General features: G+C 54.7%; 177 protein-coding genes, 2 tRNA genes and 1 pseudogene (1 of these 180 running past the window's edge). 67 read left to right on the forward strand and 113 right to left on the reverse strand.

What is annotated here, in order from left to right; genetic code table 11:
- The 8 genes from K239x_RS02285 to K239x_RS02320 all read left to right on the forward strand — a co-directional run.
- Positions 1–218, forward strand: partial view of an ATPase gene (locus tag K239x_RS02285; RefSeq protein ID WP_145416065.1) — the 3' portion only. The gene continues 205 nt to the left of window position 1, outside the view; 218 of the gene's 423 nt are visible here — the last part of the coding sequence; its start codon lies off the left edge, out of view; it ends in the stop codon at positions 216–218.
- Between the two features lie 49 nt (positions 219–267).
- Complete coding sequence (locus tag K239x_RS02290; RefSeq protein WP_145416066.1) at positions 268–1,905, forward strand: hypothetical protein; 1,638 nt, start codon at positions 268–270, stop codon at positions 1,903–1,905.
- 99 nt (positions 1,906–2,004) lie between these two features.
- Positions 2,005–3,342, forward strand: coding sequence for a FliG C-terminal domain-containing protein (locus K239x_RS02295; RefSeq protein WP_145416067.1), 1,338 nt, complete (start codon positions 2,005–2,007; stop codon positions 3,340–3,342).
- A 9-nt stretch (positions 3,343–3,351) separates the two neighbouring features.
- Entirely contained in the window at positions 3,352–4,047 is a 696-nt protein-coding gene (locus tag K239x_RS02300) for a FliH/SctL family protein (RefSeq protein ID WP_145416068.1), read from the forward strand.
- Between the two features lie 72 nt (positions 4,048–4,119).
- Positions 4,120–5,448, forward strand: a complete 1,329-nt coding sequence (locus K239x_RS02305; protein ID WP_145416069.1) for a FliI/YscN family ATPase — start codon at positions 4,120–4,122, stop codon at positions 5,446–5,448.
- A 10-nt stretch (positions 5,449–5,458) separates the two neighbouring features.
- The gene (locus K239x_RS02310; protein WP_145416070.1) at positions 5,459–5,902 is read left to right on the forward strand and encodes a hypothetical protein; all 444 of its coding nucleotides are present in this window, start codon (positions 5,459–5,461) and stop codon (positions 5,900–5,902) included.
- Positions 5,903–5,993: 91 nt separating this feature from the next.
- On the forward strand, positions 5,994–7,508 hold the full coding sequence (proS, locus tag K239x_RS02315) for a proline--tRNA ligase (RefSeq protein ID WP_145416071.1): 1,515 nt from the start codon (positions 5,994–5,996) through the stop codon (positions 7,506–7,508).
- Positions 7,509–8,027: 519 nt separating this feature from the next.
- Positions 8,028–8,978, forward strand: a complete 951-nt coding sequence (locus tag K239x_RS02320) for a sulfite exporter TauE/SafE family protein (RefSeq protein WP_145416072.1) — start codon at positions 8,028–8,030, stop codon at positions 8,976–8,978.
- Positions 8,979–9,307: 329 nt separating this feature from the next.
- On the opposite strand, the gene K239x_RS02325 is transcribed toward K239x_RS02320, so the two are convergent.
- The 13 genes from K239x_RS02325 to K239x_RS02385 form a co-directional block, all read right to left on the reverse strand.
- On the reverse strand, positions 9,308–11,011 hold the full coding sequence (locus K239x_RS02325; RefSeq protein ID WP_145416073.1) for a vWA domain-containing protein: 1,704 nt from the start codon (positions 11,009–11,011) through the stop codon (positions 9,308–9,310).
- 32 nt (positions 11,012–11,043) lie between these two features.
- A complete protein-coding gene (locus K239x_RS02330) occupies positions 11,044–12,468 on the reverse strand; it encodes a magnesium chelatase ATPase subunit I (RefSeq protein WP_145416074.1) in 1,425 nt (474 codons plus the stop codon).
- 132 nt (positions 12,469–12,600) lie between these two features.
- Positions 12,601–15,204, reverse strand: coding sequence for a hypothetical protein (locus K239x_RS02335; RefSeq protein ID WP_145416075.1), 2,604 nt, complete (start codon positions 15,202–15,204; stop codon positions 12,601–12,603).
- A gap of 300 nt (positions 15,205–15,504) precedes the next feature.
- On the reverse strand, positions 15,505–16,416 hold the full coding sequence (locus K239x_RS02340; RefSeq protein WP_419189580.1) for a TIM barrel protein: 912 nt from the start codon (positions 16,414–16,416) through the stop codon (positions 15,505–15,507).
- Between the two features lie 72 nt (positions 16,417–16,488).
- Complete coding sequence (locus K239x_RS02345) at positions 16,489–18,921, reverse strand: carboxylesterase family protein (protein ID WP_145416076.1); 2,433 nt, start codon at positions 18,919–18,921, stop codon at positions 16,489–16,491.
- Positions 18,918–19,529: an anti-sigma factor family protein gene (locus tag K239x_RS02350; protein ID WP_145416077.1), complete on the reverse strand. Its 612-nt coding sequence runs from the start codon at positions 19,527–19,529 to the stop codon at positions 18,918–18,920. Before K239x_RS02350 ends, K239x_RS02345 begins: the two co-directional genes overlap by 4 nt.
- Complete coding sequence (locus K239x_RS02355; RefSeq protein WP_145416078.1) at positions 19,526–20,158, reverse strand: RNA polymerase sigma factor; 633 nt, start codon at positions 20,156–20,158, stop codon at positions 19,526–19,528. The genes K239x_RS02350 and K239x_RS02355 overlap by 4 nt, the downstream gene beginning before the upstream one ends.
- 57 nt (positions 20,159–20,215) lie before the next feature.
- Complete coding sequence (locus tag K239x_RS02360; RefSeq protein WP_145416079.1) at positions 20,216–20,914, reverse strand: FHA domain-containing protein; 699 nt, start codon at positions 20,912–20,914, stop codon at positions 20,216–20,218.
- 400 nt (positions 20,915–21,314) lie between these two features.
- Complete coding sequence (locus K239x_RS02365; RefSeq protein ID WP_145416080.1) at positions 21,315–22,127, reverse strand: lipoate--protein ligase family protein; 813 nt, start codon at positions 22,125–22,127, stop codon at positions 21,315–21,317.
- Between the two features lie 85 nt (positions 22,128–22,212).
- A complete protein-coding gene (gene gcvH / locus K239x_RS02370) occupies positions 22,213–22,614 on the reverse strand; it encodes a glycine cleavage system protein GcvH (RefSeq protein WP_145416081.1) in 402 nt (133 codons plus the stop codon).
- Positions 22,615–22,647: 33 nt separating this feature from the next.
- Positions 22,648–23,766 (reverse strand): glycine cleavage system aminomethyltransferase GcvT, encoded by a 1,119-nt coding sequence (gcvT, locus tag K239x_RS02375; protein WP_145416082.1) that lies wholly within the window; start codon positions 23,764–23,766, stop codon positions 22,648–22,650.
- Positions 23,767–24,010: 244 nt separating this feature from the next.
- Positions 24,011–25,093 carry an NHL repeat-containing protein gene (locus tag K239x_RS02380; protein WP_145416083.1) on the reverse strand — a complete coding sequence of 361 codons (1,083 nt, stop codon included), beginning with the start codon at positions 25,091–25,093 and terminating at the stop codon, positions 24,011–24,013.
- Between the two features lie 54 nt (positions 25,094–25,147).
- Complete coding sequence (locus K239x_RS02385; protein ID WP_145416084.1) at positions 25,148–27,436, reverse strand: ribonuclease R family protein; 2,289 nt, start codon at positions 27,434–27,436, stop codon at positions 25,148–25,150.
- 340 nt (positions 27,437–27,776) lie between these two features.
- Between K239x_RS02385 and K239x_RS02390 the strand changes: the two genes are divergently transcribed.
- Positions 27,777–27,852 (forward strand) — tRNA-Arg (locus K239x_RS02390).
- 447 nt (positions 27,853–28,299) lie between these two features.
- Entirely contained in the window at positions 28,300–29,403 is a 1,104-nt protein-coding gene (locus tag K239x_RS02395; protein ID WP_145416085.1) for a slipin family protein, read from the forward strand.
- A 67-nt stretch (positions 29,404–29,470) separates the two neighbouring features.
- Here the strand turns inward: K239x_RS02395 and K239x_RS02400 are convergent, their stop codons facing one another.
- The 3 genes from K239x_RS02400 to K239x_RS02410 all read right to left on the reverse strand — a co-directional run bounded on the left by K239x_RS02400 (position 29,471) and on the right by K239x_RS02410 (position 33,784).
- Complete coding sequence (locus K239x_RS02400) at positions 29,471–30,379, reverse strand: hypothetical protein (RefSeq protein ID WP_145416086.1); 909 nt, start codon at positions 30,377–30,379, stop codon at positions 29,471–29,473.
- 58 nt (positions 30,380–30,437) lie between these two features.
- Positions 30,438–31,055, reverse strand: coding sequence for a hypothetical protein (locus K239x_RS02405; protein WP_145416087.1), 618 nt, complete (start codon positions 31,053–31,055; stop codon positions 30,438–30,440).
- A 101-nt stretch (positions 31,056–31,156) separates the two neighbouring features.
- Complete coding sequence (locus K239x_RS02410) at positions 31,157–33,784, reverse strand: S9 family peptidase (protein ID WP_419189581.1); 2,628 nt, start codon at positions 33,782–33,784, stop codon at positions 31,157–31,159.
- 748 nt (positions 33,785–34,532) lie between these two features.
- On the opposite strand from K239x_RS02410, the gene K239x_RS02415 reads away from it, so the two are divergent.
- Complete coding sequence (locus K239x_RS02415) at positions 34,533–35,261, forward strand: phytanoyl-CoA dioxygenase family protein (protein ID WP_145416089.1); 729 nt, start codon at positions 34,533–34,535, stop codon at positions 35,259–35,261.
- Positions 35,262–35,328: 67 nt separating this feature from the next.
- Positions 35,329–35,973 carry an orotate phosphoribosyltransferase gene (gene pyrE / locus K239x_RS02420; RefSeq protein ID WP_145416090.1) on the forward strand — a complete coding sequence of 215 codons (645 nt, stop codon included), beginning with the start codon at positions 35,329–35,331 and terminating at the stop codon, positions 35,971–35,973.
- A 274-nt stretch (positions 35,974–36,247) separates the two neighbouring features.
- Here the strand turns inward: pyrE and K239x_RS28205 are convergent, their stop codons facing one another.
- Together K239x_RS28205 and metH are read right to left on the reverse strand one after the other, a co-directional pair.
- Positions 36,248–36,406 carry a hypothetical protein gene (locus K239x_RS28205; protein WP_419189582.1) on the reverse strand — a complete coding sequence of 53 codons (159 nt, stop codon included), beginning with the start codon at positions 36,404–36,406 and terminating at the stop codon, positions 36,248–36,250.
- 46 nt (positions 36,407–36,452) lie between these two features.
- Positions 36,453–40,154 carry a methionine synthase gene (metH, locus tag K239x_RS02425; RefSeq protein WP_145416091.1) on the reverse strand — a complete coding sequence of 1,234 codons (3,702 nt, stop codon included), beginning with the start codon at positions 40,152–40,154 and terminating at the stop codon, positions 36,453–36,455.
- A gap of 276 nt (positions 40,155–40,430) precedes the next feature.
- Between metH and K239x_RS02430 the strand changes: the two genes are divergently transcribed.
- Both K239x_RS02430 and K239x_RS02435 read left to right on the forward strand, forming a co-directional pair.
- On the forward strand, positions 40,431–41,753 hold the full coding sequence (locus K239x_RS02430; protein WP_145416092.1) for a hypothetical protein: 1,323 nt from the start codon (positions 40,431–40,433) through the stop codon (positions 41,751–41,753).
- 62 nt (positions 41,754–41,815) lie between these two features.
- Entirely contained in the window at positions 41,816–43,309 is a 1,494-nt protein-coding gene (locus tag K239x_RS02435; RefSeq protein ID WP_145416093.1) for a division plane positioning ATPase MipZ, read from the forward strand.
- Between the two features lie 38 nt (positions 43,310–43,347).
- Here the strand turns inward: K239x_RS02435 and K239x_RS02440 are convergent, their stop codons facing one another.
- Together K239x_RS02440 and arsS are read right to left on the reverse strand one after the other, a co-directional pair.
- Positions 43,348–44,514, reverse strand: a complete 1,167-nt coding sequence (locus K239x_RS02440) for a methyltransferase domain-containing protein (RefSeq protein WP_145416094.1) — start codon at positions 44,512–44,514, stop codon at positions 43,348–43,350.
- 33 nt (positions 44,515–44,547) lie between these two features.
- On the reverse strand, positions 44,548–45,573 hold the full coding sequence (gene arsS / locus K239x_RS02445) for an arsenosugar biosynthesis radical SAM (seleno)protein ArsS (protein WP_145416095.1): 1,026 nt from the start codon (positions 45,571–45,573) through the stop codon (positions 44,548–44,550).
- 151 nt (positions 45,574–45,724) lie between these two features.
- Here arsS and K239x_RS02450 point away from each other — a divergent pair, with 151 nt between their 5' ends.
- The 3 genes from K239x_RS02450 to K239x_RS02460 are packed head-to-tail and all read left to right on the forward strand — an operon-like array spanning position 45,725 to position 49,114.
- On the forward strand, positions 45,725–47,158 hold the full coding sequence (locus K239x_RS02450) for an ArnT family glycosyltransferase (RefSeq protein WP_145416096.1): 1,434 nt from the start codon (positions 45,725–45,727) through the stop codon (positions 47,156–47,158).
- On the forward strand, positions 47,155–48,348 hold the full coding sequence (locus K239x_RS02455) for a glycosyltransferase family 2 protein (RefSeq protein ID WP_145416097.1): 1,194 nt from the start codon (positions 47,155–47,157) through the stop codon (positions 48,346–48,348). The genes K239x_RS02450 and K239x_RS02455 overlap by 4 nt, the downstream gene beginning before the upstream one ends.
- 16 nt (positions 48,349–48,364) lie before the next feature.
- A complete protein-coding gene (locus K239x_RS02460) occupies positions 48,365–49,114 on the forward strand; it encodes a class I SAM-dependent methyltransferase (protein WP_419189583.1) in 750 nt (249 codons plus the stop codon).
- A gap of 120 nt (positions 49,115–49,234) precedes the next feature.
- On the opposite strand, the gene K239x_RS02465 is transcribed toward K239x_RS02460, so the two are convergent.
- On the reverse strand, positions 49,235–51,421 hold the full coding sequence (locus tag K239x_RS02465) for a hypothetical protein (protein WP_145416099.1): 2,187 nt from the start codon (positions 51,419–51,421) through the stop codon (positions 49,235–49,237).
- 51 nt (positions 51,422–51,472) lie between these two features.
- Between K239x_RS02465 and K239x_RS02470 the strand changes: the two genes are divergently transcribed.
- From K239x_RS02470 to asnB, 3 genes are read left to right on the forward strand one after another with little or no spacing between them, the layout of a single operon-like run.
- The gene (locus tag K239x_RS02470) at positions 51,473–52,507 is read left to right on the forward strand and encodes a glycosyltransferase family 2 protein (RefSeq protein WP_145416100.1); all 1,035 of its coding nucleotides are present in this window, start codon (positions 51,473–51,475) and stop codon (positions 52,505–52,507) included.
- Positions 52,500–53,234: a class I SAM-dependent methyltransferase gene (locus K239x_RS02475; protein ID WP_419189584.1), complete on the forward strand. Its 735-nt coding sequence runs from the start codon at positions 52,500–52,502 to the stop codon at positions 53,232–53,234. The genes K239x_RS02470 and K239x_RS02475 overlap by 8 nt, the downstream gene beginning before the upstream one ends.
- 35 nt (positions 53,235–53,269) lie before the next feature.
- On the forward strand, positions 53,270–55,228 hold the full coding sequence (asnB, locus tag K239x_RS02480; protein WP_145416102.1) for an asparagine synthase (glutamine-hydrolyzing): 1,959 nt from the start codon (positions 53,270–53,272) through the stop codon (positions 55,226–55,228).
- 145 nt (positions 55,229–55,373) lie between these two features.
- Here asnB and K239x_RS02485 read toward each other — a convergent pair whose 3' ends face one another.
- The 9 genes from K239x_RS02485 to K239x_RS02525 all read right to left on the reverse strand — a co-directional run bounded on the left by K239x_RS02485 (position 55,374) and on the right by K239x_RS02525 (position 66,069).
- Positions 55,374–56,081: a response regulator gene (locus tag K239x_RS02485; protein WP_145416103.1), complete on the reverse strand. Its 708-nt coding sequence runs from the start codon at positions 56,079–56,081 to the stop codon at positions 55,374–55,376.
- Positions 56,082–56,127: 46 nt separating this feature from the next.
- Positions 56,128–56,814 carry a phosphate signaling complex protein PhoU gene (gene phoU, locus K239x_RS02490; RefSeq protein WP_145416104.1) on the reverse strand — a complete coding sequence of 229 codons (687 nt, stop codon included), beginning with the start codon at positions 56,812–56,814 and terminating at the stop codon, positions 56,128–56,130.
- Positions 56,815–56,819: 5 nt separating this feature from the next.
- On the reverse strand, positions 56,820–57,677 hold the full coding sequence (gene pstB, locus K239x_RS02495) for a phosphate ABC transporter ATP-binding protein PstB (RefSeq protein WP_145422052.1): 858 nt from the start codon (positions 57,675–57,677) through the stop codon (positions 56,820–56,822).
- Between the two features lie 74 nt (positions 57,678–57,751).
- The gene (locus K239x_RS02500) at positions 57,752–58,993 is read right to left on the reverse strand and encodes a PstA family ABC transporter permease (protein ID WP_145416105.1); all 1,242 of its coding nucleotides are present in this window, start codon (positions 58,991–58,993) and stop codon (positions 57,752–57,754) included.
- A complete protein-coding gene (pstC, locus tag K239x_RS02505) occupies positions 58,990–59,955 on the reverse strand; it encodes a phosphate ABC transporter permease subunit PstC (protein WP_145416106.1) in 966 nt (321 codons plus the stop codon). Before pstC ends, K239x_RS02500 begins: the two co-directional genes overlap by 4 nt.
- Before the next feature lie 3 nt (positions 59,956–59,958).
- Positions 59,959–60,990 carry a PstS family phosphate ABC transporter substrate-binding protein gene (locus K239x_RS02510; protein ID WP_419189585.1) on the reverse strand — a complete coding sequence of 344 codons (1,032 nt, stop codon included), beginning with the start codon at positions 60,988–60,990 and terminating at the stop codon, positions 59,959–59,961.
- 220 nt (positions 60,991–61,210) lie between these two features.
- Positions 61,211–63,082 (reverse strand): sensor histidine kinase, encoded by a 1,872-nt coding sequence (locus K239x_RS02515; protein WP_145416108.1) that lies wholly within the window; start codon positions 63,080–63,082, stop codon positions 61,211–61,213.
- A gap of 97 nt (positions 63,083–63,179) precedes the next feature.
- Positions 63,180–64,391: a 1-acyl-sn-glycerol-3-phosphate acyltransferase gene (locus tag K239x_RS02520; protein ID WP_145416109.1), complete on the reverse strand. Its 1,212-nt coding sequence runs from the start codon at positions 64,389–64,391 to the stop codon at positions 63,180–63,182.
- A 61-nt stretch (positions 64,392–64,452) separates the two neighbouring features.
- Entirely contained in the window at positions 64,453–66,069 is a 1,617-nt protein-coding gene (locus tag K239x_RS02525) for a serine/threonine protein kinase (RefSeq protein ID WP_145416110.1), read from the reverse strand.
- Between the two features lie 291 nt (positions 66,070–66,360).
- Between K239x_RS02525 and K239x_RS02530 the strand changes: the two genes are divergently transcribed.
- Genes K239x_RS02530 through K239x_RS02540 form a run of 3 tightly spaced genes read left to right on the forward strand, consistent with a single transcriptional unit; the run spans position 66,361 to position 69,063 of the window.
- The gene (locus tag K239x_RS02530; protein WP_145416111.1) at positions 66,361–67,164 is read left to right on the forward strand and encodes a TIGR04282 family arsenosugar biosynthesis glycosyltransferase; all 804 of its coding nucleotides are present in this window, start codon (positions 66,361–66,363) and stop codon (positions 67,162–67,164) included.
- Positions 67,161–68,327 carry an NAD(P)/FAD-dependent oxidoreductase gene (locus tag K239x_RS02535; RefSeq protein ID WP_145416112.1) on the forward strand — a complete coding sequence of 389 codons (1,167 nt, stop codon included), beginning with the start codon at positions 67,161–67,163 and terminating at the stop codon, positions 68,325–68,327. The genes K239x_RS02530 and K239x_RS02535 overlap by 4 nt, the downstream gene beginning before the upstream one ends.
- A gap of 16 nt (positions 68,328–68,343) precedes the next feature.
- Entirely contained in the window at positions 68,344–69,063 is a 720-nt protein-coding gene (locus K239x_RS02540) for an NAD(P)/FAD-dependent oxidoreductase (RefSeq protein ID WP_145416113.1), read from the forward strand.
- A 21-nt stretch (positions 69,064–69,084) separates the two neighbouring features.
- Here K239x_RS02540 and K239x_RS02545 read toward each other — a convergent pair whose 3' ends face one another.
- Positions 69,085–69,552 carry a response regulator gene (locus K239x_RS02545; protein WP_419189586.1) on the reverse strand — a complete coding sequence of 156 codons (468 nt, stop codon included), beginning with the start codon at positions 69,550–69,552 and terminating at the stop codon, positions 69,085–69,087.
- Positions 69,553–69,789: 237 nt separating this feature from the next.
- On the reverse strand, positions 69,790–71,013 hold the full coding sequence (trpB, locus tag K239x_RS02550) for a tryptophan synthase subunit beta (protein ID WP_145416114.1): 1,224 nt from the start codon (positions 71,011–71,013) through the stop codon (positions 69,790–69,792).
- A 270-nt stretch (positions 71,014–71,283) separates the two neighbouring features.
- On the opposite strand from trpB, the gene K239x_RS02555 reads away from it, so the two are divergent.
- The 3 genes from K239x_RS02555 (at position 71,284) to K239x_RS02565 (ending at position 74,087) form a co-directional block, all read left to right on the forward strand.
- The gene (locus tag K239x_RS02555; RefSeq protein WP_419189587.1) at positions 71,284–71,979 is read left to right on the forward strand and encodes a pentapeptide repeat-containing protein; all 696 of its coding nucleotides are present in this window, start codon (positions 71,284–71,286) and stop codon (positions 71,977–71,979) included.
- A gap of 21 nt (positions 71,980–72,000) precedes the next feature.
- Entirely contained in the window at positions 72,001–72,864 is an 864-nt protein-coding gene (mutM, locus tag K239x_RS02560; RefSeq protein ID WP_145416116.1) for a bifunctional DNA-formamidopyrimidine glycosylase/DNA-(apurinic or apyrimidinic site) lyase, read from the forward strand.
- Positions 72,865–73,046: 182 nt separating this feature from the next.
- Positions 73,047–74,087 (forward strand): prenyltransferase/squalene oxidase repeat-containing protein, encoded by a 1,041-nt coding sequence (locus tag K239x_RS02565; protein ID WP_145416117.1) that lies wholly within the window; start codon positions 73,047–73,049, stop codon positions 74,085–74,087.
- A 17-nt stretch (positions 74,088–74,104) separates the two neighbouring features.
- Here K239x_RS02565 and K239x_RS02570 read toward each other — a convergent pair whose 3' ends face one another.
- Both K239x_RS02570 and K239x_RS02575 read right to left on the reverse strand, forming a co-directional pair.
- The gene (locus tag K239x_RS02570; RefSeq protein WP_419189588.1) at positions 74,105–75,391 is read right to left on the reverse strand and encodes a PQQ-binding-like beta-propeller repeat protein; all 1,287 of its coding nucleotides are present in this window, start codon (positions 75,389–75,391) and stop codon (positions 74,105–74,107) included.
- 110 nt (positions 75,392–75,501) lie between these two features.
- Positions 75,502–77,433, reverse strand: coding sequence for an ABC transporter ATP-binding protein (locus K239x_RS02575; protein WP_145416119.1), 1,932 nt, complete (start codon positions 77,431–77,433; stop codon positions 75,502–75,504).
- Positions 77,434–77,573: 140 nt separating this feature from the next.
- Here K239x_RS02575 and K239x_RS02580 point away from each other — a divergent pair, with 140 nt between their 5' ends.
- Positions 77,574–78,527, forward strand: coding sequence for an SGNH/GDSL hydrolase family protein (locus K239x_RS02580; protein ID WP_145416120.1), 954 nt, complete (start codon positions 77,574–77,576; stop codon positions 78,525–78,527).
- 15 nt (positions 78,528–78,542) lie between these two features.
- Here the strand turns inward: K239x_RS02580 and K239x_RS02585 are convergent, their stop codons facing one another.
- Positions 78,543–79,658: a Gfo/Idh/MocA family protein gene (locus tag K239x_RS02585; RefSeq protein WP_145416121.1), complete on the reverse strand. Its 1,116-nt coding sequence runs from the start codon at positions 79,656–79,658 to the stop codon at positions 78,543–78,545.
- Positions 79,659–80,000: 342 nt separating this feature from the next.
- Here K239x_RS02585 and K239x_RS02590 point away from each other — a divergent pair, with 342 nt between their 5' ends.
- Positions 80,001–81,398 (forward strand): sulfatase family protein, encoded by a 1,398-nt coding sequence (locus K239x_RS02590; protein WP_145416122.1) that lies wholly within the window; start codon positions 80,001–80,003, stop codon positions 81,396–81,398.
- 22 nt (positions 81,399–81,420) lie between these two features.
- On the opposite strand, the gene K239x_RS02595 is transcribed toward K239x_RS02590, so the two are convergent.
- The 6 genes from K239x_RS02595 to murQ form a co-directional block, all read right to left on the reverse strand.
- Positions 81,421–83,406, reverse strand: a complete 1,986-nt coding sequence (locus K239x_RS02595; RefSeq protein ID WP_145422056.1) for an arylsulfatase — start codon at positions 83,404–83,406, stop codon at positions 81,421–81,423.
- Between the two features lie 163 nt (positions 83,407–83,569).
- Positions 83,570–85,180 (reverse strand): cation:proton antiporter domain-containing protein, encoded by a 1,611-nt coding sequence (locus K239x_RS02600; RefSeq protein ID WP_145416123.1) that lies wholly within the window; start codon positions 85,178–85,180, stop codon positions 83,570–83,572.
- Positions 85,181–85,376: 196 nt separating this feature from the next.
- Complete coding sequence (locus tag K239x_RS02605) at positions 85,377–87,683, reverse strand: glycoside hydrolase family 2 protein (RefSeq protein WP_419189589.1); 2,307 nt, start codon at positions 87,681–87,683, stop codon at positions 85,377–85,379.
- Between the two features lie 151 nt (positions 87,684–87,834).
- Positions 87,835–89,112 (reverse strand): NAD(P)/FAD-dependent oxidoreductase, encoded by a 1,278-nt coding sequence (locus tag K239x_RS02610; protein ID WP_145416124.1) that lies wholly within the window; start codon positions 89,110–89,112, stop codon positions 87,835–87,837.
- Between the two features lie 83 nt (positions 89,113–89,195).
- On the reverse strand, positions 89,196–90,158 hold the full coding sequence (locus K239x_RS02615) for an N-acetylglucosamine kinase (RefSeq protein ID WP_145416125.1): 963 nt from the start codon (positions 90,156–90,158) through the stop codon (positions 89,196–89,198).
- Positions 90,155–91,084, reverse strand: coding sequence for an N-acetylmuramic acid 6-phosphate etherase (gene murQ / locus K239x_RS02620; RefSeq protein WP_145416126.1), 930 nt, complete (start codon positions 91,082–91,084; stop codon positions 90,155–90,157). Before murQ ends, K239x_RS02615 begins: the two co-directional genes overlap by 4 nt.
- A 143-nt stretch (positions 91,085–91,227) precedes the next feature.
- Between murQ and K239x_RS02625 the strand changes: the two genes are divergently transcribed.
- From K239x_RS02625 to K239x_RS02635, 3 genes are read left to right on the forward strand one after another with little or no spacing between them, the layout of a single operon-like run.
- Positions 91,228–92,667, forward strand: coding sequence for a sodium:solute symporter (locus K239x_RS02625; protein WP_145422060.1), 1,440 nt, complete (start codon positions 91,228–91,230; stop codon positions 92,665–92,667).
- Positions 92,664–93,905 carry an exo-beta-N-acetylmuramidase NamZ family protein gene (locus K239x_RS02630; RefSeq protein WP_145416127.1) on the forward strand — a complete coding sequence of 414 codons (1,242 nt, stop codon included), beginning with the start codon at positions 92,664–92,666 and terminating at the stop codon, positions 93,903–93,905. Before K239x_RS02625 ends, K239x_RS02630 begins: the two co-directional genes overlap by 4 nt.
- On the forward strand, positions 93,902–95,068 hold the full coding sequence (locus tag K239x_RS02635; protein WP_145416128.1) for an exo-beta-N-acetylmuramidase NamZ family protein: 1,167 nt from the start codon (positions 93,902–93,904) through the stop codon (positions 95,066–95,068). Before K239x_RS02630 ends, K239x_RS02635 begins: the two co-directional genes overlap by 4 nt.
- A 15-nt stretch (positions 95,069–95,083) precedes the next feature.
- On the opposite strand, the gene K239x_RS02640 is transcribed toward K239x_RS02635, so the two are convergent.
- From K239x_RS02640 to K239x_RS02665, 7 genes and pseudogenes are all read right to left on the reverse strand, one after another.
- Positions 95,084–95,974, reverse strand: a complete 891-nt coding sequence (locus tag K239x_RS02640) for a tetratricopeptide repeat protein (protein ID WP_145416129.1) — start codon at positions 95,972–95,974, stop codon at positions 95,084–95,086.
- 2 nt (positions 95,975–95,976) lie between these two features.
- A complete protein-coding gene (locus K239x_RS02645; RefSeq protein ID WP_145416130.1) occupies positions 95,977–97,308 on the reverse strand; it encodes a serine/threonine-protein kinase in 1,332 nt (443 codons plus the stop codon).
- A gap of 70 nt (positions 97,309–97,378) precedes the next feature.
- Positions 97,379–97,582 carry an RNA polymerase sigma factor gene (locus K239x_RS28210; protein WP_419190133.1) on the reverse strand — a complete coding sequence of 68 codons (204 nt, stop codon included), beginning with the start codon at positions 97,580–97,582 and terminating at the stop codon, positions 97,379–97,381.
- Between the two features lie 166 nt (positions 97,583–97,748).
- Positions 97,749–97,868: pseudogene (locus K239x_RS28215) on the reverse strand (RNA polymerase sigma factor); the annotation flags it as partial.
- A gap of 197 nt (positions 97,869–98,065) precedes the next feature.
- Positions 98,066–98,668, reverse strand: coding sequence for a hypothetical protein (locus tag K239x_RS02655; protein WP_145416132.1), 603 nt, complete (start codon positions 98,666–98,668; stop codon positions 98,066–98,068).
- A gap of 188 nt (positions 98,669–98,856) precedes the next feature.
- Positions 98,857–99,732, reverse strand: a complete 876-nt coding sequence (locus K239x_RS02660; RefSeq protein WP_145416133.1) for an ABC transporter permease — start codon at positions 99,730–99,732, stop codon at positions 98,857–98,859.
- Between the two features lie 6 nt (positions 99,733–99,738).
- The gene (locus tag K239x_RS02665; protein ID WP_145416134.1) at positions 99,739–100,608 is read right to left on the reverse strand and encodes an ABC transporter permease; all 870 of its coding nucleotides are present in this window, start codon (positions 100,606–100,608) and stop codon (positions 99,739–99,741) included.
- A gap of 197 nt (positions 100,609–100,805) precedes the next feature.
- On the opposite strand from K239x_RS02665, the gene K239x_RS02670 reads away from it, so the two are divergent.
- Entirely contained in the window at positions 100,806–101,711 is a 906-nt protein-coding gene (locus K239x_RS02670) for an alpha/beta hydrolase (protein WP_145416135.1), read from the forward strand.
- A 4-nt stretch (positions 101,712–101,715) separates the two neighbouring features.
- Here the strand turns inward: K239x_RS02670 and K239x_RS02675 are convergent, their stop codons facing one another.
- The 3 genes from K239x_RS02675 to fliN form a co-directional block, all read right to left on the reverse strand.
- Positions 101,716–103,152, reverse strand: coding sequence for a sodium/glutamate symporter (locus tag K239x_RS02675; RefSeq protein ID WP_145416136.1), 1,437 nt, complete (start codon positions 103,150–103,152; stop codon positions 101,716–101,718).
- A gap of 248 nt (positions 103,153–103,400) precedes the next feature.
- A complete protein-coding gene (locus tag K239x_RS02680) occupies positions 103,401–104,078 on the reverse strand; it encodes a FliO/MopB family protein (RefSeq protein WP_145416137.1) in 678 nt (225 codons plus the stop codon).
- Positions 104,078–104,494 carry a flagellar motor switch protein FliN gene (fliN, locus tag K239x_RS02685; RefSeq protein WP_419189590.1) on the reverse strand — a complete coding sequence of 139 codons (417 nt, stop codon included), beginning with the start codon at positions 104,492–104,494 and terminating at the stop codon, positions 104,078–104,080. The genes K239x_RS02680 and fliN overlap by 1 nt, the downstream gene beginning before the upstream one ends.
- 293 nt (positions 104,495–104,787) lie before the next feature.
- Here fliN and K239x_RS02690 point away from each other — a divergent pair, with 293 nt between their 5' ends.
- Entirely contained in the window at positions 104,788–105,474 is a 687-nt protein-coding gene (locus K239x_RS02690; RefSeq protein ID WP_419189591.1) for a metal-dependent hydrolase, read from the forward strand.
- An 86-nt stretch (positions 105,475–105,560) separates the two neighbouring features.
- Here K239x_RS02690 and nirD read toward each other — a convergent pair whose 3' ends face one another.
- A complete protein-coding gene (gene nirD / locus K239x_RS02695) occupies positions 105,561–105,899 on the reverse strand; it encodes a nitrite reductase small subunit NirD (protein ID WP_145416139.1) in 339 nt (112 codons plus the stop codon).
- Positions 105,900–106,048: 149 nt separating this feature from the next.
- On the opposite strand from nirD, the gene K239x_RS02700 reads away from it, so the two are divergent.
- Positions 106,049–107,884: a TIGR03960 family B12-binding radical SAM protein gene (locus K239x_RS02700; RefSeq protein ID WP_145416140.1), complete on the forward strand. Its 1,836-nt coding sequence runs from the start codon at positions 106,049–106,051 to the stop codon at positions 107,882–107,884.
- Positions 107,885–108,836: 952 nt separating this feature from the next.
- Here the strand turns inward: K239x_RS02700 and purD are convergent.
- A complete protein-coding gene (gene purD / locus K239x_RS02710) occupies positions 108,837–110,138 on the reverse strand; it encodes a phosphoribosylamine--glycine ligase (protein ID WP_145422064.1) in 1,302 nt (433 codons plus the stop codon).
- A 396-nt stretch (positions 110,139–110,534) separates the two neighbouring features.
- Here purD and K239x_RS02715 point away from each other — a divergent pair, with 396 nt between their 5' ends.
- Both K239x_RS02715 and K239x_RS02720 read left to right on the forward strand, forming a co-directional pair.
- A complete protein-coding gene (locus tag K239x_RS02715) occupies positions 110,535–111,314 on the forward strand; it encodes a methylamine utilization protein (protein ID WP_419189592.1) in 780 nt (259 codons plus the stop codon).
- A 247-nt stretch (positions 111,315–111,561) separates the two neighbouring features.
- Positions 111,562–112,326: a cupredoxin domain-containing protein gene (locus K239x_RS02720; RefSeq protein WP_145416141.1), complete on the forward strand. Its 765-nt coding sequence runs from the start codon at positions 111,562–111,564 to the stop codon at positions 112,324–112,326.
- Between the two features lie 26 nt (positions 112,327–112,352).
- Here K239x_RS02720 and mobA read toward each other — a convergent pair whose 3' ends face one another.
- From mobA to cobA, 3 genes are all read right to left on the reverse strand, one after another.
- Entirely contained in the window at positions 112,353–112,928 is a 576-nt protein-coding gene (gene mobA, locus K239x_RS02725; protein WP_145416142.1) for a molybdenum cofactor guanylyltransferase, read from the reverse strand.
- Positions 112,925–113,239, reverse strand: a complete 315-nt coding sequence (locus tag K239x_RS02730; protein WP_419189593.1) for a carboxymuconolactone decarboxylase family protein — start codon at positions 113,237–113,239, stop codon at positions 112,925–112,927. Before K239x_RS02730 ends, mobA begins: the two co-directional genes overlap by 4 nt.
- A 68-nt stretch (positions 113,240–113,307) precedes the next feature.
- Positions 113,308–114,822, reverse strand: a complete 1,515-nt coding sequence (gene cobA / locus K239x_RS02735; RefSeq protein ID WP_145416143.1) for a uroporphyrinogen-III C-methyltransferase — start codon at positions 114,820–114,822, stop codon at positions 113,308–113,310.
- 243 nt (positions 114,823–115,065) lie between these two features.
- Here cobA and rpsT point away from each other — a divergent pair, with 243 nt between their 5' ends.
- Positions 115,066–115,338, forward strand: coding sequence for a 30S ribosomal protein S20 (gene rpsT, locus K239x_RS02740; protein WP_145416144.1), 273 nt, complete (start codon positions 115,066–115,068; stop codon positions 115,336–115,338).
- A gap of 165 nt (positions 115,339–115,503) precedes the next feature.
- Here the strand turns inward: rpsT and K239x_RS02745 are convergent, their stop codons facing one another.
- The 3 genes from K239x_RS02745 to K239x_RS02755 form a co-directional block, all read right to left on the reverse strand.
- Positions 115,504–116,769, reverse strand: coding sequence for an LL-diaminopimelate aminotransferase (locus K239x_RS02745; protein ID WP_145416145.1), 1,266 nt, complete (start codon positions 116,767–116,769; stop codon positions 115,504–115,506).
- An 88-nt stretch (positions 116,770–116,857) separates the two neighbouring features.
- The gene (locus tag K239x_RS02750) at positions 116,858–117,445 is read right to left on the reverse strand and encodes a hypothetical protein (protein WP_145416146.1); all 588 of its coding nucleotides are present in this window, start codon (positions 117,443–117,445) and stop codon (positions 116,858–116,860) included.
- Positions 117,445–118,065, reverse strand: coding sequence for a hypothetical protein (locus K239x_RS02755; RefSeq protein ID WP_145416147.1), 621 nt, complete (start codon positions 118,063–118,065; stop codon positions 117,445–117,447). The genes K239x_RS02750 and K239x_RS02755 overlap by 1 nt, the downstream gene beginning before the upstream one ends.
- Positions 118,066–118,336: 271 nt before the next feature.
- Here K239x_RS02755 and K239x_RS02760 point away from each other — a divergent pair, with 271 nt between their 5' ends.
- The gene (locus K239x_RS02760) at positions 118,337–119,062 is read left to right on the forward strand and encodes a two-component system sensor histidine kinase NtrB (RefSeq protein WP_145416148.1); all 726 of its coding nucleotides are present in this window, start codon (positions 118,337–118,339) and stop codon (positions 119,060–119,062) included.
- Positions 119,063–119,205: 143 nt separating this feature from the next.
- Here K239x_RS02760 and K239x_RS02765 read toward each other — a convergent pair whose 3' ends face one another.
- From K239x_RS02765 to glgA, 3 genes are all read right to left on the reverse strand, one after another.
- Entirely contained in the window at positions 119,206–121,371 is a 2,166-nt protein-coding gene (locus K239x_RS02765) for an alpha-amylase/4-alpha-glucanotransferase domain-containing protein (RefSeq protein WP_145416149.1), read from the reverse strand.
- 499 nt (positions 121,372–121,870) lie between these two features.
- The gene (locus K239x_RS02770) at positions 121,871–123,121 is read right to left on the reverse strand and encodes a galactose-1-phosphate uridylyltransferase (protein WP_145416150.1); all 1,251 of its coding nucleotides are present in this window, start codon (positions 123,119–123,121) and stop codon (positions 121,871–121,873) included.
- A 285-nt stretch (positions 123,122–123,406) separates the two neighbouring features.
- Positions 123,407–124,903: a glycogen synthase GlgA gene (gene glgA, locus K239x_RS02775; protein WP_145416151.1), complete on the reverse strand. Its 1,497-nt coding sequence runs from the start codon at positions 124,901–124,903 to the stop codon at positions 123,407–123,409.
- 390 nt (positions 124,904–125,293) lie between these two features.
- Here glgA and K239x_RS02780 point away from each other — a divergent pair, with 390 nt between their 5' ends.
- Both K239x_RS02780 and K239x_RS02785 read left to right on the forward strand, forming a co-directional pair.
- Entirely contained in the window at positions 125,294–128,749 is a 3,456-nt protein-coding gene (locus K239x_RS02780; protein ID WP_145416152.1) for a protein kinase domain-containing protein, read from the forward strand.
- Positions 128,750–129,003: 254 nt separating this feature from the next.
- A complete protein-coding gene (locus K239x_RS02785; protein ID WP_145416153.1) occupies positions 129,004–130,062 on the forward strand; it encodes an NAD-dependent epimerase/dehydratase family protein in 1,059 nt (352 codons plus the stop codon).
- Positions 130,063–130,073: 11 nt separating this feature from the next.
- Here the strand turns inward: K239x_RS02785 and K239x_RS02790 are convergent, their stop codons facing one another.
- Together K239x_RS02790 and hemB are read right to left on the reverse strand one after the other, a co-directional pair.
- Positions 130,074–130,760, reverse strand: coding sequence for a class I SAM-dependent methyltransferase (locus K239x_RS02790; RefSeq protein ID WP_145416154.1), 687 nt, complete (start codon positions 130,758–130,760; stop codon positions 130,074–130,076).
- A 145-nt stretch (positions 130,761–130,905) separates the two neighbouring features.
- Positions 130,906–131,913, reverse strand: a complete 1,008-nt coding sequence (hemB, locus tag K239x_RS02795) for a porphobilinogen synthase (protein ID WP_419189594.1) — start codon at positions 131,911–131,913, stop codon at positions 130,906–130,908.
- Positions 131,914–132,570: 657 nt separating this feature from the next.
- Between hemB and K239x_RS02800 the strand changes: the two genes are divergently transcribed.
- Both K239x_RS02800 and K239x_RS02805 read left to right on the forward strand, forming a co-directional pair.
- Positions 132,571–134,325 (forward strand): tetratricopeptide repeat protein, encoded by a 1,755-nt coding sequence (locus K239x_RS02800; protein ID WP_145416155.1) that lies wholly within the window; start codon positions 132,571–132,573, stop codon positions 134,323–134,325.
- 139 nt (positions 134,326–134,464) lie between these two features.
- Positions 134,465–135,967, forward strand: coding sequence for a polysaccharide biosynthesis/export family protein (locus tag K239x_RS02805; RefSeq protein WP_419189595.1), 1,503 nt, complete (start codon positions 134,465–134,467; stop codon positions 135,965–135,967).
- A gap of 179 nt (positions 135,968–136,146) precedes the next feature.
- On the opposite strand, the gene K239x_RS02810 is transcribed toward K239x_RS02805, so the two are convergent.
- From K239x_RS02810 to K239x_RS02820, 3 genes are all read right to left on the reverse strand, one after another.
- Positions 136,147–137,283 carry an EF-hand domain-containing protein gene (locus K239x_RS02810; protein WP_145416157.1) on the reverse strand — a complete coding sequence of 379 codons (1,137 nt, stop codon included), beginning with the start codon at positions 137,281–137,283 and terminating at the stop codon, positions 136,147–136,149.
- Positions 137,284–137,346: 63 nt separating this feature from the next.
- A complete protein-coding gene (locus K239x_RS02815; RefSeq protein ID WP_145416158.1) occupies positions 137,347–138,591 on the reverse strand; it encodes an NAD(P)/FAD-dependent oxidoreductase in 1,245 nt (414 codons plus the stop codon).
- 180 nt (positions 138,592–138,771) lie between these two features.
- Positions 138,772–140,106: an MBL fold metallo-hydrolase RNA specificity domain-containing protein gene (locus K239x_RS02820; RefSeq protein ID WP_145416159.1), complete on the reverse strand. Its 1,335-nt coding sequence runs from the start codon at positions 140,104–140,106 to the stop codon at positions 138,772–138,774.
- Between the two features lie 181 nt (positions 140,107–140,287).
- Between K239x_RS02820 and K239x_RS02825 the strand changes: the two genes are divergently transcribed.
- Positions 140,288–140,611, forward strand: a complete 324-nt coding sequence (locus tag K239x_RS02825) for a hypothetical protein (RefSeq protein WP_145416160.1) — start codon at positions 140,288–140,290, stop codon at positions 140,609–140,611.
- A gap of 18 nt (positions 140,612–140,629) precedes the next feature.
- Here K239x_RS02825 and K239x_RS02830 read toward each other — a convergent pair whose 3' ends face one another.
- From K239x_RS02830 to K239x_RS28225, 13 genes are all read right to left on the reverse strand, one after another.
- A complete protein-coding gene (locus K239x_RS02830; protein ID WP_145416161.1) occupies positions 140,630–141,034 on the reverse strand; it encodes a hypothetical protein in 405 nt (134 codons plus the stop codon).
- A 63-nt stretch (positions 141,035–141,097) separates the two neighbouring features.
- A complete protein-coding gene (locus K239x_RS02835; protein ID WP_145422073.1) occupies positions 141,098–142,387 on the reverse strand; it encodes a beta-ketoacyl-[acyl-carrier-protein] synthase family protein in 1,290 nt (429 codons plus the stop codon).
- A 23-nt stretch (positions 142,388–142,410) separates the two neighbouring features.
- Positions 142,411–142,917: a 3-hydroxyacyl-ACP dehydratase FabZ family protein gene (locus tag K239x_RS02840; RefSeq protein WP_145416162.1), complete on the reverse strand. Its 507-nt coding sequence runs from the start codon at positions 142,915–142,917 to the stop codon at positions 142,411–142,413.
- Between the two features lie 220 nt (positions 142,918–143,137).
- A complete protein-coding gene (locus tag K239x_RS02845) occupies positions 143,138–143,527 on the reverse strand; it encodes an acyl carrier protein (RefSeq protein ID WP_145416163.1) in 390 nt (129 codons plus the stop codon).
- A gap of 77 nt (positions 143,528–143,604) precedes the next feature.
- Complete coding sequence (locus K239x_RS02850; RefSeq protein WP_145416164.1) at positions 143,605–144,117, reverse strand: 3-hydroxyacyl-ACP dehydratase FabZ family protein; 513 nt, start codon at positions 144,115–144,117, stop codon at positions 143,605–143,607.
- Positions 144,118–144,323: 206 nt separating this feature from the next.
- Positions 144,324–144,854 carry a DMT family transporter gene (locus K239x_RS02855; RefSeq protein ID WP_419189596.1) on the reverse strand — a complete coding sequence of 177 codons (531 nt, stop codon included), beginning with the start codon at positions 144,852–144,854 and terminating at the stop codon, positions 144,324–144,326.
- Between the two features lie 4 nt (positions 144,855–144,858).
- The gene (panD, locus tag K239x_RS02860) at positions 144,859–145,302 is read right to left on the reverse strand and encodes an aspartate 1-decarboxylase (protein WP_145416165.1); all 444 of its coding nucleotides are present in this window, start codon (positions 145,300–145,302) and stop codon (positions 144,859–144,861) included.
- A 147-nt stretch (positions 145,303–145,449) separates the two neighbouring features.
- The gene (locus K239x_RS02865; RefSeq protein WP_145416166.1) at positions 145,450–145,851 is read right to left on the reverse strand and encodes a response regulator; all 402 of its coding nucleotides are present in this window, start codon (positions 145,849–145,851) and stop codon (positions 145,450–145,452) included.
- Between the two features lie 211 nt (positions 145,852–146,062).
- Positions 146,063–148,312 carry an outer membrane protein assembly factor BamB family protein gene (locus K239x_RS02870; RefSeq protein ID WP_419189597.1) on the reverse strand — a complete coding sequence of 750 codons (2,250 nt, stop codon included), beginning with the start codon at positions 148,310–148,312 and terminating at the stop codon, positions 146,063–146,065.
- Positions 148,313–148,477: 165 nt separating this feature from the next.
- Positions 148,478–150,772, reverse strand: a complete 2,295-nt coding sequence (locus K239x_RS02875; protein ID WP_419189598.1) for an outer membrane protein assembly factor BamB family protein — start codon at positions 150,770–150,772, stop codon at positions 148,478–148,480.
- Between the two features lie 204 nt (positions 150,773–150,976).
- On the reverse strand, positions 150,977–151,414 hold the full coding sequence (locus K239x_RS02880; RefSeq protein WP_419189599.1) for a cupin domain-containing protein: 438 nt from the start codon (positions 151,412–151,414) through the stop codon (positions 150,977–150,979).
- A 753-nt stretch (positions 151,415–152,167) separates the two neighbouring features.
- Complete coding sequence (locus K239x_RS28220; protein WP_419189600.1) at positions 152,168–153,022, reverse strand: hypothetical protein; 855 nt, start codon at positions 153,020–153,022, stop codon at positions 152,168–152,170.
- 68 nt (positions 153,023–153,090) lie between these two features.
- Positions 153,091–153,213, reverse strand: coding sequence for a hypothetical protein (locus K239x_RS28225; RefSeq protein ID WP_419189601.1), 123 nt, complete (start codon positions 153,211–153,213; stop codon positions 153,091–153,093).
- Positions 153,214–153,515: 302 nt separating this feature from the next.
- Between K239x_RS28225 and lpxB the strand changes: the two genes are divergently transcribed.
- Together lpxB and K239x_RS02895 are read left to right on the forward strand one after the other, a co-directional pair.
- Positions 153,516–154,718, forward strand: a complete 1,203-nt coding sequence (gene lpxB, locus K239x_RS02890; protein WP_145416168.1) for a lipid-A-disaccharide synthase — start codon at positions 153,516–153,518, stop codon at positions 154,716–154,718.
- 181 nt (positions 154,719–154,899) lie between these two features.
- Positions 154,900–155,646, forward strand: a complete 747-nt coding sequence (locus tag K239x_RS02895; protein WP_145416169.1) for a hypothetical protein — start codon at positions 154,900–154,902, stop codon at positions 155,644–155,646.
- Positions 155,647–155,649: 3 nt separating this feature from the next.
- On the opposite strand, the gene K239x_RS02900 is transcribed toward K239x_RS02895, so the two are convergent.
- The 6 genes from K239x_RS02900 to K239x_RS02925 all read right to left on the reverse strand — a co-directional run bounded on the left by K239x_RS02900 (position 155,650) and on the right by K239x_RS02925 (position 167,173).
- A complete protein-coding gene (locus tag K239x_RS02900; RefSeq protein WP_145416170.1) occupies positions 155,650–158,757 on the reverse strand; it encodes an error-prone DNA polymerase in 3,108 nt (1,035 codons plus the stop codon).
- Between the two features lie 114 nt (positions 158,758–158,871).
- Positions 158,872–159,828: a hypothetical protein gene (locus tag K239x_RS02905; protein ID WP_145416171.1), complete on the reverse strand. Its 957-nt coding sequence runs from the start codon at positions 159,826–159,828 to the stop codon at positions 158,872–158,874.
- A 32-nt stretch (positions 159,829–159,860) separates the two neighbouring features.
- Positions 159,861–161,441 carry an NfeD family protein gene (locus K239x_RS02910; RefSeq protein ID WP_145416172.1) on the reverse strand — a complete coding sequence of 527 codons (1,581 nt, stop codon included), beginning with the start codon at positions 161,439–161,441 and terminating at the stop codon, positions 159,861–159,863.
- A gap of 302 nt (positions 161,442–161,743) precedes the next feature.
- The gene (locus K239x_RS02915) at positions 161,744–162,619 is read right to left on the reverse strand and encodes a hypothetical protein (protein WP_145416173.1); all 876 of its coding nucleotides are present in this window, start codon (positions 162,617–162,619) and stop codon (positions 161,744–161,746) included.
- A gap of 159 nt (positions 162,620–162,778) precedes the next feature.
- Positions 162,779–164,128 (reverse strand): DUF1501 domain-containing protein, encoded by a 1,350-nt coding sequence (locus K239x_RS02920; RefSeq protein WP_419189602.1) that lies wholly within the window; start codon positions 164,126–164,128, stop codon positions 162,779–162,781.
- Positions 164,129–164,131: 3 nt separating this feature from the next.
- Positions 164,132–167,173, reverse strand: coding sequence for a DUF1553 domain-containing protein (locus tag K239x_RS02925; RefSeq protein WP_419189603.1), 3,042 nt, complete (start codon positions 167,171–167,173; stop codon positions 164,132–164,134).
- Between the two features lie 425 nt (positions 167,174–167,598).
- Between K239x_RS02925 and K239x_RS02930 the strand changes: the two genes are divergently transcribed.
- Positions 167,599–168,465 carry an alpha/beta hydrolase gene (locus tag K239x_RS02930; RefSeq protein WP_145416175.1) on the forward strand — a complete coding sequence of 289 codons (867 nt, stop codon included), beginning with the start codon at positions 167,599–167,601 and terminating at the stop codon, positions 168,463–168,465.
- 314 nt (positions 168,466–168,779) lie between these two features.
- Here the strand turns inward: K239x_RS02930 and K239x_RS02935 are convergent, their stop codons facing one another.
- Positions 168,780–169,250, reverse strand: a complete 471-nt coding sequence (locus tag K239x_RS02935; protein ID WP_145416176.1) for a hypothetical protein — start codon at positions 169,248–169,250, stop codon at positions 168,780–168,782.
- Between the two features lie 262 nt (positions 169,251–169,512).
- A complete protein-coding gene (locus tag K239x_RS02940; protein WP_145416177.1) occupies positions 169,513–170,505 on the reverse strand; it encodes a hypothetical protein in 993 nt (330 codons plus the stop codon).
- A 200-nt stretch (positions 170,506–170,705) separates the two neighbouring features.
- Between K239x_RS02940 and K239x_RS02945 the strand changes: the two genes are divergently transcribed.
- On the forward strand, positions 170,706–171,659 hold the full coding sequence (locus tag K239x_RS02945; protein ID WP_145416178.1) for a fibronectin type III domain-containing protein: 954 nt from the start codon (positions 170,706–170,708) through the stop codon (positions 171,657–171,659).
- Here the strand turns inward: K239x_RS02945 and K239x_RS02950 are convergent.
- Together K239x_RS02950 and K239x_RS02955 are read right to left on the reverse strand one after the other, a co-directional pair.
- Positions 171,656–172,447, reverse strand: a complete 792-nt coding sequence (locus K239x_RS02950) for a hypothetical protein (RefSeq protein WP_145416179.1) — start codon at positions 172,445–172,447, stop codon at positions 171,656–171,658. The genes K239x_RS02945 and K239x_RS02950 overlap by 4 nt on opposite strands.
- Before the next feature lie 115 nt (positions 172,448–172,562).
- A complete protein-coding gene (locus K239x_RS02955; protein ID WP_145416180.1) occupies positions 172,563–174,125 on the reverse strand; it encodes a TrkH family potassium uptake protein in 1,563 nt (520 codons plus the stop codon).
- 656 nt (positions 174,126–174,781) lie between these two features.
- On the opposite strand from K239x_RS02955, the gene K239x_RS02960 reads away from it, so the two are divergent.
- Positions 174,782–175,456, forward strand: a complete 675-nt coding sequence (locus tag K239x_RS02960; protein WP_145416181.1) for an SOS response-associated peptidase — start codon at positions 174,782–174,784, stop codon at positions 175,454–175,456.
- Between the two features lie 57 nt (positions 175,457–175,513).
- The gene (locus tag K239x_RS02965) at positions 175,514–176,614 is read left to right on the forward strand and encodes an NHL repeat-containing protein (protein WP_145416182.1); all 1,101 of its coding nucleotides are present in this window, start codon (positions 175,514–175,516) and stop codon (positions 176,612–176,614) included.
- Between the two features lie 153 nt (positions 176,615–176,767).
- On the opposite strand, the gene K239x_RS02970 is transcribed toward K239x_RS02965, so the two are convergent.
- The 4 genes from K239x_RS02970 to K239x_RS02985 are packed head-to-tail and all read right to left on the reverse strand — an operon-like array spanning position 176,768 to position 180,569.
- Positions 176,768–177,532 carry a hypothetical protein gene (locus tag K239x_RS02970; RefSeq protein WP_145416183.1) on the reverse strand — a complete coding sequence of 255 codons (765 nt, stop codon included), beginning with the start codon at positions 177,530–177,532 and terminating at the stop codon, positions 176,768–176,770.
- A complete protein-coding gene (locus K239x_RS02975) occupies positions 177,532–178,491 on the reverse strand; it encodes an ABC transporter ATP-binding protein (RefSeq protein ID WP_419189604.1) in 960 nt (319 codons plus the stop codon). Before K239x_RS02975 ends, K239x_RS02970 begins: the two co-directional genes overlap by 1 nt.
- The gene (locus tag K239x_RS02980) at positions 178,491–179,549 is read right to left on the reverse strand and encodes an ABC transporter permease subunit (protein ID WP_145416184.1); all 1,059 of its coding nucleotides are present in this window, start codon (positions 179,547–179,549) and stop codon (positions 178,491–178,493) included. Before K239x_RS02980 ends, K239x_RS02975 begins: the two co-directional genes overlap by 1 nt.
- Positions 179,550–179,555: 6 nt before the next feature.
- Positions 179,556–180,569, reverse strand: coding sequence for an ABC transporter ATP-binding protein (locus K239x_RS02985; RefSeq protein WP_419189605.1), 1,014 nt, complete (start codon positions 180,567–180,569; stop codon positions 179,556–179,558).
- A gap of 584 nt (positions 180,570–181,153) precedes the next feature.
- Here K239x_RS02985 and K239x_RS02990 point away from each other — a divergent pair.
- Positions 181,154–181,489 carry a hypothetical protein gene (locus K239x_RS02990; RefSeq protein ID WP_145416186.1) on the forward strand — a complete coding sequence of 112 codons (336 nt, stop codon included), beginning with the start codon at positions 181,154–181,156 and terminating at the stop codon, positions 181,487–181,489.
- 184 nt (positions 181,490–181,673) lie between these two features.
- On the opposite strand, the gene alaS is transcribed toward K239x_RS02990, so the two are convergent.
- Positions 181,674–184,505, reverse strand: a complete 2,832-nt coding sequence (gene alaS / locus K239x_RS02995; RefSeq protein ID WP_145416187.1) for an alanine--tRNA ligase — start codon at positions 184,503–184,505, stop codon at positions 181,674–181,676.
- Between the two features lie 104 nt (positions 184,506–184,609).
- On the opposite strand from alaS, the gene K239x_RS28230 reads away from it, so the two are divergent.
- The 3 genes from K239x_RS28230 to K239x_RS03005 all read left to right on the forward strand — a co-directional run bounded on the left by K239x_RS28230 (position 184,610) and on the right by K239x_RS03005 (position 186,818).
- Positions 184,610–184,744: a hypothetical protein gene (locus K239x_RS28230; protein WP_419189606.1), complete on the forward strand. Its 135-nt coding sequence runs from the start codon at positions 184,610–184,612 to the stop codon at positions 184,742–184,744.
- A gap of 40 nt (positions 184,745–184,784) precedes the next feature.
- Positions 184,785–185,267, forward strand: coding sequence for a hypothetical protein (locus K239x_RS03000; RefSeq protein WP_145416188.1), 483 nt, complete (start codon positions 184,785–184,787; stop codon positions 185,265–185,267).
- Positions 185,268–185,507: 240 nt separating this feature from the next.
- The gene (locus K239x_RS03005; protein WP_419189607.1) at positions 185,508–186,818 is read left to right on the forward strand and encodes a PLP-dependent aminotransferase family protein; all 1,311 of its coding nucleotides are present in this window, start codon (positions 185,508–185,510) and stop codon (positions 186,816–186,818) included.
- 5 nt (positions 186,819–186,823) lie between these two features.
- Here K239x_RS03005 and K239x_RS03010 read toward each other — a convergent pair whose 3' ends face one another.
- Positions 186,824–189,670 (reverse strand): protein kinase domain-containing protein, encoded by a 2,847-nt coding sequence (locus K239x_RS03010; protein ID WP_145416190.1) that lies wholly within the window; start codon positions 189,668–189,670, stop codon positions 186,824–186,826.
- 268 nt (positions 189,671–189,938) lie between these two features.
- Here K239x_RS03010 and hemC point away from each other — a divergent pair, with 268 nt between their 5' ends.
- The 3 genes from hemC (at position 189,939) to K239x_RS03025 (ending at position 193,493) form a co-directional block, all read left to right on the forward strand.
- On the forward strand, positions 189,939–190,955 hold the full coding sequence (gene hemC / locus K239x_RS03015; protein WP_419189608.1) for a hydroxymethylbilane synthase: 1,017 nt from the start codon (positions 189,939–189,941) through the stop codon (positions 190,953–190,955).
- Positions 190,956–191,144: 189 nt separating this feature from the next.
- Positions 191,145–191,218: transfer RNA gene (locus K239x_RS03020), tRNA-Met, on the forward strand.
- Positions 191,219–191,966: 748 nt separating this feature from the next.
- On the forward strand, positions 191,967–193,493 hold the full coding sequence (locus tag K239x_RS03025; protein WP_419189609.1) for a TolC family protein: 1,527 nt from the start codon (positions 191,967–191,969) through the stop codon (positions 193,491–193,493).
- Between the two features lie 18 nt (positions 193,494–193,511).
- On the opposite strand, the gene K239x_RS03030 is transcribed toward K239x_RS03025, so the two are convergent.
- The 8 genes from K239x_RS03030 to K239x_RS03065 all read right to left on the reverse strand — a co-directional run bounded on the left by K239x_RS03030 (position 193,512) and on the right by K239x_RS03065 (position 202,372).
- Entirely contained in the window at positions 193,512–193,643 is a 132-nt protein-coding gene (locus K239x_RS03030; RefSeq protein ID WP_473163564.1) for a hypothetical protein, read from the reverse strand.
- A 134-nt stretch (positions 193,644–193,777) separates the two neighbouring features.
- Positions 193,778–196,864 (reverse strand): efflux RND transporter permease subunit, encoded by a 3,087-nt coding sequence (locus K239x_RS03035; RefSeq protein ID WP_145416192.1) that lies wholly within the window; start codon positions 196,862–196,864, stop codon positions 193,778–193,780.
- Positions 196,865–196,867: 3 nt separating this feature from the next.
- Positions 196,868–198,328, reverse strand: coding sequence for an efflux RND transporter periplasmic adaptor subunit (locus tag K239x_RS03040; protein ID WP_145416193.1), 1,461 nt, complete (start codon positions 198,326–198,328; stop codon positions 196,868–196,870).
- Positions 198,329–198,431: 103 nt separating this feature from the next.
- Positions 198,432–198,917, reverse strand: coding sequence for a hypothetical protein (locus K239x_RS03045; RefSeq protein WP_145416194.1), 486 nt, complete (start codon positions 198,915–198,917; stop codon positions 198,432–198,434).
- A 136-nt stretch (positions 198,918–199,053) separates the two neighbouring features.
- Complete coding sequence (locus K239x_RS03050) at positions 199,054–199,533, reverse strand: GtrA family protein (protein WP_419189610.1); 480 nt, start codon at positions 199,531–199,533, stop codon at positions 199,054–199,056.
- A 14-nt stretch (positions 199,534–199,547) separates the two neighbouring features.
- Positions 199,548–199,859: a hypothetical protein gene (locus K239x_RS03055; protein ID WP_145416196.1), complete on the reverse strand. Its 312-nt coding sequence runs from the start codon at positions 199,857–199,859 to the stop codon at positions 199,548–199,550.
- A 281-nt stretch (positions 199,860–200,140) separates the two neighbouring features.
- Entirely contained in the window at positions 200,141–201,277 is a 1,137-nt protein-coding gene (locus K239x_RS03060; protein ID WP_145416197.1) for a DMT family transporter, read from the reverse strand.
- A 114-nt stretch (positions 201,278–201,391) separates the two neighbouring features.
- Positions 201,392–202,372: a PP2C family protein-serine/threonine phosphatase gene (locus tag K239x_RS03065; protein ID WP_419189611.1), complete on the reverse strand. Its 981-nt coding sequence runs from the start codon at positions 202,370–202,372 to the stop codon at positions 201,392–201,394.
- 181 nt (positions 202,373–202,553) lie between these two features.
- Between K239x_RS03065 and K239x_RS03070 the strand changes: the two genes are divergently transcribed.
- From K239x_RS03070 to K239x_RS03095, 6 genes are all read left to right on the forward strand, one after another.
- Positions 202,554–204,107, forward strand: coding sequence for a YifB family Mg chelatase-like AAA ATPase (locus K239x_RS03070; RefSeq protein WP_145416198.1), 1,554 nt, complete (start codon positions 202,554–202,556; stop codon positions 204,105–204,107).
- Positions 204,108–205,130: 1,023 nt separating this feature from the next.
- Positions 205,131–206,138: a hypothetical protein gene (locus tag K239x_RS03075; protein ID WP_145416199.1), complete on the forward strand. Its 1,008-nt coding sequence runs from the start codon at positions 205,131–205,133 to the stop codon at positions 206,136–206,138.
- Positions 206,139–206,421: 283 nt separating this feature from the next.
- Entirely contained in the window at positions 206,422–206,823 is a 402-nt protein-coding gene (locus K239x_RS03080) for an ATP-binding protein (RefSeq protein WP_473163565.1), read from the forward strand.
- A 99-nt stretch (positions 206,824–206,922) separates the two neighbouring features.
- Positions 206,923–210,264 carry a DUF1583 domain-containing protein gene (locus K239x_RS03085; protein WP_145416200.1) on the forward strand — a complete coding sequence of 1,114 codons (3,342 nt, stop codon included), beginning with the start codon at positions 206,923–206,925 and terminating at the stop codon, positions 210,262–210,264.
- Positions 210,265–210,303: 39 nt separating this feature from the next.
- Positions 210,304–210,972 carry a tRNA (adenine(22)-N(1))-methyltransferase gene (locus K239x_RS03090; RefSeq protein ID WP_145416201.1) on the forward strand — a complete coding sequence of 223 codons (669 nt, stop codon included), beginning with the start codon at positions 210,304–210,306 and terminating at the stop codon, positions 210,970–210,972.
- 235 nt (positions 210,973–211,207) lie between these two features.
- Positions 211,208–212,560, forward strand: a complete 1,353-nt coding sequence (locus K239x_RS03095) for a lactonase family protein (RefSeq protein ID WP_419189612.1) — start codon at positions 211,208–211,210, stop codon at positions 212,558–212,560.
- 7 nt (positions 212,561–212,567) lie between these two features.
- Here the strand turns inward: K239x_RS03095 and K239x_RS03100 are convergent, their stop codons facing one another.
- A complete protein-coding gene (locus K239x_RS03100; RefSeq protein ID WP_145416203.1) occupies positions 212,568–213,548 on the reverse strand; it encodes a PepSY-associated TM helix domain-containing protein in 981 nt (326 codons plus the stop codon).
- Positions 213,549–214,155: 607 nt separating this feature from the next.
- Here K239x_RS03100 and K239x_RS03105 point away from each other — a divergent pair.
- Positions 214,156–215,385, forward strand: a complete 1,230-nt coding sequence (locus K239x_RS03105) for a pyrophosphate--fructose-6-phosphate 1-phosphotransferase (protein WP_145416204.1) — start codon at positions 214,156–214,158, stop codon at positions 215,383–215,385.
- Between the two features lie 158 nt (positions 215,386–215,543).
- Here the strand turns inward: K239x_RS03105 and K239x_RS03110 are convergent, their stop codons facing one another.
- The 4 genes from K239x_RS03110 to K239x_RS03125 all read right to left on the reverse strand — a co-directional run bounded on the left by K239x_RS03110 (position 215,544) and on the right by K239x_RS03125 (position 220,513).
- Positions 215,544–216,005, reverse strand: coding sequence for a hypothetical protein (locus K239x_RS03110; RefSeq protein ID WP_145416205.1), 462 nt, complete (start codon positions 216,003–216,005; stop codon positions 215,544–215,546).
- A gap of 148 nt (positions 216,006–216,153) precedes the next feature.
- Complete coding sequence (locus K239x_RS03115; RefSeq protein ID WP_419189613.1) at positions 216,154–217,434, reverse strand: SGNH/GDSL hydrolase family protein; 1,281 nt, start codon at positions 217,432–217,434, stop codon at positions 216,154–216,156.
- Positions 217,435–217,625: 191 nt separating this feature from the next.
- Positions 217,626–218,981 carry a hypothetical protein gene (locus K239x_RS03120; RefSeq protein WP_145416207.1) on the reverse strand — a complete coding sequence of 452 codons (1,356 nt, stop codon included), beginning with the start codon at positions 218,979–218,981 and terminating at the stop codon, positions 217,626–217,628.
- A 119-nt stretch (positions 218,982–219,100) separates the two neighbouring features.
- On the reverse strand, positions 219,101–220,513 hold the full coding sequence (locus K239x_RS03125; RefSeq protein ID WP_419189614.1) for a C39 family peptidase: 1,413 nt from the start codon (positions 220,511–220,513) through the stop codon (positions 219,101–219,103).
- A gap of 220 nt (positions 220,514–220,733) precedes the next feature.
- Here K239x_RS03125 and K239x_RS03130 point away from each other — a divergent pair, with 220 nt between their 5' ends.
- Positions 220,734–221,606, forward strand: a complete 873-nt coding sequence (locus K239x_RS03130) for a class I SAM-dependent methyltransferase (RefSeq protein ID WP_145416209.1) — start codon at positions 220,734–220,736, stop codon at positions 221,604–221,606.
- On the opposite strand, the gene K239x_RS03135 is transcribed toward K239x_RS03130, so the two are convergent.
- Together K239x_RS03135 and K239x_RS03140 are read right to left on the reverse strand one after the other, a co-directional pair.
- Positions 221,603–222,055: a PH domain-containing protein gene (locus K239x_RS03135; protein ID WP_419189615.1), complete on the reverse strand. Its 453-nt coding sequence runs from the start codon at positions 222,053–222,055 to the stop codon at positions 221,603–221,605. The two genes, K239x_RS03130 and K239x_RS03135, sit on opposite strands and share 4 nt — an antisense overlap.
- 56 nt (positions 222,056–222,111) lie before the next feature.
- Positions 222,112–222,876 (reverse strand): TVP38/TMEM64 family protein, encoded by a 765-nt coding sequence (locus K239x_RS03140; RefSeq protein ID WP_145416210.1) that lies wholly within the window; start codon positions 222,874–222,876, stop codon positions 222,112–222,114.
- Positions 222,877–222,971: 95 nt separating this feature from the next.
- On the opposite strand from K239x_RS03140, the gene K239x_RS03145 reads away from it, so the two are divergent.
- The 3 genes from K239x_RS03145 (at position 222,972) to K239x_RS03155 (ending at position 225,989) form a co-directional block, all read left to right on the forward strand.
- Positions 222,972–223,646: a hypothetical protein gene (locus K239x_RS03145; RefSeq protein WP_145416211.1), complete on the forward strand. Its 675-nt coding sequence runs from the start codon at positions 222,972–222,974 to the stop codon at positions 223,644–223,646.
- On the forward strand, positions 223,621–225,054 hold the full coding sequence (locus K239x_RS03150; protein ID WP_145416212.1) for a sporulation protein: 1,434 nt from the start codon (positions 223,621–223,623) through the stop codon (positions 225,052–225,054). Before K239x_RS03145 ends, K239x_RS03150 begins: the two co-directional genes overlap by 26 nt.
- A 134-nt stretch (positions 225,055–225,188) precedes the next feature.
- The gene (locus K239x_RS03155; RefSeq protein ID WP_145416213.1) at positions 225,189–225,989 is read left to right on the forward strand and encodes a phosphoribosylformylglycinamidine synthase subunit PurQ; all 801 of its coding nucleotides are present in this window, start codon (positions 225,189–225,191) and stop codon (positions 225,987–225,989) included.
- 81 nt (positions 225,990–226,070) lie between these two features.
- Here the strand turns inward: K239x_RS03155 and K239x_RS03160 are convergent, their stop codons facing one another.
- Both K239x_RS03160 and K239x_RS03165 read right to left on the reverse strand, forming a co-directional pair.
- Positions 226,071–229,079, reverse strand: a complete 3,009-nt coding sequence (locus tag K239x_RS03160; RefSeq protein ID WP_145422093.1) for a DUF7133 domain-containing protein — start codon at positions 229,077–229,079, stop codon at positions 226,071–226,073.
- A gap of 217 nt (positions 229,080–229,296) precedes the next feature.
- The gene (locus K239x_RS03165) at positions 229,297–230,577 is read right to left on the reverse strand and encodes an alkaline phosphatase family protein (protein WP_145416214.1); all 1,281 of its coding nucleotides are present in this window, start codon (positions 230,575–230,577) and stop codon (positions 229,297–229,299) included.
- Positions 230,578–230,686 lie beyond the last annotated feature (109 nt).

A 230,686-nucleotide genomic window follows, 5' to 3' on the forward strand; every position in this document is an offset into this window, starting at 1 on the left:
ATGGCGGCGACCTGATGATTTTGGCGTGCGAGACGGCGACGGGAATCGAAATGGAGTTGGCGGATAGTGGGTCGGATGTCGACGATCGACCTTGTTCATTGCCGATGTCGGCAGCTGCGATCGGCGCGGAACTGCGTTGGCAAAATGTGCCACAAGGTGGTGCGGCGGTAACCATTTTCTTTGGACGTCACGGCCAGTCCGGTCGAATCGCTGCTTAGCGTCGAAGTTATCCCGGTTCCTCCCTCCCCAACGATTGTTTCGCGCTGAATGAGTGTCGTTCGCCAGTTTTCTGATCAGTTTCAAAGCACGTTTTCGGCGATGCCGATGTCGTCGCGCATTACGACAGGGCTGCTGGCGATTTTGGTGCTGGTGGGATTTGGGTTCATGGTACGCAGTGACCATCGCAGCGATTCGGAGATGCTATTTGGCGGTCGTTCACTCAGCGAACAAGAACTTGATAGTGTCGAGATGTCGTTTAGCCATGCAGGGCTGAATGCTTGGAAGCGTGAAGGCAGGCGCATCAGCATCCCGATCGAATCACGCAGCGAGTATCTGGCCGCGCTGTCAAATGCTGCTTCGCTGCCGGTGTCCATTCGCAGCAGTGTGCAAGACGCGATCGAAAAAACAACCATCTTTGAATCCAGTAGCCAGCGTCTTGCTCGCGAAATGCACGCGAAGGAACAAGACCTTGGCAACAAGTTAACCGCCTTTCCAGAGATTCGTTGGGCCAGTGTCGATTATGACATCGGCGAGCGCGAAGGACTGGGGCGTGATCGGCAGCAGACCGCCAGTGTGATGGTGCTTCCCGAAGCCGGACGTCCGCTCACCGCTCAGCGAATTGTCGACATCAAAAAGTTTATTGGTAGTTCCTACGCCGGGATGAACGAAGATGATGTGGTCGTAATTGACACTCACGCCAGTAGCTTTGATGAAGCCGCGCCATCATCTTCTCCTCAGCCGGTCGTCGCGAAGACTCCGGCTGAGCAGCATCGATTGGACCAGCAGTCGCAGATCGAAAAACAGGTTCGCGAATTACTAGGCGACTACGGGCCAATTCGAGTCAGCGCCTATGTGGAAATGTCCAGCCATCACGCGGATCAACAGCAGATGCCGCCGCCCGAAATCAATGCGTCACCAAGTCATTCGGACGTGGATCGCCGAGAAAGATTGAACGCCATCACTCGGGTTCGCAGTAATCGCGCGACCAGTCTCCGCCAAAACGTCACGCCAGGGAGTCAGGCAGGACCTCCCGCCCAGAGACAAGATACAATTGAAAATTCAGTTTTGACGACGGAGTCTTTGCTGGCTCGCGTCAATGTTTCGATTGGTCTCCCGCAAAGCTATTACTCGCGACTCTGGGATCAACTTTACGGGAGCCAAGTTGCCCAACGAAGCGAAGTGGTCACGCCGCCAGCGACTGCGGCGCAATTGGAGCAGCTTCGTCATCAAACGCAGGCCAATATCCGAGCCGCGATTGCTCCGTGGCTTGTCTCGATGGTGCCGCAGCAGCCACGCGATTCGATGGTCGATGTCTATGACTTTCCCGATTTACTGAATCCAACTGACAAGACAGATGACCTGGTGGCGACCGCAACGTCTTGGTTGTCTGGCCACTGGCAACAGGTCGCATTGCTGTTATTGGGATTCGCGGGATTAATGATCGCACTAAAAGCGTTGGGAAATGCCCCAGCGATTGAATCCGTCAATCGACCCTTGTCCGGTCAAGTAAATCCGGGTTCTTCCGCCACCGGAGATGGTCCTTATCCGACTTTGGTACCGCAAACCCCGATCAATTCGCCTGTCAAACCCATGGGCACATCCGACCGCGAATTGCTGGCGCTGATCGAGCAAGACCCTGATGCTGCAGTCGACGTGATTCGAGATTGGATTGGCGAAGCGGCGTGATTCGTCTTCCGGCTTTCGCACTGATTCTTCTATAAGCAAGTCACGGATCGATGGTTCTTCGTTCGATCGTTCAGACTGCAAGAAAAGAGACACAGGCGAATGGTCGAAACGCTGCCGACGAAAGATCGAATCTCCCCACCGCAGCCCACTTTGGCCGAGCGTGAAGAATCGCTGCGCCGGGTTGCGATTTTGCTTAGCAGTTTGCCAGCACCGACAGCGTCCCTGTTGCTCGGCAAAGTCGACGGCTATTCGCAGCATGTCGTCCAGCAAGCCATCGAGACTTTGCATACCGTTGCCCCTGACGAGCAACGCGAAATCCTGCAAGCGTTCAAGTCGGGAATGACGACTATTCAGCCAGGATTGAAAGCCACCGTCGAGTTTGATTCACAAGCGGCGGTTGGGGTTCAAGATGAGATCGTGTTGGGACAGTCAGATCCCACAGAAGTCTATTCAACGCCTCGATCGGACCGCTTTGGCGAACAAGTGGCGGCGTTTTTACCCCGCGACGAATCGGGCACGAAATCGCAGCGATCGCACTTCAAATTTCTAGAGAGCGTCTCCATCGACGCTATGGTCACGCTGCTTTCGGGCGAACATCCGCAGACGATCGCGTTGGTGCTGTCGTCGATCTCGCCCAAGACGGCCGCCGATATTCTGCCTCAGCTAGAAGGATCGCTGCAGCAGCAAACGCTCAGCCGCATTGGCCGCTTGAACGATGTCCCCGACAGCACGGCTTGCGAAGTCGCCCAGCATCTGCAAAGTCGCTTTCAAGAAACGATTGGGCAGCAACACGACACCAGTGGCAAACTGGCACTCAAGGCCATCATGGAGCAGATGCCTGTCGCGAAGTCAGCGTCAATCGAATCACCCCAGCATGTAACCCAGCAGGCAACACAGCCATCAAGTAATCCATTGGGGCCAGCGCAGCCAATCAATACGCAGCTGGATGATTCACATCCTGTGATGTCGACGCAACACGACGATACGTTTCGCGCAGAACCGGTCGCAATGAAAATTGCGCACGGCACGCATTCCGTCGGCGACTTTGACGAGTCGCATTCGCTAAGCACCGAACCAGTTGAACCGCTATCGGAGCAAATCACTGACAGCGAGGCCGGCCCCACTCTGGTCGATGCGGCGCATCAGCATTTGATTGGATTGCCATCGCAGGAACTGGTCAATGCACTTGGGCGAGTATCGACTCGCGACGCCTTGTTGACGCTTTGCGGTTTGCCAAACCAAACGGCCGAATCCGCGATCACGCTTTTGTCACGGTCCAAAGCCCGTAATGTCCGGCGTGGCATCGAATCGCTCGGGCCGCTTCAGCTACGCGAGATCGATGCAGCGAAACAGGCAGTGGCGATGGTTTCGATCGGCGCCTATTCGCAGGATGCTGGTGACTACCCCGCTTTTTCCGCTTCTTACCGCGCAGCGTAACGACACGAAATGGCAAGCGTCTTCAAAACCGATTCAGCGTGCAGCGAATCCTTGGTAGCCAAAGCTGCAAAGAGTATTTCGGGACTGGCGGGTTTCAATCTCAGCGATTTGGCTGACGAAGGCCGCCGCCAGCTCGATCACTCACAGCAGGAATCCGATCAGATTTTGGCGTCCGCCAGAGCAGAGGCGATTTTGATCCGCAAAGACGCTCAGCAGCAGGGATACAAAGACGGATTAGCCCAGGCCGCCGTGGACGCAGAATCCCGCCTACAGGCCGCGGCCATTGATCGCGCGCAGTCGGGTTTGGATTTGGTGCAGAGCGCGCTGGATCAGATTCAATCGATCCACCAAAGCTGGATGGACCAATACGCTGAATCGCTGACCGCAACGGTCTTGGCAGCCACTCGGCGAATCCTTTCACGTGAACTAGCTTACGATCCGCAGCTCATCGTCGCTTGGGCAAAACAGGCCGTTCAAAGCACGCGTTCTGCCAGCCATTTGACCGTCGCCGTCCATCCCGAAACATTGGCTCTGATTGGCCAATCGCTCGACGACATGCTTTCGTCGCCCGATCTGCCGGAACAGACGTTTGTCGAACCTGACGAAAGCGTCGGTCTGACGGAAATTGTTGTGCGGCAAAGTGGCGGTGAAATTCATGCGGGTCTCCAAGCCCAACTGCAACGGCTCGAAGAGTTGTTGGCTTAACGGGCGGTTGGGCTCTCGCGGATCCAGCCAAGCCGATTGTCTCTCACTCACAAATTCACCACCAAACAAACTATGCCAGATTTTCTCCAGCCTCCACGACTAGATCCCTCTGTGGCTGCTGAGCGAATCAACCAAGCGTCATTGCTTCAGGTCTACGGCCAAGTCGCGGCGCTGGTTGGCGACTGTGTTGAAGTACAGGGCATGTCCGCGCCGGTCGGCAGTGTTTGCGAGATCACATCAGCTGACCAAAACTCATTGGCGCGGGTCATCGGATTCAATCGGGATCGGATCGTGCTTTCGCCGCTTCAGCATCTTGGTTCGGTATCGGCCGGTCAGACCGTGCGATTGGTCGATTCGTCGTGCAAAATTCGCGTGGGGCCGGAGCTGTGCGGACGTGTCTTAGATGCGTTTGGCAACCCGCTTGACGGACGACCGCTCCCGCAGGGATTAAGATCGGTTGATACCCATCAAACGCCCCCTCATTCGCTCGCGCGTCCGCCAATCGATTCGGCGATTCAAACGGGGGTTCGCACGATCGATGCATTCTTGACGTGTGGACGCGGACAACGGCTGGGAATCTTTGCCGGATCGGGAGTTGGAAAAAGCACCCTGTTGGGCATGTTGGCGCGCGGGACAAAGGCCGACCGCATTGTGATCGGTTTGGTTGGCGAACGAGGCCGCGAAGTCCAAGAGTTTCTGGAACGGAGCTTGGGCGCCGAAGGCCGAGAGCGAAGTGTGGTCGTCGTTGCCACCAGCGACGCTCCGGCAGCACAGCGTGTCACGGCCGCATCGACCGCGACCGCGATTGCTGAATCGTTTCGCGATCAAGGGGAAGACGTCTTGCTGTTAATCGACTCGGTGACGCGATTAGCAACCGCGCAGCGCGAATTGGGTTTGGCAGCTGGTGAGCCTCCCACGACGCGCGGATATCCACCAAGTGTGTTCAACCAGTTGCCCCGATTGGTCGAACGCGCCGGCCGCACAAAATCAGGCTCCATCACTGCGTTCTACACCGTGTTGGTCGAAGGCGATGACCCCAACGAACCCGTCGCCGATGCGCTACGCGGTTTGCTGGACGGACACATTATGTTGGATCGATCGTTGGCCGCGCAATCGCATTGGCCACCCATCAATGTGCTCGATAGCATCAGCCGATTGCAGCCCCATCTGGTGACCAAAGAGAATCTCGCATCGGCGGCTCGCAGTCGAGAATTCTTGAGTGACTACCAGCAGCACCGCGATCTGATTTCGATTGGCGCCTATCGCTCAGGAACAGACGCTCGCGTGGATCGTGCAATCGAAAAACAGGAATCGTTGCGATCCTTCATGCAGCAAGACACCGATGAGATTGCTGCGATGGACCAGACTTTCTGCGACTTAGCTCAGCTCGCCAATTCGTAGGAGATCACCTGTGTCATCATCACTTCGCTTTGCATCGCTGCTGCAGTGGCACACACAGCAACGAGACAATGCTCAGTCCGAGATCGCGGCCTTGCATCTGCAGCGCCAGTCGATCGATGAGCAATTCGCTGCCATCAAAAAGCAACGCATCGCCCTGCACGATCAGGCCAGCGTCAGCGCCGCGGGGCACCTTGCCGTGGAAAAACTACAGCGGATCGATCGCCAAGATTCGCTGTTGGATTCTCAGCATGAAATCCTGGGCGACCACCAGAAAGCACTGAACCAACAGCTTGAACTGCGATGTTCCGAACTGTTGAAAATCCAACAAGACGTCCGTCGCATGGAAAAACTTCAGGCCGCTGAACTGGCCAAGCAACGGTGTCAGCGGGACCGAGCTCTGCAACGAGAATACGACGAGCAGGCTTCTGTGGCGTTTCAGCGTCGCCGGGCCTAGCCACCCACGGGTTGCCTGGGCTAGGCATCTGGCCGCCTGAGAACCAAAATCTGCATCTGCAAATTAGACCAAACCTATCGAGAACGCCTCCATGGCCAAAGCACCCAAAAACGCTATCCAACCCACCCGCGCCGAAGATTATCCGGAGTGGTACCAGCAAGTGATTCGTGCTGCCGATTTGGCTGAATCATCGCCCGTCCGCGGTTGCATGGTGATCAAGCCTTGGGGCTACCGGCTTTGGGAGAACATGCAGCGCGCGTTGGACGACATGTTCAAAGCGACGGGCCATCAAAACGCGTACTTTCCTTTGTTCATTCCGATGAGCTTTTTGGAAAAAGAGGCAGAGCATGTCGAAGGATTTGCCAAAGAATGCGCTGTCGTCACTCACCACCGTCTGGAACCAGATCCCAAGGGCGGGCTTCGTCCTGCGGGCAAGCTGGACGAACCCTTGATCGTTCGTCCCACCAGCGAGACGATCATCGGAGCGACGTACGCCAAATGGGTGCAAAGCTACCGTGACTTACCGATTCTGATTAACCAATGGGCCAACGTAGTGCGCTGGGAAATGCGCACGCGAATGTTTTTGCGCACCGCTGAATTTCTTTGGCAAGAAGGCCACACCGTGCATGCGACCAGCGAAGAAGCCGTCGAAGAAACCGAGCGGATGATCGATGTGTATGCGGACTTTGCCGAAAACTGGATGGCAATGCCGGTTACGATCGGGTCGAAAACGCCTGCGGAACGATTTCCCGGCGCGGTCGAAACACTTTCGATCGAAGCGATGATGCAAGATCGCAAAGCGCTTCAAGCCGGCACCAGTCACTTCTTGGGTCAGAATTTTTCCAAAGCTCAGGAGATCATGTTCCAAAGCGAAGCTGGCGAACGCGAATTTGCGTGGACGACCAGCTGGGGCGTTTCTACTCGATTGGTCGGTGCGCTGATCATGACGCATAGCGATGACGATGGGTTTGTGCTGCCGCCGAAACTTGCACCGGCACAGATCGTCATTTTGCCGATCTACAAAAACGACGAACAACGTGGTCCTGTATTGGAGTACGTCGAATCGCTTCGCAAAGAGTTGGCCGATCAGAAATACAACGATGTTCCCGTTCGCGTCGAAATCGATGATCGAGACATTCGAGGTGGCGAAAAGAAATGGCATCATGTCAAACGTGGCGTTCCGATTCGTTTGGAAGTCGGGCCCAAGGACATGGAAAAGAACTCCGTTTTTGTAGGTCGTCGTGATCAACCGAAAAGCAACGGGATGACGCGAGACGAATTCGTCGCTGGAGTCGCCACCGTGTTGGGCGATATTCAGCAAGGATTGTTCGATCGAGCGGCAAAGTTGCGGAGCGACAATACCGTGTCCATCACCAACGAAGCTGATTTCCGCGCGTTCTTCACACCCAAGAACGCAGACAACCCTGAGATTCATGGTGGGTTTGCTTACTGCCACTTCGCCGACGAAGACTCGATCGAGGACTTGTTGAAAGAGCTGAAGGTCACCATCCGTTGTGTTCCTCGCGACGACAACGATAAGTCCGGGACCTGTTTCTTCACGGGAAAACCCGCTGCCAAGAAAGCGATCTTCGCCAAGGCGTATTGATGCTGCCGTTGAAGTGTCGATCGAGCAATCGATACAGAAACGGAGCTTCATCTGCTCCAGCACGGAGGTCTTTGCCAGCAACGCTTTGGCGAATGTTTGCCTGAAACGCTGGAGCGCCGGGGGTGCCTTCCAGCGTCCCGTCAATCCATTGCACGATTACCTTGCACGTTCACTCTGAACGTTCAAAGATCCGTCTTGGGTGCATCCCAATTCTCTTCCCTGGAATTAGCTCTGCTTACTTCACGGTGCCCGATAAAGGCACGTGATTAGCGCCCCCATAATGGTTAAAACCGCTTCAAACGCCGTTTTTTGCCGATTTCCTTGGGATGGATGGCGACGCTGAACGCACAGGCAATGAACGAGCGATTTCAATTAAAGGACGGCTTTTGAGCCATCTTTGACAATCCTCGCTCCATCACTTCATTGCACGACCTCTTGGAAGAACCTTCCATCACGACTGCTGGTTCCTCGGCCTCGAAAACATCAAGGCATGCGTCGCGGATCTATTTCGCCGCGGTCATGCTGATTGTGTTTCTCTGGGGTGGCTACCTGACGTACAGCGACTCGTGGGGGTTGTTCGCCGAATACTGGCCTATGTCAGTGACGATGTTGTTTGGGTCGTTCATTGCAGGGGCGACACCCCAAGGAGGAGCTGCGGTCGCATTCCCGGTCTTCACCAAAGTGTTCCACATGCCGGCAACCGATGCGCGGACGGTTGGGCTGATGTTGCAGTCGGTTGGAATGACCATGGCTGCCCTCACGATTTGGCTGCGAGGCATCAAGATTCTGCCACGAGTCCTAGCGTACTCTTGCGTCGGCGGTGTGCTGGGAATGACGCTGGGGACGTTCGTATTTGTCGCGCCCAATCCCTATCCCAAAGTGCTGTTCACTTTGATGCTGGCGGTGTTCGGCGTCGCCATGGTGATTTCGCGTTGGGGCGTGCACTGGAAACCGATCGACCAGATCAGTATTTGGAACACTCGCAGGCGATTGCTCTTGTTGTCAGTCGGCGTGGTTGGTGGATTCTTTACGGCGTACACCGGTGCCGGTGCTGATGCGATCACGTTCATCGTATTGACGCTCTACTTTGGGTTGGACGAAAAGACCTCCACGCCCACCACCATTCTGATCATGGCCTTCAACTCGTTGGTCGGCTTTTTCTTTCACGGCGTTATCCTGCAAGACATCGGCGTCGCGAAGGATTATTGGATCGTTTGCATTCCCATCATCATCTTCGGCGCACCTTTGGGCGCATGGGTGCTTTTCCAAATCAATCGCGACACGCTGATCATCGCCGTTCTTTGCCTGATCATTGCTGAAGTCACATCGACGCTAATTTTGGTTCCCTTCACCAGCCAAATGGTCACAGTCATGGTCGCCGCGATCGTCGTGACGACCTTGTGCTTCTGGGCCATGCTCCATTGCCGACAATCAAGACTCGATGAAAACCGGTCGCCAATTGGGCGCTGAAAACGCCGTCGACTTCGTTTGTAGAGGTACTTTGATTCGCCAGAGTTGTCTCTTGTTAAACCATTGAGCGGCTGGACTTCACGGTAGAACCACAGAGGATTCTGCAACCCTGCAGATGTTTTGTCGAAACCGTCTTTGCGTGGATGTGTCCGGATTTGCCCGTTGGTTTGCACAAGAATCGGGCGACATGGCGACTGCGTGTGTGGAAGCCGCTTCGTTGTTCGATGCACATTTTGCAAATCAATGACAGGCAAACTTTTCACGCCGGTGTGCGGTGGTTTAAATTCCGCTTGGTCGTTTCACCCATGCGAAAACAGGAACCGGCTGCGCTAGGCAATGATGTCGCGACGGTTCTGCACGTAGTCCCATAAAACGAAGCGATCCAGATCTTTTCCAGCGGTAAAGAACACGCGTCCTTTGGTCATCTGAGCCATCCGGTGTGCGAATCGAACATCCTCTTCACTTTGGGACCAGCTAGGGATCAAGAAGATGTTGATCGTGATGCCCTCACGCTCGCAAAGGGCCGCCTCGCGCATCGTGGCTTCCTCCGTTTGTGAATCCGGTGGATACAGCATGTACAGCCATTGGTCCTCGAAATGCGCCGTGGGTAATCCGTCCGTGATGAGCACAATCTGACGATTCGGCGTGTCTGAGTTGACTAAGTTTTGACGAGCCAGTTGCAGGGAATGTTGGATGTTGGTGAAGTGCGGGTGGATCTGTTGTTCGCTAATCTCAGCATCGCTCATGTCAGCCTTCAGGCGAACCCACGGATCGTGAATTGTTACCGGCTTGGGCATCAGATTGATGATTTCGCCTGGCGGACACAGTTTGGCGAACGTGTACATCTCAATGAAACGGAGGAAGTCGCCTGGGTATTCGGTTTGAATCAATCCCTGCAACGCCAGCGCCATGCGTTTAACATTGACATACTGTCCGTCGTAACGCATCGAACCGCTCATATCCATAATCACGCAAGTCGCGCACTTGGGATGATTGCGAGTCTTGTGCACAACGATGTCATCACCACGCAGTCGGATCGGCCGTTCGTCACCTTGCCGGAGCAGTGCGTTGACGACGGTTTGTGGCAAATCAATATTGGCGACGCTATCGCCGAATTCGTAAGGCTTGGTCTGTTGAAGTTCGACAGCGCCTTCGCCGACAACGTCGCCCGTGTGACGGCCTGTTCGCGACGGAGCCAATTCGCTGAAAATTCGCTCCAACAGTCGTCCTTGAAAGATTTTGTAAGCCTGGGGTGTCAGGCGAAAACCGCCATCGGCGTTGCGTTCCAGCCCCTGGCGTTCGGCCTGTTCGCGAACCAAGTTTTCGACTTGGCGACGCATCTCTTCCAGCTGTTCCATGTCGCCCGGTTGAGCAAACTCGCCGAGCGCTTCCATGTCGATGATGCCGATTTGAGCATTCTTGGCGGCTTCTTCGAGCTGTTTCAGTAGTTCGTCAATCTTCTCCAGCTCAATCTTGACATCCAACGCCTTGGACACGGTCATCGATTCGTTGCCAGTGAAATCGTACTTGCTCAACAGCTCTTGGATGTTGTGCTTGTCTTCCATCCGCTGGGTGACTTGCAGGATCCCTCGCGCCAGTTGACCGTTGTCGTCGTCGGCCTGGTACCACAGTGCCTCCATCAAATAGGGCTGCTCTTGATTGACGGCTCGACGGAAAGTCTTCTCCAGTTTCTTGGGGACCTGAAGGTTCTTGGTTGAATTGTGGAATGCCTTGCGTGCTTTCTTCTGAACACTATCGCACTCGTATGTTTCCAAGATCTTGCGTTTCCGCTCTTCCAACATCGCGCGCAGCATATCCAAGTTGGGGCCGAGTCCTGCTATTTGGCTCGGGTCGATCTTGACCGCATTGGCCAATTCTTCTTCGGTCAGCTCGCGATAGTTCCCATACATCAATGCCTGTTCAAACGCCGGCGATACCAGGTCCGGTGGCGGTTGATTAGGAGGCGGAAACTGAGTGGGATCGTATTTCTGATACGAATGGATCACACCGCCGGGGCGATAGGGAGTCGACATAGTTCGTGCTCGTGAGTGAATCGTCCAGGATCTTAAAATTCGTATTCAATCTTGCCATGCCGATTGGCCCGGCTGATTTTGTCCATGCTGTAAAGACCCGCCAATACAAATTCGACACAACTGGCGCGCACCGCTTCGTTATCGCTGGCATTGACCTCGAACGCTGTGTCCCAGGCCGGCGGCACGACTTTCAAACGTTCGGCATACTCGCTGCTGGGCAGCATGTCGCCGACTTCGACCCGGACACCGCCGCGGAAGATTTCTGCGATCTCGCCTAAACCATGCTCTTCGACATATTCGCGGAATACGACTTCGATCGCTTGCGCCATGACGGCATCCATGACTTGCTTTTCGCTCATCTGGTGCGTTCCCATCAGGTCCAATTCCAATTTGCCAAGTGAACTGGAATAGATGTGACCCAGGTCACTGATTCGAGGGACGGCGGGGCGCTCTTGATGAATGACTCCCCGTTGCCGAGCCGACGCGACGATGGTGCGGAAATTGGCGAGTGAAAATCGTGCGGAAACACCCGAGGCTTGATCGATGTACTTGCTGCGTCGCGCTTGGTTGGTGATCTCTTCGACAATTTGGAACATAAAGTACGGCACTTGAACGGGATACTCACCGCCTAAGTCTTCGCCGACTTCCTGCTGCAAAATTTCGATCCCCTGATCGCGCTCGCTTGGATAGTGCGTCTGCACGATGGTGCCAATACGATCTTTCAATTGCGGAATGACTTTTCCGCTGCGGTTGTACGTCGATGGGTTTGCAGAGAAAAGAATGTACAAGTCCAGTTCAAACTGGATCGGGTAACCGCGGATCTGAACGTCGCGTTCTTCCAAAATGTTGAACAAGCCGACTTGGACCAAGTCGTCGAGTTCGGGCAATTCGTTCATCGCAAAAATCCCGCGGTGCATTCGCGGAATAAGACCAAACGATAAAGCCTCCTCGGCGCTCATGCTGACGCCACCGGTCAGCTTGGCTGGGTCGATCTCGCCGATGATGTCTGCGAACTTGGTTCCCGGGCTAAGCCGTTCGGCATAGCGATCTTTGCGATGCCACCACGCGATCTTGATGTCTTCGGGGTCGTGTTCAGCAATCAAGCGACGTCCCAGCGAAGAAATCGGTTTAGTTGGGTCTTCGTGGACGGGCAGTTCTGGATGATCAATGTAAGGGATCCATTCATCCAAAAAGCGAACCAGCATGCGCATGATTCGGCTTTTCGCTTGCCCCTTTTCACCCAAAAATAGGACGTCGTGCCCCGACAGGAGCGCCAGATTGATTTCAGGAATCACGGTGTCGTCGTAGCCGACAATTCCCGGAAAGAGCTCTTCGCCAGCGGCTAAGATCCGAATGAAATTGTCACGGAGTTCTTGTTTAACCGTTTTTGATTCCCACCCGCTGCTAAGAAGATCTTTGAGCGTGGTGGCCTGGGGGGCAGCCATGATGGCGTTCATGCGTGTTCAAATCCGTAGCGAGAAATAATTCAGTGCTCGGATTATAGCGCGATGGGTAGCGAAGGCATGCCCGAAGACGTCAAAACGTACAGAAGAAGCCTAATTCGCCAGTGCCGACTCGATCGACAGTTCCTAGAACGCGAAGCGCGAACGCGGCGGAACTTTGCCTAGCATTGCTGGGCGATACGGCTCTCGGCGATCGATCGGTGATTCAATCTCAACGGCATGGCGTCGGCTGTACCGCGACTGGCTGATTCGACGACGGGCATCAAAATCAGCGGCATCAAAATTGTCTTCCAGATTGGGAAGAACAGAATCGGAGGGAGCCACCGGTGATTCGTCATTGGACTTTGCAGGGCTCTCTTCGACTTTGTCAGTCGTTTCGTCTGCGCGATCGACGGCACCCTCAGTCGGTTGTGTGGTTCGCGTATCGACTGGATTCTCGTTCGGCAAATCGAGGTCCGTCGGCCATTCGTCGTCACTGGGTGGCGACGTTTTGATTGGTTGTTGGTCGTCAAATGCGACGGGACGCGTCAGGTACCCGGGCAAGGATTGCTCGATTTCTGACACGATGCTGTCCAGTTCGATTTGCTGGACTTCGTTGGCAGATGCTTTCGCAGACTGAAAGAGACTCAGCGAATGAGCGAGCATCGAATCGGCACCTCGTCCGGAGCGGCTGCGAGATGCAGTAAGCCAACGACGAGCAACGGAGATCCGCTCTTTGGCTGTCGAATCGCTGTTGAGCAGTTGTTCCTGTTTTGCCAAGGTCGACAGACGAGCATCGCTGCCAGCTGCCACCCATGCCAAGCCTTTGCTCCATCGCCGTTGCATTAGGCAAAGGTAATTTCCGGCAACACTTGCTTGGCTTGGCGTGATGGTGTCTTGATTGGCGAGCGCTGCCAGTTCGTTACCATGGGGAAGATCGATCATCGCAGTCGCATTGGATTTCATTCGTTGCATCTGCTCGGACGCACGACGAAAGTCTCGCAACTCTTGTCGATAAAAATCTTCGTCAAGAAAGTCGACCGATCGAGCCAATTCGGATTGCACGCTGCCAGCTAAGTCAAACGCTTCGCCGACGAGTAGGAAATCGTAGAGTCGGATGCCTTCATCAAATCGATGAAGCTGAGCGTCACTCATTTCGCTCAAGTAAACCGATTGAACGAACGAATCCGTCAGCAGTTTTTCCATGGATATGTCAAACACTTCGCACAAAGGCGCCAACGTTTTTTGGACGTCTTCAACACTGCCCGACAGCCATTGGATTTTGGCAGCGACCGTTCGCGCCGTCCAATTTTCTGGGGAAGTCGTCTGTGTTGCAGCGGCGTAGTCATTCAACGACACCAGAACGTCCGTCGCGCGCTCTCGTGTCAGAGCTTGATCTAGCTCAGGAATCAGCTGCTTTAGATTTGCGAAAACATCGCTGATGTCCGCCGGGGCAGGTATCGCTTGAAGCGTGATCGGTGCTGCTTGCGGAATCGTCGTCGCCGAATCAGCCATTTCAGCAAACGGCTCCGGTGAAAACACAGAGTCATCGATCATCGCGGGATCCAGCGTAGACGCTGAGCGACTTTCCTCGGGTGTTTTCGCAATGGCGTCCGAAGGACCGGTCGAAGGGGCCGTCGACTGAGCTGGCATCGAAGCCGCCAGCAGCGGTGCGACGGGTTCGGTGGGCACAGATGCTTCCGTGACCATCTCTTTCGATCCAGGCAACTCGGTGGCCGATTCATTTTGCACAACAGTATCGGTGCTGTCGGTAGGAATCGTGGCCGAAGCTGGCAAAGCGGCATCAGCCGAATCCGCAGTGGGAGTTTGCGAAGCGGAGCCGTCACTGTTGGAGACGATTGAATTGGAAATGGAAGGGGCTGCGGCTTCCTGCTGCGTTGCGTCCGGCCGTAGCGGGTCCAGCTGCAACGGGATGCTTTGGGCAGCGATCGCATCGGGTGCGACGAGATCATTTCGATCGTTGTTGAAGCGAAAGACTCCTGTGGTGATCAACAGCAACGTTGCCACAGTCGCGAAAGACAAAACCGTGCGGCGTTTCAAAGAACGAATTCGACGAACACTGCGATGAAAGATGCCAGGGCTGAGCAAGTCATCGGAGCTCAGTGCGCTGGCAATGCCATTGTCCAACTCCAACCCATGCGCCAACGAAATTTGGCTGACATCCGATGCGTCATAAAAGAACTCTCCGGTTTCCTCCGTCAAGTCGATCGGTAATTCGTCGAGATGCTCCGTGGGACTCAACGGCGGCGATTGTAAGGCATCCTCCATCACTGGCGGTGGACTGAAAATCCCAGCCGAAAATTGCGTGCGTCCGGCGCTCAGCAAAGCGTTGGGCAAGATCCGACCGACGAAGGCGCGTTGATGATGATCCGTCCGTTTCCGCGGATCCATCAGGCGATAGGTCGAAATAGCGACGCGGTAGAGCTGCAGGTTTGTTCTTGATGACGGCGATTTCAGTTGCTTTGCAGCAAGCGTTCGGCAATTGCGAGATGCCGCGCGGCGAATGATTGACAGCCGGCATTCATTGGGGCGCAGGCCGAGCGCGTGAAAATCAACCGAAGAAATTAAGTTCGACGGCAACGCTTCTTTCTTTGGTGGCTTCGCGGCCTTGCGGCGTGACGTAGTTCTCCCCAGCCGGTTGGCACGTTGACGCGCGACAGGCTTTCGATTTTCGTCCAGATCACCGCTAGGCGGACGATTTCCGTTCGGTCCGTTAGGTTGGCTTTTCATAGGAAGGTGCACAAACCAGCATGCAATTGATCAGATGACGCGACCTCTCTGGCCCAACGGGCAAGGCGGTCCCAGTGTCTGATCAAATCATGGTTGTGTCCTTACAGGCAATGAGGTGGAGGGTGTTTGCAGGGTGTGAAACGGCGTTGGCTATTGGACACATGACGGGACAACTGGTTCCCGCTGCGATCCATTCGGACCGCAAATGCCGCTGAGCGTTTTTGCGAAGTCCTGTTCCCTCAGTCCCCGACTGCCACAACACACGTCCTGTTAGACGTTTCCACTTGCCTTCACGCCCGTCTACACGTTGCAGACGTCAAAAGCTTGCTTTAGTGATGCTACTGGGTCGGGGCCCGATGGGATGAATTCCTGAGCGATATAGCCTTGGTATCCAGTCTCCATTATCGCACGTATCACAGGTGGATAGTTAATTTCTTGCAGATCATCCAATTCTCTGCGACCTGGATTGCCTGCGGTGTGATAGTGACCCACTAGATCGTGATAGCGGCCGATATTTCGAATCAAATCGCCGTTCATAATTTGGACGTGGTAGATATCAAATAATAATTTGAAACTGTCCGATCCAACCTCATTGACTAGCTCCGCGCAAAGGTGCAAATCGTCCCCCCAATACCCGGGGTGTCCTTTCATCGGGTGAACGTTGCCGTTTTCGTCGTAGTGTTTTTCGCTGTTGAGGTGTTCCAGAACCAGGCCGATTTTCTTCTCCTCGGCGTAGGGGACAACGCGTTTCCAGCAGTCCAAACAATTTTTGCGTGCAGCTGCGTCACTGACGCCTTCCTTACGCATGCCTGTAAAGGTGATCACGTTTGACACGTTGTATTTGACGGCCAGGTCGATCCCATCACGCAGCTTTTTTTCGACCTCGGCGTGGTTCTCAGGGTCGAGTGGTCCCTTGGCAAATCCGTGGCTACCGACGAGCGATATTTTTAAGCCAAGTTTGGTGACGGCGTCATAGTCGGTGGCGGAAATTCCCTCGATCGCTTCGATACCGATTTGCTTGCAGTGTTTTGCCAGCGTCACCGCGTCCATTGGCTTGAAACACCAACCCATGACGCTCTGTCGGACCTTGCCGCTGGAAGTCTTCGTAGCAGCTGACTTGGTTGGCTGGCTTTGCTCCTGCGCGCCAACTTGCGCTATCGTTGCTGCGCCTGCGATGGCAGCTTGAGCTGCTAAGAATTCACGTCGTTTCACGAGAGTTGCCTTGCTGAGATTGGTTGAACAAAGAACCAATATTCTACCTCGCTTTGGCACCGGTGGGACAATCTAAGGCACGACCTTCTTGGTCCAGAAAGGACGTTTTCGATCTGCACGTTGGCGGACATCTTCGAGCATCGTTTCCAAGTTTCGATCGTAATCGTGGTCGGTGCGTCGTGATCCATAGCGAATCGTTACACGTTGATTTAGGTCAATTCCCATATCCGGCCGCATCCAAACAATGAAACGTTCGGAGGGACCCTGCGAAATTCGGATTTGATTGTCTGCTCCGATGGTGGCTTCAACTTTCTTTCCGCGAATGCGTTTGGCTTGGTTCCAAAGAATGGGATCAACTGCCGTCCCATCCTTCAGGCCATCCAGTTCCAACCACCAGAAGAATTCATCGCCATGTCGCATCGTGACATGATCAATCTTTTGTGGGATATCTTTACGTCGGTGCGAAGCGGCGTTCATCCAGTCGAAAAGGTGGTGGATCTCGTCAAAGAAAAAAGCGAAGCCCCATCCCCGGTACATGACGACCATCGCGTCGGCTCGCACATTTAAGTAGTCTTCCAAAATGCCGCTGAACGCGTGATTGTTCTTGCTGCGGATGCGATCCAAAAAACCTTGGACGATGTAGATTGGAACCTGCTGGGCGTTGGGATAGTAGTGCGTAATTGTTTTGCCCGGATCACTGCTGATTGCGATCAGGCCAGCCCACAAATCAGGGTGCGAAACCGCGATGTCCCAAGCGGCGGTCGCACCATCGCCGTGACCGACGATAAAAATGCGGTCGGCATTGATCGATGTTCTTCGCATCGCATCACGCAGTGCAACGAGTACCCGTTGGTGCTCGCGAGGGGTGTAGTTGTAAACACCTTGCCCGGGCTCAGTCCAAGCCGGCGCGACGACAATGTAGCCGTGCCGAGTCGCGTGGCCGCCGCGGAAATTCAGTTGCTGATTCCACGGACCTGCCCACCAGTCAAGCTGCTGTTCCGGTGTCCCTTGGGGCGGATGCAGCGCGACAATGCAGGGGTATTCGCGCAGCGGGTCGTAGTCGGGCGGCAGCTGGACGATATACCGTGGCGAGACATCCACAGTAGCCGATGGCAAATCGCGTCCGACTGTGAACATGCCTTTGATCGTCTCGTGTTCTGCCTCATTGGGGAGCTTGCGCGAAGGGACAAGCAGCGGCAACATTCGAGCCACGTAGTCCGGTTCAGCTCCTTCCAAATTGGCCAGCTCCGACAAGATTGCTTTGCGTCGTCCCGGATCATCGCTAGCTAAGTACTCAGCCACTAGATTTCGCACGGTGATCATCGAAATGGCAACGCTCAGATTTTGCACTCCCTGTCCCGATCCCAGCAGCCAGCCGCTAATGCCCATGGCAACATGGTTGTCGACAGGTAGGCCCGTTTTGTCAGCTAGCAGGAATGCACTCAATCGCGGCAAAGTAAACGCAGAGAGTCCCGTCTGCATTTCATCCAGCAAGGGATTGATCGCAGCGATCTGCTTGGCGTTGAGCTGTTTTGATTTGTCACGCAATTTTGCCATCACATCGTCGATCGATGCTTGGGTCTTATCGAGTTTTGCGATCGCGTCTTGGACTTCTAAACGGGTGATCCGTCCGACGTTGTCTGGTCGGAAACCCGAGTAGATCTTTCTGGCGAATGATTCTTGTCCGACTTCGGCACGTTGTTGAGCTTCGCGAATGATCTCGGACGCCTCGGCTTCCGTGACAGCGATCAGTCGTTTTTCGATATCAGGTTCGTTAGGGAAATCCTTCTGGACCTGCTGCAAAACTTTGCGAGCGTCATTGAAGCGTTTTGCTTCGCCGAAAAAACGCGCGTGTTCATAGTGCAGGTCGATTTGGTCACCCGAATCCAGATTGGGCAGTCGTAGGCGTCTCGCGAAAATCGCCTGCAACGTATCTGAGTCGATCGAACTGGTGGCAACACGTTGATCCCAGATATACGAAGGCCGATCCTTGAGAGCTTCGACCTTGGCATAACGCGTGTTCAGCTCCGTGATCCCTTGCAAGATCGAAAGTGTCTCTCCTTTAAGACCGCGGATCTTGACTACTCGGCGAGCAAATTCGTTGAATGGAGAAACGCCCAGCAGCGAATCTAAGACGCTGATCGGCTTGCCATTAAGCGGTGCATCGAAATCAAACTCGATCGTTTCCTCGATCCCGCGAATTTGCTGCGGTTCACCGAGCACCATTCCACGGCGATACAAGTAGACGCGACGTAGCCCGTCGTCGACCATCACAATTGGCTGAGATTTGATGCCTCCGCCAGCGGCCGCGAATCCTTCCTTCATGCTCGGCAACTCAAAAACATTGCCCTGAATCATCAGCCCGTTTTTTAGCCGAAGGCTTTCTTCGGCAACTCCTGTGACAGTGACGAACAGGCCGATGATTCCGATCGCCAGCAGAAATTTGGCAATCCTGGTGGCAGACCGATCAGTTGTGTTGGTCGGCGGGGTTTGTTTGTTAATCACGAAGCTTGGTCTCCACCCATTCGTGTCAGTAAAGCCACTGCTTGGGCAAATGAACGCCCCAGTGGTGCCACTCCGTCACGCATTGAATTCACAGTTGGCATGACGTTTGGCATCGTGCTGTCAATCCAATCGCGTTCATTGACGCGTACCCACCACGATCCGGGATCGATCGTGACCACGGAATCCGGCGTGACCACGGAATAAGGCGCGGCGGGCTGGTCATCGGTTGCGAAGGCTGATTCGGTCAGCGATGCCGGTGGCTGCACCGACGGCCGGGCGATGTTTGGCGAGGCATGTTCGGCCAGTGCGACCGGGGTGCCCGGTTGGGTTGTCCATGAGACGCCAAAGAAAATGCCGATGACACTAGCAGAGCAGGCCAGCACGATCATTGCCGCGGCTGAAACGTTTTTTCGTGGTGCGGGAACGATGCTGACAGCGTCGTGCAAACGATTGGTCGGCAGGACAGAAGAAATCTGTTGCCAGGCCTCCAGCTGACCACGGCATGCCGCGCAGTGTTTAGTGTGATCGCGAATCTGTGTCGATTCGATCGGTTCGCAGTGTTGGTCCAGACGCGTGTGGAGCCACTCGTTGAAATCGTCGCAATTCATTGATCGGCCCCCACGGAATCAGTGCGTGGCTTTGGTTGGTCAGTTTGGCTCGTCATGGGAGCCTGGACGACGTTTCGATCACACAGTTTTTGCATCATGGATTCACGAGCACGATGAACCCAGGTTTTAGCCGTTCCTATCGGGCAGCCCAGTCGGAGCGAAATCTGCTGATAGTCACATCCTTGTTCGTGGAACAGTTTGAACGCTCGACGATGGTTTTCAGGCAGGCTTGCCATCGCGAGTTCTACTTCTTCGGTCAGCGACTCGGCATCGCGTTGCTGTTGTTCACGCCGGATCGCGATCTGAGAAGTCGCTTGAGAATCGGCGGACGCATCGTTTGTATCCGACAGCGAAACAAGCGGTTGTCGCCGCGAGAGTTGAGTCCGACAGCGATTGGCCGCAATCGTGATCAACCAAGGTTCCAGCGGCCGCCGGGTGTCCCAACGGTGGATGTACCGCACCGCTCGCGAGAAAGTCTCTTGGGTGGCGTCTTCGGCGTCTTGGCGATGTCCAAGAAGACGTAAGCAGCGATTGAAAACAGCGGTGTAGTGTTTGCCAAAGAGCTGGGCAAACGCCACGGGATCATTCTGCTGGACTTGTCGCACCAAGGCTGCGCAGGAATCGTCCATTGGAACGCGATCTCCCAAAGTCCATTGACCAAGTTCTGGCACATCACCAGAACCACGCTATCGTCCGCTAAAGAATCGCTTCAACGCATCGTCCGCCGCATCGCGAGAGGAGTCCTTCATCGACTTTTTCAAGCCTTCAGGAAGCTTCTGCGGTGGCTGTTTTTTCTTCGGGGGACGTTTCTTTTCGAGATTGGCAGTCGATTCGTCGACCGACAAATCAGTGCTGTCGTCTTCGGAGTCGCTTTTGCTTGAATCGGCAGCCTGCTTGGCGTCTTCCAGCTTGAATTGACGCGTCTCGGGGTCCGAGAGTTTGCGGACGCGATCGATTTGATCGGCTTCGTCCAACCACGAACTGACATCAACCGCTTCGAATCGGCTCTCATTGGCGTTTTCGACCGTTCTGGCGGCAGCGTCCTGAACGTCGGCGACTTCGGGTTTCTTGGCAGCCTGCAAACCGTGTTCGATCAAGACTTCGAATTTTAGTTTGCCGATACGAAGTTCATCACCGGGCTTCAGCACTTTTGCTTTGTCCGATGGCAGACGCTTGTCGTTTACGTAAGTGCCATTGCGGCTCTTAAGGTCTTGAATCAGCAAGCGGTTGTCGCGCAGAACCAGGATGCAGTGTTTTCGTGAAACGGATTCACTCTTCGGGCGTAGCTGGCAGGACTCGCTTCGTCCTACAAGGAACTTCTCGCTACCAATGGAAATCTCTTTCCCATCGTGGCTTCCACCCAAGACTTTCAGTTTCACTTTCATAGATCACCTGGTCTCTATCGCTGCTGAGTTGATTTTTGCATCACAGACGTGTTGCAAAGGGTGCGGAGCACCGCCTCAGAGCTTTTTCTCTGTAAGCATGTGTTCAATGTGCCTCTTCAGTACAGCCACTGCCCCGTCACTCAAGCGGTCAAAGACACGCCAATCGGCATCACCAAACTAAAAGAGAAGTCCCTGCAGGGTTAAATAGGCCAACCATCCTACACCTTGAAGTTGACTATTTCCCCGCAATCACATTCTAGGCAATTTCCAGAGTGCGAAAACGCCTTTATGGAAAGAATCGACGGATTACCCGCTACGAATTGCTGTTTTCACAAAATAATGAAGCAGCGAGACAAACTTTTTGAAATGAAACCCCCCAGCAGGGTATCTGTTTGTCGCTTTATCGGCGTTTTAACCAACTGGTCGAATTGAACCGGGTCGCTGCGATTTCGCGTGCTCGAGTTGTTTCGTCGACGGATACTTTGCTGGCTTGAAAGTCGATTTGCCATCTTTGAGAAAACGATGTTGAGATCGCCTGGGCTAGCTCTTTTTCACAAAGGGGGCGGGATCCCAGATTCAAGACGCCTGGAAGTTCAGGCGCAAACGGGCTGGCCTGGAGCAACAGGCTTCCATGCTGCAGGACAGCGTTCTTGGCTCGTCGCTGAGCGCTGCCGAGTATTTTGTAGCCGCTTACGATCAGGTCTTCGTCGGTGCGCCGCTGAAAACACAGCAGGGCTTCGTCGCTGATGCCACCGGCCGTTGTCGACGATTGCGGACCGGGAGGTGGCTGGTCCGATGTCACCCCGTTCGTTTTCGCAAGAGTCGTTGCCGCTGGCGGCGTGGTAAGTGGGGTAGGGCGGCAGTCGATCGTTCGATGGTTGATGTCGCGGTGGGGGACGGCCTTGATCGACCAATCCGATAGGGCGTCGCTGATAATCGCGTGCATTCCCTGATACAGATCCAGTCTTGCCCCGGAGTGGGACGACGTCACCGGTATGGCGATGCTGTAGGTCAGTTCGTGGTGATGCAGGATCGATCCGCCGCCGGTCGACCGCCGAACACAATTCGCGTCGCTACTGGCGACATGCTGGTTGCGGTCAGCCAGTTTTTGGAAGTAGCCCAGCGAAAGCGTTGGCTCTGTCCATTGATAAAATCTCAGCATCGGAATCTGTGACTGATTCACTGATTCCAGCAAAGCCTGGTCCAGTGACATGTTCCAGGCACCGGAGTCCGAGGCCAGCGCGATCAGTCGGCCCGGTTGGGATGAAGTCGAATTTGAAATGTCAGATCTCGATCTCTTAACCAGCTTCGGCGCACTGCTTTTCGTACACGGCGTGGTCCATCAAACGGTCAAGCGATTCGCCGTCGTTCAATTTGACTTTCATGATCCAGCCAAAGTCATACGGGTCGGCGTTGATCTTTTCCAAGTCGTCGGGCAGTTCGCTGTGAACTTCGACGACTTCGCCACTGACAGGACTGTAGAGAGGACTGACGGCTTTGACGGATTCGACTTCGCCAAACTCGTCGCCGACGGCTAGCTCTTTGCCAATTTCTGGCAGGTCCATGTAAACCAGGTCGTTGAGCTGTTCGATCGCAAATGCTGAAATACCGATGGTGGCGATCTTGTCGCCACCTTCTTCGGCAACGTCGACCCACTCGTGAGTCTCGGCGTAGAGCAGTTTGGTTTGATCACGCGACATCGTTGGGTTCCTCTTCGCGACTACGCAGGGGGGTCAAGTTTGGGGACGTTTGTAGAAGGGCAGTTTAACTTGCTTGGCCGAAGCCGTCTTGCCGCGGATGTCGATTTGAAACGACTGATCCGCAGCATGCTGAGCGTCAACATAAGCCATCGCAATGGGATGCCCAAGCGTAGGCGAAGGGCCGCCGCTTGTGATCACGCCGATTTTCACTCCATCGGAAGACAGAACCTCGCAGCCTTCGCGGGCCGGGCGTTTGCCATCGGGAACAAGCCCGATGCGAATTCGTTTGGGACCCGTTGCGACGATTTGGCGAAGGGCTTCGTCACCGATAAAAGATCGGTCTTTGAAGTTGCACGCGAATTTTAGTCCCGCAGAAATCGGATCGGATTGTTCGTCCAGTTCGTGTCCATAGAGCGGCATCGCTGCTTCCATTCGCAGAGTGTCGCGAGCGCCCAACCCGACGGCTTTGAATCCTACGTCGCGTCCGGCCATCATGATGTTTTCCCACACGCGGTTGGCCTCTTCGGCGCGGACAATCAACTCAAATCCGTCTTCGCCGGTGTAGCCCGTTCGGCTGACGATGACGGGTTTTCCCATCTGCTCCGTGACTCGAGCGGTGTAGTACTTCAGTTTGCTGATGTCGACGTTGAATAGACGATTGCAGATTTCGATCGCCTTGGGACCCTGGACCGCGATCATCGCCGTAACGTCCGTCCGATCGGTCATCGTCACGGTTGGGAAATCCGCTAGGTGCGGTTCGATCCACTTGTAGATTTTTTCGCGGTTGGATGCGTTGACGACCATCAGATGGTAGTAACGCTCCGACGGTGTTTTCAAATGCGACACCAATACATCGTCCAGCACGCCGCCGTCGGCATTGCAGATCAATCCGTAGCGAACTTTGCCTACGCCTAGATCACTGATGCGGCGGGTAAGGAGATGATCTAGCAGGTGTTCCGAACCATCGCCATCGAATCGCAGTCGGCCCATGTGCGACACGTCGAACAATCCCGCGGACGTCCGGCAAGCGTTGTGTTCATCGACGATGGACGAGTATTGAATCGGCATTTCATAGCCGGCGAACGGAACCATCTTCGCGCCGGCTTGGCGATGCCAGGCATCCAGCGGTGTCTTTGCAAGTGATGTAGTCATGAGAGTGAGTTTAGCCGCGGAAAATTGGCAGAGAACCCCCGAAGTTAAACCCCGAAGCCAAACCCGGAAGACAGATCCCCAGCGGCAATCACTAGCCGCGAACACTCGCGGCGATCACTACCCACGATCACTAGCGATGGGCGAGCCGAGGTTTCAGTGCAGTTGCCCGGATCAAGTGAACGACTGTGGCACTGAATTATGGTTACTGGAATTTGATCACGGGAAATCGGTCACTGGAATTTGGTCACTGGGATACCGAGTCGGGAGTGATTTCTAGAATTCGATTGTTCCCCGTATCGACCACGTACAGCGACTTGTTTTCCCAAGTCACTCCGTGTGGATGACTCAACTGGATCTTGGCATCGCCGTGCCCGTTTCCCAGGACCGTGCTAACCGTTTTGTTTTTTGGGTCGTATCTTCGAATTGCTCGATTCTGGTCATCGGCCACATAGACGTTGTCTTGATCATCGATGCAAATGTGTTTGGGAGAACCAAAAGTTGCATCCATCGCATCGCCATCCTTGTACCCCCGCTTTCCGGTTCCAGCGACGGTGTAGATCGAACCATCCGCATGAACGACTCGCAAAGCTTGCCCGTTCCGCTCCAGCACGTAAATCCGACCTTTCGAATCGGCGGCGACGGCTCGAGGATCAACAAGCGGGCTTGTTGTCGCATCGTGTCCGTCGGTGGGAATGCCTTTGTCGCCGTTGCCAGCGACCGTGATGATCTTGTTCGTCTGCAAGTCGATTTCTCGAATGCGTCGGTTTTTCAAGTCAGCGACGTGCAATTTGGTTGCGTCGTGATTCAGCGTGATGCACATGATGAAGTCAAAAGTCGCTTGCCGGGCTGGCCCTCCGTCACCCGAAAAACCTGCTTCTCCTGTGCCCGCAAACGTCGTAATGGTTCTCGAGTGATGCTCCACTCTGCGAATGCAGTGGTTCCAGCTGTCGGCGATGTACAGATCACCGTTGGGGGCAACAGCGCAGTTGTGCATGCCGTTAAATGTCGCTTGCAGCAACGGGCCTCCATCGCCGCGGTAGCTCTTGCTGCCATCACCACCGAGCAGCGACAAGAAACCGTCGGTTGATCGCTTGTGCACACGTCCGCCGCCAAGTTCGACGACGAACAGGTTGCCCCGACTGTCAAAGTCGATTCCAAACGGGGAGTCCAGCGGACTCTCAGCAGGCTCCCACTGGCCACCTTCGGGGGCACGGTATCCACCGACAATAAATTCGACGCTTGGGTCGATGGCGATCGAATCGTTTGCCATCGGCAGCGAGACGACGAAAACGAAAAACAAAAGCAGCTGTGTGCGAACCAGTTTCATCGAGACTAACCTGACCAAATTCGATGCGAGAGAATTGCCAATCTTACACTCCGCTCAAGTTCCCTTTCGCTTGTTGCGTTTCTTTTTCTCTCGACGTTCCTTTTGGCGTTTGTCCGAATACTTGCCGGTCGCCTTGGGTTTCTTGGACGTCTGGGGAAGGCCTTTATGTGCCGAGTGGTTTTTTTCGACCGTGAGGTAAAGCTGCCGTTCCTGCAAATCCACTTTCGCGATGACCACGCTTAGTTGGTCGCCCAAGCGAAAGCGATTTCCATCCTTGAACCCAATCAGCATCTGTCCGCTACGTTCGTAGCGGTACTTGTCTTTAGGCAAAGTGGTGACCGGGACAAAGCCATCGACTGGCAATCCGACGCATCGAGCGTGCAGACCATCGGGATAGACGCGGCTGACAATCGCTTCCATCGGTTTGCCAACGCGGCGTTTCAAGAAATGCAACAGTTTCAGTTCGATCAGCTCGCGTTCGGCTTGTGCCGCGTTGCGTTCCATGTCGCTGCAGTGATGACCAAGCGTCATGAGGACAGGGAATGGATCGTCGGGCGTCTTTTTGCCTTCCAATAATTTCTGAACCAACCGGTGAACCGTCAGGTCAGGGTAGCGACGGATCGGACTGGTGAAGTGGCAGTAGTGCTCCATGTCCAACGCGTAGTGGCCATCTTTTTGCGGCGCGTAGACCGCTTTGTTCATGCTTTTCAAGACGCTGAAGTTCACGGCGTTTTCGAGCGGCGTGCCAGCGACTTTGTCCAAGACAGCTTGGATCTCGAAGCGACTTTCGATTTTGCCGACATCGATCCCAAGGTCTTTGACGAACTGGCTCAACTGGCGAAGCTTGCGTCGTTCGGGCGACGGGTGCAGACGCGAAAGAAAGTTTAGTCCCAGGTCATCCAGCCAAGTCGCGACTGCCTGGTTGCCGGCCAACATAAACTCTTCGATTAGTTGATGGCTCTCGGTATGCTCCACTTCGCGAGCACCTTTGACTTTGCCAGATTTGTCCAGTTCCAATTTGATGTCCGGCATGTCCATCGAAAGCGCGCCGCCTTTGAAGCGGGCCTTTCGCATTTTCATCGCCAACGTGTGCATGTTGGTCAGCAAGTCGCAAACGGCGTCGCCCCAATCCTGACGGTATTTGTCGGGATCCGCCAAATACTGATCGACTTGTTGGTAGTTAAGTCGCTTGTCGCTGTGGATCGCGGCGTTGTGGACTTCGGTGTGCGAGATCGTCAGGTCAGCCTGCATTTCGATCTCGACCGTTTTGACCAGACGCATTTTATCGGGCTGCAAACTGGCCAAGTGATTGCTGATGATCTCGGGGATCATCGGGACCACACGGTCGGGCAAGTAAATACTGGTCGCACGATTACGAGCCTCTTCATCGATCGCGCCGCCCAGCGGTACAAACGTACTGACGTCGGCGATGTGAACCCACAATCGCCAGCGACCGCCTTCTTCAAGTTGCAGTGAAATCGCGTCGTCAAAATCTCTCGCATCGAACGGGTCGATCGTGATCGTCAACATGTCCGTCAAATCTTTGCGATCCGCCGGCACTTCGTCATCGTTGAACGCGTCGGCTTGTTCGCGAGCGGCGTCGAGTACCTTTTCGGGAAACTCTTCGGGCAACGCGTACTGTCGCATGATCAACATCGTGTCGATCGCGGGATTGCTGTTGCTGCCCAATCGTTCCAGGATGACGGCTTCGCCACCATTGCCGTCGTCGTCGGGGTAGTCGACCATTTCGACAAAGACTTTGTCTTCTTTATCCAGTGGCAATCCGCGAACGTCGCCGACTTGCACCGGTTTGTCGTAGGGGGTGCCATCTAAAAAGACGACGGGTTTTCCATCGAGCAATTGAAACGTGCCGGTAAATTGCCGGCGCGCCCGTTGCAAAATATCGACGACCGCTGCTTCGCTGCCGCCTTTGTGACTGGGGCGCACGGTGACTTCGACTAAGTCGCCATCCAACGCGCCGGCCGTTCGGCCTGGCGGCACAAAGAGATCTTCTTGAGCTTCGCTGTCATCGCCGTCGCCATTGTTCGGACGGACAAAGCCGAAGCCGCCGCCGGCGGAAAATCCGCTTCCACGAGCGCGGCGAAACGTGCCGCGGAGTCTGTCTGTCGGTCCACCGACCGAGCCTGTACTTAACACTAAATGATTTGATCCATAGACCAATCTACCTTCGAGCACCAATTGCTTGATCACCCGGCGAAGCTCTCGGTACCCTTCCAGGTCGAGCTTCAGCTGCGTGGCGATTTGCTTGGGTTTGCTGGGCCGGTAGTCGGCCGAGACGACCAATCGCATCAAGCGATCGGCCAGTTGAGTTGAAATATCCATTACAAAAACATAACGCATCGCCGCAAAATACGGACCATGGCAGACAGATCCGCCAGCTAGAAAGGTGCGTTATGCCTACAGAGTCACCAACGGAGAGGGAAAGGTTCGCGCGAAATCTAGTTGCTCATCGACGGCGATCGCCTGTGGTTTGGTCCCCCGCGGGGGCTGCACGCCGGCTGGATCGATCCAACGCGAACCTTCTCAAGCGGTTTGGCTCTTCTTTCTCGTTCGCTGGATGGGTGTCCGGAGGCGTTATTGGCTTGGCGAGTTCTTCCATCGAACTTGTCCATCAGTGCAATGCGTTCCTGACCGGCATGTAAAGCCTCTCCTGTCGATCAACCATTTGGTAGCTCATCGGGTAGAGCAACAGAATTCGGTTCTGTCGGTAGTGGGTTCGATTCCCATCCAAATGTCCAAACCCTTGGACAGCGCGTTGCAAAACGCTCCACCGGTGTGTCGAACTTTTCGATGCAGGGGCCATGCGCACGTGAACGATTGAGACGCTGATGGTTAGGTGACTAAAACCCTGATGGCTCGCTCTGTCTGGCCCGATGCAACGCATCGAGCGAAAGGCGAACGAGTTGGCGGGAGATTCGATTCTCCTAAGCATGGCAATTGGTCGATCACGAGGCACCAAACGATCAGAGCTTTGCGGACTGTCGATGTCTTTTTAGCCAACCAATTCTTCTTCGAGCGGAAGGAGAATTGGCGCCACGAAGATGGGTGCAAATCCCCGCTGTTGATCCTTCGGCAATGGCCCGCTGTTTTTGCGAAGTTCGGCCACCATTTTTTACGCATTTCTACCGTAGGATCGCGAGAGACGTCGCGGGACTACAACCAAGTAACAAGTCAAAGATCATCCCATGTTCGGTATTCAAAACCTTCTCGTTCGCGATTTCGAAACGGCAATCGTTCTGCGCCGTGGTGTGCAAACGAAGCGTCTGGACGCAGGTCGTCGTGTCGTTCTGGGCCGCGCCGAAGTGATCGTATTCGATCGTCGCGAAGTGTCCCTGTTGGATGCTCGTCTGTCTGAAATCGTCCGCAGTGGTTTGATCGACGCTCAAGCGACCGTTGTCGACTTGAGCGACAATCAGCGTGCACTGGTTTGGATCGACAACCGATTCTTCATGGCGTTGTCGCCTGGTCTGTTTGCGTTCTGGAACGACCCGCATGCTGTGCGCATCGAAATCGTCGAAATTGACGACGAAGGTCTGCAGTTGCAACACCCTCAGTTGCCAGCGATCGTCGAAAACTCGGTCGCCGCGCGATTGCTGGACGTTTGCCGTGTCGGTGCCGGGCGTGTGGGCGTGAAGCTAGTTGATGGACGATTCATCGAAACCGTTGGCCCAGGTCTGTACGCTTTTTGGCGATCAGGGCGAAAGGCTCAGGTCATTGAACTCGATACGCGTGAAACGCAGTTGGACATCGGTGGCCAGGAATTGATGACGGCGGATCGCGTGACGCTTCGCTTGAACGTCAACGTTGTCTACCGTGTGGTCGATCCAGCGCGAACGGTCGAAGCAACTTCGGATGTGCAGCAAGCTTTGTACCGCGAAGTGCAGTTGGCGCTGCGTACGGCGGTGGGGCAGCGAGACCTGGACGCTTTGCTGAACGATCGTGATTCGCTGTCGGTCGAACTGGCCAAGTCGGTCGAAGAAGCGGCGGTGCGAATCGGAGTCGAACTGGTCAGCGTCGGTGTGCGGGACATCATCCTTCCTGGAGACATGAAGGAATTGATGAATCAAGTGGTTCAGGCCCGCAAGGCTGCGGAGGCAAACTTGATCACTCGGCGCGAGGAAACGGCCGCGATTCGTAGCCAAGCCAACACGGCAAAGCTGCTAGCGGACAACCCGGCGTTGATGCGTTTGCGCGAACTGGAAACGCTCGAACGAGTTGCTCAAAGCGGAACGCTGAAAGTGAATGTCGGTGACGGTCGTTTGACCGATAAGCTGACCAACCTGATTTGATCGGCCCTGATGGAAATGAAGCCGCCCGACTTTCGATTGATGCGTCAGTCGGGCGGCAAGTTTCCGGCTAGGACTTTCGAGGTGAAAGGCCCTTTTTGGCGATGTAGTACGTCAAAATCGCATCGAGGACATGAGCCAGCACAACGAATGCGCCCAGTACGACCGCTCCGCCAATTGCCTCGGGATCGTTGATCGCAGCGACGATCGCAGCGGCAAAAATGAACCAGGAGAGCAAGTAACCGGCCAATTCGATCAGTGCCAATAACGTGTGCCCCATGCTGAAATCTCCCCAGGATGGGAAGATCAATGATCGCAAGGCAAGCTCCGTCGGTTTGTAAAACGTTTGGCCGCAATTGCCACACTGGTACGTTTCTTTTGGAACGACTTCGACGCACTGGCAGCACAGTGTTTCGCGTGACTGAGTTGACTGTGGTGTAAATCCTAGAGTCGCGTATTCTTGTCGAGCGTGTTCGACGACTTTGGGAATCGCTTTCTTGTCGTGACCTTTGAAACCGCTGTAGCTGAATTTGGATCCGTCCAACAGTTTTAGCTGCGATCCGCCCATGAATCCGCCTTTGAACTTGGCGATCTCGTTGTAGTAGATCGACCAAAACTGGTGCTTCGGCACACCCTTGGTGTTGGAGTTCAGAAGGATGACTCGAAGATTTGTAAACACAAACACGGTCTGGTTAATGAACTGAGCCCAGATACCCATGAAATACTGCTCGACGAATTTCTGCTGAACACCTTTGCCGATGTACAGAACTTCCTCACCTTCCTTCAACGTTTTTTGAAGTTGATCTTGGCAAGCATGAAGCAGTTTGATGCGTTTCTTGACATCGCCTTTCCAGCCCATGCCGCCAAGTTTGGGAAAGCACTTCGATTCGTCGACGGGAAATGGCAGCGTTGTGACATCGATGTTGATCGAGCGGAGTTTTTCGGTCACTTCTCCGTCGGTCAATTCGGTTGCAGCCATTAATTAATCGTTTTCGTGAAGGGCAGGTGGGGAATGTCGATGGCTTCTCTGTCGGCCGTTACTTGACCGCCGAAAGATGAAACTTGTTCAATTCCAGACTGCCGAAGGAGAATCCGAGTTTGGCGATCTTTTTGGGCTGGTCAATCATCTCGTGTTGAACGTTGATCGTCGAATCGCCCAGCTGAACGGTGGCTTTATCGCCGACGACTTTCACTTTCAGTGTTTCCCATTTTTCCTCGGTAAGTGTCGGCAGAGTTTTGTTTAAAAAGACTGGCGTCGCTTTGTTTGCACCAGGCTCTTTAATGTAAGTCAGCACGCTGCCGGGGCTTTTGGGCGACAGCTTGATGCGAAAAGCATGACCGCCGTTTGTGGCATCCATCGTGAAAACGACAGCTTTACAGCCGGTTGACTTGAACACGACTTCGGCCGAAGCATCGTCATGGGGAACTTCGTAGACCATGATCGGTCCGTGGTTCTTGTGTTTTTTGTAGAGTTCGTCGTCTTGCGTGACAGCGGCAATGCCGTTTTCGATTTTCCAGTCTCCGCGTAACGGCTTGCGGATTTTGTAAGAGTCGATTGTGTAGTGGTCGTCTACCAAAGTGTCAGTATTGATTTGAGCCGTTGAAACAGATGACGTGGCGATCAACAGAAGTGCCGCAGTAAGGAAATGTCGCATCAGAATGCCTTTGAGGGATGAAGGGAAAACGCGGGCGAGTGTCCGTCGCACACAGTAGACCTGTATGCCAGTCGAGTCGATTCAAGACCGAGGGGCGATGGCTACTCTATTTCGTCGATGTACAAGCGTAGTGATTCTTTCAAGCTGCTGAAGTGATCGCCGGCGACCCTTTTTATTTGGAGCTGGGTGTCACGCGTGTCAATGTCGGCAATCGTGGCGAGCGGATCAGACTTTCCCAGGTAGGCAAAGTGCGGGCGCTGCATGTGTTCAACGTTGCCGATTAGCAAACGTGCTTTTCGTTCGGCCGGCGTGTCGTCAAAGGGAGTGATGTCAGTCCACTCGTCAAAAATTTCGTCGGGGTAAAGTCCGCCACAGCTACCTGAATGGACAATGGGAACGGAATCACGGAGTGACAACAGTGCCGACACACCACCTCCCAAGCTATGGCCAAACACGTAGATTCGTTTTGGATCCACGAAAGGCTGGGTCGCCAGCCATCGGATTGCGCCGCGGGCATCGTCGACTTCGCCGCACATCATCTCGAACGTGCCATCGTTGCCATTTTCGCCACGAAACGCTGGTGTCATCACCACGAATCGTTCGCCAGTCACTTCTAGAACGCTGGTCATGTCTTCGGCCCCCAATTTGTAGCCACCATGAAGGTAGATGAGTGCCGGTAGTTGCCTTGCGGCGGATTTTGGCTTGTGCAGGAGGGCTTTCATTCGCCGACCAGCCGAACGGTACAAGACGCGTTCGGATCCACTTAGTCGAGGGACGACGAACGTCCGCGTCATCGTTGATTCGATGCCGATGATCCGTGTTTGAAATCGTTCTCGCCATTGCGAATAGCTTTGGCCATCGGGAACAATTTTCCCAGGTTGCACGTGCATGAACTCTTGGTTGCCCAGCCTGGTCCAAGTCTGTTGTCTTGCTCGCTGTCCTTCGGTCGGTTCATACAAATGAACCGCCGATGTTCCATCAAGTACTGCGATGCACCCCTGTCGATCGACTGACAACGATTTGACTGGATGATCGATCGCAAACAAAACGCTTGACTGTTTGGTGCTGACGTCGGTTACCGTCACTTCCCCCATTTTGTTGCCGTGCAAGATCTTGCCGTCGGCACGATCAAAAAAGATGGCTGCCGTGGAGTTTTCGATTTTTTGAATGGCTCGCCCGGTTGAAACGTCATAGACCACCGTCTCGCCATCGACTAGACAGGCAATCTGTGAACCGTCAGCAGAAAAATCAAGAGAAGTGCTTTTTTTCAAGCTACTGCGAATCCGGATGCCCTGGATGTTTTCGCCGGTTGCAACACGCCGGATATAGATTCGCCCCCGCGATGCTCCCGCCATCAATGCTCCATCCCCGCTGATCGCAACTGCCTGGAAGGTTTGCGTACTAGAAAGGGAGCTCATGGCGTTCCACGTCACATTCGCGAACGTTGTCATTTGGCCAAGAGCATTCAGTTTTGCATGCCGCAGGTAAGGACCACTGCGCACGGCGATGACTTGACCATCTCGGCTAACTTGCAATTCAGAGCAGGTATTTGCTACTCCACGTCCAAGGAATCTGCTGGCCTGAAATCTCTCAGGTAGGCGAGGCAATTTGGCTGGTGGAAGCGAAACACTGCCAGTCGATCCGATCTGTTGAAGGTCCAGCTTGGTTAGCGACCCCGATTTGCTGGCGACCAGCAATTGGGAAGGCTTCGTGGTGAATGCGATTCCGGTTGGATCCGTCACGGACTGTTCCCAAACGCCTTCACCTGTCGCTGCATTCCAAATCTTGACGCTGCCCGCGTCACTGCCTGCAATTTCGATCGTCGCCAGGAAGCGTCCATCAGGGGAGATGGCTAACTGTTCCGCCTGCGGTGGCTTCGCCGCGGCGACTTCTTTCATCGTTTCTGAGGTCTCGGCATACAAAGGCGTGTTGTCTTTCGTTTTCCAGCCTTTGATTCGACCGTCACGCGCTGAAGAAAAAATCTGCATCTCGTCCAGGGAAAAAATGATCGTTAGACCTTCGCCGCCGTGCAATCCAATGTCTTGTTTATGCTTTGCATCAACATCCCAGAGCGAGACTAGTCCTGATTTGTCAATCGCAGCCAAGTGTTTTCCGTCTTTGGTGAAAGCGATCGATCGAGGCGCTGCGCCTTGGGCGGCTAGTTCACAATGACTGTCCAAGTGGGCGCCTTTCCAGATGTTGATGCTGCCGTTTTTTCCGTTCACGGTGGCCACTAGCGGTGCCTCTGCCGCAACGGCAAATACCTCTGCGTCGAGATCGGGGAGCGATCGTTGTCGGGTGCACTCGCCCGTTGCCGCATTGATGCAAAACAAAAATGATCCATCGCGTTCTTGCTGTTGGTTGACCGCGACCACGTACTTGGCTTTGATAAAGAACCTCGCATTTTTGACGGTCGCTGATGGCGAAATGGCAAACGGAAGCGGGGTATCGATTCGTTTGGCTGTGGTCGGCTTCTTTGACGGCGTTGGAAAAAAGGGCAGTAGGTTTACCGCACCTGTTGCCAGATCACACAAGACGATCCGGCGTGTCTCCCACCCGCGTTGGTGTCGCTTGTCGTCCAAGTAGAGGAAAGTTTTGGAGTCAGACGATAGGTCCTGTGGAATCCCGGTTGGAATGATCCCTTGATCTTTCGCGGACTGTGTGTCGATGCTTATCGGTGTGACATTCCGAGACTGAACGTCCAGGATGACGGGGGGATTTTCGGACATCGCCCCGACGACTCGCTGTGCATCAGACGAAGCTACCAGTCGTCGAATGTAGGTTGTGGGCCTTGTCCGGGGTGGCCGATCCCGTCGCACTGTTTCTAGCCTGTCGAGGTCGATCCAGGCAAATGCATCCGTGTCTGCAGAAATCAACAGGTTTGGCGCGACCATCGCCAATGAACTATGAAGTCGGTCGTGCTTCATATCGAAAAGCTGGGTGGATTTGCCAGGCGATGGCTGAACAAACCTCGCGACGTATCTAGATTCGGTTTGATCGCCCGACAAATCAACTTTGACGTTTGCATTCACGTCGGACGTAGCTAGCACGAATCGGTACGCGGGGCGTGATAGCTTTGTTTTCGAATGCTTCCGCGTATTCGGTGTTGATGCGTTAGATCGTTGGGCATTCCGATTCGATGGTTGATCCATCCAAGTGATCAAGCTGACGGTGGTGCCGGCAATGAAGAGGCATGCGATCAAGATGGCTGTCGGACGAGTCTTGGATGCTTGCTTGTCGCTAGGTTTCGGCTCGTTCAACATTCTTCTCCGCTTAGCTCTGAATCGCCACGCTTCTATCCGGCCGCTTTTTTCGATGAGGGTGAGGGGATCCTCCGCAGGCTGTCGATGGTCGTTTATGATCGTTGACCGATGATCGCTGCCAGCAAAAGGATACACGCAAAGCGCGGTTGACGCTGATAGGCTGAGTGCTGTGGTCTGGTGCTGATCGGCGCAGATTTTTTTGGGAGCATGGAACTTGGCGAATAGAGCTGATTGCAGTGTTTTGGAGCGTGATGGTTACATCACGTTGAAGCGTGTGGTTTCAGCGGTCGATTGCTTGCGACTGATTCGTGAAATTGACGAAGCGGCGCGGCAGGCAGAACGTGACTTCATTTCATCGTCGCGTCGCAAAATTGTCGGCGGACGAAACTTGCTGAGCCAATGGCACGGTTGGCGATCCTTGTTGCAAGAAACCATTCTCGCAGATCTCGTGCTGCAGACCCTGGGCGAACAGGCAGGCGTAGTGCGAGCCCTGTTCTTTGACAAGCCGCCCGGCGAAGGATGGTCGCTGGCGTTGCACAAGGATCGAACGATTGCGGTCAAGGAGCACTGCCAGGTGTGTGCGCCGTTTGCCAAGCCGACTCGCAAAGCAGGTGTTCCGCACGTGGAGGCGACCGAGGATCTGCTTCACCGCATGCTAACGCTGCGTTTTCATCTTGACGCGATGCATGATGACAATGGGCCGCTCATCGTGGTGCCAGGATCGCACGATGATTCCCAAACGGAGTCGGAAATAAGAACGATTCACTGTGACGCGGGCGACGTTTTTGTGATGCGCCCGCTGTTGTCGCATGGCAGCCGGGCGGCGAATCCGACGACGACGGATCATCGGCGCGTTTTGCATTTGGAACTGGCGGCCAGTGAAGAGCTCCCGGGGGAATGGCAGTGGCATCAGTTCGAGAAGATTGGACGCGTGTTCGATTGACGGATGATCCGGTAAGATTCGCCAGTGAGGACGAGTCATTTCCACTTACGCAGCGACGGATGAATTGATGGAAGCTTACAAACGCGAATTTATCGATTTCATGATGGAAGTCGGTGTGCTGACTTTTGGTGATTTTACGACCAAGAGCGGGCGAAAGACTCCGTATTTCGTCAACACAGGCCTGTACCGCAGCGGCAGTCAGTTGGAACGCTTGGGCGAGTTTTACGCCAATGCCATCCAGGCCAGCGTGGGGACCGATTTTGATGTGCTTTTTGGACCTGCGTACAAGGGCATTCCGCTGGTGGTGACAACGGCGATGGCACTCAGTCGTCGCGGGCACGACGCAGCGTTTTGTTTTAACCGCAAGGAAGCCAAGGATCACGGAGAAGGCGGCGTGCTGGTGGGCCACAAACTGTCCGCAGGTGAGCGGGTGTTGATTATCGAAGACGTGACAACCGCAGGGACATCGATTCGCGAAACCGTGCCGGTGTTGAAGGCCGCAGCCGAGATTCAGCTAGCAGGACTAGTCGTTTCGGTTGATCGTGGGGAGAAAGGCACGGGAACCAAGTCGGCTCTGGCAGAAGTCGGCGACGAGTTTGCGATGCCGACTTTTTCGATCGTCAATGTTCACGAGATTCGCGAGCATGTGGATTTAGGAGCCGACGATGACGCGAGAATGCAGGCGTATTTGGATCAGTATGGTGCCGAATAGAATTTGAGATTTCAATCCTTGCGTTCTTGGACTTTTCTTTTCAGCCTCTCCTCTAATTCTCGTTTGTATTCAGCCTGCTGTTTGTTGAACTCCTCGCGTCGGTTCATGCGTTCGTAGCGGTCTCTGGAATCGTCGCTTAAGTGCCGCTGGCTTTGGATCTCAGAGTTTTGCAAACTGTTTGCCCAGCCGCGTATTTGGCGTGAGCTATTTTCAGCGGTTGATCTGTGTTCTTGGATTTCGACGGATACTTCGTCGAACACTTCCATTCGCTGCATCACGCATAGCATGGAACGGACTTTGCCCGCTGGAGCTGATTGGCTAGGTCGCCTTTGCCACGAAATACGGGGAAAATCGTCCACGGGAACATCGCCGCAGCGAGATCCGCAGCGGCTTGCCAGACGGGAAGATTCTCGAATCGCTTGTACGTTGCCATCGTATGAAGCGGGATTTGAGATCTTTAAATTTCAAATCCGCTCATTCTACGCGGGATCGTAGGCCAAATTTGGCCCTAGCCAACGTTCGATTTCTCGGAGCGGTTGACCTTTGCGCTGGGCGTAGTCTTTGACTTGATCCTTGGTCATCCGATCGACGGTGAAGTACCTGGAATCGGGATGGCCAAAATACAGTCCGCTGACTGCCGCACCGGGTGTCATGGCGTAGCTGCTGGTCAGTTCCACGCCGGTGTTGTTGGTTGCGTCCAACAAGTCGAACAGGGTTCGCTTTTCGGTGTGGTCCGGACAAGCCGGGTAGCCAGCTGCCGGACGGATGCCACGGTATTTTTCGGCGATCATTTCTTCTTTGCTGAGCGATTCGTCGGTTCCGAATCCCCAGTCCTGTCGCGCTCGCTCGTGTAAGAGTTCCGCAAAGGCTTCGGCCAGTCGGTCGGCAACCGCTTGCACCATGATCGCTTTGTAATCGTCCATGTCAGCTTTGTACTCGTTTGCCAATTTTTCGGCACCCAGTCCCGTCGTGACGACGAAAGCGCCGATGTAGTCTTCGCGGCCGCTATCGTGCGGTGCGATGTAATCAGCCAGCGAACGGTAATCTTTTTGACCCTTGCGTTCCCACTGCTGCCGAAGGAAGTGGAACCTGGAAAGTTCTTTGGACCTGGATTCATCGGTGTACAAAATGACGTCGTCGTTGTCGCTGGCGGCGGGCCAGAAAGCATAGGCGGCGTTCGCTTTGAGCGATCCGTCGGCGATGACTTGATCTAGCAAAGCGTTGGCGTCGTCATACAATTCCTTGGCTTGGGCACCAACAACTTTGTCATTGAAGATCTTCGGGTGCTTGCCTTTCAATTCCCAGGTCATGAAGAACGGTGACCAATCGATGTACGATCGGATTTCTTCCAGCGGAAAGTCTTCTAAGACTTTCACTCCGGTAAATGATGGTTTGTCGATGCGGACATTGTCCCAGTCGGTCTGGAAACGATTCTCCAAAGCCGTCGCATACGGGACCAGTTTTTGTTGCCGATCCTTGTAGCTGGCGACCAGCTGGCTTTGCAGTTCCACGTTTTCTTTGACAAAGTCAGCACGCATGTCGTCGCTGATTAGTTTTTCCACCACACCAACACTTCGGCTCGCGTCCAACACGTGGATGACGGGATGTTCGTAAGCGGGTGCAATTCGCACGGCTGTATGTTTGGCGCTGGTGGTTGCACCGCCGACCAGTAGTGGCAGCTTCATCTCGCGACGTTTCATCTCTCGCGCCACCGTGACCATTTCGTCCAGGCTTGGTGTGATCAAACCGCTCAAACCGATCATGTCGGCTTTGTGCTTGATCGCTTCATCAAGAATCGTGTCGCTTGAGACCATCACGCCCAAGTCGATGACTTTGTAGTTATTGCACTGGAGTACGACGCCGACGATGTTTTTGCCGATGTCGTGAACGTCGCCTTTGACAGTCGCGATCACGAAAGTACCGCGTTCGGAAAACGCTTCGCCGCCCGCCGCCTTTTTCTCTTCTTCCATGAAAGGCTCCAAATACGCAACGGCCTTCTTCATGACACGCGCGGATTTGACGACTTGGGGCAAGAACATTTTTCCGGCGCCAAATAGGTCACCGACGACGGACATGCCGTCCATCAGCGGGCCTTCGATCACTTGCAAGCAGCGATCAAAACCTTGGCGGGCTTCTTCGGCGTCTTCGACGATGAATTTGTCGATGCCTTTGATCAGAGCGTGTTTCATCCGCTCGGCAACAGGAGCTTCCCGCCAAGCCAGGTCTTCGCCCGACTTTTTCATCCCACCGCCTTTAAAGCGTTCGGACAATTCCAGCATGCGGTCGGTCGCGTCGTCGCGCCGGTTTAGCAGCACATCCTCGACGTGCTCCAACAGATCCTTGGGGATCTCCTCGTAGACTTCCAGTTGACCGGCGTTGACGATGCCCATGTCCAAGCCTACTTTGACGGCGTGGTACAAGAACGCACTGTGCATGGCTTCGCGAACACGATCGTTGCCGCGGAAACTGAAACTGATATTGCTGACGCCGCCGCTGGTTTTTGCGCCCGGACATTCTTCTTTGATGCGGCGGACTGCGTTGATAAAATCGACAGCGTAGTTGTTGTGTTCTTCGATTCCCGTTCCGACCGTCAAAATGTTGGGGTCAAAAATAATGTCTTCGGGTGGGAAACCCGCTTGGTTGATCAAAATGTCGTAAGCGCGTTTGCAAATCCGGACCTTGCTGTCTTCGTCGGCGGCTTGTCCCTTTTCGTCAAACGCCATCACCACGGCGGCAGCTCCGTACTGGCGAACCAACTTGGCCCGCTTGATGAAGGTTTCTTCGCCGTCCTTGAGCGAGATTGAATTGACAATGGCTTTGCCTTGCACGTTCCGCAGGCCCGCTTCGATCACTTCCCATTTACTACTGTCGATCATCACCGGCACACTGGCAGCAACTTCGTCGCCAGCGATCAACCGCAGAAAACGCTGCATGGCTTCGATTCCGTCCAGCAACGCGTCATCGAAGTTGACGTCGATGATGGAGGCACCATTGGTGACTTGCTCGCGAGCGACTTCGACGGCTTCTTCGTACTTCTCTTCTGCGATCAGTCGTTTGAATTTTCGGCTGCCAGTCACGTTGGTTCGTTCACCGACCATCGTGAATGGGATCTCAGGACGCATGACCATCGGCAGTGTGCCCGACAGTCGGGTATAGACTGGGCCGGCGGTTTCTTGTTTGGGTTTGCAGTTCTTGACTCGCTCGGCGATCGCACGAATGTGATCCGGCGAAGTACCGCAGCAACCACCGACGATATTGACCCATCCGTTGTCCGCGTATTGCCCGACGGTTTCCGCCATTGGTTTGGGCAGCAAATCGTACTCGCCCATCGTGTTGGGTTCGCCGGCGTTGGGATGACAGCTGATCGGTAGATTCGTCGATCGACTCATCTCTTCGATGTGCGACCGCATAACGTCCGGGCCAAGGGCGCAGTTCATTCCGATCGTAAACGCAGGAAAGTGCGACAGCGAAGTAACGAACGCTTCGACGCTTTGGCCGCTGACGAATGTGCCGCCGCCTTTGCCAAACGTGCCGCTGACCATGACGGGGACGCGTCGGCCTCCTTCGTCAAAGAATTTTTGAATGGCAAACAGGCACGACTTTAGGTTCAGCGTGTCGATCGCGGTTTCGGGCAGCAGAATATCGACGCCTGCTTCGACCAGTGACTTGACCTGGGCGTAATAACTGTCCGCCATCGCGTCGAACGTAGTCGCGCGGAATGCTGCATCATCGACTTTGGTGCTGATCGCCAATTGCATGGTGGTCGGACCGATGGATCCCGCAACGAATCGCGGTTTGTCCGGCGTCTTTTCCGTCCATTCATCGGCGGCTTTTCGAGCACAGGCAACTGCTGCTTGATTGATCTCGTCCACCAATTCCAGTGGCAAATCGAATTCGACCATCCCCACGGGTGACGCGCCGAACGAGTTGGTTTCGACGATATCGCTCCCGGCTTCGTAGTAAGCCCGGTGGATGTCGGTGATTTTCTCAGGATGCGTCAGGCACAGAATATCCGAAAAATTCTTCAAATCTTTGTGGTGATCGGCGAATCGGTCGCCCCGGACGCCTGCTTCATCCAGCTTCAATCGTTGGATCATGGTGCCCATGGCACCGTCCAATATCAGGATACGTTCGCGAATCAGTTCGGACAGGATCGAGTCGGCAGAGTCAGCTTGAAGCATTTTTTTCGTGTTTCACGCAGAGAGTCAGAAAACATCTAGAGGCCTATCTTCATAGCCAAAGCCATATTTCACAATACGGACCCTGTAAATTCAGCCATTCAACCTTGCCTGATCGCGTCAGTTTGGCTATTCCGCAAATACCTCAAGATCCCGGCAACTTCTCACCGATAAAGACGGTGAGATGCGCCGGAGGTTCGACGAGGCCTTGGCTAATCACAACCGCAGCAGGATGCAGCGGATAATGCTCTTCGTTACGAAATTCAGGGAAGAACTCGTATGACCGTCGCGCCCCAACGGCCCCAAGACGGCAATCGCCGGCCAAAAATCCGCAATTCCAGTGCGCAGCAGCAAAACGCAGCGCCGCAGGGGGGGGATGCGCCGCAGGGAATCGCCGCGAATGCAGTTGGAGAGCTGCCGCCCGTACTTTTCCAACTGCCGAACCTCAATCCGGCTCCGACAGCTCCCGTTTCGGCGACTTGCGAAGAACCGGTTTGCGAAATCAATCCAAGCGTCGTTGAGTCGCTTGGAGCCAGCACGACCGCAGTTGACGCCATGATGGCCGTCCCAGCGGCTGGCGGCCCAGCGAGCGGCGGCAGCGAAGCCATCACCGGCAGCGGAGCAATCAGCCCCGAAATAACCTTGGCCGACAATGAACCCGAAATGGCCGATCGCTCCATTGCTGCTCGTTTGTTCTCGCATGCCATGATTCTTGGCATCGTCGGATTGGGAGCGACGTGGATTTATGTGGTCGCAAAAAACGTCCGCACGTCTAGCGGAACACAGACCGCCGAAGTCGTCGACGAGGACGCCGCATCGCCAGTCGATGAAACGGCGTTGGCAAAGTCGACCGTTTCATTGGAAGACACGGTCGCAAACGCTGAACGATTGTCGCTGGGTTCCGGTCACAGTCTTTCGGCGGTGGCCAAGCCATCGACTGCGAAAATTTCTAAGGACCTATCCACGAATCTGCCTGTGGATCTGATCGCACAGGCCGATGCCGCGGCCAAGGAAGCGCAAGCGACGTTGGAACGAGAGTCAGCCGGAACGCCAAGTCCCAAGGCTCAAGCGATTGACGCTGCGAAAGCAAGCCAAAAGCTTGACACTCAATTGGCGACCGATTCATCGGTGAATCGCACGACGACTCCCGCGAAAGCAAAATTGGATTCGTTGGCAAACACGAACGTCGCGACAACCAGTGATTCGTTTGCAGTAACGATGCCAAACGCTGTGATGACCAAGCAAACTTCCGCAAAACCAGTGTCGGACCGCAAGAAGTCCGATTCAGGGGCAGCTCAGGTTGCCTTGACTTCGCCGCAACAAAACGCGGCGACCGGCAGGTTGTCGGCTGCGGACGCCTCGGTTCCAGCAACGCCGAAACTTCCTGTTGCCAGTGATAAATCGAGCGAGCCGGTTGCTAGCCGAACGCCCAATGGCCTAACACCACCACTGCCGCAAACTGCAATGACGGCCCCGCCGTCGACGAAGACAGGCAGCGGCACCGATACAAGCAAGAAAAATCAAGACGCCCGACGCTATTCAAAAACTCCATCAGCGGTCGGCGACTGGCTGAAGTACTTGCCGCCCGCGCCTCAGAAGTAGTTTTTGCGGCCAAGCTGCGGTTTAGACACCATTTTTAACAACGATTAATTGACTGCGATTCCATGAGCACGATCGACCAAGCATTCGTTCAAGCGTTTGCACGACGAAATCGACGAGTCACGACGGCTACCAAAACACGACGCGCGTCACCGTCCGATGCCAGACGCAGTAGTCAATTGGAGGCTACCCCGCCGGCGAATGCGACCGCGAATACGTCAGCTCAAAACACTACTTCGGGTGAAGCAACGCAAGGGCATTCCGAATCGTCGGTGTCAAACCACGAGACACCCAACGCAATCCACTGGATCGATCCGGCCAAAGATAATCTGCTACGGATGGAGGCTGCGGAGAACCAGAATGTGCCGCATTCGCATCTCCCCGTTGCCGAAGAGCCCAGGGCATCGTTTTCTCCAGAAACGACGTACGCCGGTCAGGTACTTCCCGAGCAAGCATCGAGCCGATTTGTCAATGAAGACGCGTTCTTGGCCAATGCAATGGGCACCGATGTGTCGCCGTCGCCGTCGAGTCCCGCGAGCGTATCAGATGCTGACCAGCCTTACATTTCCACCGTCAATTCGATCGCTTCGGCCGCGAGTGCAACAGCTGCTGCAGCCGGACACTCTGCAACAGGGCGCGTAGATACTCTGCCTGATTCATCAAGGATCGAAACAACGCGAGCGAATCTCGCAGCAGCTGAATTTGCGAAGCCATCGTTGGAGCAACCCACCGCGATTGACCCGGAGCTAGCTAACGGCAGCGACGCTCCCTCGCTTGCTAACAGTGCAGTTTCTAATGATTTTGCAAAAGACGGCAGCGACCAGCTCGACAGCGACGCAGCTACGGTGCATCGACTGGACCGAGCGCAGCAGAGTATCAATCCACCGCATCTGCAGTCCGCTTCAGAATTTGCTCCGGTCGCCATTCAGGCGGCATGGGAGGTCGACGTCTTTGACATTCCTGCTAGCGTGACGCACCTGTTTTTTAAAGAAGAACTGTTCCAGACTGTCGCCGAAAAATTGCACGATGCGGTGAGCGATGGTTTGTCCAGCATGATGGTGACCAGCGTCAAATCAGGCGAAGGCCGTTCGACGGTTGCAATTGGAATGGCAGTGGCCGCCGCTGCGACTGGGATTCGAGTCGCACTGGTCGATGGCGATTTGGCCCAGCCAACGCTTGTCGACGATTTGCGTCTGGATGTCGATCACGGTTGGTTAGACGCAATGCGTGGTGCGATCCCACTGAGCCAAGTTGCCGTGTACTCGATCGAAGACAATTTGACTTTGATTCCTTTGATGAACGCAAGCTCCGATTCGGCCCAGGCAAATCGGCAGGACGTCGCAAAATTGATCGAATCGCTTCGCGAGCAATTCGATCTCGTCGTCATCGATACTTCCAGTGGCGATGCCGACACCGTTGAGCTTTATGCCGCATTGGTTGATTCGGCCGTCATCGCTCGGGACGCTTCACGAACCGATGTCCAAACGGTCAACGCATTCTCGGCACGACTTCGCTCACAAGGCCTGCAAGGCATCGGTATCGTCGAGAACTTTGCTTAGCAGAAATCAGGCGTCAAACGTCGCTGGTTTGCAAATCGCTAGCAGCACTCGCCTGTGTCGCAGCAGTCATCGGCAACCGGAAGGATGCTGGCTTTGTAGCCTGGGCCCTTAGTAACCTTGGGGGCTCTTCGTTCTTGCCCGCCAGAACAGTCGAATGTTTTCGCGTCGGCGGCACTGATTTCGTTCATCGGCGGAACCGCTACAAAATGTTCCACGTACGGCTGTTTGGTTAGTAATTCAAACGTTTTGCCGCACACCGCGATTCGTTCACCTCGATCATACGAATGACCGAGATCATCCGTGACGCGGGCAAATGGTCCTCGGTAGATCACTGCTTCGTTGTGCTCCAAGCAAGGGCCTTCTTTGCCTTTGTAGGCGATCACGGTTGCCGAGCGAAACTCGATGCCTTGCACGGTCTGCCAAGGTTCTTTTTGCAACACTGGCATTTCGATCCCGTAGAAACCGGCTCGTTCAAACGCGGCTAAGAAACCTGCTTCTTGGAACGCTCCGGAAATGCAGCCGCTCCAAAGTTCCGCATCGTCCTGCATCGCCTGCGGTACAAATTCGTCGCTGACGATGTCGCTGATGACTGCGCGGCCTCCGCGTTTGAGCACGCGAAAGATCTCGGCGAACAGTTTTTCTTTCTCACTTGCGTCGACCAAATTCAAGACACAGTTGCTGACGACAACATCCACTGAGTTGTCGGGAATCATGGGCGATTCGCGACGCAGTTGCGAAACCATCGACTCGTATTTTTGCAAACTGGATTCGTCGGAGATCGGGTTGGTTTTCAAGTACTGATCGACCGCGTCCCGATCAATGGCCATGTCTTGAATACGGCCTTTGTAAAAATGAACGTTGTCGTAGCCGATTTTTTTGGCGACGACCTTTTGGCTGGACCTGGCCAGTTTCAGCATCGTGTCGTTCATGTCGACGCCGATCACTTTGCCGCTGGGGCCGACCACTTGCGACGCGATGAAACAGATCTTTCCGCCGCCGCTGCCAAGGTCCAATACGGTTTCACCTTGGCGAACGTACTTTGATGGATCGCCGCAACCGTAGTCTCGTTGGATCACTTCCTCGGGAATGACTTCCAAGTATTGACGGTCGTAGTCAACCGGGCAGCACAGTTGTGGTTCGCACTCTTGTGCGGCCGCGGCATAGCGTTCGCGTACGGCTGTTTCGGTATCGAGCGAATTTGACATTGGTTTTGCGTTTGCGTTGAAAAGAAAAAAGACTCATTCAGCGACGACCGCACCACTGCAACTGCTGCCAGCACCTGCCGTGCAGCCATAGCAGTGGTCCGCAATCGAAATGGGGCGATCGACAAATTCTTGCAGTGAATCAATCGACCAAACCGTTTGTGTTTCGCCGCCGATCGGCATGTCGATCATTTGGTTGAAATCGCAGTCGTAGATTTCGCCGTCCCAACCGATCGACACCAGTGATTTGCACATCACCTGTTCCGCTGCTGCGGAGTTGTAGTTGTCAGCCAGCAGAGTCATGTACGAAGCCAGTTTGCCACGTTTGTGCAAGAACGTGGCGTAACGACGAATCGGAATGTTTGTGATCGCCAGCAATCGATTGAACTCGATTCCGTAGCGAGATTTGAGTTCGCGTTTGTAGTCGGCTTCCAAAGTCGTTTGGTTCGGTGGCAGCGACGGCCCGGTGGGATTGAACACGAGGTCCAGTTGAAGCGACGACCCCTGCTGGCCAAAACCAAGCGAATTTAATTTCAGAAGTCCGTCGATGCTACGACCGAAAACGCCGCGACCTCGTTGGCCATCCACGTTGTCTTCCAAGTAACATGGCAGCGATGCGACCACTTCGACTTGTTGGTTTGCCAGAAAATCCGCAACCCACTCGAATCCCGTTTCGCTTAGAATGGTCAAGTTGCAGCGATCAATGACTCGCAATCCACGGCTCCGAAAAGATTCGACCATGCGACGGAAATTGGCATTCATTTCAGGAGCGCCGCCGGTCAAATCCACCGTCGTGATCGATTCACAAGTCTGGCTCAGTTCGATGATGCGGTCCGCCGTTTTGGCGTCCATGTTTTCGCGTTTCTTTGTTGGCCCCGCGTCGACATGGCAGTGAGTGCAGGTTTGGTTGCACAGTTTGCCCAAATTGATTTGCAATTCAGTCAGCGTATGGCGGACTAGCGAAGTTCCTGTACGCGAAAGCCGTTGCCCGAATGGTTCTACAACACCTGTCGGCAAACCCGCATCGATGACAGGTAACAACGAAGAGGGATTCGACGGCATAAAGCGGCGGGGTTTCCAAGGATTGGCGAAAAGGGCACGGTTGCAACGAACGCTATTATCAGCAATTCGTATCCTATCGGTAGATGGCCACTTTGCGTGATAATCCGCCATCGAAACCGCGACTTCTTGAACTAGTAGGACCCCCATCGCCTTGCGACAGCCGTATTTTCTCGCCGTCTTGCTGCTGATCTTGGTGAAGGTTGCGATCGTAGTCAGTCTGGGGCCTGCGGCGATCATCGGCGATGCCAGAGGCTATTGGGATCTCAGTTCCAGCGTGATCGACGGCGATGTGTTGTTGCTGGGCGAGTTGATCGCCTTTCGGACACCTGTCTATCCTTGGTTTTTGGCATTCAGCAGATGGGTCACTCCGGCGGGCCTGTCACCGTTGCTGCTGATCGTATCGATCCAAGCGATGTTATACGTAGGGACCGTCTATCTAGCCGGAGTTTTTGCGCAGCAAGTATCAAGGCGACCTTCCGCGCGGGTGTTTACAACGTTGGCATTGCTGCCAGCGTTGTCGGCGGTGACGTACGTTGGTTTCTTAGTCACCGAGACCCTGTTTACTTTTCTATTGATGTTGAATCTCGTGTGCATGGCTGCGTACGCGAATGACAGCGGTCCCAAGCAAGCGGTTTGGGTTGGACTGACGTTTGGCCTGACGCTGTTGACGCGTCCAATCATCGTCCTGCTGTGGGTTCCTCACGCTTGCTACATCTTGCTAAATCATTTTTCGCGAAGTTCGCCAACGCATGGTTCAATCGGCGCAAGCGTGTCGCTACGACGTCGTGGGTTGCATGCGTTGTTAGCGGCAGCGATCGTCGTTTCTCTTTGTATGCCATGGTTGGCGAGAAATCATCGCCTGTTCGGCGAGTACTTTTTGACAGAATTCCTAGGTCGCAATATTTGGATTGTGACCTTTCAGGATGGTTCGGGTGCCGGGCTGCCAATGCCAACGACACCATCGGCGGTCGAGATTTGCAACCGGGTTTCGTCCGTCACCGCGCGCGATTGGCGAGAAGCGAATTGGCAACACACTTGGACCGTTTCGAAGTGCCTGACCGATTCAGGGCTCAGCGACCCGGAAGCAGATCGGTTGATGAAAGCGGTCGCGATCGATGCGATGAAAGGCGATCTGAGCGTGGTGGCTTTCAAAACGGTTCGGCGCTGTATCAATTTTTGGCGTTGTCCATCAACCAATTTGCCGTTGCCTGCTCCCGGTCGCAATGATTTTGCTTCCTACCCACGAACTTGGGCGAATCAGAATGCCATCGTGAACGAACTGGCGGGATTGGGCTTTCGTTTTCGCGTCAGTCAATCAGTGGCCGTCAACACAATTGTGATGCTATTCCTGTGCGGTGCGTCCGTGGTGCTGATTTGGCATCGCCCCACACGCAATGCTGGCCTGTGGATCGTGAGCATGCTGGCGTATTTCAGTTTGATCACGGGCATCGTTGAAATTCCTGATTATCGATACCGAATGGTCTTGGAACCATTGTCGGCGGTGGTCATCGGAAGTGCGCTTTCCATTTGTTGGGCAAAATACCAGACGCCCGATACAAACCTTCACCCGGAGCTTTCGACATGAGTGATGAACCGATCGCAGCGACGCAGCCGATCGAATTGTCTGTCGTCATGCCTTGTTTGAACGAAGCTGACACGGTGGGCGTCTGTGTCAAAAAAGCCGTGCTGGCGATGCGCGAAGCTGGTATCTGCGGTGAAGTTGTGCTGGCCGACAACGGCAGCACCGATGGTTCCAAAAAGATCGCTGTCGAAAACGGCGCCCGCACCGTCGATGTTCCTCAGCGCGGTTATGGCGCCGCCTTGATGCACGGCATCGAAGCGAGCTACGGAAAATATGTCTTGATGGGCGACGCGGACGATAGCTACGATTTTTTGGAAATCCCCGCCTTCATCGACGAATTACGAAAAGACTACGACCTGGTTCAAGGCTGTCGTTTGCCACGGGGAGGTGGCACTGTGTTGCCAGGGGCCATGCCATTTTTGCACCGCTGGTTTGGCAACCCAGTGCTGTCATGGCTAGTGCGGCTGATGTTCAAAATCCCCATCAATGATGTGTATTGCGGGATGCGTGGCTTCAAACGCACGCTCTACGATCGATTGGATTTGCGATCACCTGGAATGGAGTTCGCCACAGAGATGATTATCAAAAGCGGACTTCACGGCGCGACGATGAGCCAAGTTCCGATCACGTTGCACCCCGATGGACGGCAAGAACATGGGCCACACTTGCGGACGTTTCGCGATGGCTGGCGGACACTGCGGCTCTTCCTGGTGTTCAGCCCGAAGTGGACATTTTTTCTCCCAGGGCTGGCGCTGATCTTGCTGGCGTGCGTCGGCTATGCGTTGGCAATTCCGCAGGTCCGAGTGTTTGGTGCAGCGTTGGATGTCCATACGCTTTTGATCGCCAGTTTGGCGGGACTGTTGGGTTGGCAGTGCGTGTTGTTGGCGACCTTGTCAAGGATTTTTGCCGGTCGTGAAGGCATGATGCCCAAACAAGAAAAACTGGAGACCTTGACGGTCGAAAAGGGCATCGTGTTTGGAATTGTCGCTGCCACGGTAGGCGTGGTGATGATCGGCACGATTGTCTTTCGCTGGTGGCAGAGTGACTTTGGCGAATTGAAGTATCCCGTCACCATGCGTTTCGTCGTGCCCGGTGTCACGCTAGTTGCGATCGGTTTTCAAACCGCGATGGCCAGTTTGATGGCCGGCGTCCTGAAAATGCAACGTTCTCGTGATACTGATGTTCCCCAATAGAGTTCTGGTAGTGCCAATGTCGTCATCTGATCACTCCGCGAAAATTGTTCATCACGTTCCGACGGGGCAAATGTGTTGCGACCCGGAGTGGGAAGCTGCGTACAAGCGGTTCGAAACGCCGGAAGAAGAAATCACCAAGTTTACTCGCCGACTAAAGCGATTCGGTTTTGATTCGTTGCCGAAAGATGCGCTCGTTAACGAGATTTTTTGCGGTCGCGGTGGAGGCTTGGTGGCTTTGGAGCGAATGGGATTTACCAATCTCCAAGGGACAGATCTTTCGGATACGTTGCTGGAGGAATACCAAGGAGACGCGACGTTGCATCTTGCCGATTGCTTGAGCATGCCGTTCGATTCAAATAGTTTTGACATCGTGATTGTTCAGGGCGGGTTGCATCATCTGCCCCGAATTCCTGAAGATCTGGACACGTGCATTTCAGAAGTCAAACGCATCTTGAAGCCGACCGGAGCGTTCTATGTTGTCGAACCATGGCGAACACCTTTTTTGACTTTCGCACATGCGGTCACTGACCAGCCACTGGTCCGGAAACTGTACGCCAAGGGCGATGCGTTGGCGATCATGACGGCGCGTGAAAGAGTGACCTACGAACAATGGCTCAACCATCCGAAAGAGGTCTTGGCAGTGTTCGACAAGCACTTCGTGGCCAAGCAATCGCAAGCTTCTTGGGGCAAGCTCGCTTATGTTGGAACACCTTTGTTGGATGCATCGGCCGACGTTGTTTCGTCAGCGCGAGTTGGGTCGATGTAGCAGATTGACAGTGTGTTTTCTGGAGCCTGCGTAATTCACCCTCGCCATCGATTGCGACGCCGTGCTCAAAAACGAAAATCGCGGCACGCCGGTTCGGTTCAGATCATGAACCGGCTGCAATCAGTTTTCGATTCGCCATGAATCTTCGGCGATTGGAATCGCTTTACGCCCGAGGCGTTTGGCAAACGATTGCACATAGTTTTCTGCTCCGGCGCGGGAATCGACGATGACAGTAACTTTGTTATAGGTGATCCATCGGTCGACATTGGGGTTCGCAAGCCAGTCAACGGCGTCGTAGTAGGCCTGCCAATTATCTAAGAATTGGTCGCCGAAAACCGCTAACGCGTTGGCTTCGCCGTAGAGTTCCGGCCACCACACAGCTTGACGTAATTCCCAGTAGGGAGTGCGATGCTGTGAGGCGAGGATCAGAACACGATCGTTGCCGCGCAAGTAACTGGGCCTTGCCGTTAAAGGGCCATCCTTGATGTCGAACCTTGCTAGTTCCGCGTTGCACGTAGCCAGTTGGTGCTGCGCATAGAAGTCGAAAACGCTGTGAAGCATCGGGACGCGGCTTAGCAAGGTGGGCTGAGCGCGGCCGATGTGCCACGCTTGATCGCAAAAATGCGCGATCAAACAGGCAAGTGCGATTCTTTGAACCGTTTTTGCGGCAACATGTTTTTGGATCAGATGGCAGGCCGCACGAATGCAGCAAGCAACTGCGACAATGGCTGGCAAAAATGCAAACCAGTGCAAACGCTCAACGCCGCGATAGAGATGGGGGCGAGCGGTGAGTGCGATGCCGGACAAAGCGAATAACGCCAACAGGATGACCAGCGTTGTGATCGAAGCAGCGAGAACTCGCCACCGCGCACGCTGCAAAGAATCGAATAGGAAGATACCGCACGTTAAGGCTGTGGCTAGGAAGAGAGAGGCAAGTGCACTTCCGGTCCAGAGTAATTTTGGCTTCAGGCGAAACGTCCCATTGCTCCAGTCTGTCGTGTCGAGTTCAGCCCCGGCGCTTTCGACAGCCGCGTAGTGTCCGATCCAGTGATGCACGGATTGTCCGGAAGTGGAGATCGTGGCGACGTCGTGCGAAATAATCGATTCGATCTCTTGGTGAAAAGCTTGTGCTCCCCCGGAAGTGAACACGTACAAGAACATCAGAAATGCTAAGCCGGCTCCGCAAACGCTACGAATGAAACTTTGACGACTGAAGGAACTGGCCGCTGCAACGACGAAGGGGGTGAGTAAGCACAGATAGACCGGCGTCATCGGATGAATCGCGATGCACAGAGGAGCTAGCAGCACCAGCATGATCCAGGAGCTGCGCTCGTTTGCTTGCAACGCACGGTGAAGAAACCATAGCCACGCAGGAATCAACCAGAACATGGCAAAATCTTTGTCCAGACAAAAATTGTTAGTGACCCGCATTCCGTAGACATACGCGTTGTAGGAGCGAAACCAAAGCGTGGCTGGCCCGACGATGGCTAGCACGACAATCCAGTCGGGTGTTCGTTTGCCGACAAACCGTTTGACAAATAGGCAAAGCATCAGCAACGAGACGACTGCCATCGGAACTGTTGCCCAGCGTTTCACGAGACCTTCGACGGGCAGACGGGTCACGTCCGCCAACAAGCTGAACCACACGTGATAAGCGTTTGTGTCCCAACGTGGCATCGGAGCATCGATGTCAAAGGCCGTCATACCAATCGGGCTAGGCGAAAAGTTGCGAGCGGCTGTCATATCAATTTGCTGCATCAAGAACTGCGCAATGTCGTTCGAATGGGGCACTCGATACGCCGCGCAAATGAAGAACAACATCGCAGCATTCAAAGCGAGTTGGGAACGGCTGATTCGGTAGCGGGGCAGGCCGATTTTCCGAACTTGTCGAGTTCGATCAAACGCTGCGCAAAGACCAATCAATGCAAAGGTGGCGTAGTACGCATCAAATGACAAGCCAATTCGGCTTGATGGCCACGCGATCCAAACATGGATCACGAACGACACGATCGCGGCGACTGCGTATCGCGTATCAACACCGCTTCCGGCTGGACAAAAGCGTAGTGCGAGCCACCAGCCGGGCGCTAGAAAGACCGTGAAAGCAACGGCAACTCGAAGATCACCGTTGTCAAAAGGTGCGAACACACTCATTGCTGATGCCAACGCCAGCATGGCGACAATGGCAACGTGGATGCCGATTAGCCAGGAGAGGTCGCGACACAGAAGACCGAGTGCAGAAGACGTCTGGTCCGCTGTGCTGCGATTGCTCGTTTGATTGACGGTGGAGAGTGATTCGTTGCCTTTCATGGTTGGGATCGTAGCGGTGTGCGGAAGTGATCGCAATTTGGCTATCCCACGGTGGACGCACAAACGCTACAACTATGGCTTCCTTCGCCATTCGTTTTCCCGTTCTCCAGTCGGTATCAGATGCCTTCGGTCACCGTCGTCATACCGGCTTACAACGAGGGACGCGCCATTCGCGGCGTCTTGGAGAAAGCTCGCAGTGTTCTAAACGATGCGGGAATCGATGCCGAATTAATGGTCGTGGTCGATGGTGCATCCGACAACACGGCTTCCGAAGCAACTGCCGTTGCAGATACGGTCTTAGAACACCCTCAGAACATGGGTTATGGTCGGACGCTGAAGACTGGGATCACGGCGGCGAAGCATGATTTGATTGCGATCGCGGATGCGGATGGAACGTATCCGGTTGAGCGTCTACCGGAAATGATTCAGTTGGCGGAGCGTTTTCATATGGTCGTTGGAGCACGCACCGGTGCGTTCTACCAAGGTGGCTGGGTGAAACGCGTCGGGCGGTTTGTCTTTCGGCACTTGAGTGAATTTGCTGCGGGGCAACGCATTCCCGATATCAATTCTGGTTTGCGAGTGTTTCGGCGCGGCGAAATCATGCCTTTCTTTTCCGTCATTAGCGCGGGGTTTTCGTTCACGACCACCAGCACGTTGGTGTATCTGCTGAATGACATGTTCGTGCACTACATCCCGATCGAGTATCGCGAACGAGAAGGAAATTCAAAGGTTCGGCATGTTCGCGACTCGTTGCGAGCGTTGCAGATCATTGTCGAAGCAATTTTGCGTTGCAATCCAATCAAGATTTTCTTGTTGCTTGCCTTCCCGTTTTTTGCCGGCGCCGCCCTTTCGATTTTCATTGCTTTATTCGCACAGCATGTTTTTTGGTTGCTCTGCGGAATGATGTTTTTGTGTACGGGAAGCATTGTTTTGTCGATGGGCTGCTTGGCGGTTTCCACGATGACGCGCAGGCGAATGAGTGAAGATGTCCATCGCGAGGCACGTCCCACGCTCGAACGTGCAGCGATTACGCCACTGCCAAATGAACCCGCGGATCTTGCAACCCGTTTCAACGACGATGGCTGAACCTTCCCTGCCGACCGGTATGCAGACGATGAGTCCTGCGATGGCAGAGATGCGTGCGTACCCGCGCTACTTGTACGACCAAGTGGCCGGATGTTTCGGCGATCGAGTTTGGGAGATTGGGGTCGGCTATGGGACCTACACCACTTGGCTTCGTGAAGCGAACAAGTCTGTATTGGCGACGGATATCGATGCAGAATGTTTAAATGCGGTTGCAAAGCGATTCGCCGGCGATGACCAAGTGACGACAGCGATCGTCGACCTGACCGACGAGTCGACGGTGAAGGTCCAACGAAAATATTTAGCGGATTCGATTCTTTGCCTGAACGTTTTAGAGCATATTCAGGACGATGTGCAGGCTTTGATGTGGATCCGCGAGAATGTAGCCGCCAACGCTGTGATGGGTTTGATCGTACCGGCGCATCAGGCTTTGTTTGGGCGAATGGATGCCGAGGCGGGCCACTTTCGTCGCTACACACGTAAGTCGTTGACCAGCGTGTTTCAACAAGCTGGTTGGCAAGTCGATCAGACACGCTACCTGAATTTGCTAGGCGCAGCGGGTTGGTGGTATCACAATCGACTTCGGAAAGACGCTGGGCTGAACGACAGAAGTGTCAATCATCAAATGCGAGGTGCTGATCGCTGGCTACCACGCATCGCCAGCGTGACTGACCCACTGACGGGTTGGTTGGCCGGTTTATCGGTATTGGCTATTGCCCGCGTGAAGTGATGCCGCGTTTTTTGCAAAGGATCGGCTAAAGAACCATGTGCGGTATCGCAGGCATTTTTCGATATGACGATTCGTCTCCAGTCGGCTTCGATGCCGGCTTGGGATTGGCGATGACGGACGCTTTGGTCCATCGCGGTCCCGATGATGGCGGATTGCTGATCGGTGATGGTGTGATGCTTGGACACCGGCGACTGAGCGTGATCGACCTGTCCAGTGAAGGTCATCAGCCAATGAGTGACGACGATCAGCAAGTCTGGATCACCTACAACGGCGAAGTCTACAACTTCCAAACGCTGCGACACGAATTAGAGGCCGCCGGGCATCGTTTTCGATCTGACAGCGATACGGAAGTCATTTTGCGGGGCTATTTGCAATGGGGACATGACGTTGCAAAACGAATCAACGGCATGTTTGCTTTCGCGATTTGGGATCGTCGCGACAATTCGTTGTGGCTGGTACGCGATGGAATCGGCATCAAGCCGCTTTACTACAAAGACGATGGACAGCATTTGCGATTTGGATCGGAAATCAAAGCGATCTTGGCAGACCCTCTCGTCGGGCGTGCTCCGAATTGGGAAGCGATCGATTCGTTTTTGACCTTCGGATACACGCCAGCACCGCAGACCGCTTTTCAAGGTATCCATCAGCTTTTGCCTGGTGAATCTCTGTTGGCGCGGGGTGGGGCGGTGCATCGAACGGTTTGGAAAACACTGCCCTATCCTGATCGACCAGAAAATTGGTCGGCCAATGAATGTGCGGATCGCTTGGGGGCAGCGATCGATTCGGCCGTTAAGCGACAGATGGTCAGCGACGTACCTGTTGGCGCGATGCTGAGTGGTGGACTTGATTCTTCTGCCGTCGTACGAAGCATGCAAAAAGAAGAGACAAACGTGATCGATACCTTCACGATTGGTTTTGCCGAAGGCAGTTTCGATGAGTCACCGTACGCATCCCAAGTTGCGGAGATTTATGGGACGAACCATCGTCGTGATCAAGTCGATGTGGATGTCATCTGCCTATTAGGAAAGCTGATTTCGCATGCCGACGATCCGTTCGCCGACAATTCGATGATTCCATTTTATTTACTCAGCGAACAGGTTCGTCGACATGTGACAGTAGCACTTTCGGGGGACGGTGCGGATGAGTTGCTGGCTGGTTACGACACGTATCGTGCCAGTCAGTTTGCGCCGTACTATCGATTGATTCCGAAGCCACTGCGCCGTGCAGTGATTACGCCGCTGGTAAATCGATTGCCTGCGTCGACGGCCAAGTATGGATTGCCGAATGTATTGCGACGTTTCGTTGCCGCTGCTGGAGAACCGGCGCCACGCGACCATTGCAACTGGCGGAGATATGTGTCGAGCGATCTGAGAACGCGGCTATTTCAAACTCGTCATTTGGAGAATCTCGATTGCGATGCCGTTGGTGCCTACGTGGGGGCACTCGACGATGCGCCCGATTGGTTGTCGCCACTCGGGCAGCAGCTGCACATGGATCTACGCTTTCATCTGCCGAATGACATGCTAGTCAAAGTGGATCGGATGAGCATGGCGCATGCACTGGAAGTACGGGTTCCTTTGCTGGACGATGAAGTGGTTGAAACTTGTTTGGCCATGCCAGCGTCGCAAAAACGCCGGGGAAAATCTGGCAAGCTTCCGCTGCGACGATTACTTGCCGATGATCTCCCACCAAAGCTGATCGATCGCAAGAAAGCAGGCTTTCTGTCACCGATTGAATCTTGGCTACAAGGTCCATGGCAACCGATGCTGAAGGAGTTGTTGAGCGAAGAGTTTGTCGACGAGACAAGCGTTTTTCGCCATGCGACCATCACGGATATCATCAACCAGCAAGCAGCGCGTCGCGGCGACTACGCGTATCCACTTTTTGCGTTGCTTGTCTTGGCGATCTGGTGGCGAATTTGGATCACCCAAGAATGGCCCACTGAGACAAGCGAATTGCAAGCTGCTCCCACGCGAATTCAGCGGCTCGCGTGATTGGAATCCGCATCGAAGCAGCGCCCGCCAGTTGCAGTTCGTGTTTCAGGCACAGACCATTGGCGACCGTTGCGATCCGTCGACTCTCGACGGATGAACGATGCAACTAGTCTGCGACACCGGCACCAACTTGCAACGCTGACAATCAGCCTTCGACAGTGGGCTGATCGCTTGGGTCACGAAATCGGTAGCCCACACCGCGAACGGTTTCGATCAATTCAGATCCGTCGCCAAGCTTTTTTCGTAGCGATCGGATGTGAACGTCGATCGTGCGTTCCAGAACAAGCGTGTCTTCGCCCAGCGCCGCGTCGATCAATTCGGCGCGGCTGAAAACGCGGCCCGGTTGGCGAGCGAGTGACTGTAGCAATTGAAATTCGCTGCGGGTCAAGGTGACCGGTTGATTGTCCATCGTTACTCGATGTCGTACCGGATCGATCGTGATGCCTTGCGTTTCGACCAGCTGTGATTCCGAACTGCTGACATTGCGACGACAGAGCGCCTTGATCCTTTCAAGCAGGACTTTGACGCTAAAGGGTTTGGTGACGTAATCGTCTGCACCGACAGAGAATCCTACCAGTTCGTCGGATTCTTCGGCCTTGGCTGTCAGCATGATGATTTTGACGTTGTGTGTGGCCGAATTGGCACGCAAACGACGACAGACTTCAAGTCCATCTAGGATCGGCAGCATTAAGTCCAGCACGATCACGTCGGGCAATTTCAATTGCGCTTGGGTAAGCCCATCTTCGCCGTCGTGCGCCAGGAATACTTGATAGCCTTCGCGCTGCAGGTTGTAGTTGATGACTTCGGTCAGGGATCGGTCGTCCTCAATTACAAGGACGGAGTTTTTAGCCATGCCAGTATTTCAATTCAAACAATCAAGGTGTTGCGATTAGGGGATGTCACCTGAAAACGCCTTCGGGAGGATCAGGCGTAATGCCACCGTGTCGAACAATCTCGCCGTCGACCAAGTAGATTGCGTCCTCGGCGATATTGGTCGCTAAGTCGGCAATGCGTTCTAGGTGTCGGATGGCTGAAAAACAGTGAAGCGCTGGTGTCACTAGGTCGCTGCGATGCTGCATCGTGTAACGCAGTTTGGCGATCAGCTGAGCGTTCAGTTCATCCACATCGTCGTCCATCGCGATCACTTCCAACGCCGCCGTCGTATCCAGGTGAACGTACGAATCCAGTGCGTTGCGAATCATATGGATGACCAACTGGGCCATCGGTTCGACGCCTTCTGGAATCTTGAACTCCGCGAACTCGCGAACTCCCACAGCTCGTTCGGTGATGTTGACTGCCAAGTCGGCAATGCGTTCCAGGTCATTGTTGACTTTGACCGTCGTTGCGATTCGGCGAAGGTCCACGGCAACGGGGTGGTGCAGGGCGAGCATCTTTAGACACTCGTCTTCGATGCGAACTTCCTGTTCGTTGACGTAGCGATCACTTTGGGCGACTTCTTCGGCCAGATCGACACGTCCTTCGCAGAACAAAAGTACCGCTTTATCAATCATTTCTTCGACCATGGTGCACAACGAGAGAATGTCTCGGTGCAGTCGATCCATGTCGCGATCTAAGTGTTTCGTCATTCCGTTTACCCAAACTTTCCGGTCACGTAGTCTTCGGTCCGCTTTTCTTGAGGACGCGTGAAGATGTCTTCTGTCGGACCGTACTCTACCACGTTGCCTTGATAGAAGAACGCCGTCATGTCCGAAACACGTGAGGCTTGTTGCATGTTGTGGGTGACAATCACGATGGTGTATTGCTCTCGCAATTCATAAATCAAATCTTCGATGCCACCGGTCGAAATGGGGTCCAGTGCTGAGCAAGGTTCGTCCATCAGCAGAATTTCAGGTCCCGTTGCAATTGTTCTCGCAATGCAAACGCGTTGTTGTTGGCCACCGCTTAAACCCAAGGCAGGCTTCTTCAGTCGATCTTTGACTTCGTCCCAAACCGCAGCTTTACGCAGCGACCATTCGACCAATTCATCCATCTCGCTGCGAGAGAGTTTCAGGTGCAAACGTGGCCCGTAGGCAACGTTGTCATAAATGGATTTTGGAAACGGGTTGGGTTTCTGAAAGACGATTCCAACTTGGCGACGCAAATCCACTACGTCGGTGCCTTTGGCCAAAACGTCCAAGTCATGAATCTGCAATTTGCCTTCGGCTCGCGCGGTCGGCACGATATCGTTCATGCGGTTGATCCATCGCAGCAACGTCGTTTTTCCACAACCACTAGGACCGATAAAGCCAGTGACTTGCTTGTCGGGAATCTTTAGGGTGATGCCATGCAGTGCTTGGAAATCACCATAGAACGCGTTGAATTTGTCCAATTCGATTGCGGTTTTTGTATCTGGTACTTGATGAGTGGTCGTCGATGAGGACGGTCGGGACTTTTCGTCGGTGACTTGCGACGGCGTGATCGCAGTCGTCAGTGGTAGTTGATCAGTCATCATCTTTGTCTTTTCGGATGTGGTTGGCATCTTATTCTTCGGCAGCGTGTTTGACATGTTGACCAACCAATAGGTTACGAGAGCGAGTTTTGAGTTTTGTTTCGGATCAGCACAGCGACGGTGTTGAATGAAAGCAGCAGCGCGAGAAGGACCAGGATGCCTTTGGCAGCAACCGTTTGGAACTCATGTTGCGGTCGGGCTGTCCAGTTAAATATCTGCAGTGGCATGACCGAAAAATCATCCATCAGGTGCGTTGGCCCAGACGAGATGTAAACAATGCCGCAAATGATGAGCACCGGAGCGGCTTCTCCGATCGCACGACTCATCGCCAGAATCGAACCCGTCATGATTCCCGGAATCGAAGCCGGCAGAGTTACGTTTTGAACGGTTTGCCAGGTGGTCGAACCCATTCCCAAAGAGCCTTCGCGGAGTGAATCGGGGACCGCCCGAAGAGCTTCCTGGGATGCAATGATGACAATCGGCAAAATGACCAGCATCAGGGTGAGACCGCCGGCCAAGACGCCGCGTCCCATCGGCAGACGAAAAAAATACCAGGCTTTGTTGTTGATGCGACCCGCTTCGGCATCGGACCGGAGTGTGAGTCGGCGAACGGCTTTGTCTTTGGGCAGTGAATCCCTGGGGCCGATCACATTGACTTTGACTTGTTGTCCTGAACTGTCGAGCGCCATCATACCAGCGGTCGCAACCGCATCATCTGCGGTAGGCCCATCAACAGGCACCAGCAGGATCCGGTCACCTTCGCTAACGAACTGGTCAAAGTAGGTTGCTCCGACTTCGACTGCTGGGTCGTTTGCGGTGCCAAAAATGCCAAACATGCCCGCAAAAGCTGTCAGGCCAATGATCCCGTAAACCACCGAAGGAACGCCAGCCAAGTTGCTGATGTTCAACTGCACGAATCCGTGAAAGTACTGAGCGATCTTGTTGTGAGGTTTGAACTCTTCCAAGAAAATTGCGGTGGCAACGCCGATTGGCAGTGCGAACAAACCGCATACACCGCAAAGCCAAATTGATCCTAGCAAGGCCGGACGGATGCCAGCTTCATTGGGGTCGGACGAACCGCTTCCGGTTACAAAGTCCCAGTCCATGGCCGGCAAGCCATTGATCAGGACGGAAGAAAGCAGCACGGTCAAAATTACCACTGACAGCATGGCGACCAGCTGGCAGAACCGTACGAACCAACGATCGATCCGGTGGCGCGTTGCCAAGGAGCGGCCTTCAGATGCCCCCGTTAAGGGTTGGCTGGTGGGGGAACTTTCGGGGCTTGGAGTTTCGCTGTCGACTGAGTTGTTGGTCATTGGTATTCCTCGCGAAATCGTTTACGAACGATGTTGCCAAACACGGTCAGCGAGAAAGTAATGACGAAGAGAACGGCTGCGACCGCATACATCGAAAAGTACTCTACGCTTTCGTGACTGGCGTCACCGAGCGCCATCTGAACCATCCAGCCGGTCATGGTCTGTGCTTCTTGGCGGGGATCGATCGCCATTCTTGCAGTCGCACCGCAGGCCAAGGCAACAATCATGGTCTCGCCTATTGCACGAGCAATCGCGAGGAGAAACGCTGATACAATCCCCGATAATGCTGCAGGAACGACCACTTTGGTCGATACATCGAATCGAGTGCCACCCAGGCCATAGGACGCATCGCGTAGGCTCCGCGGGACGGCTCGCAGGGCGTCTTCGGTCAACGAACACACCGTCGGCAAACAAAGGATGCCGACCGCTAAGCCCGCGCTAAAGGCATTGTAGATGTTGAAACCTTCGTGGAAAAATTTCAGCCCCGGCGTAATCACTGTCAAAGCAAAGTAGCCATAAACGACGGTTGGGATGCCCGCCAAAATTTCCAGCGTTGGTTTCAGGATGGATCGGATTCGTGCTGGGGCATACTCGCTCAGGTAGATCGCGGTGATCAATCCCAGCGGAAGTGCCACGGCCATCGCGACAACGGTCACCAAGAGGGTTCCCGACACGAGCGGCCAGATGCCGATGTCACCGGTGAACAGTGGCGACCATTTTGTCGAGCCAAAGAAGCCGCCAAGTGTGACGCCTTGCATCTGAAAAAACCGGGCTGATTCGCGAAACAGGACAGCGATGATCGTAAAAGTGATCAACACCGACATGGCGGCACAGCAAAACAGCAATGACCTAACCAGACGGTCTCGCAGCACGGCTGCGGTGCGAGAGCGTCGTCGGGAGGGATGGTGAACAATCCGCGTGATGTCACGCGGTTGATCACTTGATAGCGAGGCAGTTGCCATTTCTTACTCGATATCAACCAAGTTGTCGGCAGTGTAGATCTCTTTGAGAGGACCGATCTGTTTTTCCATGTTCGGAGTCAAATAGTGAGTTCCGGTCATGCGATCATCAAAGTGGTTCTGAACAGTTTCGTAGATGTCGGCGGGGAGCGGCACGTAATCGACCGCCTTGGCCAGCGACGCAGCATTTTCTAGATAGAACTTAACGAACTGTTTCATTTCCGCACGTTTCATCGAATCAGCCTTGATGTAGATGAAAAGTGGCCGACTAAACGGGGCGTAGGCTCCGCTTTCAATCGTTTCGGCAGTTGGCGAAACGGCTTCGCTGTTCAGCGGATTTACGATGGGAACTGCTTTGATTTTGTCTTTGTTGGCAAAGTAGTACGAGGCACCAAAGAACCCGATGGCCCCTTTTTCGCCAGCGACACCGGTGACCAAAGTGTTGTCGTCTTCGCTGACTGACATGTCATCACGAGGATGTTCGTTCTCTTCGTCTTTGGCGACGACATCGCCAAAAAAGTAGTCAAACGTGCCGGAGTCAGTGCCAGGTGCGTAGATCTTGATCGTCGTGTCCGGCCATGATGCGTCCACGTCTTTCCACGTTTTGGCGCCGCCTTCGGTGAGGAAGATCTTTTTAAGTTGTTCGATTGTCAGTTTGTCGACGAAGTCGTTGTCTTTGTTGATAACGATCGATAGACCGTCGTACGCGATGGGAAGTTCGACAAATGAAACGCCGTTTTCCTTGCACGCTTTGAATTCGGAATCTTTGATAGGACGCGATGCATCGGAGATGTCGGTCTCGCCTCGTGTGAATCGTTTGAATCCACCACCGGTACCCGATGTCGCAACCGTGACTTTGACGTTGCCAAATTTCTTCTCGAACTGTTCTGCTGCAGCTTCACTGATGGGGGCGACGGTACTGGAACCGTCAATCGCAACTTCGCCCTGGATCTGAGTCAGTTCGCTGGCAGAGTCGTCCTGTGCATCCGTTGTTGAGTCAGCTGTTTGGGTGCTGTCGCATCCGGTGGTAGCAGTCAAAAGAGCGGCGGCTAGGAGAAAGGTTCGAAAACCCGGCGTCGTGTTCGGCATGGCCCGCAACATTGTCATTCCAAGGTGGCAGAGGTTGGCGACGAGGATCAAAAGAGAGGGCTGATCGTCGCACTCTAGCCGCCTCTGACTTGGCGGATACTAGGCCCGGGAAATGAAGAACAGGTTAAGAAAATGTGAATCCGACATGACTGTTCGATCGGTTCGCGTTTTACTGCTGTTTCGCCGGCAAGTTGACGCGGAAGGTGCTTCCTCCCCCCCGAGTGTTTGTGAGGTCGACTGAGCCTCCGAACGCTTGGCATAGGTGTTTGACGATGGACAACCCCAGGCCGGTGCCCCCCAGTTCTCGCGACCTGGCTTTGTCGACTCGGTAGAAACGTTCAAAAACGCGTGTCCAGTGATCTTCGGGGATTCCGATCCCGGTGTCTTGTACCTCCAAGCTGGCTGTGGAACCTTGCTGCCGCCACTGAACGGTAACTGTCCCACGTTCGGGCGTGTACTTGATGGCGTTGCCGACCAGGTTGTCCAAGATTGTTCGCAGACCGTCTTCTTCGGCTTGGACAATGGTCTCGCCGTCCTCGGCGGGTTTGACGACTAAGTCAATGTTCTTCCTGCTGGCTGCTCGTTGGAATTCATGGACGCAAGCATCGACCACTTTGGCAATCGAAACTGAAGTGATCTCAAACGCTTTTTCGCCTGATTCGACGCGAGCGATCTGGAGCATGTCCAGGATTAGTTGATTCAAGCGTTCGGCTTGGTCTTCGATGCGAAGTACAAACCGTTCGTTGTTTTCCGGGTCATGGATCGCGCCCAGCCGAAGTGTTTCGGCATAGGCTTTGATCGAAGCGAGCGGCGTCTTTAACTCGTGAGAGACGTTGGCGACGAATTCTTGACGCAGGTTTTCCCAACGCCGCAGCTCGGTCACGTCGTGCAGTACCAGCACGACGCCGGGGACAGGATCGCCCGGCAGCTGAGTTGCCGTGATCGCCAAGTCGCGTCTCATTTCGCCGACTGACTGCAATTCCGTCTGCACGGTTTCGGATTTTTGCATGCACTGTTGGATGACGTCGCGAAGTCGCCGGCTGCGAACCGCTTCCAGCAGTGGTCGGCCTACTTCATCGTCTGTCGTGAAAGACAACAGTCGCTTGCTGGCGTCATTTGCCAAGACAATGTTCTCATTGGCGTCGACCGCGATGATCCCTTCTTGGACACTGCCTAGTACTGTCGACATTCGTTCGTTGTTTTCGCGAAGTTGGCCGAAACGCTTGGCTAATTCCGACTGCATTTGATCGAGGGAAGCAGAGAGCGAACTGACTTCGCCGGACGCCATGATCCCAGCGGTGTCTTGATCGACTCCCATCGCCAGGCTCTGCGCACGCTGGGTCAACTGCGTCAAAGGATTGATGACGCGACCGACCATTGCGTAGGCCAGAAGCGTAGCGATCGATCCAAACACCAAAGCCAGCAGCCACAAAAATCGACGCATAGCGGTCACCCGTTGATCGATCAGGTCAAGCCGCATGGCAACTCGAATGTAAGCCTGCCGAGATGGTGGACTGAGTTGGCTCTCGCCCGTCTTCTTGATGGCTAGGGCGAGGTAGAACATGTCGATGCCCAGCGTCGGGCTCTTTCGCACTGCGGTTCCACGCCCGGCTTTTTGGGCTTCGATCAACTCCGGCCGATTGGAGTGATCGAGCATGCGGGCCGGATTTCTTTCGGATTCAGCCAGCACAATGCCGTTGTCGTCGATGACGGTTGTTCGCAGTTTCGTTTCTTTGGAGAGTTGGCCGATCAGGCGCTGTAGTTCCTGTTGTTTTTCGCTGATGATCTCAGCCGTCTCGGAACTGACGTCGCCATCAGGATTCTCGGCTGCATAGACATCTTTGTCGGCGAGGGTTTGCTCCACCAATTCACCGACATGGCTGCGCAATACAATCGCGGTATCGAGCAGTCGTTGCTCCACTTGACGATTGATCTCGCCCCGCTGAAACGATGTTGCCGCAAACAAAAACGCGATCGCTAACGTCAGATTTAATCCGACGTAGATGAAGAAGAGCTTCCAAAAAAGTGATGATGACCACACTGTTTATTGCTTCCCGCTTTTTACTTTGCGTGACTATCTTGGTGCGACGTTCGATGAATCGCGTCGGCCTGCCATTTCGCTGCAAAGATAGACGCCGTCAGCTTAGCCGACGACCGGGGTGGCGATGAATCATTTGGCGAAGCTCGTCGGCAAGTGTGACTAGGATCGGATCACTCTCCCCTTTGGGAGCTTTTTCCGCGGGAACGTGAATGGCTTCACCGCACCGGATAATCGCTTTTAGCGGGAGCTTGCGGTTGATCTTTCCCATCAAGCTTTCTTGGATGCGTTGAATGGTTTCCACGAGTCGTTCTTCCGTCGTAACCGTCGATTCCAAGTAAGTGTGGTCGTCGTAAGCGTCTAATTCGTGAGCCACGTCGCAGCCAAAGTCGAGGTCTCTTAGCAGCGCCTGACGATCGGCATCCATTGGTTCCGAAAAGTAAACGCTTGCGATGCTGCTGCGAATGGTTCGATTGCGTGAACCGATGTCGTCTGGATCGACCACTTGTACGCCCAATTCACTTTCGGCTTGGCTGAGCAAATGTTCGCAAAGCTCTCGCCGGCGCGTGACAATGTCGCCTTTTTGAGCGGATCCCAGGAAGGTGATTTCGCGAAGTGCCAGCTGCGCATCCGACAGTCGTAGCACTCGCAGGACGAGATCGGGTTTTCGCTGTCGTCGCCAACCCAAATGCGATTCCATTTGTTCCAGTTGTGCATTGGACCAGTCATTGACGCTGGTCGTTGCCAGGTACTTGATCGCAATGGGGTGAATGACAACCTGTCCATCATCTTGTTTTGCGCGTCGCCGAGCAGCGGTCCTGGCAATGAATCCGACGCCGTCAAGCGGCTCGCGAACCAGATCGTTGGTGCGAAACGTTTGTCCTTCGGGAAAGATGATCAGCGGACGTTCGGCGTTGGTTAAGATCTCGATGGCTGTTTCGAGCGATTTTCTGTCCGTGCCTTCACGATGCAAACTAAACGCACCGCATTTACGCATGCCGAACGAATCAAACCAGCTTTTGTTGAAGAGGTGCCACGAAGCGACGGCATAGAAATACAGTCTTGCTTTTCGCGAAGGCCACGCCATCGCTAACGGATCGGCGTAGCGGCAGTGGTTGGGAGCGACGACGATTCCGTGTCCCTGGTCGACCGACGCTCGGAGCCGATCAAAGTCCAGGATTTCGCGATCAACGATTCCTTCCTTTTTTTTCAGGTAGTGATCAACCAATCGCAGTCGCTGAATCATCCAGGGCCAAAGTATGGATCGATCCCGCGGCACAAATTCGTAGGGACGATCAAAAACGACTGACATAAACCTGAGGTCGCGTGTTGGAAACGCTGAATTCTACGATGCCGGTTCTGCGATTCGATTGCTAGGACGCGGTGATTCGAGCGACATAAAAACCGATCGCTGAGGCGACCAGTACCAGAGCAAAAATCAAGGCACCTAACAACATGGGATCAATCGACTTTCGCTCCTGCAAAGACGAACCGCTACGTGATTTCGATCCCTGGTAGACATCGGATTCATCCCCAACCCGAACACTAGATCGACCGGTCGACGAACGATGTGCTTCGACAGCGGGAGCGTCAATGTCCGAATGATTGGGCGACGTGGGGCGCAGAATTCGGCTCTTTGAGCCAGATGAATTGGATTTGGCGCGGTAGCCTGAATCGGTTTGCAGGTCGATTTGGCTTTCACCTCCCATGTCAAATTCGATGGGACGACGAACCACGTCAACGAGTCGGCCACTGTCGCTTGCGCTGATGCCTTTGCCGCGAATGACCTTGGAGCGACTGCTCGCCAACGTGTCGTCGGTTTTGTTGGAGATCGTATCGCCTTGGATGGTCGACGATTTGCCCGACCCGTCGAGCGAGATCGAGGACGAAATCTCTCCGATGCCTGGCCCGTCACCCATTCCCGCGGTGACCCTCTGGCCTTTGGGGACCTTGGCAGCGAATTTTTCTAAAACCAAGGCAACGTCCGTCGCGGTCTGGTAGCGGTAGGAGGGATCTTTCTGAATCATTTTGACGCAGATGCCTTCCATTTCGCCCGGGACATCGGGCCGCAGTTGCCGAATCGACGTTGGCATTTCTGTTTGGTGTTTTGCGATCCGCTGCGCAAGGGTCCCGTCGCTAAAGGGAGGTTTGCCGGTTAGCAAAAAGTACAGTGTGCATCCGAGGCCGTAGATGTCCGCGCGGTGATCCACCGTGTGGCTATTGAGTGCTTGCTCGGGAGCCAGATAGTCGGCCGTTCCCAAGACGTTTTCGTTGTTGGCAACCGTCAAGGATTCTTCGTCATCGGCCGACACCAAAGCCAGCCCCATGTCCAGCAGGCGAACGACGCCGTTTTGATCAATCAACAAGTTCGCTGGTTTTACATCGCGATGAATCACGCCGCGTTCGTGTGCGTGCGCCAGACCGCGTGCGCCTTGCGCGATCAGATCCGCTGCGGTTGATGGATCGATTGCACCATCACGTTTGACCAATTGTTGCAGGTCCAACCCGTCGACATACTCCATGACGATGTAGTGAACATCGCCGTCATTGTCGATGTCGTAGGCAAGCACAATGTTGGGGTGATTCAGCGAAGCAATCGCTTTGGCTTCTAGCTGGAACCGCGCCAGATACGAAGCATCTTTGACGCGTGCTTTTGGCAGCACCTTGATTGCACGTCGGTCTTGCAGACGCACGTGTTCGGCCAAGTAGACGCTACTCATTCCTCCGGTGCCGATATGGCCGAGCAATTTGTACTTGCCGAGAAAGAAGCCTTTGTACTTTCCGTTGAGAAGTTTTTCGTTGTGCCAGGCCGTCAGCAGGCCTTGCTTCTCGAAGTACCGCGCCACACGTTTGGGGTCTTCGGGCAGCTCTCCACCGTGTTTCTCGCGAATTTTTGCGACCAGCTTATCAGCCTTTGATTGATCGACCAGCTTGCTCTTAGCGATCAAGCGAATCAGTCGTTCGGACGTGAGCTGTGGCTGTTGCGACATGGACTGCCGACCATGGCCTCAAAATGAAGGATGGAAACTGGTGGAAGAATAGCAGGTATGAGACGGTTGGATAAGTAAGCGGGGCGTTCAGAAATCATCGTCTCTCGTGATGATCGCTAGCGAACTTGTCCGCAAATTGCTCCCTCTGGGGCGTTTTTCCCGCGGAGTCTATGGTAACAGGAATGTTCGCTTTCGCTAACAATGATTGGCCGTGGAGCACGCAATTGAGCTTCTACGCCAACGAGCGAAACGATTATTCCAATTTCGTCTTTGTCCTCTAAATGCCATTACGTGAGCACACCTCCTGAATCCACTTCCGAATCGGCACGTCTTTCCACTGTGCCGGACGATCAAACCCCTCGCACGGTAATTTTGGGGCTGATGGCCAAATTCTGGACTGCTGGTTCCGTAAAAACACGGTTGGGGCAGCGTATCGGCATGCATCAGTCGGCACGCTTGCACAAGCTTTTCGTCCAAGTTTTGACGCAGGCGCTGGCAAAAGCCGGTGATCATCGAGTCGCTGTGGTGACGCCCACTGCGAAAGCAAAGCGGTTCGGAAGCCAGATTTCGACCGCTTGGACAGTGGATCACCAAAGTGAAGGGGATCTGGGGCAGCGAATGATGGCGTGGTTCATCCATTCTCTTCAGCGAAATCAATCTGCGATCCTGATCGGTGGCGATTGTCCGTTGATCGACGTGGCCACGATTCAAAATGCCAGTGATCAGTTGGCCCGTCATGACATCGTGCTGGGGCCCGCCATTGACGGCGGCTACTACCTGATCGGATTGCGAGGCCCATGGGACAAGCGATTTGAGCGACTTTTCGTCGACATGCCGTGGAGCAGCGATCAAGTATTGAGTATCACGCAGCAGCGTTCAGCCGACGCAGGGCTTCGGATAGCAACGATCAATCCGCGCGAAGACATTGACACCGTCGAAGCGCTCGATCGACTCCGTGCGTGGTTGCGTGAAAGCAACGCGACCAGTGAGTCGCACCGTTTTTTGCACGAACAGATTCAAGCGATTTTAGATGATCCGTGGGAAGATGATTCGTCGGGGGACGTTCTCACCGATTCGAAAGGTCGCGTCGAATGAACCAGCAAATCATCATTGTTGGCGGCGGTGCTATTGGTCTTAGCTTGGCATGGGAATTGTCAAAGCGTGATCGGGCTGTGACGTTGCTGGATCAGCAAGAAGTAGGACGCGCCACGTCGTGGGCAGCGGTAGGGATTCTGCCGCCCGCAAATTTGGCGACGGCGATTGATTCGATCGACCGGCTTCGTGGACTCAGTCACGAACTGTATCCCCATTGGTCGAATCAGCTTCAGCAGATCACGTCCATCGATCCTGGCTATCGCGTCTGTGGAGGCTGGTATCTTGCCGATCGTCCTGGCGAACGAGCATCCATGGTCGGGTTGACTGAGTACTGGAACGAGATGGCGATCGCTTGTACGCGAGTCGATTTGCCGACTCTGGCTCAGCGCGAACCCGCGATGAAAGATTGGACACTCCGGTCACCTAAAGCTTCCGCTTGGTGGACACCTGAAGAATGCCAAATCCGAAGCCCAGATTTTTTGAAGGCGCTTAAAGCAGCTTGTCTTGGATCAGGAGTCCAGATCGTCGAGCATTTCGATGTGTCCGATGTGGTCGAAAGCAAAAGCGGCGTCGAGGTCATCGGTCGGCACAGCCAATTGAATTCCACCGGAACTTTTAAAGCCGATGCCGCGGTCGTGTCTGCCGGGCCATGGACGGGACAGATTGCCAGCTCACTACGACTGGATCAAAGTATCGTGCCCATTCGTGGGCAAGTGATTTTGTTCAAAACGGATCAGCCGTTGTTTCGCGCGGTCGTCAATGTTGGCAATCGCTATCTAGTATCGCGTGACGATGGCTGCACTTTGGTCGGCTCGTGTGAAGAAGAGGTCGGTTGGCAGCCGGGGACCACTGATCCCATGCTCGACTCTCTTCGTGAATTCGCGTTCGACGTTTGTCCCGCATTGAGGCAGGCTCCCGAAGTCCGTTCGTGGTCAGGGCTCAGGCCGATGACGTTTGACGGTTTTCCGATGATTGGTCGGGTGCCCGATTCAGATCGTTTGTACGTCGCATCGGGGCATTATCGAAGCGGTCTGCATCTGGCTCCGGCTACTGCCGTGGTGCTTTCGGATTTTATCACCGACGTTTCACCTGCCATCCAATTAGAAAATTTTAGTGTCGGCAAGCAACAAACAAAAACGCTTGGCGACGGTGCCCCCATTTAAAGAAATGAGTTAACCCATGTCCGATTCAGAAGAACAAATACTTGAGCCACCTGGCACCATTACGATCGTGGGTGGCGGCCCCTTGGGGCTCGAAGCCGCTTTGTACGGACGCTTTCTGGGATACGACGTGACTCTTATGGAGGCGAACACAATCGGTGCGTCGATGCTCGCGCAGGCAGATCAGCCACTTTCGATGCTGCCCGATCGATGCCTTTCTCCGCTGGCGCTTTCGGCTCTCAATGCCCAAAATCACGAATCGCCGCCGCTGATACTTCCCACCACGGTTGGTCAGCGCGTTGAAAAAGTGTTGGTGGCATTGACCGAAACCGACTTGCTACGTGGCAGGGTGCGTTGTGACGCCAAAGTGGTACGTATCGAGCATTCGGCAATTCAATCGAATGAAGAAGACGTAAGCGGTGGCAATGCAAATGACGGCGATCAAAGTGATGGCGACCTGCCTCCCGATTTTCGACTTACGGTCGAGAGTGGCGACGCGGTGGAATCAGAAGCCGTCATCCTTGCTATCGGGGACGCACCCGATCTGGATACTTCGTTCGACTTGCCGTGTCCTTACCTCTACCGCATCGGCCAGGAAAAAACCGATGACGCGGAACACGATTTTATCATGGGCTTGAAGCAGATTGTCGAGCTCTATGCGAAGCTTGCCGACCGTGAGTCGCTGGATCTGTATCGCCCGATTCGCGGGACTCAGCCATCAAATGAGTCAACGGGCTAAACGACGGGCCTGTCGATCAAGCTAGTCGACTGGCAATTCAATCATTCGCCAGAACGTTTTCAATGCGTCGAACAGTTCGACGCACGCAGTGCCCAGATTTTCTTTCAGAATGTAGCCAGCGATCAGATCCTTGTGCTCGCTGACGATGTCGGAGTCATGTTCGCTGCCAGTCAGGACGAATATGACGCTGGCATTTAAGTCCTTGTCGGCACCAATGTTTTCCAGGAACTCGATGCCGCTCATCACTGGCATGTTGATGTCTAACAGGATGATGCAGGGCGTGTCGATTTTTGTTTGGCCATTCTCGCCACGGAGCATGTCCAATGCGATGCGACCATTGCTGGCTGTCACCAAGGGATTCAGCACTCGGTGCTTTTTCATACCCCGTTCCATCGCCATGACGTCTAGCGGATCGTCTTCCACTAGCAGCAAGGTTACCGGTTTGGTCATCATCTTCGCCCCCTCGGGATTAGCCCGGATCTGTTGCATTGACTGCTTCGGCCTGCGAAGTTGAAAAACCTATTTCGCCGCTTTGCCGGTTCCTGTCAAAACCTGAATTCGGAAGGTGCATTGTTTCTATCGAAGTCTCTATCATAGGTCCAGTGTCAAGTCGTTCGCTAGGGAAGCGGGCAATGTTGCCTCCATCATCGCGCCCGTGATGTCTGGGCATCGATTAATTTCGCCATTGGCATACCAGCAGCGTCTGCTCCGGGGCGTGCTAGCGAATCACCAAGTTTCGCCGCGAAGGCGAGCGATTTCCATGGCGTCTTTGTCACCACGACCAGACAGGCAAACGACGACGTGTTGATCCGACGGCATGTCCGCAGCGATGGTCATGGCTTTGGCAATCGCGTGGCTGGATTCCAGTGCTGCGATGATGCCTTCGGTGCGTGCTAATTGGTCAAACGCCTGCAGCGCGGCGTCATCACCGCACTCGATGTAATTTACGCGGCCGGTGTCTTTCCAATAACTGTGTTCGGGGCCGACACCTGGGTAGTCCAGTCCAGCACTCATCGAATGCACGTCACAGGTCTGTCCATCGTCGTCTTGCATCACGTAGCTGTAACTGCCGTGCAACACCCCAGGGCTTCCAAAGGATAAAGGCGAAGCGTGATCGCCCGGATCAGTTCCACGTCCACCGGCTTCGACGCCAACCAGACGCACGCCATCGTCTTCGACAAACGGATAAAACATTCCGGCCGCGTTGCTGCCGCCGCCGACGCAAGCCACGACGCAGTCGGGCAAACGATCGAGCGTGTCACGGCATTGCTCGCGAGTTTCCTGGCCGATGATGGCCTGGAAATCACGGACCATCATGGGGAAAGGATGCGGGCCGATCACACTGCCGATGATGTAATGGGTGTTTTCTACCGATGACATCCAGTCTCGCATGGCTTCGTTAACCGCATCGCGCAACGTCTTGGAGCCGCTTTCGACGGGGCAGATATCGGCGCCCATCAATTTCATGCTGAACACGTTCGGTTTTTGCCGTCGGATATCCTCGCTACCCATGTACACGGTGCAGGGGAGTCCGAAATGCGCGCAAGCTGTCGCGGATGCGACGCCGTGTTGTCCTGCGCCGGTTTCTGCGATGACTCGCGTTTTGCCCATCCGCAGCGTCAGCAAAGCTTGGCCCAGCGTGTTGTTGATCTTGTGAGCACCGGTGTGGTTTAAGTCTTCGCGTTTGAGCCAGATTTGGGCTCCCCCGACCGCATCGGTCAGGCGTTTTGCCAAGTACAAGGGGCTGGGGCGACCGACGAACGTTTTCAGTAGCCCTCGCAGTTCTGTCTGAAAAGCTTTGTCTTTCTTGGCAAGTTCATATTCTTCAGCCAATTGATCGAGCGCACGCGTCAACGTTTCGGGAACAAACCGTCCGCCGAAATCGCCGAAACGACCTCGTTCATCAGGAACGGCTGCGGAAGCGTTGGATTCGAGGGGAGCTGAACTCATGATTTGCTACGGGGTGGCTCAGGCGAGATTTTCATGAAATGGGAGACGCTATGATTTTTGCTGCCGGACTTCGATCGGTCAACGTGACAGATTTGACTTCCCTGGGGTGTAGAACCGTATGGCATCGCTTTGCTGTCACACAAGTTTTAGGAATTATCCGCATTGAGTTTACGCACACGTCTCACTGAAACGTCCCCAGCAACTGGCTGCACGCCGAATTCTCTGCCAGCGGGAAGGCGCCGAGAGCGAAAATTCACCATCCGGCGGCTCATGCTGCTCACGATGTTTTTGGCAATCGGTTTGGGGTGGTTTCGCGCGGTCGCCGACCGCAATCGAGCCAGAAAAGACGCCTGGGAGGCAAAGAGCCAGCTTCGAATGCTGGATCAGTACATCAAGCCGTTGCTGGAGAGCCCCAAGCAACGCGAGCAAAACCGAGGTCGCGGGTTTCTCTCGGGCATGAATTTGGATGGATGTGATCTGCGCGGGATCAGCTTGACCACCGGGGCGGGGGCCTTTCAGTCTGTGTCGCTTCAAGGTGCGAAGTTGCAAAACGCGACGATCAGTTGTGGTGTCAGTTCTTTCCAACAAGTCAGTTTCGATCGCGCTGATTTGACCAATGCAAAACTGACGGCGACCGGTTCAAGTTTTCAGCTCGCCACATTTGTCGGAGCCAAGCTGGTTGGGACGCAACTGATTGGCGGTAATGGCGCCGTCTTTCAAGCGAATTCGTTTCGTGGGGCAGATCTGACCAATGCGTCCTTTGTATGCAGCGGAAGCAGTGCTTTTCAAATCGCCGATATCGATTCAGCCGTTTTGGTAGGTACTGATCTGAGTTCGATTGATCCGGAGAATCTTCGGAAAGCGTATTTTGTAGATCCGCCGACCTACAGCTTGCAGACTCAGTTTCCTGCCGGTTTCGATCCCCAGTTTGCGGGCTGGATTTTGCAGGAGTTGCCTGCCGATTGACTTGGTCCCTATCATTGCGGCATGCCAGAACTGCCCGAAGTCGAAACGATGCGCCGCGGCGTTGCACCTGTCATTGGGAGCCAGATCGAGAAAGCAGAACGGCCGCCATGTAAATGCCGGCCCATTTTGATGCAGCCGCGAATCGATGCCTTTGATCGTCGCGTGCAAGGCAAAACGATCGCGGAAATTGGACGGCGCGGAAAACGGGTCATGATCACACTGGATGACGCACAAGTCATCGTGATCGAACCACGCATGACCGGTTTGGTGCTTTTGGCGGATCCACCGGGAGAACAGCACCTGCGTTTGCGTCTGCATCTGTCGGGCGGGCCCAGCGAGCAGCTTTTGTTTTGGGATCGACGTGGATTGGGCACTGTCCGGTTGTTGCGGCCATCAGAGATCAAGACGGTAGTTGACGACAAGCTGGGGATCGACGCGTTGCAAATCAGCGTGCAGCAATTGCGAGACGCGCTGGGACAGAGTCGTCGCGAGATCAAAGTTGCCTTGTTAGACCAATCAGCCGTGGCAGGAATTGGCAATCTGTACGCCGCCGAGATTTTGTTTGTCGCAGGCGTCGATCCACGAGCTCGCTGTGACAAACTTACGGGGCCGCAATGGATTCGCATTCAATCCGCCATCGGGATTGTTCTGCACGACGCTATCAAACACGAAGGCAGCACGCTGAGCGACGGGACTTACCGAAACGCCCTGAACAAATCTGGCGGCTATCAGAATTACCACCGTGTCTACGATCGAGCACAAACGATGTGCCGGCGGTGCCGCGAAGGCGAAATCCAACGCATTGTGCAGGCCCAACGCTGTACGTTTTTTTGTCCCAAGTGCCAGCGAAAATCGGGTCTTCACGAGTCGGTGGACTTGTTGTAGTTCTCACCCAAGTACTCTCTTGCAAGCTCAAGCCTGTTTTGTGAGCAAGCAAAGAACGGCAAACGGGCAGTATTCTTTGGCCGATTCGCTCCGGGGGCGGTGGGAATTGAAGTGTACGAGTTCTTTTCGATGACGCTACAATGCAACCGTAGACGCATCTGACTTTCAAGTATCGGGAAACCATGCCTAACAACCGTCGCGACTGGCTTCGCCAAGCCACCCTGCTTTCCGCCGCTGGGTTTGTTGGGTTGCAATCGCGTCCAGCCAGCGCCGCACGTGACCCTCGCTGGGACGAAGCGACGACCAAGGGCCTGAAGTGGCTTAGCAGGACGCAGTCGTCGCGTGGACAGTGGAATACCCAGGTGTACCCCACTGCGATGGCCGCGCTCGCGGGCACGGCTTTGATCGGTAGTGGTAGCACGACGACTCAAGGTCCGTATGCCAAAGAGATCGCCCGCGCGGCGGATTTTCTGATTAGCAAAAGTCGTGACAACGGTCTGATTGGCGACCCGCAGACGGATTCTCGTTACACCTACGGGCACGGGTTTGCGATGTTGTTTTTGTCGCAAGTCCTCGGTGAAGAAGGCTTGCTCGATCGGCGCCAAGAAATTGTTGACGTGCTAACCAAAGCCGTCGTCTTTAGCGGAAACGCACAAACTGCCGCAGGTGGTTGGGGGTACGTTTCAGCAAAAGACGGCAGCGATTTTGACGAAGGTTCGACCACCATCACACAAGTCCAAGGACTACGCGGCTGTCGAAACGCTGGCATCCCTGTCACCGCCAAGATCATCGATCGAGCCAAAGAGTACATCTACGGCTGCAAAAATCCCGATGGCGGTATCAGCTATAGCAGTCGCCAGAAAGGCACCAGTCGGCCCGCGATTACGGCCGCCGCGCTGGCTGCGCTGTACAACGCAGGTGACTACGATGGGGAGCATGTTCCTGAGATGTTGGACTACAGCAAGCAAACGCTGCACGATATCAGCGATGGGGCCCGATCGTTTGGGCACTGGAACTACACCTACCTGTACTACAGCCAAGTTGTCTACCGACAAGGTGACGAACTTTGGGCGCCGTTTCGCGATCGCCTCTACGCTCGCATTATCAGTCAGCAGCGTCCGGATGGTTACTGGGACGGGCAAATTCACCCGGTCTACGTCACTGCATGCAACCTGATCATGATGCAGTTGGACCGAAGCTATTTGCCGATTTATCAACGCTAAATGGCCCCTCGCGTTTTCTATTTGCGTTTGATATCGAACGCGTAAATCAGATCTTGATCGCGAATAAAAAGTGTTTGATCGGCGACCACCGGGTGCGCCCAGATGGCGCCTTTGTTTCGCGGGATGTCGGTCTGCTTGGGAAGAGTCAAGCTTCCGTTCGATTTCCAGCCCGATTTGTCCGGGGTGACTAGGTGTACTGAGCCGTCTTTGTCGTTGTAACAGTACAGTCGTCCATCGGCGTAGCAAAGCGATCCACTGCGGTTTTCGCCTAGCCGTTCTTCCCACATTTTTTCGCCGCTTTCCAGATTCTGAGCCAGCCACATTCCTCGGTTGGCCTTCGTGAATCCGTAGATGATGCCGTCGACCAAGACCGTTCCGCCATGGTGGTTCTCCATGGTTTTTCCCTGCAATGCGTACACGCTTTCGACCTGAATCTTTTCGCCGTCGTCGACTAGTTTTAGGAGTGTATTTCCGGCTCCGTAAGCGCTGGTGTGATAGATCTGGTCGCCAGCTAAAACGGGAGTTGGAATCACGGCGACCTTGTTGCCGGTCGCAGAGTCCTGAAACAGTATTTCGCCCGATTCAACGTCGAATCCCATCAAGCCTTCCTTGCTGGCGGTGACATAGAAATGTTTGTCGCCCACGTTGCCACGCATGATTGAGACATACTGCGCCTCAGCATCGAAGCCCTTGCTGGTCCAAAGTTTGTCGCCAGTTTTGCGATCCAAGCCGATCATGAAGTTGCTTTTGCCCGGAGTCACCATCACTCGGTCACCGTCGACCAAGGGGGATTCGCTGTAGCCCCAATATGGGATTTTTCCACCGTGATCTTGAGCAAAGTCAGTCGTCCATTGCACAGCGCCATTGTCTTTGGCCAAAGCGGCCAGCACTCCCACGTCGCTCAGTACGAAAACCTGATCATCAACGACCGTCGGTGTGCCACGCGGTCCACCACCCCAGTCGCGGTTGTAGTCGTCGTTGACCGAAAGTCGAGCAAACTTGCTCTTCCAAATCTGCTTGCCCGTTGCAGCATCCAAACAGAAGGCATAGCAGCCGTCGTCGAGAGCGCCCATCGTGTAAAGGCGCCCTTGGGACACTGCGACGGCAGAGTACCCGCTGCCTGCTTCGGCAAATTGCCACTTCACCTGAGGGCCGCCCTCTGGCCACTCTTGCAGCAATTTCTGCGCAGCGGCATGAGCGTCGCGTTGAGGGCCGCGCCACTGAGGCCAGTCAGCATGCTGGGCGATCGCAAAATCGACAGTCAGCAAGAGTGCAAGAAACGCGAAAGCGGTTGGCTTTTTCATGAATACCATGAGGTAGTGATAGGTCCGATGCGATGCCCCACCAAAATTATATCACTTTGCATTCGCAGTTACATTGCCAATCTGCGAACTCAGCAACAGTCGCCAAGGAACTACTGCGGAACAGTTTCGTGCATTTGTAGATGAACCATGTCGCGGTAGCGTCCTCCGCTGTCAAGAAGTTCCTGGTGGGTGCCCGATTCGACAATGCGACCTTCTTCCATGACAACGATTTTGTCAGCACCGGTAATCGTGCTGAGCCGGTGAGCGATTACGAAAGCGGTTCGATTCTGCAGTAGCTTTGACAAGCTCATCTGAATCAAACGTTCGCTTTCGCTGTCCAGATTACTGGTCGCTTCATCCAAAATCAAAATCCGTGGATCCGCCAAAATGGCGCGAGCGATGGCTAGCCGCTGTCGCTGGCCACCCGAGAGCCGCACACCTCGTTCGCCGATGATCGAATCATATTGGTCAGGCAGATTGCAGATGAATTCATCCGCTGCGGCCGCTTCTGCTGCCCGCACAACGTCCTCCTCGCTGGCGCTGCGCCGCGCATAAGCAATGTTTTGACGGATGGTTCCATCGAACATGAACACATCTTGTTCGACGATCCCCAGCAGTTTGCGGTAGCTTCCCAGTTCGATGTCACGCAAATCGCGACCGTCCAGCGAAATGCTTCCTGAAGCTGGATCGTAGAACCGGGCAATCAGATTGGTAAGCGTTGTTTTTCCAGCTCCACTTCGTCCCACTAGTGCGACGGTTTGACCGGCTTGGATTTCCAGGTCGATGTCCTTCAGTACCAACGTTTCGGTGTCAGGATACGCAAACGAAAGATCGCGAATCGAAATGGCTCCTTCGGTGTTGCCGGCCTGAATATGTACCGAGTCGTTGCGGCTTGGCAGCTCTTCTTTGATCTCTAGCACATCGAGTACTCGGTCCAATCCTGCCAAATTGTTTTGGAAGCCCACCGCGCTGCCGGCCAAAGTTGCCAGCGGTCCCAATAGCATGGACAAGTAAATCAGAAACATCATCAAGTCACCCAGCGTCAGTTCTTGATGGATAATTTGGTAGCCGCCGTAAAGCAGCAGTCCAGTCGATGCCAAAGGAATTAGCACTTCCCAGATCACTTCGATGATTCGAGTCCACCACCAAGTAAACAGTTGCTGTCGAACCAGGAAGCCGCCTTCGCGTACGTAGCGTGACGACTCATTACGGCTTCGCGAAAACGTTCGGACGACTCGGATTCCACCAAATGTCTCGGTGGCGCCAGCGTCAATTTTCTGACGTTGTTTGCGAATGTCCCGGTAGAGTGGTCGGATTCGATTGATCCAAGTTCGGTGCGTCACCCAAACGACTGGCAATAGCAGCAGTCCCCCGACCATCAGTTTCCAGTCGACAAACATCAAGATGACCAGCGAACCGATGAACTGCACAATCGCTCGCCAAGGGTTGTAGAGCATGCTGAAGATCAGATCGGCGACGCCGCCCGCGTCTTCGCGAATCAAGCTTGCCACGCCACCACTTTTCATATCGTAGACCCGATTAAGCGGCAATCGAATCGCGTGCTCAAATACTTCGCGCCGAATCGCGATCTGCGATTGGTTGACCGCTTTGGTCGCCAGCCAACGACTGCAAAGGTGCACGATCGTCGCGACCAATGTAATGACTGCCACGATGACCGCGATCGCAATTAGCCGCTGCATCGGGTCAGTCGGAAAGGGAAGGGTGTCCAGCCAGTCAGGAACCGTTTTGGGTGGCGTCGTCAGTGCCGTATCGATCGCCAGCTTGGTTCCTACCGGGGGTAGCAATTTTAGGACGATGCCCAATGTAAGCAGTGCCATCGATGCGATCACGCGGCGGCGATGCCCCGAGATCAGACGCCAAAACTCCGACAGCAATTCGAGAAATCCGCGATCGCGATCACCGATTTTGGTGGGGTGATGCTCGCTGCGGCCATGCGGTTTGGGCCTTTCTTTCCGAGCATTTCGCTCGCGAATGGTATCTCGATATTCATTGAAACGACGACGACTTGCATTGCTAGACATGTTTTATTGGTAGTCGTGCCGTCAAGGTTTGGCAACCGACCCGCCTACAGATGGATAGACTGATGGATCGAAAAACCGGTCCGATCAGACGTTCGGATCAAGTACGAAGCCGGTCCACGCCTTAGCCCCAAGAATTTCTCGTGTCATTTCCTAAGTGTCTCTGTGTTGTTTTTGTCCTCTTTGCGTCCAGCTATTCCGCAGCGGAACAGTCGTCCGCGATCAAGGACGCGAAACGAATCGTATTTTTGGGCGACTCCAACACCTTTGCCGGGCACTTTGTCGTTGTAGTCGAAGCTCATTTGCGGATGCAGTTGGGCAAAGACACACCCGAAATCATCAATCTCGGTTTGGGCAGTGAGACCTGCAATGGAATGTCCGAACCTATTCATCCGTTTCCGCGGCCGAACGTCCATGAACGAATTGATCGGGCGCTAAGCAAAATAAAGCCCGACGTCGTTGTCGCCTGTTACGGTATGAATGATGGGATCTATCACCCACCGTCCGACAAAGTCTTCGCTGCCTATCGCGAAGGCATCGACAAAATAATCTCGAAAGTGAATGCCAGTGGTGCGAAGTTGGTTTTGATGACGCCGCCAGCATTCGATGCTCTGCCGCTTCAGAAGAAAGGCAAGCTGCGACCACTGGGGGCGAAAGAGTATTCCTGGAAAACGATCTACGAAAACTACGACGAGGTGATCAAGCAGTTTGCCGACTACGTCAACGATCAATCCGACCGAGTTGAGCTAGTCGTCGATCTGCACGGCCCGATCAGTGACTACGTCGCTGACAAACGCGAGACAGATCCTGGTTTCACGCTGTCTGGTGATGGAGTTCACGTCAACAATCAGGGGCACCGCGTTCTGGCTCACGCGATTCTGAAGACGTGGGGTTTCGATTTTTCTCAGCAGCCTGATGCCGAGCTCGTCAATTTGATCAAGTCGCGTCAGACCTTGATGCGAGACGCGTGGCTCAGCGAAGTTGGTCATCTCAGGCCAGGCATCAAAGCAGGGCTGCCGATCAAAGAAGCCGAGCAGCGGGCCACAGAAATCGATCGCAAAATTTCGGAACAACGGCAGCAGACTGTCGCCAACTGACAGGTCATGTAGCGGCTAGGCAAATTCGGGAAGACGTACCAATTCGCCGCCTTTTAATGCGGATTCGTGGGCGCAGATTCCAGTGCAGGTCCAGTTGGCCGATGTGGGTGCGTTGGGCCATGGATCGCGGTCTTCTTTCACTGCCGAAACGAATTCGTGAACCATGTGCGGATGCGATCCGCCATGTCCGCCGCCTTGGACAAACGACAAATGTTCTGCGTCATGAATCTCCGCAGGCATCGTGAACCGCTGGATCGGTTCGGGCAATAAGTGAGCGAAGTCCGGGATCTCAATCTTCTCGGGAATTTCGTGCTCCGGTTTTTTTGCCGTATGAATTACATGCGGTTCGTTTTCGACGAGCGTCCATTCGAAACTCTTCTTCGTTCCGTATACATCGAAACTCTCGCGGTACTGTCGCGCGACGTCGTACAGGAACCGCCAGATGTGCGCGGTGATGTCGCTGTCTTTTAATTTGATGTGACAGCTTTCAACGGCAAAGGGGCTGCCTGATCTCTTTGCAATGTCTTCGCGGACGGTTCCCGATCCGAAGCAGCTGACTGATTCTGCCAGCGCGTCGGTCAGACCCAGGCAGGGGCTGACTACGTGAGTGGCATAGTGCATGGGAATCATCGATTCCCAGTAGCTGGGCCAACCGTCCATGTCTTGGGGATGCGATGCAGCGAGGTGTTGGATTTTTCCTAACTCGCCACTTTCGTACAAGTCTTTGATAAACAGAAATTCGCGGCTGTACACCACCGTTTCCGCCATCATGTACTTCAGTCCGCTCGCTTTGACCTTGTCACAGATCTGCTGGCACTCTTGAATCGTCGTTGCCATTGGCACGGTACACATGACGTGTTTGCCGGCGTCGAGTGCCTTGAGCGACATCCATGCGTGATCCGCAATCGGGCTGTTGATGTGTACACAGTCGACGTCGGGGTCGGACAGCACCGAATCGAAGTCCGTGTAGCGTTTGTCGATGCCGAACTGATCGCCGGTTTTATTGAGTTCGTCTTCGTTGCGACGGCAAATCGCAACCACTTCCGCATCCGGGTGTGCTTGATAGATCGCGATAAACTCGCTGCCAAATCCCAGACCTACCATTGCCATCCGTACTTTCGTATTACTCATTAGAATCTCTTTGGTAGTGGTAACGGACGAAGGCAACGACTTCGTCTCCCGTCAACTTTCAGACGCAAAGTATTACGGACTTCGCAACCGCCGGCCATATGGAACGCCCGCAGCTTCCATTGTTGTTTCAGACTCGGTCCATTGGCGTTTCGAATTCGGCGGCGAAAACGGTCCTTCGTCAAACAGCAGGATCCACTTCAGTAAGGTGGGGGCTCGTTTGCAGCTCGATCAATCAAGACCAGTAGTCTTTTCGCTTGTTCGCTGACTGTCCATCCGGTTTGAATTGTTACTAGACTAGAATTGCCGCGTCTTTTTGTTTCGTCCATTACCCATCGCTCAGCCATGAAACACTTCCTGATCGCACTCCAGTTCTCGTGTCTTGCCCTTTTTACTTCGCTGGATTCCAAAGCGGCGGAGTCTGACCCACCCAACATCGTTTTCATTTTTGCCGATGACTGGGGGTGGGGTGATCTAAGTTGCCATGGGCATCCCTATGTGAACACGCCCAATATCGATCGATTGGCGAAAGAGGGGACAGACTTTCTTCGTTTTTCCGTCGCCAGCGGAGTCTGTTCGCCGAGCCGAACGGCCGTGATGACTGGTCATTTTCCCGCTCGATACAACATCGACGGCCACTTTGCTTGGGTGCCCAGCAATGCTCGGCGAAACATGCCCGACTGGTTAGATCCGAACGCTGTGACGTTGCCGCGATTGTTGCAAGGTGGTGGCTATGCGACCGCGCACTTTGGCAAGTGGCATTTGTCCAACAATATGATTCCTGATTCTCCGCTGCCCAGCGCGTACGGCTATGACGCTTACGGTGCATTCAACTGTGCAGGAGAACAGATGCCCGTCCATGAAGACGCTGATCACGCGATCGAATTCATGCAGCAGAGTCATCAAGCGGGAAAACCATTCTTTGTCAATCTCTGGCTGCACGAACCCCACACGCCTTTTCATACTGTACCGAAATATCGTTGGCGCTTTCGCGATTTGGACGAAGTCGACAACATTTACGCGTCGGTGCTTTCACATGCGGATGATCGCATCGGTGAAGTGCTTGATGCGATCGATCGCTTAAAACTGAGGGACAATACTTTGGTGGTCTTCAGTAGCGACAACGGGCCTGCGCGGGCAAAGAAAGCCAGTGAATTGGCACTGATGCACGATACCGCGACGGGCGCTGGGTACAACATCGCGGCATCCAAAGGAATCACTGGTGGTCGCAAGGGATACAAGGCGGCGCTGTTTGAAGGCGGTATCGGAGTCCCGTTCATTGCTCGCTGGCCGGGCAAGATTGCGGCAGACAAAGTCGATGCTTCGTCGCTGATCTCAGCCGTCGATCTATTGCCGACGTTTTGCGAAATCGCTGAAGTCAGCTTGCCGGAGGACTACGCCCCTGATGGTGTTAGCCAAGTATCGACTTTGATGGGACACCAAAAGCAGCAACGCCAAAAACCGTTGTTTTGGAAGATGAACGCGGGCCGAAGTAAGCCTGGTGACAACTCGTTTCACTGGGTGTCGTATGCTGTCGTCCACGAACAGTGGAAGCTTCTTTCCAGCTCTGACGCTAGTCATGTTGAGTTATACGATCTCGATTCTGACCCGCTGGAATCGGTCGATCTGAAAAACGAGCAGAAGACCGTTGTCGCCAGCTTGTTGAGCAAAATCGAAAGTTGGAAAGAGACCCTGCCTGCGAGTCCCGACCCATCGTTGTTCTCTGCCGAACGAAAAAAGTAAGGAGTCGGCCGAGTTCTTTCGGCTACTTGCGAGGCCATTTGATGAGCACGTTGCCAGAGGCATCGATTAAACGAAGGCCGCGCAGTTGAGCAGTGCCTGCGTTGTCGCTGACGTCCAATCTTAGTTTGCATATTTGTTTGGATGTTGTGATGTTCAGCTTGTGCGAATGCCAGTTCCCGTCGGTGACGACGTTAAACGTCAGGTGCTGGCCGTTGGGCAACGATGTCTTGTCGTCGGTCGTGTAGTACGCTTCCCCATTGCCAGTTGCGTCGCTTTTCAGCTCAAACGCCAACGCGTAGGGGCCGACAGGAAGGTCGCTTGGCAAACTTTCAAACGCAAGTCCTGGATCATCGCCCGAGAACGTCAGGTGAATGGTGTCTGCTTTGACTTCCATGGTCGTGTTCTTGCGAGCTCGGATTTTCTGCTTTGCTTTGCGACGTTTCTTCGGTGAAGCAGCGTTTCTGTCGACGTTGCCTCTAACGCCGGCGGTGGGGTCGCTGGCGAAATTGGTCCACTCGGGGTGCGTATGTTCGGTGGATTTTTGGCTCACTGCCGCCGTGTTTCGTCCGTTCGCATGCAGCACGTCGCGTGCCATGGTTTGCCAGGTCGTGACCATGCTTTTCAGTCGCTCAGGTTCGCGATCGGCCAAGTTGTTTTGTTCCGTTCGATCGTTTCGAACATTGTAGATTTCCCACGGTCCACTGCGAAAACTAACGATTTTCCAATCGCCATCGCGCAGGCCACGGTCGGCGGCAAACAGAAAGTGAAGCGGTTGCTTGCGTCCGACGACGCCGCCCTCAAGCAGCGGGCGAAGCGACTGGCCCGACACTGGTCGCAGTTCGCGGTCGTTCATTGCGGTTGGCACGTTGGATTGAGTTAAATCTGCCAGCGTCGGCATGATGTCGATCAGATGAGCAGGTTGCCGGTCGATGCTGCCGGCAGGCGTCTTCAAACCTGCGGGCCAATGCACGATGGCAGGCGAAGCGATGCCGCCTTCGAATTGGTTTTGTTTGTAATACCGAAAGGGGCTGTTGCGTGCCCAAGCCCAACCAGTCGAATCGCTCCACATGACGGAACCGTCTGTTGGCTTCGCTTCGATTTGGTTGCTCGTGCGATCATAGGGGCAGGCACCGTTGTCGCTGACGAACCAGATCAGCGTGTTGTCCAGCTGATCGGTGTGTTGAAGGTGGTCAACCAAGCGGCCAATTTCTTGATCAACGCGATCGATCATGGCTGCTAGCGTGGTCATTCGCTTGTTCTCAAAACGCTTGCGCGCGTCCGACAGCGAATCCCAGGCAGGAATGTGTGCGGGGCGATCGCTTGGCGTCACGCCTTCGGGAAGCAGCCCAAGTTCACCTTGTTTAGCCAAGCGTTTTTCACGGACCGTGTCCCAGCCCGCATCGTAGCGACCTTCGTACTTTGCATAGTCTTCAGGCAAAGCTTGCAGTGGTGCGTGAGGTGCGTTGAATGCGACGTACAGGTACCACGGCTTATCGTTTTTTTCAGCATCGGCAAGAAATTTTAGGCCGTAGTCGACGTTGGCAACCGTTGTGTAGAAATTTTCGGCGGGGACTTTCCAAGGCTGACGGCCGAGACGAAAGGTATTGTCTCCTTTGAAGTAGTTGCATGCACCACTGAGGTGGCCCCAGTAGCGGTCGAACCCAAAGTCCGTTGGTTCCTGTTTTAAATGCCATTTGCCAACCATGGACGTGTCGTAGCCGTTGCCGCCAAGGACTTCGGCACTGGTCACACCATGCGAAAGCGACGTATCGCCAGCAGCGATGCAGTATTGTCCAGTGAGCAGCGAGACTCGGGAGGAGTGGCACTTTGCCGTATTGTAGAACTGCGAAAAACGGAGTCCGCCAGCTGCGAGTGCATCCAAGTGCGGTGTTTCGATTTCGCTGCCGTAGCATCCGATGTCAGAAAACCCCAGGTCGTCAACCATAATGACAATGACATTGGGGCGATCATCCGCCGTCACTGTCGACGCGATTGGCGTTGCCACCATGGCAACGAAGCACGTGCAGAAGTAACGCAGGGATCGAAAGGTTTTTGGGCGGATCGATTCAAACACAGCGGGGTTGCCTAGCGAGGAAAAACTTCTAGTCAATTAGCGATTTCAATCGCGCTAGCCGGCAAACATTTTGGCAAATGATTACAGCAGACTAAGTTTAGTTGATCAGCGACCGGATGAGTGCCAACGACGCTTCGGTTTCTTCCGTGACAATGTTGTCAGCACCTGCGCGATTGAGACGATCGATATTGGCCTGGTAGCGACATCGCACCGTAATTCGCGTGGCCGGATTGATCCGCCGAACACATTTGACAATTTGAATCGCCACTTCATCGCTGGGCACGCAAACGATGATGGCCGTCGCCACATCGGCTTCAGAAAGACGCAGGATTTGTTCATCACTGGCGTTCCCAGCGACTGTTCGGAAACCTTCTTGAGCAAACGGATGCAGGTTGATGGGACTCAGGTCGACGACGCATGTGTCTTTGCCCTGTGATTCCAGGTGCGAAGCCACTCGTCGTCCAATGGGGCCTGCACCGATCACCACGGCTTTGACGAATTGCGGATCCGTCTGCAGCATTCCGCCTGATTCTTCACTTAGAGGGACTTCGTCATCGTGGACCAGACGCAGGCCTGCTTTCAAGAGCGGCGGTGTGAGCACCAGTGATCCAACTGCGATGGCGACGACACGCTGATAGTCGTGTTCACTCAGTACGCCGGACTCCACTCCTAACAACACCAACACAAACGCAAACTCACCGATGTGGGCTAAACCGATGCCCATTCCTAATGCACGCTGTGTCGGCATTCCTGTTAGCTTCAATGCAATGGCCGCGGCGGCGCCTTTCAGAGCGATGACACCGATCAACGCCGCACCCATCTCGAGTGGTTCATTCCAGATCAGACGTGGATCGAAGATTAGTCCCAGGCCGACAAAAAAGATAGCCGCAAAGGTTTCGCGAAAGGGCAGAACCAATGCGTCGATCTGTTTGGTCCAGCGGTTGCCGTTGAATATCAGGCCCGCAGCAAAAGCACCGACCGCTGGCGGTAACCCGACTGAGTAGGCTGCCAATGTCACCCCGCCGAGCGAAACGATCGTGAACAAAATGACCAACTCAGGGCTGCGGTAACGGGCGAACATGGGAATCAACCAACGCGACAGCAGATAGCGAATTGCGATCACGCTGATCACAAATGCGACCGATATAAACGCGAGCCAAAAATATTGCGCAATGCCCGGCGTCTGATCACCTCCCGTCAACAGCGGTACTAGCAACAGCAGTGGAACCAGCGCCGCGTCTTGAAAAAGCAGAATACCGATGGCGCGTCGGCCGTGTGTTTTTTGGGACTGTCCCCATTCGGACAACGCTTTGAACACAAGGACTGTCGAACTGAACGCAACCGCTGCCGCAATTAGCGCAGCGGATTGCCATTTCATTTCCAGCCACATCAACATCAACGCAACGGGCACCGCTACCAATATCATCTGCGTAGCGCCGCCGATGACCAGATTGCGACCGAGTCGTTGCAGGTCATCGATCGAAAACTCGAGCCCGATTGAAAAGAGCAGTAGGAACACGCCCGCTTCGGCAAAGTGTTCTAGTTCATGGTGTTCGTCCAGTACCCAGCCCAAGACGCCCTGACCCAGAATCGCTCCAGCGACAAGGTAGCCGATCAAAACGGATGCGTGCAATCGACGGCACACGAGTGCAGCGACCAGGCCAGCGGCCAGAATCAGAAGCAGGTTATGAATAAGCGTTTCGGTCATGGGCGATTCCGTTCTTGGCAACTGCGTTTTGCCGCTTTGGCCTTTTGATCTTCGGTTCCGTCGGACAAGAGATCGGACGGGAGTCGGTGAAGTCCGCTCCGGAATTTTTTATCCGAACACATGGTGGATTGGTAGAACCCGTGCGCTACGACGAAGCCGTGCAATGGTATCGCTCGTCACGCGTTTTGTCGTCGGCTTAACGTTTCGGTTTGGACTGAAAGAGAACCTTGTGCTGGGCCGCCAACTCGTCTGCGGGGATCTTGATGACTTTGCGATCGTACGTCATCAGGCCATTGATCTCGCCTTCCACGTCGGTCGTCTGTGTGTAAACGCCCGCCGCGATGCCTTGGCTGCGAAGTTGGTTTAGCATCTCGAGTGAAGTGACGTAGCGTTCTTTGTACTCCGCCAAATTCTGGGGCAAACCACCGTAGCCCCAATTTCGACGGTTGACGTCCCAGAGGTGTCCTTTGACCGGATAGCCGTGGCCACCAAACTCGCCGACGACCTTGATGAATTTGTCGAAGCGTCCGCCTTGTCCCAAGTCGAATGGGAAACCTGGGTGAGGATACTGATGATGGTCGACGATGTCGCCCGCTGGCCAGAAATTTCCGCCGCTGGCGACATTGACCAAACGGGAAGGGTCGCGTTGGACGGTCCACTTGCCGGTCGCCATCGTGCGATGTTGGCCCCAGGCTTCATTGAAAGGAACCCACGCGACGATTGACGGATGATTCTCCAGTGTGTCGATCATTCGTTCGAGTTCGACCATGAACTGATCATGTTCTTTGTTGGGCCACTTTGCGTCTTCCGGATTCGGTTTCAGACGCGTCCACTTGGGGTTATGGCCCGCGCTGACATGATCCTGCCAAACCATCATGCCCAGTCGATCACAGTGATAGTAATAGCGGCGTGGTTCCACTTTGATGTGCTTGCGGATCATGTTGAAGCCGGCCTTTTTGAGCCACTCGATGTCAAACAACATCGCTTCATCCGATGGCGGCGTCAGCAATCCATCAGGCCACCAGCCTTGATCCAGCGGTCCCCAATGAAAAATAGGCTCGCCGTTGAGTGTAAAACGCCAGTGGCCATCAGCATCTTTCATCTTGCCGACGGTACGAATCCCGGCATACGTTTGGACCTTGTCGATCATCGTTCCAGAACGATCTGCGACCGACAATTCGATGTCGTAAAGATGCGGTGAATCAGGCGACCAGAGTTTCGGATCGGGGATTTGCAGCGGGCAAGTCAAGACGCCTGGAGCACCACTGACGTCACCTTGGGCGACGATCCTGTCGCCGTCTTTGACGATGACTTTCATATCCGCGCGTGAATCATTGCCAATGACGTCCGCCGAAATCGTGATCGCGCCTTTCGATGCATCGGTCTTGATCTTGATGTTTTGGATGTGAACTTTTGGCACTTGTTCCAGCCAGACCGTTTGCCAGATGCCGGAGACTTGGGTGTACCAGATACCACGAGCGTTCAAGGTTTGTTTGCCACGCAGTTGGTATTTTTCGGTTTCGTCTTCGACGCGGACGATCAGTTCGTTGTCGCCGTCTTTCAACGCATCCGTCACATCCATCGAAAACGGAGTGTGACCGCCAACGTGCTTGCCCACCGATTGACCATTGAGAAAGACTTCGCAGCGGTAGTCGACCGCCTCGAAATTGAGAAGCTGTTTTTGTTGGCCGTGCTTTTGAAATGAAAACGAGCGGTGATACCAAAGAGCTTCACTCGGGGCCAGCAACCGACCGACGCCGCCCAGTTTCGATTCCAGACTGAACGGTACAAGTATTTTGCCGTTCCACTGTTTGGGCGTTTCGGTTTGTTCGTTGGGAGTGACTGCGTAGTCCCAGTTCCCATTCAGATTGGTCCAGTCTTGGCGTTTGAGCGCGGGGCGGGGGTATTGCGTCCAAGCACTTGCGGCTGTCAGTTCTTCGCCCCACTGTGTGATTAGTTCGGACTGAAACGGTTTGGTGTTGCGTTTGGCTGCGGGTAAGTCGGGGCTCTTGTCACCGTCCACCAAGTGCACATCAATGAATTGGCCGCCGGTCGTCTGTTTGCAGTGAACGGCCAGCAGGTTGCGACCTTTGGCAATCGCTGCTCGTTTCTCCCGATTGATTGGGAAAGCGTTGTACTGAGTAGTGAATCCTTTAACGGCGGAAATCAGTTTGCCGTTGAGATAGATCTCGGCGTCTTCGTCGTGGTGCATCCAGAGGACGGGATTCGCCGGAACCGAATCCAGCGAAAATGATTTTCGCAACCAGATATGATTCGTTGCCCAGATCGTACCGACACGAGCATTCGGGGTTTCGCGGGTGCCGAAACCTCCGTTTCCGTCTTGCCAATCCGCATCATCGAACTGGGGTTTTCGCCAATCATCAGCCGGTTTGCGAAGTGTATAACGCCATTGGTCGACGGTCTCTTGCGCGGATGAATGGGAGCCGAGCAAAGCGATTGCCAGAGTAAAAAGGATGGCGGGTTTCGCAGAAAGGACGGACACGAGGGAGACTCTTTTTGTTGGGTACGGAGCGGAAGGCAGAGCATCCGCGACAGTGCCCAATTCTACGCAATCCTGCCATCAAAACCATGAGAACACTGATTTTGGGTTTGAGACTGGTTGCCAGTTCGGGCCCAGACCAACCGATGGAAACCTACGAAGACTTGGGATCTGAATAGGATCGCCAATTTTTACTCACGATCAGTCTTGCGCCGCGTCGGAACGTGAAGAATGACCATGCCCAGCTAAGCACGACAAAGAGTCGGTTTCGAAAACCGGTCAAGAAATAGATGTGAACGACCAACCAAACCAGCCAAGCAAACAGCCCCGTCAAACGAAACTTGCCGACCTCCGTGATAGCGCGACTGCGACCGATGGTTGCCATTTGTCCTTTGTCGCGATAGCGAAATTCGCCGCGCGGTTGCTGTTGCCGGTCAGCCACGATTGCGGCAGCGATGAACCGTCCCTGTTGAGTCGCGACCGGTGCTATTCCTGGTAGTTGTCGTTCCGTCTCTGGATCGACAAACGCACATTGGTCGCCTGCGACAAAAACATTGCTGTGCAGCGGGACCGATAGATCGCTGCCAACATGAATGCGTCCGGCTCGATCGCAGTCAAAGCCCGAATCGGTGCCCAATGCAGACGCTTTCACTCCCGCCGCCCAAAGGACCGTCGCGGATCGAATCGTTTCTCCCGAAACATCGACGCCATCGGCGTTGATTTCTGTGACACTGCTATCGGTCCAGACCTGAACGCCAAGCGATTCCAAATCACGTGTCGCTCGGGCCGACAATTTTTGCGCAAACATTGGCAGGATTCTGGGACCGGCTTCGATCAGAATGATTCGCGCCAACTTGGCGTCAATGTTGCGGAAATCGCGTGCCAACGTGAACCGACTCATTTCGCCAATCGCGCCAGCAAGTTCGACGCCGGTCGGTCCACCTCCCACGACGACAAAGGTCAGCAATCGGCGACGATCATCGGCATCATGCGTGACTTCGGCGCGTTCAAACGCCGAAAGAACACGTCTGCGAATCTCGGTTGCCTGTTCGATCGACTTCAGGCCGGGGGCGTGCTCTTCCCATTCGTCGTGGCCAAAATAACTGTGCATCGCACCACAAGCGAGCAGCAGATAGTCGTAGTCAATATCTTCGTCAGTCGTCTGCAATTGGTTGTTTTCGGCATCGACCCGAGTAACTTCGCTGTTGATCACGCGAACGTTTTCATGCCGCGACAAAATCGAACGAATGGGGGCCGCAATATCAGCGGGACTGAGACCAGCCATCGCGACTTGGTAGAGCAGAGGCTGAAACAGATGATGGTTTCGTCTGTCAATCAACGTGACTGTCAGGCCACGACGATCTGCCAGTTGCTTAGCCGCATTTAGGCCAGCAAAACCACCACCAACGATCACGACGTGCTTGTCATCCATGCAAAAAGTATCGCAGCAAACACCGGCGTGCCCAACCGGACTAGCGCGTCTTGTTGACGCAATGGATACTTCAGTGAACAGCTCTACGACTGGAGAGCGCTGATCGCCATCTGCACGGCTCCGGCGACTGGGAATTTCTCCAGGGAAGTCTTGGCAAACACCACCGATCGATCTCGTAGATGTGCGACGATTTGTTCAACAAACGCGGGTTGATTAAGTGCAACGCCACCGGTGATCGCAAGAACAGATGCCTGTGTGTCCAGGCCCAATTGGTCGGTAGCCGCGTGAGCCATTAAGGCCAGTTCCAACGCAGCCTGATGAATGATGTTAGCAGCAACTTGGTCGTCAGCCGCATCAAAAACAATTGAAGCCAGCGATGCGATTTTGGATCGATCGTAGGTGTCGGAGTAGATTGCCGAGATAATCTGCGATGGATCGTTGACTTCCAAGGCTTGGCAAAATCGTGGTAGCAGTTCGGTTTTCTCGCCCCGCCCATCGGCCGCTTTGGCAGCGGCGCGGAGAGCACCCAGAGCGATCGCGTATCCGCTGCCTTCGTCACCGATGAGTGGTCCCCAACCGCCAGCTCTGGCTGTGTTGCCATCGTCCCGAGCAATGTTGCCACCAGCGATTCGGCCAAGGGCCAATGAACCTGTTCCTGCGATTAACGCGATACCTTGGCCTTTCGGGTTGGCGGCAAAGATCACGGGCACAGCATCGTTTGTGACGACTAGTTTTTCGGATGCCAGCTGATGGGATTCCGCCCAAGATCGCCACTGCTTACGTTCGGCTTGACGATCGCTTCCCGCCATTGCCAAGCACAGCGATTGGACTTGGCACTGCTGCATGCCGGCTGACTGAAACGCCTGCTGGATAGCTTGGTCGACATTCCTTGATGCGACGTCAAAACCTGCGACGCGAAGATTCGATGGACCGGATTGACCGTGGCCAAACACTTCAAAACCGTCGCGTCCTTCGCGCGACGCCAGCCACGCGATCGTGGTTGTTCCGCCGCCGTCCACCCCCAGCACATGGTCGGCAACACTCATGAGTCTGATTGTGCCTGGGATCCCAGTGCACGACGAAGGTGACCGTCGAACTGGGCAAGTAAACGCAGCGCTTCGTTAGCCGGTAGTTTGCACCGTTCCATCACGATCGCGGTTTTTAAATCACCATCGGCAGCATCTAACAAATTTTGCGCGTCATTGGTGTCCAGGCCTGTGAAATGCTTGACCAATCGGCGTGAACGAATCTTTAGCTTTGTGTTGGTTGCCCGCAAATCGACCATCAAGTTTCCGTATGTTTTTCCCAGCCGAATCATGGTCCCCGTGGTCAACATGTTGAGCACCATTTTTGTGGCGGTGCCGGCCTTCATTCGCGTTGAACCCGTGACGACTTCGGGGCCGACGACGGGAGTAATCATCACGTCACAGTGCTCCGTGAATTCGCAGACTCGGTTGCAGCTAAACCCGATCGTGTTGGCACGGATTGACCGCGCATACTGTAGTCCTCCGATGACGTAGGGCGTTCGCCCGCTGGTTGCGATCCCGACCAAGGTGTCGTTTTCCGTCAAGCCGATCTCGCGAAGGTCTTGTTCACCCAATTCCGGATGATCCTCGGCGCCTTCGATGGCGTTGGTCAAAGCCGTTACGCCGCCCGCGATCAGACCGATCACGTACTCCGGCGGCGTGTTAAAGGTTGGCGGACATTCGCTGGCGTCCAAGACACCCAGCCGCCCAGACGTGCCTGCGCCCATGTAAATAAGTCGTCCGCCGCTCTGGATCGACTTTGTAATCAAGTCAATGCTCTGTGCGATGGGTTCACGTTGTTGGGCGACGGCATCGGCTACGCTTGCATCTTGGCCGTTGATGATATCGACGATTTCGATGCTGCTGAGCTCGTCAATATTGGCTGAAGCAGGATTCTGGCCCTCGGTGGTCAATTCATCCAGGCTGTTTGGTTGTTGCGAGCTCATGCATCCACCACAATCACGGGCACGGTAGTCTGTCGGGCGCAAAGAAAGCGTCTCATCTGTGTAGCGAAACTCTTGAAAGGGAGGGGTTTAATTTGGCGATCCACTTGGTCGATGCCATCATTGTTGTCGCGTACGTTGCAGCGATGGTTGCGTTTGGCGTTTGGCTTGGCCGCGGGCAAAAGAGCCTGACGGGTTACTTGCTGGGTGGTCGTGACCTGCCATGGTGGGCCATCCTGGGATCCATTGTCGCTACCGAAACGAGTACCGCAACTTTTCTGAGTGTACCTGGGATCGCCTTTGCAAAAGATGGCGACATGAGGTTTCTGCAGCTTGCAATCGGGTTTCTGCTGGGACGCATGCTGGTTTCGGCGATCTTTTTGCCAAGGTATTTCGACGGAAAACTGTTTACCGCCTACGAAGTTCTGCATCAACGTTTTGGCGGAATCACCAAACAAACCGCGTCGCTGTTGTTTTTGGTTACGCGAAATCTTGGCGACGGGCTACGTCTTTTCTTAGCCGGCATCGCACTGGAGAAAGTACTCGGAATCGATTTAGCACTATGCATCATCGCAATCGGAATCGCGACCATCGTCTACACGTTTGTGGGCGGGATGAAGGCTGTCATCTGGAGCGACTGCATCCAGTTTGTTGTCTACATGGTTGGCGGATCGCTAGCGTTTGCAATTTTGATCAACTCGTTTGATGGCGGTTGGGCGGAATACCTGGAATTTGGCACTGAAACAGGGCGATTTCAAATTTTCGATTTCCGCTGGCGGACCACCGAGTCATTCTTTCTGCTCAACGAGCCCTATACGATTTGGGCCGGCCTGATCGGAGGCGTCGTTCTGACGCTGGGCACGCACGGCACCGATCAGATGATGGTGCAACGTTACCTATGCGCTCGAAATCAGCGTGATGCTTCCCGCGCTCTGATTGTCAGCGGATTCGTCGTTCTGTTGCAGTTCGCGATGTTCTTGGCGCTGGGCGTCGCGCTGGCGCTCTTTTACACGCAGGTCGAACCACGAACCTTTGAACGCGGGGACGAAGTGTTCGCTGCGTTCATTGTTGATCAACTACCGATCGGACTCGTCGGGCTGACGCTGGCCGCAGTTTTTTCGGCCGCGATGTCGACGCTGTCCAGTTCGCTCAATTCATCCGCAGCAGCGGCCGTCAATGACTTTTACGTTCCCTGGAAACAACGCTCTCAGCAGGGTCAGGCCGAACCCCAAGGTCTACTGGGAGTCAGTCGCAAGTTAACAATCTTGTTCGGTGTTTTACAAATCGCCATCGGTATCGGCGCAAGCTATGTATCGACCAGCGTCGTGGGGGATGCCCTGGCGATCGCAGGATTCACGGCGGGCATTTTGTTGGGCATTTTTGCTTTAGGTATTTTTACCGTTCACGCCAATCAGCGCGGTGCACTGACAGGAATTTTGGCAGGTGTCACCGTCTTAACCGCGATCAAATTTGGTACCTCTGTGGCTTGGCCGTGGTATGCCGTTGCCGGCTCGATTACGACATTTACCATTGGCTATCTAGCAAGCTTTTTGTTCGCGCAACCATCTTCGAAAGATCCATCATGAATCGCTTTTTTTTGATTGCCGTCCTGCTGTTGCCAGTTTCAGATTATGGAAACGTCGCGAAAGGGCAGGGCAGGGCGGACATTCCATCGCAGGTTGTGTTGGCAGGTATCGATGTGCTCCGGCGCGACAATTTCAGCGTGCTGGCTGACCAAAAGGTCGCGTTGATCACAAATCAAACGGGAGTGACTGGCAAAGGAGAGTCCACGGTCGAATTGCTTTTCAAAGCTGACACGGTCGACTTGGTTGCTTTGTTTAGTCCCGAGCATGGTTTTGCTGGGACACTGGACCAGTCGCATATTGGCGATGCTCGTGACGATACGACCGGATTAACGGTTCGCAGTCTGTACGGAAAAACGCGGGTCCCAACCCCCGAGATGCTCGCGGGAATCGACACGCTGGTCTTTGATATTCAAGACATCGGAACTCGGTTTTACACGTACATCTCCACGATGGGGAGCGCGATGAAAGCGGCGGGCCAAAATGGTGTGCGATTTGTCGTTTTGGATCGTCCAAATCCGATCGGTGGCGTCGACGTGCACGGTCCGATCTTGGATGCAGGCAGCGAATCGTTTGTCGGGTTCCATCCCATCGCCGTGCGTCATGGGATGACGGTCGGCGAATTGGCGAAGATGTTTCAGTCCGAGTTGAAAATCGAAGTCGACTTGGTCGTCGTTCCCGTCGAAGGTTGGCAACGTGAGCAAATGTTTGATGCCACGGGCCGGCTGTGGGTGAATCCGTCACCCAACATGCGGAATCTGAATCAAGCGTTGCTTTACCCCGGCGTTGGATTGTGGGAAATGACCAATCTGTCGGTTGGACGTGGCACAGATACTCCGTTTGAACACATCGGTGCGCCCTGGATTGATCCGGTGCCGTTGGCTGGCCAACTGAATGACGCCGGTTTGAGCGGTGTTCGGTTCGTCCCCACTCGGTTTGTGCCCGCATCCAGCAAATACGAAAATGAATCGTGCGGCGGAGTCCATTTTTTGATCACTAATCGTGCGGAGCTGGATCCGTTGCGATTGGGGATGACGCTTGCGACCACCTTGCGATCGATGTATCCCGAGCAGTGGGAGACATCGAAGCTGGACCGTTTGCTTTCCAGTCAGGCAACGGCTGATCTGATCTTGGCTGGCAAAGGCGTCGATGAAATTGTGGCTGCTTACCAAGGCGATCTCCAAGTGTTTAAGAAACGCCGCGCGACTTTCTTGATCTACCCAGAAACGGAATCACGATGAGCGGTGATGCAATTCAGTTTGGCATTGATCGACTTGCGGATTCTGGTTCGTCGTGGCTGCAAGATGCCCGCATTGGTTTGTTGATGAACCGCGCGTCAATCGACAGTCGGCTTCGGCTTTCGTGCGATGTTGTTGCAGATGTTTTTCCTGGGCAGTTGAAAGCACTCTTCACGCCCCAACATGGGCTTTGGGGCGATGCGCAAGCCAACATGATCGAAACGAATCATGGTTGGCACGATGAATTGAGCGTTCCAATCTACAGCTTGTACAGCGAGACGCGCCGGCCGACGGACAAGATGTTGGCCGATATCGACTGTTTGGTGGTCGATCTGCAAGACGTTGGAACTCGCGTCTACACGTACATCTGGACGTTGTTGGAATGCATGCGGGCCTGCGCCGACGCGGGTGTTGCGATCGTTGTTTTGGATCGCCCCAATCCGATCGGGGGCGAGATCGTCGAAGGGCCTTTGCTTGACGAGGGCTACTTTAGTTTTGTCGGTGGAGCTACGATCCCCATGCGGCATGGGCTAACCATTGGTGAGATGGCTGGATTGTTTCAGAGTGAATTTTCGATCAAGGTTGATCTGCATGTCGTGCCTGTGGTTGGCTGGGACGTGCGTCAAACATTTGCGGAAATCGATCGTCACTTTATTCCACCGTCGCCGAATCTGCCGACGGTTCTTTCAGCGTTGGTTTATCCGGGCCAAGTTTTGCTGGAAGGCGCAAACCTGTCGGAAGGTCGCGGGACAACGACGCCGTTTGAGATGATCGGCGCCCCGTTTGTTGTGCCCGAGCGTTTACTGGATCAGATCAGTCAGCAGGAATTGCCTGGAGTGCGTTTTCTGCCAGTGAACTTTCGGCCCACATTTGACAAGTGGGCAGGCGAGCTGTGCGGTGGCGTTTCGATTCATGTGACCGACGTTGGGCAGTTTCGATCTTACCGCACGACCATCGCATTGATCCAAGCGATACAAAAGCTCTGGCCCGCTGATTTTGCTTGGCTTCCACCGCCCTACGAATACGAAATCCGAAAGCCGCCGATTGATATTATCAGCGGCGATCGACATCTGCGTGAAGGAGCATCGATCGACGAACTCTGCCAAGTGGACTGCCAAGCTTGGCGGGTTCGCACGGAGGAATTCCAGTTGTATCCGCGCGAGTAGATCGACGTTGATGTACTAGTTTTCCTGCAACAGTTTGGCTTCACTTAGCAAAGCGGACATCCTTTCGTCGTCGGGCTTGTGTTTCAGGTATCGCTCAGCCCACCCAATTGCATCGTCGTACTTTTTCATCTTGATGTCTTGGCGAACCAGGACAAACCAAGGGGCGGTGGCACCCTCCCGAATGGCGACGGCTTCTCCTAAGTCTTCGTTAATACTTTCGATGGCTTCGACCAACAGAGCGCGGGCCTCGTCGGTCCGGCCAAGTGCCTGATATGCTTGGCCAAGTCCATTAAGGATTCTGCCATGGCTTGCGTCAATTTTGCGTCCTCTCTGGAAAGCATCGATGGCTTTTTTGTGCTGGCCGGTTTGCAAATACGACCAGCCAAGCCCGTTGAGCGCGTTGGCGTCAGTGGGATCTTTTGCGACAGAGGCTTCAAACTTCACTAGTGCGGATCGCAAGTCTCGCTTTCGCCACAATTGCCAGCCTTCGGTTGACAGCAAGCTTGCGGGGCCATCGTCCAATTCGGGTTCATTTGAACTGCTCTGCTTGGTCAGTACTGCGACACGGTCGTCGATGATAAAGTTACTTGCCCGCTGACGAGCTGCGAACTGTTGTTTGACTTTTTCAAGGTCGGCTTCGGCTTTGGCGATTCGCATGTGTTGCAATTCCATCTCAAGATCAAAAGCTTGCTTCACAAGCAGACGCACGGCGTTATCGCTCGAATTGGCTGTTTCGGTCGAACTAAATTTCTTGGATAGCTCGCCCAGCTCCTGTTGTAGCTTGGCGATCTGTCCGGGAAGCACATCGTCTGCGATCGACTGAGCGGGCGCGAGAGTGCAGAGTAGGCACACCATGCCGGAGCAGGCAATGAAGTGTTTGGTTGCAAGGAATAAATCGCGGTTCATGGTCACTTTCCATTGAGAGGAATTTGGGTTTCGTTGAGCAGTGTTGCGAGGGCTTGTTCGAGCTGTGTAAGGCCAGTGTCGTCGTACTGCCAAATCATCGAAGAATGGTTGTCTGGTGAGACCGGAAGTGCTTCATCTGATGCAGCCGTGGGAGACTCGTTAGGAATCTCAGTGACATCCGATATCTTTGCCCATTGCAAGACGGAAGCGGTGACCGCCGCGATGACGAGGAGAACAACAAGTGCTGTGAAGAGATGCCTGTACGGATTGGCGATTCGCCTGATCCTGGGCAACTGCACTACAGTGGGTTGGCGAAGGTGGGCCAAGCAGTCTTCCAGCGTCTTTGCCAGTTCGTGTGCCGAATCAAAACGTTTGGTCGGGTCTTTTTGCAGAAGTCGATCGATAATCGACTCCATCCACACCGGCGTCGCAGACTGGATCTGCGAAAGTTTTCGGTGCGGGTGATCGGTTATTCGACGTAAAATCCCGTAGGAAGTGTCGGCGCGGAATGGCGGATGGCCGCACTGCATCGCGTACATCACGCTGCCGAGGCTGAACAGGTCCGTGAAAGTATCAACGGCTTCACTCTTGGCTTGTTCAGGCGATATGTACTGCGGAGTTCCGGAGATCACGCCGCTGTTGGTCAAGCTGACATCATCGGCCGCGCGGGCCAAGCCAAAGTCCGTGATCAGGATTCGTGAGATGCTTTCGGACATCAGAATATTGGCTGGCTTGATGTCGCGGTGCACCAAACCCTGGTCGTGTGCCGCAGCCAAGCCTCTTGCAATCTGCAGACCGATTTCCAGTGTATTTTCGAGGGATAGTGGCGCCGTGCGGTCGATGCGCTGTTGAAGTGATTCGCCTTTTACATACGGCATGACTAGATAGGGCGTGCCGTTCCATTCATCGACGCCGTGAATGGAGATGACGTTTTCGTGAACGACTGCCGCGGCTGCTTGAGTTTCGCGAGCAAAGCGTTTTCGCTCCGCCGATGTGCATCCCATCGCGGGGTTGAGCACCTTGATGGCAACGAAACGATTGAGTGAAACATCAAGCCCTTTCATGACGATTCCCATCCCGCCGCTGCCGATGATCCCGCTGATTTCGTAACCGCCAAACCATCCCATCATGTCAGGGGTGTCCGTTGGCCCAAGCAACTGTGCGATGCTGGCTTCGTCGACCACCGCCGCATCCGATCTGGTCGGTGTGTTTGCATTGTCGGCGGAGCTAAGGAACGACTGTGCGTCACTCCAAAAAGCGGGTTCCGCGGTCCGATCGGTGAGTTCTTGATCACAGTGCTGGCACTGTTCCAGATGCCGTTCAAGTTCGGTCAATTAAGCGGGCAAGAGTTCGCCGGCAAGAAACGCTGGATCGTGTTTGGTTGACAGTTTTGCGCCGTTGCATTCATGCTTTGTCTCGCACATCAAGTTCTTGAACGACTTCTTTCAGTCTTGCCATTACACGGCTGCGTGCCGTGTAAATGCTGCCTTTTGATCGGCTCAACGTCTGCGCGACTTCGTCTACCGCCATTTCGTCGACCACGGTTAGCCAAAACGCGGACCATGTGTCCTGATAGAAATCGCTGCGAATGTTGCTTGGCAGCGACAACAAAAATCTGCCAGCGATAGTCCAGGCTTAACGTGCGTGTTTCATCGGTTTCGGCTGGAAGTTCACTTAGCAACGCTGCGACGTCGCTTCCGCCGGCTGCTCGGTCGGCTCGCTGCTGGGGCAGCACATTGATGATGGCTCGCCGAACAATTGTGGCCAGCCAGGTACGGAATTTTGCCCGATCTGCATCCGGTTCAAATCGATCGATCGCGCCGGAAATAGCGATGAGCACCTGTTGGGCCAGATCGTCCGCATCGGCACTTTGCATGCCGCGGCTACGTGCCATTTCATGCACGATGGGCCGATACAGCAACGAAAATTCATGCTATGCATCGCGATCACTTGGATCACAAATCCGAAGTAGCAGGCTGGCACGGGTTTCCGGAGCAGGCATCAGTGACGGTGCTTTTTGGCAAGAAACGGCTCTCTGCCAATTTACACACCGCCGAAATGCCGGTCTGTCACCGAAAAATGATTTGGTTGCTAAGCCGCGTTCAATCGAACGCTTTTCAGACTGCGTTTAAGGTTGTTTCCGCCGTCGGTAAATGTTCGGCAAAACTGTTGCTGGTTCAGCCCCGTCAGTTCCACCCGGACGGGAATCTCCCTGGGAAGTGCATCACCGGCAGCGGCCGCGCGACCGGCGAAATCGTTTTGAATGTCGCCCGAGTACAGCATCGCCAAAGACAATTTCATACTGGACGTCGTCAATGGATTGACGTTGATTGGCAACAGGTCCTCGTCTGGCATCTGATGGCGGATATCCATCTTTTGCCACTGGCCACTTTCGCGTTGGAGCCAAACTCGAACACCCAAGACGGCGTTCGGTAGAGAGCTGTTGTTGACGACCGCCAAGTGCAGCCAGTATCTGACGCAGTGCTCTTGATCGCCCGGACGCAGTCGCTGATAGGTTGCCGGGTCTTCGTGGCCCAAAATCAGGCAGCCTTCCATATCGGCGATCGGATGAATCTCCAATCTCGCTTTTTCACGGTTAGCGCGAACGAGCCAAAAATAAAACGTTGATACGAGTGCAATCACCGAACCACACAAGCTGGCGTACTCGCGTGCTGCGTCGAACTCAATTCCCATCGTTGATCACTCCGTGAAGGCAAGCGATGCCAACCATCGCCTTCGCGACAATACAGAAGCTGCTTGGAGGCTGGCAAGACTGACGCTGTGACACGAGCCAGCGGACAGGTTTGTCTGCATTGCAGGCGATTGTGCTCCAGCAATCGAACCAGTGATCATGCAACGCTCCGATCGAGCAATGGCATTCGCTACGAGCTGGCGCTGCGATAGGCACCCAGTGATTTTTTGAACACCCAGCGACTGACCACAATGCTTAGGACCGTCGCCACGACGGCCCAGCCGATGATCAGCATCTCGTAGTCGGTTCGCGGCGAGATCGGTTTGGCCAGCAAGCGAGCGGGAACGTTCACCACGACCAAGACCGGCACGATAAATGTAAAGAATCCGTACAGCGGTTTTCCCCAGCCCGTGTTGTAAATTTCCATCGGATAGCGGCTGAAATTGGTGATGTAAAACCAAAAATTGTAGAGCGTTTGGTTTCGTCCAAGCCAAACGCTGGTGGCGCTCAGGCAGGTCATCAAGCTGTACATGATCGCGATCCCACAAATCACAAATGCAAAATAGAGCAGGATCGACATCGCCGACGGAATCATCGCATCGACTTCGCGAGTCGCCAAATTGTAAAGCGACACGGCGATGATAATGATGCCGGCAAAGAAGTTTGAAAGCGCGCTCCAGTCAATCCGTCGAAACGAAATCAGGAACTGAGTGTCGATTGGTTTCAGCAGTGCAAAGTCCAGTCCCCCCGTGCGAATCAGTTCGCTAAATTCCTGGGCGTTGGGCATAAAAAACGCTTGAACCAGCGAATTAATGAACCAAGTCGTCGCGATAAAAATAAAGAACTTATCGCGATCCCAACCACTGTCGGCGCCGATTGTGTCGGTGTACTGAAACAGGATCAGATAGAAACCGACGTTCATCAGCGTCCAGCCAAAACTGCTGATGCACTGCAGCAAAAAATTCGTTCGAAACGTCATGTCCCGAACCAGGCTATTTCGAGCAAACGTCAAAAAGACACGCCAATAGTTAGGCCCGACTTTTGATTTCTGAGCTGAGTTGGACATTGCGATTTAGCCTCCAAATCCGCTGTAACGCTTGACACCATTGCGGTAGGCCACACGGCACACAACGATGAAGAAAACAAGCCAAGCGAATTCGATCGCCAACTCTATGGGGATGTCTTCAGGGGGGATTTTTCCCAGGTAAATCGCCGCGGGGGTGTAAGCCAAGTATTTCAAAGGCAGGAAATTGACGAACGGTTCGATGCTGTCGGGTAGCAACGTCAGTGGGAACATGTGCCCGGACAGAAAGAAACTAAACAGCATGTAAATGAACAGCAGCGAAGTGACTTCTAAGAACCAAAACCCGATCATGCCGATGGCGGCTTCCAAAAAGAACCCAATCAGGAAACCCATGATGCACGACGCGCAGAAAGCAGCGAACACACCAAATCCCGGCCATCCGTCGACGAAATAGTTTCGGCACAGAAAAAACACCAGAGCGAACGGTGCAATCGCGACAGTGTAGTACGCAATCTTGTGAGCGATTCGGTTGAGCAGCAGGAAGCCGATCAGATCGATTGGCTGGATCATGTACCGTTTGATTTCGCCATCGCGGATCTGCGTTGCGATTCCTGATGCCAGCCCCGGCATACTGGAAAAAGCCCGGGCGATCATCGTCAGCAAGTAATACGCGACAATGTCTTCAAACCGGTAGCCAGCGATTTCGTCGCCGTTGGCCTTCAGCGAACCGAACACCGCGGACCACAGAAAAATTTGGGTGATGATCGGTAGGAACCGCATCAAGGTCCCCAGTGCAAAGTCGCCGCGGTAGACCAAGCGTTCTTCCATCGCCGTTCGAAAGATCATCCACCAAACGCCCATTCGCCAGCGGAATCCGCTTTCGTGAGGTTCAGAGGAGGGCAGGGCAGTGGAGGACATGTCGGTGGGGGCGGGCGAATTGGCAGGAGCGGGGGATGAACGCGATGCTACTTTGGCACACTGAACGGTACCTGCGAAGGATTATTGATACCGACGAAGGATCGCTGCGTCGACCCAGTCGAATTTTCCGCGTGGTAAACTGCGGGTCATTCATGCCCTGAATCAACACAACTCCTGCACTCGATGGACGTTTATAGATGAACCGACTCGTGACTTTCTTGACCGTTCTCGCTTTCGCCGCATGCCCCGCGACATCCCTTCACGCCGAATCGCCCCAAGCACCGACTCCTCAGCCGCTTTGGGCCAACGGTGCACCCGACGTCACGGCTACGGCTGACGGGGACGTTCCTGAATTGTTGATCACGCAAGTCGAATCAAAAACGCCGACCGCTGCGATCGTCATCTTGCCGGGCGGCGGCTACGGCGGCCATGCGATGGGGCACGAAGGCTACGAGTTTGCAACTTGGTTTCAATCGATGGGGATTTCGTCTGCCATTTGCACGTATCGCTTGCGAGGAAAAGGAAACCACGGAAAAGGCTATGGTCATCCGGCACCGATGATGGATGCTCAGCGAGCAATTCAGACGCTTCGTGCTCGCGCGGAAGCCCTGAACATCGACCCCAAGCGAATTGGCGTCATTGGATTTTCAGCCGGTGGTCATCTGGCATCGACTGTTTCGACCAAGTTCTTGGACGCCGATCCGGACGCCGCCGATCCGATTGCTCGCGTTTCTTCGCGTCCGGATTTTTCGATCCTTTGCTACCCCGTGATTGGCTTGGGCAAACCGTACACGCACAAAGGTAGTCAGCGTAATCTTCTGGGGGCCGATGCGAGCGCTGAGTTGATTGCGTCGTTGTCCAATGAAGACCAGGTCAGCCAGAAGACGCCTCCCACATTTCTGTTTCACACCGAAGCCGACAAAGCGGTGCCGGTCGAAAATAGTTTGCAGTACTACGAAGCCTGCAAGCGTCACGGGGTTTCGGCCGAACTGCACGTTTTTCCCGAAGGCCGGCACGGATTGGGGTTGGCCAGGGACATTCCTGGTGCCAATCAGTGGCCGCAACTGTGCGAGGCGTGGTTGGATCGAATGGGCATGAAGTAGACGATCAATTCGCTGTTTGCGTTGATTGGTTCCACGAACGACCGGCCAGAATCAACGCCACCACAACGGCGACCAATACCAATGCCGCCGCACCGATCCAGACGCGCTGGAGCACCAACAGCGGCAAAGCAATGGTGATCATTCCACCGCCGATAAATGGTGCCGAAAGCGGCGCGGCCAACGCGTAGTCTTCGGCCGCACCGGATTTTAATTCGGGGTCGACCATTCGCAGCAACACAAAACCGGTTGCCGTCGTGCCGGTCGACATTCCGTAATTGATCAGCCCCAGTTGAAACCAGTGTTCTCGGGGCAGTATCCAACGCGCAAACATGAGCAAACAAACGGTTGCCCAAATCAATCCGCCGACCATGAGTATTAGAAAGGGCACTAACAATGCGGCGACCGCTTCGAGATTCAGGGAGGCGATCGCGGCAACGACCAGAACGTCCATCGCAGTGGACGTCAAACGGTTGAGTGTTTCGCCGTCGATGCGATGCGACTGACCCAAGAGGCGGAGGATCCGTTGGATGATCCAGCCGCCAAAGAGCGTGTAGATAAACAGAGGAAAAATGGCGACGCTGGACGCCGACAGTCGTTTTGCCAATTGGCCCTGGGCGGCGTCTGCGTTCGATTTTGCGGTACCTCCCCAACCCATCTCCGTATCAACAAATTCTGCTAGCCGCGTGACGCCGTCTTGGAGTAGGAGGCCGACTCCAAAAGCCAATGCGAGCCAAATGACTTGAAACAACAGCGGGTCAATTGTCTCGCGTTCGATGCGTGCAATACCAATGGGCAGTTCCAGTTTTTGGCTCTCCGCAGCCCGATCAAATGGTTCGTCCGTTTTGTGGATCCAGCCCAGTCTAGCTCCGATGTTGATCGCCACAATTCCGGAAAGCAGCCCGCCGACCAGTCCGCAGGTTGCCATCAACATGCCCAAATCCTTGCCGCTTTCCAAACCGATGCTTGGGTGCAAAAAGACTTCGCCCATCGCGGCGGCCGTTCCGTGCCCTCCCGCAAACCCGGTTTCGATGAGCATGCCAAACGAATTCGGAACGTCATAAAACGGTTGAACAAATAGCCAAGTGGCCACGAGTCCGATCGCAGTTTCGCCCAAGACGATGATCCATACCATCAATCCCTGCCGGCCAACGCGAGAGAGGTTCTCTTTGGCGATCGATCGGCCTTGATTGAGAAGCATTCCCGCGAAGACAACGGCGATCAACCAACCAGGCCACTGGCTAAGTGAATCGGAGACCGAGCTGGCAGCCGCGGGCCAGCCGGATGATGGTGCGGTCGACTTACCGGTTTGGATGACCGCCAATCCCACAAATCCTGCCACGACACTGGCTGGAATGAATAGCCAGCGCAGCAGCGGCACGCAGGTGCGAAGCAAAACGCCAATCAAAAGGACGACGGCGACAAAGAGAAATGCGAGAGTCATTCGTCACTTTCCCAAACGGAAAGTCGAGCCTTGGCGAGGGGAAAGACGATTCGTCTTGTGAATCAGTGAGCGATGATCTGCTGTGCGGTCTTGTTGTGTGGGCGTTCTGCTATGCAAGTACCGCCACTGGTCGCTGATGCCCCTGGTTTTCTTGCAAGTGGGCAATTCAAAACAGGGACGAATACTCATGCCAAATTCTACTGGCATCGTATCGATCCGTCAGCGCAACCTCCAACGCAACACCGCGGCTACGAACTGAACGCCATGGTTGCGGGCTGCCGATTCGCATTGCGAAGAGCTTCGGCAAAGGTCGGTTCGATGGCACTGACGGATTCGCCATTGCACATTGCGGTCAACCGTTGGACTTCGATTGGCTCGGTGATCTCAGACAACGGATGCACGCCCGTGGCTGTTTGAGCCATCACGATGATTCGGCTGCCACAGCGCAGCAGTGTGATTCGCGTGCGTGCGTCGATCGCGGTGCTGCCAAGACTTTTCATCGCATCGGTGGGAAGACCTGTTTGCGTCATCGACGCATTTCCGTAACGCCGCGTGACCCAGACGAGTCCGGCGAAAAGGCCCAATACGACCACCAGCGAAAAGCCCGTCGTTACCAGTGGGCCAAATGATTTGCTCTTGGATGGGTCATCATCAACAGTCGGTTGATCGTTGGATGTCGAACGAACCAGTGTTGGAAATCCGGAGTCTGCTGGCGGCGAAAAATCGCGAGGCGGTTGTAACGGTGTTTCGTAGCTTGTTTGGTCGATGGGGCGACTGGAGTCGAAGTGCTGCGCGCGTCCGAATCGCTGTGTTCGCGCTGGGCTCTGGGCCAGATCGTGGTTGGGGATTTGTTGTGCGAATACAGTGCTTGTTCCCATTAGCGAGAGCAAAGCAACGACGGTCCACTGTTTGATCGGGTTTTGCATCAGGCACCTACCAGTTCTGTGACACGGACGCAAAAGTGATCGTTCATCACCAAGATTTCGCCGCGAGCGACGATTCGATCGTTGACAAAAATGTTGACGGCGTCGCCCGCAAAAGAGTCCAATGCAATCACACTGCCGTCGCGTAGCTGGAGCACGTCTTGCAGCGACATTTGGGTGCGACCAAGTTCGATTCGCAGGTCCAATTCGACTTCGGACAAGGTGTCGATCGAAGTCGTGGACCCCGAAACGGGCGATTCGCTGAGACGATCGAGCCGGAATGGCTGAAACGATTCCGATCGGCGCGATTCAGTTGCCACGGCTTGTTCGATGCCTTCGCTGGCATCGTCGATCAGCTTCTCGATTTGAGAGTGGTCGCTGGCGGACGGAGAGTCGCTGTTCGGGAGGGAAGGCTGCATGGTGGAACTCTTGGTCGCGGTTTCGCTCATGCGGATCTTGACGCGGCAGCGGCGGGATCCTGACAGTCTGTGTGCCAATGTTTCACAACATTCATTTCACGGTTCACTTGCCTGGCCATTTCGCGGTACGCGCTACATGCGGGACTTGCAATTCGAGCCGATTTATACCTGTCGTTGATTTGGCGTGCTGGGGCAAGATCAGTTGGGTGTTCGGGTTGTGTGGCGACTACGAAAATGGCCGCCAGTTTGCTACAAAGGACGCGTTTTACGACCCAAACGACTGAGCACAACCGATGATAAAGTTGACTTGGCTTTCGCATGCGACCTGGCTGATCGAGACCGGCGAGCACCGGATTTTGTTGGACCCGTTTTTGAGCGATAACCCGACCGCGACGGTGAAGCCCGCGGATCTTGATGACATTAGCCATGTGTTGATCTCGCACGGACATTTCGACCACGTTGCCGATGCGGCCGAGATTGCCAACGCCCACCAAGCGACGCTAGTTGCGATTTACGAAACGGCGCAGTGGTTTGCCGACAAGCACAGCGTTGCGTCGACCATCGGTATGAATTTGGGCGGTGCAACCAAGTTGCCGTTTGGGACGGTCAAAATGGTGCCGGCGCTGCACAGCAATGCGTTGCCCGATGGGACCTACGGAGGAGCGCCGGCAGGATATGTGTTGTCGATCCAAGGCAAGCGAATCTATTTTGCCTGCGACACCGCGTTGTTTAGCGACATGGCGCTGTACGCACATGGCGTCGATGTCGCGGTGCTACCGATCGGCGATCTTTTCACCATGGGGATCGACGACAGTATCGAAGCGATCAAGTTGATCGAACCGCAGCAGGTGGTTCCGGCTCACTACAACACTTGGCCGCCGATTGAGCAGGACGCCCAAGCATGGGCAGAAAAAGTGCAGTCCCAAACCAGCGCGACGCCGAAAGTACTAAGCGTGGGCGAGGTTTGGGAAATCGCTTAGGACTGGGGCTGTTCTAGTAAGGGGCTGCTCTTATAAACATCCGCTAGCGCCAGCAGCAAAAGAGATCGTCCGACGAGCCGGCCGAACTAAGCGTCGGATTTGGGTTCTTCTTTTTTCTCGATTTCGCGGACAAAGACTTCGTTGTTTTCGACTTTGACCTCGAAACAATCGACTTTGACCTTGGGATTGTCTTCCCAAGTGCCGTCTTTGATACAGAATCGCCAAGCGTGCCAGGGGCAAGTGACGGTGCTTTCTTCGACGTAGCCCTCGGCCAATGAGGCCCCCATGTGGGGACAGAGGTCGTCAATCGCATACCATTCCTGGCCCTTCCGAAAAACGGCTACCATTCGACCATCAACCGGCACGGCGCGGCCGACATTGTCCTCGAATTCGTCTACCGTCCCGACCGATTCAAACTCACTCACGTCGTTTACCCTGTTGGATTTTTGCGGTTTCCCTTGCACTGACAGGCACTTACCCGACAAACTCTAGCAGTGACATCATGCTGGGCTAGTCTATCACGCCCGCTGAGTTGTCCAACCTCATCAAATTCGACCATTCGCGCAATCGAAATATGATCAACCAAAAACGTCGACAGCAACTCGAAGCCCGTGTCTGGCCACACGTACAGACGCCCGCCCAATACGTTGGCGGCGAACGCAACATCGTCGTCAAAGATCATTCGGCGGTGCGCGGCAGACTCTGCTTGGGGTTTCCCGATGCGTACACGATCGGGATGAGCCACCACGGATTGCAAGTCTTGTATTCGATGATGAACCGTCGCGAAGACTGGTGTGCCGAGCGAGTCTTTACGCCTTGGCCGGACATGGAACAGAAACTTCGCGAATGCGACATTCCGCTTTACAGCCTGGAAACATTCACGGCCTTGAGCGAGTTCGATGTTGTCGGGCTGAGTTTGCAGTACGAAATCAGTTCGCCCAACGTGCTGACGATGATTGACTTGGGCGGTATTCCGATGGAGTCGGTCGATCGCACCATGTCCGATCCGTTGTTGGTCGCTGGCGGACCGTGCTGTCAAAACCCGGAGCCGATGGCGGACTACTTTGACGTCATGGTGCTGGGGGATGGCGAACCGAGTCTCGAAGCGGTTTGCGATTTGTGGCTGAAATTGAAAGACAAGTACCGGCGCGACGACGGGACATTTGCTGATGGCCAGCAGGGCATCAAGCAACGTGAAGAAGCCGTGGCGGAAATCGCGCGGACGCTTGAATACTGCTACGTGCCACGCTTTTATGTGCCGGAGTATTCCGGAGATCGAATCACTGCGATCAATCGTACGCGAACGGATGTGCCCGAGACTATCGCTCCGGCAGTGATCAGCGATCTGGATGGCATGCCACTGCCGACGTCGCCAATCGTGCCGTACGTCGAATGTGTGCATGATCGGATCGCACTAGAAATCATGCGTGGCTGTCCGCACCTTTGCCGGTTCTGCCAAAGCACGGTGATCAAGCGGCCGCTCCGAGTGCGCGAAGTCGAAACGTTGGTGCAAGCTGCGGTCGAAAGTTACCGGAACACGGGATTCAACGAAATCAGCATTCTGTCGCTCTCCAGCAGCGACTATCCGCACTTTGAACCGCTCGTCAAAGCACTGCACAAGGAGTTCAAGCCGTTGGGGGTCAACATTAGTGTGCCCAGTTTGCGAGTAAACGACCAACTCCGTTCATTGCCGCAACTGATCGGTACACAGCGTCGAAGTTCGCTGACACTTGCTCCCGAAGTTGCCCGCGACGACATGCGTAAGCAGATTCGCAAGAAGATCAAGAACAGTGATTTGATCGAAGGCTGTCGAGCAGCGTTTCAAAATGGTTTTGAAGGCGTCAAGCTTTACTTCATGTGCGGTCTGCCAGGCGAACGCGAAGTCGACTTGGACGGCATCATTGATTTGGCGGAAACGATTGCGACGGTGGGCAAAGAAGTCAAAGGCCGTTATGCCCGAGTCACCGCGAGTGTTTCGAACTTTGTTCCCAAGGCACACACGCCCTACCAGTGGAATGGGATGCAGAGTCGCGAGTATTTCAAATGGGCCCACAAACACTTGTGGAGTCGACGAAAAGTTCGCAGCGTCAATGTCAAGTGTCACGACATCGAAACCAGCTTGCTGGAAGGTGTCCTCAGTCGCGGTGACCGCCGAACTGGCAAAGCCATTCGCCTTGCTTGGGAACGCGGCGCGCGGATGGACGGCTGGACCGAGCATCTGGATCCGCAGCGGTGGTGGGACGCGGTAGCTGACGCCGGCATCAATGTGGAAAGCCAGGTCCACGAAAAATACGAACTGATGGACAAGCTGCCTTGGGATCACGTGAACGTGAAATTCGGCCGTGCCTACCTGGAAAAAGAGCAGGGAAGGGCGACCGTCCAGTTGGCCGAAATGGCGAACGCAAAGTAGCCGCTGTGCCCCGAAGTCAGGAAAAGATCGACTCAACCCACACCGAGAATGTGAATCGAGCCGACCCCGGACTGGTAACGGTAACGCTTACTTGGCAGCAAGCTGTGTGATGACACTGGTCGGCTCAGCAGCAAATTGCGTTGGCGGGCTCGTGTTCATGGGAGTCGATGGCGCCGAAATCGGAGAGATCGACAGTAAGACTTCGCCGGGGGCTAATTCCGGCAACGAGTAACCCGCTGAACCCACTGATGCACAGCATGGTTCGGGGGCTGGCTCAGGCTCGCAGCAAACCGGCTCAGGGGCAGCTTCGCAGCAAACGGGGTCAGGAGCTGGCTCGCAACAGACCGGTTCTGGCTCCGGCTCGCAGCAGGCAGGTTCTGGGGCGGGTTCGCAGCAGGCAGGCTCTGGTTCACAGCAACACGTCGGCTCTTCGGCTTTGCATTTGAACAGTTTCGCCAGCAATCCTCCCGCATCCGCCGAGGGTGCGGTTGATGTGAACAAGGTGGTGGCGACGCCAAGCAGGAACAGCTTTCTCACTTGCAGCTTCATCATGGTCTCCGGTCAACAGTAAGACGGTTGTTGTTCTTCCAACGGACTGAACTGAAGAACAGGGTTGGGCTATCTGACGGCGAAGGCGCACCTTGCACCGCTTTATCAGTCTGCGGACCCTGTTGAGCAAGTCGCGCGCCGATTTGCGTTCATCAACTGTGCAAAGAACCGCGGATTCGCTATTGGCGGGTAGGACCACGGTAGCGTTTTGCAGTGACGAAGAAGACGCACTTTCGGCCCGAAACGATCTGTCCAATTCGTCTGGCCGCCACCAACGTTGATCCGAGATGAAGGATCAATCGAGCAAAACAGGCGTCAAACTTTGTGCAATCCGCCTAATTGCTGAGCGAAATCAAGTGCTGGGCGGACCTAGCCGGTAGGTGACTGCAAAACTCTGGCGTCGCTATTTCGTTTCTACCAAGCGGGCTTTGTCGCTGATGTCCTTGCGGCACCAGGCTCCTTGCCAGCGGATTTGTTTGACACCTTTGTAGGCCTGCAGCTTGGCATCGCTGATGCTGCTTCCCATTGCGGTGACCCCCAAAACACGGCCACCACTGTTGACGACTTTGCCTTCGGACATAGATGTTCCGGCGTGAAAGACTTTCACTCCCTCGACTTGATCGGCCGCATCCAGACCCGAAATCGCATGGCCTTTTTCGTAGCTGCCTGGGTAGCCTTCGCTGGCCATCACCACGCAGATGCTGGGGCGTTCGTCCCACTCAAGTCCGTCAAGTTCGCGAAGTTTTCCATCGGCGGCTGCATCCAGTACCTCCAACAGATCCGTTTTTAATCGCATCAGGAGTGGCTGGCACTCAGGGTCGCCAAACCGGGCGTTGAATTCCAGCACCTTGGGGCCGGCTGCCGTGAGCATCAGCCCAGCGTACAAAACCCCTTTGAACGGGCGGCGCGAACGTTTCATCGCGTGGACGACTGGCACCAGCACATCCGCTTCGATCTTGGCCATCATCTCTTCATCGACGATGGGGGTCGGGCAGTACGCGCCCATGCCGCCGGTGTTTGGGCCGGTGTCACCATCGAAGGCAGGTTTGTGGTCTTGCGCAGCTGGCAAAGTAATGATTGTTTCGCCGTCGGTAATCGCCAACACGCTGGCTTCTTGTCCGATCAGTTTCTCTTCGATGATTAGTTCCGCGCCCGCTTCGCCAAATTCACGTTGGTTCGCGATTCGGTCGATCGCTTCTAAGGCATCGGTACGTGTTTCGCAAACGATCACACCTTTGCCCGCAGCCAGTCCGTCCGCCTTGATCACGACAGGGACAGGATCGTTGGGTTCGGTATATCGGTCCTTGATGTAGCGGCCGGCTTCATCGGCGGTACGAAACGTCTGGTAGTTGGCTGTGGGGATGTCGGCGGTTCGCAGCAGGTTTTTGCAGAACACTTTGCTGCCTTCCAATTCCGCCGCGGCTTTGGAGGGGCCAAACGCGCGCAAGCCTTCGGCTTCGAGTGCGTCGACCAACCCCGCGACTAGAGGAATCTCGGGGCCGACGATGGTCAGGTCGATGGCGTTTTCCTTGGCAAAGGCGACGAGGCCTGGGATATCGTCCGCAGCGATATCGACATTGGTTGCATCGCGGGCGGTGCCGGCATTGCCGGGGGCCACGAAAACCTTCTGCGCCCGAGGGCTCTGCTTGATTTTCCAAGCCAAAGCATGCTCACGTCCGCCACCACCAACCACTAAAACGTTCATCAAAAAACCTGTTTGCCGTGTCGTCTGGTCATTCATCGAAGGTGCAAATTTAAGGGCTCGTCGGAGAATCAGACACCGGCTTCCCGGCTATTTAGGAAGGGTTTAGCCTCAATTTTTTGGTGGCGAATGGTCGCAAACGTGTCGAAACCGGCGATTTGCCCATCTTTAGCGGTAGACGACACTTTGCTGGCTTCTAGAATTGTTGCATCCCACCGGTCACTGCTGACCCGCACTAGCCACACCGAGGCTGCCCCACCACTCATTGTGCGTTTGTCGTTGTGCGTTTTAAAGGTCTCTCTCTCAGGGCGAGTCTTTTGATGCCAGCCAGTTTTTCGGTGTAAACTAAGATGTACTTCCCAATTCAGATCTGCGCGACTCACTCTAGGAGAATTCGCTTTGAATTTACGTTCCCTTTCCATCGCTTTGGCACTCGCAGTGCTTGGCTCGTCGTCGGTTTTTGCACAAGGCAAAACGGGCGACCTTAAGATCACATTTAAACTGAAAGGCGACGCGCCGAAACTGAACAATGTGACCGTCACCACGGACAAACAGTTCTGTGGAAAAAAAGACATTCATGACGAACGTTTGATCGTCAACGAAAAGAACAAAGGCGTCAAAAACGTCGTTGTCTACATCTACACCGGGCGACGCGGTACTGAACTGCCCAAGCAGCAGCCTCAGAAACGCAAACTGAATCTGGCAAACAAGGCGTGCATTTTCGAGCCGCACGTTTTGATCACGCAGACTGGTGACACCATCGAAGTCACGAACCCGGACCAAGTCGGCCACAACACGAACTTGGCTTTCTTCAATAACGAAGCACAGAACTTCACCATCCCAGCGGGCCAATCCAAAGAAGTGGTTTTGGAAGAAGCAGAACCGGCTGTGATTCCTGTCGCCTGCAATATCCACCCTTGGATGTTGGGACACATCTTGGTCGTCGATCACCCGTTCGCCGGCATGAGCAACGAAGATGGTGTGCTGGAGATCAAAGGCATTCCTGTTGGCAAAGATGTCGTCTTCCGAGCGTGGCACGAAGTGGGCACGTTTAAGAACGAGATTCTTATCGATGGCAAAAAGGAAAAGTGGAAGTCCAACAAGTTCGAGCTGGATATCAAAGAAGGCATGAACGATCTGGGCGTGGTTGAAATCCCGATCGGCGAGTTCGATCTGTAGGGTTTAGCAACTCTCGATAAAATCACTCAACGGTCGCGAGCATTTGCTCGCGACCGTTTTTTATACGCGGGCGCAAACGTCGTCTGTCGGACGCCGCTGGTAAGACAGCTTTTTTTCAGTTCAGCGGCCGTACATTGCGTTTGGTGCCCTGCGAACGGCGGCGCAGGACTACTTTGGGTTTGCGTCAGTCCCGCGTGATAGAATTTGGCAACTTGGTAACTGTGTCTTGTGTTAGGAAGCAGCAGCGATGAAGTTGATCCATTTACTCTTGGCCTTGCCGATCGTGATCACGTTTGGCGATCATTCGCTGGCTAATGAAACGGGTGACTTGAAGATCACGTTCAAGTTGCGGGGGCAGGCTCCCAGCCCAATGCCAATCGCACTGCCGCGGCCGCTTCGGGGAAACATTACTTCTGTGGATGAGAGCTTGGTCGTCGATCCAAAGACCAATGGAATTAAGAACGTGGTGGTTTATGTCTATACGGGGCGGCGCGGGACAAAGCTGCCGCCGCAGCCTGCACGAAAAAGAATGTTCCGGCTTTCGGCTCGCAATGGTCGTTTGGAACCGCACATTGTTTTGCTGCAAGCGGGCGATACGATGCGTTTCCGCAACTTTGACCCCGTTGGATACAACTTGAATGTTCCTGCGTTCAATAATCCGCCCCGTGGCGCCGTCTTGCCTCCCAATGGAAACAACGATTTTAAGTTCCCAAGGTCGGAGCCGGCCCTGTTACCGGTTGCGTGCAACATTCATCCCTGGATTAGTGCTTTTGTCTTGGTGGTTGATCACACCTTTTTTGCAAAGTCGGATGCAGAGGGGGTATTGGAAATCAAAGGATTGCCGGCGGGTGAGGAAATTGTTTTTCGCGCCTGGCATGAACGAGGGACTTTCAAGAATCAGATTTTCATCAATGACAAAGAAGACGCTTGGAAGTCCAACAAGTTTAAATTGGCGATCAAACCTGGGATGAACGATCTAGGTGTTGTAGAAACTCCGCTGAACCAATTTTGAGTTTGGGAGCTCATCGGATCAATCGGCTAAAGATCATCCGGTGCGTTTACGTTGCGAGCAGCATCACTTGGTATTAATACCGTCTGATGTGGTTGTGTTGCAATCCAGCGATACAGGCTACGGTCATCCGAAAGAGCAAGTTGCTTGAGCAAGGGCAACGTCGCGATCGGATAGCACGCAATGAGCGGTTGTAACCTATTGGTCTCGTCGATCGCGCAGGTGAGAACCCGGTTTGCTGTCCACACGGATTTCAACGTGGTCAAATGCACGTGCGTTAGGCAAGGCATATCAACGGGGGTGACCAAGCAAGCGGCGAAGTTGTTATCCGATGCGTACTGCAGGGCACTGATGATGCCGGTGATCGGACCTTGAAACGCCACGTTATCGTGCAAGAAGACGTGGTTGAGATCGACTGGCTTTTCGTTGGCGGCACCGGCGATGCAAACTTCGGCACAGACAGCTTGCAACTGATCGATCGCGTGATCAATGAATCGACCGCCGTCGGAGTGCGGTAGCAGTGATTTGTTGCTGCCCATTCGTGATGATTTTCCGCCGCAAAGAACAACGCCCAGGATGCGATCTTTCACGTTGCCAGTGTTCACGATTCGTGTTTTTGTAAAACGTCTTCGACCCACGATCGAGCTCGCATCATCGTTGGGAAACCAATCGTCGGAGCGGAGACAACGGCAACGTGGTGTAGGTCTGCAGGCGTACAACCGGCTTGCAGTGCTTTGCGGCAATGCGAGTGGGCGGCACCCTCCAGGCCCGAGCCGATGGAGATGGCAAGTTTGACCAACGCCACTTCGCGAGCAGACAGTGGACCGGCCTCACGTGCGGCTTGTCCAAAGGATTCGTAAGATTGCATCAACTCCGGATAGTCGGAGTGCATCTTCTTGTAGGACTTAGGGATCATGGCGCAATGTGGTTTTCAGGATTCGTTTAACAAGAAATTTCGTCGGCCGCGTGACACCTTTCGCAGGGCTACTTGGCGTCGGCCTGAATGGCTTCGATCAGGGCTTTCATCGTATAAGGATCGGCTTCGGCGTCGATCTGGTAGCCCAAGCTGGTGAGCGTTTGGGATGTAATGGGGCTGAGGCTGGCGAGCTTGGTTGTTTTCAAATGATCGCCAAAGAGCCGGTGTAGGTTTTCCGCTGTTGCACTGCTGGTGACCGTGACCCAGTCGATCTGGCCGTTGCTAAGTGCTTCGGCGATCTTAGGGGCTGCCTGCGGGACATCGACATTGTTGTACGCGACGACCTGGGTGACGTCGGCGCCGGCTGATTGGAGTGTGCTGGCCAGCGTATCACTGCCACGACTGGCTCGGACGATTGTGATCTTCATCCCTTCGACGCCCGGTGCGAGGAGTTTGGCAAGCGAGTCGGCGCTGAAGTTGTCCGGCATAATGTCGGCGTTTAGGTAATATTCTTTCAGAGTCTCGGCGGTTTGGCTGCCGACCGCGGCGATATCCGGTGCGTTTAAATGCCGAATGTCTCCGACACGATCCATCATTCGATCCAGGAAGTACCGAACGCCATTGCGGCTGCAGAAAATCAATATCTCGCATGCGTTCAGGTCCGCAATCGCCTGATCGACCGGACCCCAATCGTCCGGTGGCCCGATCGCAATGGCGGGCTGCAACAGAACGTGGGCACCCAAGTCACGAAGCGGACTGGCCAATGCTTCGGCTTGTTCGGCGGGCCGCGTGACCAAGATGGTTTGCCCGAACAGCGCTCGGTGCTCGGCCCAGTTCATCGATTCCGCCAATTCGGTTACCGGGCCGATGATCGCGATCACTGGCGGGCGAAATTTACTGGCCGGAGTCAGGCTGTCGGCGACTTTGTCCAATCGGCAATGGATCGTTTGTTGATCGTTGTGGCTGCAACGGCGTATCAACGCGACGGGAGTGTCGGGGGATTTGCCGGCAGAGATCAACGACTGAGTCCAGCTTTCGGCGGTCGTAACGCCCATGTAGACAACCAGCGTGCCGGGAAACCGGGCCAATGCTTCCCAGTCGAGGGCCGATTCGCTTTTGCCGGGTTCTTCGTGGCCGGTGATCAGGGCGACGGCCGAAGCAAGCTTCCGGTCGGTGACGGGGATGCCAGCGTAGGAGCCAGCGGCCAGGGCTGCAGTGATTCCGGGCACGATCTCGAATGGCACGTCGGCTTGGCGAAGGGCATCGACTTCTTCGGCTGTGCGGGCAAAAACGGCCGGGTCGCCACCTTTGAGCCGGGACACTCGGAGGCCATTTTGGGCGTGGATAAGTATTTCGGCGATTATTTCGTCCTGGCGCCAGATCCTTTGCTGGCCATGTTTTCCGACGCAGATGTGTTTGGCGGAGGGGGCGTGACGCAGGAGATCGGCGTTGCTGAGCCCGTCGTAGAGGACGACGTCGGATCGGCCCAGTAATTCGGCTCCTCGCAGCGTCAAAAGCCCTGGATCGCCGGGGCCGGCGCCGATAAGGTAGACAATTCCGTGGTTTCGATCAGAGGTTGGCATAGAGGACTTGGTCTGAAATTAAGGTGTCTGACCCTTTCCAGTGGTGTGTATGTTCAGCTGGTTCGGACTGCCATTTTCAGGGTCAGACCCCTTTTTAAGGCAAAGCGTGGCCCCATTTTCGCCTGAAAAGTTGACTCTGGACAGGCGGCGAGTGGGTCGCCATAATACGCGGCCCCAAAGAAAACCTTTGTTTCCGATCAACTGACGCCATTTTGACGCCTCGACCGCGTCCTGCAATCGAAAATGCCAAACAACGCTTCATCAAAAAAACGCCTTCGTCAAAACGAAAAACTTCGCGTTCACAACAAGTCGATCAAGAGCAACATGCGTTCTCAGGTCCGTGCCGTGCGTACTGCCGCCGCCGCTGGAGATACCGAAAAAGCTCAAGCTGAATTTCGTCTCGCTTGCAAAAAGCTCGATCGCGCTGCGTCAAGAAACTTGATCCACCGCAATGCAGCTGCTCGCAGCAAGAGCCGTTTGAGCAAAGTAGTCAAAGACGCAGGCGGCAAAGCGTAACGTCGCTTTCCAAAACGAATCAAAGAAAAAGCCACCGAGTGATCGGTGGCTTTTTTTGTAGTGATAACGCGTTTGAAAAAAAAGACACGTTCTTTCTCGCCAAGCGAGGCGTGTCCTGCGAACGGCGTCGCAGGACAACGAAGTGCTTTTTTCAGAGTGGCTTTGTTATGCCCAGACCAACCCGGCGTCACCTAGTCGCTGTTTGGTCTCGGCCATCAAGGCGTCTTCTTCTGCTTCAGTGTCGGCGACATAGGTCACGCTGAATCGCAAATACGATCCGGCATCATCCCAAGGTACCGTGACGATGCCGAACTGTTCGATCAAGTGACGGGTGGCGTCTTCGCCAGCCGCGAACGTTTCGCCCGACTTGGTTCCGCTGGGTGACTTGGTGTAAAGGAAATACGTTCCGCCGGGCATCTCACATTCGAAGCCACATTCTTTCAGCGTGGCGACCAGTTTCTCCATTCGGCGACGGTATTTGGCATTGATGCGTTGCGGGATCGAATCATCGTCCAGCGCCGCTGCGGCCGCTTTTTGCGTGGCGATGAATTGGCCGCTGTCGCTGTTGTCTTTGACGTCGGAAAATGCCGACACGATTCGCTCGTGACCGCAGACAAATCCCATTCGCCAGCCGATCATGTCGTAGCCTTTGCTCATCGAATGCACTTCGACTCCCACGTCCATCGCTCCGGGGGTTTCCAGGAACGATCGCGGTTTTCCGTCAAACGTCAGCATGATGTGTGCGGCGTCTTGCACAACGACGAACTCTTTCTCTTTGGCCAGTGCAACGACTTTCTCAAAGAACTCTGGCGAGCAAGTCGTGCCGGTGGGCGAGTTGGGATAGTTCAGCACCATCAATTTGGTCCGGCGATAAACATCATCGGGAATCGAATCCAAATCGGGCAAGAAACCATTTTCAGCCAACAACGGAAGCTTGAAAACTTCGCCGCCGTAGTAACGTGTGTGCGTCCCGGCAACCGGATAGCCCGGGACGGTCATCATCGTGATGTCGCCGGGATTGATAAAGCAGGCAGGCAACATGGCGTAGGCCGGTTTGCTGCCGATGCAGTGATTGATTTGCGTGGCCGGATCTAACTTGACGCCGAAATTTCGCTGCATGAAACGTGCGGCGGCTGCTTTGTATTCGGCAACACCGTTATCAGCGTAGCCACGGTTTTCGACCTTGTTGACTTCGTCGCCCATGACTTTGCGTACCGATTCGTCGGCCATGGCGTCATTTTCGCCAATGCCGAAATCCAGCAGTTTGCGATCGGGGTGATCCGCGAGGGCCTTTCGTTTGGCACGTTTGATCTTTTCAAATTTGTAGATCTCGGTGCCTTTGCCGTAGTCCGCTCCGCCGATGCGGTCAGCAAAGAGACTTTGAAAATAAGGGTCGGTCGCCGAAGCGTTGTCTTTGGTAGCGGTTGACATGGGCAATCTGAACTGGTGGAAATGATCGAATCGAAGACCTACGAAGTTAAATTGCTTGCCCATCAGTAGGCAAGGGCGGAGCGAAATTTCAGGCTTGCTGATGAGTCGTATCTGCGGCAGATTGCTCAGCGACCAGGCGTTTTGCGACCATCAGTTTCAGCGGTCGAAAGACTCGGACGGACACCAAAGCTCCGGCCAAGCCGACGCATCCGCCCAGAATCAAGAAGAAGGCGTTGGCCATTAACGCTGGAAGCAAGGAGGCAGCGAGCCAGGAAGTGAAACCGGAAACCGCAGCAAAACGCGTCAGCGAATCGGGGGTCCAGTCGGCCGTCGTGTGCCCCATCGCGACGAAAACAAGGTACACCAGCGGTACTGTCGCCATGGCAACTGCGCATCCCAGCGTGAATCCGAACACTACGGCTATGATTGGGGTTGTCAGCATGCCCGGGCTCAACGAACCAAAATTCCATAGCACAGACGCAACGGCAAGAAAAAATCCGACCACGGCCCCGGACACACCCACTCCCAAGATTCCGTTGCCGATCACCTCGCCGCTTCCGACTATTTCCATTTCCACTGGTTCGGTAGAAACCATCGGATCAAGGACTTCATGGGTTGGCGCGTATGGATTGATCGTCGGAGCAGTTGCGACCGGTTTGCGGTCGGGGTCATTCATCAAATGTCGCCCGTAATCGGATTGGATGCAATTTCGTATGGCGGCATCATCGCTTCGATTGATGAAGCCGTGTTTTCAGCGGCCAAAGATTGGTCGATTCTCTTGGCCAGCGAGTTGACAACCAAGCGTGTTCCAATGGCTCCGACCGTGCCCGGCACACATGCCATTGCGAGAGCCGGCAAAGCAAACGACCCCGGCAATGCGACACACAAAAATCCAGAGATGAATCCACCGATCGATCCAAACCGCCGAACACGATGGCCTGTCCATGGGACGCCGTTCAAAATGGTGAGGGTGCCGATCACGTAGCAAACGGGTACGACGACCAACGCTACCACTCCCGACACGAAGAAGCCCGTAAGGCTGCCCAGCATAACGATGGCCAAAAAATCGTCGAGCTCGAACTTGGATGAGTTGAAGCCATTGCCCATGAAAATCACCAGGGCAGTGCCCAAGCCGAACACGGCTCCCGAAAATGCTGTTCCCGCAATCGTGATCCAAACAATGTTGCCACCACTGACAGCGGGGCCGACAGTCTTCGGTGGGAATGCGGCAACGGTTTGGCTCTCACCCGATGGTGCATAGGGATTGATCGAAATGGTGGAATCAGGATCGGGCATTTTCGAAGGTCGGTTTCTTCTGCTCGGGTCATTCAACAGTGATTTACCCAGGACGCCAATGGCGGCCAGGTAGTGGACGGTCGAAGTGCTTGCTTGCCCGTAACGCTGGTCTACGTTGAATGGCGAAACGCCGGCCAGTTGCCTTCTTGGACGTTTCGCATTGCTGTCCAGGCGATACAATTCCCTCTGTGGCGGTGAGCTTTATTCTAACCGCGATGAAACGCCCTGTTTCAACCTACACACTGCCGACTACCCACCTTTTGCACGTGCTATGGCTGCTGCGGACAATACGTCTGAAATCGATTTGCTGCGGGCTCGCTACGAAGAACTAGCAGAGTTGGCGGGGTCTCTGGCACATGAGATCAAAAATCCTCTGTCGGTGATTCATATGAACATCGAATTGCTCAGCGAGGATTTGGCCGAGATTGATTCGCCCGGTACACGCCGGTCCATCGACCGCGTTGATATCGTGCGCGAACAATGCGAGCGGATGGAAGGTTTACTGCGCGATTTTCTGCGTTTCGCACGCATGCGCGACATGGATCTTGTTTCGGGCAATCTAAATGATCAAGTCGAAACTGTACTGCGAGCTTATCAAGCGCAGGCGGATGCTGGCGACATCGACATCGAACGCTACTTGGATCCGGACCTGCCGGCGATTTTGATGCACAGTGATTCGCTGCAAGCGGCGCTGATGAACTTAGTCAAAAACGCTTTGGAGTCGATGGAAACCGGCGGGCAGCTTTTGGCAAGAACTTATATGACTCGCCAAAGCGTCGCATTGGATTTGATCGATACCGGGAGAGGCGTTGATGACAACACGGTGTTGCACATGTTCGAACCGTTTTACAGCACCAAGGACGGTGGGTCGGGGCTCGGATTGCCGACCGCCCGAAAGATCATCGAAGCTCACGGGGGCCGGATCGGGGTGCAGAGCGAAGTCGGTCGCGGAACCAAGTTCACTCTGGAATTTCCCGTGCCAAAGCGGTTGGGCTGATTGCCGGTCTAAGCCACTCACCCGAAACGGTGCTCCGCAGTTTTACCCGCGGAGCAGTTCAGTGCAGTGTAATGCCGTTCATCTGCACGGCGGAGTTATCGGTTTCCGCGGCGCACATGGGAAGCGTCAGCGGACCGAACAGACTAAAGCCGGATCACTTGCTCTTCGTTGACCGTTTCGGTTTTCTGTTCGCACTTGGCGTCGAGTTCGATTTTCACGCTCCAACGTCCGTCCGCATCGCCATTGATGATCCAGTGTGGCTGAACGGAAACGCTTTGGTGAACCAATTCAAACCCGGCTTCGCTTTGGCTGACCGTTTCGATTGGAAACGCCCAGATGCTGCTAGGTCGATCGATTTCCATTCCCACATCGATTCCAAGCCAACGGTCCGAAAGGCTCAGGCCTGTGGTGTCGTGCAAATCAATTCGCTGGCCTAGCTGGCCCAGTTGATTGCCGTTGACGTCGGTGAAATAACGGTCGTTGGCACCCGAGGGAAGTCCAGCAAAGTTGAACTCGATCGCGAAGTGCAGTGGCTGGCTGGGAGGCAGGTTTTCCAAGAGATAAGTGACTTCTAGTTTCTCGCTATCGGCGAACATCGTGACAGCTTTGGTCAACGTGATTGGAATGCCCCATGCATTGCCGTCACGACGCATTTGCACTTGGACACGATCCGCACCACGACGCAATTTCGTCTCGAAAGTCAGTTCGACAAAGTCACCTCGCTCGGCAGCCTTTCCGTCGGCAACTTGTTCCAGCGAAACATCGTTGTCGTAGAAGTGATCCATCAAACTCTTGCGAGCGTAATTGTCATAGTGCAGTCGCTGGTCCAAATCAGCTTGTTTGAACACCACTCGGTCATGGATGCTGGCGGCCGTATCCCCATCATCGCTAGAAGGACCAGCCAGGACTTTCTGGTGATAGCTTTCGGGACGACGCTGAAGTGTAGCCAGCAGGTTGTGGCTAATGTCACGCACGTCCAATTCGTACATGCGTCCGCCACGACCAGGCGCCACCCAAGCACAGAGTTTGCTGTTGCTCATGCGGACTTCTTGCAGCCCGTCAAAGTTGTAATCGTCGGCGGTTGCCATGACTCCGTTGTCAGTCCCTGTGGCTTGATCCAAAAGCGTGTCGGCCGTGATCAAGTGCTCAAAGACGGCATTGCGTAGGTGCGGCAGATAGATGCCGCCAAATGCTCCGTGCCAGTAAGGGCAATTGCATTGACCTTGGTACAGATGGTCACGGATTTCGCCCAAGGCAACCGGATCAACGCCTGCGGCTTCGGCTTCAGCCAATCGCCGGCTGACATGCATCATCCGCGCGTACATTTCGTTGGTCTCTTCGTACTTCGTCTTGAAGTTACGCCAGTAGCCACCACGTACAAATGATTTCAGGTCGCTCCAACGTTGGTGGTCTTCCATCGCGTGAGTCACGTCATCGAACGTGAGCTGCGATTGAACCGGAAGCGACCATTCTGTCATTTCGCGGTAGCTGCAATCGGGCAAGTAGACTTTGCCAGCGGGCGCGGTGTTACGAATCGCTTCGGCCAACGTGGTAGTTTTCAACCAATCGGCATTTTCGCTCAGTGCGTCAAAGAAGGACCGCAGCCAGCCATTTTGATAGACGTGGACTTGGGTGTCCGGCCAAGTTCCGAACTTCTCGCCGTCGTCGCCAAACGTCAGCACCGCACCGGGAGATTGCTCGGCAATTTGGCGGCAGTAGTCGATGGTTTCGTGGGCCGGACGAAACGGGATTGTGTAACGCAGGTGCTCCGAACCGGGAAAGATTCGCAGCAGTCGACCGTTGTCTTCGGTGACAAAGTAGCCCGTCAATTCTTCGTTTTGCAGGCCGGCGGCTTTGAAGTGAAAGTCGTCCAGCACGGTGTACTGAATTCCGGCGTCGACAACGTCGCTGGTCAGGGATGATTCCCAGACTCGCTCAGGCGTCCACATGCCCATTGGCGCGGCGCCCAGGTTTCGTTCCAGCCAATCGCTGTACGTTTGGATTTGTCCCACGCGATCTCGCGGAGGCAGCATCGTCATGATGGGTTCGTACTGCGGACCGCCGACGATTTCGATGCGGCCGGCTTCGACCAACATGCGGACGCGATCGAGGTACTCGGGATGTCGCTGAGCCATCCACATCATCAAGGGGCCCGAAGTGTGCAGCGAGATCTGCAGATTCTCGTAAGGCTCAAAGACTTCCAAGAACGGCAGATAACTGTCCTGATAGGCTTGCTCGAACACGCCGTCAAAGTTGCCGACGGGTTGGTGGTTGTGCAGGACCAAACAAAGGTGGACGTGAGGCGTCATGGTCGTTGATTATTCAGGCGTGAGTGAAACAAGAACGATCGCAAAACGTGATCGTCAAGGAATGATCGCGAGACAACCTTTCCGATGGAGTAGATTGTCGAGTCGCGCTGTATGGATTGGGGCAGCCAGACGGTGACGTCAGCATGCTGCGGATTGTACGCTTGTTGGTTTTTCTTCCGAATGGTTCGCGTTCTGGTTTTGACCGGATTGTCTTGAAAATGTCGGCATGGCGACCGGAGTGGCCCTCATAACCAGTGCTAATTTCCAAGCCCAACAGGATGCCCTAGACGGGACAAATTGAACGTCCCGGTCAGGAAAATTGACACGAGAGGGATTATCGACCAAATCAAGGATCGAGTTCATCCGTTTTGCGGGGCAGGGTGTTTCCCGGTGACTGAGCGGGTTGCAGGACCCTGCGCAGCGCGTTTCACGGCCGCGGATTTCACGCACAAAAGATTCCGCTTCTAACAGTCGGGGCATCGCCACACAGAGAGCCTGATCAACGGTTTCCGCGTGGGTCTTCGCTAGCCGAGCACTGGCGATAGTTGGCAGCTGCGATCTCCGGCATGACCGAATTGATCATGCATTGGCTTCCGAATTCAAAACCAGCAATTCGGGAGAGCCGTGGAAAGATATCCATCGACCAGTGAAAGGATTCAGCGTCACCGGTTGCCGCGGGAGGCCGTGTATTGATCACGAAGTTGTACGCCGTGCCCGGCATTAGTTTCTCGATCCAGCGAGCAACTCGTTTGACCAGTCGTGCGACCGATTCGATCATTTCGTCGCTGGCCAAATCAAAACGATCGGCGTGGTCTCTGGGAGCGATGCGAACGCCCATTGGCATGGGGCTAGCAAAGGGGCAGAACGCAACGAGCGAATCCGTTGTCGCGACAATACGCTGTTTTTCCTTCTGTTCTGCACGGATCAGATCGCACTGCAAACAACAGCCCGTTTTGGCGCGATACTTTGCCGTCCGACTTAAGATTTCGCGAATGTGCGTGGGCATGATGTCGGTGGCAATCATTTGGCTATGGCTGTGAGCCAAAGAAGCTCCTGCATCGCCACCACAGTTTTTAAACGTACTGATGTACGCGATTCCGTCGACGTTTTGCCAATGGCCCATGCGGTCGCGAATCGCCGCAAATACCAATGCCAGATGACTGGTGTCCAGCGCGGTAATCGTTTCTTCGTGGTTGGGGGATTCCACGATGACTTCGTGGCCACCGGCAACCGGCGACTCGCTGAACAGTTTTGAACGGCGCGGGTGAGTGGTTTTGGGCTCGCGAAAATGGCCGTCGCCCACCTGCATGATCGCAGGAAATTTATTAGGAACAACTCGTACCAACCAGTCATCTGCCTGTGCTGCGGACAGCTCTTTCGGGTCACGGATGCACAGAGAATGTGCCAGCGACGTTTGGCGCACCAAAGCTGCTTGCTGGGCACGCGATGCGCTGCGAGGCATCGACTTTGCTGCCATTTCGGAATCGATCGTTCCGTGATCAGCTTTGCGACCAATCCAAACGGGAGCTGGTGTTTGGGATTCCGCGCCACGACAGAAAGGACAGCCGATGGCGGTATCGCTCTGAGTCAGGTCCGTCGACTGATACTGATCGGGGCGAGCGTCGCGCTGCGGAGCAAAGATCGTCGACTGGCCAGTGATTGGATCTAGCCGTGTGACTGCGGTGTCTGCCGGAATGTTAGACGCCTGCTTATTCGTGGCTTTCACAGAGGCTTCGGCGGTGGTCGGCATGGTCCGCAGCTTTCGTTTTTTGGATGCGGCACCTTGGTCGCATCTGGGCAATCTAAAGAGTCAGTACCTTTGTTATCGACGAGATTGAATCGCACGAACCACAGCTTTTGGTGGCTTCCTTCGCGATTCTTGGAACCTCTTCTAACAAACGTCCTAACAGCGTCTTCATCAATCGCTTTCAAACTGTCTGCTCAGATCGTAACCAATTTTCCTGCTTTTTCAGGAGGCGACTTTGCAAAAAAGCCCGCAATTTACTGTGCGAAATCGGACCATTGCGTGTGACACTTACCTAAGGGCCAGCGTTCGCTCGTAAAGTTCGACGTATTGGCAAGCACTCTTCCGCCACGACCAATCCTGTGACATTGCCGTTTCAACAATTTGTTTCCATTTTTCCCAATCGTGGTAGCGAAGCTGCAGTGCTTTGCCAATCGCTTCGTCCAATCCGGCAGCCGACGGTGATTTCAACAAGAATCCAGTGGCGGATTGGTTCTCCAGATTTTCGGTCGTGCAATCGATCACCGTGTTGGCAAGTCCACCCGTCGGCGTGACCACAGGAATGGTGCCATAGCGAAGACTGTAAAGTTGATTCAGTCCACATGGTTCGTAGTGGCTTGGCATCACGAAAAGATCCGAACCGGCTTCGATTCGATGTGCCAGCGTATCGCTAAATCCGACGTGCAATCCAAAGCGGTCGGGGTAGCGATCCGCCAGAGTTTGCAAGGCTTCTTCAAAGTGAACGCCGCCGCTGCCCAGGACAACCCACTGGATCGGCCGATCTTCGACGAGGTGTTGTTCGAGTACCGGCAGGATTAAATCCCAGCCTTTTTGTTCGGCCAATCGACCTACCAAACCAATCATCGGAAGGTTGGGATCGACGGCTAGGCCAAAGTGTTTCTGCAGCGCGTGCTTGTTGGCCGCCTTGCCGGATTGCCAATTGCTGCGGTCATAGTTTTCGGCCAAGTGCGGGTCTTTGGCAGGGCTCCAAACATCCGTGTCGATGCCATTGATGATGCCCGAGACACGGCCTTTGCGGGCCAGTAAAACTTGATCGAGTCCGCATCCGTGATGCGGCGTGCAAATCTCTTCGGCGTACTTGGGGCTCACGGTGCTGATCATATCGGCGGTGATCAGTGCGGTTTTTAAGTAGTTGACTTGATCGTAATACTCGTACTGATTCGCGTTGAAATGAATCCAGTCCTCGCCCGTCCAACGGTACTCTTCTTTGGGAAAGACGCCTTGATACGCCAGATTGTGAACCGTGATCACGGACTTGGCGTGCCGCACCCAAGGGAACTGCCGCAAGCCATCTTCTCGTTTTCGAGCGTTGTTCATCAAAGCCGGCACCAGTCCGCTCTGCCAGTCGTTGCAGTGGACGATGTCGACGGTCCACCCCATCCGTGTGATGGCCTGCATCGCGGCGCGGCAGAAAAATGCAAACCGCTGCGCGTTGTCGGGGTAATCGCCGTCAGCCGATCCGTACAAACCCAGCCGGTCAAAGTACTTGGGTTGATCGATCAACCAGACCGGCACTTCGGAATCGGGAAGCACAGCTTTCAGAAGTCTCGCGCCTACCAACTGCTTGTCCGACATCGGAATCGCAAAACTAATGTCCGTTGATTCGATCGGGACACCGCAATTGCGTATCGACGCAAAGGCCGGCATGATCACAACGGCTTGATGGCCCAAAGCGGCAATTTTGGCAGGGAGAGTTCCGCAGACATCGGCGAGTCCTCCCGTTTTGGCAAACGGTACGGCTTCGCTGGTCAGGTAAACGATATTCAATGGAGCACTCTTGGTGATATTCTTAGACCGTCCGTCTTGGACAAGCCGTCCATCATTAATGGAAAAGAGAATGGCTGCCCTGTTGCGCGTCAGTCCTCGGTTTCCTCAGCGGCGATTCTAGTCACGTGGAGCATGCTCCACCACATTGCGTCACGACGCGATTTGTAAAGGCGGCGTTTCGCACCTCCTGGCAATATCATTCGTATCAGGTCAGCCTTGCGACCAAATCAAACGCTAATTCGAGCATCGATGCGGCGGAGCATCAGCAACACTAACCGCGCGTGCTTGGATCCAAACAATGAAGTAGAATGATAGAACTTGGAGCCGGCTTCTGGAAAGTCATCATGTTGGTTGCCAGTTTCCCGTACCTCTGACGGATTTCGTTATCGAATGTCGATCGCATTGAGCGAATTTTGGACCCGACTGGTAAGCAGCGGGATCGCTGACGCGAAGGAATGCAAGTCGATTGCCGATCGTTTTTGCAAAGCCCACGACGGCGCACCCGCGTCCGATGCAACGACTTTGGCCGAATACCTTGTGCAAACCAAGCAGATTACGGCGTACCAGTCCCGTTCGCTGCTGGCAGCTTCATTCACGCCGATCCGGTTTGGCGGCTTTGTGCAAACGAGCGACCAGCCGTCGATGCCATTGGGGCATTGGTTGCCGGTAAAAACCATTTTGGGGCAGGACGCCAACTTTTTTCCCGGGTGGAGTGGTCGTAACGGATTCTTGTTGCGTTTGCCCATTGCTCAGGCCAGCGATTCGGTGGTGCAGTGGTTGACCGTTCATGCGGGGGTGAGCCACGAAGCTCTGCAGCCCATTGAGCTCTACGGTGTGGCCGGAAGCGATCGTGAACTCTTCACGCCGCTGGCCAGTGGTAGGTCGCTGGCTGATCTGACGATCAAAAAAATGAAAGTCAGTCGCGCCCAAGCTCTGACCGTGTCGATCGCAATCGCGAATGCGCTGTCGGCGCTCCACGCAAGATCATTGATTCACGGCGAAGTTCGCGCGGATCGAGTTTGGATGATGGCGGGTGGTCAACCGATTTTGCTGCGTGATCCCTCCGGGCCACCTCGTGTCCCGCGCGCTGATCCGGCGCTGAGCTGGTTGCACCCGACGGAATCGCCCGGCGGATATGCCGCGCCTGAGTTTGCCAACGCCAGTCAGGCCTGCACGGTTGCCACGGATATCTACAGTTTGGGCTGTCTGATGTTCCGGATGTTTGTCGGCCGGATGCCAATGGACCAATCTGCCGCGGCGACTGGCAGTTCGCTCGAAACAGAAATCGCCCAGCATGCCGTGTACGTTCCCGCCGAATTGAATCATGCGATCGAGCAGGGCGAAGCCGGTGATCCTGTGTTAAGAGTGATCGCGTATGCCATGGCCAAGAATCCTGCGTCGCGTTTTTCGTCGGCGCAGCAAGTCGCTGACGCGCTGACCGCGATCCAAGCGAGTCTTTCTTCGCCAGCTGCCAAGCCGTCAAAATCAAAGAAAAAAAGTAAGACGGCGAACGACGCGAATCCGTCCGCTGATCGCCAAGCCCCAGAGAAAAAGAAAGAAGAGAAGTCGCCGAACAAAACAAGCGACAAGCCATCGAAAGTGGCCAGCGCATCGCAGTCCGATGCCGATCCGCCAATTCCCGCAGCAAAACTAACCACAGGCAAATCTGAGAAGAAAAAGGCAAAGTCTGCGAAAGCATCACCACCCAGTGAACCAGCCAAGGTCAAGCAGCCACCGAAAGGCGACAAGAAACCAGCAAAGACAGCTCCTCCGGTCGCAGCTCCTCCGGTCACAGCACCGGCGGCAAAGCCCGTCGATGTTCCGCCGAAGCCAGGGGCTGCCGACCGAGTAGACGCGGCGGCTAATAAAACTGCCAAGACGCCGCCGCAACCGATCGTCAAACAATCCGAACGGCCATCGGCAAAGAAAGTCGCCGCCCAGCCGCCTGTGGTACAGCCGCCTGAAGTCCAGCCTACGGTAACCCATCCCGTAATAGGCCAGTCCGCAGAAAACCAGCCCGCAGCAATCCAGCCACCTTCGGTTCAGCCACCATCGATCGAAACTGCGGCGTCTCCCATTACTACTGCGGCGCCCACGCCCACTTCAGAATCGTCACCGCCTAGACGTCGCCGCCGCAAAAAGAAAAACAATTTGCCGTTCATTCTTGGCATGTTGTCGATCCCGTTGTTGGCAACTTTCATCTTGCTGGTCGCCAGAGGCACTGGAGGCTCCGATTCGCGAGAGAGCAGGGGCCGTCCTCCGGTCCCCACCGTGGTCCCACCCGTTGCGTCCTCGACGCGGAACATTGCTACAACCGATTCGCAGCCAAACGTTCCATCCGACGTCAACTCGCAAGGCCAAGCCAAGGCCGGATACCAACTGGTCAGTAGTGGCACTTTTCCCTGGGCACCGCCGTACCCCGCCGACAGTCAGCACTCATCGCTGGCCCTGCTGCCGCCGGGACCCGCTGCGGTCATTTCCTTGCGGTTGAGTTCATTGATGGCGGATCCGGTTGGGCGTGATTTGGTCAACGCGTTGTCCCCGGAGCTGTCCGGTTTGATCAAGCAAGCTGTCGACAGAGTGCGGATGCCGTCGGAAGACATCAAGCGACTTTCGGTGGCCTTGCATCCAGGGCGCGATGGTTGGCCGCAAGTCTCTCTGGCCGTCGAACTGACCGAATCCAAGCCCGTTAAATCGCTGGCTGATCTCTGGCAAGTTTCATCCGCACGAACCACCGACGGTGCAACGATCTACGCGGGAGACGAACGCGACAGCGACGCTTTCTATCTAGGTGATTCACAGAAAGGAGCGATGGCTCCCGATTCGATGGTCACGCGATTCGCGGTCGGATCAATGGATCAAATCAAAGCAGTTGCCGAAAACGAAGGAGGTGACATTCCGCTTGCTCGGGCGATGCAGAGACTGTGGGATTCGACCAGCCAGGAGTCGCATGTTGTTGCGTTGGTGACACCCAACTTTCTTTTTGCTGATGGTCGCCAGATGCTGGCGACAGCCACGCCCGAATTAGTGGCTCCACTGAAACAAATGCTGATCACTGATGTTGCAAGCGTGCTGTTGTCGGCCACGGCTAGCGGTGACGTCGTCTACACGGAGCTAAAGGCGGTTCCAAGCGGCGGGATTAGTTCAGCAGTGTTGATGCGAAAGCTGGATGCAAAAATTCAGACTTGGCCGGCATGGGCCGATGCATTCAGTGTCGATGTGGTGCCAGACCGATCGTGGCGAAGACTCGCGAATCGATTGCCCCAGATGATGCGTTTCCTGGTGGACCACACACGTCTGGGAGTCGAAAACGACATCGTGGTCGCTAACAATTATTTGCCCGCGAATGCTGCGACGCAGATATCGGTAGCCACTTTGTTGGCGATGAATACGCAGCCTGGCGAAACGGGTGCCGCATCGATGGCGTCTTCATCAGAAACGTTGACCATCGATCAGATGTTGGATCGCAAAATGTCGATCGCGTTCGATCAACTGTCTCTGGAGTTCGCCATCAATGCAGTGGCGGATGAATTTTCGGCTTCTTTGCCAAGCGGATCGACGATGCCCGAAGTGCGGATCATCGGATCGGATCTGCAGAAAATGGGGATCACACAAAATCAACAGATCCGCGATTTCAGTCGCAAAGACATCCCGCTTCGGACTGTGTTGACCGACATCGTTTTGGGAGCCAACCCGGACAAAACCGCGACGGGGCCCGGTGACGTCAAGCAAAGTTTGGTCTGGGTCGTCCACGAAGAAGCGGGCAAGAAAGTGATTCTGGTGACCACTCGAAAAGCTTCGGACGGACAATACGACCTGCCGACCGAGTTCCGGATCGCTCCGTAGACGTGTTCGGCGAGTTGGAAAAAGTCGCATTGCGCGGATTATATCGCCCGTGCACTCCTGTTTTGGGGCGGTGAACACGAAACGCAGTGTCCATCGCGATGCAGCATTGGACGTACCCGTGTGCTGACTACAATCGATGCCCAGGCAGTGGTCGTTTGATCAGAGCATTTCTATTCCGCTCTGTGGGTTCGTCGATCAGTTGAATTTCATTCCCTCGTCAGAAAGCCTGACGATAGTTTTGGTAATTGGTAGTTATGCGTGTAATTGTGACAGGTTCGAGTGGGTTGATTGGTTCAGCGGCCGTTCGGCACTGGGATGCGTTGGGCGACGAAGTCATTGGCATCGACAACGACATGCGTGCGACCTTCTTCGGTCCCGATGGCAGTACCAAGTGGAACCAAAGCGTCTTGGAACAAGAAACCAAAAACTTCCGCACCGTTTCGATCGACATTCGTGACCGTGATGCCGTGCTGGATCTTTTCAAAAACGAGCCGCCAGATGTGGTCGTTCACTGCGCGGCGCAACCATCGCACGACAAAGCAGCTGCGATCCCATTTTTGGACTTCGAGGTCAATGCGAACGGCACTTTGAACCTGCTAGAAGGCACGCGTCAGTTTGCACCCGAAGCAGCGTTCTGCCATATGAGCACCAACAAAGTTTACGGTGACGCACCTAACGAATTGCCGCTGGACGAATTGGAGACGCGTTGGGAGTACGCTCGGAAAGAAGATTATGACGGCATCGATGAAAGCTGCCGAATCGATCAAACAATGCACTCGTTGTTTGGTGCGTCCAAAGCGGCTGCCGACATCTTGGCGCAAGAGTACGGACGTTATTTTGGGCTCAACACGGGAATCTTCCGCGGTGGATGCTTGACCGGAGCCAGCCACAGCGGCGTGGAACTGCACGGTTTCCTTAGCTACTTGGTGAATGTTGCTGTCACCGGCAAACCGTACACGATCTTTGGCTACAAAGGAAAGCAAGTTCGCGACCAAATCGAATGCAGTGACGTCGTCAAAGCATTTGAAGCATTCGCCAAGAACCCGCGTCCAGGTGAGGTCTACAACATTGGTGGTGGCCGCGACAATGCAGCCAGCGTGCTGGAGTGCATCACCATGATCGAAGAGATCAGTGGTCACAAAGTCAACTTCACATTGGGCGACGACAACCGCAAAGGCGACCACATCTGCTACATCAGCAATCTGGCCAAGCTGCGTCGTGACTATCCCGATTGGGACATCCGCGTTTCGTTGAAAGACATTCTGACGCAAATGATCGCGTCGGCCGAATCAAAGGCATCGGTTGGAAACTGATTGCTGCCCGGCTAGGCGGAAGTCAACTGCATCACGCGGATCGGATGTTCTGGATCGTCATCGAGCACCATTTTGTGCTCGGTGTAGTTCCACGGTCGATCTGCGATCCACTCGCGAAATTCGTTGGCGATGATCCGGTAAGGATCGCTTAGTAAAACTTGCCCGCCATCGGAGAGGTGTTGTTGCCAACAGACTTCCAGCTCGGGCCATAGGGTTCTCAGATAGGTCACGTCACTTCCCAGGATGATCGGGAATCGACGGTCCGCGATCGTATCTTGACCAAAACGCAATCGCTGTACCGTGCACCGCTCGCGCACCGGATCCACACTCATGCGAACCAACAGCAGCGGGTCATCGACACCATCGGTCAAGATCACGTTGGCACCTCGTAACGCGGCGGCAATCCCCGCGTGACCGGTGCCGCAGCCGAGTTCCAGCACGTCGACATCGGCTAGTTCGACGTTGGCCAGGTATCGATCCAGGCCGGCGGCTGCTCGCCACGTCGCTGCCCAGAACGGATCGATCACGCCTTCTTCTCCTGCATCTTGGCGCTCACATGCTTCGATCAACATTCCATCCGGATCGGCGGCAACCGCCAGTTCAAATGGCCGGCCAGCGATGTTGGTCGTCTGCCACATCCATTTCAGCCGGGCGTTGGCCTGCTGCGTCAGATCGTGCAAGTTGGTGGGGTTGGGCATCCGGCTATCAACTTCAGGAAGGAATAATTTGGCGGTGGGCAAAGCTCTGTCGCGATCAATTCACGACGCCGCGTTCCAGGTGCAGGCATCGATAACGACAAATGCCGGCATCGAAAAGAATAGACTTTAGAATCAAGCTTGCCCGCTAGTTTGCGTTGAGCAGTTTCGCTGCTAGTGGGGCGTAGTACGTCAAGATACCGTCAGCGCCGGCTCGTTTAAACGCCAGCAGGCTTTCCAGAACCGTTTGCTCTTGATCCAACCAGCCCGCCTGAGCAGCAGCTGCCAGCATCGCGTATTCGCCGCTGACCTGATACGCAAACGTGGGCACACCAAAGGTCGACTTTACTTTGCCGACGATGTCCAAGTACGGCATTCCCGGTTTGACCATGACACAGTCGGCACCTTCCTGCAGATCCAAAGCGACTTCGTGCAGAGCTTCGTCAGATTGGCCGGGATCCTGTTGGTAGGTGTGTTTGCTGCCACCGGCAAGATTTCCAGACGAACCGACGGCGTCGCGAAAGGGCCCGTAAAAGGCGCTGGCATACTTGGCCGCGTATGACATGATTTGCACATTGTGATGTCCCGATGCGTCCAAGGCAGAGCGGATCGCGCCGATGCGACCATCCATCATGTCGCTTGGTGCAATGATGTCGCAGCCCGCGTTGGCTTGCACCACCGACTGTTTGCAAAGCACTTCGACGGATTCGTCATTGACGACGTAATCATCGCAAACCAATCCGTCGTGACCATGACTGCTGTAGGGATCCAGAGCAACGTCGCAAATCACGCCCAGTTGGTCGCCCGCTTCGGACTTGATGGCTTGAACTGATCGGCAGACCAAGTTGTCTGGATTGTAGGCTTCTGCGGCATCTTCTGTTTTAAGATTGGCAGGAGTGGCGGGGAAAATGGCGACGGCGGGAATCCCCAGTTCGCAGGCCTGTGCGGCGCAGCGACGAAGCGAATCCAGATCCAATCGCTCGACGCCCGGCAGGCTTTCGACGAGCTGCGGACTCTCACCTTCGTGGACAAAAACGGGCCAGATCAAATCATTGACCGTCAGTTGGTTTTCTGAAACCAAACGTCGTGACCAGTCATGGCGTCGCTGACGACGCATTCGAGTTGCGGGATACGCCCCGCGAGCAAACTGAAACATCAAAGGTACCTTGAACGAAAACGCGACTCTCTCTGTTCGCTGCATCATCTTAGCTGAATTGATTGACTTGCTCGCCCCGGCGTCCTGCTAGATCCAGCGGGCATGTTTTCTGGCACGTCTTAATCGCGCCGCTGCCGAGAGGCGTTCGTGGCACAGTTCGCTCCGGATCAACCCATTTGGGGCCGGGGGCAGGTCGTTGTATTTGCGATGTGAGCTCAGTTGAGGGGTGAGTTTTGGCGGTTGTTCCAGTGAGACCTATCCGATGATCATGGAATCGGTATGACCAGAATTACCCGAGCAACACTTGGTTGGGGCATCACCCGATCGAGCTGTTCTGGCCGGCATGTTCGTCACAACCCGTACTAGGCAATCGAAGTCGTTCCGCTTGTAGCGTTTGTCGGGTTGGTAGGTGAGAAGCGTGGTCGGACTGTACGGCTTTTCAGGCAGCGTGCGATTGTAGCTGGTATGCCAGCGGTTCGTTTCGCGTCTAGTACTACGGGTTGTAAATCGCATTGTGCTGCAACGTCATCACAGTTGCTAGGATTCCGTCAGCGACGCACTAACGCCAAGACGATGAGTTGACTGACGCGAGGAGCCGGTCATAAGGATGTGACCCTTCGGCGCTCGTAAGTCAAACACACGAAAGCGAAATGTCTCATGGATGAGTTACGTTTCAAGCAGCGAGGGATCAAAGCCAGATCCTTGCGTCGGCTTGCTCTATTTGCAGCAATCAATTGTTCCTTAATCGCGCCTGCCGGTTCATGGTGTCGGGCGGATGATCCACAAGAACTGACGCAGAATCTACGTGGACTGCTCGCAGAAGGTTGGGCGTCTGAGCCCACGTTGTCGGAGCACACCTCATCGGAGCCCACGTCGTCGAACAAAGTGCAGCCCGAAACTCTGCCCGCCCCGGCTCCCATCAGCATGTCATCGCAGGGAGCGAATCGGCTGAAGCCAATCACGATTGACGCTGCTGAGGACATCTCGGCGTTTGCACATCGCGAACTGTCGAGCACTCTTAGCTACGGCGATATTCCTGCACGGACGATTTTCGATAAAACGGATCCCCCGTCGGTACCCGCCTACGAATTGCCTCTGCTGCCGCCACCATCAGAGAACGCATCGCCAAGGAGCTTGAGGTTAAGTGACCAGCAGTCTGGCGATCGCAAAACTAGCTCCCTAGCGTTCACGATGCCCGAGTCGCTCACGACTAAACCGGAGTCAGTTGAACGAGGAATTTCAGCAGGCAACCACCGTCAGTCGTCTGACAACGTTGCTTTGCAGGAACTCTCCTTCGATCGCCTTAAGTCGCATGCGTTGAGGTCGATCGCCAGCGAACAAGGTTTTGGACTACTCGGCAAGAACACCACGAGCCAGTTGCCAGAAAGACGTTACTCGCCAACGAAGTCTCCTCGCAGCCAATCCGCAGCAAAAACCGTCAGTCGGCGTAAGCAGGATGCTCGCCACGCCGATGTTCCTGGCGGTGGCACAATGAGCGGGAAGACGATTCACGCCAGCAAGCTGGGCGAGATTGCAGCGGTGCAATTGCAGGACGCCCAAGGAAGGCTTCGGCGTGGTGCCACCCACGGAGCAAAACAACTGGCCATTGGTGCACTTCAAAATCTGGTCGCGTTGCAGGACGTGCGGCAGGGAGACAATCGAAATGCACAGCATTTAGACACCGCGCTGACAGCGATCCGCGAATCGGAAGACTTCAGCGGCAAGTTTGGCACCGTCGATCAACGCGTCCTGCAGCGGTTAGTTGTCGCGCACCGGACATCGGTGTTGAAAGGACGTGATCTGAGCCATGTGTCGGCGATGCGAGCCACGGAATCTTACTTGGCAATTGCTCGCGAAGAAATTGTCAAAGCCACTGCATCGATTGGCTTAGCCAGCGATGCTCTGGTTCTCCTGGGACGAATCGAGGCCACGATTGCAGATCCTTCGGACCCCCGCGGTGGCGCCGTCGCGTTGTCATTGCAACAAGCCGCGGTCGAAGTCGATCCGGCCAACAGTCGTGCTTGGTTGGAATTGGGCACGACGATGATGAACGAAGGTTTGTTGCAGGAGTCGGTTGAGATTCTGTCGCGAAGTGTCGAATTGCAGCCAAGCCGTCGCGGGTACGAAACCTTGCTGACAGTTGCGAGTCATCTCCAAGATGCTGGCACGGTGCAGAGGTGCCAGGTCGCCTTGAAAAATCCCAGCCTGAATAAACAAATTCCTGTTCGGAAGATTGATCAGGAAGCATTTGCGGCTCTGTATAAGCCGACTAATTCGATCGCAAGAAATGCGACGTCCGACAAACCAGCTTCGCCGGCGGTCAGCCAACCGGTCGAAGCGAAACCGGTCAGTACGAAGACAAAGAAGTTCGGGTTGCTGCGTTCGTGGATGATGCCAAAGAAAAGTCGTTAGTCGAAAACGCTCGCAGGCCCACAGCAGGCTCTGGCGATGTTGGGATGATGCTGTGCCGAGGATGAAACGCTTTATGCGTCGACGTCCAGTATTGAGTTGTGTTTCCAAAAAGGATTGCGAGAGACCAATGATCGTATTCATGAATAAGAACAAACGTGTTTGGGCAGTGCTCTGTCTGTCCGCGATTGGTTGCTTGGCATTTTCTTTACCGGCCAGTGCACAAATCACGAATGGCGATTCGGTCGAAGAGTTGCCCAAGCCTCTGGTTCAGAAAGCACCACATATTCAAGAAGCACCGCCCGCTCGTTTCGAAGAAGACGAGCCATCGCTTTCGGATCGAGTCGACGATGCCAGAGATGTCGACGCGAGGGACAATGGCTCCAAGACGGAGGACTCTGTGTTAAAGGACGACAACACCCGCCGCAAAGATAGTCAACGCGAATCCAGTCAACCACGCCGAACGTTTCGGCCGTTGCCCGAAACGTCGGCTCTGCGTCCTCAGCCGGTATCGACTACCGTGCAGCATCGCATCGTGTCGCAAGGCAACGGTCACTTCTGTGCAAACTGTGTGGATCGAACAGGACGCAACGCAGGCATGATCGGCGGTTTCGGAATCGCCAACGGAATCGGCCCCTGCACGGACAAGGATTGCGAATGCTGGCAGTGTCCGCACAACGCTCCCTTCCAAATGCACGGTCCCGGTGACTACGCAGGCCCCGCTCGGACTCATCGTCTACCAGAGTATCGCTTGCGAACAGGCGACACCATTCAACTGACGTACTTAGTTGCTCCCATGAAGATGGCGGGTGCGTACCGTTTGGTTGTCGGTGATGAAGTGATGATCGAATCGGTGGCAGATGAAGACCTGCAGCGTGGCACCATGGAGCGTGGACTAAAAATTCAACCCGACGGAACTATTTCACTGCGTCTGATTGGTCAAGTTCATGCAGCGGGGCAATCGGTCGGGCAGCTTCGTGATCTGCTGGAGGAACTCTACAAAGAGTTTTACCCCAAGCCCTCCATCGACGTCACACCGATCAATACGGGAACGGCAGCTCGGCAGGTTCGGGAAGCGATCAGTGGTGCCGGCGGATTTGATCCACAATCGATCACGCAAACAATCACACCGGAAGGCGAAATCCGTCTGCCAAGAATTGGCAGCGTCTTAGCTCAAGGCTTGACGATGGATGAGCTGAAGGAAGAGATCAACCTGCGATACGACGATGTCGTCGGCGGGCTTGAAGTCGAACCATCGCTGCAAAGCCAAGCGCCGCACTACTTCTTTGTCTTGGGTGAAGTCCGTCAGCCGGGCCGCTACAACATGGATACGCCAACCACCGTGCTAGGTGCGATGGCGATGGCGGGCGGTCAGACCGTCGGAGCCAATTTGCGACAAGTCGTGATCTTCCGCCGCGGGGACGACTGGGAGTTAGTGTCGACGTTGATGGATTTGCGAGGAGCCGTTCTGGGCCGCACCGCCCATCCGAAAGACGAGATTTGGTTGCGTGACGGTGACGTGATCATTTTGCCGGAAGCACCGATCGAGTTGTTCAACAACTTTGTCCAGCAAGTCTTTACCGAAGGCATCTACGGGATCATTCCGTTGAGTGCTTCGTACAACTTCGGCGATAGTTTTAACTAACTGCGAAGTCAAAAAACCACTGTTGTTTGAGGCATCGGCAAGAAGAACTTTCGGGTTCTCTTGCCGATGTCTCGTTCGAACGGATGCGCTGCGAACGGGTACTTTGCGTGCTGCAATTCGCTTGACGATGGTTTTGGCTTTGCCGATTCGGTTCCTGGCCCTTTGTTCGCCGATGCGTCTTACTCCTGTGGGTATTTCAGTAAGTAGCGGGAAAGTTCGTCGATGCCGACACGTCCGTCTTTGTTCAGATCCGCAATGGGAAGAACCTCTTTCGATAGCTTTCCCTTGGCAGCCTTGTCGTGGAATTCGGACGCTTCGATATGCTTGCTGCGATTAGTGTCATGCCGCGTGATCATCCGAGTCGCAAGTTGAAATTGTGCCGGGCCGAAGCCGCGGTCCTTTCGTATGGCGGCCAAACGCGACTCGATTTCTTTGACGGTGATCTTGCCATTCTTGTCTTTGTCGAACTCGACGTATTGCTGCGGCATGACTTCGCCACGTGGATTCAATTCGCTCTCTGCTAGTTCGCCATCGTGGTTAAAGTCACGCGACATCAAGTAGCGGAATTTCTCTTGGTCGGGCACCGTCAGGCCTAGGTCAAGCCGGTGTTTCGCAAGCATCGTTGCGATTTCCATCACACTCAGTCGCTCATCACCGTCGTGGTCAAAAGGTCCAGCAGCAAGCGGAAGTCGCGCCGCCGCCCGTTCTTCAATATCCAAAAGGTTGTCATTGTTCTTGTCGAATTGTTGCGCAATCTGAAAGGCGCCCGCTTGATCGATCGACTCGATCCCCATTTCGCGTCTGAGGCCTCGCATGAACGCGAATTGCCGAGACATTTCTTCGGAGCTGATGATGCCGTTCTTGTCGGTGTCGAAATCCTTGGGGTTGCTTGGCCAACCCCGCTCAATTTCTTTGGGGTCTAGTTGTCCGTTTCGATTCTTGTCGTGGCGACGAAGAAAAACTCTGACGTTGCTCAAGTCTTCCGCTGTGACATCCGCGTCGTGGCGTAGTTTCGCTTGCCGGATCGCTAGCTCCAAATGAGTCAGTTTGCCGTCTTTGTTTATGTCATAGTCCTTGACCAAGTCACGCCACTTCAGGGTCTCTTGTTCCTTGGCGTCAATGAATCCGTCTTCGTCCGGGTCATGTATGGTCATCTCACGAACCGCAACACTTAAGTCGCTCGCGATTAGTTCAAGTGAAAACATGTCGACTTTTTCGTCATCTTGGCTGGTCGACTGCGCGGGCGCCCTCGCGACCATGCAAAGCAGCAAGGCAGAGACAATCAGGGATTTGGATGCGAATGGTTGTTGGCACATGTGCTTTCTCCTTTTGGAGTAGGAAGGTCAGCAGTCGTGTGTGGTTGCTTTGACAAATGGATGCTAAAGAAGCAAGATTTCTGAAGCGACACGGAGTCCGCTGTTCATCGCGCCTTGAATGCTGGGGGTTTCCATGTGGTCGCCGCATACGAAGACGCCATCAGTTGCCGTCACCGGTTTTTGGACTGAGTTAAGACAGGTTTTCGGCAGCCCGTAGGGAATGCGATAGGTTCTCAGACGCGTCCAAGCGTTGACGTCGTCCCCGAACCAACTGGAAAGTTGCTGGCGAATCAATTGATCCAGTAAATCGATTTCATCATCTTGATTGGTTCCTGAAACGCTGACACTGACCAGCGATTTTCCCGCGGGTGCGTACTGCGGCGCAATATTGCTTAGCACAACAGCGGTCTGCACAGGACCGCTTTCATCACCACGCAGGATGAGAGATTTGCGATCATCAGGCCGTTTGTCGGTTGCGTAGTAAACTGTGGTGGCGGAATTCCACTGAGTATCCATCGGCTCGGAGCCCAGCAACTTGGCGGCTGCTGACGACTCGGTTGCGACCACGACATTCTTGCCGGTCAGCGTGTCGCCGTTGGTCAGCGTAACGGATTGATCGGACAGGGATGCCACTGTCGTTTGCAGTCGCAGTGTGCCGCGGGGAAGACTCTCGGCGATCTGCCGAGGAATAGCGCCCATGCCATCGGCGGGCACAGTAATGTCGCCCGCAGCAAACATGCGAAAAACAAACTCCAGCATTCGGCTAGAGGTCGTCAGTGATTCGTCCAAGAAAACGCCACCCAAAAACGGGCGAAAGAACTGGTCGATTATTTCGGAGCTGAAGCCATCGCGTTGCAATCGGTCGATCGTTGTTTGATCAGCGCGACCATACAAGTCGTCAAGCGTTCCACGATTGCTGGCGGCACGTAGTTTGGCAATCTTCAGTTTGTCGCCCAACGATCCGATGGGACTGAACGCCGTTTGGATTGCTTTGCTGGGTTGGCGCCAGGGGTCGCCCAGGAATGCGAATCGCCCCTTATTTCGTACCAATGCGCCAGGATCGAATTTCTGCAGACGCAGGGCAGGGTAATCCAATATTTTTTGGCAAGCCGGATAGGCGGTCAGCAAGACTTGGAACCCGTGGTCCATCGTGTAGCCGTCTACAGCATCGGTGCGGACTCGCCCGCCCACGCGATCGGTTGCTTCCAGTACGACAACGGAACGACCGGCCTGGGTCAGTTGGGCGGCGCAAGTGAGACCGGCAAGGCCTGCTCCGATGATGATGACATCGCTTGTGTTGTTGGACAACTTGAAGGTTCCTAGTTTGGCTGTTGGAAGTGTTCAGGGCTCGCGCGTTAACTGACCGTTGCAGATTTCTACCTCAGCCGCTGGCCACGGGCGCAATGGAATGCTGTAAATCCGCTTACCTATTGTGATTGATATTCGCTACGGTAACGCGTAAAGGCAGCGCGAGATTTTGCTTTCCGATCAGTCGACGTCGTAACCCATCGCGGTCAACTTTTCTCGAAGGATGCGTTTGGGGCGGTAGTCGCCGTGAACGAGTCGGATCTGTTTGGGTGGTTCATCCATCGACGCGACGAAGTCGATCAATCCGGCTTGGTCCGCATGCGCGGAATAGCCGCTGATACGATGGATGTCTGCGGCAACATCGTGTTTGCGACCTTGCAGGCGGACCCATTGGCTGCCACGCACGAGGTGATGTCCCGGTGTGCCGCTCGCTTGGTAGCCGACGAAAACAACGTCGGTACGTTTGTCCGATAAGAAACGCTTCAGATAGTTGACGACTCGGCCGCCCGTACACATACCGCTTCCCGCGATCACAATCGCAGGCAATTCATGCTTGGCCAAGTAATCCAAAGTCGATTTGTGTTCGCGGTGATCGCCGACGGTGACTAGGTTTTCGAAGACGAGAGGCTGTTCTTTGGTGCTGACATGGTGTTGGGCTTCGATCCTCCAGTAGTCCGACATCTCCTTGTAAAGTTCGGTGAAGCGTGATGCCAGTGGTGAATCGACAATGACATCGATTCGTTTTAGCAGCGTGCTACCTTGGGCCTTTTGGACTCGTTCAAAGATGCGGTTCAGTTCGTACAGCAGTGACTGCGTGCGTCCCAGTGAGAAAGCCGGAATGATCGTCACGCCCAAGTCTTCGAGCGTGTGGCGAATGACCTTCTCTAGGTGTGCTTCGCGATCGTCGGTCGTTTCGTGCAGCTTGTCGCCGTAAGTGCTTTCCATCACCAGCAAGTCGGCTTGGGGAGGACTGACGGGTTTCTTGAGGAGTGGGTCGTTGCCGGGGCCGATGTCGCCTGTGAAGACAACGATTTTCTTGCTGGGAAGTTTGACTTCAAAAATCGTCGATCCCAGTACGTGGCCGGCGGGGCTAAGCCGAATCTGGATGCCATCGTGGATCGCGTGCCACTTTCCGTAAGGCAAAGGAACTAACGCGCCATCGATCAAGTTCAAGAACTTTTTGATCAATCGTCGCGATCGCGTGAATCCAATTCGCAGTGCGTCTTCAATGACGAGCGGGACGAGTTTTGCCGTCGGTTCGCTACAGTAAATCGGTTTGTCAAAACCGGCGGCAAATAGATATGGCACACGCCCGATGTGATCGATATGGACGTGTGTCAGCAGCAGACTCTGAATCGGGTCGAGCGAAAATTCGATTTCAGGGTTGGGGTGTTTCTTGGCGTCGTCGCCTTGAAAGATGCCGCAGTCGACCAGCAAGCTTTTTTTGTCGTCGTATCTCAATTCATGACACGAGCCGGTCACTCCGTCGTAGGCACCGTGATGGATCAGTTTCATTGCGTCGACTTTGCGGGGCGATGGGGCGATCAGAAAAGGGTAGCAGGACCGCCGATGGGAACCAAGATACGGCATTTTGGCTGTGTTTTGCCACTTGGGACCAAACTTGTCACCGGACCGGCGATTTCATAACTGCGGGGGTAAGCGACCCAGAAACAATTCAAAACCAAAGGAATTCACGATGTCCAAGTATTATGTTCAATCCGGCACCATGCGTAGCGTTGTTCAAGCCGAATCCAGCCGACGTGCTGCGTTGTGGGCGGTGCACCAAGCGATGCAGCAAGTATTGCCGATGGAAGATGCCGACGGCGTCACGCCGCAAAGCAAGAGTGATAGCGCGGTCCAAGAGGGCGTCTCTGTCCTGTCACGAACGGTCCAAGTAAGCGAGCAGGGTTTTGACCGGTCCGATGCAAAGACGATGCCGACGTTAGAGGTGGTCAACGAGTGGAACGACTTGGTGATGACGCTGGATCGTTTGGAGCGAATGTTGCACCTGGCCAGCTAAGTCGCTGATGGCGTCTGATTAGCCTTGGTCGTTGAGGTAGCCGGCACTTGTCTGGAAGTAGCGTTGGCGGCGCGTGGATGATTGCTCTGGTTGCTCGCTGGCGGCCTTTAAATCATCCAGGTTGGCTTGGCAAAAACGACAACCGATTTCGTATAAGTGAAACCGAATGTAGTCGGCGTGTTCGTCTGGCAAAGTGCCCAGTACGAACTGTCCCAACTCGGATCGGTCGGGACAGGAGACGCGAGCACGACGCCACATGCCGCCGATGGTGTGAAGTCCCGCAGTTTCGCGGCCGCGGACTTCGATCAGTCGTTTGCGAAGCTGATCGTCATCGCGCAGTTGCTGCTCCAGTTCAGAGCACCGCACCGCGGAGAGGGCTTCGTCCAGAAAGGCAGCGAGTTCCGCATCCGTGAAGTTTGGCATGGTTCCAGGTGGTCCCGTCGAGAGGTTTCAGATTCGCAGAAAACCGCGAGCTAGGAACGATGCCTAGCCATCAAACTGCGCTAAACAAAGCGACACGTTTTGACCACCAAAACCGAAGCTGTTATTCAGCGCGTATTTGACTTTCGCCGGACGGGCCTCGTTCGGAACGTAATCCAAGTCGCAAAGTGGATCGGGGTTTTCGTAGTTGATGGTTGGTGGCAAGACACTGTCGCGCATCGCCATCAGGCACACGATCATTTCGGTGGCTCCCGCTGCGGCGATCAAGTGTCCCATCATGCTCTTCGTTGAACTGACGGGAGTCTTGGCAGCGTTTTCGCCAAAAACTTCTCGGCAGGCCAAAGATTCGACTTTGTCGTTGACCGTCGTGCTGGTTCCGTGAGCATTGACGTAATCAATGTCTTCTGTATTCCGTCCTGCGTCGGCGATTGCCATCCGCATGGCTCCGATTCCACCGTGCCCGTCAGGCGGGATATCCGTGATCCGGTACGCGTCGGCGGTCGTGCCATACCCGGCGACTTCGCCGTAGATGTGGGCTCCACGCGCTTTGGCGGATTCCAGTTCTTCCAAGATGACCATGCCGGCGCCTTCGCCGAGAACGAATCCGTCGCGGAGTCGGTCGAACGGGCGACTGGCCTTGGTGGGGTCGTCGTTGTTTTCGCTCAGGGCTGTCAGTAGATTAAATCCGGTCACACCGAACGGATGAATCATGCTGTGGGCGCCACCGGCCAACATGACATCAGCATCGCCGCAGCGGATGATCTCGGTCGCTTCGCCGACCGCTTGGCTGCTTGCGGCGCAGGCAGTCAAGCAATTGAAATTGGGACCCTGTGCGTTGAAAAGCGCGGCCATGTGGGCGGCCGGCATGTTGGGTTCTTGTTCCAGTTCGTTGATTGGGTCAAGGATTTCTACGCCGCGCGCAACGAATTTGGCAGCGTCGTATTCACCGTTTTCGAGCGCCGCAACCATCATGCGGCTAAACGTTTTGAAATCCTGATTCCCTTCGCCACTGCCCAGGTACACTCCCAGTCGCGTAGGGTCTTTGATGACATCCAGCACGCCGCTGTCGGCAAACGCTTGTTTAGCCGCACCGGCTGCAAAGCGAGTGTGACGGCCACGTTTCTGCCAGGCTTCGGCTGATTCGCCGGCTTGGGTGATGTCCCAGTCTTTGACTTCGGCACTGATTTTGGTCGGAAAATCACTGGCATCGAAAAGTGTCGTGTAGCCGACACCACTCTTGCCTTCTTGAAGGGCAGCCCAAGTCGAAGCAACATCGTGCCCCATTGGGTTGACCATTCCGATTCCCGTAACGACTACTCGGCGACGCATCGCAATGTCTCTTCGTTTGAGTGCCAAGATTAAATGTTTGTGTAAATCGGCACGGGATTTCCGTCCAGATCGACTGCGACATGAAAGAAACGCATCATTTGCAGCATCGACTTTAGATCGCCAGATTTGTAGAGCGGTCCATCCGTGAAGCGACCGGGTTCCAAGAACGCGAACATCAAATCGATCTCCGCTTGTAACTTGCCATCGCAGTGACTGACTCCTGTAACCGTCGCGCCGTCTTCTTGGACAGCGTCCATGGTGACACGGTACAGCAGTTGGTCGCCGGTGCGTGGCGGTTGATGGAACTTTGCTTTGCCGACTTTGGCCAGCACGACTCGTTTTTCAAACTGAAAGTGCTCGGCCACCATGATTCCGCCCAGCTGTGCCATCCCTTCGATGATCAACGTTGGCGGCAGCATGGGATATCCCGGGCAGTATTCGTCGATGCACTCTTCGTCCAAAGCGATATTCTTCAGTCCGCATGCATGCGAACCACTGACGAATTCAGTGAAACGATCGATCCAAAACCAACGCATGCGACACTACCACAGTTTTTATTTCTTCAAGGGATTGCGACCAATTCGATCGCTTAGGCGTTTTTGCTGAAAACACGACGCGTTTGAAGTGAGTTGGCGGCGAGCGGTTTGCTCGCCGGTACCGACTTCGGTTCGCTGGGCTCGACTTTTCCGTCCTGAGATCTCTTGCAACGAGATCTCTTTTCCAGACAGAGTCGAGTGTCGCGTTGAAGCGATTGATTTAGCCTTCCAGCTTGGCACCGACGTAGCGGCATAGATCGCCGACGGTCAGCAAGTTGCCGAAGTCTTGGACCCGTGGATTCTTTTCGAAGTTGGAAAGGTCAGCCCATGGCATGCGAGTTTTTAGTTCGGTCAAACCTTCCGCGGTGACGTTGCCGTCTTGGACATACTGATTGTTGGTCAGGATGTCTTCGGGCGAAAGTTCTTCGCGAGGGATGGTGATATTGAACGCCTTTTCCAATTTGAAAACGATGTCCAAAAAGTCGATGGATTCAGCACCCAGGTCACCCACCAAAGTGGCTTCCGCGTTGACTTCGTCATCATCAACTCCCAAGGCGTCGACAAGTGATTCTTGGACCTTGGAAAAAATTTCGTCTTGCGTCAGTGGCATCGAGAGGATCCTTGCGTGGATACGTGGGGTGAATTGAAAATTGTTTTGTAAGACATCGGCGCGTCGATCGACGCAGTTTAAGTTGCCGAGGTTGCAGTTGGCGAGACAGCTGGCTGGGTCAAGAACTGCTCGCCAAAGAGTTCGATAAATTGTTTTTTGCTACGTCGACGTACGTCTTCGTCTGTACCAATCCGCTCGGGATCATTGCTACCGCAACGTTCCAGAATCAGTCGCGCTGAGACGGTGACGCGGTCGCCTTTTCTGGCAACCGCTTTGACGGTGGTCAGTGGTCCGTCTTGTTTGATTGCTTCGGCTTGTACTTCGAGCGTTTCGCCGGGCACGAGGAAGTCGCCGAATTTGACGGCGCGAGTTTCTCGTAACAGGACCAGTGGGCTCTGAAAATTGTCTCCCGTACGAATCAGCCAGATCGCTGCTTGGTGCAACGCTTCCAACATCATCACGCCGGGCATCACGGCAAAATTCGGAAAGTGGTCTGCCAAGTATTCTTCGTCGGCGTGCATCGTCCTCTGGCCAGTCAGCGATTTGCCTGGCTGAAGTTCGATGATTTTATCAATTTGACAGTATTTCATTTGCCGGGTGAGTCCTTGGCCCGATGGCGTTGTCAGACACCGAAAACGCGTCCGATCGACTGACCGAACGCCTGAAACGGCATCTTGAACAACCGATACGATACTTTCCCCGAAAAATCCCCTCAACCGTACTTGCCTGGGTCGCCTAGCTGGCCCCGGGGCGAAAGATCGCCCAGACTGATCGTTTTGGCAAAAACGCTCAGACGTCAAACATTTGGATCTGGATTTGTCGGATTGATCACTGCTTCGGACGGCGGCTTTTGCCGTTCCATCCGCTTTGCTTGCACGATGACAAGCACGCCAGCGACTAGCAATACGGCTCCTAATACCCGAAGTGGCGATGCAGGGGAACGCGGATTTCCCAGCCAGCCGTAATGATCCAGCAAGATTGCGATTAGCGTTTGGCCCGTCATCACGGCTGCAAACCAAGCCAGAGAACCGACCTTGGGCACAAAAATCAGCGACGTCGTGACCATCACTACACCAATCGCCCCACCCAACCACGTCCACCTGGGCAGGCTGCTCGCCGGCGAAGTGAATTGTGGCGGAAACGCCCCTGTGGCGAACGACAGAGCCAGCAAGATGGCCGTGCCGGAGCCAAACGAAATCAGCGACGCTTGGAGCGGATGAGCAACATTCTGACCCAAATGCCCATTCACGCTGGGCTGGGTTCCGAGCAGGCAGCCTGCGGCCAGGCCGATGAGCACCGCGATGATGATAAGGCTGGGTGATGGCAAGCGATTAGCTTTGGGTAGCTGTGTCGAGCCGGCCAGGAAGATCGCTTGGAGGCGTGATCCGTTTTTGCGGACCCGCCACTTCGTCACCGATGTGCAGAATCTGATTCTTTTCGTCCACAAAGACCAACCGTGGCCGATGCTTGGGCACGTCGTCTTGGCTGACAAATCCGTAGGTCGCCAAGATGACTTTGTCGCCCGGGCGAATCAAATGCGCCGCGGCGCCGTTGGCACAGATGTCACTGGATCCTGCTTGGCCCGTGATCGTGTAAGTCTCCAGTCGCGTGCCACGCGTCACGTTCCAAACACAAACCGCTTCGTAGGGAACCATACCTGCAGCGGCCAACAATTCCGGTGGCACCGTAATGCTGCCTTCGTAGTCAACGTCAGCGTGGGTCACCGTGGCACGGTGAATTTTGGCTGACAACATTTTGCGAAAAGATGCGTTCATCGAAGTATCAGGTTTTGGAAAAATATCGAGCGCGAAATGTTTGGTCGCGATCTTTGGTGGCTCCGCGCCTTTGTGGTTTACCTTGAGTGACTCGGGATTCAAATGACTCTGGTTTCAAAAGACTCTGGGCTCAAATGGCTTAACGCGCTAATGGCTTTGGGCAGAGTCGACTTTGGCTTTTCCGAGGTACGGTTCCAGCAACGTTTTGGTTGCATCGTCATTGATCGCAAGTTTGCCAAACCCGCGAACGCAGCCCAGTTCCATAGCCGACTCTTGGTGTTCGTCGTAGTTGGTCACCAGCATCACCGGTATTGAATCGAACTCTGAGATCGCTTTGATCTGTTTGATCACTTCCATTCCATCGGTGTAGTCACGATCAAGTTTTCGATTGACGGTGATCAAGTCAACCTTTCGCTTGCGCAGCAATTCAATGGTGTCTTCGGCGCCGTGAGTTTGCACCGTGGATGCTTCAAAATTTGTTTTGACCATCTGGCGAATGGAATTGAAATCGGGACCGCAATTTCCACAGTCGACAACTAGCTTGGACATAATATCAAAAGGGTGGTGAACAAGACTCCACTGGCAAGGATAACGCTGAAGGCCAGGGAGGCAAGTCTATCGAGGGATCGTTTGTAAACGAGATGAGATGCAGGTTACACACATATTAGCTGATCGATAGGGCCGGCATACAAACGACGCTGCCGCAGCCAGAAAGACTGCGGCAGCGAGGTAATGTTGTCCCAACGAGCCGTTACAACCGTTATTCCTTGGCTTTGCCGATCGCAAACAGCTTGTCTTTGGTGCTGATGTAGATCGTTTCGTTGGCGGCCACGGGCGTGCTGTAGACACTACTGCCCATGTTGATTTCTTCCATCGGTTCTTTGTTGTCAGGACCGAATTCAAAGATCGACACGTCGCCGTCTTCGTCACCGATGAAAACGTGGCCATCAGCGATCAGAGGACTGCCCCAGCTTTGAGCCAACATGTCGTAGGTGAAATGAACGACCGGTTTGCCGTCTTTGCCTTTGGCATCCAAACAGTGAACCAAGCCCGAGAAATCGGCGATGTACAGCACGTCGTCTTTGATCGCACATGTTCCACAGCTTCGATGCATCTCTTCTTCAAAGTCGATGGAATCGTCACCGTTTTGGTCGAACAAACTGTAGTGCCAAACGACGGCTGAATTCGGATTGTCGACTGCGACTTCACCTTTTTCTTCTTCGACCGCTTGCAACCGTTTGTGAGCGATCGGCGTTCGTTTGTCGCCTTCGACTTTCATGGCAAGTTGCGGCGACACGTCACCACGTTTGGTCGGGTCGATGCACCAGAGGTGGCCTTCGCCTTCACCATGCTCGGGGTCTTGGCCCACGGCGACATAAACCATGCCTTCGTAGACGACGGGCGTCGCGATGATGTTGTTGCGAGTTCCTTCGCCGCCCAGTTTCCACTGAGAGGTCTTGGGGTTGGCGTCGAATTTCCATAGCAGTTCTGCTTTGCCGTCGGATCCGCCGTCAGCTTTGAAACTGTAGACGATGCCTTCACCACCTGCGAACAGAACTTGTGGGACACCTCCCAGTTCAGCAACAGCCGGGCTGGACCATTGACCGTGCAAAATGTTTTCGCCCGGCGACGCGTCTGTCCAGAGAACCTTGCCCGTGTTCTTGTCTATGCAGAAGAACGAAGGAGCTTTGGGAGCGGGCAGGTTGATGTGTGATTCGTCCAGTCCATTGCTTGTGTTGACGAACAGCAAGTCGCCGTAGCTGGTCACGCTGCAAGAACACATGTTGTGTTGGCTGGTGCCCAGTTCTTGCATCATGTTGAAGACCCAGATGACATCGGCATCGCGTTTGTCGTCGACACCAAGTGCTTTGTAGATGTTGATTCGCGGTCCCATCTGTTTGATCGTCAGGGTGCGATCGACACCACCGAACTTGCCAGTGGCTTTCCAAACTTTGCCAGCAGTGACGGCTTCGACTTTTACGTCCCCATCGACTTCTTCACCGGCTTCGGCCAGCATCTCTTTGACAGCGTCGGTCAGTTTGTTTTCACCCAGGGCAGCCAAGGCTTCCGCGTGGGCTGCGGCGGTGGGGCCAGCGTTCATGATGTCGACAACCAGGGCCGCTTCGTCTTTGACAGGACCGTCGTCTTCGCCGTCATAGAATCCATCGGAATCCAAACAGCGGACTTCGCCGCGGCTGGTGACGAACCACAATCGATCGCCTTCGACCAATGGAGCACAGCAAATCCCTTGAAGCGGCCAGTCGTGAACTCGGCCGGTGATCAGTTTTTCGCTGCTGTGTTGCCAGAGAAATTCGCCGCTGGCTTCGTCGAATGCCAACAAGCAGCCCAAGTCAACTTGTGATGGGTAACGCTGCAGGTGGCCGGCACCGTTGTTGGTCCCGACAAATACTTTTCCGCCAGACACGACCGGGTTGCCGTAGGTTTGGCTACCCAAGTTGGCGACCCAGCGAATATTTTCGGCTTTGGAGTCGTCCCAGTCGCCGGTCTTGCGATCAAATTTTCCGATGTCCCACTGCAGGGGCATGTTTTTGGCGTTGGGCACATTGTTCTTTAGGCGTGTGCCGCCCCACTGCGGCCAATCGCCACCGGAGCTGATCACTTTTTCTGGTGCCACAAAATCATTGATCCCGACCAATGTGGTCGCTGCAGCGGTGCTAGCGACGGCGACTTTGGAAGCAGCCGATTCGATCGATGCAGGCTTTTTTGAAACAGGCTTATTCGCAACTGGCTCCGTCGAAGGCGCTGACGATTCGTTGGCGGTCGTCACGGGGGTTTCGATCGGCGTGCCGGTGCCTGTTGTGATGTTGCTGTTGGCCGTGGTGGTGTTGCTGCCGTTAGCAGTCACATTACTGGCGGTAGCGGTCACGTTTGTCGACAGATTGACGTTAGTGCTTGCAGGCGGTTTGCAACCGCTCACAGCCATGGTGGCGATCGAGCCCAAAAATGCGGCCCCGAAAACGAGAGACCAAGCGGAAAGTTCTTGTTTCATTGGTTTGATATTGAGTAGGGAGAGATCGATTGGAGGTGGGGGGCAGATGCCCGGAATGGTTTTGGTGGCCGGATTGTTGATGGCCGGAATTGTGTGGGTGGCCTGGCAGCGATGATAGGGCTGCCAGGCCGAAACACTGTCATCCGCTTTTACTCTGGGGCATCTTTACTCTTGAGCATCGTTCGCGGTGACTTCGATGTTGTCCAGATACAGTTCCGCGACTTTCGCGTTTCCGTACAAGCCAGGGCTAGCAGCCAGATTGGGCGTCTCGTCTTTGACCGTGATGGCCCAATCCTTAGGTTCGTCATCATCGCGTGGCCAGACTTTGCCTCGCAGCAAGGCCGTTTGGTTTGGCGCATCGCCTTGGACATCGACTCGGAATTTCATTCGGTACCACGTGTCTTCCTTCCAAGGAAACGCGGCGATCGCACCGTTGTCGTTGCCTTTGGACAATCGCAGTTGAGCCGACCAAGTTCGCATTTGGATTTGTTGTTTTTGGCCCATCAGGTCCATCACGTAGCCCAAGTTGGTCAGGCCGATGTCCGCCAGTTGGTTGCTCATTCGCTTTCCGCGAATATCAGCAGCGATCGTGTAGCCGGTCAAATCACTCGGTCCCATCCACGCTCGGCTACGAGCACCTTTGGGGATGGTTGTGATTTTTGTCAGAGCGGGCGAACCGTCGACTGGTTTGATGATGTGCCGATAGCGAGCTCCGACCCATGATACCGGTGGGTCACTCAGTTCATCGAAAGTAAATTTCCATGGCAATGGCGGCACGATGCGAACGCGTGCTTCGCCGGTTACGTCGCCGACCTTGGCCGTGATGATCGCAGCAGTGTGAGCCGCGTCGGCGGGTGCTACGTACGAGTTGCCTTCGATCTTTCCGGGGCCTTCGACACTGAAGACGACATTGCTGGCGTCATCCAAATGTTGCCCGTTGGCGTTGAACACACGGGTGGAGAGCGGCAGTTTCTCGCCTGGTTTCAGAAGCGATTCGTTGGGCGTGACGATGATGGTTGCGATTTTCAAGTCTTGATCGATGGGCGTTTCGTCGCCCATCGAATCCGCCATCGACACGGACGTTTGAGTGGCTGTGTCGTTGCCGATGCAAAACAGCGTGTTGGTACTTTGGAAATACAGTCGGCTATCAGCAACGATGGGCGAGGCCGAAAATCCACAGTCACGAACTCGGCCTTTGCTAAGCACGTCGAACCCGTCTTCGGTGGGTTTGACGATTGCCCAGCGGCCATTTTCCGTGGTCACGTAAATTTTTCCGTCGGCATAGAGCAGAGCTGATCGTTGGCGACTGCCGACAAACGCTTTCTTTTCGACGATGACTTCGCCGGTCTTGGCGTCAAAGATCCACATCTTGCAACGGTCGTCGACCAAGTACAGTTTGCCGTCGATCAACACCGGTTCGCTGTAACCGGCGACCACGGCAGGTTCTTTCCACATCTGGCTGACCGAGGTGCCGCTACCGCTGCCGACGACTTTCAACCCAGCAACCGCTCCCATCACGTTGTTGTTGTCAACGTTTTCTTCGCTTTGACTGCAAAAGACTTGATCGCCCACAACCAGGGGTGTGGCAAAGATCCCGCGTCGCGACAGTTCGTATTTCCAAAGTGATTTTCCGCTGCGAGGTTGGAATCCCCAGATCGATCCGTCGCCTGCGCCCAGGATCAACTGACGCTGTCCATTGATGGTGACCAAGCTAGGAGCGGAGTAGGTCGTGTCGTAGGGCAGGTCCTTCGTGCCGCTGAACCAAATGATTTCGCCGCTCTTTTTGTCCATTGCGATCAAGCGATGGTTGGGTTTCGCTTTTTCGCCCCAGTTGATAATGATCCCGCTGATGATCACCAAGTCTTCATGAATGACGGGAAAGTTCGTACGGCCACCGTAAGTGCTGAGCATGCCGAACTGTTCGTGCAACGGAATCGACCAAATCACTTCGCCGGTTTCGCCGTTTAGACAGTGAAAAATGTCACAAGATCCCAAGGCATAAACATTGCCGGTTTCGGGATCACCGACGACACTGCTCCATCCAACTCGCTCGGCTGGTACGTCCGAGAGCCAGACGTTGTAACGGTGTTCCCAGATGTCTTTGCCGGTTTTGGCGTCGACACAGACGATTCGTTCTCCATCGCGAAACGTGTCAGCGTCAGCTCGTTGGATGGTGTATAGCCGACCGTTCATTGCGATCGGCGTGCAGGGTCCACCCAAATCGTCGCGTTTCCAAAGCAGATTGCTGCCTTCGCCGCCCTCGGGATCCCAGTCTTCGGGCAATCCCGTTGCGGTGGCTGTTCCGTCATAGCTGGGGCCACGCCAGTAAGGCCAGTCGGCGGTATCAGCGAATGCCGTTTCGCAGGTGCTCAACAACGCCGCTACCAACAAGGCCATCGCCAAAGTGGTTGGTGCCACACGGGCGGCGGTTCGTTGGAAGCCAGTGAAACAAAGTTGCATCGGTAAACTCTCAGGGAGGAAGTTGTCGGGGGAGTTTGGTTTGGTAGGTTCAATGTCGCGGCAAGATCGCGGCGGATCAATCGTCAAAGTCGTCCGCATCGCCGGAGACCGAATCTTTTAACACGGCTGAGGAGCTGTCGATTCGGTTCGATTGTATTTTCATTACTCATTTCACTGCTCGCATCATTACTCAGCCGAAATCGCTCAGTCGAAATATTCGTCTGCGGGATCAAAGTTGGGCGTGCAGAATATCAAGACTTGCATTTGCCCGATCGCCCGGTGGCGAACGCCGGGAGGAATCAGGATCGAAGTCATGGTTTGGATGGGGGTTCGCTGACCGTCGAGTTCGATGGCCGCGTCAGGTTCGCATTGCAAAATAACGTAAACCTCGGTGTGTTCTTTGTGATAGTGTTCACGTGCATCCTTGCTGATTTGGGTCAAATGAACAGTGCCGGGCGTTTCGTCGCGGTCCGCAAATGCTCGCTTGGCGATTCCGCAGGGGCACTCAACCCCAGGCAACGAAGGCAGGTTGACGATTGCCGCAGTCGATCCTTGAGCCGCCAAGGTAGAGTTGTTGGGGGCGGGGGTAGCGTTCGTGGGTGCTGAAGCACGGTTGATTGGCGAAGCGGCCCGTTCAGTCATTGGGGATGCTCATTGAAAACCGGCGGGAGTCTCACTCTGCCGAGGGGGGGCTGGTTTTCGGGAGGGGCAATTGTTGCAGCGATCACCTCGGTAGGCGACCAACACGACGAAAAAAGGTGGGATGGGTACAGACCTTACAGTGCTAGCAATCCAGGCCTTCAAAGCTCCGTTTTGGGTCCGTCTGTGCAGTTTATACCGATTGGTCCCGATGTGCCATGCGCGCATCCGGAACTAGGCGAATGACCCCGAAAACTCCGTGTTTCGGCATAATCGGTATTGCTTTCCAACGTGCAGAAATTCGCTTGGAACACTGATTGATCCAGTTGTTCACGTCGATACGTCTACAGCGTTCGAGTAGCTAAGTTCCCAACTCGTGGTTGTGAACCTGGCTAAACGAAAGAAGACCCAACGGGGATCGACATTGGATGTTGGTCTCCGCTGAGCAACCACTAAGTAGAGCCGCGTGATCTAAGTCCAAGCAGAAATGCTGACGGCGGGATGTGCGAGCTGAACGAAGTCGGCTGATCAAGTTCGCTTGATCTACCAAGTGCTCAAGACGTTTGAGGTCTGCTCGTCGGCAACTTCGTCCGACGACTGGATCTGAGCGTTGACCGCCGATTTGGTGAATGCGATTGCATTTGGTGTTTGCTCAGGAAACTACCCGCGTAGAGACACTAAGGGAGACGTGGTAACTATGAAACGTTCAATTTTTGCTTTGGCAATGTTGCTTGCTTGTAGCTTTTCGACACAGAGCTACGGATTTGATCTTTTGGATCGCATGATGGGTGCCAGCTGTGGATCGTCCAGCTGTTGCGACAGCGGATGTGCTGCTGGACCATCCTGTGGATGCGAATCGGCCTGTGGCGGCGGATGTGCTAGCGGCGGATGTGGACTGCTAGGTGGTGGATGTTCGGCTGACCCAGGTTGCGGCTGCGAAGCGGCAGGTTGTGGTTGTGCAGCACCAAGCTGCGACGGTGGCTGTGCTGCTGGCGGATGTGCACCTAGCTGCGACAGTGGCTGTGCAAGTGGAGCTTGCGGCTGTGGTGCCGCACCATCTTGTGGATGCGAATCGGGCTGCAGCAACGGCTGTGGCTTGCTGAGCGGTTGTGGTCTGTCGGGCGGATGCAAATCCGAACCAGCTTGTGGCTGTGAAGCTGCTGGCTGTGGCTGTGCCGCACCAAGCTGCGACGGTGGCTGTGCCGCTGGCGGTTGTGGTTGTGCATCGGGTCCAAGCTGTGGTTGCGAAACTGCTTCTTGCCTTAGCCCCAAAAAGAGCTGTGGCCTGTTGGGCAAACTGTTCGGCAAATCCAACTGTGGTAGCAACGGCTGTGACAGCGGATGTGCCGCTGGAGCTTGCGGCTGTGCCGCACCAAGCTGCGACGGTGGCTGTGCCGCTGGCGGATGTGGTTGTGCATCGGGTCCAAGCTGTGGCTGCGAATCGGCTTCGTGCTGTGGCTCGAAAAAGAGCTGTGGCCTGATGACAAAGTTGTTCGGCAACTTGAACTGTAAGCAAAGCAGCTGCGACAGCGGTTGTGCAGGTGGCTGTGCCGGTGGATGCGACAGCGGCTGTGCTGCTGGCGGATGTGCTTCGGCTGGATGTGGTTGCAACAGTGCTCCTGCTTGTGGCTGCGAAGCTCCTTGTGGCTGTGCAAGTGCTCCTGTTCAGTACTCGGCTCCTACAGCTGCTCCGATGCAAGCTGCTCCTGTTTACCAGCCTGCACCTGCTGCAGTTGCTCCTTCACACTCGGCACCACTGCCACCAGCACCGATTGCTGACCCAAGTGCCCGTATGATGACAAAGCGTCACATCCTTCAAGCAAGTGCTGAATTCGTTCGCTAAGAACGAATTCGCTCGCTGCTAAAGCAAGTGCATGGCACTACTGCTCTAGATGTGACCAACAAACGACCCGGCGGGGGAAACCTAGCCGGGTCGTTTTTCGTTTGCGCTGATGACTTGATAGCAACCTTTTCGTGTTGACGCCTGGCGTGCAAACCTAGTATTAGCAAGTGTTGAATTGCGGCCACGGAAGCCTTTTCGCCACGCTCTGCTGACGACGTTCTGTAGACGAAGCTCGGTAGACCACGCTCTGTAAATTCGCTCATGCCTAAAAATGTATTCTTCTCCGTTGGCGAACCCAGTGGTGACCAACACGCAGCACGTTTGATCGAACGTCTGACTGAGCACCAAACCGAAATTCGTACGCGAGGGTTCGGCGGACAAGCGATGCAGGCGGCGGGATGTGACGTCCAGCTGGACCTCACCGAGCACGCCGTGGTGGGAATTGTCGAAGTGATCCCCAAGCTACGGCAGTTCTTTCAGTTCGTGGACCAAGCCGAAGAGGTGTTTCGCAGCGAAAAGATCGATGCGGTCGTCTTGGTTGACTTCCCAGGTTTTAACTGGCACATCGCCAAACGCGCCAAAAAATACGGCATTGAAGTTTTCTATTACTGCCCGCCGCAGCTCTGGGCGTGGGGTGGATGGCGCGTCCGCAAAATGCGTCGCACGGTCGATCATGTGCTGGCCGTGTTGCCTATCGAAGAAACTTTTTTTTCACAGCATGGGATTCCGACGACGTATGTTGGCCATCCGTTCTTTGATGCGGTTCAAGAAAAGCAGCTCGATCAATCGTTGCTCACCGCGATGCAGCAACAGTGTGACCAAGGCGATCATCTGGTGGCGGTGCTGCCCGGTTCGCGAGGCCACGAAGTCCGCCAGAATTGGCCCATCATGCTTGAGTCGATTCGTCGGCTGACCAAAGCTCACCCGCGTGCTCGTTTCCAAGTAGCCGCTTACCGTGAGCAACAGATGCAGTGGTGTCGTGATCAGATGACGCCGCAAGACGAATCGCTGCCGATCGACTTTTATCTGGGAAAAACCAGCGAAGTGATCGAAGGATCGCGTTGCGCGATGATGGTCAGTGGGTCAGTTAGTCTGGAGATGATGGCACGTCGAAAACCTGCGGCGGTCATCTATCGCGTCGGGCGGCTGCTCTATGGTTTTGCCAAATGCGTGATTGGTGTCGACAGCATGACGCTGCCCAACTTGATGGGGCCCAAAAAGGTGTATCCCGAATTGGTTTCGGTAGGAAACCCTGAGCCAGCTGTTGAGTTTCTGTGCAACACAGTGCACGCGATGCTGAAGGATGAATTCTATTACCAAAGCAGCCTGGTGCAGCTGAATCGATTGTCTGATCAACACGCTCAATGTGGTGCGACCACGCGAGCAGCTCATTGGATCGCGGATCGCGTCTGCCCGGCAGACTTGGGCGTTTCTCAATCAGTGCCCACTCGCAACGCTGCCTAGCGTTTACTGCGACGGTCGGCATAGGCACGGCTAGGTGGCTGGCCCTGGTGTTTGGCCTCGGCGGCGTGATAAATTCGTCTTTGCTGGGAAACCAATTTGGCCTCGGATGCGTATAAGGCCAGGTTAGGGTTGTTTTTGCTAAGCAAGTCGCCGTTTTTTACGCTATCCACGAAGTTTTTTGATGTCGATCGATTCAGATTCTAACCTGTCAGCCATGACGACGATGTCGGCCGAAGCGGGGTTTGACGGGAGCGATATTCAGGCTCCGATTCGCATTTCGGGTTTCCTCTGTTTGATTTTGGGCCTGGCCAGCGTGGGTTCCTTTCTGGCAATCGGGATGTTGTTCATTCCCTTTTTCGCGATCGCATTTGGCCTTTATGCGCTCCGCCGCTACAGTCCGCCCAAACCCGTGGGGGTGACGGCGGCCTACTTGGGTGTTTTGCTGGCCGTCGGTTTTGGAGCATTTGGACTCGGTGTGCCTCTGTTCAAAAAGCACACGCTGGGAAGTCAGGCCGAGCAGTTTGCAAGGGACTACATCAAATTGGTTTCGATGGGGCATGATTACTATGCCCTTGAACTACAAAAAGAACACTTCAATCGGTTCCTGCGTTCGATGCCGCTGGAGGAACACTACGCGTCAAATGAAGTGTCCAAAAGAGCGTTAGAAGACTTTCGCCAAGACGGGCTCAGAGACTTGTTGGTCGCGGCGGGACCGGATGCCGAGTGGGAATTGGATCGGCCGATTCGTGTCTTTCACAGTTATGGCCGCGACAATGCCGATGTCGTTTTGTCCAACGAAGGGCCGACTGGTGCGCGACTGATTCGAGTGCTGTTGGAGAGCAACGTTTCCGAGGCAGGCGATCTTCAGTGGCACGTCAAAGTGTTCCAGCAGTATCGTGAACGAATCGTTGCCGAAACGGTCATGTAGAGATCAGCGAAAATCGCGTGTTCGCAATTTCAGTCCGTCAACTTCGTCGGACAAATCCGTGATCCGGCCAACGATCACGTGGATCACGCCTTTGCGGTTTTCCAGTTTGCCGTCGACCAACCAGGCGTTGCTGATTTGAGCGATCTTAAAGAACCGCTCCCAAACTTTGGCGAACATGACCAGGTTGATTGAACCGGTTTCATCTTCGATGGTGACAAACGTGATCCCCTTGGCTGTGCCGGGACGTTGACGCATCAGCACCAATCCGGCAACACGGACGTGGCGTCCATCACGAAGATCCGGCAACTGCGCCGCCGTGACACATCGCTTGCCGGTCAATTCGCGCCGTGCAAACGAAATCGGATGAGCTTTTAGGCTCAATCCCTGCGTGCTGTAGTCGGCATAGACTTCTTCCAGCGGTGACATTGGAATCAATCCGTCGGGGACCGCTTCGGCGTCGTCGACCCCGTCCAGCAAAGGCGTGCAACCGGGCGACTGTTCCTGTGCCAGCGACTGCCACACCGCCGCTCGGCGATCGCTTGCCAGGGAACCCAATGCGTCGGCGTCAGCCAGAGTGGCGATCGTAGATTTGCTCAAACCAGATCGCATGGCCAATTCGTTTACCTCCGAAAAAGGCCCGCCGCTAACTCGCTGCGACAACAACCGTTCGGCGTCGGTACTGCGTAGTCCTCGGATCGTTCCTAAGCCCAGTCGAATGGCAGGTTGCCGTCGATTGCGATCTTCCTCCAATGTTGATTCCCAATCGCTATGGTTCACATCGACCGGGCGGATGCGAACTCCATGCTGTTTGGCATCGCCGACTAGCTGTGCGGGCGCATAAAAACCCATCGGCTGGCTGTTAAGCAGCGCCGTGCAAAACGCAGCCGGGTAGTGGCATTTCAGGTAGCACGATGCATAAACCAGCAAAGCAAAACTGGCGGCATGTGATTCAGGAAAACCGTATTCACCAAAACCACGAATCTGATTGAAAACATGTTCGGCAAACTCGTCGGACAGACCGCTCCGCTTCATTCCATCCAACAACTTCAGGCGGAATGCATCGATCATGCCCGGTCGTCGCCAAGCTGCCATTGCACGACGCAATTGATCGGCTTCGCCCGGCGTAAAACCAGCAGCGACGACGGCCAATCGCATCGCTTGTTCTTGAAAGATCGGAACCCCCAGCGTCTTTTCCAGCACGCCACGGATTGCATCGTTGGGGTAGAACGCCTTTTCCGGGTTCTCACGCGCCTGCAGAAACGGATGCACCATGTTGCCTTGAATCGGGCCGGGACGCACGATCGCAACTTCGACGACCAGATCGTAGTAGCAGCGCGGTTTCAGTCGCGGCAACATACTCATCTGTGCGCGGCTTTCGATTTGAAACACGCCCATCGTGTCCGCTGCACAAATCATGTCGTAGGTTGCCTTGTCGTCCGGGGGAACGGTGGCCAGCGAAAGCGACCTGTGGTGATGCTTGGCGATCAAATCAAAACAGCGGTGCAGGGCAGAGAGCATTCCAAGCGATAGCACGTCGACTTTCAGAATGCCCAGTTCGTCCAGGTCATCTTTGTCCCACTGGATGACGGTCCGGCCTTCCATCGCCGCATTTTCGATCGGGCAAAGTTCGCACAGGTTGCCCGCCGTCATCACCATGCCGCCCACATGTTGCGAAAGATGTCGCGGAAATCCCACCAATGTTTGGACCAAGTAAACGAATCGCTTGCCCGTTTCGCTCTTGGGATCAATGCCGCAATCCAGGCATCGATCATCCATGTCAAAAGTGCGAGAAAAACTGTGCGCCATTTTTGCCAACGAATCAATCGCGTCGGCCGAAACGCCCAGCGCCTTGCCGACTTCGCGAACGGCGCTCTTGGGGCGATACGTTGTCACGGTGGCCGTCATGCCCGCGCGATCGCGACCGTACTTTTCATACAAATACTGCAGCACTTCTTCGCGGCGTTGATGTTCAAAGTCGACATCGATATCCGGGGCCTCGTCACGTTCGCGGCTCACGAATCGCTCGAACAGCAAATCCGTCTGGCTCGGATCAATATTGGTCACGCCCAGGCAATAGCAGACCGTGGAATTAGCAGCCGAACCGCGTCCCTGGCAAAGGATACTGCGTTCTCTCGCAAAACGCACCATGTCCCAAACCGTCAAGAAATATGCTTCGTAGTGCAGTTCTTCGATCAAGCGGATTTCGTGTCGAATCGATTCGATGACTTTTTCGCTGACGCCATCGGGCCATCGTTGCTTGGCTCCCTCCCAAGTCAGACGTTTTAGATGTTCGATCAACGACATTCCCGGCGGCGCCATTTCAACAGGATACTCGTACTTCAATTCAGCAAGCGAAAACTGACACCGCTCGGCGATTTCGACGGTCCGTGCTATGGCGCCGGGAATGTCACGGTACAGATCCGCTATTTCATTTAGCGATCGCAAGTGTCGCTGGCTGTTGGCAAAACGCTGCTCGTGTACATGGTCGATCGTGGTGCCGTTGCAAATGGCGGTCACGCAGTCGTGCATCAGCATCCGCTCGGGGATGTGGTAGTGCACGTCGCCGCTGGCTACCAACGGCACATTGTTCTTCAGCGACATTTCACGCATGGCGGCAATGTGTGATGCATCGTCCACGCCACGATGGACTTCACACATCAGGTAGCCGCGATCTGCAAAGACGTCGCGAAACCGCTTACGCAAAAACCGAGAAGTAGACGGATAGGCTTGTTCGCTGGTGGTCAATAAACCGGCGATCATTCCGTCGGAGAACTCAGCAACGTCATTCCAGCTCAATTCGCAACTGCCTTTTTCACAGCGCAGCCGTCCGCGTGAAATCAATCGGCACAGTCGGCCATAAGCAGCTCGATCGGTCGGCCACAGCACGATCGGTGGCGCATCGGTTGGATGAACTTCGCTGCCGACGATGTACTTGAATTTCAGGTCTTTGGCGGGACCAAATCCTCGAACCACGCCTGCGACACTTTCCCGATCTGTCAGCGCAATGCCGCCATAGCCAAGCTTGGCAGCTTGGCGGACCAGTTCATCGGGATGCGACGCACCGCTTAAAAACGAAAAGTTGCTTTTGCAGTGCAGTTCGACGTACTGCATAGGGGGGACCGGATCAAATCAATGAATTCGTGCTGCTTGCTGAATCGTACTGCGTGGGACGACGCGTCGATGCGATTCGTTATCGGGCGATCGTATTTAGAGCCAAGCCGCGTGTCACGTCTGGTCATCAGGAACCGCAGGACCGATGTGCGGCTTTGTATACCCAACGGCTCGATTGCTATTGATCGGCGAAAGAAACGAATCGCCAGGATCGTACTTCTCAAACTTCCAGCCACACCAGCGTAGCCAAAGTATCACGAGCGCCGACCAGTAGTGCATGCTCAGTAGCGTGATAGGAACCATCGGGATCCCCATCAGTCCCACCGGAGACTCGCGACTGGCCATTGCGAACATCAGAAAAATCAGAGTACCGCAGATCACGCAACCCGTCCCCCAGATCATCCGTCCTTGGTCACTCTGCGACGATTGAGATGCCATCGTCTGCAGTCGACCCCAAACATGAAACCCCACCGTCATCATTAGCATGGAGGCTGGAATCAAACAAAGTGCACCGGCGAGCTCAAACTCGCTCGCTTGGGTGATCGCCAGCGTCAGCGCAATGGATGCCGTCGCATCCATGACATCGACGATGCCGAGCGGTCGTCTTGCGACCGCGTACTTTCCCCAAGCCAAAGCCGTCCATCCGCGCCGATACTGGATGAAACCTGGAATCGCGAAGGGGACGATCAGCAAGATGCCTGCCGGTTCAATATCGTTTCGACTGAGAACGACGATGTTGATGAATCCGAATATCGTCGCGTAGATCAACGCCAAGCGAGCAGTGAAAAGCCAAGGGCACGATGCGATCCAGAGCAGCGCGAAAAGCACTGACACGTAGACGAGTGACCCAATCCATGGAGCCAGGATCATCATCAGGCGGTCGTTGTCGCTTAGCCAGGGATACAGCAAGGTGAAAAGTGCAGACGACAGCCACGCGAAACAGATCACTCCAAGCAATCCCAGCACTTGGCTGGCGACCGAATGAAACTTTCGGTGGTTGCCGGTAAATAGGCGTTCCAGCAGCCAGGTCGAATAGAGCGGCGACCCGTCGGATTGCTGTGATTGGTTCATTTGTTTTGACACCCAGGCATGGCACTCAGATATCAAACTGGGCGAACCACCACACGCGAACCTTGTTTGCCGATGACTTTGACGCTGACACCTGGGTCGACAAAATCGCCTTCGGTCACCACGTCGACCACATGATCGCCGAACTGCATTTTGCCGCTCGGACGCAAGGCTGAAAGTGTCTCTCCGACGTCGCCGGTTTCGACTCTTTGCCAACCCGGCAGCATTTCTTCACTGTCGATATCAACCGCCGCGGCACCGCTCAACGCCACCTGCGGTTTCAACGTGAGTCGACTGAGTCCCGGTATTTCGCCGATGTAATTGGCCAGCAGCATCAGGGCGACCAGAAAGCCTAGGAAAGCACCCAGCACGGTAAAAGCGTCCATGCCAAGGCTCGCTAAATCTTCGCTCGAAGTTGGCAACAAAACGCGCCGTGAAGCCATGACCAACGAACCAAGTGTTAGCGCCAGTCCGCTGACACCTGCGACACCGAAACCGGGAATCACAAAAATCTCAGCCGCGATAAATGCCAGTCCAATCGCAAACAGCATCACTTCCAACCAACCCGCAGTCCCGCCCAGGAAACGACTCCAAAAGAACAGCCCAAAACACAAAATCGCCAACAGACCGCCAACGCCCATTCCTGGTGCACCTAGTTCGATGACCAAAGCAATCATTCCGATCACCAACAGTAAGAAAGTGACGAATCCCGAATTAAGCACCAGCACCAACGTATCAACCCACGTCCGCTTCTTGATGGGAATCGGAGACTGCACACCCAGCGCGTCGGCAAGCTCATCGCGGCTCTGGATCGTTTGATTGGCCATGCCAAGTTCCACCGCGCGGCGACCATTGACGGTAAAGAACATCTCCTTGCCTGCTTCGCGAATCGGTTTGCCCTTATTCCACTGGTCGGCGTCCTTGAGCGTTTTCCATTCCTTGTCGGAAATGTATCGCACACGCCCGTCTACTTTATGCGTCGCCTCGAACACGATCATGTCTTTGTCCGACATTTTCTCCGCCAGTGTTACTGGGCGACCGGTCGCTTCGGCGGTGTCACGCGCTTTTTGAGCCACGACGCTACGGCTCTTCGCTGGCGTGTAACGAAACGCACCGTCTTCGCCCATCACGATTTCGCCGGCGTCGCCCATCCGCGCGCCCGGCAGCATGATGATTCTGTCGCAGGCAAGTGATATCAACGCCGCACCACTGATCGCATCCTTTTCGATGTAGGCTACTGTCTCGACGTCTTTGGCGTCCAAGATCATGTCCATCATCTCGAACGTGACGCTGGTAAAACCGCCAGGGCTATGAATGTCTAAAATGATGACGTCAACATCCGAATCAACCGCCTCTTGAAACTTGCGTTTCAGCAATGCACCACTTAGTGGATTGATGTCTTCGTGAAGTTCGATAATGACCGCGCGGCGGTTTGTGGGACGCGGTTTCGCTTCCCCATCCTTCGCATCGCCCTCGGCGACATCTTGGGATGGCTTTGGGGCCACCTGCGTTTCGGCGGGATCTTGGGCATTTAAGAAAGCTGGCGCGGTTGCAATCACACCAGCAAGCAACAATGCAACGATACCAATAATGCGTAGTAAGCTGTGGCGTTTCATGGGGGGCCCAAATTTCGATCAACAGGTGATCATCCAGTTTAGCACCCAATGCGAGCACATTGCGATGGTGTCTTGTAGCATGCGGTTTGTCTAAGGAAATTGCATGCGAGAGAGCGTCGTAAAGCAGGCTATTACTTCTCCCAATAGTTCTTCACATCGCGGAAACGTCCCTTTGGCAGCGTACCATTGCCGCCGTTAGTTGCCCCACTACGCGAAACCATCCTTCGGCATGCTACGACTCAGCAAAGTGACTTGCCTCCATCTGCCTTGCTCATCAACAGCCAAAGCATGGTGACTGGCCCTCATTGGTCGTCATCGTAGCCGGCCTGACGGTACAGCCGGGCGGCTTCGTGATAGGGTGGATCCCAGCCGAGTTCCTTCAACAAATCGCGTCGCTTCTTGAGATACCATTTCGGTTCAATCGATCGCCGATTTGCTTCCAGCAATTCCAGTGCGCGACCTTTCTTGCCCGAACGCCGAAACATCCGGTCTTGCAACAAAATGAACTCGGGACGATCTTGTTCCGTTTGCTCGGTCAGCCGCGTGTAAATGGCGACAAGTTCTTTTTCATAACGCTCCGGATTTGAAATCGGCCACGCCTCTCGAACGACTGGCAGTTCGCGATAAGCCACCGCGCGGCCCAGGCGATAACGGGTGTACGCGAGTGCCCAGCCGGTCGGCGTCTCTAGCGGTTGCGACGCTGTCGGCAACTCGTCCGATAGAACAGTTTCAAGCTGCTTTGCCAGTGGAATGGTCCTGCGCAAGTTCTCTTTTCGTTCGTCGTCGGTATCGACCACTAGCAATTGCGTTTGCAAAGCAATCATCTGCTGCCAAACACTGGAGGCGACTTCTGCTGGGCGTTCCAAATGCTTCAGCAATGGCTCGTCAACCAGTTCCGATTCAAACGGTGCATCGCTGGGTGCTGAAGGCATTTTCCCTGGTTTCCAGCGACGAAGCCATGATTGCCGGGCGAGGTATTCCAGGCGATCGTCATCCGTGCTGGCAGTTTGAGTCTTCTTGGCTAGCGCCTCCATTTGTTCGGCTTGCCAGTTCGTCGCAACGACAATACGAGGTTCTTCGGCAGTCGAGCTGGCCGGCCGCGACGCGAGGACAAGGACTGCGAGCCACATCTGCCAACGGAGATCGCTGAGTCGTGGCCGAAGGAGATAGCTGGCCATGTCGAAGTCAATGGAACGGGAAAAGCGAGAATGAAGAGAGAGCGAGGCCGGTGCAATCGAAGTTTTTCGTCGGACTGACCAAAACACCTGATGCAGTGGTAAGAGATTGTGCCCAAGTTCGGAATGCCAGCACACTCCCCAGTTTAGGCACGCCCCTGATCACGCAAGAATTTCTTGAACGACCCTGGCTTCTTCGGGGCCGGTCAGTCGGTGATCGCGGCCTTCGTGATGGAACGTCAGTTGGTCGTGCTGCAGCCCAACCAAATTGAGAATCGTGGCGTGAAGGTCGCGGAAATGAACTTTCCCTTCCACCGCACGAGCACCGGTTTCATCGGTTCGCCCATGGACGTATCCCGATTTCACTCCCCCGCCCGCCATCCAAAACGTAAACCCTCGCGCGTTGTGTCCCGTTTCGTTCTTGCCGTCGCCGGGCGTTAGTCCGGGGCGTCCAAATTCACCACCCCAAACCACCAATGTGTCGTCCAATAAACCGCGCGCCGCCAAATCTTCCAGCAATGCTGCGATCGGAGCGTCGGTGGTTTCACAGTTCGCCTTCAAATCACGGCGGTGATCTTTGTGTTGATCCCAGCTGCCGTGATTGACTTCGATAAACCGAACACCCGCTTCGGCAAAACGACGTGCGAGCAGACATTGCCGACCAAAATCGGTCGGTCGGCAGGTACCAACCGACAGTTTTTTGCCAACGCGATATCGCTGCAGTGTTTGCGCCGTTTCATTGGACAAGTCCAACAGTTCCGGTGCCGTTGATTGCATGCGAAAAGCCAACTCCATCATTTCGATCACCCCTTCGAGCTTGGCATCGCCTGCCCGCTGGGCCAAATGATTTCGGTTCATCGATTGAATAAAATCAAGTTGCTCGCGTTTCGCTGACGGAGGAAGATGATCACTGGCGATATTGCGGATCGTTGCCAACGACATGTTTTCGCCATTCACTCCGATCGGCGTACCGGCAAATGACGATGGTAAGAACTCGCTGGAGTAGACCGAGTGTTTTGCCGCATTGAGACTGATAAATCCGGGCAAGTTCTCGTTCTCCGAACCGAGCCCATAGTTGATCCATGAACCCATGCTCGGACGTTTGCGTAGTTTTTCGCCGGTGTGAAGTTGCAGGAACGATTGAGCATGATTGCCCGTGTCGGCGTGCATGCCATTGATTACACACAGGCGATCGGCGTGCTTGGCTGTTTCGGGCATCAGGTCCGAAACCCACATCCCACTCTGTCCGTGTCGTTTGAAATCGACGACCGATCCAGCGTGAGGCTTCTTTCCCACTTGTGGTTTGTAGTCAAACGTATCGAGTTGCGCCGGTCCGCCACTCATGCACAGAAAAATTACACGCTTGGCACGTGCCGCGACCGCGTTTTGAGCAGCAGCCCGTTGCCCGCTCAGCGCCTGCATCGCCAGAAAACCGAACCCGCACGATGCAGACTGCAACATCGATCGCCTGGACGGCTTATTCGTTTCGTCGGTATTGTTCGTCATCGGCATGAGCTAATCGATGTAGCGGAATTCGTTGCAAGACAACAACGCCTGGCAGAAGCTTGCCCAAGCAAGATTCTGGCGTTGATGCGCGTCGTCGACGGTTGGGCTGAGCTTTTCCTCAATGGCTTGGATGTGTCGCAGTGCGGCTTGTTGCTCATCGGTGGTTGGGCTTCGCCGCAGTGCACGGCGAAAAATCATGGTGACTCGTTCGGCGTCACTGACGTTTTCCCCTGGCACGGAATCAGCGTTCGCATTGAGCGGTGCCTTGGGTAATGAATTTGCCAACGCACTGGATTGAGCAACTAGAAAGGGGCTGTTCAGCAAGAACAAGGATTGCGTTGGCAAAGTCGTCGCGTTGCGTTGGCCAGCGATGGAGACCGCATCGGGAAAATCAAAGGCCGCCAATTCTGGCGGCGGCGCGTGACGCAACATGCACAGGTAAATGCTGCGATGATTGCTGTCGCGATGCAGCGTCGTCGCTTCGCCTGCTGGCCAATTGATTAACGAGACAACCTTTTCCACTGCCGAACCCTGCCCAGGATTCAGGTCGATCTGACCGCTTGCTTGTAGCATGCTATCGCGGAGTGATTCGGCATCCAGGCGGCGCCGATTGTGTCGAGCGAGCAGACGATTGGCGGGATCCGCATCAAGGATTCGTTGGCTGGTCTGGCAGTCCAGTTGGTAGGTGCGACTCAAGACAATGGCACGGATCATTTGCTTGATCGACCAGTGTTCGGCAAAACGATTCGCCAGATGGTCAAGCAGTTCGGGGTGCGAAGGTCGCGCTCCATACAGTCCAAAATCGTCGGGTGTGGCAACGATTCCTTGGCCGAATAGATGCTGCCAAATGCGATTGACCATCACACGCGACGTTTGCGGATGATCGCGATGGGTCAGCCAAGCGGCAAGCTCCCGTCGGCCGCTTTCATCGGCGTTGACAGAATAATTCGCGGCTACAAACTTCGATGGATCCTTTTCATCACTCAGTCGGCGATACGCGGTCAGAAATCCACGAGGCACTGCCGCGCCTTTCTTAGCGCCACCATTGATATGAATTTTGCAGTCGGCAGGTTTCGCTTTGTCTCGGGTTCCCATCGCTAGCACAACGGTCGCTGGGGCTGCGCCACGCGGTTGTCCCGAGGCCAAGTGCAATCGCTGGGATTCGTCGTCAGTCAAGCCTCGCTCGAAGATTGCAAATTCAGCAAGGTTTCCATCTAGCGGAGCAAACTTGTCGCTTCGGTTTGCAAAACAAAATTCGGTCGAATCACCAAATGTGGCCGCGATCTCGTGATCAATTTCCGGTTTCAGTTGACCATTCAGGAATACCCTTACCCGATTCTTGCTGCGAATCATCACAACATGATTCCATGTTCCCGAAGCGATTACGGTTGTGCCCACAATCGACGTTTTGGCTTGGTTACCGTTGAAGACAAACAGCTTGCCTGATCTCGATTTGTCATGTGCTCCGCCGATGCCAAGATGATCGCCGGGCAGTTGCTTGTCACCCAGTTTCGCACGCGAAAACAAATACGCGGTGATCGGCCGGGCCAGATTGTCTGTGTTGTTCTTGAACCAAAACGCGACGGAATAAGAATCCTCTGCGTTGTTCAAAGCTCCGCGCAGATCGGCATTTTTGACCTTCGCATAATTGGCTGCTGTATATGACACGTCGCCGGCGACCTTCAAGTCTCCGGGAGCCTTGTCCAGCTTTGCATGCACCAGTGGCCGAAGCTGGTCGATGGTGTCCGAATAGTTTGGGGGAAAATCGGTGCTAGCTGACGTGGGTTGATGCCGCTGAGATTCGTCCCAGGTCGATTTCAATTCGTGCAATGCAGTCGGCGGCGCGGTCAGTTTTTCATTGCCAGCCAGCCCATACAACGTTTCCGTGCTGGCAAAGATTCCAGCCAATGCGTAGTAGTCGGCAGTCGGGATCGGATCGTGTTTGTGGTCGTGGCATCTCGCACAAGCGACGCTGACACCCATCACCGCCGTGCAAACGGTGTTGATTTGGTCGTCGACAACATCCATCGGAAACAGTTTGTTCATCGCCGCGGCAGGCTTCGCGCCGATCGCTAGGAACCCCGTGGCCACGAGCTGTCGGTTTCGTTGCTCGGCAGATTCGGCCGGGAGCAGGTCGCCGGCAATCTGTTCGGTGATGAATCGATCGTAAGGCACGTCGCGATTGATCGCATCGATGACGTAATCACGGTATCGCCAAGCATGCGGAAAAGAAGCATTCCGACCAAGTCCATCATCGCCGTTGGATTCCGCATAACGTGCGACATCCAACCAGTGTCGACCCCAACGTTCGCCAAACTGTGAGGAGGCAAGCAGCTGATCGACCAGCCGCTCGACTGTCTTTGGTTGATCGATTTGGAAATCGGCAACAAAGTCTTCTGTCTCCTCCGCAGTCGGCTGCAGTCCAACCAAGTCAACGTACAGGCGTCGGATTAGAGTTGCTGGATCCGCGTCACGAGCGGGTGTGAATTTTGCACCTTCGATCCGCGCCAGTACGAACTGATCCAGTGGGTCACGTGGCCAGTTCGTGTCGTCGATCATCGGTGTAGGAACGTCGCGTCGTCGCAGGAACGACCAAAATGCTTCCCGGTCCAGCGGCGACTCTTTCGCAACAGATGCGATCCCTGCCGGCCCGTTTGGCTCGATTGACTTGGGGAACTGTCCGCCTCGTTGAACCCAGCTGACAAAGTCATTGACGATGGTTTCGTTCAAGGGATCGTCGGGCGGCATTTCGACGCCATGATATCGAAGTGCTTGGATGATCAGGCTTTCGCCGGGTTTTTTTGCAACCAGCGCAGGCCCCGTTTGTCCGCCCTGGAGGATTCCGTCGGAACTATCCAACAACAGATTTCCACCGATGGATTCGGCGCCCGCCGAATGGCATTCGTAACAATGTTGGACTAACGCAGGTCGGATTTTGTTTTCAAAGAACGCACGATCCTTGGCCGACAGGGTTTCTCCATGGGCGGAATTTGCGTTGACGAACAGAAAGCACGCAGCGCAGACGATGAGAGAACGAGCAAGTCGACTCACGGCGTTTTTGGCGGGACTGAGGTAGGGGCGAGAGGCAGGACCGACGATTGACGCGCATCCGTTGCAGCGATGCAAGCTTTTTTCAAAACGGTCCACGTCCCATCGCATTCACACTAGGCCATTTTATTGCTCGATTCTGTTCAGTACTCAACCGCTGCGAATGCAATGACCAAGGTCAGCTAACATGTTATCCAGACCGGGCTCGGACGCTGCCCGGCTTCGATTTTACGAGTCGAACAGGATTCAATTCAGCGAGCGAGTATCTGAACAAACGTCCGCAGGGTTGCCCCGTGTGCACCCAATGTCCCGTTTTCCAGGAACCATAACTACACACTCCCTGCCCGGCTTTGACTCTTTTCAAATCGATTTTGAGTTGCCGCTACAATATCGACTTGATTCATTTCCTTGGAGATCCGGCCCGATTCATGACACAACTTCGCATCCTTTGTTTGTTAATCAGTTTTTTTGCGGCGAACGCCGTTCAATCGTTTGCCGCCGATTCACCGCTGCGCATCCCACTTTGGGCCGAAGGTGCACCAGGCTCCGTTGATCGGATGCACGAACCAGAAAGATTGGACGGAACCAATGTCAGCAACGTTCATCATCCATCGATCACGCCGTACTTGCCTGCCGAAGGCACTTCGACTGGCACGGCGATCTTGATCGCTCCGGGCGGCGGCCACAAAAAGTTGTGTTTGGGGCACGAAGGTGATTCGTTGGCGAAGTGGTTCGCTGACCATGGCATCGCTGCGTTTGTGATGCGATATCGACTTTGCCGTGAACCCGAGTCGACCTATACCTTGGAAGGCGACGCGATGGACGATACTCGTCGTGCGATTCGCACCGTCCGGGGCAACGCGAAAAAGTGGAACATTAACCCCGATCGGATTGGCATCGTGGGTTTTTCAGCCGGCGGCGAGCTGGCTGCCTATGCGGGAATGAACCCACAGGACGGTGATCTGAACAGCAACGATCCGGTCGAACGTGTTAGTAGTCGACCGGACTTCGTGGGGCTGATCTACCCTGGCAAATCAAGCACATTTACTGTGAAACGCGGCATGCCACCGGCCTTCATTGCATTCGGCTTCCACGATCGTGATGACATCTCGATTGGTATGGCCAAGGTTTATTTGCAGTACAAGCAGGCCGACGTGCCATGTGAGATGCACGTCTATAGCAGTGCGGGGCACGGTTTCGGATTCCGCCCCGACTCCAAAACTGCCGCCGGTGATTGGCCGCAACGAATGTGCCATTGGTTGATCGACACCAAGCTGCTGGCGGGTAAACCCTAAAGCGCCCGATGAAATAGAGGCAAGCGGTCATCGCTGTCTCAACAGAAAATCGTTTTCGCTACAAGCAACACGTTAGCGTGACGATTAGGGCAAAGAAATGATGAATGTGCGAAAGAAGCATAGGCCTGATTGATGTCCAAAGTAGCCCGCAAATCTGCGAGGCCGAACGCTACGGTTGAGCAGTGCAATTCCGTTTTTTTGCCACGTCACCGACAATTGGTTTAGCGACCGAAAACCGAATTGGATCGTCGTTTCGAAACGACGAAAGGCCGAGCTATGCTCGGCCTTTTTTGTTTCTCGTTGCAGTGCCGTGTTTACTTGTCCGCGTAGACCGTAAGGCTTTGTCCGTGGTGGTACTTTTCCAGAAAGTCTTCGATTGGCCCTTCGGTCGAAAGGTCGAGCGATTCTTTGAGCGACGCGTTGAACGTTAGCATTGCACCCTTCTTTTGAATCGCTCGAAGCTCGCACTCGTATTGGTCGCCGTTCCATTGCCAGAAGTGGTGTGGGACTTTCGCCTTCGTCACAAACTCGTGCCATTTGCCAGTTGGACAGATGTAGTAGCCTTCCGAAGTGTAGGTGCTGGTAAGCTTATTCCAGAGGCCGGACTTGGGATCCAGCACTTGGATTTCGACGTATTTATCGGGGTATCCCCAGTATCCGATAAAGGTGATTTCGTCCGTGTGGTGATCATAGGTCTTGCCATGAAACGGCTCGCGCAAGCAGCCTGTGCATGTCGCCATGACGAGTAGGCCGAAAATCGCAATTTTTCCAGTTGTTGATAACATGTTTTTCTCCCTGTGACGCTTCTCGGAGTCGTTAATAGAACTGCGAAACGAAATGGTTCGCGGTTGGACGGATAACACTCGCGTCCACTCCCACACTCTAAGATTGCCAGGGGAACAGAACTCCGGTCACGGAATATTCACGTCGCTATAGGGGCGGATGTTGATTGAGTGATCGGAGACGGCTGAAACGAACGATGGGCACCGATTTACACCGGCACCCAAGTTCGTGCGATCTGACAAAGCGTTCCTGGCGAAAGCCCTTTCACTGGTACCACATCCAAACAGTTGCTTTGAACTGAACGCTGAGGCAGGTGGTGTCATTGCCATGGATGGTTAGTTCGTGCTTAGTGACGCTTTGTTCTTGTTCCTCCAGCGTGTCGCCAGGGCTGACGTACGTGCCGTTACCGAGTGGGAGCGTCCACGCGTTGCTATTCCATTCGAAATTGTCGTCGCAACCAATCCCACGAAATTGGTCCGGAATAATTCCGTGTCCGACGCGGTCCAGCGTAAACGGAAACTCGTCCGTGTCGTCCTCCCGTACCGAGATCGCGAGCTTGATTTGTTCTTCCACGCCGCTGGATTGGAGCACTGCGCCGTACGGTACGTACTCGTCGCCGGTGCCGAGATGGTGGTAGCCACTTCGTTCAGGGTCATGCACAAAATCCAGGCTAGTTCCGTTGTGCGTATGGTCCTGAGATCCGTTAAAGAGTTGAAAGGTGAATGCCATTTCGCCTTTGCTTAGATCGTCTGAATCGTCCAGGATTTTTGCTGAAGTCACGAGGACCGATGTTTGCCGTACCCTTGTTCGAAACGCACCCATCTTTGGCTGGGGTGACTGACCGAACGAATGAAAGAACAGCACGTAATAGTACAGCGTGTCGGCTTCCAAATCGGTGACCAATAACTCTTGCGGAGTCGCGTCGGTGGTACTGTAGTTGCCAAGCTTCTCGAATTGAATGTCCTGCTCGTTGTAGAGCATATCGTTGTCCTCTGGAAGCAACATTGATCTGCTCACGACTAACCGCGGAACAACGTTTGCTGTCGTGTGGAACTTCATCTGCGCAAAGGTGCCCCCACGCCGCGTTTTGATAAAGGAGTTATCGGCCAACGGAGAATCGGGAACAGCGCCGATCGCTTTGTTGATGTCACGCATCGTCCGCTGGTTGTTGGGTTGTGAGCGGCCAAATTGGGCAGTGGCCAGTTGCGTTTGTGCCATCAAGATGGTCATCGCCAGGAGCAAGAATTTGCGTTGCATTTGATTTTCCGGGTTTGGGGTTTGCTTTTCGGTGCACCAAAAGCGATGCACCCAAAGATCGCCGTGCCAGTGCGGGGGCGGACACCTTTCAATGCACCCGTGAAAATCAATTTGGTTGGCCCATTCAGCCAGCGATTGGCAATCTATCCAGTAGCCCGCCGACGCGCCGTCGACGGAAATTTTCAAACTGGAGAGAAACAATGCCTCGAATAATCATGACTCTAAGTGCCGCCCTGTTCTGCTTGGCCGCGAGCAACGCAGCGGCTCAAACCAGCCTGGCGGTCGCAAAGGATTACAAGATTCGCCGTATCGTGACGAAGGTAGATCCTGCACCGCCGATCAAGAAAATTCCGCTACAGGTGCTGAACTTTAAGCAGAACGTGGGCGGATCCTTTGTCGAGTTCGAATTCGCCTCCAACTACAAGGCCGCCGCATTGGTGAACTTGCGAAACGCGTCTTCGTCAACGGATTTGGATGATGCAGAATTGACGTCGCCTGGCAAATTGCACCGAGTATCGTTGGTCAACCTTCAGCCAAACACGTGGTACGAGGCGCAGATCGATCTTTTACCAAGCGAATCGTTTAACGGCGAAGCGCTTCCCTACAAAGTCGAGTTCAAAACGCTCCAGCGTCATGTGTACGTCGGCATCACTAATATCCACGTGTTCGATGATTCCGATGAGCTGTCAGCTGGAGACATGAATTTTGTCTTTCAGATTGGCGATGAACATGGCAACTTCAATGCGCCAGGCAATAGCTGGGATTTCATCAATTTTGATGCCGACTTGCATAGTGGAACCAGCTTTAACCCAGCCCACGCAGGTAGGCCTCATTTTCTTGCAGCGGAGAACGTGAATTTTGACAAGCTAAAAATCGCTGTCAGCAACTTTGAGACGGACGGTCACCAGTACGCCTCGTACATCCCTCCAACCGATATGTACTTGGGATCCGGCTGCCTTTCACGGTCGGAATGGAACAGCGGATTTATCGTCGTCGATATCGCTGGATCGTTTCTAGCACCCGGCGCCGAAACCGCGCAGCAACGTGAGTCAATGTTGCAGCCGTTTGCAATCATGGTGCCTCCGACCGATGAAACTGATCTGCACTACTTGGTCGAAGGCCTGATTAGCGTTGGAAACTACGCATCGAACTAAGCCTTAGGCACAACCCAGAACTTGATTTTCTGTTTGGTGATGGAATCGACTTGGACGATACAGGAATAGAGTCCACATTCAACGATGGGTTCGTTTTCGATGCTGACATCGTCGGGCGTCAGGTTGGTTTCGAGTGCCGTGTTCACCGCTGCGACCAGATCTGCCTTATCGAATGGTTCAGTCAGTCGGTTGTCATCATCGGCCTGTTTTTCAATCGTGACGCTCTCGGACGTGCCGCGATCCAAACGGTCACGGGCAAAGCTGGGCTTGTTGGTGACGCGTCGTTTTAACTGTGATGGATCGAGGACTTCTAAGGTAAAGTCAGCCACGTTTGTGCTCGAAAGGAATTCGTCGAGTGACGTGATTAGGAAGGGCGAGTTGCAAAAATGGGGCATCACGATGGACAGGTCTTGCCGGTTCACAAGTTTCGGCATCTTCGCGACCGGGAACTCCTCTTTTGAAGAAAAAACGTAAGTTGTGCCTTCGCTTTCCAGGTTGAGCTGCAACGCATAGTTCAGCGCGTCCACGCCCTTTGGCAGGACTTCGTGATCGCGACACCAGTCAGCGATTCCGGGGCGATCATCAGGTGAAATCGTTCCGTCTAGTAATCCTCTCACGATCGGAAATTGCGTTGGCGAAAGATTCAGTTGACGAAGCCGCGCGAGGGAGTTGCGTGGCTCCATCCGCTCAATGACGGCCCACATGTCATCTTGCTCAGAAATCTCTTCGTTTGCCCCCGGTCCATCAGTCTGTTTTCCGGTGAATAGCGACGTAAGCCAACCGATCATTGTGCTCTCCCTTGTTCGCGATGGGGACACACCAGAGCGGCGACCCAATGCGGTCAATCATATCACCGCCGGCGAGCCCGATGCTGCAGGATTCAACAACGCGAGATGGAACCGATCAAACCCGGCGCCAGAACGATGGAAAAATAAGCACAAGCACACTGAACACTTCGACACGTCCTAACATCATTAGCCAGACAAACAGCAACTTGGCTCCTTGGCTGAATCCGGCGTAGTTCTGTGTCGCGCCGACGACGCCCAGCCCCGGCCCGATATTATTGAGAGTGGCGGCGACCGCGCTGGCGCTATCAAGCAGCTTTTCGTCGAGCGTGCTTGGTTTATTGACGACGTTGCCGTCAGTGTCGACGGAGATTGCCTGTTCAGAGAGCTCCCCGACCACACCCCAAGTACTGTTGGGTTCAAACGTGATCAGCAGCATCCATGAAACGACAAAGAGTCCCAGGATCATACAGAAATAGACCTCAATCCCTCGTGTCAGGTTCGGGTCATCAATCGTATTGCCACCGATTCGCAGCAATCGCACGACGCGCGGGCGGTGGGCGCGTTCGATTTCGAGACGCAGGATTTTGTAAAACAAGACGTGCCGGATCACCTTCATGCCGCCACCCGTGCTGCCAGCGCAGCCGCCGATGAACATCAGAATTAGCAAACTGCCACGCGCAAAATTATTCCATTGATCGAAGTCGGCGGTTCCGTAGCCAGTCGTCGTCAGGATAGACACGACATTAAACATCCCATAGCGAAGCGAACCTCCAAACGATTCGAATCCCTGGTCGCTGTGTCGCATGCCAAAGAAAATGATACCCGCCGTCACAGCGACAATGATTCCAATAAAGGCTCGGAATTCGATATCGCGAAACAGGTTCTTGGGACCGTTAATGCAGCACAAAAATAGTAGCGTGAAATTCGTTCCCGCCAAAATCATAAACACGATGGTCGACGTTTCGATTCCCACACTATCGAATCCGCCTAGCGATCGGTTGTAAGTGCTGAATCCGCCTGTTGCCATCGTTCCAAACGCGTGGCACAGCCCATCAAATAATGTCATGCCTTGGATCATGTAGACAATCGTAAGGATGACATTCAGGCCGATGTACATTCCTGCAAACGAGAGCGCTGTTTTTTGCATGCGCGGCATCGAGTTTTCTTTGGTCGGCCCCGGCATCTCAGCGCGCATCATCGCTTTGCCCGCGGATCCTTGACCCAGAATGGCGACGAACAAAACCACAATGCCCAGCCCACCCAAAAAGTGCGTCCAGGAACGCCAAAACAAAATGCAGTGTGGCACCAGTTCAGGCGTTTCCAAATCTGTCAGCACCGTCGCACCCGTGGTGCTAAATCCTGACTGCGATTCAAACATCGCTTCGATAAAAGTGATCGGGCTTCCTTCGCTGATTGATGTGCCACTAAGAAAATAGGGCAGGGCACCCAGCACGGTTGCCAAGAGCCAGCTGAGGCCCACGATTGCCATTGCCTCTTTTTGGAAGAGCGTTTTGCCGCGACCGTTGCGTCCCAAGAACCGAAGCGCGCCACCAACGACCATGCTGATCGCCATGCTCCAGATCAGCCCTTTCGCGCCAGCTTCCTCGAATGCTGCGGCTGGTGGCAGATGAGTTCGATTGGCGAGGGTGGGGAACGCAAATGGCAGGCAAAAGCTCATCGATCCGCCAATCAATAGGCAGATCGTCCCAAGCACACGGCAGAGCAGCGAGTAATTCAAGGCAGCGGTGTTTTGCGAATCAAAAAAGGAAGCGAGTTTATCGTCAAGAGCTTAGTCGCGGACCGCAAGACACGCTGCGCCCGACTGTCGATCGGGCATGAATGTCGTCCTGCCTGCGGATGACTGGCTGGGGTGGTTGCCGCTGAATTGGAGGGAGCTGGAAACTAGTGAGCCATTGATGGCCGGAGGATACCGAAATGCTGGCTCGTTTTGGGGGAGATTGTCGTTCGCCGGCCGGTCAATTCGTTCAATGCGGAGCACTTTGGCCCGCGATCTGCGACGTGGGAGTATTTCCCGTCTGGCTGGCTACATAGGCACTTTTGGTTTGCGTTTTCCCCGATGCAGGGCAATCGAGCTGTGGCCCGGTGAAGAGACGGCTTGGCGGTGGGGGGAGCCGACGTTCGAGGCGTGTTGGCTGCCCTCATCGCTTTTCTGCTGTTGCAAATTGCGCGGTGCAAAATGCTGCACCGCATCGCAACGCTACAATGATCTCAGCCGGTCGAGCATCCGTCGTCGGCGCGTTTTGATTAATTTGGGGGAGTTTTCTTGTGTGTGGTCGATTTACACTTCGCGCTTCTGCGGCCAGCTGGTGTCAAATGTTTCTGCCACATTTGTCGCCGGACGAAATTCCCGAGCTTCCTTCGGGGCCGCGCTACAACATTGCTCCGACACAGTTGATTGCGACGGTGGTCCAAAAGGACGCGGCCCGTGATCGGCAATTGGCGTTGGCCCGTTGGGGACTCTTGCCGTCCTGGGCAGAGGACTTCGCGATCGGCGCCAGAATGATAAATGCTCGCAGCGAAACGGCTGACAGCAAACCGTCCTTCAAGAACTCTTTTCTGTCACGACGCTGTCTGATTCCCGCCGATGGCTACTACGAATGGGCCAAGACCAACGTTGGCAAGCAGCCCTATCTGATTGAACCCTCCGATGGCTCGGTGGCGGCGATGGCAGGACTTTGGAGCGTGAACAAAAAACTAGCAGGCGCGGACGAACCACCGATCGTTTCGTGCACGATTCTTACGACGTTATCCAACCAGACCACGAGCGAGATTCACGACCGAATGCCGGTTTTTTTAGACTCCGACCAATACGAACGTTGGCTCTCTCCAGAGTTTCGAGACGTCGACGTTCTAAAATCGATGTTGCGGCCAGCGGCAGACGACAAGTTGAAAACCACTCCGGTCTCCGCACGTGTGGGCAACGTTTGGAACGATGATTCGGGCTGCGTCGCACCTGTTACGCTCACGAATCAACAGTCACTTTTTTGAACATCTCAGGCCGTCACGGCGCAAGACAATTTCCTCGCAATTCCGCGGACTACCTCTATGAAAAACCAAGCAAACCGGCGCCGATTTCTGCAAGCGTCTGCCGCCATCGCGGTGGCAACTCCTGCCATTTTTACCAGCAAGCGAACGGCGGCTCAGGGAGTGATTGGCACTGGCGATTTGAGATTTACGTGTCAGCATTTGTTTCCAACGTTGCCCGAAAAGTATTCTTGGCAGACAACGCACAATGTGGCGGTCGATCCCGACAACAACCTTTACGTGATCCACGAGGGCAAAGAAGACGATCCCGAACATCCATCGATCTTCGTCTTTGATTCTGAGGGCAAATTTATCCGTGCGTTCGGTCAGCAGTTTCAAGGTGGCGGTCATGGGTTGGAAGTTCGTGTCGAAGGCAGCACGCAGTTTCTGTACGTCACGGCTTACCAGCAAGTCAAATCGATCGCCAAAATGTCGTTGACCGGTGAAGTGGTCTGGGAACGTAATGCGCCGATGAAGAGTGGCAAGTATGCGGAGGGAGAAGCCGAACATCCCGAAAGAAAGTGGGGGCGTGATCGTTTCATGCCGACGAACTTTGCTTTTCTTCCCGACCAAGGCGAGGTGCTTGGCGACGTTCTGCTAGCCGACGGATATGGCAGCTACCAGATTCATCGCTACGACAGCGACGGCAACTGGAAGTCTTGTTTTGGCGGCGTTGGGAAAGGCAAAGGGACGTTCAACTTGCCGCATGGCATTTGGGTTGACGATCGCGACGGTGGTGAACCGGAGATTGTCATTGCTGACCGCGCCAACAATACGCTGCAAACGTTTTCGCCTGACGGAGCCTACCAGCGCACGATCGATGGGTTTGGATTGCCAGCGAACGTGGACACCTATCAAGACTTGATGCTGGTGCCTGAGCTGGTGGCAAGGGTTTCGATTCTCGATCGTAATTACAACACGATTTCGACGGTCGGTGACGATCGCGATAGAATTTTGGCAGACAAAGAAAAGTCAAAGGGTTTTACAATCCGGACCAAAGAAGACCAATGGCAGCAAGGCAAGTTCGTCCATCCCCACGATGCTTGCTTTGACAGAGAAGGCAACATCTACGTTGCCGAATGGGTTTCCACCGGCCGCGTCAGCAAATTGACTCGCGCGTGAGTTTGCCGATCCAATTGGTGCGACAATTGAAGTGGAAAGATCTCTTGGAAACTGAACGCAGGCCAAGAGATGCTGGTTGTACTGCCAGATTCTCGCACATCGTTTCTTAGTGCATGCGGTGTGCAGAAGAAAACACTGACGAATCGTCTTTGCTTAACCGTCCTGTTGAGTTGGGTACTGGGCCCGGGCGAGTGTGAAGATCGCGGCGCAGAGGGTTACGAGGGTGATCGTGAAGAGGACGAACAAGTGAATGTAGGGCGGTTCGTGTCCAAAGAAACTCTCGGCGGTCGAACGTGCTTCTTCCCAGTTCATCCACTCGGCCAATAGGCCGCGAAGCCGATAGTTGACCGTGATTTTGTTAGCGACTGCGGGCACCAACGAAAGACCGTATTCGATCGCCAGTGTATAAAAGACTGCGGTGACCATCGAGCGACGAGGAAAGATAACGCCGATTAAAATGAAGATGCCAGCGTGAGCGAAACACGACAGCACAGATAGAATCGACAGCACGGTCCACAGCCGTAGCCCACCGACATTGTCGACCAACAGTAAGCAAAGCGACAAACCAACCAAGGCGGCGGAAACGGACCACAGTACCGCAGTCAAGTATTTGCCTAGCAAGACGGTTGATCGTCCGCTCCGTCGCATGGCCAAATAGATCCATGTCTGGCCTTCGATTTCGGTACTGATCGCTGGGGTCGCCCATAACAGTAGCCCGAGCAAGCAAACCATTTCGGGGATCAAAAAATAGAGCGTAATGCCCCATTGTTCGATTCGAATGGCATTGGTGGTCCGGTCCATCAAAACAAAAATTGCAACCGGGAAAGCCACTAGGACAGCCCAGATCGCGAAACGGCCTTTTGTAAAAGACCGCGTCAATTCAAATCGAATGACGTCGGTAATCATGCCAAAGTCCATCACAGTTCTCCCCGATGATGACGGAGCAGTGATTCGAACAAGGCGGTTAAGTCTCCTTCGGCGGTCTGGAATTGATGAATCCGCAGTCCATCCTCGCTGATCCAGCGAGCCAACTGAGAGTACATCTTTGTCGGGTCACGCAACGCAACTTTTAGTTTGGTGCGTTCTTCGGTCAACTGCATCGATTGGACCCACGGTGCGTCGGCCAGTCGATGGACCAATCGATCGACATCGGGCCCTGTGAGCGAGACCTCTTGCGGAGTGTCGGCCAAGATTTGTTCAATCTCGTCTGCCGTGCCCGACGCCAACAATCGTCCGCCGTGGATCAGCAGGAATGACGACGTGACGGCTTCGATTTCGTGCAACACGTGACTGGCAAACAGAACACTGCGGCCTTCGTGTGTCCATTGTTTCAGCAGTTGCGTCATTTTGTAGCGTCCGACCGGATCCAATCCGTTGTACGGTTCATCCAAAATTAGCAAATCCGGGTTGTGTGCAATCGCCTGAGCAATCTTGGTTCGTTGCCGCATACCCAGGGAATAGGTTCCCATCGGCCGCTTCATCGCATCGCTCATACCGACGAAGTCCAGAGCTTCGGTCGAAAGTCGGCGGCTTTCGGATCGACTAAACCCGTGCAGCCGAACTTGATAGGCGACCCATTCGGCGGCCGAGACGTTCGGGTACAGCACATCGGTCGCCGGGCATAGCCCGATCCGTCGTAGCAGTTTTCGATCGACCCAGGGATCTTTTCCAAAAATACGAACACTTCCCAAAGTGGGACGCAATTGTCCGACCAGCAAATTGATGAAAGTGGTTTTGCCGGAACCATTTGGTCCCACCAGTCCATACGCACCAGGAGCGATCTTCAGATTCAGATCGTTGTTGCCAATCACTTGGCCGTACAGTTTCGAGACACCCACCAATTCGATCATGGGCGTGTCGGAGTTTGAATGACTCATCAGACGCTGAGCCTCGCCATGATACGGTGACGGACGATCCAAAGGCCGCCGACAGTGATGGCGATCAACATGATGATGGATGGCCAAACGCTACCCGGAGTCGGATCGATGCCAAACACCCAGCCTTCGACTTTGCCCAAGGTTTCATAGGGAGAAAGCAATCGCCATTTGTCGCGATCAATGTCCGCTAGCCCAGGCGGCATATTGCTCGCCATGTTTTCGTACTGAGCCGCATCAAAGTCCTCAAAACGCGGTCGGCCCCGTCCGCGCGGACCACGCGGTCGCTGCGGCGGACCGCCTCGCATTCGTGCGCCCGAATACGTCAACACGCTGTAGGCAATGAAACCCATCGCCCAGGTGGCAAACCAAGAAAACGTGGCGTAACGGCTTTCTGAGGTGAACGACGAATAACAAAGTGCCAGCGCTGTCGTCGGAACGACCAAGACCACGGTTGCCCCTAAGATTCGAAAGGGGATGTCCCAGGTTTCGCCGATGACCGACAAATCAGGTGACAAGAAAACACCGACGAGGTACAGGATCAGTGCTGGAATCGCCGTGATGGTCGAGAGGAAAAACCACAGCACGGCGGATTTTCCGATGATGTACTGGGTGGGAGATAGCGGACGTGAAAAGTACATCAAGTACGCTTTGCTGCGCAGGTCGTAGGAAATCAGCATCGGCGCGATCAGTCCTACCAGCAGCACCATGGCAAACAGCTGGGGCACGCGAAAGAAAGTCAAAATCAGAGTGGCCCAAACGTCGTGCCGGCTGCCCGCGTGGTCAGCGGATATCGACAATGCCAAGTCCGGACGCTGCAACTGAAAGGCAAGTAGATTGCCCAGCACTTGACCCCAACCAGGTTCGGTTGCGGAATACTCAAACATGAAAATTCCGACGCCGAACAACAATATTGGCAGCCATGAAAAGATGATCATCATTCGCAGCCAGCGACGTCGCCAAACCAACGAAATGCCGCCGCGAGCGACGACCAACGGCCGCATCAAATGCGACATGCGTGCGCCGGTCCAGCCTCGATATCCAAGATCGTGTACGGGCATTGGGGATTACGCTCCCACCGATTTGTCAGGAGACGGGCCACTGGATGTGGATGTCGACGATTGGAGAAACGACAAATCGCTCGCTTCGTTTGCGACGTGCGGATCTGTCAGAGCCGCGTCGACAAAGATTTGTTCCAGGCTTTTTTTTGCGCGGTGGTATCGCCGAATCGAGGTATCGGTTTCGGCGGCCCACTGCCATAGCTTGGACGTTCGATCGCCTTGGTCGATCGTAACAAGACCCGCGATCAGCAGCGAACCATCGTCGGTGGTCGAAACTTCCATTCCTTCGGATTCACACTTGGCCGCCAACGGAGCAGGGTCGCCCAAGACGGAGACATGCATCGTCGGTTTTTCCAATTCGGACAACACAGCCAGCTTGTCTTGCACGCGGACGATTCCGCCAGCCAAAATAATGACTTGATCGCACACGCTTTGAACGTCCGGCAGGATGTGCGTCGACAAGATGATCGATTTGCCATGGTCGCGAGAGAGCGTCCGGATACGGCTGAGCATCGCGTGACGTTGATCCGGATCCAGGCCTGTGGTCGGTTCGTCCAGAATCAAAAGCGGTGGATCGTGCACAAGAGCTTGCGCAAATTTTAGTTTTTGCCGCATGCCCGTCGAATAGCCTTCGACTTCGCGGTAGCGTTCTTCGCCGATGTCGCAGAAGTCCATGATTTCGTGAGCGCGCCGCAGTCCTTCGGTATCAGGCAAGCCAGAGAGTTTGGCCATGAAGGCAACCGATTCGATCCCGACCAAGCCGGCGATGTAGCAGTCGTCTTCGGGGAGGTAGCCGACTAGGTCGCGAATGGTTCTCACTTTGGCCGGCCAAGGATGACCCAGCACGGTGCCGCTGCCGGATTGCGATTTAACCAATCCCAGCAGAGCTTTGATCAATGTGCTTTTGCCGGAGCCGTTGGGACCTAACAAGCCGGTGACTCCGGGCGCAACTGCGATGGCGACATCGGTCAGCGCGTTGACGTCTCCGTAACGCTTGTTGACTCCGCTGATGTCGATCACGAGGTTCAGAGTTTTGTCTCCACGGTGGGCGGGGGGAAAGGCAGTACAGGGATCAGAAGATAATAGTGCATGCGGATCGGCGAGTGGCTCGGAGGCCGATCATGTTGCTGGTTGTAATGATTTAGTTAGGGCGTTCAGCAAATCGGTGGACGACGAGCACATTACTTGTGCGTGTGAGGGTGCTAATCGAGGTGCCGAAAGGTTTGCGGGGTGCTTTTGCGACAGCCCCCGATGCGTTCGCGACAGTCCCGGGGATTTTGGGACAACCCTCGGGGATATAGGCTGGGGGGGAGTTTGCAGGAGCTGTGCAAGTCACAGTATTGGTCAAGGTCCGCCATTCGCACGCAAAGTGTCTTGCTTGGCAGAATAATCTGCCTATCTCGTTAAATGTCGTGTTTTTCGCTTTGAGGACTAGGGAAACTACGCAGCCACCTACAGAAGGTTTCGCTGACGAGCCCGATAAATTTGACGCCGCGACACTCCCTTTTTCAGGGCGGGATGGTTAGAGTACGAGTGAACGTGTTGTCCCCGTCTGTATGCGGGTGACAAGGTAGCCTGACATTCCAGAGAGATGGAAAAGTAAGATGAAAAGTGTTTTATTCGCGGCTTTGTTGGCCGTCATGATGGTAAGCGTTGGTTGTGAAGACGCACAGAACGCCGTTGATTCGGCAACTGATTCTGTAGGCGACGCAGCTACCGCGACTGGTGACGCAGTCAAAGACGGCGTTGATGCTGTTGGCGATGCAGCCACCGCAACCGGTGACGCAGTCAAAGACGGTGCCGGAAAAGTTGCTGACGGAGCAAAAGATGCCGTTGAAGCTGGCAAAGAAAAAGTCAAAGAAGGTGCTGAAGCAGTTGGTGATGCAGCCAACAAAGCCAAAGACGACTTGAAAGACGCAGCAAAGAAAGTGACTGAGTAAATCTCAGTCGCCGAAGATTCAAAACAAGAAACGCGGAACTGTCGAAGAGCTCCGCGTTTTTTTATGCGCTCATTTTCGGTCCATCATTCGTCCGTCACAGTTCATCACCACCGGTCCGATGACACGGAATCGGTGGTGCACACGACTGGCCAGTCGCGATTGAGACGGGTTTGATCGACGGGGTTTATCCCAATTGCTCACGCATCGATTTTTTTGCCAGTTCGATTGCTTCGGGCAGCTTGCTGGGGTTTTTGCCGCCTGCTTGAGCCATATCGGGTCGTCCGCCACCGCCGCCGCCAACGACTCGTGCTGCTGCGCCAACCCAGTCGCCGGCTTTGAGTCCCTTGTCGACCAGGGCCTTGCTAAGCCCGCCCACCAGTAGGACTTTCTGTCCTTGGGCGGCGGCCAACAAAACCGCAGTCGGTCCATCACTCTTCTTGCGGATTTGGTCGATCCAGCCCCGCATGACGTTGGGATTGGCACCGGGGGTTTCGGCGACGACGATCAATGTGTCGCCGATCATTTCACCGCTCCCGATCAGATCGTCGGCCGAAAGCTTTCCGCCAGCGGTTGCCTGTTTCAGTTCCGCAATCAGTCTGGTTCGATCAGCGATCATCGATTGGATTCGCGACGTCACATCATCAAACGAAACGTTCAGTCGCCGAGTGATGTCGCGAACGGCGCTTCGTACGCTGTTGTAGTCATCGACATTGGTGAGTTCTCCTTCACCAGCGAACGCAAACTGAGCAGGATGTTCATCGTTGGACTTGCCAGCGGAGAGTTCCTTTTTGATTTGCCGCAGTTCGTCCATCAATTGAATGGTCGACGCGAGCGATTGGTTCTCGCTACAGCCGATCGTTCGAGCGACTTCGCTGAGAAGTTCGCGTGTTTGGACGCGGTGGGCTTCGGCTCGAGGTCCCGTCAACGCTTCGATTCGCCGCGTGCCGGCCGACACGCTTTCTTCGACAACAACTTCAAAGGCGTGTACGTCGCTCGTGTTACTAACGTGCGTTCCACCGCACAGTTCTTTGCTGAAATCGCCCATTGAAACCATGCGAACTGGATCGGGGTACTTTTCGCCAAACAGCATCATCGCGCCGGCCTTGCGTGCTTCGGCCAACGGAACCGTTTTCCAATCAACCGGATCGGACTTGTCGATTTGTGTCCAGACATCTTTTTCGATCTGCACCAGCGATTCGTCATCGATGGCCTTCTGGTTTGTGAAGTCGAAACGCAAACGATCTGCTTCGACTTTGCTGCCTTGCTGCTGCGCATGGTCGCCGATGTTTTTGTGCAGCGCGTAGTGCAAAATATGCGTCGCGCTGTGAGCACGCTGCAACGCCTGCCGGCGTTCTGCGTCAACGGTCGCGGTACAGGTTTCGCCTTCTTTGATTTCGCCGCGGACCAGTTTCCCGTGATGGACGATCAAACCCGCGTGTTTTTGTGCGTCGGTCACGACAAATTCGAAGTCGTCGTTTTCGATCACGCCCACATCGCCGATCTGGCCACCAGATTCACCGTAGAAAGGTGATTCGTTCAGGACGAGCCGCAGTTCGTTGTCGCCAGGGCGATCGAGATGGCTTAGCAATTGGCCATCATCTTGATTGCCGTGGCCATCGCCCGTGATGATGCCTTTGACGACCACCGTTGCTGCCGTCGCGTCGTAGCCGATGAAAGGCGTTTCGCGGAGCGCTTCCTTGAGTGTTTCCAACGGTCCGGTTTGGAATAGTTCGCGTTGTCCTTTGCCACTGTCCACTGCGTGTCGGTCCATCGCTTCGCGGTAGCCGGACCAGTCGAACGTAAAGTTCTGTTCGGCGCTTAGCGTTTGCAATAACTCTGGCGGCACGCCGTAGGTTTTGTTTAGCTCGGCGGCTTCATCGCCGGGAACCATCACCGACGACTCATCACGCATCTGTTCGAACAGTTGGTCGATGCGTTTCATGCCACCATCGATCGTGCCAAAGAAATTCTTTTCCTCCGACTCCATGACCTCAGCAACTCGTTTGGTCGTTTCCGAAAGCTCGGGGTACGGCACTTTGGACGCTTCGGCGACTGCTTCGACTAGTTTGTAGACAAACGGTTCGCGCAGGTTCATTTGGTAACCATCTAACACCGCGCGGCGTATCAGACGTTTGACGACGTACTTGGCGTCTTTGGGGCCAGGGTAGACGTTTTCGTGAATCGCAAACGTGCAGGCTCGCGCGTGGTCGGTGATGCGGCGAAGCCGTCGTCCGTTATCGCTATCGTATTCATAATGCACACCGACGACATCGGCGGCGGCATCCAAAATCGGACGCAGGCTATCGATGTGGAAATTAGTGGGAACACCTTGCAGCACACTTGCGGTTCGTTCCAGCCCCATGCCCGTGTCGATGTTTTGACTTGGCAGCGGTTTTAGGTTGTCGGGCGGGCTGCCCACTCGGTTGAACTGCGTAAAGACAAGGTTCCAGATTTCGACGTCGCTGCCGTCTCCTAGCTGGTAGTAGATTTCGCTGCATGGACCACAGACGCCGTCGGGGCCTTGGCTGGGCGCTGACGCGGGCCAGAAGTTTTCGTCCTCGTCCATGCGTGTGATGCGAGCGTCCGGCAAGCCGATCTTGTCTTTCCACAAACCGTACGCTTCATCGTCGTCTTTGTAGACCGTCACGGTCAAGCGTTCGCCGGGAATGCCGAGCCATTTTTTGTCTGTGAGAAATTCCCACGCCCAGTGGATCGCTTCTTCTTTGAAGTAGTCGCCAAAGCTGAAGTTGCCCAGCATTTCAAAGAACGTATGGTGAAACGCGGTGCGTCCGACGTTGTCGATATCACCGGTCCGCAGACACTTTTGGCAGGTCGTCGCGCGAGTAAAGTCCAGCTTGACCTTCCCCAAGAAGTGGTCTTTGAACTGGTTCATCCCGGCCGGTGTGAACAGCACGGACGGGTCCCAGGTCGGCACCAAGACATCACTGGCCTGTCGGACGCAGCCTTTGGATTCAAAAAAGGCCAGGTATTTTTCGCGTAGCTCGTCGGTTTTCATTTTCGGCGCAACAAAAGATAGGGGGTTTCAAAGCGGTGCAGCCATGACCGCCAACGCATGATATCGGAACAAGCGTTTTTGCCGTAGTCCTGCGTCAGACGCCCGTGAAACACGATTTTGCCCCGGGGGGAATGCCGGGCGGACAGATTGCTCTTGCCAGCGGCGGGCGGAAATTGCGATACGCCAAGCTGGCTCTGAAGGAATCAGGGCGCCGCAGCGTCATTTTTGAATCGCTGTGAACCAAAGATCCGAACCGGAAGATGCAGGAGACGAACGCCGATGCGTTTTGTGACCCCAAAAAAACGATTTGTAATTGTCGCTCTGAGCCTTGTCTTGGCTGCAATTGCCACGGCTCCCGCCGCCAATGCTGACGAATACCAGCCGCAAACACCGGTCGGGCGAATGATGCAGGGGCTGAATCCAGCCAACTGGAAAATGCCTGGTTTGACAACATTCATGCCAGCCAAAGAAGACAAGGACCGCATCATCAAACGCAAAGACGGTTTGGTGTCGGACGTCAAGGAAACCGCGACGCGTAGCTGGACTAAGACCAAGGAGACGCTCAATCCGATGCGTTTACTGCCGACCAGCTTGTTCGGTTCCACCGCTACTCCGGCCTCAACCACCGCGGATGCACCGGCCGGCACGCCTATCCAAAAAGCTGGTTTCTTTAGCTCGCTGATGGGGAACTCTGAAAAAGAGGTTCAGCAGACTTCGTCCAGCGTGGATGATTTCTTGCGTCAAAATAAGCCCGTTCGGTAAGCATTGCGTTTGAGAGAAAGTGGCGGTTGGGCCCTTTCTTCAAAAACAGCGAACTCTTTTGCAGGATACTTGGGCGTCCGTCCGACGCCCAGCAAAGTCCATTTTGGCCGTTTCCAGTACGGCCGAACTTCGGCGACTTGATTCACCGCGTGGTGCAGGCAATGATCACACTGCGGCAACTTTGTGTTGCTGCTTTGAATGATCCTGATTGCTTTCTTTATCACCGCAAGGTTCTCTGCAATGCCGCTTCCACCCTGGACAATTGAGTTGATCCGTCGGGGGATCTCCGATGTGGCCCGCAAAGCCAGTGAGCCCGAAACGCTCGAAAAACTGAAAACGCAAGCGACTGAGATTTTGCAGGATCTGCCTGAGACTGCCGCGCGTGGTTTGGATGCGGTCATGCGAAAAGCCGAGATGGGCAAAGAAAGTGTTCAGCGTTGGACACGCAAGCAAACGGCCATCGCAATCCCCATGATAAATGCCAGCGGTGTGCTCAAGCATCCTGAAGGCACAGGAGTTCCTCTGTCACAAACAGTGATTGAGGCGGGGTACGATTTGCTGCGCGGCGATTGCCTTGGCGGTGCAGGTCCCAATGTTAAGCTTGCCAAGAAAATCGAACGTTTGTTGCCGGTCGACGGCGATTACAGCATCGCGATCGCGGGCAGTTTTCCGGCTGCACTGACGGCTTTTTCGCAGTTAGTCCAGGAACGCCCGCTCGTGATTCATCGAAGTCACGCCGTTCGACTTCCCGGTGGCGTGCCGCTGCCCGAAGCGTTTGGGACTTTGCTGCCCGTGATCCAAGAAGTCGGATCGATTGGCGATGTCGACCCAAGCGACTATGACAGTTTTGATTCGTTTTGCGACATTGTTGCGGACGTTGGAAAAGACGAACTGAAGCTACTGGATTTTGCTTCACGCGACGCCATGCAAGCAGTCGTCTTGCCCGTCGCCACGGTCGGTCAGGCCATTGATGTTGCTATTCCGTCCGCCGAATCCTGTCTGACGCAAGGTGCCGATTTTGTCTTGATGCCGGGAGACGGAATTTGCGGTGGACCGAGTTGCGGATTGCTGATCGGGCGACGCAGTGCATTGGAAGCGATCACCGGCAGCCCTGCGTGGCCGTCGTTGGTGGCCAGCGAATCGGTGCAAGCCATGATGGTGGTTGCCCTCGAAACCGCGGCGGCGAGTGCCGATCAGATTCCCGTGCGTGCCTTGCTGGACACCAGTGTCGAAAATTTGTCTTCGCGTGCCGATCGCATGACGACTCGCTTGGCAGCTAGCGAAGACGTACGCGACTGCCAAGTCACGATGGACAACGCAAAATTGATCGACGGTGGTCGTTGGGAAGTTTCTTCCCGGCAACTTCGTTTGCGTCACAACCAATTGTCGGCGCACGACTGGGCCGAGAAACTAGCCAGTGACGTACCAGCCGTGATCGTCGGCCTGGAAGGTGACCAAGTCGTCGTTGACCTTCGCTGGGTCGATACCGCCAGTGACAATCAGCTGGCCAAAACACTTGGTGGAGTCGAAGAGACGGTGAAAGACGCGTAGCGACGCTAGTTGGTCAGATCGTTGATCCATTTTTTCCACGTCGCCACTTCATCATCGCTCAGCATGGGCGCGGGCAGAATCGACAGTTTGGTGCTACCGGGCGTGCCAGGAGTTTGGGCGCGACAAAGTAGCATTCCGTTGATGTTCAGTTCAAAGCCAATCATCCGCGTTCGTTTTAGGCGGTTGGCATGCCCGGCTTCGATCTCAAACGTGTATCGCCCCAGCGATTGCCAATCCGTGCTGTTGACCCCGGACGATTCGACCAGGGAAAGCGTCATCGAATCACGTTCTTTGCCGACGGTCAGCCTGCGATTGGTCCGAGCGGGAAGGGCGGTTCCACGTGGCATGATCGGCAGGATCCGTCGCCGACCACGAGTGTCTTCGACGACGATTCCGATCGACTGACTGGTCACGCACATCGGCGGCATCGCGACTTCACGGCGACCGGGGAGTTCGCCTGCCAAGCAAGCAGCGGCTCCGCTAGCGATATCGGACCGCTCCAGTGCAACGAACTTCATTGGCTGATTCGGCGGCGTGCTGTTCGACGGATCGTCATCTGCTTTGCCGCTGTCAGTTGCTTTGGCACTGCCTGATGCTGTGTCGCTGCCTGATGCGTCGCTGGTGTCGGCTTCGAACAATGCACTTCGCACTTCCGCTAGACGCATCAACGGCCCGACGGTGACGCAGCTCGAAAACTGCTGCATCGAAACGTTGGCACCTTTGCAAACATCTGCGATGTTCTTTTTCAGAGCGGCGATCAAATCGGCCGAATGCTCGAGCCATTGGCTACGGAAAATCGAAACCGATGTCGACACGCCATTGATTTCGATCGTGATCTTGGCCATCGGCAGCAGCAACAACGAATTCATGGCTCGTTCGCAGGCAAGCTGAAGTGCCGCAGCGGTTTTTCGCGATTTTCGAGGGTCGACATTGTGTCGCGAAACGAACTGTTCCGACGCCAGATCGACCAGCCGATGGAGCCAAGCCAGCGAACCGGTGTGCCAGTGACCGGCGGTAAACACTTGCTGCAGACGCAGTGAATCGCGTTTCAGCACAGCCACTTCGGCCGCCTGGCCCGTGATTCCGATGAATAGAATCAGTTCGTCGACCGATGCGTCTAGCTGGCCCGCGATTGTTTCGCTGGAGCCATCACTACTGGCGTAGTCGTCGAGCGATTCATCCAATTCTGTCACGCCATAGTCACTTAGCAGCAGTGATTGAACGGCAGCGACACTGCGATCGACTAGACGCACGGATTTCAGACCAGCCATTTCGGCGGCCTGCAAGATGCTTCGTCGGTGCAGTTGGTCGTAGCTGGCTGGAACAGTCAGGGCGACGGCACTAGGGGCGGACTTTTTAGTCCAAGCATTGGCGACGATGCGTTTGAATAGCATTGCCAACAACACTTCGGGCGGGCAGCGTTGGGAACAAATCTCGCGATCGACTTTGTCTTTACCCAAGTACATGGGCAAACAGTGTACGACTTGGCTTGGCTTGGAGGCTCGTAGCTGCATGGCGTCGACACCGTATAGCAACTGACCTTCGTCGCTGGCGATTGCCATTCGCATCAGCGGGATGGACTTTTTGTCTTCTGCTCCTCCAGCTGGCAAGTTTGTCACGTCGCCGGTGGGAGTTGCCACGGCAGCGGAACTGTAGAACATGCCAACGTCGATCGCCAAAACTTCTGCGGTCGTTCCCGAAGTCGATCCGCCGACGTGGGTCGTCGCTTCGCTACCGGTTTGTCGCTGCGTAAATTCGGCCAGCCAAAGTGGTGCGTCCGTCGTATCGGAATAGTCACTTAGATCGTCGATGACTTCGTCCAATGATGCGTAACGCTGGCCAGGCGTTTTGGCCATCATGCGACGAAAAATATTTGCAAAGTTGAGGTCGACATCGTCCCGCAGTTGCATCAAATCAGGAATTTCGCCATGGCGATGTCCATAAACTTGATCCAAGTATTCGCCGGTGTACGGAGGTTTGCCCAGCAACAAAAAATGCAGCACCGCACCTAAGGAATAGATGTCACTGCGAGGATCGGCTTCCTCGGGAGACTCCAGTTGTTCGGGAGCCATGTAGGCCAACGTCCCCATTAGCTTGCCCTTGCGGGACTTCGCTTCTTCGCCCAGAGTTCGCTGGATGCCGCTTTCGGTCACCTTGCCGCCTTCGCCCAGGCTGGCGGTCCAAAGTGGTGCACTGAGCTGAGCCAATCCCATGTCAAGGATTTTGATCGTACCGTCAGCTGCACGCATCAAGTTTCCGGGTTTTACATCGCGGTGCACTAGTCCAGCACGGTGAGCGTGCAATAGCCCTAGAGCGGCCTGCCGAATCACCGATGCGGCTTCGCCAACCGAAAGCGGTCCTTTTCGTGAAACGATTTGTGTCAGGGTGTACCCGTCGACGTACTCCATCACCATGTAGTGAACACCGTCGGCTTCGCCAGCATCAAACGCGGCGACGATATTGGGGTGCATCAAACGTGACGCCGCTTGGACTTCGGCATAGAAGCGTTCGATCGCTGACTGGTCCTTCATGCGATCGCTCGGCAGCATCTTGATCGCGACCGTTCGACGCATGTGCAGGTGTTCGGCCAAAAAGACGCGGCCCATTCCGCCTTTGCCGATCAGTTTCTTGATCTCGTAGCCGCCTAACTGAGACGGCACCGAATCTTGCCAATCTTCTTCGTCCTTGGCCAGTTGATCGTTCGCCAGAGCCGAATCGCTGGCCATTTCCAGTGGCATGTCAAACGAGACGTCGTCGAAATCCATGCCGTCATCCCCGCCCAATTCGCCACCGAAGTCGCGAGTCGGTTCGTCATTGATGGGGTAGTTTTCATCCGCGGATGAATCGGGCAACGGTGGGACTCTCGGTGGAAAAGTGCAGAAGATGCCGGGTTCGGTTTGGGCAGCGTTCCCGTATTATAGGGCGAAACTAGAATGTTTGCCCGATCATTCGTGGGACTTAGCGGACGACGGTCTGCCGAAGGCGGGCTTCACATGACTGGAAATACCAGTTGGTCAGCTTGCTCTCATTTTGCGGGTCAGGCCTGCCCCGACGCCTGGATTTTCACCACGCCATTGATTCTGTCCCAGCTGCTATTAGATCACGAAGGTTTTCAGTTCCTTGACCATCCCCAAAGTCTCTCAAGATTTACCACCCGCCACCGACGGCGTGTTACGCATCGCGACTCGCAAGAGCCCCTTAGCGATGTGGCAAGCCGAACATGTCGCGGCGTTGTTAGCCAACTTGGGTATCAAAACTGAATTGGTTCCGCTGGTCAGTAGCGGCGATGTCGACATGCGCCCCATCGATGGCAAACGACAAGTGGGAGTGTTTACCAAGCGAATTCAACAGGCACTGATCGACGACGAAGCGGATGTTGCGGTGCATTCGATGAAAGATTTGCCAACCGAAGTTGACGAGCGTCTGGTTGTCGCTGCTATCCCCCAACGCGAAACCGTGGCGGACTGCTTGGTATCACCAAGCAAATGGGCGATCAATGATTTGCCACAAGGTGCAAAGATCGGTACCGGCAGCAAACGCCGCGCAGCGCAATTGCTGGCGTTGCGAAGTGATCTGGACATTCAATCGATTCGTGGCAATGTCCAGACGCGACTTGGAAAACTGGATGACGGCGAATACGACGCAATCATTTTGGCCAATGCAGGATTGTTGCGTTTGAAAATGGATGACCTTGCGCGATCGGTTTTGCCATTGGAGCAAATGCTGCCCGCACCGGGACAGGGCGCTTTGGCGATCGAAGTTCGCAGCGATGATGATGCTGCGTTGGGGGCACTCGCCCAGATCGACGATCCGTTTGCACGAGCCGCCACGACCGCCGAACGAACTTTGTTGTCGAATCTCAATGGCGGCTGCCTGGCTCCGATTGCGGCGTTCGCCGAACTGACACCGGGCAAGACCCAATCGGGCGGGACCCAATCGAGCGACGCTGCCAAGTTGCATTTGCAAGCTCGCGTGCTTTCGACCAACGGCCGGCAACAGCTCGCGGACTCGGGCGAATGCGATCTGGATCAAGACGACCCCGCCAGCTGGTTCGTCGCTGCGAAGGAGTTGGCTACCAAGATCAGCAAAAGATTGGAAAAATCCGGTGCCCGCAAACTGATCGAACAGGCACGCTAGCGTTCCGGTCAGTCCGTTTGGGCAGCCGGAGCAGGGCAGTACAGCGAAAAAATCCGCCATTGAGTATGCCGGCCCAGCAATACCGTTCATCTGCCGGACCAAGCGAACCGATCCTTCAGCTAAAACGTCTCAAAGAGGCCTGATTGACACAGGTGCAACTAGAATCGTACTCTTTGCGACACAAACAACGGCGATGTAGCTCAGTCGGTTAGAGCGGAGTCTTCATAAGGCTTAGGTCAGCGGTTCGAGTCCGCTCATCGCTATTGATTTTCAACCCGCGATTTACGGTTTAGAAACCGTTTACCTGTTAAGGCCCCCAAGGCTTCAGGACGCTCCTTTCTGGGGACTCTTCCCAGAACAGCTCTCATTTCGTGGGATTTGCCCAGGGCCTTGGAAGAAGCATGCGGCACCAGCGTACTGCAAGCAAAGTTAAGATCGGGGCAGAATTCGATTCATGGGCGGTGGTGAGCGACTGTTGCCTGGCAAATGCAGCAGCGCGGAGTCTCACGGCGTTCTTGACCGGCTATCTGCCGAGTGGGAAGCGGGCTTCAAAGTAGAACGCATGACGCGTCTGGGATCGCAGACCCTGGCCGACTGGCTGTGGCATTCTTAAAGGGTGGCATTCTTAGAGCACGCCGCTGACGGACTCGAGGCCGCGCGAGAATGGATGACCGACACGCCCTCTGGGGCGCGATTTCCGCTCAGCACCGTTGCTAGTCTTTCGGGGCTCGCAGAAGCCACGATCGTCAATCTACTCGTGCTGCCTGTTCTCTACAGTTGATTGCAGCTGAGTGTTGGCAAGGCCGTGTGAAGCTGTGACGGCAATGACGAATTTTCCAAGATTGCGAATCCGGTTTGCTGTTTCTGGTTGCTCTGAACCAAACGCCTGCACCGTCTGAGCCGATAAACTGCAACTAGGCATTCACAACGAATATGACGAGCATTGGGCTGGCACGGATGCTACCCCGATCATCGTCATTTTTTGCAAACGCCATACTGTGCAGGGATGCTATGAGACGCTTTACGGTTCGCTCGCTGATGCTGTCGGCATTACTCTTTCTCGGCTGCACGGGTGGCCCGCAAAAAATGTTGGCCGTAAATACTGTGCCACCGGTCCTGGGCGAGGTGGAGCAAGGACAGTGTCAAACTTCAGAAACTGTCCGTCCTGTCGCCTATTTCGACAGTGAACTAGAGGACAATGCACCTGCGAAGCCTGAAGCAGATGAATCTACGATGGAACCGGTTGTTTCTCCCGATCTGGTGGCTTTAGAGGTAGAGGATATCGCGGGCCCTGTCGTAGCTTCTGTTAGCTCCGGCGAGTCACGGTCATACACACTTGCCGACATCGAAGCGTTGGCACTGGGCAACAATCCCGCACTTCTGTCGGCACAAGCGACCACCAGCAAAGCCGCTGGATTGCGTCATCAAGTCGGCACGCGTCCCAATCCGACGCTAGGCTACTTCGGCCAGCAGATCGCCGACCGCAACACCGATCAACACGGAATCTTCGTTGAGCAAGAGTTTGTTCGTGGCGACAAACTGCGACTCAATCGCAACGTGCTCGGTCACACCCAGCGAGCGCAAGCAGCCGAAAACGAAACCCAACGCTACCGCGTACTGACGGACGTTCGCGTTCGATTCTTTGAAGCCATCGCCGCACAGCAGCAAGTCGACGCAACGCGGTCCTTTGCCGATGTCGCACGACGTGGAGTGCAGGTTGCCGAAGATCGTCAGAAGGCTGAGGAGGGCTCGCTCGTGGAAACATTGCAAGCCCGCACGTTGCTGAGCGAGGTCACGCTCGCTGCCGAACAAGCCGAAGTCGCGCACCAAGGAGCTTGGCAAGATTTGGCCGCAATTGCGGGGCTGCAAGATGCTATGTCGGCACGCTTGGTAGCTGACTTAAACACGCCAGCGACGACACCAAACTGGGCAGCAGCCTACTCGGAAATCGTATCACAGAGCCCTGAACTGATCGCAGCCCAAGCTATCGTCTGCGAGAAGCAAGCGTTACTACGTCGGCAGAAAGCACAGCCGATTTCCAACGTGACGGCACAGCTGGGGGCGGGATACGACGACGCTACCGATCACGGAATGATCAACGTCCAACTTTCGGCTCCTGTCGCGGTTTGGAACAAAAACTCAGGTAACATCTCGGCGGCGTATTCGGACTATGTCCGCGCAACTCAAGAGGTCCAGCGAATCCAGCAATCCATTCGTTCTCGACTCGCCCGAACGGCCCAAGAGTTCGATTCCGCATTGAAGGCGGTTCGCAAGTACGAAGACGAGATCATTCCCCAATCGAAGAAAAGTCTTGAGCTTTCGGAGCAAGCCTATCGGGCAGGCGAACTGGAGTTCTTACAAGTTCTGATCCTTCGTAAAAGCTTCTACGAATCGTCGATCCGGTTGATTCAAGCGAAGGGTACTCTGGCCCAGGCCTCATCGAAAGTTGACGGTTTGTTGCTAACCGGCGGGTTGGATTCGCCGACCGACTACACGGATGGCGATGGCATTCGCAGTGCGTCATTTGGTGGGCAGTAGACTTGGACCAAGCCGCTTTTAGACCGCGGCACCAAACGTAGATCCGATCGCTGCGATCAACGAGACTGGCTGTCGAAACAATCCCATCGTTTGCTCCCAAGACCGCAGCACGTAGCCATCCGGTGTGGTCGGTGCGATGTCGTTCGACATGGCGCACGTTTCTGCTCCGGAGTAAAAGGTGGCGGGCAGGAGATTGCGCTCACGACTTTGCTTGAGAAGGCATTCACGCACAAAGCCGCCGATCAGCAAAGTCACTGATCGCCGCCCACCGTGTGGGATCTTGGTTAGGGCTCGACCTCTGCTTCCTGTTTAGATTCAGGCGAAAACCAAGGGTACAGCGAAGGGATGACAAAGCACGTCAGGAGCGTTGCCGTGAACAGTCCACCGATGACAACCGTTGCAAGTGGCCGTTGGATTTCGGCTCCGTCGCTGGTTGAGAGAGCCATCGGCAAGAAACCGAGGCTCGCTACCAATGCGGTCATCAACACTGGACGCAGTCGGTCGTCGGCGGCTGAGAGAGCTGACTGCTTCGGTGTCTCGCCTTTCTTGCGGTGGTTCTCTGCATCGCTGACCCACACGAGTCCATTCAGCACTGCGACACCAAACAACGCGATGAAACCGACACCAGCAGCGATACTGAACGGCATCCCGCGAAGCATCAGCGCGAAGATTCCACCGCTTGCTGCGATCGGCACACACAGAAATATCAATCCTGCTAGGCGAATCGATCCGAAGGACGTGTACAGCAGCAAAAATATAACCAAGAGCACAATCGGCGTGATTAGTAGCAGTCGCCGACTGGCCGATTGAAGGCTTTCAAAGTCACCGCCCCATTGCAATTCATAATTGGGCGGCAGTTCGACTTTGGATGCCACGCTGCGTTTGGCCTCCGCTACAAACGTTGCAATGTCTCGCCCCCGAACGTTGGCAGATACAAAAGTCCTGCGACGACCGTTGTCGTGTTCGACCGTCGGTGGCGTTTGTTCCAAGCGGATATCGGCTAGCTCCGACAAGGGCACCGGTTTGCCGCCTGCGATGGCAACCGGCAACTGTTCCATCATCGCAATCTCGTCTCGCCAATTCTCTGGCAATCGAACCCGGATCGGGTATCGAGCTTGGCCTTCGAGTACTTCACCCACAGTTCGTCCGCCCAGCGCGGAGACGACATCCATCAACTGCGATGCATCGACGCCGTAGCGTGCCAGTGCCTCGCGTCTGGGCGAGATCGTGAGCGTTTCCAAAGTCGATTGAATGTCGGCTTTGACATCGGCGGCTCCAGGGATGTCACGCAGCACACGCTCGATCTCTTTCGCCTTCCGCGCTAGCACGTCCAAGTCTTCACCGAAAACCAGAATGGCGACGTCCGCCTTCACCCCCGCTACCAATTCGTCGACTCGCATTTCGATCGGCTGGGTGAACCCGAACGCAACGCCGGGAACCTTGTCGGTCAAAACCGCTTCCATCTCACTGATCAATTCGTCGCGAGTCTTCGGTGCGGGCCAAGTTGAGGGCGGATTGAGCATCACCCAAATGTCGGATTGGTGGACGCCCATCACATCGTTGGCAATCTCAGGTCGCCCGGTCTTGGTAAAGACCGTTTTGATTTCGGGAAACGCGATCAGTTCCGTCTCAACCAGTTTTGCCATCTGTTCGGCGCCCTCCAGGGACGCACTGGGCAGACGCACGGCCTCCACCAACAAATCGCCTTCATTCAATCGCGGCATGAATTCGGCTCCCAAACCAAGTCCGATTGGGATGCTGATGACAAACGCGCAGATTGCGATTGCAACGGTTGCAAGCGGCGCACTGACAGCCTGCTGAACGATTGGCAGATACAGCTTCTTCAGCATCCGCAGCGGCCAAATTTCATGTTCGCTCGGCTTCTTGGGTAGAAAGATCGAAGCCAAAGCGGGCATCAACGTCATTGAGAGTATCAGCGAACCTAGCAGTGCGAATAACACGGTCAGCGCCATCGGCCGGAATAGTTTCCCCTCGGTTCCTTGCAGTAATAGCACGGGGACATAGACGACGGCGATGATCAATTCGCCAAACATCGTCGGGCCGCGAACTTCTACTGCCGCATCCCGAATCACTTTCAATCGACTGGTTCCGTCGGGGCGTTCGGCCAGTCGCCTGACGCAGTTTTCAACCATGATGACCGATGAATCCACAATCAGCCCGAAGTCGATCGCACCCAAGCTCATCAAGCTCGCCGAGATACCGAGTGCCAACATCATGTTGGTGGCAAACAGCATCGACAGCGGGATCGCCAACGCGACAATCACGCCTGCTCGGAAGCTGCCCAGCATCACCAGCAGCACGATCGCAACCAGCACGCCGCCTTCGAGCAGATTCTTAAGTACCGTGTTGAGTGTCCGTCCGATCAAATCCTTGCGATCGTAAATCACTTCCAGTTCAACATCGTCGGGCAACGTAGGTCGTATCTCATCCAGTCGTTCGCTTGCCAGTGAAACGACTTCGCGAGAGTTCTCGCCGATTCGCATCATCACCATTCCGGTGACCGCTTCGCCGCGTCCATCCCGGCTAACGGCTCCCTGACGTGGCATCGGTGCGATTGTCACATCAGCAATATCGGACACCAACAATGGCGAGCCATTCTCGCTACGTCGAATGACGACGTTGCGAATGTCGTCGACGTTCTTCAGCAACGCTTGACCACGAATGAATCGTTGTTCGTCGTGGTGAATCACGTATCCACCGCCCGCATTCATGTTCGCCGCTTCCAGCCGCCGATACACTTCGTCCAGGGTAAGGTCGTATGCTGTGAGCTGATCGGGGTCAGGCCGAACTTCATAGGTTTTGTAGAACCCGCCCATCGTATTGATCTCGGTCACGCCATCGACTTCACGCATTCGCGGGGCGATCTCCCATTCCAGAATGGATCGCAATTCCATCGGGGAACGTGTTTTGCTTTTGACCTCGAATTGCAGGATCTCGCCCAGGGCCGTCGTCATTGGCCCAAGTTCCGGTGGACCATAGCCGCTTGGGATTTTCGACGCTGCTTGTGTCAGCCTCTGATTGACTTGTTGGTTGGCAAAGTAAACATCAGTGCCTTCGGTGAACACGATGGTGATCACGGACAATCCGAACTTGGATACGCTCCGGACTTCCTCCACATCAGGCAGACCACCCATCGCCCACTCAATCGGATAGGTGACTTGCCGTTCGACTTCGACGGGCGGCAAAGACCCGGCATCGGTGATGATGGTGACTTGCGTGTTGGTCAGGTCGGGAACCGCGTCGATCGGCAACAACAATGCCGAGCGGATACCCGCGCCAGCAACCAACAGTGTGACAACGATGACGAGGAAACGATTTTCCAGGGAGTATTCAATGAGTCGCTTGAGCATGGTTCATTCCTCCCCTTCCAAAAGCAGTTCACTCTTGAGCAAAAAAGCACCGCGAGTTACCACTTTGACGCCTTCACTCAGCCCGCCAAGGATCTCGATCCGACCGCCAGAGCTGACGCCGACTTCGACTGCTACCGGCTGATATCCCTCACGGCTGCCAACGAAAACGCTTGCCTTCCCATCCAGATCAATGACGGCGGAAGCAGGAACCGAAATGGTGTCGTCGATCACATCAGTGGGCACTTCGACGCGAGCGAACAGGCCGGGGCGAAACTGATTGTCAGCGTTCGAGATTTCGACGACCAGGGGAATCGCTCCCGAAGCAGAATCGACGCGACGTCCGACGTAATGAACTTTGCCCTGGTATTGTTCATTCGGCTGGTTGGAAGTCGTCACGATGACGCGATCTCCCTCGCTCACTTTCATCGCACTCCAGTCACGACCGCGAACATCCGCCTCGATCCACAATACGGATGTGTCAGCAATGATGAACATTTCTGCTCCCGCCGTCACTCGTTCGGTCGCGGCAAAGTGGCGTTCTTCGACAGTCCCGGCCAGCGGAGAACGGACTTCCAATCGAGCTAAATCGGTCTCTCCGGGCGATACCGTTTGTGCGGAAGCTTTCTCGCCAGAAATCCCCAAGGCAGTGGCCAGTTTCTGCCTGGCCACCATCGCACTACGCCGGGCCGCCTCTGCATCCGCGGTGGCGGTTTTGCAAGCTTGTTGAGTTTCAAAGACGGATTGTTCGATCAGTGCGTCTAAAGTTGCTCGTGCTTGTTGTTGCTGACTTTGACGCTCGCGAATCACCCTGCCCGATACAGCACCGGAGCTTGATGATGCCGAACCCGATAGTTGTGTCGCCAATTTTGCCTGGCTATACGCTGCCAGCAGTTGCCCTCGATATTTGCCTAGTGTGGAGTCATTGACGTCGGTTTCGATCGTTTCGACTGGCTTGCCAGCTCGGATCTCCCAGACCAGTTCCTTCACCCCATCGCATATGTCCGCGTTCCATTTCTGTTTCGTTTCAGCAAGTTCCAGCTCCGCTTCTCGCTTCAGGACCATGCCGCGTGCTTCACCGATCGCAGGGCTTCGAAGGATCGCCACCACGGCTCCCACTTCAACTCGATCACCTGGTTTGACAGCGACTGATTCGATGATGGAATCGGTTGCCGCCCTGACGGCAACATGTCGTCGATCGTCGTAGGCGAACCGGGCAGGCAGCGTACGTGTCAGCGCTATCGACGATCGAGTAACCGGCTGCGTGCGAATGCCCGCGACAATCGCTTTCGCATCCGTCAAAACCACCAATGGAGCTGCCGGCTCCTCTATGGTTGTCGCTGACTGATCGGTTGACGAATCACCGATCTCGTCGGAGCTGGCGGGCCACCAATTGACGACAATCCATCCGGTCGCAGACAGCACCAGCAGCGCGACGATCGCGCTGAACACATTGGTTCGATTCATAAGACTTGGTCTCAAATGTTGCACAGAGGGCAACGCAAACGGAGCAGTTTCGGATGGGGGGCCGAAAAGAAATCACGAGTTCAACGGTGAGACAGCCGTCGAGTTAAACTCGGATCACGCAGAGGACCGCGCAGGTATGCACCGCAGGTCGAACGTTCGAGGCCAATCGCCCAGTTTGCAAGCGGCTAAAAGAAACTTGGCCAGCGGCAGAATCATCGCGACAAAAAATGTCGAAAAGCAATCTCTCGCCTTCAACGAACTGTCCCGTTGCCGAACCAACGCTCAGCCCAGTGCCGACTGCTGCATTGATGGCAACACCGACTGGCAAATTGTCGTTTGACTCATCGCCGTCACCATCCAGATCACGAGGCAAAACCAAGTGCCAGTGAAAATCGTCGCCATTGGCCACATCATCGTGATGCTGCCGCTGTACATGGACGGCTAAATCTCCCGCCGAAGCAAACTCACCATGGTGGTGCATCATCGGCAATGGGATTTGCAACAACGACACACACACCAACAGCCCAAGCACCAACCGCGAGGCGGTGCAGTAATGCGGCTTTCGTCGCGAGCCAGTAGGTGAGTTCAAGAGTTGTCAATCGTCATGAGACTTCGGCTGGGCACATTGCACCAAGCTCTATTGAGAGCATAGTTCCCAACATTACCGCCATGCAAGAGTCATTTCACGCAAAAACGAGACCGACAGCCGATTCGCTTCAACCTGGCTAACGGCGAAATACCAGCAGTTTTCTGGCGAAAAAGTTGATCACGGTTGACGCCGTGATGCAGGCGATGGCAGCCAAGGCCGTCGAGGTTCCGAAGTGATTGATTAGCCCTCGGCCCAACTGCATGCCGAACAGGTAGCTGATCGTCGATATACCCAAGAACAGGAACATCTCCTTCGATCGCGAGTGTCGACCAGGAACAAAGACCCAACGCACACTGATGTAGTAGCTGAACATGTTTGCGATCGCGAATGCGAGCGATTTGTCGATTGCGAAACGCAGTGATCTCGTCGCGTCTCCCATTCCTTCATTGACACACGGAAGAATAAATGTCGCGAGAACGGCGAAACCGGCAAGGTCAACGATGGCCGACGCTATCCCAGCCAATCCGTATTGCACAATTTGAATTTGCAGTAAACCGGTAGCAAGCTCTCGTAAGTGAGTAAGCGAACCGGATTGTTCCGCATTGAGTTGGCTCATGTTGTACATCTCTATTAGTAATCGAACCAAATGTCGCCGCCGACGTATTGCTCGTGCCGTTGGAAGAATGAGTATTGGCTGGTGGGGCCGTCGCCATACTGTGCGCCAAAACGAATACGTCGACCGGATTGTGGGCTTTGGAAGGACCAGCCTGCTTGGATCGTCGTGGAGACACTCCAGTCGACCGCTTCGCGAAAGTTCAAATTGATGGCAGTGAAAGGAGCACCTTGGGTACCGGCTACGAAGCGTTCGACTATCAGTCCGGTGAAGCTGTGCAACACCAGCCAACGGATCGCTACGGAGTCGTCAACCTCCTCTTTCGGCATCCGCAGTGGCGTTTTATGAACGACGCGAATTAAGTGCTTGCACGCATTCGCCGATGCGCCAGATCAGCACTCACGACGGCGCAAATATCGGCGTGGTGAATCTAGCCGCATCACGTCGCTGCTGGATGTTGATATTCCGCAATGAAACACTTCCAAATCGATCCTGGGTAGGAAACTACGCTTGAAAGTTGTCGGGCATCTAGGCGAGCAAATTCTGACTCACGTTACGATAAGGAGCCAGCGGTTTGGCAGTCAGCTGTCGGTGGGCGGTCCGGCTGACGCTAACTTGCGTTGATTGAAGCCGGTTTGGCTTTGCGACTTGCCAGGATTGCTAGTCCCACGAAAGTCAGTGCGATGCCTGTCAGGAGCGGCCACGTGATCGGTTCGGCAAACAGAATGACGCCTGCCGTGGCAGCCATCGCGACTTGCGAAGCATTGATCAGGTTGACCGCGACCACGGGCAGCGCTTTGAGCGACGTGGACAACGCGACGAAAGCGATGGTGTTAAAGATCCCCGCGGCGATCATCATGTTCCAATCCGCGGCCGGGATTAGCATCATTGCTGCGATATCCATGCGCGTAAAGCAAAACGCCCACAACGAAATCGTGCCGACCAGTCCGCTGAGGAACATGATCGCTGGCGCGGACATCCCGCCCGTCAGCGCTTGCCGAACGACGACGCCAAAAAGTGCGTACGCAGCGCCTGAGCCAGCCGCGCAGGCGGCACCTACCCAAAGTGGCAATGTGCTGGTTGATTCTGCCGGAGCATTGGTCGCGCCGGGCATCGACAGAATGACAACGGCACCAATCAGGGTGATCATCGCAATGATGGTTCGAATTCGGACTGGTTCGCCCAACATGAATCGCCCCAAAATCGCACCGCCAATGATCAGGGTTCCCAGGGTGATCGGGACCGAAGCTGCCAAGCCGATCACGCCCAAAGCGACTTGAAAAGCGGCGTTGCCGATGAATTGTCCGATCAACGAAACCAGAATGAATTTTGGCACGATCGAATAGCTGGTCGCGATCGTTTTGTGAGTCGCGATCATCCAAATCAGAAAAGGACCCATCACAACCAGAGTCGGCGCCGCTTTGACCGCCGATACCAGAAAGGGATCAACGCCCACTGATTTTCGCAGCGCGATGTTCGATGCGGTATACAACACCGCGGAGGCCAGGCCAAACGCTGCGGCAGCAACCACGCCAACGGGGGCACGAAGCGACGGCGGCGCCTTCAAGGAGGTCGAATCCGTAGGCTGACAGTCGCCGCCTTTCTCGTTGGCGTCCTTCGCGGCCGATTTGCTGTGGACGGTATCGCTGTCAGCAATGCCGCGATTAGTTTGGCCGCCCGATTCTGTTTTGTCTCGTGGATCAGCCTCGCTAATTGACACAGTCAGAGGAGTTGAGGGGCGGTCCATGAGCGGCGTGAAAATCGATTGGTTGACGATAAATCGGTTTGCCGATTCGGTCTGCGAACAGCAACGGAGGTTCCTCACCGGCGACCGTTGGGAAGCCACAAGGAATCGACAATGCTAGCCAGGCAGCGTGTCCTGCAGGGACGAATCGGTGCTAAAAGGCTCCACTTCGGTTTCGATGCTAGTCGCGATCGCGTCTTCTGATAAGTCAGCATGGTCGATCAAAGATTCTGCGGCGTCTTGTCCGCCCTCCGGCCGCGATACCACCACGGTAATGTTGTCTTCGCCGCCCGCTTGATTGGCGATTTCGATCAGGCGATCGCAAATCGCGCGAGGATCTTTGTGTTGTTTAACAATGGCGGCGAGTTTTTCGCTGTCGACATAGCGATGCAGGCCATCGCTGCAGAGCACGACAGTGTCCCCCTCTTTTAAATCTGCCCGCCGGACTTCAGCGATCAAGTCGCCATCGGCGCGGCCGCCAAGCACATTCCAAAGCACGTTGCTCCATCGGCTGGTCGCTTCCTCTTCGGGCTTTAAACCGCCCGCTTCGACCAGTTGGTGTGCCAGCGTGTGGTCTGTCGTCAGCTGCTGAGCCACTCCGTCGCGAATCAAGTAGCAGCGACTGTCACCGGCGTGGACGACGTACATCCGCGGCCACATCAAATGCGCCATCGTCAATGTTGTCCCCATGCCTTGCTGCGTCAGGTTGGCGGCCGATTCAGCCAAGATGCGTTTGTGCGCATTTTGCAGTAGTCCTTTGAGTGCATCGACAAAGTCTTCTTCGCAGTCGTGATCGACTTGAAAGAACCAGTGCACGCTATTGAGCAACTGTCGGATCAATTGATCGACGGCCAAGCTGCTGGCTTTTTCGCCTGCCGCATGGCCACCCATGCCGTCGGCGACCAATAACAGTTGTCCTTGCTCGCCGCCATACAAGCGTGACTGGGTCTCCATTGGTAAACTGGTCGACGACACCAGCATCGACTTGTTCAATTTGGCGATCAAAAACTGATCTTGGTTGGTCTCACGCTTGCGGCCCACATCGGTCGCTCCGTATGCCGTCGAAACGGTGAAATCATCGGACTCTTCTGCTGTCACGAGGGATACCTGTGATAGATTGGAATGGGGGGGCCAGGACGCGACTTTGGACGGCTTTAAGCGGTCGATGCGTCCTAGACGATCCCTTAGGGTTGCCGCCGCTGTTGCACACTGTCAACATTATGCAGTCGAAAACGGTCGACATCGGCAGTGCGACACTATACAAAACTGGGCGAATAATATGCTGGCACGACTGAAAACATTCACGTTGCTGGGTATCGAAGCGATGCCGGTGGATGTGGAAGTCGATCTGTCGCCCGCCGCCATGCCCAAGACGATCTTGGTCGGTCTGCCCGACGCAGCGGTCAAAGAAAGCACGCATCGCGTCGAACGTGCCATCGTCAACAGTGGATTTATACGTCCCCAAGATCGCGTCGTTATCAATCTTGCCCCGGGTGATTTACCCAAGCAGGCGCCCACGTTTGATCTGCCCGTTGCTCTGGGAGTGTTGGCAGGCAGCGGACAGTTGGCATCGGATCGACTGGAAGAGTACGCCGTCGTCGGCGAACTGGCTTTGGAAGGAATCACTCGCCCGGTCAAAGGTGCGTTGTCGATTGCCATCGAAGCCGCCAAGCAAGGCGGAATTCGCGGGCTGGTCGTGCCCGCTGAAAGCGCCAGCGAAGCCGCCGTGGTCGAAGACTTGGAAGTCATTCCGGTACACAGCCTGGCGCAAGCCGTTGGTTTCTTTTCGGGTGAAATCAACATCGATCCGGCCCCCAGTCGCTTGGAACAATTGTTCGATCAATTCAGTACCTACGACTTAGACTTTGGCGATGTACGAGGACAAGAATCGGCCAAACGAGCGATGACGCTTGCGGCCGCTGGTGGGCATAATTTGATCATGATCGGGCCGCCAGGCAGCGGTAAGACCATGTTGGCCAAACGCATGCCAACGATTTTGCCACAACTGAGCAGCAACGAATCGATCGAAACGACACGCATCTACAGCGCGCTAGGGCAACTGCCAGCGGGACAACCGTTGTTAGCCAAGCGTCCCTTCCGCAGTCCGCACCACACGATCAGTGACGCCGGGTTGGTGGGCGGTGGGAGCCCGCCAGGGCCAGGAGAAATATCCAAAGCACACAACGGCATTTTGTTTTTGGATGAACTGCCCGAATTCAATCGCAAGACATTGGAAGTCATGCGGCAACCGCTCGAAGACGGCATCGTGACGATCTCTCGTGCCCTGCGAAGCACAACGTTCCCATCGGACTTCATGCTTATCGCGGCGGCCAATCCGTGTCCTTGCGGATATCGTTCTGATCCGCGCCGGAATTGCAATTGCACGCCACCGCAGATCGAAAAGTACATGAGCAAAATCTCCGGTCCGCTGATGGACCGCATCGACATTCATATCGAAGTTCCTGCGGTTCCGTTCGAGGAACTTTCGGCATCGTCGACCAAAGGAACCACGAGTGCTCAAATGCGGACTGACGTGGAGCGAGCACGTGAGCGGCAGATCGCACGATTTGCCGACATCAAATCAGCATTGCCGGTTCGCTACAACGCGCAGATGACCAGTCGCCAAGTTCGCCAGCACTGCGAGCTAAGTAAGTCGTGCCAACAGATGCTTCGTCATAGTGTCGAAGAGATGGGCCTCTCCGCCAGAGCCCACGACAAGATCCTACGAGTCTGCCGCACCATCGCCGACGTAGCCGGCGACATCGACATCAACGAAATGCATCTCGCCGAAGCCATCGGCTATCGAAGCCTGGATCGTGATTTGTGGGTTTAGACGCAATCGAGCCGTCGTCCTGCGACGCCGCTGGCAGGGCCGAAGTAGTAACAGCCAGTTCGCCAAGTCAAACAACGCGTCGTTTGCGTACTGGTAAAACAATCGGGGTGATTTAGACGACGAAAGACCCCCGTCCCCTTTTTTCCCGGGGATGGAACTGGTCCGGGATGGCGGTTCATGTCACGCAAGCTCGATGGTCGTTTCTATGTTTGAATGAACGGTCAACGCGCACAATGTAGAAGGGGCGGTCGGCGCGGGGCAAGAAAAGATCATTTGAGTCGCTAGACAGGTCGCCAACGTTACGGTTATCGACAGCGACTATGAAGTCCTTGGTTTTGACCAGTGCAGATGAAACACCACGATTTTCGGTTCCTTCTTGCATCTTTTATTTTCCCGTCGAAAGAAAAAGTACTTGACCGTGTGGAGTGGGATTCCTAAGCTTGAATTGTCTTGTTGACAGGATTACCTGTCCAATCCCGGGTCAACCTAACCTGGAACAACAAGGCATTTCTGAAAAAACCTCAACAAACCAGTTCACCATTTGCTTTACCTCAAATGTGGCTGGGGCTGTGGCTTCCGCCGTTCTCCCGAGCGTTGGAACGTCAACGATTTTGTGTTTGTGCGACAACTTCGTCTCTAAATTGTGTTGAGTGAGAATCGTATGCACCTCGAAAACCCCAACGATTTTCATCCTAATCTCGTTCCTGAACTTGCAGGTCGGAACGCAGTGGACCCTACGGCTACCTACTTTATGGGTCCAGACACATCGAGAGCCCCTGCCACTTTTTTTTCGATACATCGGCCAGTCAATCCTATTTTTCCAAAGGGGTTTTCAGGGATTGTGCTGACTTGTGTAGGAAGTTCCGTAGGGCAAGGCAAACCGTAGAGGTACGGCAAGCCCCACCTGAGCTTGAAACAGATTTCGTTTCGTCGGTTCCCGCCGGGCTCGCACCTGCGTGCTTTTTTCCGTTTTAGAAAAACCGCTTTCAACTCAAACTTATTACTTTTTGAGAAGGTTGAAAGATGGCAAATCAACAGGCAGCTTCCGCCGGTGGTAAGGTTCACGGCGGCGTGACGCGACAGGTGTTTATAAACTTTATGGGGGGGCTTCTGGTGACCGCGACAGCCGGCTCCGCTGGGTTCTTCAAGCTGGCGGAGCCGAGCGAACTAAAGAGCTGCACGGACAGCAGAGTGTCAGTCTTTGAGCCAAGAATCAGTGCCGCCAACAAAACTGATGTGTCGATCGAGGGGGACGTTCTGAAGGCCGAGCAGGTGTTCGCCCCCGGAGAGGTTACTATGACACTTGATTGGTTGTGGAATTACAAGATCGACGGCCTCAAAGACCGCGATGGTCGTCACTACGAAGCGTACTTTGATGCCAACTTCTTCAGTGGCATCACTAAGCGTGGTGCGTTGTATGTTAACGGGCACAGCGTGGGTCACGGAAAGCTGGTTTTCGGCAAGGAAATCATTTTCCTCTGCACGTTGAACGACGGCGAATTCATAGATCTGGTCTTGCTTGAGCCACTACAGTGGTCAGATCGCCGCCGCGAGGAAGTAGGCGACAACCCGGTAGATTCTGCCGTGCTTGAACATAGTAAGCCACCAATCGCTCTACACTATTCGAGGACCAAATCTAGTCCATTAGATCCTGTTAGTTTCGAGGCAAATGGTATCGTTGATTTGGATATTGATATCGCCCTATTCGGCGAACGGCGACTCAATGAAAATGATGAGTCATTCGTTGTCCGCATTGGCGATATGGTCCGTTGCAAGTCGCGGTTTGAGTGCATTGGTGACCGCCTCACACTGTATGTTCCCAATCTGGGAGGAGTCTGGCTGCAAATAAATCCAAGTACGTTCGGTCGGGAGTCTGCAGCACATGGTCCTCTTTATAATCAGGAAAAATTGATCGGCTACTTCCATGCTGCCAATACGGGTGGGGATATTGACCTGACGTGTTATGGTGTTGATGATCGCCACAACGTGATTTTGCGAGCCAGATGTCCAGCGCTCAAAAAAAGCGGATGATTCTTTGATCGGATTTAAGCGTTGCTGCCTGATAGCGTTGTGATGCCGCACTGGACATCGTCAGGCATCGTGAAACTTAGGCAGGTCTTATCCGCGACCGAGCCCACTTGTACCATCCGCTGATAAACTCGGATCAGTCGCATTCGATTATGAATTAGAACGATTACGGCCGTCGAACAGACCAAAGTTTGAGCAGGCGTCTACATAGAATGCGAGACGTCGCCGTGCGTCCGTTCTTACTTCACGCATGCCATGCCACGGAAATGGCTAATCTGGTTACATCATGATCGTGCCGCCTGGAAGCGGAAAAACGATGTTGGCCACACGCATGCCCGCGATTCTGCCGCAACTGAGCAGCAGCGAATCGATCGAAACGACACGTATCTACAGCGCGCTGGGGCAACTACCAGCGGGACAGCCGTTGTTAGCAAAGCGTTCGTTCCGCAGCCCGCATCACACCAATCGTGATGCCGGTTGGTCGGCGGTGGGAGCCCGCCAGGGCACGGCGAAATTTCCAAGGCACGCACCGGCATTTTGCTTTTGGATGAACTTCCCGAGTTCCTTCACAAGACATTGGGAACATGCGGCAACCGCTCGAAGATTCGCTGCGTTTCCCCTACTGGATAGCTGCTTAAGCGAACGGCAGACAGCTGATCGGAGTGATGCTGTGCGGCTAGAGTATTGAGTACTATCTGGTCGCGCGAGTGGCTTTTCTGCGAATGATTCCATCGCGAGTAACGACTTTGTTGAGGGGAGTTCTGTCTTGCTGAATCGGAGCGTGGTGATGAATGGTCGAAGACTGTGCGTGGTGCTGTGGGTGGCCACGTTTTCACTTAGCGAAATTGGGGCTCAATCGCCTCGGTCTGATGCAGCATCTCTGCAGGCTCTCTTTGAAGAATCGACGATCTGCGAAAACGTGGTCCAGCTCTGTCGTCGGTGCCAAGGACTGTCAGACACCGATCGCTACACCGCTTTGGTGAATTGGGTCTTGCCCAACGCTACGCGACAAAATCTGAGATTGAGAGGCGGTTTCGATCGCAGCGAAAGGTTGCCCGGGCAACGAGAGCAGGTCTCACTGGATCCAACGGCAAGCTTTCGGATGTACCCGGAATACGACTGGATTGTGTCGCCCGCCAAAGACATGGTGCGGCTTGCTGTCAAGATTGACAAACAGGCTGAACTGCGGACATCGATCGAGAAACTCTCGTCCGTTGCCCCGCAGCAAAAACGGTCCTGTGATGCGTTGCTTTGTCTACTGGCTTTGGCCGAACATGATGAAGCGGCCGCGGCGGAATATTCACGCACGCTATTTCCGACGTCCAAACAATTGGCTGTCGCTAAAATGTCGCTACGCGACCTGTGGATCGACGTATTGGTGCTATCCGAAATGGCGGCGTGCCGCTCGGTCGAAAGTGTTCCCGAGCCGGAGTTGTTTGATCGTTATGTTGGTCTGAGTGAAGTTCACGACAACGGGCAACTGGATCTGCTTTGCGATTTTGTCAAACTGATTCGCGACTATTGTTGGCTAGCGAAATTGCGTGTGCCAAAAGATCAGTCGATCGGCTTGAAAGACTTTGTGCCTTTGAACTTGACTACAGCAAAAACGCATGGCGAAGGACGTCCGCTGGCAAGATTTGTGCTGGTTGACGGAGTGGCGCGAAAGATTGGCGGCCACTGCGTTGACGCCTTGGCCTATCGCAGTCCAATGCAAGGTTCATTTGAAATCGCAGCAGAGCTGCGTCGCAATCGGGGGCGCAGTGCGGCGGTTTTTGCGCAGAATCAGTTCGTTGCAGTTGGTGCGCAAAGCAACCAATTCATGACCGGGGCACTGAATCGGCCGCCGCAGCAGATGACGATTGCGCCGCCAATGGAAACGTTTTTAAGTTCGTTGCATGGACGCGTTGCCATTGCTGGTGACGGTTCCAGGCATTCGATCAACGGTCGGTTCCTTGACACCGGATCCGTCGCGAGCGGTGTCTTGCCCTGGGCTGGATTTCTGAGCGAGAGACGAAATGACTTCGCCGTCGAAAACGTCCAGATCGCTGGCACACCGATGGTGCCACATAGCATCGACCTACTCGCCAGCCCAAAACTGGCCGGATGGCTGCGGTACTTTGACGATGCGACGACTCGTGACGTAGAATCGGACGACTCAGTGACCGACCCAGTGACTTGGCAGATTCGTCGACAGCCTCCGTCAGAGCCCATGTTGATTGCTGAAAGCGACCGGCGAGCGGTTGGCTCGTTTCGTGAAGACTTGTTGCGATATGTCCGTCCGATGGTGGAGGACGGGACGATTGAATACGACTTCTTTTATCACGCCCCAACGCAGCATTCAGCGCAACACACCGAACGGCCGGCTCAACAATTTGTGCATCCCGCACTTGGGCGTTCGGTTTTTTTGCTCACCGACGACCAAATCAAGTTTCACCAGCTAACCGATGGCTTACACGACCAAACGAGTCTTCGTCCTGACAATTCAGGCGACTTTCCCCCAGGAACTTGGACGGCCGACTCGGTCGCATTGAATCAAAATGCGTGGAACCATGTTGCTCTGTCGATTGCGGGCACGCAACTAGTCATACGGGTCAACCAGGAAGTTGTCCTGAAACAGCCTTTGTCCGATTTCAATTCGCGTCTGTTTGGTTTGTTTCGTTTTGCGGATCAATCATCGGTGAAGGTTAAGAACGTCAAGTGGACGGGTGACTGGCCAGGCCAAGTGGAGATCGCCCAAGATCGATCGTTGACTCCGCAAGCCGTTACTGAAATCAATCAATGGTCAAAGCAATTGCCTGACCGTTGGGAGCGTGATTTCCGCAAAGGGTACTCGCCACGTTGGTTTGATTTTGGTGGCAATCGCGAAACGATTCAGTCGGTCACCAAGGGAATCCGCCTGCACAAGACAATGCAGGACGGCATTGGCGACATGCGAGCCTGTGTGCGTCTTGAGGGTGATTTTGATTTGGCTGTGACGTACCAGGACTTAGAGATTTCGACTGAAAAACCGACTTGGCATAGTGGCAACGGGCTGATGATTCGTTTTGACAATCCACTGCGCGACCAAGTCTCGCTCTACCGCCGTGTGGATCGCATGGGCGGGATGCACTGTGTCGCTTTTGCGGTCAAACGATTGACTCCCGGCGGCAAAGCCAAGTTTATGGGCGGCACGCATGTGGTCGACGAATCGACTTCGGGAACACACCGCTTGGTTCGCAAAGATGGCAAGCTTTTGGCTCTGCACGCAATCGACGATTCAGAGTGTTTTCGTGTCATTGGTGAAATCGATGCTCCCCAGGGGCCCGTCGAAATTCAAGGCATTCGAATGGTCAACCACGTCGGTAAGGGATCACGGACCAGTACAACCTGGAGTCGCTTGCGGATCGCTGGCGAACGAATCGATCGAAGCGACGTCGATGCAAATGCGACCAAGAAATTGGTCGACGAGCTTCAGCAATGGCGGTTGAATCAGTCCCTGCTTGAGGCTGATTTTTCAAGCCCCGCTGCAGCTGGATCTTCCCGCTGGCAACGAACTGGTGATGCTGTTTTCACTGCCAACGCGCAGGGATGTTTAATGAGCCTGACTGCGACGGATAATTTTGATCAGGCTGGGATGGTCCTAAGCGACGACCTTGGCAGAAACTTTGATGTGCAAATCGATTTTGACATCGATCAAATGGACCTGCCAACGAAGTCTCGGGCACACAGCGAAGTCGCTTTGCAAGTGCTCTTTAAAATTGACGCTTTGGCGGTCCAGGGATTGCAGCCAGTGTCTGAGGCGAGCATTTTGTTTCGGCGTGATGCGAATGGCAATGACTTCATTCGCCCGCGCGTGGTCGGGCCCACGCAGTATCAATCGACGGTTTACCGTCCGATCCGAACCATTCCGACCAAGCCAGTATCGATGATGCGAATTGTTGCCAAAGAGGGCACACTGGTTTTTATGAGTAAAACCGTCGAAGATCCTAGCTTTGAAGTTCTCGCAACTTATCCGTTTCCCGTAGGAGCGACGGCACATCTGGCTCGCTTTTACGCCACCGCGGCTGGCGAAGGATGCGTTGTCAACGTGAATTGGAAGCGTGCCCTGGTCGCGACCGCAGTTCCAATCGCGACCACCGATCGCCCCTAGTACATTTCGCAAGACAGACTGACGAGCGCCAATCAGCCGATGCCGAAGCTTGATATTCGATTGAAGACCGTTGCACGGATGATTCGTGATGACACGCATGCTGATGTTGGATCAGACCATGGGCATTTGCTGTTTGCGCTTTTGAAAAGCGGGCGGATCCAACGCGGAATTGCAATCGAAAACAAACAACAGCCTTTCGCAAACTCTTCTCATCGATTGGCGGGGGTGAATGCAGACGTTCGACTAGGCGACGGGCTTTCAGTGCTGCACGTCGGTGAAGCGGATAGCCTGAGTATTTGTGGAATGGGGGCGAAAAGCATGGTGCGAATCCTGGAGGGATTTCCAGATCGAGTTCCAACGCGAGTCATCATGCAGCCGAACTGCGAACCCGAGTTGGTAAGAGGTTGGGGCTTGCGATCGGGCTACCACATCGAAACAGAACAAATTGCTTGGGGGCACTTGCCCTACCAAGTTGTGTGCCTGCGACGGGCGGATTCTCCAGACGACGCGGCCTACGAAGACGTCGACCATGACGCAGCATTGTTGTTCGGTCCCACGTTGGTCAAACGAAGGGACCCCGACTTATTTCGCCAGCTCAGCCAAGAACGGGCCTACTACCGGGAGCTCGGTCAGTTGACCGCGCGCAGTGCGGAGCGACTAAAAATCGTCGAGACACTGCTGCGCATTGGGCCAAAATCCGAGATCTAAGTGCAGCAGGCTTGAAGCTCATTCGTCCCGACTTGCTCCCCTTAACAGCGACGAAATAGTAGCAAGGTTTCTACCCCGCGGTTAGCAACATGGGATTCCGTGATCAGCGGTGAACCTGTGGTTTGGTTGCACGCGATGTCGAAGTCGTCGATGATGACGGCAGTCCGAGACAACTGTCGAGATGCACGATTGCAGATTGACCAATTTTGTGCTGGAACCTTCGAGAGCATGGCAGATGAAAAAACTCATATTGATCGGTTGCATGTGCCTGTTTGTGTCCGGCGCGACGGCTCAGGAAAAATCTCTTGCCAGTCCCGAAGCCGAATTGCGGCAACGCATCGATTCGCTAATCGAAGATCTCAATGGCAAACGATTTGCCCAGCGTCGATCCAGTGAGCAGCAACTGTTGAGGCTTGGTGCATCGGCAATCGGTCCGATGCGTGAGGCTTTGGAACAATCCGAAGGCGAAGCGAGAGTGCGATTGCAGCGCATTTTGACGGAGCTGAGTCGTAGTATTCGGATCGTCGACAAAGTGACATCCGATTCCTTGCAGAGTGTCACGAGCCTGACGATCGATCAGCACGGGCATTTCTTGTACGCGTCGGCGTTCGCTGCCAATACGGTTTCGGTCTACGAAATCAATCCAGAGAACGGAACGTTGTCGACTATCGAGAACGTCACGGACAAGAAAGATCTAGCAGGAGCAGTTTCGATTCGGTTGTCGTCGGCAGCGCCACTGGCTGTTGCAGCCTGCTACGCGGGCAAAACGGTAACGTTGTTTTCTCGCAGTGAGATTACGGGCAAGCTGAAAAAGCTGGACGTCTATCGGGGCGACGCTCGCAGTCCCCAGCCCAACTTTCCAATCGAGGCGGTCTTTTCGCCGGATGGCAAGCATGTCCTGTGCTTGGACCCCTACGCCAAGGATGGGAAGAATGTGGGAGCAGTATTGGTGTTTCGGGTTGTCGATGGACGCAAATTGCAGTGGGTTCACTCGCTAACGGGAAAGGGCAGTTGTCTGGCTAATGTTCGTGGCATTGTTTTTCACCCGACGAAAAACGAAATGTATCTCTGTGCCGCCGATGCGGGGGCGCTGATTCGCGCCAGCTGTGATCCCGATTCGGGGGCCATCGTGATCCAACAAGTTTTGCGTGATAGCGAGAAAGGCGTCCAAGGATTGTCTGGCGTTTTCGCGGCGGACATCAGCCAGGACGGCAAGTTCATTTACACGTCATCGGGCCGTTTTGGCGGCGACAGCGCGGTAGGTGTGTTCACGCTGGGACCAAACGGGGATCTCGAAGTCGTCCAAGAGATGATCAGTGGACGGGAGAAAATGGGAGACTTCCGCGGCGGAAATGAACTAGTGATTTCGCCCGACGGAAAGAACGTTTACGTCACCGGAACACTCTCGTCGACGCTGGCTGGATTTGCTCGGGATTCGCAGACGGGCAAACTCACGTTCATCGAAACGGTCCCGTTTGGAGCAAAGAAATTAGGGCCTGCTGGCGTCGCGGTTAGCCCTCGCGGCGACTATGTCTATGCCGCCGTCGAAGGAGCATCGTCGATCGCGATCTTCCGTCGCGATCAATGACGTCAATCTACAATACTGTCACGGCGTAGTAGTTCATCATCGCAAAGTACAGCGTCGCCGCGGTGGCTAAACTGGCTGCGATCACGATGGCTCCGACGACTCGAGTGCGTTTGAGTTGCCACCACATGAAGAGACCTGTGAGTCCCCAGGTGACCATGGCAATGGCCATGATGTCCACAAAAAGTGACCAGATTTGGCGTGCATTCCAATGCGGAGGCTGGCCGTGAGAAGTGTGCAGACGCAGGAAGAATGCCCGTGGCGACATGCCGTCTTGTCCTTTGAATCGTACGACGTCGATGTGCCCATCACGCAGAACGTAGGTAATCCTTGCCGGTTCTCCATCGACACTTGCCAAGAAATTTAGCTTGGACCAACCGCGCGGTTTCGGCTTGTTGCTTGAATCGATTCCAGCATTGTCCAGCACATCAGGCACGGACTGTTTGACGACTTGGTAGGGATTTGGTTTTAACTGGATGTTGCGAATCTCCTTGAGTAAAGGTTCGGCGATTTCGGTCGACTGTGAATGCGTCACTACGCGGGCTAGTTTGGTAGCAGGATCTACGTAGACGTCGTGGCGAAGGTCCTTGTCTTTTACTTCTAAGATGATTGGATTGTTGAACGCCGCGCCGTGCTGATCCACCAGTTCGACGGTCGATTCGGGAGAGGTAGCGTTGATCGCAGCGACGACGTTGGCTGCAAGTTCGGCTGCTGACGGGAAATCGGCCAGAGGTGTATCCGTCAGCGATTCCGCCGCGACGTCGCGGATATCGGTTTCGGGAAACAAACCAATGTGGTTGTACATCGCGCCGGTGATGCCGTACAAGAAAACCCAAGGCAGCAAGAATAATCCAGCGTACAAATGGATACGGCGAATCAGAATCTTGAATGGTGGCCAACGCTTTGACTTTTTCTGCGGTTTTGCATCGGTCGCCGTTTGCTCTGAAGGCGGATTCTGCTGGTCTGCGGAACGGGGAGTGGATTTTGGCATGAGACGCTCAAATCAAAGTTGAGAGAAGACGTGCTGGCGGGGGATTCGCCGACGATTTGTCCGGCGATTAGCTCGATAATTAGTCCGACGATTAGCTAGCCCGACAGCTGGACTTCCGGCGGGCAGTCGATGAAGTGAATTAATGAATTTATCCGCGACGGTCCAGACGGGACAGTCGACTTGATCCCACAAAGTCCGCTCAGTGGATCGTTCCGGCACCTTACGCTGCAATCAATCGGCTTTGCAATTGAAGGTCCGTCCAGCGGGAAAGACAATACCGGAGATGTCATTGGCTCTCTCTGATCGGGCACTGGTTAGTTTAATCGGTGTCGGGTTTGCTGGGTTTGGCTTAGAACGTTGGCGTACGGCGCTGGCGCAGCAGGTCCCCTGGTGACGCAATCGGGAACAACGGATATTGAACCGCGTTGTTTTTGCACATCTGCCAGTTGTTTCGTCTAGTCAACGATCTTTGAGGCGAGCCTTTGAGGCGCTAGCCGCGGATGCTTGACGGCAATCCAGGCTGTCACGCAAACGGCTCGTCGGAGAGTTCGGCGACGTCTCTGGATGAATCACCAGCGAATCCATTCTTTTACTTTGGGAACAAAACATGTCGATCAAGCGAGTTGGAATTCTTACGGCGGGTGGTTTGGCACCTTGTCTTTCATCGGCCATTGGTGCTCTGATCGAATCGTACACCGAGCTTGCTCCCGAAGTCGAAATCCTTTGTTACCGGAGCGGATACAAAGGTTTGTTGTTGGGGGATAGTTTTGTGGTGACGCCCGCCGTGCGAGAAAAAGCATCGGTGTTACACCAGCACGGTGGCAGCCCGATCGGCAATAGCCGCGTCAAATTGACAAACGTCAAAGACTGCGTGAAACGTGGATTGGTCACCGAAGGGCAAGATCCTTTGCAAGTTGCTGCCGAGCGATTGCAGGCTGATCAAGTGGATGTGTTGCACACGATCGGTGGCGACGACACGAATACGACGGCAGCGGATTTGGCTGCCTATTTGGCCAAGAACGAGTATTCGCTGACCGTGGTCGGACTTCCCAAGACGATCGACAACGATGTGATTCCGATCAAGCAAAGTCTTGGTGCTTGGACTGCAGCAGAGCAGGGCGCTCGGTTTTTTGAAAACGTAGTGGCCGAACACAATGCAAACCCAAGGATGTTGATCGTCCACGAAGTGATGGGGCGTAACTGTGGTTGGCTCACGGCCGCGACCGCCAACAAGTACCGTATGCGTTTGAATGCGCTGGATTTTTTGCCAGAGACCGGGCTGAGCCGCGAGCGAAAAGAAGTGCACGGCGTCTACATACCTGAAATGCACTTTGATCTGGCCCAGGAAGCCGAGCGGCTACGCGCGGTCATGGACGAGATCGATTGCGTCAATATCTTTATTTCCGAAGGCGCGGGCGTCGACACGATCGTCCAAGAAATGGAAGCTCGTGGCAAGAAAGTGCCACGCGATGCTTTTGGTCATTTCAAATTGGACGAAGTCAACCCAGGCAAATGGTTTGGCAAACAGTTCGCCAAAATGATCGGTGCGGAAAAGACGCTGATCCAAAAGAGCGGTTACTACAGCCGTGCCGCCAGAGCGAATGCCGCCGACATCGAACTGATCGGACGTTGTGCCCGCAAAGGCGTTGAATGTGCGTTGGATCGCGACGGTGGCGTGATCGGACAAGACGAAGAACGCGGCGATGAGCTACGTGCGATCGAGTTTGATCGGATCAAAGGTGGGAAGCCGTTCGACATCGGATCAACTTGGTTCGGTGAATTGCTGAAGGGCATCAATCAGCCCAAGGGCGAAGTGGTTCACGTCGAACATGCCTAGCATTCGGACCCGTCAAACGGCGAACGAATCAGTAGTAGTCTGCTGGTCAAACGAGCGACACGCTGACGGATTCACAGGAGATTCCGCCAGCGGTCGCGGCATTGATTTGCCGACTCGATTGCATTGAACGAATAGCTTCGAGCACGGTCGTCAGGCGACTATCCGCGTCCTGTTGGAACGCGAATCGTGCGGTAAGCACGGCCTGCGTTTTCGACCGCAATGTCTAGGTAGGCCAGGGTGGTCTGAACCGTCGCACGACGCGACGAGGTGCTGCCGATCATCAATTGATAGTCCAGCAGTTGTTCACAAGCGTCGATGGCGTCTAACAAATCCAGCCGACATTCGTTCCAGGATGCCGCGTCATCAGTCTTCAGTGCGTCGATGGCATGCTGGAATGCGCGATTGGCATCACTGCGTGCCCCAGTCGCAAGAAGCCGTTCGAGTTCAAATTTTTGGCGTTCCGAATAGGAGCTGGCATTGTCAATGTCTTTCTGAACGGCATTGGGCAGATGATGCAACGTGGCCTTTGCCATGTAGGTGTACACATAAGCTTGGTATTCAGCTTGTGTGTCGGCCAATGACGAAATGGATTGTGCTTGGGCACCGTTGGTCATCGACATTGATGAGACCACGGTAAGGCAAGCGAGTGCAAGAGTTCGTGAGATCGTGCTTGTACAGAACATCTGAAAGTCTCCAGAGCAGGAGGATTGATTGCCGCCAATACATTTCAGCGGCCATGCTTTTCAGAGCGGTGCGAATTGCGAAGTGTTACCGCTGCTCTGGAACTTGTTTACCAAGTGCATCTGCGTCGAACGGTTTATCTTGGAGTCGCTGGTAAAGTCGATCGGCTACGACGCGGTGGCCGGCTGGGTTGAGATGGTGATCGAATTGCCAATAGAGCTGCTCGGAAGGGTGTTGCTGTCTAAACTCGCGAAAATCTGGCCGCATGTCGATTGTCTCGATACCGATTTCTTGGGCCAGACCTAAAAACAGTTCGCATGCACGGTCGTCGGTACGAGTGTTCTCAGGAGTGAGACGCAAGGTTTTCGCGGCCTGGTCAAATTGTTTTCGAGCGACGTCGGGACACGTTTGGTGAAGCGTCGGTATCAGGACGAACATGATAGGCGTTTGAGTTGTCCGGGCTTCTTCCTGGAAGCGTTTCAAAGTGAAGCGAAGTTTTGACGTAGCGACCTCCCAGTCTTTGGGGTGTTCGCGAAAGTAATGCGCTTGCCCATAAGATTGCCAATAAATGGGCGGGCTCTCCTGAGCCATTTGCGCGATCTCTTGGTCGAACAGACTCGGTTCGTCCGCCGTTCCGACTCTAGATCTCAGAAAACCAATGCTGGCTAAAGCGTGGTAGGTGCCGAAGTGTTCGCGAAGGAAGTGCTTAGTGTGTCCGAGCAATCCGCTGGGTTTGTCACCGCCATCCGAGCTCTTTGCATCCGATTCTTGATGCACCCAGCCGTCCGATGTTTTGGCTAAGTGAACGCGATCTGTCGTCATCAACTCCCAGACATCATTTCCAGCGTAGAATCCGACCACTAGCAAATCGGGTTCAAACTTGTTGAGGACCTTTTCGTAAAGCCAGAGCTCTTGGTACGGAGAAAATGCCGTATGTCCTGCGTTGATCACGTCGTACGTCATGCGATCAGAGGAGGCGGCGTTTAGGTCGCGTTCGAGTAGATTCGCATAGCTATTTTTGTTTTCCACCACACCATCGGTATGGCTGTCGCCGGCAACCATGATTCGGTAGGTGTTGGCAGTTTTTTTGATGGGCGTTTCTTGGGCGTCTTCGCGGAAACTGCATCGGTTTCGGAACAGTTTTACCTGCTGTTCGCCAGATCCGTCGCTCGAATCCGATACGTCAATCGTCTGTTCTTCGAGCGGCCAGTACATCCAGCCGTTTTCTTGCGCGGTTCGGATGAAAGGGGCCGAATGAAGTTTGGACGTATCCTTGGGAACCTCCTCTGCAACGGGGGCAAACCCAAGCATTCGGCACGCGATCTCTAGCACGCACAGCGACACAAAGCTGGATATTCCAAGAATCAAAAAGCGGAAAATCCAGATTCGGCGCGACGCTAGTTGGGGTTTTGTTTCCTTGATGGCCATCGATTCGGGACTGCGTTTTTATTTGCAAATGACGTCTGTGAAACGGACTCAAAAACGTCGTACTGATAAGCGTTGAACGTACTGGCATCGATTGCGGTTGACGTGCCAATCCCGCGTGTCGATCGTGCCTGCTACGGTTTTTCGACGACGGCAAGCTCACGACGAATCACCGGAATCAACAAAGGCAAATTGACCAATGTCATTGTTCCCAAATGAGCCACCGCGATTCCCATTGCACCGTAGCGAACTCCTAAAACGATGGCGGCAGTCGCCAGAACGGTTGAGCCGATCAAGCCAGGTCTGACGAACGGATCGATACGAAACAATCGCGTGTATGTTGACCAAATAATAATGACGGCGTAGATGGCGAGCGAGACGGAAAACAAAAGGATTGGTGGCAACGGCAAGAGTCGATCAGCTGTCGCCGGATAATACCGGGTCAAACCAAGATGAAGTACGACCAAGGCGATCGATCCAAGAATGATGGTCGCTACCGCCAAGTACGAAGTTTGGCGTACGAGTCGGCGCGCTTCGGTAAAGTCTGATTCTTGGACGTGTCGACCGATCTGAGGCAGTCGTGCTTGCAGCCACGCGAGGCCTGAAGCCTGGATCGCGATCAGAATGGCCCAAGTCAGTCCAATTCGACCAGCCGCACCGGTGGACTGAGCGTCCAGAACGATCAGTGTGTACGTTCGTGTTGCCAAGTAGGCAACGATCGCTTGCAGTCCAATTCGCCACTGCAGTGGGCGCACCGCGGATCGCCAATCCAGTGCGTCGTTGGCTGGTAGCGGTTCTTGGCGGATCAAATCAAAAAGTTGTTTGCGAAACCTCCCGAAGACAAAAAATGATTCGCACAAGAGTCTGACGGCGGCCGACGCGGCGACGGCCCAAAGCGATCCGCCCTGCGTGATCACTAGCCAGACGACCAAGTTTCCGATGATCGCCTGCGTCAAACGAAAAATGTTGATCGGGACGACGTACTTGCCTTCCAGTACACCGATGCAAGGCATCATGATCATGGCTGCGGCCGTCAGAACGACGGAGGCAATCCATGGCGCACGCCACTGCATCGTGTCAGTTTCTGGACCTTGCAAATACCAAAGGCCAAACGTACTTGCGCCGATGGCGAAAAGCACCGACATGACAACAAACCACCGCGTGCCATCGCGAATCAGACTTCCCAATCGTCGTTTTGCCAACGACGTTGCATCGCTGGGTTCGGATTCCGTCGCCGTCGGCCATTCCCGGCTCGCAAGCGATAGCAGAACGCCAGTCAGCCCTAAATCGAACAGCGTTTGCAATGCCAACAAGTCCGCAAACACGTAGTAGATGTCTTGCGTTTGAAGACTAAAAAACTGCGTGATGATGGCGACCGAAACCAGTCCCGCAACTAGTTGCCACAAGCGAGTGCAGGTGGCAATCAGCACCGCGCGGCTACCCGAGAGGTGACGTCGCAAGTGAGCGAAAGGATCGAGGACGGATTTCAAAATGGGATCTGCGGAAAAACCAGTGAAGGCGAAGTTGGTCGCGCTGCGAAAGAGGGCAGCGGTCGGCGGTGCCGATGATGAAATGGATTTATCAGGCCGTGAACAGTAGCACCGATAGGCTACGACGGAAATCGCAGTGTCATTACATACTCTTGCCAGGATTTTTGGAACACATCCATATCGCTGTCGATACGGTCGTCGCTATGCAAAATCGCTTGTAGCGTTTGGTAGCCCGTCGGATCCGCTTTTTGGTTGGCGACAAACTGGTGGTAAAACTTTTCCAGCAAACCATTTTCTTGCAGGAAGTAGCACAGGTATCTAGCTTGAGCGTAATTGGTGCCAGGATCTTGATCGTAAAACTCTCGGGTGGAAGTGCCGCACAGCTGCGCGAATGTTGGCACGCTGTTGTTTTTGATCGCTCGCTGCAAACCGGCCAAACGCCAATTGGTAAGACCGACGATTTTGTCGCCGCGCGAACTACTTTGTTCATACAGCGAACCTAAGCCTTCGTTTAGCCAGGCCGGGCAGCGTGGGAAGTTGGATTCGACAAATGGGTGAACAATTTCGTGAACCAGTGTTCCGCCCCCGGTCGCAATGTTCATCACCAAGGCGTCGTTGGATGAGGAATAATATCCATACGGAGTGGATGGTTTGCTGCCGAACAAGTGGATTGCGTTGGTGTCGTAGCTGGCTTTGTCGCGGAACAGCCAGATGTTTAGAATTCGTTCGGGGTCGCGTGCAAAGTACTGTTTCTTCAGTCGTTTGACCGCCCACGCGACCGTTTGTTTGCTGCGACGGCGGACAGTCGCTGCGTCCTCGTCACCGATCACAACAAAAGGGCGTTCAAGGACAATGGTGAAATTGTCATTGGGCAGCTTCGTCTTCAGTCGCATGATGTGTTGGGCGTAGTCAGCGGCCGTTGTCTGAAGCAAAGTCGCTGACGGAATCCGGGATTTTGAACGACTGGCCAGGGAAAAACGAATCGCCAGCCAATTTTGTTCTTCGTACTTCAGCGGCCACAGCGAGAGCAGTTTGCTGCGCAGCATGCGACGATAGGCACCGTTGTCGTCGGCTGGTTCGTGATAGATCACTTCGTCTGTTGCCGCGTCGTAGCCAAGTATCAATCGAAAGTGCTCGGATGCCGAACGGTCGTTCGTTGTTCGCATGCAAATGATCGACGCGGTGCCAAGGCGGAGGTCAGCCAGCATGGTCCGCCAGAGCTGGTCGATTTCGGCCGGGTGGTTGGCGGCTTGGATTCGGTTCCAAACGGGGCCTGGGTCAAAACCCAGCTTGGTGATGGCTGTCGCCAGTTCCTTGGTGTGGCAGCCGCGTAAGAGCGTTGGGTCGAGACCGGCGGCGTCAAAAACGGAGTCTTGATCCGCGGTGGCGCCGAGTTTTTGTAGCCAGCTTGCCACGCAGGCTTCACCGCAAAAATCGGGTTTCTGCCGGACATGCGGAACGTCGCGTATCAAAACGCTGGACGAATGAGACGGTTCGTCCGCCGTTGCTTGACCGCAGATATGGGGTGCCACCGAGCATGAAATGGGCCCGCAAATTGTCAGGCAAAACGGCAGTGCGCAGAAAAGGAACCGCCTGGCCGTCAGCGTAGAACACGAATGCATCGAAGTAGCCTTACTGAGGAGGGACTCGGCAGAACATCGCGTTGGTTATAGCGATTGGTCGCTGGACTGTCACGAAACGACCGTCCCAGTAGCAACGGCCCGATTCGTTTCAGATAGACTGCTACGCAACATGACGGACCCACTAGAGAGTTGCGAACAGGATCGGTTCGCTTTTGGAAAGAACTGGCAAGCGTTTCTGACAGCGTTAGACGAGTCACGTATCGAACAAGCGGTCGCCTCGCTGGTGGATCGGTTGGGCGTTGATTCGTTGGAAGGCACGACGTTTTTGGACATTGGTAGCGGGAGCGGTTTGTTCTCGTTGGCCGCTCATCGATTGGGAGCTCATGTGACGTCGATTGACTACGACACTGAGTCGGTGGCTTGTACGAACGAACTGAAACACCGGTTCGCTTGCAAGGACGCGATCGCAGATGAAACGGGAGCTTGGTCGGGGACTTGGACGGTGCAGCAAGGTTCCGTGCTGGATGAGGCGCTGATGGATTCTTTGGGCGAATTTGACGTGGTGTATTCTTGGGGTGTGCTGCATCACACCGGTGAAATGCAACGTGCTGTTCGCATCGCAAGCGAAAGGGTTTCCGACGGTGGCAAGTTCTTTATCGCGATCTACAACGACCAAGGCGGAGGAAGTCGTCGTTGGTTGGCGATCAAAAAACTGCATCACGCGTTGCCCCAACCGCTGCGCGTCGTTTGGGTGCTGATGGTAGCGGGATTCTACGAACTGTTGTTTGCTCTTTCGCGGCTCTTGAAATTTCGCAACCCACTCCCATTTGCTGACTGGGGAGCCAAGAAGAAAGACCGTGGCATGTCGGTGTGGCACGACTGGGTGGACTGGATTGGCGGATTGCCATTTCAGGTTGCAACGCCTGAGGCGGTCATCCTGCCGCTTCGTCAAAAGGGATTCGTGCTGGACGATCTCGTGACGGTTCGAAGCGGGTGGGGGTGCAACGAATATGTGTTTTCGCTGCGTCGCGACGTGCTCTAAGCAGACGCACTGCGCGCAGCTTTGACTGCTTTGCGCAGATCGGCAACGAAATCGTCGCGGAATTTGGGCGAGATCAAGTGCGGCCGTTTATCTGTTTGTACTTTGACGCGTTTCAGCGAAAGCGACGGACCGCTGGCCCAACTTGATGACAGCGAAACGTCCGTGATTTTGTCCAGCGGCACTTGATAAAACCAAACACCACATCGGATCGACAACGCGTCTTCCAGAATGGTGTATCGGCACGGGACTGCGAAAGCGGCCGTTATCAAAGCCGCCGACGCGCCGGTGATAAACAACCAAGTCGCGTCGCCTGGACGACCGACGGCGATCGCGTAGATGCCGATCGCGGCAGCCAGCACCGGAGTAAGCAACATCAACACGAGCATCCACGCGTCAACGGCAGATTCATAAACGGTCGGGCGGGGAGGAGAGCTGGATGACTTGGTCACGCTGGCAGATACTACGGGGCAGGGTAGGGGAGTGGGGGACGCGAAGTCGCGAAACGCTATTGTAGTGATCCCGTGGGCGGATCAAGTTTGCAGGCCGGTTTTGAATTTTCGATTTCGATTCGCCGCATCACTTCGCGTGGTACCAGCACGCTGATGGCAATGGCGGCCAGAATCGAAACGGCCGCGCTGATGAATTGCCAAGACCCGATGTCGGCCGCTTGGCTTTCGTTGGCCAATGTGCCGCCATGGACCCACAGTAGCTGAGGCAGCACGCCCACCAAGGCACCGACCAAGAACGGAGTCACGCGAGCTTTGGAAGCTCCCATCGAATAGTTGACAATCATGCTGGGGATAGGAGCGAACCGGAACATCAAGTGAAATCCCAGCCCTCCATGCGTCGCCAAGTCTCGCAGTACTCGCGGCCAAATAGCTTGCGACGCCGGCCGGCGATCTACTTTTTCGTCGATCCACACACTCAGGCACCAGCGGCCAATCACGTAATTGATCGCCGCGGCGGTGACTGCGATGATCGTAATTAGCCAAGCGCCAGTAGCGGTTCCGAAAAGGGCTCCGGCGCTGATCGACACCAATGTTTTTGGCAAGATGACGGACATCAACACAATCGCCGCCAAAACAAACAAAACCGGCGCCTTCATACCGGCTTCATTCAGCCAGCTTTGCAGCGAAGTTAGTTTTCCTCCCGTAGCGACGAGTGTGACGCCGATGAACAGCAAGCAGCACAAAAACAGCCACCGCGCGAACTTTCGCCGAAGTCTCGTTGGGTCTGATGCGGGGGAAATTTCTGCGATGAGTTTGTTCATCTGGTTGATGGATCCGAGTGGCACCCATCATAGTGGACGTCCGTGGAAGCAAAGTCGATGCCGGTAATATTGACGAAACTATCTGGACCTGAAACTTGAAAACTGAGCTGCAAGAACGATCCTGCGGCACCACCATGCCGTGGCAGTGGTGCAACCTTCGGCGCAATCCGTTCGGAGAACTAACCCGCGCGGAGCGTGCTCAGTTGGCCGTCGTCGACATCCAAGGGATTGTTCAGCAAGTATCGCAGGACCACACTGCGGTGCAGTTTATTGGCGATTGTGGTCGTGGCAAAACGACACGAATGTTGGCGTTGGCACATGCAATGGCCGATGCGTCGTACGTGTATTTGCCCGAAGACGGTCCGTGTCCATCGATTGCAGTGGGCCGCCCGATTTTGATCGACGAGGCGCAGCGTTTACCGCGGAAAGTTGGCAAGGCCGTTTTTGCGTCCGGGTTGCCACTGGTCTTGGCAACGCACCGCGATTTGTCGCGATCGCTTCGGCGTTTTGGCTATTCCGTCGATACCCAGTCGATCGGAGCAGCCAATACACCCGAACTGATTTGTAAACTATTGAACCGCCGGGTCGAAGCGTCACGTCGCGAACCGGACGTGGCAGTGCCGCGACTGTCGCTTCACGACGCGACGGTATTGGTCCGGAAATTCGGCAGCGATGTCCGCAGCATGGAAAGCTACCTTTACGACGTTGTTCAATCTCAATCGTTTGTTTCTCTAGGACTTGATCATGGCCAAATGCGATTTGTCGATTGAATTGGATGACCCCCAAGCTCTTCATGCTGGCGGCAGCACCATCTCGGGAGTCGTTCGCGTTCGCGTGGACAAAAACGTCGAAACCAAAGGGTTGGTGGTGACGTCCGGCTGGGCAACCCACGGCCGCGGCAACGTCACGTCGGGTGTCTTCAATTCCAAAACATTGTTCACTGGTGAATGGCGATCCGGTGACACGCCGGAGTATCGGTTTGAATTGCCGGTGGGCAGCTGGCCTCCCAGTTATCACGGCAACTATCTGAATATTGATCACAACATCACCGCGCAGGCAAAGATCGCATGGGCGTTTGATCCTAAGGCGTCCCAGACATTTTTGATGCGACCGACGGGCGGGCCTGAGTCGGCGGCATGGAAAGATCCCGCGGCTTCGTCCAACAAATTGGGCTGCGTTTTGTTTTCGATTTTTTCGATCGTCTTTTGCGTCGTCTTCTTCGGAGGAATGATCGCTGCAGGTGGCCCCTCGATTGTCTTCTTGGCCATTGCGATCGTGCCGCTACTGGTGGGTTTGGGGTATGGATTCAAAGTCCTGTTGCCTCGCTATCTGCTAGGAAACGTCGAATGCAGTCTGTCGCCGAATCAAGTTTCTCCAGGCGAAGAAGTCAAAGGCGAACTGGTTTTCAAACCTCGCAAGACTGTTTCGATCAATGCGATCAAGTTGACTTTTCAAGCATCAGAGAGGGTCGTCAGCGGCAGCGGCAGCAATCGCAAAACGCACACCAATGTGTTCTTTGAAAAAGAGCAAACGCTGGTGGGCGAAACCACGTTGCAACCCGGACAAGAAAAACGAGTTCCGTTGGCGGTTCAGTTGCCTGGCGACGCTCCGTACTCCGTTGATTTGACGGACAATGACCTGATCTGGAACGTGCTGATCCGAATCGATATTCCGCGCTGGCCGGATTGGACCAAGAACATTGCGATAGCGGTGGTGCCATCGGGGAAGCCGATGCAACCTGCGGCTGCGTCAGCGGGGACTGTAGCGGAGGCGACCAGCCAAGCGGTGTCGCCGGTGGGGCAGGAGGCGGAAGTTTCTCCGTCTGGGATCACGTTTACGGAAACGGCGCAGCATTTTTGGGAGCTGCGGAATGACCGCGAGAGTGTCATGGAGTTGGCAGGCGCGGTATCCGGACTGACGTTCGACATTGACGCGTTTGTGGAACGACGGTTGCTGTACAGCGGCGACGATGACCCGCATGTTTTCAAGGATGGCTATGCCGTTTGGGCACATTTCACGGAGCCGCCACTGCCGATGGTGTTGTACGTACCGCACGACTTGGCGGATGAATTCGAGCAAATTGGACGTGATTTGTGGAAAGGCCGGGGGACGATCGTGGGCTGGGATGCCCAGCATCGCCGTTTGCAGATCAAACTCGAAAACTCAGCGGTCATTTAAACCGAGAGTCGGATTCTGCCGGGAAATGCCGGCTATTTTGGCTGCGATCCTGCCGCTGGTTCTCAATTGCCAGGCGACTGCGTAAACTCGCTGATCATTGATGCCCATCACTACCTTCGCAGCCTAATTTTGCTATGCCGTCGCCTCGAGTCTTGATCCTGCGTGCCCCCGGCACCAACTGTGACGAAGAAACCGCGTTCGCGTTTGAGCAAGCCGGAGCAGAGACCGAGCGGGTTCACGTTAATCGGTTGATCGAGAATCCTGCTCTTAAGGATCGCTATCAGATTTTGTGCGTGCCGGGTGGATTCAGTTACGGCGACGATATCGCTGCAGGACGCATTTTGGCGACTCGTTTGAATCGCCATTTGGCCGACATGGTCGATGCCTTTGTGCATGGCAACGGTGACCGACTAGTGCTGGGGATCTGCAACGGAATGCAAGTTCTGATGCGATTGGGAGTCTTGACCGAAGGAGTAGGCAGCGGCGAAACGTCGGCTGCTACGTTGACCTGGAACAACCACGGTCGCTTTGAGGATCGTTGGGTGAATTTGGTCGTTGACGAAACACCGTGCGTGTTTTTGAAAGACATCGACCACATGTATTTGCCGATGGCACACGCCGAAGGCAAGTTTGTCGCCGCCGATGACGCAGCGTTGAATTCGTTAAAGGACGCAGGCCGATTGGCGATTCGCTACGCCGAGGGTGAAAAAGGCGTCGTTCAAGACGAGGTCTTACCATTCCCAGCCAACCCTAACGGAGCTGACGCCAACGTGGCGGGCGTCTGTGACGCCAGCGGCCGTGTGTTCGGTTTGATGCCGCACCCCGAACGCCACATCGATCCAACGCACCACCCGTATTGGACACGCCGCAAAGAGCAGCCCGAGTTCGGCGACGGACTGAAAATGTTCCGCAACGCCGTCGACTGGTTCGCGTAAGCAGTTGTCCCGCCAGGCGGAACGCTGTTTTGCAGCGAATCATCACTGGCTATCGTCTGTCACTTGTTTGCAACTTGCCGGTCACTTTGCGTTTGCTCGTAGCTTGGTCATGGCTGATTCCCCTTGTTGGCTGACTTCGATTAGAAATCGGATGAGGTCCGAGAACTGCTGGCGGTCGCGTAGTTGGTTGACCAGTCCCGGCGGCATCGCTGAGACCTTCATCGGCTTGATCGCTTCGACGTCATCCTGGGGAATTCGCAACTCTTTTCCGGTGGCGGGATCGCGAAGCACGACGGTGTCGTCGTCTTCGGAGACAAGAAACCCGTTGATGATCAATCCATCGCCGGTCAGGACGGAGGTCTGTTGAAAGTCTTGGTGGATTTCTTTGGAGGGATCCAGGACGGCTTCGACCAAGGTGACGTCGGTGGTGCCTGTGCGACGCTGAGCCAAGTTGGGGCCAAGGCGCGGACCTGAGTTTGGCTCGTGACATTTTGCACACGAGATCGATTGGGAAAAGAACAGCTTGGCCCCGCGCCGGGCATCTCCATCGCGCCGAGCATTTGCGGCAAGCTCGGTCGCAGCGACCTTTGCCAGCGATTCGGCCAAGGAAACCGGCGGCGTCGCGTCGCTGGGGATCGCTCGGATTTTCAGATCGTAGACCGACCAATACGAACGTCGGCTGGATCCGGTTTGCGTGATTCGTAGGTGGCTGACACGTCCCGGACTATCGATTTCGATCAGCGTGATGGGGCCGTCGCCGTATCCTTTGGCGACCGGGCCGGTCCATGTTTTTCCGTCTTGCGAAACGTGAACCACGTAGCCTCGTGGGAAATCGGTTTTCGCCTTGCGAGTATCCAGTTCCAACGTCATGACCTTCAGAGGTTCTGGCAATTCAATAGCCAGCCATTGGCCGGAAGCTTGGTGTTTGCCGGTGCTCCAGCGTGTGGTTGTGTCTCCGTCGATGGCAGCCGAAGTGTTGTCCGTTTGCAGGCTTGCCGACAATTTCCACTGCGACTGATTGGTCAACGGTGGCGGGTCAAAGTACGCCAGGTCGTCGATGGTCCAAGGGCCGATTCGTGATTGCGATTCGGAACGGACTCTGGCGATATCATCGGGGGCTATCATCGCCGCCCGATTGCCCCAGCTATTGCGAACGTAGTTGGCGGCATCTGCAATCCAGCGATCGTTGTTGGCCGCCAGCGGCATCATCAGTCCGTCGGAATACGTCTTGTTGTCGATCGGGCCAATCAAACCGTGGAGCAGGATTCGTGCTAGCCGTTCTTTGTGTCCGGTGACGCGGAGGGAGCCTGCAAGCGGCGGTGCCAGGTGCAGGTTGTCACCTTTGGGGGATGGGTGTCCCTTTCCGTTTTCCCCATGGCAGGTCGTGCAAAGTGTCGAGTAGATCGTTTTTCCACGCATGACTGATTCAGCCAGGGCTTTGTTTCGATTCGCCAATTCAGCCATCTTTTTTTGCTCGGCCAGAATCGCGACTTGATTGGCTTTGTACTGTTGTGCGATCGAGGTGATGGAGTCGACGTCGGCATGCGTTTTTAAGATTTGACGGGTAAGCGATTCGGCGTCGGGATGCTTTCCATGATTGATTGATAGCAGCGTTTGAATCACAACGGTTGGCGAGCGATCATTGCCCAGTTGAGTGATCAACGTGTCCAGGGAGCGATCGGTCGCCATCATCGGTTCGGCAATTCGCATCGCTGCGGCGCGGACGCGGTCATCGGAGTCGGTAAATCCGGGCGACAGTATCTGTGGCGTGATGGCACCCAGACCATCAAGGGTCCAGTAAGCATGCAGCCGACCTAGTGGCGTTTTGCCATGGTGGGCGAGCTCAGCCAGAACTGGGGCGATATCGCGGTTGCCGTGCAGGACGATTAGTTTTTGTGCTTCGCTGCGCCACCAGCCGTTGGGGTGTGACAGATGCCGGATTAATTGCGCCGGAGTTTCGTCCAGCATTTTGGGGCGCTGGCCGCGCCGGGTGGTTTCGTGTTCGACGCGGTAGATTCTTCCGCGCCCGATGTTTTTGTCCAGTTCGTAGTCTTGGACAACGCCGCGTAGATATGACCCTTCCCGGACCCAGTTTCCTTCTTGAATGATTCCGCGGTACATGTCCACGATGTACAAGCAGCCGTCGGGACCGGTGGCACTATTGACGGGACGAAAATTCGGGTCGGTGGCCGCGATGAACTCTTCGCCTTGGTAAACATTGGCAAGCGTGATTCGGCCGTCGGATTCGGTGACTTCGGCGCGGCGAATCAAACGCCCCACCGGTTCGCAAAGGATCAGGTTGCCATCGAAGTCACTTGGCATTTGGTTGCCGCGATAGATTGATTGGCCACCACCGCCGGTAAAGCGATTCAGCGTGTTGTTGCTGCGCAGACGTTTCAAGCCACCCTGCGTATCGGGAATGTTGTCAATCGGAAAAACATCGCGAAAGCCATCGGTCAGTTCACCGGCAAGACTGATTTGGCCGTACACGACGGGCTGTTGGAAATTCAGTGCCGGGATTTCGCCACCCGCGATGGAGAAAAACAGACGGCCGACGTTGTCATGCGTCAAACCCCATTGTCCCGTATTGAAGATTAGTGGTTCCTTGGCGACCTGGCCGTCGGAGTAGCGGTACCGACTGTTGGTGTAGGTCGTGTAAATCCAATTGTCGATATTCCAAATCAGTCCGCTGGGTTGGTGTTCCAGATTGCCGCCGCGGTGGCCGCCGACGTAGCACACGTCGATCTTGTCAGCGACTCCGTCATCGTTGGTGTCTTGGTAGCTTTTCAAGTCCAAGGTATTGGTTTCGCCAATGATCACTCTGTCCAAGAGCGGCAGCACCATGCGTGGCAACACTAGATTGTCGGCGAATACGGTGTGTTTGTCGTAGACTCCATCGGCGTTGGTGTCTTCGTGGCGTGAGACGCGGCTGACGGGGGCCAGTTTGTTTGTCCCATCAATGTCCTGCATGTAGGTTCGCATTTCGACGACATACATTCGCCCGTTGCCATCCCAGGTGATCACGGACGGTTCGTGGACAAAGGGTTCAGTCAGCACAGGGACAACGCGATATCCCGGTTGGATCTTCATCGTTGCGATGGATTCTGCGGGCGTCAAAGGAGGAGCCTTGGAGCTGGATTCCTGGCCGAAAGACTCTGTCGGGATTCCTGTGAAAACCACGACAAGAATGAGAGTGATGAGCGAACGATGATTCACTGAAGCAACCTGAGTCGAATTTGGAACGGGGCAGGGGCCGCGACGGCGGCTTGCCGGATCTGTTGTGCTGTATTTTTGTCACCCAGCGTCGCTATCTCAACAGGCGATGCACGTAATCTGAAAATCCACGCATGTCATCCGGGGGATTTTCCGGGCCGATCACGAGCGGGCCGTCATTTGGGTCGGCGGGGTGAATCCCGTGGCTGCCCCGTACCAGGGTGGCGTCCAAAGGAATGACATCCATTTTGTAGCGGAAACCTAGTTTTTTCTGAGCGACACGAGCGAGCAAACGTGGCTTGCTAGTGATAAACAGTTCGCACGGGTCATAGCCGGGTTTGCGATGGATGTCGACGGTACGCGCAAAGTCAGGAGCCAACGCGTCATCGTTCCAGTAGTAGTACGTGAACCAAGAATCAGGTTTCGCCAGCGCGATTAGTTCGCCACTGCGGGGATGGTCCAGTTCCAGTTCCGCCGGATCGACCACTCGATCGATACCTTCGACCGATTGCAGATGCGATTGGACTTCGGCGATTCGCGAGCGGTCGCGCACGTATACATGCGCCAGTTGGTGGTCCGCGACGGCAAATGCATCGGATTCGCCCGGCATTAGCATTTCGCCAAAGGGGCCGCCGCGGACGGAAAGCCAGTTGGCATCGCGAAGGTGTCGATTGATATGGACCGGGCGATGAACCGGAGCCAATCCATATTCTGATACCACGACCACTTTGGTATCGGTTTGGGCGGCAGCGTCAATGATTCGGCCGGCACACTCGTCAACTTCGGCGACTCGCTGCGGATCGTGGTCAGGCAATCGTTGGAAGTCGTAGTCCAGATGCGGAAGATACGCCAGCGTCAGTTGTGGCTGCTGTCGTCGCATGACTAGGGCGGTTGCGTCGGCAATCCACTGACTACAGGGCAGTCCAGCGCCGGGGCCCCAGAAACTAAAGAAAGGAAACGGCCCGAGTTGCTTGGTCAGATCGCACTGGGTGTGGTCCAACACGTCAAATACTTTGGACCCATCGCATCCGTAGTGAGGTTTGGGCGTGGCGCTGTATTTTGCGGACGATGATTGGTTGAACCACCAGAACATTTTGGCGGTTTCGTAGTCATCATAAAACGGTTTGCCTTGGATCAGGGTGTTGGCCTGCTGCCAAAACCGAATCTCTTGCGTGTCGCGAAAATACCAGCCGTTGCCAACGATTCCGTGGTCTTTAGGGGCCAGACCAGTTAGCAAAGTGGCTTGCGAGGTGCTGGTCACAGCCGGCAGCGGGCTTTGCCAAGGCGACGCTTGGCCGACCGATGCGATCCGCGGTGCATCGCGGAGCAGGGCAGGGGTGAGTCCAACGACATTGATGATGCAGAGTTTTTTCACAGTTGGTTTGAAACAGTTTGGTCGTTGGATCGCTGAGCAAGAAAGATAGAAAGATACTGAGGTTGCCCCGATTGAAGTCAAAGTCCGCTATCCTAGCGGTTCGTTGTGG

Origin of the sequence: Stieleria marina (genome assembly GCA_007741555.1) — a bacterium.
GTDB lineage: Bacteria > Planctomycetota > Planctomycetia > Pirellulales > Pirellulaceae > K23-9.

Coding starts and splice junctions, on each gene's coding strand:
- K239x_RS02290 (WP_145416066.1), top strand. CDS start 268: ATGAGTGTCGTTCGCCAGTTTTCTGATCAGTTTCAAAGCACGTTTTCG.
- K239x_RS02295 (WP_145416067.1), top strand. CDS start 2,005: ATGGTCGAAACGCTGCCGACGAAAGATCGAATCTCCCCACCGCAGCCC.
- K239x_RS02300 (WP_145416068.1), top strand. CDS start 3,352: ATGGCAAGCGTCTTCAAAACCGATTCAGCGTGCAGCGAATCCTTGGTA.
- K239x_RS02305 (WP_145416069.1), top strand. CDS start 4,120: ATGCCAGATTTTCTCCAGCCTCCACGACTAGATCCCTCTGTGGCTGCT.
- proS (WP_145416071.1), top strand. CDS start 5,994: ATGGCCAAAGCACCCAAAAACGCTATCCAACCCACCCGCGCCGAAGAT.
- K239x_RS02320 (WP_145416072.1), top strand. CDS start 8,028: ATGCTGATTGTGTTTCTCTGGGGTGGCTACCTGACGTACAGCGACTCG.
- K239x_RS02325 (WP_145416073.1), bottom strand. CDS start 11,011: ATGTCGACTCCCTATCGCCCCGGCGGTGTGATCCATTCGTATCAGAAA.
- K239x_RS02330 (WP_145416074.1), bottom strand. CDS start 12,468: ATGAACGCCATCATGGCTGCCCCCCAGGCCACCACGCTCAAAGATCTT.
- K239x_RS02335 (WP_145416075.1), bottom strand. CDS start 15,204: ATGAAAAGCCAACCTAACGGACCGAACGGAAATCGTCCGCCTAGCGGT.
- K239x_RS02350 (WP_145416077.1), bottom strand. CDS start 19,529: ATGAATTGCGACGATTTCAACGAGTGGCTCCACACGCGTCTGGACCAA.
- K239x_RS02355 (WP_145416078.1), bottom strand. CDS start 20,158: ATGGACGATTCCTGCGCAGCCTTGGTGCGACAAGTCCAGCAGAATGAT.
- K239x_RS02360 (WP_145416079.1), bottom strand. CDS start 20,914: ATGAAAGTGAAACTGAAAGTCTTGGGTGGAAGCCACGATGGGAAAGAG.
- K239x_RS02365 (WP_145416080.1), bottom strand. CDS start 22,127: ATGTCACTGGACCAGGCTTTGCTGGAATCAGTGAATCAGTCACAGATT.
- gcvH (WP_145416081.1), bottom strand. CDS start 22,614: ATGTCGCGTGATCAAACCAAACTGCTCTACGCCGAGACTCACGAGTGG.
- gcvT (WP_145416082.1), bottom strand. CDS start 23,766: ATGACTACATCACTTGCAAAGACACCGCTGGATGCCTGGCATCGCCAA.
- K239x_RS02380 (WP_145416083.1), bottom strand. CDS start 25,093: ATGAAACTGGTTCGCACACAGCTGCTTTTGTTTTTCGTTTTCGTCGTC.
- K239x_RS02385 (WP_145416084.1), bottom strand. CDS start 27,436: ATGGATATTTCAACTCAACTGGCCGATCGCTTGATGCGATTGGTCGTC.
- K239x_RS02395 (WP_145416085.1), top strand. CDS start 28,300: ATGTTCGGTATTCAAAACCTTCTCGTTCGCGATTTCGAAACGGCAATC.
- K239x_RS02400 (WP_145416086.1), bottom strand. CDS start 30,379: ATGGCTGCAACCGAATTGACCGACGGAGAAGTGACCGAAAAACTCCGC.
- K239x_RS02405 (WP_145416087.1), bottom strand. CDS start 31,055: ATGCGACATTTCCTTACTGCGGCACTTCTGTTGATCGCCACGTCATCT.
- K239x_RS02410 (WP_419189581.1), bottom strand. CDS start 33,784: ATGTCCGAAAATCCCCCCGTCATCCTGGACGTTCAGTCTCGGAATGTC.
- pyrE (WP_145416090.1), top strand. CDS start 35,329: ATGGAAGCTTACAAACGCGAATTTATCGATTTCATGATGGAAGTCGGT.
- K239x_RS28205 (WP_419189582.1), bottom strand. CDS start 36,406: ATGGCAACGTACAAGCGATTCGAGAATCTTCCCGTCTGGCAAGCCGCT.
- metH (WP_145416091.1), bottom strand. CDS start 40,154: ATGCTTCAAGCTGACTCTGCCGACTCGATCCTGTCCGAACTGATTCGC.
- K239x_RS02430 (WP_145416092.1), top strand. CDS start 40,431: ATGACCGTCGCGCCCCAACGGCCCCAAGACGGCAATCGCCGGCCAAAA.
- K239x_RS02435 (WP_145416093.1), top strand. CDS start 41,816: ATGAGCACGATCGACCAAGCATTCGTTCAAGCGTTTGCACGACGAAAT.
- K239x_RS02440 (WP_145416094.1), bottom strand. CDS start 44,514: ATGTCAAATTCGCTCGATACCGAAACAGCCGTACGCGAACGCTATGCC.
- arsS (WP_145416095.1), bottom strand. CDS start 45,573: ATGCCGTCGAATCCCTCTTCGTTGTTACCTGTCATCGATGCGGGTTTG.
- K239x_RS02455 (WP_145416097.1), top strand. CDS start 47,155: ATGAGTGATGAACCGATCGCAGCGACGCAGCCGATCGAATTGTCTGTC.
- K239x_RS02460 (WP_419189583.1), top strand. CDS start 48,365: ATGTCGTCATCTGATCACTCCGCGAAAATTGTTCATCACGTTCCGACG.
- K239x_RS02465 (WP_145416099.1), bottom strand. CDS start 51,421: ATGAAAGGCAACGAATCACTCTCCACCGTCAATCAAACGAGCAATCGC.
- K239x_RS02475 (WP_419189584.1), top strand. CDS start 52,500: ATGGCTGAACCTTCCCTGCCGACCGGTATGCAGACGATGAGTCCTGCG.
- asnB (WP_145416102.1), top strand. CDS start 53,270: ATGTGCGGTATCGCAGGCATTTTTCGATATGACGATTCGTCTCCAGTC.
- K239x_RS02485 (WP_145416103.1), bottom strand. CDS start 56,081: ATGGCTAAAAACTCCGTCCTTGTAATTGAGGACGACCGATCCCTGACC.
- phoU (WP_145416104.1), bottom strand. CDS start 56,814: ATGACGAAACACTTAGATCGCGACATGGATCGACTGCACCGAGACATT.
- pstB (WP_145422052.1), bottom strand. CDS start 57,677: ATGACTGATCAACTACCACTGACGACTGCGATCACGCCGTCGCAAGTC.
- K239x_RS02500 (WP_145416105.1), bottom strand. CDS start 58,993: ATGACCAACAACTCAGTCGACAGCGAAACTCCAAGCCCCGAAAGTTCC.
- pstC (WP_145416106.1), bottom strand. CDS start 59,955: ATGGCAACTGCCTCGCTATCAAGTGATCAACCGCGTGACATCACGCGG.
- K239x_RS02520 (WP_145416109.1), bottom strand. CDS start 64,391: ATGTCAGTCGTTTTTGATCGTCCCTACGAATTTGTGCCGCGGGATCGA.
- K239x_RS02525 (WP_145416110.1), bottom strand. CDS start 66,069: ATGTCGCAACAGCCACAGCTCACGTCCGAACGACTGATTCGCTTGATC.
- K239x_RS02535 (WP_145416112.1), top strand. CDS start 67,161: ATGAACCAGCAAATCATCATTGTTGGCGGCGGTGCTATTGGTCTTAGC.
- K239x_RS02540 (WP_145416113.1), top strand. CDS start 68,344: ATGTCCGATTCAGAAGAACAAATACTTGAGCCACCTGGCACCATTACG.
- K239x_RS02545 (WP_419189586.1), bottom strand. CDS start 69,552: ATGCAACAGATCCGGGCTAATCCCGAGGGGGCGAAGATGATGACCAAA.
- trpB (WP_145416114.1), bottom strand. CDS start 71,013: ATGAGTTCAGCTCCCCTCGAATCCAACGCTTCCGCAGCCGTTCCTGAT.
- K239x_RS02555 (WP_419189587.1), top strand. CDS start 71,284: ATGCTGCTCACGATGTTTTTGGCAATCGGTTTGGGGTGGTTTCGCGCG.
- mutM (WP_145416116.1), top strand. CDS start 72,001: ATGCCAGAACTGCCCGAAGTCGAAACGATGCGCCGCGGCGTTGCACCT.
- K239x_RS02565 (WP_145416117.1), top strand. CDS start 73,047: ATGCCTAACAACCGTCGCGACTGGCTTCGCCAAGCCACCCTGCTTTCC.
- K239x_RS02570 (WP_419189588.1), bottom strand. CDS start 75,391: ATGAAAAAGCCAACCGCTTTCGCGTTTCTTGCACTCTTGCTGACTGTC.
- K239x_RS02575 (WP_145416119.1), bottom strand. CDS start 77,433: ATGTCTAGCAATGCAAGTCGTCGTCGTTTCAATGAATATCGAGATACC.
- K239x_RS02585 (WP_145416121.1), bottom strand. CDS start 79,658: ATGAGTAATACGAAAGTACGGATGGCAATGGTAGGTCTGGGATTTGGC.
- K239x_RS02590 (WP_145416122.1), top strand. CDS start 80,001: ATGAAACACTTCCTGATCGCACTCCAGTTCTCGTGTCTTGCCCTTTTT.
- K239x_RS02595 (WP_145422056.1), bottom strand. CDS start 83,406: ATGGTGGCAACGCCAATCGCGTCGACAGTGACGGCGGATGATCGCCCC.
- K239x_RS02600 (WP_145416123.1), bottom strand. CDS start 85,180: ATGACCGAAACGCTTATTCATAACCTGCTTCTGATTCTGGCCGCTGGC.
- K239x_RS02610 (WP_145416124.1), bottom strand. CDS start 89,112: ATGGATGACAAGCACGTCGTGATCGTTGGTGGTGGTTTTGCTGGCCTA.
- K239x_RS02615 (WP_145416125.1), bottom strand. CDS start 90,158: ATGAGTGTTGCCGACCATGTGCTGGGGGTGGACGGCGGCGGAACAACC.
- murQ (WP_145416126.1), bottom strand. CDS start 91,084: ATGAGCTCGCAACAACCAAACAGCCTGGATGAATTGACCACCGAGGGC.
- K239x_RS02625 (WP_145422060.1), top strand. CDS start 91,228: ATGGTTGCGTTTGGCGTTTGGCTTGGCCGCGGGCAAAAGAGCCTGACG.
- K239x_RS02630 (WP_145416127.1), top strand. CDS start 92,664: ATGAATCGCTTTTTTTTGATTGCCGTCCTGCTGTTGCCAGTTTCAGAT.
- K239x_RS02635 (WP_145416128.1), top strand. CDS start 93,902: ATGAGCGGTGATGCAATTCAGTTTGGCATTGATCGACTTGCGGATTCT.
- K239x_RS02640 (WP_145416129.1), bottom strand. CDS start 95,974: ATGAACCGCGATTTATTCCTTGCAACCAAACACTTCATTGCCTGCTCC.
- K239x_RS02655 (WP_145416132.1), bottom strand. CDS start 98,668: ATGGGAATTGAGTTCGACGCAGCACGCGAGTACGCCAGCTTGTGTGGT.
- K239x_RS02660 (WP_145416133.1), bottom strand. CDS start 99,732: ATGTCCAACTCAGCTCAGAAATCAAAAGTCGGGCCTAACTATTGGCGT.
- K239x_RS02665 (WP_145416134.1), bottom strand. CDS start 100,608: ATGTCCTCCACTGCCCTGCCCTCCTCTGAACCTCACGAAAGCGGATTC.
- K239x_RS02670 (WP_145416135.1), top strand. CDS start 100,806: ATGAACCGACTCGTGACTTTCTTGACCGTTCTCGCTTTCGCCGCATGC.
- K239x_RS02675 (WP_145416136.1), bottom strand. CDS start 103,152: ATGACTCTCGCATTTCTCTTTGTCGCCGTCGTCCTTTTGATTGGCGTT.
- K239x_RS02680 (WP_145416137.1), bottom strand. CDS start 104,078: ATGCAAAACCCGATCAAACAGTGGACCGTCGTTGCTTTGCTCTCGCTA.
- fliN (WP_419189590.1), bottom strand. CDS start 104,494: ATGCAGCCTTCCCTCCCGAACAGCGACTCTCCGTCCGCCAGCGACCAC.
- K239x_RS02690 (WP_419189591.1), top strand. CDS start 104,788: ATGATAAAGTTGACTTGGCTTTCGCATGCGACCTGGCTGATCGAGACC.
- K239x_RS02700 (WP_145416140.1), top strand. CDS start 106,049: ATGATCAACCAAAAACGTCGACAGCAACTCGAAGCCCGTGTCTGGCCA.
- purD (WP_145422064.1), bottom strand. CDS start 110,138: ATGAACGTTTTAGTGGTTGGTGGTGGCGGACGTGAGCATGCTTTGGCT.
- K239x_RS02720 (WP_145416141.1), top strand. CDS start 111,562: ATGAAGTTGATCCATTTACTCTTGGCCTTGCCGATCGTGATCACGTTT.
- K239x_RS02730 (WP_419189593.1), bottom strand. CDS start 113,239: ATGATCCCTAAGTCCTACAAGAAGATGCACTCCGACTATCCGGAGTTG.
- cobA (WP_145416143.1), bottom strand. CDS start 114,822: ATGCCAACCTCTGATCGAAACCACGGAATTGTCTACCTTATCGGCGCC.
- rpsT (WP_145416144.1), top strand. CDS start 115,066: ATGCCAAACAACGCTTCATCAAAAAAACGCCTTCGTCAAAACGAAAAA.
- K239x_RS02745 (WP_145416145.1), bottom strand. CDS start 116,769: ATGTCAACCGCTACCAAAGACAACGCTTCGGCGACCGACCCTTATTTT.
- K239x_RS02750 (WP_145416146.1), bottom strand. CDS start 117,445: ATGAATGACCCCGACCGCAAACCGGTCGCAACTGCTCCGACGATCAAT.
- K239x_RS02755 (WP_145416147.1), bottom strand. CDS start 118,065: ATGCCCGATCCTGATTCCACCATTTCGATCAATCCCTATGCACCATCG.
- K239x_RS02760 (WP_145416148.1), top strand. CDS start 118,337: ATGGCTGCTGCGGACAATACGTCTGAAATCGATTTGCTGCGGGCTCGC.
- K239x_RS02765 (WP_145416149.1), bottom strand. CDS start 121,371: ATGACGCCTCACGTCCACCTTTGTTTGGTCCTGCACAACCACCAACCC.
- K239x_RS02770 (WP_145416150.1), bottom strand. CDS start 123,121: ATGCCGACCACCGCCGAAGCCTCTGTGAAAGCCACGAATAAGCAGGCG.
- K239x_RS02780 (WP_145416152.1), top strand. CDS start 125,294: ATGTCGATCGCATTGAGCGAATTTTGGACCCGACTGGTAAGCAGCGGG.
- K239x_RS02785 (WP_145416153.1), top strand. CDS start 129,004: ATGCGTGTAATTGTGACAGGTTCGAGTGGGTTGATTGGTTCAGCGGCC.
- K239x_RS02790 (WP_145416154.1), bottom strand. CDS start 130,760: ATGCCCAACCCCACCAACTTGCACGATCTGACGCAGCAGGCCAACGCC.
- hemB (WP_419189594.1), bottom strand. CDS start 131,913: ATGTTTCAGTTTGCTCGCGGGGCGTATCCCGCAACTCGAATGCGTCGT.
- K239x_RS02800 (WP_145416155.1), top strand. CDS start 132,571: ATGGATGAGTTACGTTTCAAGCAGCGAGGGATCAAAGCCAGATCCTTG.
- K239x_RS02805 (WP_419189595.1), top strand. CDS start 134,465: ATGAATAAGAACAAACGTGTTTGGGCAGTGCTCTGTCTGTCCGCGATT.
- K239x_RS02810 (WP_145416157.1), bottom strand. CDS start 137,283: ATGTGCCAACAACCATTCGCATCCAAATCCCTGATTGTCTCTGCCTTG.
- K239x_RS02820 (WP_145416159.1), bottom strand. CDS start 140,106: ATGAAACTGATCCATCACGGTGCCTACGACGGAGTGACCGGCTCGTGT.
- K239x_RS02825 (WP_145416160.1), top strand. CDS start 140,288: ATGTCCAAGTATTATGTTCAATCCGGCACCATGCGTAGCGTTGTTCAA.
- K239x_RS02830 (WP_145416161.1), bottom strand. CDS start 141,034: ATGCCAAACTTCACGGATGCGGAACTCGCTGCCTTTCTGGACGAAGCC.
- K239x_RS02840 (WP_145416162.1), bottom strand. CDS start 142,917: ATGCGTTGGTTTTGGATCGATCGTTTCACTGAATTCGTCAGTGGTTCG.
- K239x_RS02845 (WP_145416163.1), bottom strand. CDS start 143,527: ATGCCACTGACGCAAGACGAAATTTTTTCCAAGGTCCAAGAATCACTT.
- K239x_RS02850 (WP_145416164.1), bottom strand. CDS start 144,117: ATGAAATACTGTCAAATTGATAAAATCATCGAACTTCAGCCAGGCAAA.
- panD (WP_145416165.1), bottom strand. CDS start 145,302: ATGAACGCATCTTTTCGCAAAATGTTGTCAGCCAAAATTCACCGTGCC.
- K239x_RS02865 (WP_145416166.1), bottom strand. CDS start 145,851: ATGTCCAAGCTAGTTGTCGACTGTGGAAATTGCGGTCCCGATTTCAAT.
- K239x_RS02870 (WP_419189597.1), bottom strand. CDS start 148,312: ATGAAACAAGAACTTTCCGCTTGGTCTCTCGTTTTCGGGGCCGCATTT.
- K239x_RS02875 (WP_419189598.1), bottom strand. CDS start 150,772: ATGCAACTTTGTTTCACTGGCTTCCAACGAACCGCCGCCCGTGTGGCA.
- K239x_RS02880 (WP_419189599.1), bottom strand. CDS start 151,414: ATGACTGAACGGGCCGCTTCGCCAATCAACCGTGCTTCAGCACCCACG.
- lpxB (WP_145416168.1), top strand. CDS start 153,516: ATGCCTAAAAATGTATTCTTCTCCGTTGGCGAACCCAGTGGTGACCAA.
- K239x_RS02895 (WP_145416169.1), top strand. CDS start 154,900: ATGTCGATCGATTCAGATTCTAACCTGTCAGCCATGACGACGATGTCG.
- K239x_RS02900 (WP_145416170.1), bottom strand. CDS start 158,757: ATGCAGTACGTCGAACTGCACTGCAAAAGCAACTTTTCGTTTTTAAGC.
- K239x_RS02905 (WP_145416171.1), bottom strand. CDS start 159,828: ATGAACCAATCACAGCAATCCGACGGGTCGCCGCTCTATTCGACCTGG.
- K239x_RS02910 (WP_145416172.1), bottom strand. CDS start 161,441: ATGAAACGCCACAGCTTACTACGCATTATTGGTATCGTTGCATTGTTG.
- K239x_RS02915 (WP_145416173.1), bottom strand. CDS start 162,619: ATGGCCAGCTATCTCCTTCGGCCACGACTCAGCGATCTCCGTTGGCAG.
- K239x_RS02920 (WP_419189602.1), bottom strand. CDS start 164,128: ATGCCGATGACGAACAATACCGACGAAACGAATAAGCCGTCCAGGCGA.
- K239x_RS02930 (WP_145416175.1), top strand. CDS start 167,599: ATGACACAACTTCGCATCCTTTGTTTGTTAATCAGTTTTTTTGCGGCG.
- K239x_RS02935 (WP_145416176.1), bottom strand. CDS start 169,250: ATGTTATCAACAACTGGAAAAATTGCGATTTTCGGCCTACTCGTCATG.
- K239x_RS02940 (WP_145416177.1), bottom strand. CDS start 170,505: ATGCAACGCAAATTCTTGCTCCTGGCGATGACCATCTTGATGGCACAA.
- K239x_RS02945 (WP_145416178.1), top strand. CDS start 170,706: ATGCCTCGAATAATCATGACTCTAAGTGCCGCCCTGTTCTGCTTGGCC.
- K239x_RS02950 (WP_145416179.1), bottom strand. CDS start 172,447: ATGATCGGTTGGCTTACGTCGCTATTCACCGGAAAACAGACTGATGGA.
- K239x_RS02955 (WP_145416180.1), bottom strand. CDS start 174,125: ATGAGCTTTTGCCTGCCATTTGCGTTCCCCACCCTCGCCAATCGAACT.
- K239x_RS02960 (WP_145416181.1), top strand. CDS start 174,782: ATGTTTCTGCCACATTTGTCGCCGGACGAAATTCCCGAGCTTCCTTCG.
- K239x_RS02965 (WP_145416182.1), top strand. CDS start 175,514: ATGAAAAACCAAGCAAACCGGCGCCGATTTCTGCAAGCGTCTGCCGCC.
- K239x_RS02970 (WP_145416183.1), bottom strand. CDS start 177,532: ATGGACTTTGGCATGATTACCGACGTCATTCGATTTGAATTGACGCGG.
- K239x_RS02975 (WP_419189604.1), bottom strand. CDS start 178,491: ATGAGTCATTCAAACTCCGACACGCCCATGATCGAATTGGTGGGTGTC.
- K239x_RS02980 (WP_145416184.1), bottom strand. CDS start 179,549: ATGCCCGTACACGATCTTGGATATCGAGGCTGGACCGGCGCACGCATG.
- K239x_RS02990 (WP_145416186.1), top strand. CDS start 181,154: ATGAAAAGTGTTTTATTCGCGGCTTTGTTGGCCGTCATGATGGTAAGC.
- alaS (WP_145416187.1), bottom strand. CDS start 184,505: ATGAAAACCGACGAGCTACGCGAAAAATACCTGGCCTTTTTTGAATCC.
- K239x_RS03000 (WP_145416188.1), top strand. CDS start 184,785: ATGCGTTTTGTGACCCCAAAAAAACGATTTGTAATTGTCGCTCTGAGC.
- K239x_RS03005 (WP_419189607.1), top strand. CDS start 185,508: ATGCCGCTTCCACCCTGGACAATTGAGTTGATCCGTCGGGGGATCTCC.
- K239x_RS03025 (WP_419189609.1), top strand. CDS start 191,967: ATGAGACGCTTTACGGTTCGCTCGCTGATGCTGTCGGCATTACTCTTT.
- K239x_RS03030 (WP_473163564.1), bottom strand. CDS start 193,643: ATGTCGAACGACATCGCACCGACCACACCGGATGGCTACGTGCTGCGG.
- K239x_RS03035 (WP_145416192.1), bottom strand. CDS start 196,864: ATGCTCAAGCGACTCATTGAATACTCCCTGGAAAATCGTTTCCTCGTC.
- K239x_RS03040 (WP_145416193.1), bottom strand. CDS start 198,328: ATGAATCGAACCAATGTGTTCAGCGCGATCGTCGCGCTGCTGGTGCTG.
- K239x_RS03050 (WP_419189610.1), bottom strand. CDS start 199,533: ATGAGCCAACTCAATGCGGAACAATCCGGTTCGCTTACTCACTTACGA.
- K239x_RS03055 (WP_145416196.1), bottom strand. CDS start 199,859: ATGCCGAAAGAGGAGGTTGACGACTCCGTAGCGATCCGTTGGCTGGTG.
- K239x_RS03060 (WP_145416197.1), bottom strand. CDS start 201,277: ATGGACCGCCCCTCAACTCCTCTGACTGTGTCAATTAGCGAGGCTGAT.
- K239x_RS03070 (WP_145416198.1), top strand. CDS start 202,554: ATGCTGGCACGACTGAAAACATTCACGTTGCTGGGTATCGAAGCGATG.
- K239x_RS03075 (WP_145416199.1), top strand. CDS start 205,131: ATGGCAAATCAACAGGCAGCTTCCGCCGGTGGTAAGGTTCACGGCGGC.
- K239x_RS03080 (WP_473163565.1), top strand. CDS start 206,422: ATGATCGTGCCGCCTGGAAGCGGAAAAACGATGTTGGCCACACGCATG.
- K239x_RS03085 (WP_145416200.1), top strand. CDS start 206,923: ATGAATGGTCGAAGACTGTGCGTGGTGCTGTGGGTGGCCACGTTTTCA.
- K239x_RS03090 (WP_145416201.1), top strand. CDS start 210,304: ATGCCGAAGCTTGATATTCGATTGAAGACCGTTGCACGGATGATTCGT.
- K239x_RS03095 (WP_419189612.1), top strand. CDS start 211,208: ATGAAAAAACTCATATTGATCGGTTGCATGTGCCTGTTTGTGTCCGGC.
- K239x_RS03100 (WP_145416203.1), bottom strand. CDS start 213,548: ATGCCAAAATCCACTCCCCGTTCCGCAGACCAGCAGAATCCGCCTTCA.
- K239x_RS03105 (WP_145416204.1), top strand. CDS start 214,156: ATGTCGATCAAGCGAGTTGGAATTCTTACGGCGGGTGGTTTGGCACCT.
- K239x_RS03110 (WP_145416205.1), bottom strand. CDS start 216,005: ATGTCGATGACCAACGGTGCCCAAGCACAATCCATTTCGTCATTGGCC.
- K239x_RS03130 (WP_145416209.1), top strand. CDS start 220,734: ATGACGGACCCACTAGAGAGTTGCGAACAGGATCGGTTCGCTTTTGGA.
- K239x_RS03140 (WP_145416210.1), bottom strand. CDS start 222,876: ATGAACAAACTCATCGCAGAAATTTCCCCCGCATCAGACCCAACGAGA.
- K239x_RS03150 (WP_145416212.1), top strand. CDS start 223,621: ATGGCCAAATGCGATTTGTCGATTGAATTGGATGACCCCCAAGCTCTT.
- K239x_RS03155 (WP_145416213.1), top strand. CDS start 225,189: ATGCCGTCGCCTCGAGTCTTGATCCTGCGTGCCCCCGGCACCAACTGT.
- K239x_RS03160 (WP_145422093.1), bottom strand. CDS start 229,079: ATGAAGATCCAACCGGGATATCGCGTTGTCCCTGTGCTGACTGAACCC.